General features: G+C 60.1%; 204 protein-coding genes and 1 other RNA gene (2 of these 205 only partly in view). 93 read left to right on the forward strand and 112 right to left on the reverse strand.

Features of this window, described 5'->3' with window-relative positions:
• The 24 genes from AC5YUO_RS18135 to ruvC all read right to left on the reverse strand — a co-directional run.
• Positions 1-299 carry the 5' end (the start) of an OpgC family protein gene (locus AC5YUO_RS18135; RefSeq protein ID WP_496156231.1) on the reverse strand. The gene continues 892 nt to the left of window position 1, outside the view, so the window shows 299 of its 1,191 coding nt (coding positions 1-299); the start codon lies at positions 297-299; its stop codon lies beyond the left edge, outside the window.
• Positions 300-771: 472 nt separating this feature from the next.
• Entirely contained in the window at positions 772-1,848 is a 1,077-nt protein-coding gene (locus AC5YUO_RS18140; RefSeq protein WP_496156232.1) for a Tim44 domain-containing protein, read from the reverse strand.
• Positions 1,849-2,073: 225 nt separating this feature from the next.
• On the reverse strand, positions 2,074-3,669 hold the full coding sequence (gene serA, locus AC5YUO_RS18145; protein WP_269346694.1) for a phosphoglycerate dehydrogenase: 1,596 nt from the start codon (positions 3,667-3,669) through the stop codon (positions 2,074-2,076).
• A gap of 83 nt (positions 3,670-3,752) precedes the next feature.
• Positions 3,753-4,931 (reverse strand): phosphoserine transaminase, encoded by a 1,179-nt coding sequence (locus AC5YUO_RS18150; protein WP_496156233.1) that lies wholly within the window; start codon positions 4,929-4,931, stop codon positions 3,753-3,755.
• Between the two features lie 212 nt (positions 4,932-5,143).
• Complete coding sequence (locus AC5YUO_RS18155) at positions 5,144-5,989, reverse strand: outer membrane beta-barrel protein (protein WP_496156234.1); 846 nt, start codon at positions 5,987-5,989, stop codon at positions 5,144-5,146.
• A gap of 187 nt (positions 5,990-6,176) precedes the next feature.
• Complete coding sequence (glmM, locus tag AC5YUO_RS18160; RefSeq protein WP_003523248.1) at positions 6,177-7,529, reverse strand: phosphoglucosamine mutase; 1,353 nt, start codon at positions 7,527-7,529, stop codon at positions 6,177-6,179.
• A gap of 189 nt (positions 7,530-7,718) precedes the next feature.
• Complete coding sequence (gene ftsH / locus AC5YUO_RS18165; protein ID WP_400813778.1) at positions 7,719-9,665, reverse strand: ATP-dependent zinc metalloprotease FtsH; 1,947 nt, start codon at positions 9,663-9,665, stop codon at positions 7,719-7,721.
• 154 nt (positions 9,666-9,819) lie between these two features.
• Positions 9,820-11,157, reverse strand: a complete 1,338-nt coding sequence (gene tilS, locus AC5YUO_RS18170; RefSeq protein WP_496156235.1) for a tRNA lysidine(34) synthetase TilS — start codon at positions 11,155-11,157, stop codon at positions 9,820-9,822.
• 27 nt (positions 11,158-11,184) lie between these two features.
• Positions 11,185-12,195, reverse strand: coding sequence for a tol-pal system protein YbgF (gene ybgF, locus AC5YUO_RS18175; protein WP_496156236.1), 1,011 nt, complete (start codon positions 12,193-12,195; stop codon positions 11,185-11,187).
• 158 nt (positions 12,196-12,353) lie between these two features.
• Positions 12,354-12,887, reverse strand: coding sequence for a peptidoglycan-associated lipoprotein Pal (gene pal, locus AC5YUO_RS18180; protein ID WP_003506243.1), 534 nt, complete (start codon positions 12,885-12,887; stop codon positions 12,354-12,356).
• A 211-nt stretch (positions 12,888-13,098) separates the two neighbouring features.
• The gene (gene tolB / locus AC5YUO_RS18185) at positions 13,099-14,406 is read right to left on the reverse strand and encodes a Tol-Pal system beta propeller repeat protein TolB (RefSeq protein WP_400813768.1); all 1,308 of its coding nucleotides are present in this window, start codon (positions 14,404-14,406) and stop codon (positions 13,099-13,101) included.
• Positions 14,407-14,426: 20 nt separating this feature from the next.
• Positions 14,427-15,596 (reverse strand): cell envelope integrity protein TolA, encoded by a 1,170-nt coding sequence (tolA, locus tag AC5YUO_RS18190; protein WP_496156237.1) that lies wholly within the window; start codon positions 15,594-15,596, stop codon positions 14,427-14,429.
• 9 nt (positions 15,597-15,605) lie between these two features.
• Positions 15,606-16,064 (reverse strand): protein TolR, encoded by a 459-nt coding sequence (gene tolR, locus AC5YUO_RS18195; RefSeq protein WP_003523240.1) that lies wholly within the window; start codon positions 16,062-16,064, stop codon positions 15,606-15,608.
• Between the two features lie 52 nt (positions 16,065-16,116).
• Positions 16,117-16,836 carry a protein TolQ gene (gene tolQ / locus AC5YUO_RS18200; protein ID WP_003523238.1) on the reverse strand — a complete coding sequence of 240 codons (720 nt, stop codon included), beginning with the start codon at positions 16,834-16,836 and terminating at the stop codon, positions 16,117-16,119.
• A 261-nt stretch (positions 16,837-17,097) separates the two neighbouring features.
• A complete protein-coding gene (ybgC, locus tag AC5YUO_RS18205; RefSeq protein WP_065656478.1) occupies positions 17,098-17,538 on the reverse strand; it encodes a tol-pal system-associated acyl-CoA thioesterase in 441 nt (146 codons plus the stop codon).
• Positions 17,535-18,071, reverse strand: coding sequence for an NUDIX hydrolase (locus tag AC5YUO_RS18210; RefSeq protein WP_496156238.1), 537 nt, complete (start codon positions 18,069-18,071; stop codon positions 17,535-17,537). Before AC5YUO_RS18210 ends, ybgC begins: the two co-directional genes overlap by 4 nt.
• Positions 18,068-18,592: an NUDIX hydrolase gene (locus AC5YUO_RS18215; protein ID WP_496156239.1), complete on the reverse strand. Its 525-nt coding sequence runs from the start codon at positions 18,590-18,592 to the stop codon at positions 18,068-18,070. The genes AC5YUO_RS18210 and AC5YUO_RS18215 overlap by 4 nt, the downstream gene beginning before the upstream one ends.
• The gene (locus tag AC5YUO_RS18220; RefSeq protein ID WP_496156240.1) at positions 18,589-19,170 is read right to left on the reverse strand and encodes a DinB family protein; all 582 of its coding nucleotides are present in this window, start codon (positions 19,168-19,170) and stop codon (positions 18,589-18,591) included. Before AC5YUO_RS18220 ends, AC5YUO_RS18215 begins: the two co-directional genes overlap by 4 nt.
• A gap of 36 nt (positions 19,171-19,206) precedes the next feature.
• Positions 19,207-19,425 carry a hypervirulence associated TUDOR domain-containing protein gene (locus tag AC5YUO_RS18225; RefSeq protein WP_496156241.1) on the reverse strand — a complete coding sequence of 73 codons (219 nt, stop codon included), beginning with the start codon at positions 19,423-19,425 and terminating at the stop codon, positions 19,207-19,209.
• A 52-nt stretch (positions 19,426-19,477) separates the two neighbouring features.
• Complete coding sequence (gene ruvB, locus AC5YUO_RS18230; protein WP_003523226.1) at positions 19,478-20,518, reverse strand: Holliday junction branch migration DNA helicase RuvB; 1,041 nt, start codon at positions 20,516-20,518, stop codon at positions 19,478-19,480.
• Positions 20,515-20,922, reverse strand: coding sequence for a type II toxin-antitoxin system VapC family toxin (locus AC5YUO_RS18235; protein ID WP_496156242.1), 408 nt, complete (start codon positions 20,920-20,922; stop codon positions 20,515-20,517). Before AC5YUO_RS18235 ends, ruvB begins: the two co-directional genes overlap by 4 nt.
• Positions 20,919-21,197: an AbrB/MazE/SpoVT family DNA-binding domain-containing protein gene (locus AC5YUO_RS18240; protein ID WP_003523219.1), complete on the reverse strand. Its 279-nt coding sequence runs from the start codon at positions 21,195-21,197 to the stop codon at positions 20,919-20,921. Before AC5YUO_RS18240 ends, AC5YUO_RS18235 begins: the two co-directional genes overlap by 4 nt.
• A gap of 55 nt (positions 21,198-21,252) precedes the next feature.
• Positions 21,253-21,870: a Holliday junction branch migration protein RuvA gene (gene ruvA / locus AC5YUO_RS18245; protein WP_496156243.1), complete on the reverse strand. Its 618-nt coding sequence runs from the start codon at positions 21,868-21,870 to the stop codon at positions 21,253-21,255.
• A gap of 31 nt (positions 21,871-21,901) precedes the next feature.
• Positions 21,902-22,414, reverse strand: a complete 513-nt coding sequence (ruvC, locus tag AC5YUO_RS18250; RefSeq protein ID WP_003523217.1) for a crossover junction endodeoxyribonuclease RuvC — start codon at positions 22,412-22,414, stop codon at positions 21,902-21,904.
• Positions 22,415-22,659: 245 nt separating this feature from the next.
• Here ruvC and AC5YUO_RS18255 point away from each other — a divergent pair, with 245 nt between their 5' ends.
• Positions 22,660-24,966, forward strand: coding sequence for a methyl-accepting chemotaxis protein (locus AC5YUO_RS18255; protein WP_496156244.1), 2,307 nt, complete (start codon positions 22,660-22,662; stop codon positions 24,964-24,966).
• 143 nt (positions 24,967-25,109) lie between these two features.
• On the forward strand, positions 25,110-26,111 hold the full coding sequence (locus AC5YUO_RS18260; protein WP_400813744.1) for an LLM class flavin-dependent oxidoreductase: 1,002 nt from the start codon (positions 25,110-25,112) through the stop codon (positions 26,109-26,111).
• A 52-nt stretch (positions 26,112-26,163) separates the two neighbouring features.
• Here the strand turns inward: AC5YUO_RS18260 and AC5YUO_RS18265 are convergent, their stop codons facing one another.
• Positions 26,164-26,910: a YebC/PmpR family DNA-binding transcriptional regulator gene (locus tag AC5YUO_RS18265; RefSeq protein WP_400813741.1), complete on the reverse strand. Its 747-nt coding sequence runs from the start codon at positions 26,908-26,910 to the stop codon at positions 26,164-26,166.
• 195 nt (positions 26,911-27,105) lie between these two features.
• On the opposite strand from AC5YUO_RS18265, the gene AC5YUO_RS18270 reads away from it, so the two are divergent.
• Positions 27,106-27,609 carry a pyridoxamine 5'-phosphate oxidase family protein gene (locus tag AC5YUO_RS18270; RefSeq protein ID WP_031234299.1) on the forward strand — a complete coding sequence of 168 codons (504 nt, stop codon included), beginning with the start codon at positions 27,106-27,108 and terminating at the stop codon, positions 27,607-27,609.
• Positions 27,610-27,645: 36 nt separating this feature from the next.
• Here AC5YUO_RS18270 and AC5YUO_RS18275 read toward each other — a convergent pair whose 3' ends face one another.
• The 7 genes from AC5YUO_RS18275 to AC5YUO_RS18305 all read right to left on the reverse strand — a co-directional run bounded on the left by AC5YUO_RS18275 (position 27,646) and on the right by AC5YUO_RS18305 (position 32,511).
• Positions 27,646-28,488 carry an MBL fold metallo-hydrolase gene (locus tag AC5YUO_RS18275; protein WP_496156245.1) on the reverse strand — a complete coding sequence of 281 codons (843 nt, stop codon included), beginning with the start codon at positions 28,486-28,488 and terminating at the stop codon, positions 27,646-27,648.
• A 116-nt stretch (positions 28,489-28,604) separates the two neighbouring features.
• Positions 28,605-29,429, reverse strand: coding sequence for a TIGR00282 family metallophosphoesterase (locus AC5YUO_RS18280; protein ID WP_400813736.1), 825 nt, complete (start codon positions 29,427-29,429; stop codon positions 28,605-28,607).
• Positions 29,430-29,502: 73 nt separating this feature from the next.
• Entirely contained in the window at positions 29,503-30,120 is a 618-nt protein-coding gene (locus AC5YUO_RS18285; protein WP_496156246.1) for a 5-formyltetrahydrofolate cyclo-ligase, read from the reverse strand.
• The gene (locus AC5YUO_RS18290) at positions 30,120-31,382 is read right to left on the reverse strand and encodes a hemolysin family protein (protein WP_400814023.1); all 1,263 of its coding nucleotides are present in this window, start codon (positions 31,380-31,382) and stop codon (positions 30,120-30,122) included. Before AC5YUO_RS18290 ends, AC5YUO_RS18285 begins: the two co-directional genes overlap by 1 nt.
• A gap of 230 nt (positions 31,383-31,612) precedes the next feature.
• Positions 31,613-31,771, reverse strand: a non-coding RNA gene (ssrS, locus tag AC5YUO_RS18295) — 6S RNA.
• 79 nt (positions 31,772-31,850) lie between these two features.
• Positions 31,851-32,228 (reverse strand): cell division protein ZapA, encoded by a 378-nt coding sequence (locus AC5YUO_RS18300; protein ID WP_400813731.1) that lies wholly within the window; start codon positions 32,226-32,228, stop codon positions 31,851-31,853.
• Between the two features lie 10 nt (positions 32,229-32,238).
• Positions 32,239-32,511 (reverse strand): DUF4164 domain-containing protein, encoded by a 273-nt coding sequence (locus AC5YUO_RS18305; RefSeq protein ID WP_003506205.1) that lies wholly within the window; start codon positions 32,509-32,511, stop codon positions 32,239-32,241.
• 325 nt (positions 32,512-32,836) lie between these two features.
• Here AC5YUO_RS18305 and tkt point away from each other — a divergent pair, with 325 nt between their 5' ends.
• Together tkt and gap are read left to right on the forward strand one after the other, a co-directional pair.
• Entirely contained in the window at positions 32,837-34,819 is a 1,983-nt protein-coding gene (gene tkt / locus AC5YUO_RS18310) for a transketolase (protein ID WP_496156247.1), read from the forward strand.
• 62 nt (positions 34,820-34,881) lie between these two features.
• The gene (gene gap, locus AC5YUO_RS18315) at positions 34,882-35,892 is read left to right on the forward strand and encodes a type I glyceraldehyde-3-phosphate dehydrogenase (RefSeq protein WP_496156248.1); all 1,011 of its coding nucleotides are present in this window, start codon (positions 34,882-34,884) and stop codon (positions 35,890-35,892) included.
• Between the two features lie 187 nt (positions 35,893-36,079).
• Here gap and AC5YUO_RS18320 read toward each other — a convergent pair whose 3' ends face one another.
• Complete coding sequence (locus tag AC5YUO_RS18320; protein WP_496156249.1) at positions 36,080-36,253, reverse strand: hypothetical protein; 174 nt, start codon at positions 36,251-36,253, stop codon at positions 36,080-36,082.
• A gap of 486 nt (positions 36,254-36,739) precedes the next feature.
• On the opposite strand from AC5YUO_RS18320, the gene AC5YUO_RS18325 reads away from it, so the two are divergent.
• From AC5YUO_RS18325 to AC5YUO_RS18335, 3 genes are all read left to right on the forward strand, one after another.
• Positions 36,740-38,605, forward strand: coding sequence for a potassium/proton antiporter (locus AC5YUO_RS18325; RefSeq protein ID WP_496156250.1), 1,866 nt, complete (start codon positions 36,740-36,742; stop codon positions 38,603-38,605).
• Positions 38,606-38,673: 68 nt separating this feature from the next.
• The gene (locus AC5YUO_RS18330; protein WP_496156251.1) at positions 38,674-39,876 is read left to right on the forward strand and encodes a phosphoglycerate kinase; all 1,203 of its coding nucleotides are present in this window, start codon (positions 38,674-38,676) and stop codon (positions 39,874-39,876) included.
• Between the two features lie 191 nt (positions 39,877-40,067).
• Positions 40,068-41,093, forward strand: coding sequence for a class I fructose-bisphosphate aldolase (locus tag AC5YUO_RS18335; protein ID WP_496156252.1), 1,026 nt, complete (start codon positions 40,068-40,070; stop codon positions 41,091-41,093).
• A 58-nt stretch (positions 41,094-41,151) separates the two neighbouring features.
• On the opposite strand, the gene AC5YUO_RS18340 is transcribed toward AC5YUO_RS18335, so the two are convergent.
• The gene (locus tag AC5YUO_RS18340; RefSeq protein ID WP_003506189.1) at positions 41,152-41,307 is read right to left on the reverse strand and encodes a hypothetical protein; all 156 of its coding nucleotides are present in this window, start codon (positions 41,305-41,307) and stop codon (positions 41,152-41,154) included.
• Between the two features lie 137 nt (positions 41,308-41,444).
• On the opposite strand from AC5YUO_RS18340, the gene AC5YUO_RS18345 reads away from it, so the two are divergent.
• The 3 genes from AC5YUO_RS18345 to rcdA all read left to right on the forward strand — a co-directional run bounded on the left by AC5YUO_RS18345 (position 41,445) and on the right by rcdA (position 43,842).
• Positions 41,445-42,734, forward strand: coding sequence for an MFS transporter (locus tag AC5YUO_RS18345; protein WP_496156253.1), 1,290 nt, complete (start codon positions 41,445-41,447; stop codon positions 42,732-42,734).
• Entirely contained in the window at positions 42,731-42,922 is a 192-nt protein-coding gene (locus AC5YUO_RS18350; protein WP_400813712.1) for a DUF1192 domain-containing protein, read from the forward strand. Before AC5YUO_RS18345 ends, AC5YUO_RS18350 begins: the two co-directional genes overlap by 4 nt.
• A 404-nt stretch (positions 42,923-43,326) precedes the next feature.
• Entirely contained in the window at positions 43,327-43,842 is a 516-nt protein-coding gene (rcdA, locus tag AC5YUO_RS18355; RefSeq protein WP_496156254.1) for a protease adaptor protein RcdA, read from the forward strand.
• 477 nt (positions 43,843-44,319) lie between these two features.
• Here the strand turns inward: rcdA and rpmE are convergent, their stop codons facing one another.
• Entirely contained in the window at positions 44,320-44,541 is a 222-nt protein-coding gene (rpmE, locus tag AC5YUO_RS18360) for a 50S ribosomal protein L31 (protein ID WP_003497640.1), read from the reverse strand.
• A 261-nt stretch (positions 44,542-44,802) separates the two neighbouring features.
• On the opposite strand from rpmE, the gene AC5YUO_RS18365 reads away from it, so the two are divergent.
• A complete protein-coding gene (locus tag AC5YUO_RS18365) occupies positions 44,803-46,602 on the forward strand; it encodes an ABC transporter transmembrane domain-containing protein (protein ID WP_496156256.1) in 1,800 nt (599 codons plus the stop codon).
• 1 nt (position 46,603) lies between these two features.
• Here AC5YUO_RS18365 and AC5YUO_RS18370 read toward each other — a convergent pair whose 3' ends face one another.
• From AC5YUO_RS18370 to AC5YUO_RS18395, 6 genes are all read right to left on the reverse strand, one after another.
• Positions 46,604-48,250 (reverse strand): FAD-binding dehydrogenase, encoded by a 1,647-nt coding sequence (locus tag AC5YUO_RS18370; RefSeq protein ID WP_496156258.1) that lies wholly within the window; start codon positions 48,248-48,250, stop codon positions 46,604-46,606.
• Positions 48,251-48,339: 89 nt separating this feature from the next.
• A complete protein-coding gene (locus tag AC5YUO_RS18375; protein WP_496156259.1) occupies positions 48,340-49,371 on the reverse strand; it encodes a peptidoglycan -binding protein in 1,032 nt (343 codons plus the stop codon).
• A gap of 2 nt (positions 49,372-49,373) precedes the next feature.
• Complete coding sequence (locus tag AC5YUO_RS18380; RefSeq protein WP_496156260.1) at positions 49,374-50,396, reverse strand: flagellar motor protein MotA; 1,023 nt, start codon at positions 50,394-50,396, stop codon at positions 49,374-49,376.
• A gap of 201 nt (positions 50,397-50,597) precedes the next feature.
• Positions 50,598-51,398 (reverse strand): inositol monophosphatase family protein, encoded by an 801-nt coding sequence (locus tag AC5YUO_RS18385; RefSeq protein ID WP_035262908.1) that lies wholly within the window; start codon positions 51,396-51,398, stop codon positions 50,598-50,600.
• A 164-nt stretch (positions 51,399-51,562) separates the two neighbouring features.
• On the reverse strand, positions 51,563-52,663 hold the full coding sequence (locus tag AC5YUO_RS18390) for a tetratricopeptide repeat protein (RefSeq protein WP_496156261.1): 1,101 nt from the start codon (positions 52,661-52,663) through the stop codon (positions 51,563-51,565).
• 8 nt (positions 52,664-52,671) lie between these two features.
• Positions 52,672-53,325: a thiamine phosphate synthase gene (locus AC5YUO_RS18395; protein ID WP_496156262.1), complete on the reverse strand. Its 654-nt coding sequence runs from the start codon at positions 53,323-53,325 to the stop codon at positions 52,672-52,674.
• Positions 53,326-53,429: 104 nt separating this feature from the next.
• Between AC5YUO_RS18395 and AC5YUO_RS18400 the strand changes: the two genes are divergently transcribed.
• Positions 53,430-54,194: a sulfite exporter TauE/SafE family protein gene (locus AC5YUO_RS18400; RefSeq protein ID WP_496156264.1), complete on the forward strand. Its 765-nt coding sequence runs from the start codon at positions 53,430-53,432 to the stop codon at positions 54,192-54,194.
• Positions 54,195-54,297: 103 nt separating this feature from the next.
• Here AC5YUO_RS18400 and AC5YUO_RS18405 read toward each other — a convergent pair whose 3' ends face one another.
• Complete coding sequence (locus AC5YUO_RS18405) at positions 54,298-54,474, reverse strand: YdcH family protein (RefSeq protein WP_003506164.1); 177 nt, start codon at positions 54,472-54,474, stop codon at positions 54,298-54,300.
• A gap of 234 nt (positions 54,475-54,708) precedes the next feature.
• On the opposite strand from AC5YUO_RS18405, the gene AC5YUO_RS18410 reads away from it, so the two are divergent.
• From AC5YUO_RS18410 to AC5YUO_RS18435, 6 genes are all read left to right on the forward strand, one after another.
• Positions 54,709-54,912, forward strand: a complete 204-nt coding sequence (locus AC5YUO_RS18410) for a YdcH family protein (protein ID WP_003497661.1) — start codon at positions 54,709-54,711, stop codon at positions 54,910-54,912.
• A gap of 47 nt (positions 54,913-54,959) precedes the next feature.
• Positions 54,960-55,427: a 5-(carboxyamino)imidazole ribonucleotide mutase gene (purE, locus tag AC5YUO_RS18415; protein WP_400814021.1), complete on the forward strand. Its 468-nt coding sequence runs from the start codon at positions 54,960-54,962 to the stop codon at positions 55,425-55,427.
• A gap of 11 nt (positions 55,428-55,438) precedes the next feature.
• On the forward strand, positions 55,439-56,515 hold the full coding sequence (locus AC5YUO_RS18420; protein WP_496156265.1) for a 5-(carboxyamino)imidazole ribonucleotide synthase: 1,077 nt from the start codon (positions 55,439-55,441) through the stop codon (positions 56,513-56,515).
• A 147-nt stretch (positions 56,516-56,662) separates the two neighbouring features.
• Positions 56,663-56,788, forward strand: a complete 126-nt coding sequence (gene ykgO / locus AC5YUO_RS18425) for a type B 50S ribosomal protein L36 (protein ID WP_003497670.1) — start codon at positions 56,663-56,665, stop codon at positions 56,786-56,788.
• A 101-nt stretch (positions 56,789-56,889) separates the two neighbouring features.
• Positions 56,890-57,510 (forward strand): tetratricopeptide repeat protein, encoded by a 621-nt coding sequence (locus AC5YUO_RS18430; RefSeq protein WP_496156266.1) that lies wholly within the window; start codon positions 56,890-56,892, stop codon positions 57,508-57,510.
• A 47-nt stretch (positions 57,511-57,557) separates the two neighbouring features.
• Positions 57,558-58,127, forward strand: coding sequence for a hypothetical protein (locus AC5YUO_RS18435; RefSeq protein ID WP_496156267.1), 570 nt, complete (start codon positions 57,558-57,560; stop codon positions 58,125-58,127).
• A gap of 47 nt (positions 58,128-58,174) precedes the next feature.
• Here AC5YUO_RS18435 and AC5YUO_RS18440 read toward each other — a convergent pair whose 3' ends face one another.
• The 3 genes from AC5YUO_RS18440 to AC5YUO_RS18450 form a co-directional block, all read right to left on the reverse strand.
• A complete protein-coding gene (locus AC5YUO_RS18440) occupies positions 58,175-58,432 on the reverse strand; it encodes a DUF2312 domain-containing protein (RefSeq protein ID WP_080723112.1) in 258 nt (85 codons plus the stop codon).
• Between the two features lie 148 nt (positions 58,433-58,580).
• Complete coding sequence (locus AC5YUO_RS18445) at positions 58,581-58,886, reverse strand: DUF1244 domain-containing protein (protein WP_496156268.1); 306 nt, start codon at positions 58,884-58,886, stop codon at positions 58,581-58,583.
• A gap of 15 nt (positions 58,887-58,901) precedes the next feature.
• Positions 58,902-59,690, reverse strand: a complete 789-nt coding sequence (locus tag AC5YUO_RS18450) for an N-formylglutamate amidohydrolase (RefSeq protein ID WP_400813670.1) — start codon at positions 59,688-59,690, stop codon at positions 58,902-58,904.
• 291 nt (positions 59,691-59,981) lie between these two features.
• Here AC5YUO_RS18450 and AC5YUO_RS18455 point away from each other — a divergent pair, with 291 nt between their 5' ends.
• Positions 59,982-60,368 (forward strand): DUF1036 domain-containing protein, encoded by a 387-nt coding sequence (locus tag AC5YUO_RS18455; RefSeq protein ID WP_400814018.1) that lies wholly within the window; start codon positions 59,982-59,984, stop codon positions 60,366-60,368.
• Positions 60,368-61,807, forward strand: coding sequence for a pyruvate kinase (gene pyk, locus AC5YUO_RS18460; protein ID WP_400813668.1), 1,440 nt, complete (start codon positions 60,368-60,370; stop codon positions 61,805-61,807). The genes AC5YUO_RS18455 and pyk overlap by 1 nt, the downstream gene beginning before the upstream one ends.
• Before the next feature lie 80 nt (positions 61,808-61,887).
• On the opposite strand, the gene AC5YUO_RS18465 is transcribed toward pyk, so the two are convergent.
• Positions 61,888-63,795 carry a peptidoglycan L,D-endopeptidase MepK gene (locus AC5YUO_RS18465; RefSeq protein ID WP_496156269.1) on the reverse strand — a complete coding sequence of 636 codons (1,908 nt, stop codon included), beginning with the start codon at positions 63,793-63,795 and terminating at the stop codon, positions 61,888-61,890.
• A gap of 176 nt (positions 63,796-63,971) precedes the next feature.
• Positions 63,972-65,519, reverse strand: coding sequence for a sigma-54-dependent transcriptional regulator (locus AC5YUO_RS18470; protein WP_496156270.1), 1,548 nt, complete (start codon positions 65,517-65,519; stop codon positions 63,972-63,974).
• Between the two features lie 169 nt (positions 65,520-65,688).
• Here AC5YUO_RS18470 and AC5YUO_RS18475 point away from each other — a divergent pair, with 169 nt between their 5' ends.
• Positions 65,689-67,539 (forward strand): M3 family oligoendopeptidase, encoded by a 1,851-nt coding sequence (locus tag AC5YUO_RS18475; protein WP_496156271.1) that lies wholly within the window; start codon positions 65,689-65,691, stop codon positions 67,537-67,539.
• Between the two features lie 100 nt (positions 67,540-67,639).
• A complete protein-coding gene (locus tag AC5YUO_RS18480) occupies positions 67,640-68,275 on the forward strand; it encodes an aminotransferase class IV family protein (RefSeq protein WP_496156272.1) in 636 nt (211 codons plus the stop codon).
• Here AC5YUO_RS18480 and AC5YUO_RS18485 read toward each other — a convergent pair.
• On the reverse strand, positions 68,272-69,180 hold the full coding sequence (locus AC5YUO_RS18485; protein WP_496156273.1) for a GGDEF domain-containing protein: 909 nt from the start codon (positions 69,178-69,180) through the stop codon (positions 68,272-68,274). The genes AC5YUO_RS18480 and AC5YUO_RS18485 overlap by 4 nt on opposite strands.
• A gap of 259 nt (positions 69,181-69,439) precedes the next feature.
• On the opposite strand from AC5YUO_RS18485, the gene AC5YUO_RS18490 reads away from it, so the two are divergent.
• From AC5YUO_RS18490 to AC5YUO_RS18515, 6 genes are all read left to right on the forward strand, one after another.
• Positions 69,440-70,885, forward strand: coding sequence for a homospermidine synthase (locus AC5YUO_RS18490; RefSeq protein WP_496156275.1), 1,446 nt, complete (start codon positions 69,440-69,442; stop codon positions 70,883-70,885).
• 149 nt (positions 70,886-71,034) lie between these two features.
• Positions 71,035-71,409, forward strand: a complete 375-nt coding sequence (omp10, locus tag AC5YUO_RS18495; protein ID WP_003497694.1) for an outer membrane lipoprotein Omp10 — start codon at positions 71,035-71,037, stop codon at positions 71,407-71,409.
• A 216-nt stretch (positions 71,410-71,625) separates the two neighbouring features.
• Entirely contained in the window at positions 71,626-73,557 is a 1,932-nt protein-coding gene (locus AC5YUO_RS18500; RefSeq protein WP_496156276.1) for a 5'-nucleotidase C-terminal domain-containing protein, read from the forward strand.
• A 354-nt stretch (positions 73,558-73,911) separates the two neighbouring features.
• Complete coding sequence (gene hemH / locus AC5YUO_RS18505; RefSeq protein WP_496156277.1) at positions 73,912-74,946, forward strand: ferrochelatase; 1,035 nt, start codon at positions 73,912-73,914, stop codon at positions 74,944-74,946.
• A gap of 57 nt (positions 74,947-75,003) precedes the next feature.
• Positions 75,004-76,053 (forward strand): SPFH domain-containing protein, encoded by a 1,050-nt coding sequence (locus AC5YUO_RS18510; protein WP_496156516.1) that lies wholly within the window; start codon positions 75,004-75,006, stop codon positions 76,051-76,053.
• Positions 76,054-76,055: 2 nt separating this feature from the next.
• Positions 76,056-76,520, forward strand: a complete 465-nt coding sequence (locus tag AC5YUO_RS18515; RefSeq protein WP_496156278.1) for an NfeD family protein — start codon at positions 76,056-76,058, stop codon at positions 76,518-76,520.
• 33 nt (positions 76,521-76,553) lie between these two features.
• On the opposite strand, the gene AC5YUO_RS18520 is transcribed toward AC5YUO_RS18515, so the two are convergent.
• Positions 76,554-77,549: a KpsF/GutQ family sugar-phosphate isomerase gene (locus AC5YUO_RS18520; protein ID WP_174058066.1), complete on the reverse strand. Its 996-nt coding sequence runs from the start codon at positions 77,547-77,549 to the stop codon at positions 76,554-76,556.
• A gap of 112 nt (positions 77,550-77,661) precedes the next feature.
• Positions 77,662-78,027, reverse strand: coding sequence for a PAS domain-containing protein (locus AC5YUO_RS18525; RefSeq protein ID WP_400813645.1), 366 nt, complete (start codon positions 78,025-78,027; stop codon positions 77,662-77,664).
• Between the two features lie 420 nt (positions 78,028-78,447).
• Here AC5YUO_RS18525 and uppP point away from each other — a divergent pair, with 420 nt between their 5' ends.
• Complete coding sequence (gene uppP, locus AC5YUO_RS18530; protein WP_496156279.1) at positions 78,448-79,947, forward strand: polysaccharide biosynthesis protein UppP; 1,500 nt, start codon at positions 78,448-78,450, stop codon at positions 79,945-79,947.
• 59 nt (positions 79,948-80,006) lie between these two features.
• Here the strand turns inward: uppP and galU are convergent, their stop codons facing one another.
• Positions 80,007-80,894, reverse strand: coding sequence for a UTP--glucose-1-phosphate uridylyltransferase GalU (gene galU, locus AC5YUO_RS18535; protein ID WP_003519549.1), 888 nt, complete (start codon positions 80,892-80,894; stop codon positions 80,007-80,009).
• 195 nt (positions 80,895-81,089) lie between these two features.
• On the opposite strand from galU, the gene AC5YUO_RS18540 reads away from it, so the two are divergent.
• Together AC5YUO_RS18540 and AC5YUO_RS18545 are read left to right on the forward strand one after the other, a co-directional pair.
• Positions 81,090-82,313 (forward strand): lytic murein transglycosylase, encoded by a 1,224-nt coding sequence (locus AC5YUO_RS18540; protein ID WP_496156280.1) that lies wholly within the window; start codon positions 81,090-81,092, stop codon positions 82,311-82,313.
• 63 nt (positions 82,314-82,376) lie between these two features.
• Positions 82,377-83,612 (forward strand): SGNH/GDSL hydrolase family protein, encoded by a 1,236-nt coding sequence (locus AC5YUO_RS18545; RefSeq protein WP_496156281.1) that lies wholly within the window; start codon positions 82,377-82,379, stop codon positions 83,610-83,612.
• 26 nt (positions 83,613-83,638) lie between these two features.
• On the opposite strand, the gene AC5YUO_RS18550 is transcribed toward AC5YUO_RS18545, so the two are convergent.
• Positions 83,639-83,812, reverse strand: a complete 174-nt coding sequence (locus AC5YUO_RS18550) for a hypothetical protein (RefSeq protein ID WP_496156282.1) — start codon at positions 83,810-83,812, stop codon at positions 83,639-83,641.
• A 48-nt stretch (positions 83,813-83,860) separates the two neighbouring features.
• Between AC5YUO_RS18550 and AC5YUO_RS18555 the strand changes: the two genes are divergently transcribed.
• A complete protein-coding gene (locus AC5YUO_RS18555; protein WP_400813639.1) occupies positions 83,861-84,535 on the forward strand; it encodes a response regulator transcription factor in 675 nt (224 codons plus the stop codon).
• Entirely contained in the window at positions 84,532-85,887 is a 1,356-nt protein-coding gene (locus tag AC5YUO_RS18560; RefSeq protein ID WP_496156283.1) for a sensor histidine kinase, read from the forward strand. The genes AC5YUO_RS18555 and AC5YUO_RS18560 overlap by 4 nt, the downstream gene beginning before the upstream one ends.
• A gap of 85 nt (positions 85,888-85,972) precedes the next feature.
• Here the strand turns inward: AC5YUO_RS18560 and AC5YUO_RS18565 are convergent, their stop codons facing one another.
• Both AC5YUO_RS18565 and gltB read right to left on the reverse strand, forming a co-directional pair.
• Entirely contained in the window at positions 85,973-87,427 is a 1,455-nt protein-coding gene (locus AC5YUO_RS18565; protein ID WP_400813636.1) for a glutamate synthase subunit beta, read from the reverse strand.
• 182 nt (positions 87,428-87,609) lie between these two features.
• A complete protein-coding gene (gltB, locus tag AC5YUO_RS18570) occupies positions 87,610-92,355 on the reverse strand; it encodes a glutamate synthase large subunit (RefSeq protein WP_496156284.1) in 4,746 nt (1,581 codons plus the stop codon).
• A 370-nt stretch (positions 92,356-92,725) separates the two neighbouring features.
• On the opposite strand from gltB, the gene AC5YUO_RS18575 reads away from it, so the two are divergent.
• On the forward strand, positions 92,726-93,778 hold the full coding sequence (locus AC5YUO_RS18575; protein WP_400813634.1) for a threonine aldolase family protein: 1,053 nt from the start codon (positions 92,726-92,728) through the stop codon (positions 93,776-93,778).
• 30 nt (positions 93,779-93,808) lie between these two features.
• Here the strand turns inward: AC5YUO_RS18575 and AC5YUO_RS18580 are convergent, their stop codons facing one another.
• The 9 genes from AC5YUO_RS18580 to AC5YUO_RS18620 all read right to left on the reverse strand — a co-directional run bounded on the left by AC5YUO_RS18580 (position 93,809) and on the right by AC5YUO_RS18620 (position 104,940).
• A complete protein-coding gene (locus tag AC5YUO_RS18580) occupies positions 93,809-94,498 on the reverse strand; it encodes a response regulator transcription factor (protein WP_127755535.1) in 690 nt (229 codons plus the stop codon).
• A 58-nt stretch (positions 94,499-94,556) separates the two neighbouring features.
• Positions 94,557-97,259 carry a DUF4118 domain-containing protein gene (locus tag AC5YUO_RS18585; RefSeq protein WP_496156286.1) on the reverse strand — a complete coding sequence of 901 codons (2,703 nt, stop codon included), beginning with the start codon at positions 97,257-97,259 and terminating at the stop codon, positions 94,557-94,559.
• A 55-nt stretch (positions 97,260-97,314) separates the two neighbouring features.
• Positions 97,315-97,881, reverse strand: a complete 567-nt coding sequence (gene kdpC / locus AC5YUO_RS18590) for a potassium-transporting ATPase subunit KdpC (protein WP_496156287.1) — start codon at positions 97,879-97,881, stop codon at positions 97,315-97,317.
• Positions 97,882-97,893: 12 nt separating this feature from the next.
• Entirely contained in the window at positions 97,894-99,978 is a 2,085-nt protein-coding gene (kdpB, locus tag AC5YUO_RS18595; RefSeq protein ID WP_496156288.1) for a potassium-transporting ATPase subunit KdpB, read from the reverse strand.
• A gap of 43 nt (positions 99,979-100,021) precedes the next feature.
• A complete protein-coding gene (locus AC5YUO_RS18600) occupies positions 100,022-100,183 on the reverse strand; it encodes a hypothetical protein (protein ID WP_496156289.1) in 162 nt (53 codons plus the stop codon).
• Between the two features lie 9 nt (positions 100,184-100,192).
• Complete coding sequence (kdpA, locus tag AC5YUO_RS18605) at positions 100,193-101,896, reverse strand: potassium-transporting ATPase subunit KdpA (protein ID WP_496156290.1); 1,704 nt, start codon at positions 101,894-101,896, stop codon at positions 100,193-100,195.
• Between the two features lie 134 nt (positions 101,897-102,030).
• Positions 102,031-102,120 (reverse strand): K(+)-transporting ATPase subunit F, encoded by a 90-nt coding sequence (gene kdpF, locus AC5YUO_RS18610; RefSeq protein WP_003506089.1) that lies wholly within the window; start codon positions 102,118-102,120, stop codon positions 102,031-102,033.
• A gap of 418 nt (positions 102,121-102,538) precedes the next feature.
• Complete coding sequence (locus AC5YUO_RS18615) at positions 102,539-103,492, reverse strand: asparaginase (RefSeq protein ID WP_496156291.1); 954 nt, start codon at positions 103,490-103,492, stop codon at positions 102,539-102,541.
• The gene (locus AC5YUO_RS18620; protein WP_496156292.1) at positions 103,489-104,940 is read right to left on the reverse strand and encodes an amino acid permease; all 1,452 of its coding nucleotides are present in this window, start codon (positions 104,938-104,940) and stop codon (positions 103,489-103,491) included. The genes AC5YUO_RS18615 and AC5YUO_RS18620 overlap by 4 nt, the downstream gene beginning before the upstream one ends.
• Before the next feature lie 272 nt (positions 104,941-105,212).
• On the opposite strand from AC5YUO_RS18620, the gene AC5YUO_RS18625 reads away from it, so the two are divergent.
• A complete protein-coding gene (locus AC5YUO_RS18625) occupies positions 105,213-106,640 on the forward strand; it encodes an aspartate ammonia-lyase (RefSeq protein WP_496156293.1) in 1,428 nt (475 codons plus the stop codon).
• Here the strand turns inward: AC5YUO_RS18625 and AC5YUO_RS18630 are convergent.
• The 4 genes from AC5YUO_RS18630 to AC5YUO_RS18645 form a co-directional block, all read right to left on the reverse strand.
• A complete protein-coding gene (locus AC5YUO_RS18630; protein WP_496156294.1) occupies positions 106,609-107,325 on the reverse strand; it encodes a FadR/GntR family transcriptional regulator in 717 nt (238 codons plus the stop codon). The genes AC5YUO_RS18625 and AC5YUO_RS18630 overlap by 32 nt on opposite strands.
• Before the next feature lie 197 nt (positions 107,326-107,522).
• Positions 107,523-110,594, reverse strand: coding sequence for an efflux RND transporter permease subunit (locus tag AC5YUO_RS18635; RefSeq protein WP_496156295.1), 3,072 nt, complete (start codon positions 110,592-110,594; stop codon positions 107,523-107,525).
• Entirely contained in the window at positions 110,591-111,676 is a 1,086-nt protein-coding gene (locus AC5YUO_RS18640; protein ID WP_496156296.1) for an efflux RND transporter periplasmic adaptor subunit, read from the reverse strand. The genes AC5YUO_RS18635 and AC5YUO_RS18640 overlap by 4 nt, the downstream gene beginning before the upstream one ends.
• On the reverse strand, positions 111,676-112,752 hold the full coding sequence (locus AC5YUO_RS18645; RefSeq protein WP_400813618.1) for an efflux RND transporter periplasmic adaptor subunit: 1,077 nt from the start codon (positions 112,750-112,752) through the stop codon (positions 111,676-111,678). The genes AC5YUO_RS18640 and AC5YUO_RS18645 overlap by 1 nt, the downstream gene beginning before the upstream one ends.
• A gap of 300 nt (positions 112,753-113,052) precedes the next feature.
• Here AC5YUO_RS18645 and AC5YUO_RS18650 point away from each other — a divergent pair, with 300 nt between their 5' ends.
• Positions 113,053-113,667: a TetR/AcrR family transcriptional regulator gene (locus tag AC5YUO_RS18650; RefSeq protein WP_400813617.1), complete on the forward strand. Its 615-nt coding sequence runs from the start codon at positions 113,053-113,055 to the stop codon at positions 113,665-113,667.
• Between the two features lie 23 nt (positions 113,668-113,690).
• Here AC5YUO_RS18650 and AC5YUO_RS18655 read toward each other — a convergent pair whose 3' ends face one another.
• From AC5YUO_RS18655 to hutC, 12 genes are all read right to left on the reverse strand, one after another.
• On the reverse strand, positions 113,691-115,145 hold the full coding sequence (locus AC5YUO_RS18655; RefSeq protein WP_496156297.1) for an NAD-dependent succinate-semialdehyde dehydrogenase: 1,455 nt from the start codon (positions 115,143-115,145) through the stop codon (positions 113,691-113,693).
• An 11-nt stretch (positions 115,146-115,156) separates the two neighbouring features.
• Positions 115,157-116,239, reverse strand: a complete 1,083-nt coding sequence (locus AC5YUO_RS18660) for an ABC transporter ATP-binding protein (RefSeq protein ID WP_496156298.1) — start codon at positions 116,237-116,239, stop codon at positions 115,157-115,159.
• Entirely contained in the window at positions 116,236-117,036 is an 801-nt protein-coding gene (locus AC5YUO_RS18665) for an ABC transporter permease (protein ID WP_400813614.1), read from the reverse strand. The genes AC5YUO_RS18660 and AC5YUO_RS18665 overlap by 4 nt, the downstream gene beginning before the upstream one ends.
• A gap of 1 nt (position 117,037) precedes the next feature.
• Positions 117,038-117,865 carry an ABC transporter permease gene (locus tag AC5YUO_RS18670; protein WP_496156517.1) on the reverse strand — a complete coding sequence of 276 codons (828 nt, stop codon included), beginning with the start codon at positions 117,863-117,865 and terminating at the stop codon, positions 117,038-117,040.
• A gap of 108 nt (positions 117,866-117,973) precedes the next feature.
• Positions 117,974-118,984, reverse strand: a complete 1,011-nt coding sequence (locus tag AC5YUO_RS18675) for an ABC transporter substrate-binding protein (protein ID WP_496156299.1) — start codon at positions 118,982-118,984, stop codon at positions 117,974-117,976.
• A gap of 57 nt (positions 118,985-119,041) precedes the next feature.
• The gene (locus tag AC5YUO_RS18680) at positions 119,042-119,356 is read right to left on the reverse strand and encodes an NIPSNAP family protein (RefSeq protein ID WP_020813480.1); all 315 of its coding nucleotides are present in this window, start codon (positions 119,354-119,356) and stop codon (positions 119,042-119,044) included.
• Between the two features lie 4 nt (positions 119,357-119,360).
• The gene (locus tag AC5YUO_RS18685) at positions 119,361-120,827 is read right to left on the reverse strand and encodes an aldehyde dehydrogenase (RefSeq protein WP_496156300.1); all 1,467 of its coding nucleotides are present in this window, start codon (positions 120,825-120,827) and stop codon (positions 119,361-119,363) included.
• A 4-nt stretch (positions 120,828-120,831) separates the two neighbouring features.
• Positions 120,832-121,872: an LLM class flavin-dependent oxidoreductase gene (locus AC5YUO_RS18690; protein WP_400813609.1), complete on the reverse strand. Its 1,041-nt coding sequence runs from the start codon at positions 121,870-121,872 to the stop codon at positions 120,832-120,834.
• The gene (locus tag AC5YUO_RS18695) at positions 121,869-122,807 is read right to left on the reverse strand and encodes a flavin reductase family protein (protein ID WP_496156301.1); all 939 of its coding nucleotides are present in this window, start codon (positions 122,805-122,807) and stop codon (positions 121,869-121,871) included. Before AC5YUO_RS18695 ends, AC5YUO_RS18690 begins: the two co-directional genes overlap by 4 nt.
• Entirely contained in the window at positions 122,804-123,649 is an 846-nt protein-coding gene (locus AC5YUO_RS18700) for an alpha/beta fold hydrolase (RefSeq protein WP_496156302.1), read from the reverse strand. Before AC5YUO_RS18700 ends, AC5YUO_RS18695 begins: the two co-directional genes overlap by 4 nt.
• 11 nt (positions 123,650-123,660) lie before the next feature.
• Positions 123,661-124,263 carry an amino acid synthesis family protein gene (locus AC5YUO_RS18705; RefSeq protein ID WP_496156303.1) on the reverse strand — a complete coding sequence of 201 codons (603 nt, stop codon included), beginning with the start codon at positions 124,261-124,263 and terminating at the stop codon, positions 123,661-123,663.
• A 278-nt stretch (positions 124,264-124,541) separates the two neighbouring features.
• Positions 124,542-125,282: a histidine utilization transcriptional repressor HutC gene (gene hutC, locus AC5YUO_RS18710; RefSeq protein ID WP_400813605.1), complete on the reverse strand. Its 741-nt coding sequence runs from the start codon at positions 125,280-125,282 to the stop codon at positions 124,542-124,544.
• Between the two features lie 130 nt (positions 125,283-125,412).
• Between hutC and AC5YUO_RS18715 the strand changes: the two genes are divergently transcribed.
• The 5 genes from AC5YUO_RS18715 to AC5YUO_RS18735 all read left to right on the forward strand — a co-directional run bounded on the left by AC5YUO_RS18715 (position 125,413) and on the right by AC5YUO_RS18735 (position 130,167).
• A complete protein-coding gene (locus tag AC5YUO_RS18715) occupies positions 125,413-125,754 on the forward strand; it encodes a hypothetical protein (RefSeq protein ID WP_496156304.1) in 342 nt (113 codons plus the stop codon).
• A 98-nt stretch (positions 125,755-125,852) separates the two neighbouring features.
• The gene (locus tag AC5YUO_RS18720; RefSeq protein ID WP_174058092.1) at positions 125,853-126,890 is read left to right on the forward strand and encodes an ABC transporter substrate-binding protein; all 1,038 of its coding nucleotides are present in this window, start codon (positions 125,853-125,855) and stop codon (positions 126,888-126,890) included.
• A 95-nt stretch (positions 126,891-126,985) separates the two neighbouring features.
• Positions 126,986-127,843 (forward strand): ABC transporter permease, encoded by an 858-nt coding sequence (locus AC5YUO_RS18725; RefSeq protein WP_400813603.1) that lies wholly within the window; start codon positions 126,986-126,988, stop codon positions 127,841-127,843.
• Complete coding sequence (locus AC5YUO_RS18730) at positions 127,836-128,666, forward strand: quaternary amine ABC transporter ATP-binding protein (RefSeq protein ID WP_400813602.1); 831 nt, start codon at positions 127,836-127,838, stop codon at positions 128,664-128,666. Before AC5YUO_RS18725 ends, AC5YUO_RS18730 begins: the two co-directional genes overlap by 8 nt.
• Positions 128,659-130,167: an HAL/PAL/TAL family ammonia-lyase gene (locus tag AC5YUO_RS18735; RefSeq protein ID WP_496156305.1), complete on the forward strand. Its 1,509-nt coding sequence runs from the start codon at positions 128,659-128,661 to the stop codon at positions 130,165-130,167. Before AC5YUO_RS18730 ends, AC5YUO_RS18735 begins: the two co-directional genes overlap by 8 nt.
• A gap of 42 nt (positions 130,168-130,209) precedes the next feature.
• Here AC5YUO_RS18735 and AC5YUO_RS18740 read toward each other — a convergent pair whose 3' ends face one another.
• The 8 genes from AC5YUO_RS18740 to AC5YUO_RS18775 form a co-directional block, all read right to left on the reverse strand.
• Positions 130,210-130,908 carry a GntR family transcriptional regulator gene (locus AC5YUO_RS18740; protein ID WP_400813600.1) on the reverse strand — a complete coding sequence of 233 codons (699 nt, stop codon included), beginning with the start codon at positions 130,906-130,908 and terminating at the stop codon, positions 130,210-130,212.
• A 142-nt stretch (positions 130,909-131,050) separates the two neighbouring features.
• Positions 131,051-131,935 (reverse strand): formyltetrahydrofolate deformylase, encoded by an 885-nt coding sequence (gene purU / locus AC5YUO_RS18745; RefSeq protein WP_496156306.1) that lies wholly within the window; start codon positions 131,933-131,935, stop codon positions 131,051-131,053.
• Positions 131,936-132,024: 89 nt separating this feature from the next.
• On the reverse strand, positions 132,025-133,332 hold the full coding sequence (glnT, locus tag AC5YUO_RS18750; RefSeq protein ID WP_400813598.1) for a type III glutamate--ammonia ligase: 1,308 nt from the start codon (positions 133,330-133,332) through the stop codon (positions 132,025-132,027).
• 84 nt (positions 133,333-133,416) lie between these two features.
• Entirely contained in the window at positions 133,417-134,745 is a 1,329-nt protein-coding gene (locus AC5YUO_RS18755; RefSeq protein ID WP_010973662.1) for an FMN-binding glutamate synthase family protein, read from the reverse strand.
• A 16-nt stretch (positions 134,746-134,761) separates the two neighbouring features.
• Positions 134,762-135,448: a GXGXG domain-containing protein gene (locus AC5YUO_RS18760; RefSeq protein ID WP_269340122.1), complete on the reverse strand. Its 687-nt coding sequence runs from the start codon at positions 135,446-135,448 to the stop codon at positions 134,762-134,764.
• Between the two features lie 37 nt (positions 135,449-135,485).
• Positions 135,486-136,391 (reverse strand): class II glutamine amidotransferase, encoded by a 906-nt coding sequence (locus AC5YUO_RS18765; RefSeq protein WP_496156307.1) that lies wholly within the window; start codon positions 136,389-136,391, stop codon positions 135,486-135,488.
• Between the two features lie 96 nt (positions 136,392-136,487).
• Positions 136,488-137,168, reverse strand: coding sequence for a helix-turn-helix domain-containing protein (locus AC5YUO_RS18770; RefSeq protein ID WP_496156308.1), 681 nt, complete (start codon positions 137,166-137,168; stop codon positions 136,488-136,490).
• 34 nt (positions 137,169-137,202) lie between these two features.
• Positions 137,203-138,177 (reverse strand): GlxA family transcriptional regulator, encoded by a 975-nt coding sequence (locus tag AC5YUO_RS18775; protein ID WP_496156309.1) that lies wholly within the window; start codon positions 138,175-138,177, stop codon positions 137,203-137,205.
• Positions 138,178-138,266: 89 nt separating this feature from the next.
• On the opposite strand from AC5YUO_RS18775, the gene AC5YUO_RS18780 reads away from it, so the two are divergent.
• The 4 genes from AC5YUO_RS18780 (at position 138,267) to soxG (ending at position 143,371) form a co-directional block, all read left to right on the forward strand.
• The gene (locus tag AC5YUO_RS18780; protein ID WP_496156310.1) at positions 138,267-139,517 is read left to right on the forward strand and encodes a sarcosine oxidase subunit beta family protein; all 1,251 of its coding nucleotides are present in this window, start codon (positions 138,267-138,269) and stop codon (positions 139,515-139,517) included.
• 77 nt (positions 139,518-139,594) lie between these two features.
• Positions 139,595-139,870 carry a sarcosine oxidase subunit delta gene (locus AC5YUO_RS18785; protein ID WP_496156311.1) on the forward strand — a complete coding sequence of 92 codons (276 nt, stop codon included), beginning with the start codon at positions 139,595-139,597 and terminating at the stop codon, positions 139,868-139,870.
• Positions 139,867-142,830: a sarcosine oxidase subunit alpha gene (locus AC5YUO_RS18790; RefSeq protein ID WP_496156312.1), complete on the forward strand. Its 2,964-nt coding sequence runs from the start codon at positions 139,867-139,869 to the stop codon at positions 142,828-142,830. The genes AC5YUO_RS18785 and AC5YUO_RS18790 overlap by 4 nt, the downstream gene beginning before the upstream one ends.
• Entirely contained in the window at positions 142,823-143,371 is a 549-nt protein-coding gene (gene soxG / locus AC5YUO_RS18795) for a sarcosine oxidase subunit gamma family protein (RefSeq protein WP_496156313.1), read from the forward strand. Before AC5YUO_RS18790 ends, soxG begins: the two co-directional genes overlap by 8 nt.
• A gap of 10 nt (positions 143,372-143,381) precedes the next feature.
• On the opposite strand, the gene AC5YUO_RS18800 is transcribed toward soxG, so the two are convergent.
• Positions 143,382-144,422, reverse strand: coding sequence for a LacI family DNA-binding transcriptional regulator (locus tag AC5YUO_RS18800; RefSeq protein WP_400813586.1), 1,041 nt, complete (start codon positions 144,420-144,422; stop codon positions 143,382-143,384).
• A 148-nt stretch (positions 144,423-144,570) separates the two neighbouring features.
• On the opposite strand from AC5YUO_RS18800, the gene AC5YUO_RS18805 reads away from it, so the two are divergent.
• From AC5YUO_RS18805 to AC5YUO_RS18835, 7 genes are all read left to right on the forward strand, one after another.
• Entirely contained in the window at positions 144,571-145,536 is a 966-nt protein-coding gene (locus tag AC5YUO_RS18805; RefSeq protein ID WP_496156314.1) for a substrate-binding domain-containing protein, read from the forward strand.
• A gap of 98 nt (positions 145,537-145,634) precedes the next feature.
• Positions 145,635-146,639 (forward strand): ABC transporter permease, encoded by a 1,005-nt coding sequence (locus AC5YUO_RS18810; protein WP_065117313.1) that lies wholly within the window; start codon positions 145,635-145,637, stop codon positions 146,637-146,639.
• Positions 146,640-146,648: 9 nt separating this feature from the next.
• Positions 146,649-147,470, forward strand: coding sequence for an ATP-binding cassette domain-containing protein (locus tag AC5YUO_RS18815; protein ID WP_496156315.1), 822 nt, complete (start codon positions 146,649-146,651; stop codon positions 147,468-147,470).
• Positions 147,471-147,493: 23 nt separating this feature from the next.
• The gene (locus AC5YUO_RS18820) at positions 147,494-148,396 is read left to right on the forward strand and encodes a sugar phosphate isomerase/epimerase family protein (RefSeq protein WP_496156316.1); all 903 of its coding nucleotides are present in this window, start codon (positions 147,494-147,496) and stop codon (positions 148,394-148,396) included.
• An 82-nt stretch (positions 148,397-148,478) separates the two neighbouring features.
• Positions 148,479-149,651 carry a Gfo/Idh/MocA family protein gene (locus AC5YUO_RS18825; protein WP_400813582.1) on the forward strand — a complete coding sequence of 391 codons (1,173 nt, stop codon included), beginning with the start codon at positions 148,479-148,481 and terminating at the stop codon, positions 149,649-149,651.
• Between the two features lie 83 nt (positions 149,652-149,734).
• Positions 149,735-150,676 (forward strand): sugar phosphate isomerase/epimerase family protein, encoded by a 942-nt coding sequence (locus tag AC5YUO_RS18830; protein ID WP_496156317.1) that lies wholly within the window; start codon positions 149,735-149,737, stop codon positions 150,674-150,676.
• Positions 150,677-150,731: 55 nt separating this feature from the next.
• The gene (locus AC5YUO_RS18835) at positions 150,732-151,661 is read left to right on the forward strand and encodes a sugar phosphate isomerase/epimerase family protein (protein ID WP_496156318.1); all 930 of its coding nucleotides are present in this window, start codon (positions 150,732-150,734) and stop codon (positions 151,659-151,661) included.
• A gap of 33 nt (positions 151,662-151,694) precedes the next feature.
• On the opposite strand, the gene bioZ is transcribed toward AC5YUO_RS18835, so the two are convergent.
• Genes bioZ through bioB form a run of 5 tightly spaced genes read right to left on the reverse strand, consistent with a single transcriptional unit; the run spans position 151,695 to position 156,826 of the window.
• Entirely contained in the window at positions 151,695-152,681 is a 987-nt protein-coding gene (gene bioZ / locus AC5YUO_RS18840) for a 3-oxopimeloyl-[acyl-carrier-protein] synthase BioZ (RefSeq protein ID WP_496156319.1), read from the reverse strand.
• Positions 152,682-152,737: 56 nt separating this feature from the next.
• Positions 152,738-154,033 (reverse strand): adenosylmethionine--8-amino-7-oxononanoate transaminase, encoded by a 1,296-nt coding sequence (locus AC5YUO_RS18845; protein WP_496156320.1) that lies wholly within the window; start codon positions 154,031-154,033, stop codon positions 152,738-152,740.
• Positions 154,030-154,668, reverse strand: a complete 639-nt coding sequence (bioD, locus tag AC5YUO_RS18850) for a dethiobiotin synthase (protein WP_496156321.1) — start codon at positions 154,666-154,668, stop codon at positions 154,030-154,032. Before bioD ends, AC5YUO_RS18845 begins: the two co-directional genes overlap by 4 nt.
• Positions 154,665-155,810, reverse strand: coding sequence for an 8-amino-7-oxononanoate synthase (locus AC5YUO_RS18855; RefSeq protein ID WP_496156518.1), 1,146 nt, complete (start codon positions 155,808-155,810; stop codon positions 154,665-154,667). Before AC5YUO_RS18855 ends, bioD begins: the two co-directional genes overlap by 4 nt.
• Positions 155,807-156,826, reverse strand: coding sequence for a biotin synthase BioB (bioB, locus tag AC5YUO_RS18860; RefSeq protein WP_496156322.1), 1,020 nt, complete (start codon positions 156,824-156,826; stop codon positions 155,807-155,809). The genes AC5YUO_RS18855 and bioB overlap by 4 nt, the downstream gene beginning before the upstream one ends.
• 234 nt (positions 156,827-157,060) lie before the next feature.
• Between bioB and AC5YUO_RS18865 the strand changes: the two genes are divergently transcribed.
• The 9 genes from AC5YUO_RS18865 (at position 157,061) to AC5YUO_RS18905 (ending at position 164,035) form a co-directional block, all read left to right on the forward strand.
• Entirely contained in the window at positions 157,061-157,507 is a 447-nt protein-coding gene (locus AC5YUO_RS18865) for an acetyltransferase (protein ID WP_496156323.1), read from the forward strand.
• Between the two features lie 99 nt (positions 157,508-157,606).
• The gene (locus AC5YUO_RS18870; protein WP_496156324.1) at positions 157,607-158,506 is read left to right on the forward strand and encodes an AraC family transcriptional regulator; all 900 of its coding nucleotides are present in this window, start codon (positions 157,607-157,609) and stop codon (positions 158,504-158,506) included.
• A gap of 83 nt (positions 158,507-158,589) precedes the next feature.
• Positions 158,590-159,519: a hypothetical protein gene (locus AC5YUO_RS18875; protein ID WP_496156325.1), complete on the forward strand. Its 930-nt coding sequence runs from the start codon at positions 158,590-158,592 to the stop codon at positions 159,517-159,519.
• Positions 159,520-159,615: 96 nt separating this feature from the next.
• Positions 159,616-160,026 (forward strand): hypothetical protein, encoded by a 411-nt coding sequence (locus tag AC5YUO_RS18880; protein ID WP_400814004.1) that lies wholly within the window; start codon positions 159,616-159,618, stop codon positions 160,024-160,026.
• An 86-nt stretch (positions 160,027-160,112) separates the two neighbouring features.
• Positions 160,113-160,343 carry a hypothetical protein gene (locus AC5YUO_RS18885; RefSeq protein WP_400813569.1) on the forward strand — a complete coding sequence of 77 codons (231 nt, stop codon included), beginning with the start codon at positions 160,113-160,115 and terminating at the stop codon, positions 160,341-160,343.
• The gene (locus tag AC5YUO_RS18890; protein WP_496156326.1) at positions 160,340-161,818 is read left to right on the forward strand and encodes a TolC family protein; all 1,479 of its coding nucleotides are present in this window, start codon (positions 160,340-160,342) and stop codon (positions 161,816-161,818) included. Before AC5YUO_RS18885 ends, AC5YUO_RS18890 begins: the two co-directional genes overlap by 4 nt.
• Before the next feature lie 14 nt (positions 161,819-161,832).
• Complete coding sequence (locus AC5YUO_RS18895; protein WP_496156327.1) at positions 161,833-163,182, forward strand: multicopper oxidase family protein; 1,350 nt, start codon at positions 161,833-161,835, stop codon at positions 163,180-163,182.
• Between the two features lie 54 nt (positions 163,183-163,236).
• Positions 163,237-163,728: a cupredoxin domain-containing protein gene (locus AC5YUO_RS18900; RefSeq protein WP_496156328.1), complete on the forward strand. Its 492-nt coding sequence runs from the start codon at positions 163,237-163,239 to the stop codon at positions 163,726-163,728.
• A gap of 22 nt (positions 163,729-163,750) precedes the next feature.
• Entirely contained in the window at positions 163,751-164,035 is a 285-nt protein-coding gene (locus AC5YUO_RS18905) for a copper-binding protein (RefSeq protein ID WP_496156329.1), read from the forward strand.
• Between the two features lie 85 nt (positions 164,036-164,120).
• On the opposite strand, the gene AC5YUO_RS18910 is transcribed toward AC5YUO_RS18905, so the two are convergent.
• The gene (locus AC5YUO_RS18910; RefSeq protein WP_496156330.1) at positions 164,121-164,957 is read right to left on the reverse strand and encodes a phosphatase PAP2 family protein; all 837 of its coding nucleotides are present in this window, start codon (positions 164,955-164,957) and stop codon (positions 164,121-164,123) included.
• Between the two features lie 172 nt (positions 164,958-165,129).
• Here AC5YUO_RS18910 and AC5YUO_RS18915 point away from each other — a divergent pair, with 172 nt between their 5' ends.
• From AC5YUO_RS18915 to AC5YUO_RS18930, 4 genes are all read left to right on the forward strand, one after another.
• Complete coding sequence (locus tag AC5YUO_RS18915; protein ID WP_496156331.1) at positions 165,130-165,828, forward strand: response regulator; 699 nt, start codon at positions 165,130-165,132, stop codon at positions 165,826-165,828.
• On the forward strand, positions 165,825-166,982 hold the full coding sequence (locus tag AC5YUO_RS18920; protein ID WP_496156332.1) for an ATP-binding protein: 1,158 nt from the start codon (positions 165,825-165,827) through the stop codon (positions 166,980-166,982). Before AC5YUO_RS18915 ends, AC5YUO_RS18920 begins: the two co-directional genes overlap by 4 nt.
• A gap of 139 nt (positions 166,983-167,121) precedes the next feature.
• The gene (locus AC5YUO_RS18925; protein ID WP_496156519.1) at positions 167,122-168,075 is read left to right on the forward strand and encodes a DUF535 family protein; all 954 of its coding nucleotides are present in this window, start codon (positions 167,122-167,124) and stop codon (positions 168,073-168,075) included.
• 102 nt (positions 168,076-168,177) lie between these two features.
• The gene (locus tag AC5YUO_RS18930; protein ID WP_496156333.1) at positions 168,178-169,332 is read left to right on the forward strand and encodes an iron-containing alcohol dehydrogenase; all 1,155 of its coding nucleotides are present in this window, start codon (positions 168,178-168,180) and stop codon (positions 169,330-169,332) included.
• Positions 169,333-169,592: 260 nt separating this feature from the next.
• On the opposite strand, the gene AC5YUO_RS18935 is transcribed toward AC5YUO_RS18930, so the two are convergent.
• On the reverse strand, positions 169,593-171,113 hold the full coding sequence (locus AC5YUO_RS18935) for an MFS transporter (protein ID WP_496156334.1): 1,521 nt from the start codon (positions 171,111-171,113) through the stop codon (positions 169,593-169,595).
• 130 nt (positions 171,114-171,243) lie between these two features.
• Between AC5YUO_RS18935 and AC5YUO_RS18940 the strand changes: the two genes are divergently transcribed.
• Positions 171,244-172,098, forward strand: coding sequence for a LysR family transcriptional regulator (locus AC5YUO_RS18940; protein ID WP_400813555.1), 855 nt, complete (start codon positions 171,244-171,246; stop codon positions 172,096-172,098).
• Between the two features lie 21 nt (positions 172,099-172,119).
• Here AC5YUO_RS18940 and AC5YUO_RS18945 read toward each other — a convergent pair whose 3' ends face one another.
• Positions 172,120-172,731 (reverse strand): 3'-5' exonuclease, encoded by a 612-nt coding sequence (locus AC5YUO_RS18945; RefSeq protein ID WP_496156335.1) that lies wholly within the window; start codon positions 172,729-172,731, stop codon positions 172,120-172,122.
• An 82-nt stretch (positions 172,732-172,813) separates the two neighbouring features.
• Between AC5YUO_RS18945 and AC5YUO_RS18950 the strand changes: the two genes are divergently transcribed.
• The 3 genes from AC5YUO_RS18950 to AC5YUO_RS18960 are packed head-to-tail and all read left to right on the forward strand — an operon-like array spanning position 172,814 to position 176,266.
• Complete coding sequence (locus AC5YUO_RS18950; protein WP_496156336.1) at positions 172,814-173,908, forward strand: PspA/IM30 family protein; 1,095 nt, start codon at positions 172,814-172,816, stop codon at positions 173,906-173,908.
• Positions 173,908-174,561 (forward strand): OB-fold-containig protein, encoded by a 654-nt coding sequence (locus tag AC5YUO_RS18955; RefSeq protein ID WP_496156337.1) that lies wholly within the window; start codon positions 173,908-173,910, stop codon positions 174,559-174,561. The genes AC5YUO_RS18950 and AC5YUO_RS18955 overlap by 1 nt, the downstream gene beginning before the upstream one ends.
• 13 nt (positions 174,562-174,574) lie before the next feature.
• On the forward strand, positions 174,575-176,266 hold the full coding sequence (locus AC5YUO_RS18960) for a flotillin family protein (protein WP_400813550.1): 1,692 nt from the start codon (positions 174,575-174,577) through the stop codon (positions 176,264-176,266).
• 117 nt (positions 176,267-176,383) lie between these two features.
• Here AC5YUO_RS18960 and AC5YUO_RS18965 read toward each other — a convergent pair whose 3' ends face one another.
• Entirely contained in the window at positions 176,384-176,935 is a 552-nt protein-coding gene (locus AC5YUO_RS18965) for a TetR/AcrR family transcriptional regulator (protein ID WP_496156338.1), read from the reverse strand.
• 78 nt (positions 176,936-177,013) lie between these two features.
• Here AC5YUO_RS18965 and AC5YUO_RS18970 point away from each other — a divergent pair, with 78 nt between their 5' ends.
• Both AC5YUO_RS18970 and AC5YUO_RS18975 read left to right on the forward strand, forming a co-directional pair.
• The gene (locus AC5YUO_RS18970) at positions 177,014-177,883 is read left to right on the forward strand and encodes an alpha/beta hydrolase family protein (protein WP_496156339.1); all 870 of its coding nucleotides are present in this window, start codon (positions 177,014-177,016) and stop codon (positions 177,881-177,883) included.
• A gap of 189 nt (positions 177,884-178,072) precedes the next feature.
• Positions 178,073-178,855, forward strand: a complete 783-nt coding sequence (locus AC5YUO_RS18975; protein ID WP_496156340.1) for a pyrroline-5-carboxylate reductase — start codon at positions 178,073-178,075, stop codon at positions 178,853-178,855.
• Positions 178,856-178,904: 49 nt separating this feature from the next.
• Here AC5YUO_RS18975 and AC5YUO_RS18980 read toward each other — a convergent pair whose 3' ends face one another.
• The 6 genes from AC5YUO_RS18980 to AC5YUO_RS19005 form a co-directional block, all read right to left on the reverse strand.
• Positions 178,905-180,503: an MFS transporter gene (locus AC5YUO_RS18980; RefSeq protein WP_496156341.1), complete on the reverse strand. Its 1,599-nt coding sequence runs from the start codon at positions 180,501-180,503 to the stop codon at positions 178,905-178,907.
• Positions 180,500-180,940 (reverse strand): DoxX family protein, encoded by a 441-nt coding sequence (locus tag AC5YUO_RS18985; RefSeq protein ID WP_496156342.1) that lies wholly within the window; start codon positions 180,938-180,940, stop codon positions 180,500-180,502. The genes AC5YUO_RS18980 and AC5YUO_RS18985 overlap by 4 nt, the downstream gene beginning before the upstream one ends.
• 190 nt (positions 180,941-181,130) lie before the next feature.
• A complete protein-coding gene (locus AC5YUO_RS18990) occupies positions 181,131-183,113 on the reverse strand; it encodes an amidohydrolase (protein ID WP_496156343.1) in 1,983 nt (660 codons plus the stop codon).
• The gene (locus AC5YUO_RS18995; protein ID WP_269711599.1) at positions 183,113-183,403 is read right to left on the reverse strand and encodes a XapX domain-containing protein; all 291 of its coding nucleotides are present in this window, start codon (positions 183,401-183,403) and stop codon (positions 183,113-183,115) included. The genes AC5YUO_RS18990 and AC5YUO_RS18995 overlap by 1 nt, the downstream gene beginning before the upstream one ends.
• Before the next feature lie 73 nt (positions 183,404-183,476).
• Complete coding sequence (locus AC5YUO_RS19000; protein ID WP_496156344.1) at positions 183,477-184,166, reverse strand: hydrolase; 690 nt, start codon at positions 184,164-184,166, stop codon at positions 183,477-183,479.
• Between the two features lie 138 nt (positions 184,167-184,304).
• The gene (locus AC5YUO_RS19005; protein ID WP_496156520.1) at positions 184,305-185,237 is read right to left on the reverse strand and encodes a VOC family protein; all 933 of its coding nucleotides are present in this window, start codon (positions 185,235-185,237) and stop codon (positions 184,305-184,307) included.
• Between the two features lie 118 nt (positions 185,238-185,355).
• Here AC5YUO_RS19005 and AC5YUO_RS19010 point away from each other — a divergent pair, with 118 nt between their 5' ends.
• The 5 genes from AC5YUO_RS19010 (at position 185,356) to AC5YUO_RS19030 (ending at position 199,290) form a co-directional block, all read left to right on the forward strand.
• A complete protein-coding gene (locus AC5YUO_RS19010) occupies positions 185,356-186,255 on the forward strand; it encodes a LysR family transcriptional regulator (protein WP_496156345.1) in 900 nt (299 codons plus the stop codon).
• Between the two features lie 755 nt (positions 186,256-187,010).
• Positions 187,011-189,980 carry a beta strand repeat-containing protein gene (locus tag AC5YUO_RS19015; RefSeq protein ID WP_496156346.1) on the forward strand — a complete coding sequence of 990 codons (2,970 nt, stop codon included), beginning with the start codon at positions 187,011-187,013 and terminating at the stop codon, positions 189,978-189,980.
• Between the two features lie 547 nt (positions 189,981-190,527).
• Entirely contained in the window at positions 190,528-192,573 is a 2,046-nt protein-coding gene (locus AC5YUO_RS19020; RefSeq protein WP_496156347.1) for an O-linked N-acetylglucosamine transferase, SPINDLY family protein, read from the forward strand.
• A gap of 101 nt (positions 192,574-192,674) precedes the next feature.
• Positions 192,675-193,832: a UDP-galactopyranose mutase gene (glf, locus tag AC5YUO_RS19025; protein ID WP_496156348.1), complete on the forward strand. Its 1,158-nt coding sequence runs from the start codon at positions 192,675-192,677 to the stop codon at positions 193,830-193,832.
• Positions 193,833-194,097: 265 nt separating this feature from the next.
• Entirely contained in the window at positions 194,098-199,290 is a 5,193-nt protein-coding gene (locus AC5YUO_RS19030; RefSeq protein ID WP_496156349.1) for a beta strand repeat-containing protein, read from the forward strand.
• A 203-nt stretch (positions 199,291-199,493) separates the two neighbouring features.
• On the opposite strand, the gene AC5YUO_RS19035 is transcribed toward AC5YUO_RS19030, so the two are convergent.
• A complete protein-coding gene (locus tag AC5YUO_RS19035; protein ID WP_496156350.1) occupies positions 199,494-201,437 on the reverse strand; it encodes a methyl-accepting chemotaxis protein in 1,944 nt (647 codons plus the stop codon).
• Between the two features lie 588 nt (positions 201,438-202,025).
• On the reverse strand, positions 202,026-202,508 hold the full coding sequence (locus AC5YUO_RS19040; protein WP_400813532.1) for a hypothetical protein: 483 nt from the start codon (positions 202,506-202,508) through the stop codon (positions 202,026-202,028).
• 20 nt (positions 202,509-202,528) lie between these two features.
• On the opposite strand from AC5YUO_RS19040, the gene AC5YUO_RS19045 reads away from it, so the two are divergent.
• The 14 genes from AC5YUO_RS19045 to AC5YUO_RS19110 all read left to right on the forward strand — a co-directional run bounded on the left by AC5YUO_RS19045 (position 202,529) and on the right by AC5YUO_RS19110 (position 219,852).
• Entirely contained in the window at positions 202,529-203,461 is a 933-nt protein-coding gene (locus tag AC5YUO_RS19045) for an MYG1 family protein (protein WP_496156351.1), read from the forward strand.
• 365 nt (positions 203,462-203,826) lie between these two features.
• Positions 203,827-204,855 (forward strand): ketopantoate reductase family protein, encoded by a 1,029-nt coding sequence (locus tag AC5YUO_RS19050; RefSeq protein WP_496156352.1) that lies wholly within the window; start codon positions 203,827-203,829, stop codon positions 204,853-204,855.
• 50 nt (positions 204,856-204,905) lie between these two features.
• The gene (locus tag AC5YUO_RS19055) at positions 204,906-205,475 is read left to right on the forward strand and encodes a TetR/AcrR family transcriptional regulator (protein WP_400813529.1); all 570 of its coding nucleotides are present in this window, start codon (positions 204,906-204,908) and stop codon (positions 205,473-205,475) included.
• A 12-nt stretch (positions 205,476-205,487) separates the two neighbouring features.
• On the forward strand, positions 205,488-206,090 hold the full coding sequence (locus AC5YUO_RS19060; RefSeq protein WP_496156353.1) for a 2-hydroxychromene-2-carboxylate isomerase: 603 nt from the start codon (positions 205,488-205,490) through the stop codon (positions 206,088-206,090).
• 114 nt (positions 206,091-206,204) lie between these two features.
• A complete protein-coding gene (locus tag AC5YUO_RS19065; protein WP_496156354.1) occupies positions 206,205-207,581 on the forward strand; it encodes an FAD-binding oxidoreductase in 1,377 nt (458 codons plus the stop codon).
• A 38-nt stretch (positions 207,582-207,619) separates the two neighbouring features.
• Complete coding sequence (locus tag AC5YUO_RS19070; protein ID WP_496156355.1) at positions 207,620-210,025, forward strand: molybdopterin-dependent oxidoreductase; 2,406 nt, start codon at positions 207,620-207,622, stop codon at positions 210,023-210,025.
• Between the two features lie 337 nt (positions 210,026-210,362).
• Positions 210,363-212,018: an ABC transporter substrate-binding protein gene (locus AC5YUO_RS19075; RefSeq protein WP_496156356.1), complete on the forward strand. Its 1,656-nt coding sequence runs from the start codon at positions 210,363-210,365 to the stop codon at positions 212,016-212,018.
• 38 nt (positions 212,019-212,056) lie between these two features.
• Positions 212,057-213,067: an ABC transporter permease gene (locus tag AC5YUO_RS19080; RefSeq protein WP_496156357.1), complete on the forward strand. Its 1,011-nt coding sequence runs from the start codon at positions 212,057-212,059 to the stop codon at positions 213,065-213,067.
• The gene (locus AC5YUO_RS19085; RefSeq protein ID WP_496156358.1) at positions 213,064-213,909 is read left to right on the forward strand and encodes an ABC transporter permease; all 846 of its coding nucleotides are present in this window, start codon (positions 213,064-213,066) and stop codon (positions 213,907-213,909) included. The genes AC5YUO_RS19080 and AC5YUO_RS19085 overlap by 4 nt, the downstream gene beginning before the upstream one ends.
• Positions 213,888-215,606: a dipeptide ABC transporter ATP-binding protein gene (locus AC5YUO_RS19090; protein WP_496156359.1), complete on the forward strand. Its 1,719-nt coding sequence runs from the start codon at positions 213,888-213,890 to the stop codon at positions 215,604-215,606. The genes AC5YUO_RS19085 and AC5YUO_RS19090 overlap by 22 nt, the downstream gene beginning before the upstream one ends.
• Positions 215,603-216,736 (forward strand): LLM class flavin-dependent oxidoreductase, encoded by a 1,134-nt coding sequence (locus tag AC5YUO_RS19095; RefSeq protein WP_496156360.1) that lies wholly within the window; start codon positions 215,603-215,605, stop codon positions 216,734-216,736. Before AC5YUO_RS19090 ends, AC5YUO_RS19095 begins: the two co-directional genes overlap by 4 nt.
• A 108-nt stretch (positions 216,737-216,844) precedes the next feature.
• Complete coding sequence (locus AC5YUO_RS19100) at positions 216,845-217,948, forward strand: LLM class flavin-dependent oxidoreductase (protein ID WP_496156361.1); 1,104 nt, start codon at positions 216,845-216,847, stop codon at positions 217,946-217,948.
• Between the two features lie 114 nt (positions 217,949-218,062).
• Entirely contained in the window at positions 218,063-219,244 is a 1,182-nt protein-coding gene (locus AC5YUO_RS19105; RefSeq protein WP_496156362.1) for an acyl-CoA dehydrogenase family protein, read from the forward strand.
• A gap of 47 nt (positions 219,245-219,291) precedes the next feature.
• Positions 219,292-219,852, forward strand: a complete 561-nt coding sequence (locus AC5YUO_RS19110; protein ID WP_496156363.1) for an NAD(P)H-dependent oxidoreductase — start codon at positions 219,292-219,294, stop codon at positions 219,850-219,852.
• A gap of 269 nt (positions 219,853-220,121) precedes the next feature.
• Here AC5YUO_RS19110 and AC5YUO_RS19115 read toward each other — a convergent pair whose 3' ends face one another.
• From AC5YUO_RS19115 to AC5YUO_RS19145, 7 genes are read right to left on the reverse strand one after another with little or no spacing between them, the layout of a single operon-like run.
• On the reverse strand, positions 220,122-221,444 hold the full coding sequence (locus tag AC5YUO_RS19115) for an NtaA/DmoA family FMN-dependent monooxygenase (RefSeq protein WP_496156364.1): 1,323 nt from the start codon (positions 221,442-221,444) through the stop codon (positions 220,122-220,124).
• A 60-nt stretch (positions 221,445-221,504) separates the two neighbouring features.
• Positions 221,505-223,151 carry a dipeptide ABC transporter ATP-binding protein gene (locus tag AC5YUO_RS19120; RefSeq protein ID WP_496156365.1) on the reverse strand — a complete coding sequence of 549 codons (1,647 nt, stop codon included), beginning with the start codon at positions 223,149-223,151 and terminating at the stop codon, positions 221,505-221,507.
• The gene (locus tag AC5YUO_RS19125; protein WP_496156521.1) at positions 223,148-223,978 is read right to left on the reverse strand and encodes an ABC transporter permease; all 831 of its coding nucleotides are present in this window, start codon (positions 223,976-223,978) and stop codon (positions 223,148-223,150) included. Before AC5YUO_RS19125 ends, AC5YUO_RS19120 begins: the two co-directional genes overlap by 4 nt.
• A 38-nt stretch (positions 223,979-224,016) precedes the next feature.
• On the reverse strand, positions 224,017-225,033 hold the full coding sequence (locus tag AC5YUO_RS19130) for an ABC transporter permease (protein WP_496156366.1): 1,017 nt from the start codon (positions 225,031-225,033) through the stop codon (positions 224,017-224,019).
• A 39-nt stretch (positions 225,034-225,072) separates the two neighbouring features.
• Positions 225,073-226,695, reverse strand: coding sequence for an ABC transporter substrate-binding protein (locus AC5YUO_RS19135; RefSeq protein WP_496156367.1), 1,623 nt, complete (start codon positions 226,693-226,695; stop codon positions 225,073-225,075).
• A gap of 35 nt (positions 226,696-226,730) precedes the next feature.
• Positions 226,731-228,368: an ABC transporter substrate-binding protein gene (locus AC5YUO_RS19140; RefSeq protein WP_496156368.1), complete on the reverse strand. Its 1,638-nt coding sequence runs from the start codon at positions 228,366-228,368 to the stop codon at positions 226,731-226,733.
• Positions 228,369-228,397: 29 nt separating this feature from the next.
• Entirely contained in the window at positions 228,398-229,399 is a 1,002-nt protein-coding gene (locus AC5YUO_RS19145; RefSeq protein WP_496156369.1) for an MsnO8 family LLM class oxidoreductase, read from the reverse strand.
• A 235-nt stretch (positions 229,400-229,634) separates the two neighbouring features.
• Between AC5YUO_RS19145 and AC5YUO_RS19150 the strand changes: the two genes are divergently transcribed.
• Complete coding sequence (locus tag AC5YUO_RS19150; protein ID WP_496156370.1) at positions 229,635-230,339, forward strand: GNAT family N-acetyltransferase; 705 nt, start codon at positions 229,635-229,637, stop codon at positions 230,337-230,339.
• A protein-coding gene (locus AC5YUO_RS19155; protein ID WP_496156371.1) for an LLM class flavin-dependent oxidoreductase crosses the window boundary here: on the forward strand, positions 230,336-230,686 show its 5' end (the start). Its footprint extends 672 nt past the window's final position; the window shows 351 of its 1,023 coding nt (coding positions 1-351); its start codon is at positions 230,336-230,338; the stop codon falls past the right edge of the window. Before AC5YUO_RS19150 ends, AC5YUO_RS19155 begins: the two co-directional genes overlap by 4 nt.

Genomic DNA, 230,686 nt, shown 5'->3' on the forward strand with positions numbered 1-230,686 from the left:
ATCATGCGGAAGAACAGCACAGCGATGACGAGGCCCATCGCATAACGATAGAGCTCCATCGCGCGGTTCCAGATCATCTGCTTGCCGGCATCATAGCCGTATTTCATCATCTTGCGCGCATAGACCATGCCGATCAGCAGGCCGGACAGGAACACGAAGCCCTGCGCGTCCTCGACAAAGGCAAACTGCCGGTGATTGATTTCCACCAGCCAGAAGCCGCCGGCAAACACCAGATGGTTGATCAGCATGAAGACGAGGAAGTAACCACGCATCCCGTCGATCAGGTCAAAGCGTTTCATCTCGATAGCTCTCCGTTCTCGCAGGGCCTGCATTGCCCGGCCACCCAGCCCGGCCTGGGAGGGGCCGGGGATTGGATTGTCAACGCTGTTTTGCGCCTGAGGTTCCCTTTCCAAAGCGGTTTAGAACCGGCGCGAAAAGTCACATTGACGTGTATGCATTCTGGTTAGGACCTAGGGACTGAATGCCGGATGAATAAAAAAAGGCAATTCCGTGAAGCGGAGGAGCCATGCGCGAGCAACATGCCGCAACAAACAGGGCTCAAAGCCTTGCATAGCAAGGCGAAGCCGAATTCACCACCAATGACCGGCGGAGATATCACCCGTTAGATTTATCAGTCGTTTTTTTGGAGCACCTCGCCGTGCCTTTGGCCGATCGAGCGTCGGCGTGACCACGCTTCACGCAGCGAGACGAACAAAGGCCCGGCGGTAGCAAAACCGCCGGGCCTTTATCTGTTAAAGTCGATCCGATTCGTCAGGCAGCAGCCTGGATGGCGGCGACCTGCCAATTGTCGTTTCCGGGGCGGCGGACGAAGGTCCACATTTCCACCGCTTCGGACGGATGCTGTTCGTCACCCTCGATCACCTTGCCGGAGGTGCGGTCACGCATCACGTCGATGGCGGAGTAGCGCATGGCGACCGTTGCATAATCCTGGCCCTCTTCGTGCCATGCTTCAGCAACGTCACCCTGCAGCAGCGTCACGTCGCGCACGTCGTTTTTCACGCCGCTGGTTGCGTTGTCGCTCAGTTCCTCGGCCAGATAGGACATGGCTTCCGGCGTCGTCAGCTTGCGCAATGTGCCGTAATCCTCGGCGGCATAAGCAGCCTGCACGTCTTCCAGCATTTTCTGGAAGGTTTCGAGGTCGCCCTGGGTAATGCCGATTTCATCGCCTTCCGACATGGCATTGGCATGGGGCGTCGGCTTTGCCGCTGCGGCAGAAGCGGCCGCCGCACCACCCGCAGCACCGGCAAGTGCGCCGATCTTCGGAATCTTGAACGAGGATGCGGCAGAACCCGCCTGCGAACCGCCATTATAGGAGGGGCTGGAATGATCCGTGCGCTGCGATCCGCCGGCCGAGCCATAAGCGGGCTGGCCCTGACGGCGCGAAGCGAAGAAACGCATGGCAAGCATGACCAGCAAGCCGATCAGCGCCACCTGCAGCAGCATGCCGAAGAAACCGGCCATGCCGCCAAAGCCGCCGCCCAGAAGCATGCCGAACAGACCGCCCATCAACAGGCCGCCCATCAAACCACCCATCATGCCGCCAAACAGGCCACGATTTTGCTGTGGTGCCTGCGCGCCGGGACGGGCCGGCTGAGCAGCATTGGGCGTCGCCGGGTTGGTGTTGGGCGTCATGCTGCGGTTGATCGGCGCGGTCTGGCCGGGCGCCGTGCTGGTCGAGGGCGGAGCGGAATAGGTCCGCGTGCCGCGGCTGCCGAAACCGCCGCTCGCGCGGCGCGCCTCTGCCATATCAACCGCCACGAAAGACACCGCGATACCCAGCGCGGCGACTGCGAACAAACCCTTGAAGCGCCGAAAGGCAGCAAACATCACTATCTCCTGTTGGCCGCCCTCCCATGAGCGGCATGTCAGCAGGCGATATAGCAACTCATGATCATCATTTTTAGAGCACCCGGCTTAAATTTTTTGTGATATGCAACCAAAGCGCGATATCGGCTTGTTACGTTACCAATCTGGCGGCCGGAAAACCAGAAAACCCGGCACAGGGTTTCCCCTGCACCGGGCCTTATTGTCCCCTTGGGAGGAACGACAAGATCAGTCGACGTTAAACGTCAGCGGCTTGACCTGGCGGATCGCCGGGTTGGCGCGCAGCTTGTCGAGCACGGTTTCGGAAACCGGGCCATCGACATAAAGCAGCGCGATGGCGTCGCCGCCTTCCTTTTCACGGCCGAGCTGGAAGTTGGCGATGTTGACGCCAGCCTCGCCGAGCGTGGTGCCCATGAAGCCGATCATGCCGGGAACGTCGGTATTGGTGATGTAGATCATGTGCGATCCGACATCGGCATCCATGTTGATGTTCTTGATCTGGATGAAGCGCGGCTTGCCATCCGAGAACACCGTGCCGGCAACCGAGCGGATCTGGTTTTCCGTCTTGACCGTCAGCTTGATGTAGCCGTCATAAACGCCGGTCTTGTCGCGCTTGACTTCGGAAAGGATGATGCCCTTTTCCTTGATCATGACCGGGGCGGAAACCATGTTCACATCCGCAACCTGGCTGCGGATGAGGCCGGCCAGCAACGCGCTGGTCAGCGCCTTGGTATTCATGTTGGCGGTTGCGCCATCATAAAGGATTTCGATTTCCTTGGTGGCGCTTTCCTGCACCTGACCGACGAAGGAGCCGAGAACATCCGCCAGGCGAATGAAAGGCTTCAGGCGCGGTGCTTCTTCCGCGGTGATCGACGGCATGTTGATGGCGTTGGAAACGGCACCCTTGACGAGGTAATCCGACATCTGTTCGGCAACCTGCAGGGCAACGTTCTCCTGCGCTTCCGTGGTCGAAGCACCGAGATGTGGCGTGCAGACGACGTTAGGCAGGCCGAAAAGCGGGCTCTCGGTGGCGGGCTCGACTTCGAACACGTCGAAACCGGCACCGGCGACATGGCCGGACTTGATGGCTTCGGCAAGGGCTGCCTCATCCACCAGCCCGCCACGGGCGCAGTTGACGATACGCACGCCCTTCTTGGTCTTGGCGAGGTTTTCAGCGTTCAGGATGCCGCGGGTCTTGTCGGTCATCGGCACGTGCAGGGTGATGAAATCGGCCTGGGCCAGCAACTCGTCCAGCTCAACCTTGGTCACGCCCATTTCCTGCGCACGCTCCGGCGACAGGAAGGGGTCATAGGCCAGAACATGCATCTTGAGGCCGAGCGCACGCGAGCAGACGATGGAGCCGATGTTGCCGGCGCCGATGACGCCGAGCGTCTTGCCGGTGATTTCGACACCCATGAATTTCGACTTTTCCCACTTGCCGGCCTGCGTGGAGCTGTCGGCGGCCGGAAGCTGGCGGGCGACGGCGAACATCAGCGCAATAGCATGTTCGGCAGTGGTGATGGAGTTACCGAACGGCGTGTTCATGACGATGATACCGCGGCGCGAGGCAGCCGGAATATCGACATTGTCGACGCCGATGCCGGCGCGGCCGATGACCTTGAGGTTGGTCGCAGCCTCGATCAGCTTTTCGGTCGCCTTGGTGGCGGAACGGATGGCGAGACCATCGTAATTGCCGATGATTTCGGCAAGCTTGTCCTTGTCCTTGCCGAGCTTCGGCTGGAAATCGACTTCGACGCCACGATCGCGGAAGATCTGGACGGCGGTTTCCGACAGTTCGTCGGATACGAGTACGCGAGGTGCCATGGTTCACGGGCTCCTTGAAAAGCGGTGCAGTTTTGAAAGCGGGGAATATGCGGCCCTGCATCTGCGCAGGGCCGGTATCAAAATCAGGCGGCAGCCTTGGAAAGCGCTGCCTTCTGCGTCTGGTAGGCCCAGGCGAGCCAGGGCATGACGGCTTCCATATCGGCCGTCTCAATGGTGGCGCCGGCCCAGATACGCAGACCGGACGGTGCGTCACGGTAAGCGCCGATATCGAGGGCGACATTTTCCTTTTCGAGCAGGGCGACGACACCCTTGGCGAAATCCGCCTGCGCGGCGGCATCCAGCGCCTGCACCTCGGGATCGACGATCTTCAGGCAGACGGACGTGTTGGAACGGGTTTCCGGCTTGACGGCCAGATTGGCGATCCAGTCATTCTTCTCGATGAAGTCGTAGATGACCTTGGCATTGGCATCGGCACGGCCGATCAGCGCCTTGAGGCCACCGAGGTTCTTCGCCCACAACAGCGCATCGATGTAATCTTCAACGCAGAGCATGGACGGCGTATTGATGGTTTCGCCGGTGAAGATACCTTCGATCAGCTTACCGCCGGAGACCATGCGGAAGATTTTCGGCAACGGCCATGCCGGCGAATAGCTCAGCAGGCGCTCGACGGCGCGCGGCGACAGGATGATGACGCCATGGCCGCCCTCACCGCCCAGAACCTTCTGCCAGGAGAAGGTAACGACGTCGAGTTTTGCAAAGTCCATGTCCTGCGCAAACGCCGCCGAGGTGGCGTCGCAGATGGTCAGGCCCTTGCGGTCGGCAGGGATAAAATCGGCATTGGGAACGCGAACGCCAGAAGTCGTGCCGTTCCAGGTGAAAACCACGTCGCGGTCGAAATCGACTTCGGCAAGGTTCGGCAGCAGGCCGTAATCGGCCTCGAACTTGCGGACGTCCTTCAGTTTCAGCTGCTTGACGACGTCGGTGACCCAACCGGCACCGAAGCTTTCCCAGGCGAGCATATCGACGCCGCGTTCACCGAGCAGCGACCAGAGCGCCATTTCAACGGCGCCGGTGTCGGATGCGGGAACGATACCGATGCGATAGTCGGCGGGAACGTTTAGAATTTCACGGGTGAGATCGATGGCCTGCTTCAGCTTGGCTTTGCCAACCTTGGCGCGATGCGAGCGACCGAGCGGCGCATCGGAGAGAGCATCTAGCGACCAACCGGGACGCTTCGAGCAGGGACCAGAAGAAAAATGCGTATTGCCCGGACGGACGTCCGGCTTCACTATATCTGTCATTTAACTACCCTTTCAGATAGGCGCCTCTCGTTAGGGAGAGGTGTCCTGACGCCGTTGCTATTCCTGTCGCCGATCCCAGTCAAGCGGAATATGTCGCTACGCAGAAGAATTTTGGTCCATATGCGTCATGCGCCGCGTCAGGTGCCGGTAAAACAAAACCGCCCGCACCCGGAGGATGCGGACGGTTTGAAACTACCAGCTGGGCGTGACGTTTATTTATAAACGGCAGGCTGCAGCGGAATATCGGCGGGCGGCATATATTGTGCGGTATCGCAGCCGTTGAAGACATAACGGCCACCGACGCGCACTTCATGCGAATAGAGACCCTTGTCACGGCCCGGACCGCCGCCATTCTCATAAGCGAACATGTCGCCCTTGTTGATGTGGCGGAAACGATAGCCGATGTCGGCCTTCAGGTTACAGGTGACGTCGATGGATGCGCCGGCCATCAGAGCGTAGGCGAAGCGCCACTTGCCCTTCCCGCCGTGTTCGGTGGTCGGGTCGCAGCCAAGGCCATTGGTGCTGCACGAGGTATTGCGCAGCTTGTCCCACTTGACATAGGAGCCGCCGATACCACCACCAACATAAGGTGTGACACGGCCATAGGTGCCAAGATCAACATAGGCGTTCGCCATCAGCGTGTAGGCACGCAGCGAGCTAAGGTCCGTCGAAACACATGGACCCAAAACAGAGCCACATTCGCCTCTCGTCGAACCACGGAAATCCGACTTGCCCATGTAGTCGAAGGTCACATCGCTACGGAAATAGTTGTTGAACTGATAACCGACACCGGCACCGATGACATAGCTGTCCTTGATCTTCGCGGTTTCGAAATCCGCGAGATAGCCGCCGGGGCCGCCCTGATAATAATGAGCGCCGCGCAGCTTGTTGAAGGAATAACCGACATCGCCGCGCAGATACCAGCCGCTTGCCTGGGTGATCGCGACTTCGGGGGCCTCGACATAGGCGGGTGCGGGCTCGGCTTGATAAAGATCGGCAGCGATAGCGCTGGTACCGGTCAGCAGGACGGCCAGAAATCCGGCCAGGGCGTTTTTCATGACTTCCACTCCAGAAGAGGCACGTGCGGTTTCGGCAGCAGATGCCAGTGAACTGTTCAGTCATGGAGATTGACGTAAAATGGTTAAGTCCCGATTAACCACGATCATTCACTATATTTATTAGGAAATACTCAAAGAAAAAGCCGGCTGGAAAGCCGGCTTTTTTAGGCGTTACTGACGCTGCGGCTTATGCGGCCGAGCGGGCATTGGCAATAACACCGACGAGATCGTTGACGATCTGCTCCACCTTCGCGCTATCGTCGCCTTCCGCCATGACGCGGATCAGCGGCTCCGTACCCGAAGGGCGAATGACGAGGCGGCCATTATTGGCCAGGGCACTTTCCGCATCCGCGATCGCCTGCTGCACGACAGGATTTTCCAGCGGCTTGCCACCGGAGATACGGACGTTCTTCAAAAGCTGCGGCACCGGCTCGAACTTGCGGCAGACTTCGCTGACCGTAAGACCGGAGCGCTTGACCTTGGCGAGAACCTGCAAGGCCGCAACGAGACCATCGCCTGTGGTGCCGTAATCCGACAGCACGATATGGCCGGACTGCTCTCCGCCGACATTGAAATTGTGATTGCGCATATGCTCGACGACATAACGGTCGCCGACCTTGGTGCGGGCAAGGGTAAGGCCCTTGTCACCGAGGAAACGTTCCAGGCCGAGATTGGACATGACGGTCGCAACGATGCCGCCGCCGCGCAGCGTGTTGTCAGCGGCCCAGCTATCGGCGATAACGGCCATCAACTGGTCGCCATCAACGATCTCGCCGCGCTCGTCGACGATGATGACGCGGTCCGCATCGCCATCGAGCGCGATGCCGATATCGGCCCGCACTTCATGCACCTTCTTCTGCAGCGCTTCCGGGTGGGTGGAGCCGCATTCGAGATTGATATTGATGCCGTTCGGCTCATTGCCGATGGTGACGACTTCCGCACCGAGTTCCCAGAGTGCCGCGGGAGCCACCTTGTAGGCAGCGCCATTGGCGCAATCGATGGCGATCCGCAATCCGCTCAGCGTCACATCGCGCGGCAGGGTGCGTTTGACGAATTCGATATAACGGTAGATGTCGCCATCCACGCGCTTGGCGCGGCCGATCTCGCTCGGCTTGGCCAGCTGCGCATAGATATCCTTGTCGAGAAGATCCTCGATCTCCAGTTCCAGCTCGTCGGAGAGCTTGTAACCATCCGGTCCGAAAAGCTTGATGCCATTATCGGAGAAGGGATTGTGCGAGGCCGATATCATCACGCCGATATCGGCGCGCAGCGAGCGGGTCAGCATGGCGACGGCGGGCGTCGGAATGGGGCCGAGCAGGAAGACATCGAGGCCGGCCGCGGTGAAACCGGCGACCAGCGCGTTTTCCAGCATGTAGCCCGAAAGGCGCGTATCCTTGCCGATCACCACACGATGGCGATGATGGCCACGGCGGAAGATCGTCCCGACCGCAATGCCCACACGCATCGCCAGATCAGGCGTCATGGGAAAGACGTTCGATTGTCCGCGGATACCATCGGTTCCGAAATAACGGCGTGCCATTTGAACTCCAAATCTCTCGGGCATTCCGGCAAAAGCTGAAAACAGCCGGAAGCGTTTTTGGCTAGATGCCACAAACCACGATAAACAGCACGTAAATTAGCGCAAAAATGGCTTATATCTTGTTACCAAAATGAAAAGGCCACCCGGAAGCCCGGATGGCCTTTTACAATTTTCAGCTTGCGCGGGCGATCAGTGCGGCTGCGGCTCCATGCCGCCTTCCGCCTCGCCATCACCCTTTGCTTCGCTCGGGCCGTCCTTCTTGGTGCCTGCCTTCGGAACAGCAGAACCACGGCTGCCCGGAGAATCGTCGCCCAGATCGCGGGCGGGCTTTTCGCCCTTCAGCAGGGCCTTGATCTCGTCGCCCGTCAGGGTTTCGTATTCAAGCAGACCCTCTGCAATCGCAACGAAACCATCGTGGTTTTCCGTCAGGATGCGGCGAGCCTCGGCATAGGCCTCATCGATCAGGCGGCGAACTTCGGTGTCGATCGTCTGGGCCGTCGCTTCGGAGACATTCTTCGACTGCGAGACGGAATGGCCGAGGAAGACTTCCTGCTGGTTTTCACCATAGGAGACCTGACCGAGCGCATCGGAGAAGCCCCATTGCGTGACCATGGCACGGGCAAGCTTGGTGGCCTGCTCGATATCCGAGGACGCGCCGGAGGTGATGTTTTCCTTGCCGAAGGTCAGTTCCTCGGCAACGCGGCCACCCATCATGATGACGAGACGCGACACCATCCACTTGTAGCTCATGGAATAACGGTCGCCTTCCGGCAGCTGCATGACCATGCCGAGCGCACGGCCGCGCGGAATGATCGTCGCCTTGTGCAACGGATCGGCCACGGCAACCTTCAGCGCGGTGATGGCATGACCCGCTTCGTGATAGGCGGTCAGCTTCTTTTCGGCCTCGGTCATGGCGGAGGAGCGGCGTTCCGCACCCATCATGATCTTGTCCTTGGCGTCTTCGAATTCCTGCATGGTGACCACGCGCTTGTTGCGGCGGGCGGCCATCAGGGCTGCTTCGTTGACGAGGTTCATCAGATCCGCGCCCGAAAAGCCGGGTGTGCCGCGGGCCAGAACCTTGAGGTCGACATTCGGCGCCAGCGGCACGTTGCGGATATGCACCTTGAGAATGCGCTCGCGGCCGACAATGTCAGGGTTCGGCACGACGACCTGACGGTCGAAACGGCCGGGACGCAGAAGTGCGGGGTCAAGAACATCAGGACGGTTGGTGGCGGCGATGAGGATGATGCCTTCATTCGCCTCGAAACCGTCCATCTCGACCAGCAGCTGGTTCAGCGTCTGTTCGCGTTCATCGTTACCGCCGCCGAGACCGGCGCCACGATGGCGGCCGACGGCGTCGATTTCGTCGATGAAGATGATGCAGGGCGCATTCTTCTTGGCCTGCTCGAACATGTCACGCACGCGGCTTGCGCCGACGCCGACGAACATTTCCACGAAATCCGAACCGGAAATGGTGAAGAACGGCACATTGGCTTCACCGGCGACGGAACGCGCCAGAAGGGTCTTACCCGTGCCGGGCGGGCCGACGAGCAGCACGCCGCGCGGAATTTTACCGCCGAGGCGCTGGAATTTCTGCGGATCGCGCAGGAACTCGACGATTTCCTCAAGATCCTGCTTGGCTTCGTCCACGCCCGCGACGTCGTCAAACGTCACGCGGCCATGGGCTTCCGTCAGGAGCTTGGCCTTGGACTTGCCAAAGCCCATCGCGCCGCGCGAGCCGCCCTGCATCTGCCGCATGAAGAACAGCCAGACGCCAAGGATGAGGAACATCGGCAGAAGGGTGCCGAGATAGCTCAGGAAACCGGAGGAACCGTCGCTTTCGGGACGCGCCACGATGGTGACGTTCTTGCTCTGCAAGCGCTCCATCAGGCTGTCGTCGATAACGGGGGAATAGGTCTGAAAGGCCGTGCCGTTTTCGGTGTAGGTTCCGAGAACCCGGTTACCGGTGACGGTCACGTCGCGAACTCGCCCGGAATCCACATCGCGAAGAAACTGGGAATACGGGATTTCCCGCGAACCCGTTTGCGTCGGCGACGTCTGGAACATGCTGAACAACGCGATCAGCAAGAGGGCAATCACGGCCCACAAGGCGAAATTTCTGAAATTTGGGTTCATCGAACTCCCCGAACTCACACGGGCATATCTGCTGCCCGCTCTTACGTGCCCCTAACATAAGGACGACATATGCCGTTGCCAAGGCAAAGCGCATTATCTGATGCGTTTTGGTGTAAAAACTATTCCATGGCAATTCACGAAAAAGAGGCCGGATTTAAACCGGGGGCTGTGGATAGGCCGCCCGTCCGAATAAATTGGCGATTGCATTCGCCAACTCAAGGTCGAAACGCGGCAGGAAAAGATCGAAAGGTGCGAGCCTCGGCGTAACGGTGACGGCCTCCTTCAGCAAAACCGGCCCATCCGCCGCGGCGGCAATTTGCGGCAGACCCGCCATCGCCTGTTTCGCCACCCCGGCCGGTACTGACGGAAAAAGCGCGGCCGCTTCCGCAGCATCGCCGGCTCTGCGCGCTTTGACATGGAGTGGAAAAGCCGATGCGTTCTTCACGAGGAACCGATCGTCCCACAGTCCTTGGTCATTTGCGCCAATATGAAGCTCCGGCAGGTTTCGCTGCTCGCGGAACATATAAAGCCCGTCCCGCCGGCGATCGAGCAGGACGCGACCGACCGTCAGTCGCCCGTTTTCAGCCGTTTTGAGAAACCGCAAAACGCGCTCCATGCTGCTTGCCCCCGGAAAATATGCCCTTCCGCCAAGGGTGACGATCAGCGCCGCCAGCCCATGCCGGAACTCGGGACGATCGGGTGTGACGCCATCGTCGGCCAATCTGGCAAGAGCGGCATGGAAGACCCGCGTATGATCGCGCAGGAAAGCGGCCGTTGTTTCGGAAAGCGCCTGCCTTTTGAGAGAGGTTTCCGCATCGATCCGAGCGGGGGAAACGGGAAGCGCCTGCCGTATACGCACCCTCTCATATCGGATGTTCTCATTGCTCGGATCGTCAAACCAGCCGCGCGAGCGGGAAGACACATAGTCGCGGATCTCCTGCCTCTCACACATCAGGAACGGCCGCATGATCCAGTGGCGACTATCGTATAAGACCGCATCCGCCATGCCGGAGAGACCGAGATTGTCAGAGCCGCCGCTGCGGGCGGCACGCATCGCAACGGTTTCGCGTTGGTCGCCGACGGTATGTCCCGTCACAACAAGATCAGCGCCGGTCTCGCGGGCGACGTCGGCAATCAGACGGTAGCGGGCAAGTCGGGAAGCTTCGGAGAGGCCGGAGGCCGGTTTGGCGCCGTCCCATCGGCGGGTGACGTGTGGGATGCCTAGTTCAGCGCAGAGCATCGCCACCTTGCGCGCCTCATCGGCGGATTCCGCTCTCAGCGCATGGTCGACCGTGACGGCGGAAAGGCGCAAGCCATCCCGATCCATCTCCGCCATTGCCTCGTGCAATGCCAGCAACAGACCGGTGGAATCACTGCCTCCGGAGATTGCGACTAGGATATGGGCGGGTACGTGGAGATTTTTGACAAAAGACCTCGCCGCTTCGAGCGGCGCAACAATCTTTTCGTTCAGAATGCGGGCATCAACCGGCATGGAAATACCCGCCATCGCAGGGGAAAATCAGCAGCTCAGCCGTTTCTGCTCGCTGGCAACCTTGCTCAATACGGTCTTCGAGGCATTGGGATAACGCTTCGGCACCTCGCGCAGCGTGGCGCAGGCGGTTTCGGTGTTGTCGAGCGCTGCAAGAGACATGCCGAGCTTCATCAGCATTTCAGGGGCCTTCGGAGATTTGCCATAGGCCTGATGGCCGTTCAGGAAGGTCTTCGCCGCCTCATTGAACTTGCCCTGGGAATATTGCGCCTCACCCAGCCAGAAGCTCGCATCCGCGGCCTTCGTGCCCTTGGGATAACCCTGCAGATACTGCTGGAAACCCTGTTCCGCCAGTTTGTAGTCGCCGGAAAGCACATGGCCATAAGCGGCCTGATAGATATCGCCTTCGCTGGTCAGAGCCGCCGTATTGACCGGATCGGTCTTGCGGGTGCCGTTACCGGTGGTGACGCCCGGAAGGCTGCCGGAGGAATTGTTGGCGCCCTGGTTCAGCGTGCCGCCAACCGGCATGCCCTTGGAATCAAGCTCGATGGAGCCAAGCGTCGTTTCTCCCGGCGCGCCCGTCGGGGCGCTGGAGGACGCAGGCGGAGAAACGGAAGCGCCACCCTCGGGTGGCGTTTCGATGATCGTTGCAACGTCGTCGGTCGGCGGTGAGGCCGGATTGACCGGACTGGCTTCCGCCTTCTTTTTCGGTGCAGCGGTCGGGCTTGCACCCTTGCCACCGCCGCTTTCCAGTTCCTGGAAGCGGAACTCGTTGTCTTCCTGCGCCTTGCGGATCGTTTCCTGCATCTGCAGAAGCTGGAAGCTCATTTCTTCGATACGGCCGTTGAGCTGCCGGATCTGCTCTTCAAGCTGCTGAACCTTATAGGCTTCATTGGCCTGAACCCGTACAATCGGGGGCTGCTGAGAGTTGATCGTGCCGAAGCTACCCCCCGCACCGAACAGCGGACCCGAAACGGCGATGCCGCTCAAGCCGGTGCAGGCTGCAAGCCCCAGCATTCCCGCCACGACAAGTTTCTTCATCTCATTCGTCCTGCCTTAACTGATTTGCACCGGAATGGCGCAAGCCGGATTTTTTCCATATCAACCGAAAAAGCAACTTAACTTCGGCCAAACTATGAAAAAAACAAAAGGCGGCCCGAAGACCGCCTCTCATTCACGTTCACAATAACGTCAGGCAATCACATGCCCGCGCCACCGAGAACCGTCACGGCGCGGCGGTTCTGCGACCAGCAGGAAATGTCGTCGCAAACCGCGACCGGCTTTTCCTTGCCGTAGGAGATCGTCTTCATGCGGTTTGCCGGCACGCCCTGGGAAGCCAGGAAGTCGCGGGTTGCAGCCGCACGACGGGCGCCGAGAGCCAGGTTGTATTCACGCGTACCGCGTTCGTCGGCATGGCCTTCAACGGTGATGGCGTAGTTCGGGTAACGGGCCAGCCACTGGGCCTGGCGCTGCAGGGTCTGCTGGGCGTCGGCGCGGATCGAGGTGGAGTCGGTGTCGAAGAAGATACGGTCGCCGACATTGACCGTGAAGTCCTGCTGGGAGCCCGGCGTTGCGGAGCCCGCGCCACCGAGGCCGAGTTCACCGGCGCTGTTCGGCATGTTCTTCTTGTTCGCGCAGCCTGCGAGAGCAAGCGCGAGCGTCATGGCGATGACAGCCGGGTTACGGGCCAGTTTCTGCATGGGGCTGAGTGCCGAAATGTGTGTACGGCTCATCGCCGGTCTCTCCTTAGGATTTCAATAACGTTGCCGGACACTAACGGATCGCGGTTAATAGCCGGCAAACGCTTATGGTTAACAGAAAGGAAATGTCCCACTTTTTTGCTCCCTCACAACACTTTGCGGCAAGAAAGAGGCGCACTTCCCCATGGTATCAAGTAAAACACAACGGCGCCGGTTCAAGCCGGCGCCGCCATGGCAGTCCATATCAGTCCAGAAGCGGCGACCATGCCGGATCCGAAGCAAATGTCGGCGTCTTGATGAGCTGTTCGTTATAGCCCGTCAGGTCGATCGAATAGAGCTGCGGACCACCCGCACCGGCGTTCTGACGGAAGAACATCAGCACGCGGCCGTTCGGCGCCCAGGTCGGGCCTTCATTGTGGAAACCGCTGGTCAGGATGCGCTCGCCCGAACCGTCGGTCTTCATCACGCCGATCGAGAACTTGCCACCCGACTGCTTGGTGAAGGCGATCAGATCGCCGCGCGGCGACCAGACCGGCGTGGAATAGGAACCATCGCCGAAGGAAACGCGCTGCTGGCCGGAACCATCGGCATTCATCACATAGATCTGCTGGCGGCCGCCTCGGTCGCTTTCAAAGGCGACGCGCTGTCCGTCCGGCGAATAGGAAGGCGCGGTATCGATCGCCGCCGTATTCGTCAGGCGTGTCGTGGTGCGCGAGCGCAGGTCCATGGTGTAGATATTGGCGTTGCCATCCTGCTGAAGGCTCATGATGACCTTCTGACCATCCGGCGAGAAGCGCGGCGAGAAGGTCATGCCGGGGAAGTTACCGACGACTTCACGCTGTCCGGTTTCCAGCTGCAGCAGGTAAACGCGCGGCTGCTGGCCTTCGAAGGACATGTAGGTGACTTCCTGACGGTTGGGCGAGAAACGCGGCGTCAGAACGATGTCGTTCGAGTTGGTGAGGTTGCGGACGTTGAAACCGTCCTGATCCATGATCGACAGCTGACGCTTGCGGGCTGTCTTCGGGCCGCTTTCGGAGACGAAAACGACGCGGGTGTCGAAATAGCCCTTTTCACCGGTAATACGCTCATAAATGGCGTCCGCGATGATATGGGCCACACGGCGCCAGTTTTCCGGCTGGGTAAAGAATTGCTGGCCGGTCATCTGCTGATTGGCGAACGTATCCCAAAGACGGAATTCGGCGCGCAGGCGGCCATCGCTTTCACGCGTGACACGGCCGGTCACGAGCGCCTGAGCGTTGATGACCTTCCAGTCTTCGAAACGCGGCTGCTGATCCGGATTGCTGATCTTTTCGATGAAGGCGTTCTTGTTGACCGGCGCGAAAAGACCGGAACGCTGCAGGTCGGCGGCAATGACCGCGGAAACCTGCGCGCCAATGCCGTCGCTCGACATGAAGTCGGTGATGGCGATGGGCAGCGGCTCGACATTGCCCTTGTTGATGTTGATTTCCACCCGCGCAAAAGCCGGTGCGGAGAAAACCGACATGAGGGCCGCGACAGCGAGCACCAGCCGGATCGGCGAAAATATCTTCATGTTGCCAGGCCTTTCAGCATTCATAGCAATTCACTGGGATCGAAGTTCACGACAACTTCGTTCCATGCGTCATATTTGTCGGCAGGAAGGTTGGTGAACGGAGCAGAACGCATGATGGCGCGATAGGCTCCGCCGGAAAGAGCACGACGCGTCCCTTCGGAACCGCCGGTCGCCTCGATCTCGGGCCGACCGATGATGGTTCCATCACGGTCGAGCTTCATGGTGACCCGGACGCGAACGTCCGAGGCATCCGCCATGCCGGGGATGATTTGCCAGTTCTTCTGGATCGCACCGCGCAGCGCATCCATTTCCGTCTGGCTGAGCGTCGAACCGCCCGTCGTCTTCTTGCCGCCAAGCGAGGCCTGCTGGGTGGAGCGCTTGGCGCCGCCGCCCGAGGGCGCCTGCTTGTTCAAAAGCGCGGCGATATCGTCAGCGTTGAAGTCGCTTTCCTTCGAGGAAGCCGATTTCGCAGTCTCCTGCTTCTTCTCGCCGGGCTTCTTGTCGGAAGGCTTGTCCGTGGACTTCGCCTGATCGGGCTTGGTCTCGGCCGGTTTTTCCGCGGGCTTCTGCTCGGCAGGCTTGGTCTCAGCCTGCTTCGGCTCTTCCGGCTTTGGCGGCTCGGGACGGGAGTTCGGACGCGGCACGTTCTGCGGCACGGGTATTTCGGCCGGTTCCTGCTGCGCGGGCGGCGGCTCTTCGGCCTTGGTTTCCTGCGGCGGCGGTTCCGTCTTCGGCTGCGGCGCGATCTCAGGCTTGGTCTGCGGCAAGGCGGCCATTTCCTGCGGCTTCGGAGCCGAGGTTTCTTCCTTGACGATTTCCTTTACCTCGTTCGCCTTGGTGTCGACGACCGGCTGCGGCTTTTCCTGCTTTGGCGGAGCGGCCGCGCTGATATTGTCGTTGGGCTTGGTGGTCGGCGTCGGCGGCGCTTCGATATCGGCTGTGTTGTTGCCGACGTTCTGGGCGTTTTCGACAATATCCGGCCGCGTGGTCGGGACCGGGGCTGACTTCTCCGCTTTCGGCGCGTTCTTGTCGCCCTGCTGGATCTGGCTCAGCTCCTCGATGGGCACCAGTTCCACCGGCAGGGCCTCGGCCTGCGACACGTCAAGCGGCTCCGGCGAGCCCAGGGAAACGAGGGCGAAAGCCAGAAGCGACGCATGCACGATCGCGGATGTGGTAAGGCTGCCCTTCATCGTTTTACGTCAATTGTCCTGTTTCTGCTGGGTCACAAGGCCGATATTCTTGAAGCCCGCCGCCTGGATGCGCGCCATCACATCGGCAACGACGCCGTAAGCGGCAACGGAATCCGCGCGCACGAAGATACGCTCGTTATAACCTGTGGTGGCGATCGCCTGCAGCTTGTCGGCCACTTCGGCCGCCTGGATTTCGGTTTCCTGCAAATGGATCTGGCCATTGGCATTAACGGAAATCGTGATCGGCTGTGTATCCGAATTCAGCGCATTGGCGGATGTCTGCGGCAGATCGATCGGCACGCCGACCGTCATCATCGGCGCGGCCACCATGAAGATGATAAGCAACACGAGCATGACGTCGACGAGCGGCGTCACGTTGATCTCGCTGATCGCCCCGCCCCTGCGCCGTCCGCCGCGCCCCCGGCGTCCACCGGAACCGCCGCCGCTGCCACCTGCTGACATACCCATACCATCTACTCCATTTTGCCTTGCGGCAAATTACTGCACAGCATGCGGCCGCTTACTGGGCGGCCTGCCGCGTCTGAAGTTTTTCATCGATCTGGCGCGACAGGATCGCGGAGAACTCGTCGGCGAAACCTTCCATGCGGGCGGAAAGCTTGTGCGCGTCGGCCGTGAACTTGTTGTAGGCGATAACCGCGGGGATAGCCGCGACAAGGCCGATGGCCGTCGCCAGAAGCGCTTCGGCGATACCCGGCGCCACGACCGCAAGGTTGGTGGACTTCGAACCGGCGATCGCCTGGAACGAGGTCATGATACCCACAACCGTACCGAAGAGGCCGATGAACGGACCGGCCGAACCGATGGTGGCGAGCGAACCGAGGCGCGCCTCGTATTGTTCGCTTTCACGCGCCATGGTCACGTCCATCGCCCGGTCGATACGCATCTGCAGACCGATGGGCGAGCGTGCGCCGCGTTCGAAGGATTTCTTCCATTCGCGCATGGCGGAAACGAAAATTGCCGCAAGACCGCCATTCTGGCGTTCCGCCAGCGTGCGATAAAGCTCTTCGAGCGACTGGCCCGACCAGAAGACCTGTTCGAACTGATCGAACTGGCGTCTTGCCTTGCCGAAGCTCACATATTTGTCGAAGACGATCGCCCACGTCCAGACCGAGGCGGCGATAAGTCCGATCATCACGAGCTTCACGATGAGGCCCGCCTGCATAAACAGTGCCCAGAGACTTACATCGTGCGTCGCCGCTGCCAAACCTGCCTGTTCCATAAATATCCAATCCCCGAATCCAAACGCCCGGTACGGGACCGGGCGATTCAAACGCGTGTTAACGCTCGAAGTCCTGCGGCAACAGCCGCCAACCCCTTAGCCATACCCCGATACTTGCCAGTAAGCCTTACTTGCCAATAAATTTGGTGAAAGGAAGGCGTGCGCCGCACAAATGCCAGTTGCTAAAGTAAGACACCATTATGGTTAAAGGAGTGTTACAGCAGGGCCACGCCGGATGGATTTACTGGATGCGGCCGCCAATTACTTCAGGAATTTTTCCGCAACCGTCTCCGGAAGCCGCCTCGGGCGACCATTGGCGTTGATGACGGCGATGATGACCTTGGCGGCGACCAGCAGGGTTTCACCACGCCGGATTTCCTGATTGAGCACCATTTTCGCGCCGCCGGCTTTCTCGGTGATGGTGGTGATCGTCAAGACGTCATCCATCCGCGCCGGGCTTTTGAAATCGATCTCCATGCGATGCACGACGAAGACCAGACCTTCCTCGTCAGCGGTCAGAAGCGCGCTTTGTTCGCAGCCGAGGCAGCGCAGGTAGTCGGTTCGGCCGCGTTCGAGAAAATGCAGATAGCGGGCGTGATAAACGAGGCCGGAAAAATCCGTATCCTCGTAATAGACGCGCTGCGTCAGGCGGTGGCCATGTTCGATAAGCTCACCCGAAAGCGAAACCACAAGCTCGCTCATATTATCTCCTTGAGAATTGCGGCCGCATCGGAACGTCCTTCGCGGACGATAAGATGCTCATGCCGTTGCGGCAGCGCCTCGATACGCTCCGCGATGAAACGGGGCCTCAGATCGCTCTTCAGAAGCGCGGAAGGCTGCGCTGGCAACCAGCGGAACTCCACTTCGACGCCATCCAGCACCCGATGCACGATATCGCTTTCATGGAACGGCAGGGGCTGGCGAAGCGAAACGAGATAATAAAATCCGAGTTCATGCGCCGCAAAATCGTCATAGGCGAAAAAATTTTCGGCCGACCAGAGAAGACGCTCGACCGAACAATCCCGGTCAAGCTCCTCGCCGATCTCACGGATAATGGTTTCCTGCGAACTCTCGCCGATTTCGGCCCGCCCGCCGGGCAAGGCCCAGTAACGGTCCTTCGCGCCGCGCTGGACGAGAACATGACCGTTCTGAAAAATCAGCGCCGCCACGCGCATGCTGAAAAGCTGCGGTTTCCGGTCCAGCCGGATCATGTGGCGTTCAGGGGCAGCGGTCATTTATCGTCCAGATCGCCGTCATGCCAGACGAGGTGTCTCGTGGCCTTCGGCAGATGCTCTATTTCGTCGGCGATGAAATAGGGCGGAATATCAAGCTCCGTCAATGCCTGCCGCGTCGCCGCAACCCAGCGGAACTCCAGTTCGTTGTCGCCGTCCTGAACGCGGTGGATGATATCGGTCGGATGAAAGGCCAGCGTCTCCGGCAGGTCCATCAGGTAATAAAATCCGAGTTCGTGCCAGTCCCTGCCTTCGTAGTGGAAGAAATTTTCGACCGCCCATAAAAGCCGCCCGACCTTGGCCTCGACGCCAAGCTCTTCCACCATTTCGCGCGCCAGCGTTTCTTCGGAGCGTTCGCCCATTTCGGCACGGCCACCCGGAAAGGTCCAGAATTTTTCATGCGACGCCCGATGCACCAGCACGTGACCATCGCGAAACGCCAGTCCCGCCACCCGCATCTGGAAAATGCGCTTCGGCTTGAACTTGATGCGGATGCGGGTGTCCTGCTTGGTATCGTGTGTCATGGTGTTGGCCTGCGGGCTGGAAACATCAAATCGGTCTCCGTCCACCCTAACGCATCCATCGCGTCTTTTCTCGCCTTTGCATCATCTCCCACAATGAATTCATCCAGTTGCGGTGGCTTGACCTCGGTGCCGGACAACATCGCATGCGCCTGCCCGCGATGATGCGTCTGGTGCTGGAGGAGATGCGACAGAACATCGTCGCAGCGATCCTGCTGGATGCGCGCGCCACGATGGATATTGACGGCGGCGGCGAGGCCTTCTTCATCGAGACTGTCGACAAATGCGATCAGCACCTCGTCCAATTCCGTCTGGGCGACACGCAGATCCGCCATGGTGGCGAAAGGCTCCTCTTCGGCAAAGGCCGCAAGGCCGAGTGTGCCGCCCTGCAGGGCATCGATATAAAACCGGTCGACGGTGTAGATGTGGTTCAGCGTCGCGCGCAGCGTCGGAAAGAAACTGACACGGGAGGCGACGAACGCGTCCTGCGAAAGCTGAAGGCAGGACTGATGCAGCCGAAAATTGGCCAGCCGGTTGTTACGCGCGAGTTTGCGGAAAACCCGCAACGGATCGTAAGACATGAAGGTTCCTCCGTTGCCGCCGAAGGACGGCGTCGTTCAATCGACGCGCTCAAGCTCCGATCTGCTTTTCAGAACCTTCGCGCCGTCTTCCTGTTCGATCAGATAGGCAGGCTCCCGCCTGCTCGCTTTCCGCTTTATTCTGGAGCCGGAAATGGTGCGTTCGACATCATCCGTGAAAGTCTCGACAATCTTACCTTCACCGGTGCCATTGCCCCAGTTCCACCGGACCTTCATGCCCTTGCGATATACCGCCATGATCATCTCCGTGCCAAAGACGATCAAATGCCAACGCACCGGGCTTGTTCCCTCAATCCTCCTCCAGCGTCAGCCGGAACTGCGCCGCCTCGATATCCTTTGGCGGCTGCATGCCCAGATGTTTCCAGGCCGTGCCGGTCAGAATGCGGCCGCGCGGCGTGCGCTGGATGAAACCCTGCTGGATCATATAGGGTTCGATAATATCCTCGATCGCATCGCGAGGTTCCGAAAGGCCGGCGGCGATGGTCTCGATGCCAACCGGGCCTCCGCCGAAATTGACCGCGATCATGGTCAGATAACGCATGTCGAGCTGGTCGAGGCCCATTTTGTCGACCAGAAGCCGCGTCAAAGCCTCGTCGGCGATCTCACGGGTAACGGCTTCCGCCCGCGCCACCTCGGCGAAATCACGCACGCGGCGCAATAGCCGTCCGGCGATACGCGGCGTGCCACGGGCACGCCTTGCCACCTCGCGCGCGCCCTCGTCGGTCATGTTCAGCCCCATCAGCCGTGCACCGCGCCGGACGATCAGCTCCAGCTCATCGACCGTGTAGAAAGCCAACCGGACGGGAATGCCGAAACGGTCGCGCAGCGGCGTCGTCAAAAGCCCAAGACGGGTGGTCGCTGCCACAAGGGTGAATTTGGAAAGATCGATCTTCACCGAGCGCGCCGCCGGTCCTTCGCCGATGATGAGGTCGAGTTGGAAATCCTCCATTGCCGGATAGAGAATTTCCTCCACCGCCGGATTGAGGCGGTGGATTTCATCGATGAAGAGCACGTCGCGCTCCTCGAGATTGGTCAGAAGTGCGGCGAGATCGCCCGCCTTGGCGATGACGGGGCCGGAGGTGGATTTGAAGTTGACGCCAAGTTCCTTGGCCATGATCTGCGCCAGCGTGGTCTTGCCGAGACCGGGCGGGCCGACGAACAACACGTGATCCAGCGCTTCGCCACGGTTCTTGGCCGCCTCGATAAATACCTTGAGATTGGCGCGGGCCTCCGCCTGGCCGGTAAAATCGTCCAGCGATTGCGGGCGCAGGGTGGTGTCGATGTCCTCACCGCGCTTTTCGGGGGTAATCAGCCTTGCCGCATCGCTCATGTCAGAAGTTCCATTCCGGGCAGCTTGCGAGCAGCCTTTTTATCAAACGTATATGTCGCCACGCAGCCATTGACCCTGTTGCTTTCCGATACAATCGCGTCAGAAAAATCCGCATTTGTATTCCGGCATATGTCGATGGCATTGCCAATCGCCTCATAATCCGGAATTTCCAGTTCCCGCCGCTCAAGTATAAGCTGGAAAAACTCCAGAACGGCACTTTTGGGATAACCGTAGAACTGGCCAAGTACCCACGCCGTCTCCAAAATCACAGCAAGACTTACAAGCAGGGTTTCTCCGTCTTCAAGCCGTGTAAGAAGACGCTTTACCGTTTCTTTTTGTTCGACATCATCATCTACCACGATGCGTAGCAGAATATTCGTGTCTATTCCGAAACGGCTGGTCATTCGTCTTCCGTCTTACCCGTAGAACGCTTATATCGCGCAACCGCTCCCTCACCAATCGCGTCATTCATCTGCTCGACGGTAAGCTTTTTGCCATTCGGAGGTTTACCAAGAATTCCGGCCAGATCGGCAAGAGATTTATTGCGAGGGACAACGATCATCTCCCCATTACGAACCCAGGCGTAACATTTGTCGCCAGGCTTGATTTTCAATTGTTCGCGCACGTTCTTGGGAACTGTCATCTGCCCTTTGGAGGTGATTGTCACCTGAAAGCCCATGCTGCTGCCCTTTTCTTACTTTCCACCCATTGTAAGGAATTTAGCATTAAGCGCATCAACGCGAAAGCTCTTTCAGCCCGAGCCGGATCAGCTTGGCGCTGTCGCCGCCCTCCCCGCCGTTCTTCAATGCGGCGGCAACCGCATTGGCGGCCTGGTCACGCGAATAGCCGAGATTGGTGAGCGCGGAAACGGCATCCGCCACCGGCGCGGATGCAACGCCTTCGCCAAGCTCCTGCTTGAGGCCGATCGAGGCGGAAGCCTCTCCGGCAAAGGCAGGCGCCTTGTTGCGAAGCTCGGTCACAAGACGCACCGCCACCTTCGGCCCGACGCCTGGTGCCCGCGAAATCATCACCTTGTCCTGAAGCGCGATGGCATTGGCCAGTTCGGAGGGCGACAGCGTGGAAAGAACGGCCAAAGCCACTTTCGAGCCAACACCCTGCACGCTCTGCAACAGGTTGAACCATTCCCGCTCAAGCGCCGAGAGAAAACCGAAGAGCTTCAGCTGGTCCTCACGCACATAGGTCTCGATGAACAGCACCACCGCCTCCCCGACGGAGCCGATTTTCGACAGCGTGCGCGCCGAACAATAGGCGACGTAACAGACGCCGTGCACATCCACCAGCACGTAATCCGCGCCGATTTCCTCGATGTTGCCTTTCAGTTTTCCGATCATGATGCCGCCCGCTGCAATGAGACTTTAATATTCAACCGGCCGCCAGCAGTCGCCGCATCCTGTCGCCGCCGCGATTATGGGCGTGGCAGATTGCGATGGCGAGCGCGTCCGCCGCATCGTTACCCTTGAATTCGGCCTTCGGCATCAGGATTTTCAGCATCATGTGAATTTGCTGCTTTTCGCCGTGCCCGACGCCGATCACGGCTTTCTTCACCGCGTTCGGTGCATATTCAAAGACCGGCAACCCGGCGCGCGCCGGAACCAGCATGGCGATGCCGCGCGCCTGACCGAGTTTCAGGGTCGCAACCGCATCCTTGTTCACGAAGGTCTGTTCCACTGCCGCTTCGTCAGGCTGATGGCTGTGCACGATATCCGCCAGCCCGTCATGCAGCTGGCACAGGCGGGAGGCGAGATCCATATCGCCATCCGACGTCACCGTGCCGGAGGCGACAAACCGCAGGCTGTTGCCGAGGGTGTCGATCACCCCCCAGCCGGTGCGCCTTAATCCCGGGTCAATGCCGATGATTCGAATCGTCTTTTGCATGAGGCACCTTATCTTTCCGGTTGCGACCCTGCCAGCGATAAGTGAACAAAACGACAACATTCATCAAATTTGCAGTGCAGCATTTACCTCTGCTTAAACCGCGTGTCGCATTGTTCTCGCAAAATCAAAAAGGGGAGCTGCGGACATGATGATCCGCAGCACGATAGTTTCGCCATATCAGCCGTCCGATGGCGCCATCCGTGCATGGCGTGGGAACTGATCCGGCATTGGGGACTGCATCGGCCATGCTGAACCGTTTTCATTCCATATCCACCAAGGTGCTGGTGATTTTCCTGGCGCTGATGGCGATCTCGACCGGGGCTCTGACACTTCTCGGTTATCAGAGCAGCAGCGGCGTTCTTGAGGAACAGGCGTCGAAATCCATGGAAAGCATTCTCGTCTTCCGCGGCGACATGCTCCAGGAACGCCTTGAACAGCTGAAGGTGCAGGCGGACTCCATCGCCAAGATAGAAGCCCTGCAGATGGCTGTCGTCTCCATGCGCAGCGGCTGGGCCACCGTGCAGAAGAATTCCGGCGACGCGAAGGCGGAACTGCAGCGTGTCTTCGTCAAGGAGAACCCCTTCGGCGAAAAAGAAAAGCTGATCAAGCCGGAAAGCCCGAGCGGCTTTTATTATTCGACCCATGAGAAGACCCAGACGGATATCGGTGGTTATCTGCAGGGAACGCCATTCAGCGACGTTCTCTTCATCGATCCGGCCGGCACGGTCTATTACTCCTATCTTAAAGGATCGGCTTTCGGGGAAACCGTCACCGGCAGCGCCTGGGCGGAAAGCGGCCTCGGCGCGGCCTTCGCACGCGGTGCCGCGAATGCCGAAAAGGCCGTGAACGATGTGGCGCAGACCAGCTTCTCCGGCCTGCGCATCGATGCCGCCACGAAAGAGGCTAGCATTTACTTCGGCGTTCCGGTCGTCAAGTTCGGCGCGTTCAAGGGCATCGTTCTCTTCCGGGTCAAGGAAGGCGTCTTCAGCCAGATTCTCACCAAGGGTGTGACGGCCGGCAGTTCCGAACAATCCGCGATCATCTCCGCCGATGGCAAGGTTCTCGGCGTTGAGGGCGAAAGGCTGGTCAGCCTTGACCCGGCCATCTACGGTTTCCATGGCGCGGCTCTGAATGCGACGGGCATGACCGTCGCCAAGATCGACCGCGCGGATGGCGAAGCCAATGCCTATGCCCGCCCCTTCTCTTTTGCCGGGGAAAAATATCTCGCGGTGGAAAGCATGCTGCGCAGCGAGTTGAATGCCGGCTCCATCTCGATCGCCGGCACGCTTGCCGTCATCGGCCTCTGCGTTCTCGCCGCCATGTGTGCTGCGACGGCCTTTTTCGCACGGCGCCTTTTCGCCCCGCTGGAAAAACTTGCCGGCCTGACCGGCGAAGTGGCGGCCGGGCGTCTCGATGCCGAAATCGGCAATCAGGACCGCAGGGACGAGATTGGCCGCATGGCGTGCGCGCTCGGCAGCTTCCGTGAAAAACTCATCCTGCAGCGGGACATGGAGGAGACCGCATCGCGCACGCGGGAGGAAGCCGAAACGGCGCGGCGCGCCCATCTTGCGGAACGGGAGGCCGAGGCCGGCACGCTGCAGATGGTCGTGCGTTCCCTGGATGCGGGGCTGGACCGGCTGGCGAACGGCAATCTCGCCTATCGCATAGAGACCATCTTTCCGGACGATCTCGAAAGCCTGCGCCACAATTTCAATACCGCGCTTGCCCGGCTCAGCGAGACCATGGAAGCGATTGGCGGCAACTCCGCCGCCGTTCGTGGCGGCTCCGAGGAGATGCGGGTGGGCGCCGACCAGCTGGCGGAACGCACCGAGCGGCAGGCGGCCTCCATCACCGAAACGGCAAGCGCCATCAAGGCGATTACCGAAGCGGTCCGCGACCAGATCGAACGCGCCGAACAGGCAACGCGGATTGCCCGCGATGCCAGCACGGAGGCAACGGCATCGAGCCGCGTGATGGAGCAGACCATCGCCGCCATGGAGGCAATCCAGACCTCGTCGCGTCAGATCAACCAGATCATCGGCGTCATCGACGAAATCGCCTTCCAGACCAACCTCCTTGCCTTGAATGCGGGTGTCGAGGCGGCCCGCGCGGGCGACGCCGGCAAGGGTTTTGCCGTCGTGGCGCAGGAAGTGCGTGAACTGGCGCAGCGTTCGGCAGCCGCCGCGAAAGAAATCACCAGCCTTCTGAAGCGCTCCACCGACGAGGTTTCCGCAGGCGTGGCGCTGGTGGAAAAGGCGGGTGCTTCGCTGAGCGGCATCGGTAAGCATGTGCAAACCATCAGCACGCGTATCGAAGAGATCATGGAGTCTACCCGCGAGGAAGCGCACACGCTTTCGGAAATCAACAGCACCGTCACCAGCCTCGACACCATGACCCAGCAGAACGCCGCCATGGTGGAAGAAACGACGGCCGCGATTCACAATCTCGCTTCCGAAGCGGGTGAAATGGATGGCAGGCTCGGACAGTTCGTGCTGGCTTCGGAAACCGCGGCGGGGCGTCACGAAAGCCGGCAATTCCGGCGGGCGGGCTGAGGCGGCTCAGTCAAGAAAGACAGGGGCCTCTCCGGAGGCCCCAATTTTTTTGAACCATCCTTCAATTCTGCGCGACTTCTCTGGTAAATCGGGACACGCGCCTTACATCCGCAGCAAAGACTTAAACTCTGCAGGAGCGTCGGATGATCCCCTTTTCCATTCTCGACCTTTCACCCATCGGTGAAGGCGAGAGCGTCAGCGAGGCGCTTGAAAATTCCCGCCGAATGGCGATCAAGGCCGAAGAACACGGCTATAACCGCATCTGGCTGGCGGAGCACCACGGCATGCCGGGCATTGCCAGTGCTGCAACATCACTCGTCATTGCCCATGTGGGCGCGGCCACGAAACATATTCGCGTCGGTTCCGGCGGCATCATGCTGCCCAACCACTCCCCGCTCGTCATCGCCGAGCAGTTCGGCACACTTGCCGCACTCCTTCCCGGTCGTGTCGATCTCGGTCTCGGTCGCGCTCCCGGAACCGACATGCGCACGGCGCGGGCGTTGCGCCGCAATCTCGATGCCGGCGCGGAAAATTTCCCGCACGATATCGTCGAACTCCAGCGCTATCTCGGCCCGCCGCAACAGGATCAGGCCATTCTCGCCGTGCCGGGCATGAATTCCAATGTCCCGCTCTGGCTGCTCGGCTCCAGCACCTACAGCGCGCATCTCGCCGCAGCCCTCGGCCTGCCCTATTCCTTTGCCTCGCATTTTGCCCCTGACATGCTGATGGAGGCGATCCATATCTATCGCGAGCGCTTCCAACCTTCCGAGGTGCTGGACAAGCCCTATGTCATGGTGGGTGTGATGGGGGTCGGCGCCGATACGGACGAAGAGGCGCAGCATCTCTTCACCTCCTCGCAGCAGCAATTCGTCAACCTGCGCCGCAATGTGCGCACACAGTTTCCGAAGCCGGTGCATAACATGGACGATTACTGGAACGAGATGGAGCGTTTCTCTGTCGAACACACATTGCGTTTCGCCGCCGTCGGCTCACCTGAGACGATCCAACGTCATCTCGACGGTTTCCTGGCGGAAACGCAGGCGGATGAGCTGATCGTTTCCATGCCCATCCATGACATCGAAAAACGGCTGCGGTCGGTCGAGATTTTCGCCGACGTGCGGACCTCCATAAAGAAGGCCGCCTAAACAAAAAGCCCCGGAGCGGATCGCTGCCGGGGCTTTTTTGAAACATGAGACGTCAGGCGGAAAGCTTGGCGAGAATTTCTTCGGACACTTCGAAGTTGGAATAGACGTTCTGCACGTCGTCATCGTCTTCGAGATTGTCGATGAGCTTCATCAGCGACTGCGCCTTTTCTTCATCCACCGGCACCGTGTTCTGCGCCTTCCAGATGGCCTTGACGCTTTCGGCTTCGCCCAGCACGCCTTCCAGCGCCTTGGAAACCTCGTTCATCGCTTCGAAACCGCAAATGATGGTGTGGCCGTCTTCGCTGGATTCGACATCGTCGGCACCGGCCTCGATGGCGGCTTCCATGACCTTGTCGGCATCGCCGACTTCAGCCTTGTAGGAGATTTCGCCGACGCGGTCGAAAGAGAAAGAGACCGAACCGGTTTCGCCAAGAGCGCCGCCGGCCTTGGTGAAGATGGAGCGCACGTTGGAGGCCGTGCGGTTGCGGTTGTCCGTCAGGGCCTCGACGATAACGGCAACGCCGCCCGGGCCGTAACCCTCGTAGCGGACTTCGTCATAGTTTTCGCCATCGGCGCCGGACGCCTTCTTGATCGCACGCTCGATATTGTCCTTCGGCATGGACTGGGCCTTGGCGTTCTGGATCGCCAGACGCAGGCGCGGGTTCATGTTCGGGTCGGGCATGCCCGTCTTTGCCGCAACGGTGATTTCGCGCGCAAGCTTGGAAAACATTTTGGACCGCACGGAGTCCTGCTTGCCCTTGCGGTGCATGATGTTCTTGAACTGTGAATGACCAGCCATGGAAAACCTGATTGTCGTAATTTGGAGATTGCGGGCCTTATAAGTGCGATAGCCGCGCCATTCAACCCCGCAAGCGCTTTCTCTTGCCGCAACAACAGAAGGAACTGATTTATCCGCTCTTCGTTCTGATCATGAACGCGGCGGAACAGGGCATCTTTTCCTCCGTCGCAGCACGAGACCGGAAGGAGAAAACATATGGTCAGCCTGACTGAAGCAAGAGAAGCACCGGCCCGCCAGCTCTGGGACGAGATCAATTCCGTCCATGCCGGCATGCTTGGGCTGGAAGGATTGCACAACCACATGCAGCCCATGGCACCTCATGCTGACCCCAAGACCAATACCATCTGGTTTTTCTCCAAAAAAGACACCGATCTGGTGAAATCGCTGAAATCCGGTTCCCGGGCGCATTTCTGCGTGGTGGGCAAGGATCATGACTACCACGCCTGCCTTTCGGGCATCCTCGAAGCGCGCGACGATAAAACCAAGATCGACGAATATTGGAACTCGGTCACGGCGGCCTGGTACGAACATGGCAAAAGCGATCCGCAACTGACCATGCTGGCGCTGCATGTCGATGACGCCGATATCTGGGCTTCGACGGACAGCACGCTGAAATTCGGCTGGGAAATCGCCAAGGCGAACATGTCGGATGACAAGACGCCCGATGTCGGCGTCCGCCAGCACCTCACCTTCGCCTGAGCAACGGCTCCCCCGGCCTTCCTCGCCCGCCGCATGCTACATGCCTTTCGGCACCAGTATCTGCGGTTGGCGGGGAAGGTTTCGCATCGAAACCCGGATCACCGGATCGGTGGCATAGGCAATGCGGAAACTCTCGCCGAACATCGTGAGAAACTGTTCCAGCGGCGGGCCGGTCCGGTGCATCGGCAGGATCAGCGCGGAGCGCAGGCGCTTGACCACCCGGCTCATGCTGTCGGCACCCATGGTCAGACCGCCATCCACCGGCACCATCAGCACATCCAGACGGCCGATCTCGGCATAATGTGTATCCGTCAGCTCGTGATGCAGATGGCGGAGATGACCGATGCACAGCCCGGCAACCTCGAAGATGAAAATGGAATTGCCGTTTTCCTGAAACGACTCGTAATCACCCCAGCGGTTGCGGATATCGGTGGCGACATTGCGGATATAGACATCGCCCACCAGAACCTTTTGCTCGGCCTTTTCTCCCGGCGTATCGCTCCAGCCATGCAGCACATATTGAATCGCTGGGTCCGGATTGAGGGTGAAATGCGTCGAATGCGCCCGGTTCATCGTCACGACAGTTGGCGTGACGGGAGGTCGATAGACGCCGTTATAGTCCGTGGCGATGGTCACACCGCCGGGGCTTTCGATCAGATAGGTGGAATGGCCGATGAAGCTGATCTTCACCTCTTCCTTTGCCGTCGCCTGAGCCAGCTGAACACCTGGCGGATTGAAGCTCGCGAACATGACGCCGGGAATGTTGCTGGCGATCGCCTGGCACTGGCTGACGGGAGGCCGGCCCGCCGTCTGGGAAAAGGCGGCTCCCGCACAGGCGATCAGCCCCGTCATTGCAAGCATTAGCACGCGCAGCATCATGCCACTCCCCTGAACTTGCGAAGGTGGAGAGGATGAGGCAGGTTTTGCGGGGCGTCCAGTTACAAGAACGGCGGAAAGCTTACACTCTCGTCATTGTGAACGCTTCCGGCAGAAGTTTAAGCCCAGAAGGAAGGCAGCGTTTCCGAAAGCCGCGGCCCGATGCGCAGCGGCGCGATTTTCTCGGCAAGCCCGGTACGGTCGGAGATTTCAACGCCGACGCCGCAGATCGTCGCCGGCCCGCTCGCCGCCTCGAAACGGCCTTTCGGCATTTTCGAAATGAAGCGGTTGATCGGCTCTTCCTTCTCCATGCCAAGCGAGCTGTCATAATCGCCGCACATGCCGGCGTCAGACATATAGGCCGTGCCGCCATTCAATATCTGCGCATCAGCCGTCGGAACATGGGTGTGGGTGCCGACGACGAAGCTTGCGCGCCCGTCGACAAAATGGCCGAAACACTGTTTTTCACTCGTCGCTTCCGCATGGAAATCGAAGATGATGGCGTCGGCCTGTTCCTTCAGCGGGCAGGCAGCAAGAATGTTTTCCGCCGACTTGAAGGGATCGTCCAGTTCCGGATGCATGAAGACCCGGCCCATGATGTTTGCGACAAGCACGCGCGCGCCGTTGCGGGCATAAAAAATGCCCGAGCCCTTGCCCGGCGTACCGTCAGGATAATTGGCGGGCCGCAGGAACTGGTCGTGCCGCTCACAGAAGGAAACCGCTTCCTTCTGGTCCCAGACGTGGTTACCGGTGGTGACGACATCGGCGCCGGCATTGATGGTCTCGAGATAGATATCTTCGGTGATACCGAAGCCACCGGCGGCGTTTTCACCGTTGACGATGACGAAATCCAGCTTCAGATCGGAAATCAGCCCCGGCAATCGTTCCCAGACAGCCGTGCGTCCGGTCTTGCCAACCATGTCTCCGAGAAAAAGAAGCCTCATTCACCCGCCCCGATCTTGCGCATGTTTTAAAAATTCCGTCCCCTCTAGCGGGTAATCCATCTTTTAAAAAGTGCTAAAGCGCCTTTTGCCCACTATCGGAGATCGACAGGGGGTCGGAAAACCAGCGTAGGCCGCTTTCCGTCAGAATGGCGTGAAGCGATACATCGTGCGGCTCCGCCGGGACATACGGCACTTCCTGACAATCGAATGCGACGCCAATGAGAACAGGTTGTTTTCCCCTGGCGTGCAAACGCGCAATGGCGCGGTCATAATGACCCGCGCCGTAACCGACTCGTTGCCCATGCCCATCGAAGACGGAGAGGGGCACGAGCAGAATATCCGGATCGAGAACTTCCGCATCCTCACCCGGGCCAGTCGTGCCGAAGCCGGTCTTCACCAGCGGCGTATCCGTTTCAAAGGCACGGAAGACAATGGTTTCACGATCCAGCACGACAGGAAGGATAAGGCGCCCGCCGCGTTCGCGCAACGCCTCCATCAGCGGCCGGGTATCGGCCTCGGAACGGATCGGCATGAAGCCGGAAATGACGGTGCCCGGCCCAAAAGGAATGCCCGAGGCGCCATGAGCCGTTATGGACCGGCTCTTCTGCTCGCGCTCCGTCAGCGTCAAAGCGTCGCGCGCGGCAAGCCTTTCGCCGCGCAGCCTCGCTTTTTCGGCAACGTCGCCCGGCATCAGGCAGCCCGGCTCACGAGAACCTTGTCGATGCGGTGGCCATCGAGATCGATGACCTCGAAACGCCAGCCGTTGCGGGTAACGTGTTCGCCCAGTTCCGGCAGACGACGGAACTCGTCCAGAACCAGACCGGCAACGGTCTCGAATTCGGCGTCCTCATCGATCTGGAAACCCATGCGATAAGCGAATTCATCGGCGGGCATCCAGCCGGCGACGAGGAACGAACCGTCCTCGCGCTCGACCATGGCCGGCTCTTCGTCATTGTCTTCCTGGAACGCGCCGGTAATGGCTTCCAGAACGTCGCCGGAGCTGACGATACCTTCGAAATGGCCGTATTCGTCATAGACCAGCACCATGTGCACGGTGGAGCGACGCAGCGACTGGATGACATCCACCGCGCTTGTCAGATCCGACACGACGGGAACCTCGCGCAGAAGCTCGCGAATGTTGAGTTCCTTGCCGGAGGCCAGCGCATCGAAGGCATCCTTGGCGAAAAGCACACCGAGAATTTCGTCCGAGGCACCATTGCGCACCGGCAGGCGCGACCGCTGCGTCTGGCGGAGCTGCTCGCGGATTTCCTCGGCGCTGTCTTCGATATCGACCACTTCCACATCGCGACGCGGCGTCATCAAGCCGCGCGCATTGCGGTCGGCAAGGCGCATGACGCTGGTGATCATCGCCGATTCCTCGGTCTCGATCACGCCGGCGCTATGGGCTTCGGCCAGAACCGTGCGGATTTCATCGTCGGTGACCGATGCGTTGGATTCACCGCTATGGCCGAGAAGGGCGAGAACGGCCTTACCCGATTTGTCGAGCAGCCATACCAGCGGCGCGCCGACCCGCGACAGCATCACCATGGTTGGCGCGACCCGGGCGGCAACCTTTTCGGGATCGCGCAGCGCGATCTGCTTGGGCACCAGCTCGCCGACGATCAGCGACAGATAGGTAATGGCGACCACCACCGAACCCACACCGATTGCATCGGCAGCACGGTCAGGAACGCCCTGCTCCAAAAGCCATGCTGTAAACCGGGCGCCGAGTGTGGCACCGGAAAACGCACCGGACAGAACGCCGACCAGCGTGATGCCGATCTGCACCGTGGAAAGGAAACGTCCGGGATTTTCGGAAAGGCCGAGCGCCATGGTGGCGCCTCTGCTGCCTTGCGCGGCAAGCACTTTGAGCCTCGCCGGTCTGGAGGAGACAACGGCAAGCTCGGACATGGCAAGCACACCGTTCAGTACGGTGAGCAGGACCACGATCATAATTTCAGTAAACAAGTTTAGCTCTTTGGGCTGTTGAACGGCACGTCGCGGTTTTGACCGCAGCGCCCTTTTTTAAAGGGCATGACAGACATACCAATCCGGATAATAGGGAATTGTTCCGCCATTGCAATGACGGCAATATAAAAAAGCCGCGTCCGGCAGTTATGAAAAATGACTGTCGAATATATCAAGGGTACAGGGAAGCCCCGGGGGTTGATCCGAAACTTCAAGCGCGATCCACGGCGACCGATGGAGATTTACGATCCTGGGCGCCTACAAAAGTAGGTGGGCACCGTGTGTCCAGCCCCACGGGACTGGCCAGGGACAGCTCCCTTTGGATCGAGTATGGCCCCAGGGATTGTGGTTCCTGTCGGGAAGCGCAGAACGCATTCAAGATATAGGACGGATCGATGAAAATCGCCAGAGGGTGCGGCGCGAAATTTTGCCGCCTCAGAAACCTGCACCCGCTCAATGCGCGGCGGGCTTCGGCCGCGCCAGCAGTTTTTCGGTGATCCCGTTCAGACGGTCGGCCAGATCACCGATGGCAAGCGCCACTATCTCGTCCGATTTCGCCTTGTGCTCGGCCATGCCGTCACGATTACGGGACAGGGCCGCAACCTCCCCCTCCAGCTTGTCGATCTTGCGGTTAAGTTCGGAAAGCTCGTCCATCACCATAATACCGGCCATGACGGTGAGCCTCAGATCGCCGATCTCGCCGAACTGGCTCTTGAGGTGGCCGACATAGCGGTCGAAACGTGTGGCGAGATCGGTCAGGTGGTCTTCCTGTCCCGCCTCGCATGCCATGCGATAGGCCTTGCCGTCGATCATAACAGTGACTTGCGCCATGAAACCGCTCCTATCGATCCAGCACCGCGCGGATCGTCTCCATGGCCGTTACCAGCCGGCGGGAAACCTCGCGGTTGACTTCTTCAAGACGATTGGCGCGAAATTCGGCCTGGTCAAGCTCGTGGGCGAGCCTGGCGCGGTCCACATGGACCCGCTTGACCTCATTGTCGATCTCGCCCGTCTCCCTTTGCCGCTCGATACGCATATCGATGGCATTTTCGAGATTTGTGATGGCAGCATTCAGCTCCGTCAGCGCAGATTGTACGGTCTTCTCAGCCGACATCGTTTTTTCCAACTCGCACACCACCGGCCGAATCGTCCGGTTTCAGGCCTTCCCAACAATCACGAGGTTATTACCCGATTTACCATCCCGTCAATCAAACCAGTGCATTGAGGCGTTTTGCTCTGTGGATGAACGAAGAGACGCCAGTCCATATCGCACGAATTTTGTCAGGATGCCCGGTTTTCTAAACGATTTTTTCTCCCTGAGCGAACCGCAAACGCCCGTGGATTTATTGACTTGCCTGCCTCACCTGCTATGGATCAACCCGCTTTTTGGATAGTTGCGTAAAACTATCTCCTTTCACCCGGAAACAGACGGAAAAGCCATGATTTCTCGCGACAAACACAACCGGATGGCAAATGCGATCCGCTTTCTTGCCATGGATGCAGTGGAGAAGGCCAATTCAGGCCATCCCGGTCTGCCGATGGGCGCCGCCGATGTCGCCACCGTTCTCTTCACCCGTTACCTGAAATTCGATCCCAAGGCGCCGCTCTGGGCGGACCGCGACCGGTTCGTGCTGTCGGCAGGCCATGGTTCGATGCTTCTTTACTCGCTGCTCTATTTGACGGGCTACGAGGACATGACGATCGACGAGATCAAACGCTTCCGTCAGTTCGGCTCCAAGACGGCCGGCCATCCCGAATATGGTCATGCCACCGGCATCGAAACCACCACCGGTCCGCTCGGCCAGGGCATCGCCAACGCCGTCGGCATGGCGATCGCTGAGCGCAAGCTGGAAGAGGAATTCGGCTCCGACCTGCAGAGCCACTTCACCTACGTGCTGTGCGGCGACGGCTGCCTCATGGAAGGCATCAGCCACGAAGCCATCGCGCTTGCCGGCCACCTGAAGCTCAACAAGCTCGTTCTGTTCTGGGATGACAATAACATCACCATCGACGGCGAAGTCGGCCTTTCCGACAGCACCGACCAGATCGCCCGCTTCCAGGCCGTTCACTGGAACACCATCCGCGTCGACGGCCACGATCCGGACGCGATTGCCGCCGCCATCGAGGCCGCGCAGAAGTCCGACCGCCCGACCTTCATCGCCTGCAAGACCGTCATCGGTTTCGGCGCGCCGAACAAGCAGGGCACCCACAAGGTGCACGGCAACCCGCTCGGCGCCGAGGAAATCGCGGCCACCCGCAAGCACCTGAACTGGGAAGCCGAAGCCTTCGTGGTTCCGGAAGACGTGCTGGACGCCTGGCGTCTCGCCGGCCTGCGCTCCACCAAGACGCGCCAGGACTGGGAAGCCCGCCTCGAAGCCGCTGAAGCCGGCAAGAAGGCCGAGTTCAAGCGTCGCTTTGCCGGCGACCTGCCCGGCAACTTCGACAGCTCCATCGATGCCTTCAAGAAGAAGATCATCGAAAACAACCCGACCGTTGCCACGCGTAAAGCCTCGGAAGATTCGCTCGAAGTCATCAACGGCATCCTGCCGGAAATGATTGGCGGTTCGGCTGACCTGACGCCGTCCAACAACACCAAGACCAGCCAGATGAAGTCCATCACCCCGACGGATTTCTCCGGCCGTTACCTGCATTACGGCATCCGTGAACACGGCATGGCCGCGGCCATGAACGGCATCGCACTGCATGGCGGTCTCATCCCCTATGCCGGCGGCTTCCTGATCTTCTCGGATTATTGCCGTCCGTCGATCCGCCTTGCCGCGCTGATGGGCATCCGCGTCGTCCACGTTCTGACGCATGATTCCATCGGCGTCGGCGAAGACGGCCCGACCCACCAGCCGGTCGAGCAGATCGCAGCTCTGCGCGCCATTCCGAACCTTCTCCTCTTCCGCCCGGCGGATGAAACCGAGACGGCGGAATGCTGGCAGCTGGCGCTGGAACAGAAGCACCGTCCCTCGGCGCTGGCGCTGACCCGCCAGAACCTGACGCCTTCGCGCAAGGAATATGAAGAGAAGAACCTCTCCGCTTACGGCGCTTACGAACTCGTCTCCGCAAGCGACGCCAAGGTTTCGATCTTCGCTTCCGGCTCGGAAGTGGAAGTGGCGCTGAAGGCCGCCGCAACGCTGAAGGACAAGGGCGTTTCCGCCCGCGTCGTCTCCGTTCCCTGCTTCGAGCTCTTCAAGGAACAGCCGGAAACCTACCGCAACGCCATCATCGGCAAGGCTCCGGTCAAGATCGCGGTGGAAGCCGCCATTCGCCACGGCTGGGATTACTTCATCGGTAACGACGGCGCTTTCGTCGGCATGCACTCCTTTGGAGCCTCTGCGCCGGCGAAGGATCTCTTCAAGCACTTCGGTATCACGGCGGAAGCCGTCGTCGCCGCAGCCGAGGCAAAACTTGCGTGAGGGCTTTCCAGGCCCTCACCATTCAGCAAAGACCACGCCCATTCTTGTTCGGGAGACTGTAAATGACTGTAAAAGTTGCCATTAACGGCTTCGGCCGCATCGGCCGCAATGTTCTGCGTGCCATCGTCGAATCCGGCCGCACCGATATCGAAGTCGTTGCCATCAACGACCTCGGCCCGGTTGAAACCAACGCCCACCTGCTGCGTTACGACTCGATCCACGGCAAGTTCCCGGCCGATGTGAAGGTCGAAGGCGACACCATCGTCGTTGGCGGTGGCAAGCCGATCAAGGTCACGGCCGTTCGCGATCCGGCAACCCTGCCGCACAAGGAACTCGGTGTAGACATCGCGCTCGAATGCACCGGCATCTTCACCGCCCGCGACAAGGCCGCCGCACACCTGACGGCCGGCGCAAAGCGCGTCATCGTTTCGGCTCCGGCTGACGGCGCGGACCTCACGGTCGTCTTCGGTGTCAACCATGACCAGCTGACGAAGGACCATCTGGTCATTTCCAACGCGTCCTGCACCACCAACTGCCTCGTGCCGGTCGTGAAGGTTCTCGATGACGCCGTTGGCATCGATCATGGCTTCATGACCACGATCCACTCCTATACGGGCGACCAGCCGACGCTGGACACCATGCACAAGGATCTGTACCGCGCCCGCGCCGCAGCCCTTTCCATGATCCCGACCTCGACGGGCGCCGCCAAGGCCGTTGGCCTCGTTCTGCCGCACCTCAAGGGCAAGCTGGACGGCACGTCGATCCGCGTACCGACCCCGAACGTATCGGTCGTCGACTTCAAGTTCCTCGCCAAGCGCGACACGACGGTTGCGGAAATCAACGAAGCGATCAAGGCCGCAGCCGATGGCAAGCTGAAGGGCATTCTCGGCTACACCGACGAGCCGCTGGTTTCCCGCGACTTCAACCATGACAGCCATTCGTCGATCTTCGCGAACGACCAGACCAAGGTCATGGAAGGCAAGTTCGTGCGCATCCTGTCCTGGTACGACAACGAATGGGGCTTCTCCAACCGCATGTCGGATACGGCCGTCGCCTTCGCGAAGACCATCTAAGCAAGACCCCGCTTATCAAAAAGCCGGCAGGAGCAATCCTGCCGGCTTTTTATTTGCAAAAAATGCCGGCGGGAACGAGGAAACCCGCCGGCATCGATCCAGAAGCAAGGCGAAGGGGCGCTTCGGATCGAAAACCATCACCGGCCGCAAAGCGTGCCTAAGCCGGACGGATGACGCATGCCATCCATCATTTTTTATTGTTGATGATGATGTGATCCGAGCTGGCGCCTCGCCAGATCGTATCGAAAGTCTGTTGCCTCAGCTCGCTCTGCTGCATGGACAGTTTCATCATGCAGTCGGCGAAATCCCGTGAACCTTCGTAATAACCGAAGACCCGGCAGCGTTCGCGTTGCGCGGCCATATTCTCAGCTGTCTGCTCGGTGCTCGAGCAACCCGAAACAATCGAGGCTGCCGCCAATAGTATGAGGGTAGATATTTGTTTCATCCGATTGCTCCGGTCACGATGCAAGTAAATCCGGAAGCGACACCTAACCCGCCTGCATTGTCTCTATGTTACGTGTAGCCGGCATCGGCGAAATCTAATTTCGCCAAAGATATTTGCCGTCAGCTGTCCAGAATGTTTTCACCCGCAGGCCGAAAAAATTCCCATTTCCTGCCTTTGTCTGGTCCATTTTGAGACGGACAAGAAACAGAGGGATAACGGTCGTGCGCAATGCACTTCGGCCCTGCCGTATCATTCGATACACCCCGCCTTGCGTCGCCTTTCAACGCCATCAGAAACAGCGCTGACAGACCGCAACCCGTGGCGCATTGACTGCAGACGCGCAGAGCATTCATTGCGCCACGGGTTGCGGTCCATCAACGCGGTTTGAATGAGGCGGTGGACGTGGAATCATTTTATCTTCTGTTACTGGTGGCAACTGTTCTGGTTCTCGTCGCCGCTTTTTCCAGCCTCATCGCCTTCCGCTTCGGCGCGCCGCTGCTGCTGCTTTTCCTCGTTATCGGCCTTGTCGCGGGGGTGGACGGCCTCGGCATCGAATTCACCAATAACCCGCTCGCCTATATGCTCGGCTCGCTCGTCCTTGCCGTCATCCTTTTCGATTCCGGCTTCGGCACGTCCATACAATCCTTCCGGCTGTCTGCAGCGCCCGCGATGGCGCTCGCTACCGTGGGCGTCATTCTAACATCCGTCTTTTTCGCGGGCGCAGCCGCCCTGCTGCTCGGGCTCTCATGGCTGGAAGGCCTTCTGCTTGGCGCCATCGTCGCCTCCACCGATGCGGCGGCCGTGTTCTTTCTGCTGCGCATCGGCGGCATTCATATCCGCGATCAGGTGCGGTCGACACTGGAGGTTGAATCCGGCACCAATGATCCGATGGCGATCTTCCTCACCATCGCGCTTGTGGAAATCATCGCCAAGGGTCAGGGGCTGGCCGGCATAGACAGCGGCTTTCTGCTGCTTTTCATAGAGCAGATGGGCCTTGGCGTGATCTTCGGCCTGCTCGGCGGCCTCATGATCGCCACCGTCGTCAACCGTTTCGCCGCCGACCGCGGGCTTGCGCCGATCTTCGTGCTGGCCTTGGCCCTGCTCGTCTTCTCCTTCACCGGTACAATTGGCGGCAGCGGTTTTCTGGCGGTCTATGTGGCCGGCATCGTTGCCGGCAACCGCAGGATTTTCGCCAAGGAAACCATTCGCCGTTTCCATGAGGGGCTGACATGGCTTGCCCAGATCATCATGTTCCTCATGCTCGGTCTCCTCGCCACCCCGTCGCAATTTCCGGCGATCGCCATTCCGGCCGTGCTGCTGGCGCTTTTCCTGATCTTCGTCGCCCGCCCGCTCGCGGTCTGGCTCAGCCTCATGCCTTTCAACTATACCCAGCAGGAAACCTCGTTCGTCGCCTGGGTGGGCCTGCGCGGCGCCGTCTCCATCCTGCTCGCCATCATGCCCATTCTCGGCGGGCTCGATGATGCCCAGATATATTTCAACGCCGCCTTCATCATCGTGCTGGTGTCACTTCTGGTACAGGGCTGGACCATCAAGCCGGTGGCGACAAGGCTCGGGCTGATCGTGCCGCCACGCATGGGCGAGGTGGACAAGCTGGAAGTCGATCTGCCCGGCACCGCCAATCACGAACTGATTTCCTACCGGGTCGCCAAGGGCAGCGCCATCATGCAGGGCGAGCGCATTCCGCGCTGGGCCATGCCGTCGCTGGTGGTGCGCGACGGCAAATCGATCCGCTATCAATATGCCGGGCGACTACGGGAGAACGATCTCGTCTATCTTTTCATCGCACCCGGCTATTCCCGCCTGATCGACCGGCTGTTTGCGAGCGCTCTGCCGGTCGCCGATGACGACGCCGATTTCTTTGGCACTTTCGCGATCTCGCCCGCCCGCCCGGCGAAGGAGCTGGACGCAGCCTATGGTCCCGGCCTGCTTTCGCCCGCTGAACAGGCAATGAGCGTTGCCGAACTCATCGAAGCGCGTCTTGCCGGGAAGGCCGACTATGCCGACCGCGTACGCCTCGGCTCCATCGTCCTGATCGTCCGCACGCTGGACGAACACGAGGCGATAACGGGTGTGGGCATCTCCCTCGAACCGGTGGAGCCGGCCACCAGCCTGCCGATCTTCATCAGCTTTTCGGAAATCCTCAACCGTGTGCGCAGCTATCTGGCAGAGAAGCGCCAGCCGAGCCTCGCCGGCGTTGAGGAAAGCGCCCCCGCGCCTGCGAATACAGTGAGAGAAAATGAGGCCTGACCGGCTTGCGTCGGCATTCAGGCATAGTATGGTCCGTGCCGAACTCGCAACAACATCAGGATCGACCTATGCCCGCTTTCAAGACCCTCGACGACCTTAACGACATTGCCGGAAAGCGCGTTCTCCTCCGCGTTGATCTCAACGTGCCGGTCGCGGATGGAAAAGTGACGGACAAGACCCGCATCGAACGCGTTGCGCCGACCATTCTGGAACTCTCCTCAAAGGGCGCGAAAGTCATTCTGCTTGCCCATTTCGGCCGTCCGAAGGGCGAACCGGTGGCCGACATGTCGCTTTCCCAGATCGTGCCTGCCGTCGAGGAAGTGCTGGATCACGCCGTTTCCTTCGCAGCCGATTGCATCGGTGCACCGGCGGCGGATGCTATCGCTAAACTGAATGACGGCGATATCCTGCTTCTGGAAAACACCCGCTTCCACAAGGGCGAAGAAAAGAACGATCCGGCCTTCGTCGAGGCTCTGGCCGCCAATGGCGATATCTATGTGAACGACGCCTTCTCCGCCGCCCACCGCGCCCACGCCTCCACCGAAGGCCTTGCACGCCATCTGCCCGCCTATGCCGGCCGCACCATGCAGGCCGAGCTTGAGGCTCTGGAAAAGGGCCTCGGCCAGCCGGTTCGCCCGGTCGTCGCCATCGTCGGCGGCGCCAAGGTGTCGAGCAAGATCGATCTCCTGATGAACCTCGTCAAGAAGGTCGATGCGCTGGTCATCGGCGGCGGCATGGCCAACACCTTCCTCGCCGCCCGCGGCGCGCAGGTCGGCAAATCGCTTTGCGAGCATGATCTGGCCGAAACCGCTAAGCAGATCATGATCGAGGCTGCGACATCCGGCTGCGCCATCGTGCTGCCGGAAGACGGCGTCGTGGCCCGTGAATTCAAGGCCGGTGCGGCCAATGAAATCGTCGACATCAACGCCATTCCCGCCGACGCCATGGTTCTCGACGTCGGCCCGAAATCGGTTGAAAGCATCAAGGCCTGGATTTCCCGCGCCGAAACGCTGGTCTGGAACGGCCCGCTCGGCGCTTTCGAAATCGAACCCTTCGACGCGGCGACCGTCGCCGCAGCACGACACGCGGCGGAATGCACAAAGGCCGGCAAGCTCGTTTCCGTCGCCGGCGGTGGAGACACCGTTGCCGCACTCAACCATGCCGGCGTTTCCGACGACTTCTCCTATGTTTCGACGGCTGGCGGCGCCTTCCTTGAATGGATGGAAGGCAAGGAACTGCCGGGCGTTGCCATCCTGGCCGCCGCCAAGTAAACTTATCCTACTTGCCTGACACGAGGCCGGACAAGCCATGCTTGTCCGGCCTTGTTTTTTGGTAAGTGCACATGGGAGGAAAAGTTTCAAACGATTGAAATCATTTCAATCGTTTCAATGAGTTAGCGTGCCATTTCCCTGCCCTGGAACTTCTGTTATCGGGAATTTATTGTGCCTTGGGAGAATAGCAAATGACCGAACGTCTCGAAGACATTGCAATCAAAATGGTCGCCGACGGCAAGGGCCTGCTCGCCGCCGACGAATCCACAGGAACGATCAAGAAGCGTTTCGACAGCATCAATCTGGAATCCACCGAGACCGCCCGCCGCGACTATCGCGAAATGCTGTTCCGCTCCGACGACGCCATGAAGAAATATATCTCCGGCGTCATTCTTTATGAAGAAACCCTGTTCCAGAAGGCCGCCGACGGCACGCCTTTCGTGGATATCATCAAGGCGGCCGGCAGCCTGCCGGGCATCAAGGTGGATATCGGCGCCAAGCCGATGGCTTTCCACCCGCATGAATTCATCACCGAAGGCCTCGATGGTCTTTACGAGCGTCTGCGCAAATATCATGAAGCCGGCGCCCGTTTCGCCAAGTGGCGCGGCGTCATCACCATTGGTGATCAGCGTCCGAGCTGGGGTTCGATCAAGGCAAACTCCCAGTCGCTCGCCCGTTACGCCGCTCTCTGCCAGCAGGCGGATATCGTGCCGATCGTGGAGCCCGAGGTGCTGATGGACGGCGAGCCCGGCACGCACGACATCGACCGCTGTGCGGAAGTCACGCAATGGGTTCTGCAGACCGTTTTCGCCGATCTGTTCGACGCCCGCGTGAACCTTGAAGGCATGATCCTCAAGCCGAACATGATCATCGACGGCAAGAAGGCCCGCAAGGCTTCCGTCGAGGAAGTGGCGGAAAAGACCGTGAAGGTTCTGAAGGCGACCGTGCCTTCCGCCGTTCCGGGCATTGCCTTCCTTTCCGGCGGTCAGTCCTCCGAAGAGGCAACCGCCCATCTCTCCGCCATGAATGCCGGTTACGACCTGCCCTGGTCGCTGACCTATTCCTACGGCCGCGCCCTTCAGGATACGGCCCTCAAAACATGGGGCGGCAAGCAGGAAAACGTTGCCGCCGGCCAGCGCGCCTTCACACACCGCGCCGCGATGAACAGCCTTGCCGCCAAGGGCAACTGGAAACAGGAACTCGAAAAGGCAGCCTGAGGCCCCTCGCCACAGGCATCTGGTCAAACAAAAGCCGCCCTCTGGGGCGGCTTTTTCGTTATGGACGCAGAAGCAGCGTCGCCGACCAGATAACAAAGGCGGCAACCGCAATCTTCCAGCAATCGCCTCTTTTCTTAAGGCCCGGCAGACCAAGCGGCCGGATGATCTGGATCGCCATGGCCAGCAGTAAAAAAAGGCCGATTGCCTTCGTCATTTATTGAGCCTTTTCTTTATTTCTGCATCGTCACAGGCTGGACATTTTTACCGTTCACCAGAAGAGTGCAACTCATTCGGGTAACGCCCGTCCTATGGCCTGTCCGACCGTCCGTCCGAACGCATGAGAGTGTTTTCATGAGCAGAAATCTTCTACCCGTATTCGCTCTTTTATCCAGCACTCTGTTTCTTTTTCTCGGCAACGGCCTTCAGGGTCTCATCCTGCCGGTGCGTGGTTCGGCGGAAGGCTACTCCAATGAAATTCTGGGCTTTCTGGGCACCTCCTGGGCGGCGGGCTTCGTCGTCGGTTGCTTTGTCGCGCCTGCCATCGTGCGCCGCGCCGGCCATGTGCGGGCATTCGGCTCCTTCGTGGCACTGGTGTGCCTCACCGTGCTCATGACCGGCCTCATCATCGATGACACCTCCTGGATCGCGCTGCGTGCGCTGACCGGTTTCTGCACGGCCGGCACCTCGATGATCATCGAAAGCTGGCTGAACGAGCGCGCCACCAATGAAAGCCGTGGCATGATCTTCTCGCTCTATATCGCCATCACGCTGCTCGGCGTCGTGGCGGGGCAGATGATCGTGCCGATGGGGGATATCAGCAATACCTCGCTGTTCATGATCTGCGGCATCATCTATTGCATCGCCATTCTGCCCGCCACACTTTCGAAAGCGGCCAGTCCGCAGCCTTTGCAGAAGGTGAAACTGGATCTGCCGGCCCTTTACCGCAATTCACCGGTTTCCTTCGTTGGAATTCTGATGATCGGCATTGCCAACGGCGCCTACGGTACGCTCGGCGCCGTCTTCGGCGCGCGGGCAGGTCTCGACCCGACCATGATCGCCATCATGGTTTCGGTTACGATTTTCGTCGGCGCTCTGGCGCAATTTCCGGCAGGCCGGCTGTCGGACCGGATAGACCGCCGTTACGTGCTGGCAGGTCTCGCCGGTCTTGGCGCGGTCGCGGGTCTGGCGGTCGCCGTGGTCCAGCCGCATGATGTCTATGTGCTGATTTTCATGATCGCCATTTATGGCGCCGCCGCCAACGCGCTTTATCCCATCGCCGTGGCCCATGCCAACGACTTCGCCGCCTCGGAAGACTTCGTCAAGGTCTCGGGTGGCCTGCTGCTGCTTTACGGCATCGGCACCATCATCGGTCCAACGCTCGGCGGCGCGATCATGACCCACTTCGGACCCTATGCGCTGTTTCTGGTGACGGCTGTAGCCCATCTGCTCATCACCGCTTATGCCATCATCAGAAGCCGCCAACGCGCCGCGCTCTCAACCGAGGAAAAAGACAATTTCTCGACCATGATGCCAACGACCCCCTCCCCGCTCGTCACACCGGAAAGTATTGCGCTCGACCCGCGCGCGCCGCAATATCCAGGCGACGATGGCGACTATGTGGAAAAAGGAGCAGGCATATGAGCCTCTTTGACGATGACCGCCCGAAAAAACCGGTAGCGCACGAGATCGGTGGCGATCTCAGCCTTCTTTCGGTGGACGAGTTGAGCAGCCGTATCGATCTTCTGCAAGCCGAAATCACGCGACTCGAAGAGGAGAGGACACGGAAATCCGCCGGCAGGCAGGCGGCCGAGAATCTCTTCCGATCCTGACAGGCGCTGCAGAATAGATACGCGGCAACACTTCTATTGCCACAAGCTGCGGCTTAGCCTGTGCCCGAAAATGAATATTCCGGGGCAGTCTTTCATTTACCATTAACCAAAAATTAAGCTTTCTGAGAGATTACTATACATGTCCAGTTCTTCTGGACCTCAGGCATCTTCTCCATACGGCGAATTGGTCTGATTTTTCTCCCTGTTTTACCTTGAGAGCCGCTTTCGCGGCTCTTTTTTTGCCGCTTGCCGGATTCCGTAAAACTGTGGGTATTAACCCTTCTTTAATAATTGCCTTGCGCATTTCAGGTAAAGATACCATCCTGAAAACACTAAAGGCCGGAACAAAATATCCGGGTCGTCGTTGCCTGACAGTGTGGTGCGTGAGCAGGGATTTAAAGAAAATGTCGGAACAGGTTTTAAATACCATAAGCTTTGCGGGTCGCGCGGCTGCTTCCAACCAGTTCAAGTCCCTCTATACCGAAGGCATGACCTTGGTGGAGGAAACGGCAAGTTATCTCGACGGCGCCGGCCGCGCCGCGTCCAAGGTGCTGCCGCGTATGGCCTCGGTGCTTTATGCGGCGGAATCGATGCGCCTCACCACCCGCCTGATGCAGATGGCCTCCTGGCTGCTTCTGCAGCGCGCCGTCAACAACGGCGAAATGACGCGTGATCAGGTTCTGAACGAAAAGAACAAGGTGCGGCTCGACAGCTTCAACGTCGACCGCAACGCGCCCGGCTGGAACGACCTGCCGGAATCCTTCCGTGACCTCGTCGAGCGCTCGCTGCGTCTGCAGAACCGCATCGCCCTGCTCGACCGCGAAATCTATCGCCCCTCCGAAGCCGCCAAGGTGCCGGACAATGAAAATAGCGTGCAGGCGCAGCTCAACCTCCTGCGCACGGCTTTCTCGATCAACTGAGAAAAGACCACCTTATCCGGACAATTTGAAAAGCAGGCTCATCGGCCTGCTTTTTTGTTTTTGGGAGGAAGCAGAAATATCTAGACATGAAACAATAAGTTTCATCGTCACGCCACATTTCATATTTTAATACACATCTACAGTACAATAATAGGAATGAAAATGCGTATCCTTAAGTATATTATGGCTGCGTCCGGATGCGCCCTACTAATTGTCACTTTTATTATCGGCAAAGAATTCTGGGATATAAACGAAAAGATTGACCGGTGCTTTGATGACTACTCTCCGGCATACATCCATGATGACGCTGCGAGAGCCGCTGCCTGTGATTGATCAAACCAGGCACTCGTAAAATTTAAGATCTCTGGCCGCTATCAACAAAGCTGTTGGATCAACCTGAGGCAAATCCAGTCGAAAAATGGCAACAAAAAAGCCCGGTAAAACCGGGCTTTTTTAAACGATCCGTCCGCAAGAGGATCAGAGGCCGAGGCCGCCGAAACGCTTGTTGAACTTGGAAACGCGACCACCGCGGTCCATAAGCTGCTGGTTGCCGCCCGTCCATGCCGGATGGGACTTGGGGTCGATTTCAAGGTTCATGACGGCGCCTTCCGAACCCCAGGTGGAGCGGGTTTCGTATTCGGTGCCATCGGTCATGACCACCTTGATCGTGTGATAATCGGGATGGATATCAGCCTTCATGACAATCTTCCTGGTTAAGTGACGTGCGGTCCATTTGCCGCAATTGCGTCAACTGAGCCATTTCAATAAATGAAGCCATAGACCAGATGGGCTATGGCTTCCCAATTCGATGCGGAGCCTATACATGAAGGTCGCCCAGATAACAAGAGCCTGCTATCCCCTTGTGAAAGGAGATGGCCAAAGGGGTGGGAATTTTGCCGCACATCGGAAATTCACCCGCAAAAGGCCCCAAAACGGCAGGGAATGAGGAGCATAAAGGACGTGGCAGACATTGACGAGCAGAAAGCGGCGAAACAAAGAAGCCTGAAGCCGCTTCTTGGCCTGTTTCCCTATCTCCGGCGTTATCGCGGCCTGATGGCGGCCGCCCTTTTCGCGCTTGTGCTTTCTTCCGCCACGACACTTGCCCTGCCACTTGCCGTTCGCCGCATCATCGATCACGGATTCCAGACGCCGGATGGCGGCATGATCAACAGCTACTTCGCCATGCTTCTGGCGATTGCCGTTGTCCTCGCGCTCGCCAGCGCCATGCGTTATTATTACGTCATGACCATTGGCGAAAGGGTTGTTGCCGATCTTCGCCGCGATGTCTTTGCCCACCTCACCACGCTGTCACAGCAGTTTTTCGACAGCAATCGCTCGGGCGAGCTAACCTCGCGGCTGACCGCCGATACCGTGCAGATTCGCTCGGCCTTTGGCTCGTCTGCCTCGGTAGCGCTGCGCAATATCATCATGTGCTGCGGCGCGGTGGCGATGATGATCTATACCAGCCCCGGCCTCTCCGGCCTTGCCCTGCTTGCCATTCCCTTCATCGTTTTTCCGCTGATCGCCTTCGGGCGCTCGGTTCGCGCCCGCTCCCGCACCACGCAGGATACATTGGCCAATTCCGCCGCCTATGCTTCCGAGACGATTGCGGCGAGCCGCACCGTGCAGTCCTTTAATGCCGAGACACTGGCAAATGCCCGTTATGGCGCCTCCGTGGAAGCCGCCTATCGGGGCGCGCGCGCCGCCATCGGCGCCCGCTCCATTCTCACCGCTGTTGCCATTGCGCTCGTCTTCGGCAGCGTCGTCGGCATTCTCTGGTATGGCGCGCAAAGCGTTTTGTCCGGCAGCATGACCGCGGGCACGCTCGGTCAGTTCGTGCTTTATTCGGTCATTGCCGCAAGCGGTCTCGGCCAGCTCTCGGAAGTCTGGGGGGAACTGGCGCAGGCAGGCGGCGCGGCCGAACGCCTTTCCGAACTGCTCAATGAGCGCTCGCCCGTGGCGGAACCCACATCGCCGGTCGCCATGCCTCAGCCACCGCGCGGCGAGGCGGAATTCGAGAATGTCGATTTTGTCTATCCGCTCGCGACAGGGCGGCCGATCGTTTCCGATCTCTCCTTCAAGGTCAGTGCCGGCGAAACCGTCGCCATCGTTGGGCCTTCCGGTGCGGGCAAGAGCACGGTCTTTTCACTGCTGATGCGCTTTTACGATCCGCAGCAGGGTCGCATCACCGTCGATGGTACGGATATCCGCGACGTCACCCTTGCCGATCTGCGCGCGCGCCTGTCCATCGTTCCGCAGGATGTGGCGATATTTGCCTCCTCCATCCACGACAATATCGCCTTTGGCCGGCCTGACGCGACACGCGAGGAGGTGCGCGCCGCTGCTATCGCCGCGCAGGCCGACAGCTTCATCGAACGTCTCACCGATGGATATGACACGCAGGTGGGTGAACGCGGCGTGACGCTTTCCGGCGGCCAGCGCCAGCGTATCGCCATCGCCCGCGCCATCCTTCGCAATGCACCGATCCTGCTTCTCGATGAAGCGACCTCGGCGCTGGATGCGGAAAGCGAAACGCTGGTGCAGAAGGCGCTCGATGAGCTGATGAAAACCCGCACCACCATCGTCATCGCTCACCGCCTTGCCACCGTGCTGAAGGCCGACCGCATTCTGGTGATGGATGAGGGCCGCATCATCGAGGAAGGCACGCATCAAAGCCTCATTCGCCAGAACGGCCTTTATGCGCGTCTCGCCCGGCTGCAATTCCAGACCGGGCCGGACGAATTGCGCGCCCAGGCTTAGATCACGCCAGCACTTTGCGCCCCGCAACGCGGCCGGAAAACAGGCAGCCGCCAAGGAACGTGCCCTCCAGCGCATTATAGCCATGCATGCCGCCGCCGCCAAAACCCGCGACTTCGCCGGCGGCATAAAGGCCCGGCACCGGCGCGCCGGCAGCATCCAGCACCCGCGCTTCAAGATCGGTATGAAGGCCGCCAAGCGTCTTGCGTGTCAGCACATGCAGCCGCACGGCAATCAGCGGCCCCATTGCCGGATCGAGCAACCGGTGCGGTTTTGCCGTCCGCATCAGCCGGTCACCGAGATAACGGCGCGCGCCGTGGATGGCCGTTACTTGCGCATCCTTGCTGAAACCATTTTCGATTTCGCGATCGCGCGCTTCGATCTGCTGGCGGATATGGTCGATATGCAGCCGCTCGTCCCCACCGATGGCATTCATTGCCGCCACGAGTTCTTCCAGCGTATTCCGAACGGCGAAATCTTCGCCGCGCTCCATGAAGGCACGCACCGGTCCCGGCGGCTCCTTGCCCAGCCGCTTGAGCAGCAGCCGTATATCCTTGCCGGTCAGATCCGGATTTTGCTCCGAGCCTGAAAGCGCAAATTCCTTCTTGATGATCGCCTTGGTCAGAATGAACCAGCTATGGCTGCTGCCGCGTTCGCCCAGCATTTTAAGCGTGGCGAGCGTGTCGAAGCCCGGCATTGCGGGGGCGGCGAGGCGGTTTCCATCCGCATCGCACCAGAACGACGAGGGGCCGGGCAGAATGCGGATACCATGCCCCGGCCAGATCGGATCGTGGTTCTTCACGCCCTCGGTATAATGCCACATACGGTCACGATTGATGACGGCTCCGCCGGCCGTTTCCGTGATGGCGATCATGCGGCCATCCACATGCGCAGGAACACCGCAGACCATGTTTTCCGGTGGCTGGCCCAACCGTTCCACCGGCCAGTTGCGCCGCACCAGTTCCTGATTGCCACCGATGCCGCCGGAACTGACGATGACCGCAGCAGCAGAGAAGGTGAAATCGCCCTGCTCTTCCCGGCTGCTCTCCTGCCCGCGTTGCACCGGGTCAGGTGCAAGAACCGCGCCCGAAACACCAGTCACCCGGCCGTCGGTGATGTCCAGACGATCAACCCGGCGGCGGAATCGCAAAGTCAGCCGGCCGGCTGCCGCCATGGCCTTCGCCTTTTTGACGAAGGGTGCGAGTACGCCCGGACCCGTGCCCCATGTGACATGGAAACGCGGAACGGAATTGCCGTGACCATGCGCGAGGCTGCCGCCACGCTCGGCCCAGCCGACCACGGGGAACCAGCGCATGCCCATGCGATGCAGCCATTCGCGTTTCTCACCGGCAGCAAAATCGAGATAGGCCTCAGCCCAACGGCGCGGCCAATAATCCTCAGCACGGTCGAAACCGGCCGAGCCGAACCAGTCCTGCCTCGCAAGATCGAGACTGTCTCGCACCCGCATCCGGCGCTGTTCGGAACTATCGATGAAGAACAGTCCGCCCAGCGACCAGAAGGCCTGTCCGCCAAGGTTCTGCTCGCCCTCCTGATCCACGACGCAGACGCTGAGACCCCGCTCAGCCGCCTCGGTCGCCGCCACCAGCCCGGCAAGCCCCGCGCCGACAACGATCACATCATAGCCTTCCATCAGCCCCTCCCAGATATGACGGAATTACTTTTACGCGAACGTAAATTTACTTTGATCAGAAGGCAACCGCCGTGACGCGGTCCGCGATTTCAGCGCTCGGTGAGCTTGAGTTCGATACGGCGGTTCTGCTGCCGTGCTTCCGGTGAGTCACCTTCGGCAATCGGCTGATATTCGCCGAAACCGGCGGCGACCAGACGGTTTGCCGGCACGCCCTTGGCGATCAGGAATTTCACCACCGAGGTGGCGCGGGCCGACGAGAGTTCCCAATTGTCCCGGTAACGGCCGGAACCGGAAAGCTGGACATTATCCGTATGGCCATCCACACGCAGGACCCAGTTGATCTCCGCGGGAATTTCCTTGGCGAGATCGAGCAGCGCAACCGCCAGCTTCTCCATCTCCGCCTGACCTTCCGGATTGAGCTCATTGCCACCGGAAGGAAAGAGCACTTCGGACTGGAAGACGAACCGGTCGCCAACGATGCGAATATTTTCGCGGTCCGACAGAATTTCACGCAGCCGTCCGAAGAAATCGGACCGATAGCGGTTCAGCTCCTGCACCCGCTGCGCCAGCGCAACATTGAGCCGGCGGCCAAGATCGGCGATCTTGACCTGAGAGGAAGCATCCTTGGCTTCCGAGGCCTGAAGCGCGGCTTCCACGGAAGCGATCTGCGCTCTCAGCGCCGCGATCTGCTGGTTGAGCAATTCGATCTGCGCGGAGGCACGGGAATTGGCCTGCCGCTGCTCGTCCAGCTCGCCGGTCAGGCTGCCGATCCGCGCATTGGCGTTCGCATTGCTGCCCGATCCCGCATCGAGAAGCGCCTGCAGCCGGGAACGCTCGTTTTCGGATGCGGCAAGGGTGGATTGCAGGCTCGCAAGCGCGTCCTCAATATCCTGCTTGTTGCCTTTTTCCATGGCCAGAAGTTCGGTCAGTTCGGCAATCTGGCTGTTGAGACGTGTCAGCACCTCGTCCTTGCCGGTAATTTCCCGCGACAGAACGAATTGCGCCAGCACGAAGACCGTGAGCAGAAACATGATGGCCATGAGCAGCGTCGACAGCGCATCGACGAAACCCGGCCAATAATCCACACCCCTGTCGCGGCGGCGGTTGCGCGCAAGCGCCATGGCTACTCGCTCCCGTTATCGTGCCGGGTGCGTCCGGAGGATTTGGTCTCGCTATCGATCCGCGTCGACAGCCGGTCGAGCGTGCGGCGAAGCGATTTCGATTCCTCCTGTTGCGCTTCGATCCAGTCACGCAACATCTGCTGTTCGCTGCGCATGTTCTTGACGAGGCCCTGAATGCCTTCGGCAAGGCTGGTCATGGCCGCAAGCGAACGCTCGGTGCTGACCATGGCGCCCGGCTCCGCGACCTTGAACTCCCTCGGCCCCTCCGCCGAGGTATCCGTTACCGATGACAGCCAGTTTTCGAGCTGGGTATAAAAACGGTTCTGCGCGCGGCCGGCCTGAAGATCGAGGAAACCGAGAATCAGCGAACCCGAAAGACCGAGCAGCGACGAGGAAAACGCCGTTCCCATGCCCGCCAGCGGCGCGGTGAGACCGGCCTTGAGCGAACTCAGAATATCGTTGCTGTCGCCGGCGCTCGGATCGAGCGACTGGATAACGTTGCTGATGGCGCCAATGGTGCCGATCAAGCCCCAGAAGGTACCGAGCAGACCGAGAAACACCAGCAGGCCGACGAGATAACGCGATGTGTCACGCGTCTCGTCGAGGCGCGTCGCGATGGAATCGAGGATCGTCCGCTGCGTAACAGCGGAAAGCCGGACTTCGCCGCGCTTGCCGATCAGCGTGCTCATCGGTGCCAGCAGTTTTGGCGCGCGGCCGACCTTTTCGACGCTGCCGGCGGCACGAAAGGCATTGAACCAGCGGACTTCCGAGCGCAGGCTCATCGTCTGGGTAAAGACCAGAATGATGCCGATGGCCAGCACGCCGAGAATGAAGCCGTTGAGCCCCGGATTGGTCATGAAGGCGGTGTGTGCCTGCCGGTAAAGAATGGCCGCCAGAAAACCCACGAGGATCAGAAACAGAACCATCGTCCAGAGAAACGGTGTCGGGCTGGACAGCTTGTGGCTGTATTGCCGTGTGGTCACCGGTTTCTCGACGCCAAGATCGAGCAGCTCCGAATCCGCCATAACGTTCGCATTCCCTCTGGTCACGTATCCAGCGGAAGCTATTTGAAAATTGCGACGATTTGAAGCGAAAAGCCGGTCTTTCGTCACAGGCGTTTCACGAAAACAGCCCGAGACCCAACGACGGAAAACAAAAACACCCGGCGAATATTCGCCGGGCGTCTAAAACTTGCAGAAAATGGCAGGTTTTCCGCCAAAAACCAATCAGCGGCCCGGGATGGGACGGTTGGCGACCTCAACGAGCGCCTTGTGGATATATTCGTTACCGGCAGCAACGGAACTGCTGCCGAAGATATCCGTGCCGCCCTTGATGTCGGAGGCGAAACCGCCGGCTTCACGAATCAGCACCAGACCGGCCGCCATGTCCCAGGGAGAAAGATCGGCTTCCCAGAAACCATCGAGACGGCCAGCGGCAACATAAGCGAGATCGAGCGATGCAGCACCCATGCGGCGGATGCCGGCTGCCTCACCCATGACATGACGAAGTTCGACGAGGAACTTGCCGTGATTGCCGCGGCCGAGATGCGGCACGCCGCAGCCGATGACACAATCGGTCAGCGCCTTGCGCGCAGCGACGCGGATGCGGCGATCGTTGAGGAACGCGCCGCCGCCGCGCTCGGCGGTGTAGAGTTCGTCGGTGGCCGGATTGAAGATCACGCCGGCGACGACTTCGCCGTTACGCTCGAGCGCGATGGAAACCGCGAAATGCGGAATGCCGTGCAGGAAGTTGGTGGTGCCATCCAGCGGATCGACGATCCAGCGATGCGCGCCGTCCGTGCCTTTTTCCTCGCCGCCTTCTTCACCCAGGAAGTCGTAGGTCGGACGGGCCTTCATCAGTTCGTCGCGCACGATCTTTTCGGCTTTCAGGTCCGCCTGCGAGACGAAATCGCTCGGTCCCTTGACCGAGACCTGAAGGTTCTGCACTTCACCGAAGTCACGCGACAAAGACTTACCCGCCTTGATGGCGGCCTGAACCATGACATTGAGAAGGGCTGAACGGGCCATCGATGTTGTTTCCTGGAAAGCTTGCGAACCGCCCGGAAGCTCACCGGGCAGGCACGTCATTATTTTCTTGAATTGAAAGTTTGCGGTTCAAGACCACAAAACGCGCGGAAATTCAAGGCAAAAAGCCCATGGGTCAACGCCAGCCTGGCAAGGCCACCCTTCCATCACGTCGGGCGGAAACGATTTGCGGCCTCAATCGCCTTCTTCTGCTGCTCGTCGGTGATGCCGAGATAAAAGTCCTCGAGAGATGGATCCTTCAGCCCGGCACGGCGGGAAAGCACATACCATTTGGCCGCCTCGACCGGATCCGGCCGGGTGCCAAGCGCCTGAATGTAAAGATGCGCCACCTTGTTCTGCGCCACGACATTGCCGCGCTGCGCCGCACCGTAAAGCCAGCGGAAGCCCTCATCCAGATTGCGCTCACCGCCGAAACCATTGACCAGCCAGATGCCGAGATCGACCTGCGCGGTATCGTAACCCGCCTTCGCGGCCCGCGTCAGCCAGTCCCGTGCCTTTGCCTTCTTCTCGGCCGGCACATCCTTGAGCGACCAGTAAATCTGCGACACCGCATATTGCGCATCGGCAATGCCCTGTTCGGCGGATTTTTCGTAAAACGGCAAAGCCATCAGCAGGCCCTTGGCGCCGGGATTTTCCGAAACCAGTATCTGACCCCAGTTGAACTGGGCAGAGGCGTTGCCGGCTTCCGCCGCACGGCGCATGAAATCGTCGGCCTTGACCTTGTCGCGGGTGACGAATTTACCTTCCATCAGGATCAGGGCGAATTTGAACATGGCGACGGCATCGCCACCCTCAGCCGCCTGCTGGTACCAGAACGCGGCGGTCTTCTCGTCACGGGCGATGCCCAGACCACGCGACATCATTTCCGCCACCAGCGTCTGGGCGGCTGCGTCACCGTTCTGCGCGCGGTTCAGCGCCTTGTCGAGCGCCTGCACATATTCGCCGCGCTGGAAATGCCCGTAAGCTTCGTCCACCCGGCCCTTGAATTCCTTTTCCGGCGGCAGGGCCGGCAGTTCCGCGCCCATACGCTGATAGACATTCACGCCCGCAGACGGCTGCAAATCCTTCTGCTCTTCGGATTGCACCCTGCCCTGACGGGTCGGCTGAGCCTCGTTTTCCAGCTGGCGGGACAGCGCATTGCTTTCGCTCTGCGGCCCCGACTGGGCAAAAGCGACACCCGCCGGCGTGCCGAAAGCAAGCGCCAGCAGCGAAACGGAAAAGCAGAGGTGAACCGAGCGCATGATCATCGCCTGTATCAACCGTCAAACCGTGGCGCTTTTTCGTCAAGCAGGGCGTTGATTTCAGAAACGGCCTGGGCAGCGCCGCTGGCATTGTCGAAAACGCCGCTGCGCATCGCCACGAACTCCACACCGGTTTCCGCCACGGCAACCACCGAGGAAATATCCGTGCCGCCCATGACGATGGCCGGGATTTCGATCATTGATGCCCACCATTCGCCGAGCGCGAGATTTTTGGGATGCGCTTCCGGCTTGATGTCGCCTTCGAGCTTTCCGAAAAACACATAATCGGGATTGGCTTCGCCCTGCTCCAGCGCCTTGTGGCGGTCATCCGCATTGCCGCCGCCGACGATGAGCTTCGGCGTGAATTTTTCCACGGCCTCGGCGAGCGCCTCGCCGTTGCCGACCACATGCAGCCCATCCGCCTTCACGCGGCCGGCGACCCGGCTGTCACCGGCGATGAGCGCTGCCGCACCTGCCTTCTGGATGATGGGCACGATCAGCTCTGCGCGTTTCTGGAAAGCGGCGTCATCCAGACCATATTGCGGAATGATGACGGAAGCGACATCGCCGCCCCGCAATGCGTCTTCCACCTCTGTCACCTGCTTTTGCGCGTCATCCGATTGCGGAACGATCAGGACAAGGCGGCAACGGTCTTCAACTAGGGTCATCGGTTCGTCCATTTCAGACAGAAGACGCTTACCGCGCAATCTGCACTCGTTTTCATATGACAAATCCGATAAACCGGACCGGCGAAAGGATCAACCGTCCATCCATGCTCACCGATTTTCATTTTTATCTCGTCGCCATTCCCGCAGTCGTGCTCGTCGGCCTTTCCAAGGGCGGGCTGGGCGGCGCTCTGGCCCTGATGGGCGTGCCTTTGATGGCGCTTGCCGTTTCGCCCGTGCAGGCGGCGGCGATCTTCCTGCCGATCCTGATCGTTATGGATCTTGTGGCGCTCTGGGCGTGGCGGCACCATAATCACCGGGAAACGCTGCTCATCATGCTGCCCGGCGCCATCGCCGGTATCGCGCTCGGCTGGGCGACCTCGAGCCTCATATCTGCCGATGCCATGCGTCTCGTCGTCGCCTCGGTCACGATCCTGTTCGTGCTGCGTTATTTCCATGAGAGCTTCAAAAGCCGGAAGGGCCAGGAAATTCCGGCCAAACCGCAAAGACCGGCTGCCGCCACGCTTTGGTCCAGCCTTTCCGGTTATGCGAGCTTCGTGGCCCATGCGGGCGGACCGCCCTTTCAGATTTATGTCCTGCCGCTGAAGCTCGATCCGAAGACCTATACCGGCATGAGCGTGCGTTTCTTCGCCATCATGAATGCGATCAAGCTCATCCCCTATTTCGCGCTCGGCGCGCTCGATGCCACCAACCTCAAGACATCGGCGAGCCTGCTGCCGGTGGCGATGCTGGCGACGCTCGCCGGTGCGAGGGTGGTGAAATATCTGAAACCATCAGTCTTTTACCCGCTGATGTATACCATGGCGCTGATTGCGGCGCTGAAGCTCCTGTGGGACGGGCTGCCTTTCTAAAAATCGGCAATAAAAAGCTCTGGCAGCAGGTTTTCGCCGCCAGAGCTCGAAAGGCTCAGACCGCCCGGCCCTCATTCATCGAGGGTCGGCGGTCTGGCATAAATCAATGTCTTGTCGAGGCCTTGAGCCTCTGCAGTTCATCCTTCAGGCGCAGTTTTCGACGTTTAAGGTCCGCGATCTCTCTATCGTCAGACGACGGGGAAGCAAGAATACTTTCGAGCTCCTCCTCCAGAGCACCGTGTTTCTTTTCGAGCGATGCAATATGAGCCTGAATGGTCATGCGGCACGTCCTTCCTTTTTGAACCTACCTCCAGCTCTCCATCGCTGGAGTTTCAGGTTTACGACGGCAATGTGACACGGATCGCGCCGCTTGTCGAAGGCGAAATGAAGGCAATAAGTGGGCAATTTGGTCGCAAGGGATAACTTCCCGTTACCGCGATTTGATGATAGAGCCTCCAGAACGGATGACATACGCGCCGGAGCCGATCCGGCGGCATAAAATGGGGATGACGAGATGCCCGATCAGGACCAGGCGGACATCAGGCTCACGCTGGCGCGGCTGCGCCAGGAGCATGAGGATTATGACGCGGCGATCAACGCGATGATCCAGACCAGCTGCGATGCGCTGAGAATACAGCGCATGAAAAAGAAAAAGCTGGCCGTCAAGGACAAGATGACCCAGCTGGAAGACCAGGTCATTCCCGATATCATCGCCTGAGCCGGAGAGATTACGTGACAGCAGAAACGCCCCCCGTCGCCATCATCATGGGCAGCCAGTCCGACTGGGAGACCATGAAGAACGCCGCCGATACGCTGGATGCGCTCGACATCGAATACGAAGCCCGCATCATTTCCGCCCACCGCACCCCGGACCGGCTTTATGACTTCGCCAATGGCGCGAAGGACGAGGGCTTCAAGGTCGTTATCGCCGGCGCCGGCGGCGCTGCCCATCTGCCGGGCATGACGGCGGCCATGACGCCGCTTCCGGTCTTCGGCGTTCCGGTACAATCGAAGACCATGTCCGGTCAGGACAGCCTCTATTCCATCGTGCAGATGCCAGCCGGCATTCCCGTCGGCACGCTCGCCATCGGCAAGGCCGGCGCGATCAACGCAGCCCTTCTCGCCGCCGCGGTTCTGGCGCTGAGCGATGAGGACCTCGCCGACCGGCTGGATGCCTGGCGTGCGCGCCAGTCGGCGGCTGTCGCGGAATATCCCATGGACAGCGCCCAGTGACGACAAATGTGATGGCAAAGACGACCAACCTGACCATCGGCATCATCGGTGGCGGGCAGCTCGGGCGTATGCTGGCGATGGCCGCAGCCCGCCTCAACCACCGCACCATCGTGCTGGAACCGCAGGCCGATTGTCCGGCTGCGCAGGCCTGCAACGACCAGATCGTCGCGGAATATGATGACGAAAAGGCGCTTGCAGAACTCGCAAGCCGCTGCGATGTCGTCACCTACGAATTCGAAAACGTGCCTGTCGCAGCCGCCGAAAAGCTCAGCACTTCCGTGCCCGTCTACCCACCGGCGCAGGCGCTCAGCGCCTCACAGGACCGGTTGACGGAAAAACGCTTCCTCAACGACTGCGGCATCCCGACCGCCGATTTTCGCGCCGTGGACAGCCAGGACGAACTGGAAGCCGCTCTCGCCGCGTTTGGCGGCAAAGGCGTGCTGAAGACCCGCCGCATGGGTTATGACGGCAAGGGCCAGCGTCTCTTCCGGGGTGGTGAAGACCTCACGGGCGCCTTTGCGGCGCTTGGCGGCGTGCCGCTAATCCTCGAGAGCTTCATCGCCTTCGAGCGGGAGATTTCGATCATCGCCGCCCGTTTCAAGGACGGCACCGTCACCTGTTACGATCCGGCCGAAAACGTCCATCTGAATGGCATTCTGCATACTTCGACGGTGCCGGCAGCGCTTTCGCATGCCGCTCGGGCCGTTGCCGTGCAATCGGCGGAGAAGCTTCTGGCCGCGCTCGACTATGTCGGTGTCATCGGCATCGAGTTCTTTGTCCTGCCGGATGGTTCGTTGGTCGCCAATGAAATGGCGCCGCGTGTCCACAATACCGGCCACTGGACGGAAGCGGCCTGCGTGATCTCCCAGTTCGAGCAGCATATCCGGGCCGTCTCGGACCTCGCACCCGGCAACACGGAGCGCCACTCCGATTGCATCATGACCAACCTCATCGGCGACGACATCAACGATGTACCGGCATGGTTGTCGAAAAAAGACTGTCTCGTGCATCTCTATGGCAAGACGGAAGCACGGCCGGGCCGCAAGATGGGCCATGTGACCGAGCTTTTGCGCACAGGAAAAGCCTAGTCTTTTAAGGCAAAGACGCGGCCGAGTGTTGACAGGCAGGGCTCAAACGGGTATCTGCCTGCCAACCGAAAAGAGCGCGCCCCGTTGCGCGCTTTTGATTGTTTGAATAAGCACGGCAGAAACCGTGCAAAACTGCGGACCAGTAAAATGAAGATCAAGAATTCGCTTAAAGCGCTTAAGGCCCGTCATCGCGATAACCGCCTGGTTCGCCGCAAGGGCCGCGTCTACATCATCAACAAGCAGAACCCGCGTTTCAAGGCTCGTCAGGGCTGATTGACTGCGACTGCGGTTCGCGATCAAACGCGCGGATCACTTTGTTGACAGTGCAGAAGTTTGCATTTGATATTGGGCGCAGTCGGGTTAAGCTTTAACCCATGCGCCCAAATCGTTTTTGCACGGCTGTCCTCCTCGCTCAGGGTTTCCTGTCTGCCGGCCTCCTGATTCCGGGAATGGCCGCCATTGGTCATGCAGCGGACGGACAACAGCCTGCCGTGGCAGAAGCCGCGCCTTCCGCTGCCAAGACCATAGACACTCTTTTCGCGTCACTGAAAAAAGAGCGCAACGCGGTCAAGGCGCGCAGCATCGCCAACCAGATCGCCTCCGAATGGAATGATTCCGGCAGCGCGACGATCAATCTCCTGATGCAATGGGCGGGCGAAGCTGCGGACGAAAAGCGCAACGCCGCCGCCTATGATTTTCTCGATCAGGTCATTTTGCTCGACCCGAACTATGTGCAGGCGCCCTATCGCCGCGCCATGGTGCATTTCGCCGATGGCGATACCCGCAAGGCGATGGCGGACATCAATCTGACCCTCGAAAAAGAGCCGCGCTATTTTCCTGCGCTCGCAAGTCTTGCCAACATTCTCGAAGCCTCGGGCCGCGACGAGCTGGCACTGAAGGCCTGGGAACGCTATCTGGCGGTTTACCCCGCAGACAAGGACGCCCGCAAGGAAGCCGCCGACCTCTCGGAAAAGCTGGCGGGCACCCGCGGCTAATATTGATCGTCGCTGATTTTATTTATTGGATTTAATAGGGCTGTGTTTTGAAAGAGCGGAATGAGTTCGAGGCGGCAGAGAGGCTTTTAAACTCTATCGGAGACAATCCGAGTTTCGACATCAGCGAATTCATCGAACGCATTTCCGTGGCGGAAGACTGGGGAAAACTCATAGTCGCCCACATCTATCTGGACCACATTATCACCGAAGTTTTGAATACCCACCTGGATCATCCAACCGCTTACTTCAATGGTCATCGATCATTCGCTGAAAAACTCAGTTTATGTCAGGCGATGGGATATTTTCGCGATAAATTTGGCGACGTTCTAAAAGCCATAAACAATTCGCGGAATAAGTTTGCACACAAGTTGGTGTTCCATGTTTCGGATGAGGAGAAACGCAATTTGTTTCGTACCCTCACGACAGAGCGCCCCACATCCGAAGTGACACGGCCCGACGGTTTCGAGGAATTTCTCTTCACGATCGTTATATTTGCGGAAATCTCACGATCGGCAGAAGAACGACAAGCTGAATTGTCAAAAGAGCAAGAGGCCGTGAGCAAAAAAATCCTCGAACTCCTTATCGCCAACAAAGACATGTTGGGCGATAAATTTTAGCCGTAGGGCGCAGCCGTGTGCGCCCTACGCAAAATCATAACTACTGATCATTCCATGCCGAGCGCGGCCATATAGGTCTGGAGAATGGTTTCTTCCTCGATGCGCTCATTGGCATCCTTCTTACGCAAGCGGATGATCGTGCGGATCGCCTTGGTATCGTAACCGCGACCCTTCGCCTCACCAATTACATCTTTGATATCGCCCTGAATGGCGGCTTTCTCTTCTTCCAGACGCTCAATACGTTCAATAATCTGACGCAGTTCTGCGGCGGCGACGGTTTCGGTGGTGCTTGTTTCGTCCATCATATCATCCTTTATTGACGGCCCACATCTGAGCCTTGTTCATTATATCCGGGCGAAGCCCTCGCCGGTCGCTGCCAGTGGGCAGCAAAATTCCGGCCTGTGAACTGCCCACTGAAAGGCGTCCCGTCAAGTCGTTTCCGTCGATCGGCAGCTATTCCTTGGGGCGGTTCTGCTCAAAGGCGGCTTTCTGGGCATCACTCGCCTCCGCCTGATATTTCTCTTTCCAATCTTCATAGGGCATACCGTAGACGATTTCCCGGGATTGATCCTTGCTGAGCGGAACGCCGGCCTCCTCGGCCGCCTCCCGATACCAGTTGGAAAGACAATTGCGGCAGAAGCCCGCGAGGTTCATCAGGTCGATATTCTGCACATCGTGGCGCTCACGAAGATGCTGGACGAGGCGGCGGAAGGCGGCCGCCTCGAACTCGATCTGCCTGTTGTCGTTCTCATTCGTCATGGCAAAACTCCAGGCTCAATAGGGACCGGTGCGAGAAGCGAACTGCTGATATTCATGCAGGACGGGATCGTCGTTCATTGCGGCGAAAATGGGAGCGAGCCGGTCCGACCATTCGGCGATGCCCTTCTCATCCGCGATCAGATCCTGCCGGACCTCCAGAAGCGCATGCGGTATGCCCTTCATCATGCAATGACGATACATGGTGTCGCCCTTGAGCGCGCCGTCATAGGGTTCGTTGTCGCCAACGAGAATGTCGCCGGTGGCGCGCAGATGCGCCAGAAGCGGATCGACCGCACGATGATCCGTGTCCCACAGGACCGCCGCATGCCATGGCCGCGGCGTTTGCTTCCAGAACGGCGTATAGGAATGCAGCGACAGGACAAGCGGCGCTTCTTCCGATGCTTCGGCAACGCCGGTCAGCACACGATCCACGGCATTGTGATAGGGCCGATGAAAAATCTCGATCCGCCTCTGCCATTCCTCATCTGAAATCGGATGATTGCCGGGGATGATCGCCCCGTCCGAAATCTTCATGATGAGGGTCGGATCGTCCTCGCCGCGATTCGGATCGATCAGCAGCCGTGAGAACCGCCCGAGCACGGCCGGCACGCCAAGGCGCGCGGCGAGCGAGCGCGTCAGCCCTTCTATGCCGATATCAAATGCGATGTGGCGATGAAAAGCGGTTTGCGGAAGGCCAAGATTGCCGTAGTGTGCCGGCAGGAGGTTCATGGCATGGTCCGCCAGAAGAACCATGCCTTTGTCATAATCGCCTTCTATGATTTCATAGGGTATGAAGTCGTTCATCGATAATTTTCTGGGGCAGGATTGAGGAGAGAAACTTGATGGCATGGCTTGAGGCCGGGCGCAAGTTCAGGCGGAAGAACAGCCATCTACCTTATCGCACTCACGATCCCACGAACAATATAATCGATTAAACTCGCGTTGACTTTCTGTGGCGGCCACGCCAAGAAGTGTGTTCATTATAACCATGGAATCCGGATGGAAGCCGTGACTCAGTCATCTCTCGCTCTTCCTCGCCACTTCAGGCATATCGCCCGTCTTTTTTCCGCAGCGGCATTGTTTCTGACCCCGTTCATGATGGCGGCGCCCGCACATGCGGATTTTCGCGTGTGCAACAGCACGCAAAATCTCGTCGGGGTCGCAATCGGCTATCGCGGACAGGAGGGCTGGGTCAGCGAAGGCTGGTGGCAGGTCCCCTCCTCGACCTGCGCAACGCTGATCGAGGGTGAGCTGCAGTCACGTTATTATTATCTCTATGCCGAAGATGCCGCCCATGGCGGCCGCTGGACCGGTGACGTCAACATGTGCGTGGCGGAGAACGAGTTCAAGATCAACGGCGTAGACGATTGTTTTGCCCGCAGCTTCCAGAGAATGGGTTTCAAGGAATATGACACGGGCAGACAGGGCAGCTGGATGGTCCAGCTTTCCGATACGCCAGGCACACAGGGAAATCAAAACTGATGAAGCGTAACCGCAAAGTCAAAATTCTTGCAACTCTCGGCCCGGCCTCTTCCGAAGAGGCCATGATCGAAAAGCTGCATCTTGCTGGCGCTGATCTTTTCCGGATCAACATGAGCCATGCGAGCCACGACGTGATGCGGACGCTCATTCAGCGCATCCGCTCCGTCGAGAGCCGTACCGGCCGTCCCATCGGCATTCTGGCCGACCTGCAGGGTCCCAAGCTGCGCGTCGGAAAATTCGCCGAGACCAAGGTCGATCTGGTTCCGGGCCAGACCTTCACCCTTGATAACAACGACACCCCCGGCGACAACACCCGCGTTTTCCTGCCGCATCCTGAAATTCTCGAGGCGGTCAAACCCGGCCACCGCCTGCTAATCGATGACGGCAAGCTGCACCTGCGCGCTGAGAAGAGCGACGGCAAGAGCATCGTCACCACGGTCGTTTCCGGCACCCGCATTTCCGACCGCAAGGGCATCAGCCTGCCCGATACCCTGCTCGGCGTCGGCGTTCTCACCGACAAGGACCGCGTCGACCTCGATGCCGTTCTGGAGACCAACGAAGTGGACTGGGTTGCCCTTTCCTTCGTTCAGCGCCCGGAAGACCTGGCGGAAGTGCGCAAGATCGCGCGCGGCCGCGTTGGCCTGATGTCCAAGATCGAAAAGCCGCAGGCTGTAGAGCGCATCGAAGAAATCATCGAGCTTTCCGACGCATTGATGGTTGCCCGTGGCGACCTGGGTGTGGAAATGCCGCTGGAAGCCGTTCCGGGCATCCAGAAGCAGCTGACCCGCGCCTGCCGCCGCGCCGGCAAGCCGGTCGTCGTCGCCACGCAGATGCTGGAATCGATGATAACAGCACCTGTACCGACGCGCGCCGAAGTGTCGGACGTCGCCACCGCCGTCTTCGAAGGCGCCGATGCCATCATGCTCTCGGCTGAATCCGCCTCCGGCGACTACCCGGTCGAAGCGGTTTCCACCATGGCCTCCATCGCGAGCACCGTGGAACAGGACCCCTATTATTCCAATATCATCTATGCGCAGCGCGCCCAACCGGAACCGACAGGTGCCGACGCCATTTCGCTTGCTGCCCGCCAGATCGCCGAAACGCTGAAGCTTGCGGCGATCGTCACCTATACGTCCTCGGGCACGACCGGCCTGCGCGCCGCGCGCGAACGGCCGCAGGTGCCGATCATTGCGCTGTCGCCGATCATCCAGACCGCGCGTCGCCTCTCGGTCGTCTGGGGCCTGCACTGCGTCGTCACCGGCGATGCGAGCGATCTGGACGACATGGTGAACCGCGCTTGTCGCATCGTTGTTTCAGAAGGTTTCGGCAAGCCGGGTGATCGCATCATCATCTCCGCCGGTGTGCCGCTCGGCACCCCCGGTGCCACGAACATGGTGCGCATTGCCTATATCGGCTCGGACGGCCAGAGCGGCGTCTGATCGACGATTACCAAGCAACAAAAAACCCGCCGGCGACGGCGGGTTTTTTGTTGGCCTTTCGGCCGTCTGATAAAACTGGCTCAGTGCATCTTCACCGGCGTGCTGAAGCGGCTGGATTCGATGGCCACGGCACCGGGCTTGAAGCTAGCCGAGGTGGCGGAGGCCGACATGTCGTTGCTGAGCATGCGGTTGGCGACAACACGCGGCGCCTTGACCGAGCGTCCGGTGGTGCCCTTGTTCTGGTTGAGCGCCCAATCCGAAATAAGATCCTGCGTCAGGCGTCCACCGCCCACCATGGCCTGCTGGGAAACGGCGGCATCCTGCTTGCTCGGACGCGAACCCTTGGTCGGCATACCGGCGCTGAGGCCGCCATTGATGGCAGGCTTGAGGTCGAAGGCATCACCGAAGCCAGCCTGCGGTTCGGCCTTGGCCGTTTCGGCGGGTGCGACGGTAACCTTGTGGTTGACGGCGGCCGGGAATGGCGCGGCTGTCGGCATGGCAGCCGACTGGACCTGCGACCGGGCGGCCTGACCGCTCTGTTCAAGAGCCGCAACCACCGTCGGCGAAAGCGTATCCTGCTGTGCCTCGGCAAGATCGTCCTCACCTTCAGCATCGGCATTGGCCGCCGCCAGCAGGGCTTCCGCCACAGCCGGGCGATTGGCGGGAACCGGCACAGAGGCGAGTTCGCCGGTCGCAGCCGGTGTCGCACCATCTGCGGAAGCCGTCAGGATCGATCCTTCCGCATCACCTCTCATGCCACGCGGGCCGAGAAGCGTGGGCACGGGCACGGATACCTCAGCCAGATCGGCAAATTGCTGGCGCTCGGCCGGCGCGGAAGCCGGCGTCGGCGTGGTTGCTGCCTGCAAGGCATCCTGCGCGGCATTGCGGGCCGGCGAATAAAGCGCCGTCGCAAGGCCGGTATTGGCCGGCGGCTGGTTGCCGAAGGCGGGACGAGCCGTCGGCAGCGGTGCATCGTTCACGCCGGGAAGCGCCTGTGCCGAAGCAACTGCAATGGTGGGTTCAGGCTCGGGAGCCGCCTGCTGCGGAGCCGCCGGGCGGGCAACAGCCGGGCGTTCTGCGGGCTCCGGCGCTGCGATGCTATCGGGATCTTCATCCTCGTCGCCGCCGCCACCAAAGAGCGCCTGCAGCAACGTCTTGCGCTTGCCGCCACCGGAAGAGGCAGGACCTGCACCGGCGCTGGAAGCAACCTGAATGGAGGAGGAGCTGACGCGCTTCTTGTAGTCGGCGAGCGCCTGCTCATAACCGGGAAGCGGCTTGCCATCGGAAGGAAGATGCAGCGTATTGCCGTTCGGGAAGATGCGGACGAGTTCCTGACGGCTCATGCGCGGCCAGGCGCGAACGCCGCCGACATCCATGTGCACGAAGGGAGAGCCAGACGTCGGATAAAAGCCGACGCCGCCGATCTGCATCTGCATGCCGATTTCACGCAGGCGGGCAAGCTTCACGCCGGGAATATAAAAGTCCATGGCCTTGCCGAGCATATGCTGGCTTTTTTCCGCGACACCCTTGGTGCGTGTGCGCAGAAGGCCATTGGTCTCCGGTGAACGGAAGGCCGAAACGACGTTGATGTAATCGGTGGCGCCACTGCGGCGATAGACTTCCCAGACAAGATCGAAAAGTCGCGGGTCCATGCGCGTCGGCTGGTTGCGACGCCAGTCGCGCAGGAAGCGGTTCAGCTCCTGCAGGCCCTTCTGGTCGTATTTGCCATTGCGCTTGAAGGTGATGACCGCCTTCTCGCGTGTATGGATATAATACAGTTTGAGGCTGCGCGTCTCGGCGGCGGCTTCCGTCGCCGAAACACCGACGAAAGGCATTGCGGCGAGCATCAGGCAGGCAAAGGTGACAGCGCGCGCCGACAGCTTCGTGCATATATCCTTGATCAAGCCGCGCGCGATCTTGGTCGAAAGCGCGTTATTCCGATGCAGATATGGCAATTCGATCCCCGCCTGGAAGACAATTTCTGTCACATTGCCTCAAATGAACGTCAAATACGGTGACACGATGGCAAAATTGCCACACACATACAACCTTCCTCTACATAGTGAATCAGCCACTAACAAGAGGTTTATAGACGGTAAGCGGATATCCTTGCTCAGAAGTTAACGAATTTCACGATCTGCCCTGGAATAAGCGGTTTGGGGCCTCAGGCGGCATCTCGAAGCGGATCATCCGGATCGATGCCATAATCCTTCAACTTGCGATAAAGCGTCGAGCGGCCGATGCCGAGCTTTCTTGCGACCTGGCTCATCTGACCGCGATAAAAACGCAGGGCGAAACGGATGAGTTCCTCTTCGATCTCAGCGAGTTTCCGGATATTGCCCGAATCGTCCATGCTGGAGATCAGGTTTCCGCCGCGATAAATGGTGGTGGAAATATCCGACGGCTCCTCGATGACGGCATGGTTTTCGGCAGCCGGCGACGGGGGCGGCGAATAGGCCGCAAGCTTCAACGACGATCCGGATGGCGAGTGGATGATATCGTCCCCATCATCGCCATTCGCAAATTCAGGCAACTGCAGCACGATCTGCGGAAAATCGGAATCCGACAGCTCCTCACCCTGCGACAGAACCACGGCGCGGAAAACGGCGTTTTCCAGCTGGCGGATATTGCCGGGCCAGTCATAGGCCGTCAGCAGCGCCAGCGCACTCGCATCGAGACCGACGGCATTCGGCAATTTCTGTTCCGCCGAAAAGCGTTCGGCGAAAACCCGCGCCAGATGGGGAATGTCTTCCTTGCGGCGGCGCAGCGCCGGAATGGTGATCGGAAAGACGTTGAGGCGATAATAGAGGTCCTCGCGGAAGCGGCCTTCCTTCACCTCTTCGATGAGGTTCTTGTTGGTCGCGGAAATCAGCCGCACATTGACCTTCTGCACCCGCGCGGAACCAACGGTTTCGATTTCGCCCTGCTGGACGGCGCGGAGCAGCTTCACCTGCACATCCAGCGGCAGATCGCCGATTTCATCGAGGAACAGCGTGCCGCCATCCGCCTCCATGAATTTGCCGACATGTTTTTCCGTGGCACCGGTGAAGGCACCCTTCTCGTGGCCGAAAAGGATGCTTTCCACCAGATTATGGGGGATGGCGCCGCAATTGACGGTTATGAACGGCTTGTTCGCCCGGTCGCCGGCCGACTGGATGGCGCGGGCGACCATTTCCTTTCCAACACCGGATTCGCCTTCAAGCACCACGGGAATGCTGGACTGGGCGGCGCGCTGTGCGAGTTCAATGACCCTCAGCATGGCCGGGCTTGCGGAAACGATATCGGTAAAATTCACTGCATTGCTCCGTCCGCGCCTGCCCGTGCGGGCCTTTGCCTCTCTCCTGTCGAGCTTGAGCGCATTGGAGATAGCGGCGCCGATCCTTTCCGGCGAAACCGGCTTCACGACGAAATCGAAAGCACCGGCGCGCATGGCCTGCACAACGGTGTCGATGCCGCCCTGCCCGGTCTGTACGATGACGGGAACATCCGTGCCGAGTTCGCCGATGGCCTTCAGAAAGGCAAGCCCGTCCATTTCAGGCATCATCAGATCGAGGACGATGACGTTGATCTCGCCGCTATATTGCTTGAGCAACTCCAGCCCCGCCTTGCCGTTTTCAGCAAGCAAGGCGAGATGCCCATAACGTTCCACCGCATTTTTGAGCAGGCGGCGCTGGACGGGATCATCGTCTATCACGAGAACATGCGCGGTCATTTTTAGCTCCGGTTTCCGGTTTCTGGACCTGCTTCATGCGGTCCCTTATTCCGCACTCTGGCATGGGAGACTTGAACATCCAGTTTTGAGAATTGCTTGCATTTTATCCATTGCCGCGGGAAACAAGGTCCCCATATGCTTCGCACGCATAATCAGAAGGACACGTTGGATGACCCTCAATCGCCCCACCCCGCACCCCCTATTCTCCCTTGCCGAAACCTCCGGCCCGGCGCTTGGCGATCTGCCCGGATGGAAACTCTCGGATCTCTATCCGTCGGGGGATTCGCCGGAATACGAGGGCGATCTCGAGAAGGCGGCGTCGATGGCGGCGGCTTTCGAGGAGAAATGGAAAGGCAGGCTCGAAGCCGCAGCGAAGGCCACGGGCGAAAAGGGCATCGGCGCCGCGCTGAAGGAATATGAAGCGCTGGACGATCTCATCGGCCGCATCGGCTCCTTTGCCGGGCTCACCTATTTTTCCGATACGTCCAATCCGGCAAATGGCAAGCTTTACGGCGATGCCCAGGCGAAACTGACGGATATTTCCGCGCATCTCCTGTTTTTTACGCTTGAACTTAACCGCATCGACGACGCCACGATGGACGCCTGCATGGCGAATGACGCGGCGGCGGGCCACTATCGCCCGTGGCTGGTGGATCTGCGCAAGGACAAGCCGCACCAGCTCGACGATCAGCTGGAGCAGCTATTCCTCGAAAAATCGATGACCAGCGCGGCAGCCTTCAACCGCCTGTTCGACGAAACGATGGCCGATCTGCGTTTTGACATCGATGGCGCAAGCCTTCCGCTTGAAGTAACGCTCAACATGCTGCAGGAGCCGGAACCGGAAACCCGAAAGAAGGCGGCAGAAGCGCTGAGCGCCACCTTCAAGGACAATCTGCGGGTCTTCACCCTCATCACCAACACGCTTGCCAAGGACAAGGATATTTCCGACCGCTGGCGCAAGTTCGAGGATATTGCCGACAGCCGCCACCTCGCCAACCGCGTCGAGCGCGATGTGGTCGATGCGCTGGCCGCCGCCGTCAAAAAGGCCTATCCGCGCCTTTCGCATCGTTATTATGCCATAAAGGCGAAGTGGCTCGGCATGGAGCAGATGAATTATTGGGACCGCAACGCGCCGCTTCCCGATACGTCGAACACGATCATTCCCTGGGACGAGGCAAAGGACACGGTGCTTTCCGCCTATGGCAATTTCGCCCCCGAGATGGCCGATATTGCCCGCAGATTCTTCGATGAAGAGTGGATCGACGCACCCGCCCGCCCCGGCAAGGCGCCCGGCGCATTCGCGCATCCGACCGTGCCCTCGGCCCATCCTTACGTGCTCGTCAACTATCTGGGCAAACCGCGCGACGTGATGACGCTCGCCCACGAACTCGGCCACGGCGTGCACCAGGTGCTGGCCGGCCAGCAGGGCGCGCTGATGTGCGCCACCCCGCTGACGCTTGCCGAAACCGCTTCCGTCTTCGGGGAAATGCTGACGTTCCGCAAGCTGCTCGATGACACCAAGGATATCCGGGAACGCAAGGCCATGCTCGCCCGAAAGGTCGAGGACATGATCAACACGGTCGTGCGCCAGATCGCTTTTTACGAATTCGAGCGCAAGCTGCACACCGCTCGCAAGCAGGGTGAATTGACGTCGGAACAGATCGGCGAACTCTGGCTTTCCGTTCAGGCCGAGAGCCTGGGTCCGGCAATCCGGATTTCCGAAGGCTATGAGACATGGTGGACCTACATCCCCCATTTCATCCATTCGCCCTTTTATGTTTATGCCTATGCCTTCGGCGATTGCCTGGTGAACTCGCTTTATGCGGTTTACCAGAAGGCCGAGACGGGCTTTCAGGAGAAATATTTCGAGCTTCTGAAAGCGGGCGGCACCAAGCACCATTCGGAGCTTCTGAAACCCTTCGGTCTCGATGCCACCGATCCCTCTTTCTGGGACAAGGGGCTTTCGATGATCGAGGGGCTGATCGACGAGCTGGAAGCGCTGGATAAAAAACAGGCTTAATCTCTTCCGCCGGCAGGACTATCCTATTTCGGACAGGTTTTGCCGGTTGATATTGCCGGCAGAAGACACCGGTAAACAATTCAGGCGACGAGCACAGGCCATGAAACGCAAACCCGCCGATCTGACCTTGAGGGAAACCCTGCGCTGGGAGCCGCAGACCGGCTTTCAGCGCATCGATCAGCATATGCGCCGATTGCTGCGCTCCGCCGATGCGCTCGGTTTTCGCGCGCCGGTCAATGCGGTTCAGGTGCTGGAAAAGAAGGTGGGTGGCGAAAAGCCGCTCTGCGTCAGGCTGGTCATGAACTACAAGGGCGAACTCGATATCGAAACCGCCGACTTCCAGCCCTTGGCCCAGGATGCGGTCTGGCGGGTTCGCATCGCCCGGCAGACCACGCTCGATTCGACCGACACCTTCTATCGCCACAAGTCCTCACGCCGCGAACCCTATGATGCCGCCCGGGCCGAATTTTCAGCCGGGGAGGCCGACGAGGTGCTGCTGCTCAACGAGCGCGGTGAGTTGTGCGAGGGATCATCGACCAGCATTTTCGTCGAAATGCCGGATGGGCAATTGCTGACGCCGCCGCTCGACAGCGGCATCCTGCCGGGTGTGCTGCGTGCCGACCTGATCCGCGAACGCAGGGCGCGCGGACAGGCGCTGAAACCGGAAGACATCGCCGGCCGCAAGCTCTTCGTCGGCAATTCGCTACATGGGCTGATTGCCGCGGAATTGCTTTAAACGGTTACCGCCAGAAGCCGGTCGCGGCCTTTTTCCTTGGCCGCATAAAGCGCCTGATCCGCCCGCAAGAAAACATCATCGGCGCTTTCCGGCGTGCGATAGGCCGTCAAGCCAGCCGAGCAGCTATAGGAAAAATCCGGAAACTCAGAGAGCGGTCTGGAAAGGCGCACCTTCTGCAGCAGCCGCTCAACGATCTCCTGGCCTTCGGTAATTGAACTGCGCGGCAGGACGAGCATGAACTCTTCCCCGCCAATCCTGCCGAAACAATCCACCCGCCGGATGACGGAATGGGCGATGGTAACAAAATCGCGCAGCACCGCATCACCGCATTTGTGACCGAAACGATCATTGATCTGTTTGAAAAAGTCGATGTCGAGCGTGCAAAGGCAAAAGGGTGCTTCAAGCGCCTTGGCGACCTGCTCCACCTGCAAGGCGAGCTTGGCGAAGACGAAACGGCGGTTCGCCGTTCCCGTCAATTCGTCCGTCTGCGAGGCGCGCACCGCCAGATCCCGGTCCTGCCGCAGGGTTCTGTAGCCCTGGCGCAATTCGGTAACGTCGCTTGCCACGCAGAGCATCCAGCCATCCTGCTGCACCGTCTCCGTCATCCAGAACCAGCGACCATCGTAAAGGTCCATCTCAAAGGCACGGTAGGGCAGCTTGCCACGCCGCGACTGCGCCGAGAGCAGCCATCCCTCGAAATCATTGTTGCGGATGACGACACCGGTGCGTAGCCGGTGGTTCAGCCGCATGATATCCGCCCAGGTCGGAAATTCATCGGCGGCAAGCTGAAAGCTTTCCCGGAACGACGGATTGGCATGACGCAACCGGTCCTCGGAATCGTAAAGGGCAATAAGAACGGGGGTGGCACTCTGAAGCGCTGCTACGCGCTCTAAAAGATCATTCAACAGGCAACTCCCCTGTGATGGCGAAAAATTCCCCTGTCGTCGTCAGGCCAAAGCCCCCAAGCCCTTGGACATAGAGAGGAAAAGAAGAATTCAATTATAAACGCACTCTCTAAAATGCGAAGAGGCAGAATGCGGTGGAAAGGATGCACACGCCTGTCCCCCGGTTTGTATCGTCATATGTCCGTCATCCACCTGCCCTTTATTGTGGCACGCTTTTATGATCTAGCTTACTTATTGGCTGAAAAAGGAAAATTGAGGAATGACGGACGCAAACCACCCGATCTACGGCGATATAAACGGCCCCATCATCATGATCGGCTTCGGCTCCATCGGGCGCGGCACTCTTCCGTTGATCGAACGTCATTTCAATTTCGACAGGACCCGTCTGGTCGTCATCGACCCGCGCGAGGATATCGCGGCCTTTCTGGCCGAGAGGAACATCCGTCATATCCAGACGCATCTGACCAAGGAAAATTACAGGGAGATTTTGAAGCCGCTTCTCAAGGGGGTTCAGGGCCAGGGATTCTGCGTCAACCTTTCAGTTGATGCCGCCTCCGTCGACCTGATGCGGATCTGTCGTAAACATGGCATGCTTTACATCGACACGGTCGTCGAACCCTGGCCCGGTTTCTATTTCGACGCCGATGCCGACAATGCGGCCAGAACCAATTATTCACTGCGCGAAACCATGCTGAAGGAAAAGGCGCGCAGGCCCGGCGGCACGACCGCGGTTTCCACCTGTGGTGCCAATCCCGGCATGGTGTCCTGGTTCGTGAAGCAGGCCCTCGTCAATCTTGCAAAGGATATCGGCCTCGACATCGAGGAGCCGCAGTCGCATGACCGGGAAGGCTGGGCAAAGCTGATGAAGCAGCTTGGCGTCAAGGGCGTTCACGTGGCCGAACGCGATACACAGCGGGCGAAGGAACCCAAGCCCTTCGGCGCTTTCTGGAACACATGGTCCGTCGAAGGTTTCATCGCGGAAGGTTTTCAGCCGGCCGAACTCGGCTGGGGAACGCATGAAAACTGGATGCCCAAAAACGCGAAAAAACAGAAAAAGGGAAGCAAGGCGGCGATCTATCTCGATCAGCCCGGCGCCAATACGCGGGTGCGGACATGGTGCCCGGGCCTCGGGCCGCAATATGGATTTCTCGTCACGCATAACGAAGCGATCTCGATTTCCGACTATTTCACGGTCCGCGACGATGATGGCGACGTGACCTATCGGCCGACCTGTCATTATGCCTACCATCCCTGCAACGACGCCATTCTTTCCCTGCATGAACTTTTCGGCAATGGCGGCACCCCGCAGCCGATCCAGCATGTGCTCGGCGAAGACGAGCTTGTCGACGGCGCCGATGAACTCGGCGTTCTTCTTTATGGCCATGACAGGAATGCCTATTGGTATGGCTCGCGGTTGAGCCTGCAGGAAGCACGTTCGCTCGCCCCCAATCAGAATGCGACCGGGTTGCAGGTCAGTTCCGCGGTGCTGGCCGGCATGGTCTGGGCGACTGAAAATCCACAGGCCGGCATCGTTGAGGCGGATGAAATGGATTACCGCCGTTGCCTTGAGGTACAGCGTCCCTATCTCGGACCCGTCGAGGGACATTATACCGACTGGAAGCCGACCGATGGCCGCCCCGGTCTGTTTCCCGACAATATCGATGCATCCGACCCGTGGCAGTTCCGCAATATCCTCGTGCGCTGACGGGACGGAGTCTCATATTTGTCACGCTGGGGCTTTCCTGAACGACATCAGGAACCGGGGAGAGCAAACAACGTTGCCTTGAAATAAAGAACGCTTCACGGCATGGTCGAAGCACAGAAGGTTTCATCGAATCGCAGGAGAACAGGCTCATGAACTTCAAGACAAGCGCTGCTTTGCTTTCAGCCGCTATCGCGGTGTCTTCATGCGTCGCGCCGGGTCCCTCCCAGCAGACCTCGATGGCGCCTTCGCTTGCCCGCGGCCCGGCCGTCGACGGTCGCTGGATCGACCGCAACGGCATCGTATCGACGTTCCAGAACGGCGCCTTCTCCACCCGTTCGACCGACACCAACACGCTTCTGGCCTCCGGCACCTATGTGACGATTTCGCCGACGCTTTACGAAATCAACATGACCTCGCTGGTGCGCAACACGCAGTCGCGCGTCAACTGCGCCCTCGTCTCCCCATCACAATTGAACTGCACGACGGACACGAACAGCCAGTTCTCGCTGACGCGCCAAGGCTGATAACCTCGGCTTTTCAAAGAGATGATCTTCTGAAACGCACGCCTCCGGCGTGCGTTTTTGTTTATTGCGCGACTGTCATAATTTCACTTGCGGCGATTGCCGCTAAATGGAAACATCACGCTTTGAAAGACTGACATGTTTTCAGACTAGAAAATAAGCACGGCCGGAGGATGATCGACCGGCCCGGGCTTCCGCTTTGAACAGGAGAGAGGGACCATGAAGAAAATTTTGGGACTGGGCATGCTAAGCGTTTCGGCGATAACGCTTTCGGCCGGAGCGGCTCTGGCCGATTACGAGCTCAACATTCTTCACATCAACGATTTTCACTCCCGTATCGAATCGATCAACAAGTTCGACTCGACCTGCTCGGCGGAAGAAGAAGGCAAGAATGAATGCTTCGGCGGTGCCGCCCGTCTTCTGACCGCGATCAATCAGACCCGTGACGCCCTGAAGGCTCAAGGCAAGAATGTCCTCCTGCTCAATGCCGGCGACAATTTCCAGGGATCGCTGTTCTACACCACCTACAAGGGCACGGTGGAAGCGGAAGTGCTGAACGCCATGAAGTTCGACGCCATGACCGTCGGCAATCACGAGTTTGACGACAGCGAAGACGGTCTTGCCGGCTTCCTCGACAAGGTGCAGTTCCCCGTCGTGACCGCCAATGTGGTGGCCACCGCCGCCTCGAAAATCGGCGATCGCGTCAAGCCGTCCATCGTGCTCGAAGTCGGCGGACAGAAAATCGGTATCGTCGGTGCAGTCGCCAACGACACGGCGGAACTGGCAACGCCCGGTCCCAATATCACCATCGCCGAAGATGTCGCGAAAATCAGCGAGCAGGTGCAGAAGCTGAAGCAGGACGGCGTCGACAAGATCATCGCGCTCACCCATGTCGGCTATCCGCGCGATCTCGAATTCATCGCAAAAATCCCTGACGTCGACGTCGTGGTCGGCGGCCACACGCACACACTGCTTTCCAACACCGACCAGAAGGCTGAAGGCCCCTATCCGACCCTCGTCGACAATCCCGGCGGCTACAAGGTTCCGGTCGTTCAGGCCGGGCAATACAGCAAATATCTGGGCGACCTCAAAGTCGTCTTCGACGACAGTGGCGTGGTCAAGGAGAGCAAGGGCGATCCCATCCTGATCGACTCCTCCTTCAAGCCTGATGAAGCCACGCTGAAGCGCATCGATGAGCTGAAGGCGCCGATCGAGGCGCTGAAATCGAAGGTCGTCGGCACCTCGGAAGGCCCGATTGAGGGAGACCGCAAGGTTTGCCGCGTGAAGGAGTGCTCCATGGGCAATCTGGTGGCCGATGCGACGCTGGCGCGTGTCAAGGACCAGGGCGTGACCATCGCGTTCGCAAACAGCGGCGGCCTGCGCTCCTCCATCGATGGCGGCGATGTCTCCATGGGCGAAGTGCTGACGGTTCTGCCGTTCCAGAACACCGTCGCGACCTTCCAGCTGAAAGGCGAGGATATTCGCGCCGCTCTCGAAAACGGCGTCAGCCAGATCGATGATGGCGCCGGTCGTTTCATGCAGGTCTCCGGCCTGAAATATTCCTTCGACCGTTCCAAGCCGGCCGGCAGCCGTGTCGTTTCGGTCGAGGTCAAGGAAGGCGACGCCTTCGTGCCTCTCGATCCCGCCAAGACCTATATCGTCGCGGCCAATAATTACGTGCGCACCGGCGGTGACGGCTTCAAGGTCTTTGCGACCAAGGCCATCAATGCCTATGACTTCGGCCCCAACCTCGAGGAAGCCGTTGCGGCCTATATCACCGCCAACAGCCCCTATAAGCCCTACACGGATGGCCGCATCAGCGAAGTGACACCTGCCGGTTACGTCGCTCCGGCAAAGCCCGCGGCACCCGCGCCGGCAGCAACCGCACCCGCTCCGGCCGCCACACCGGCCCCCGCGCCCGCAGCGCCTGCCGCTACCGCACCGGCTGCCACAGCGCCGGCCACGACGACGCCTGCTGCAGCCGCTGCCGCCGCCAGCAAATATGTCGTTGAAAAGGGCGACTCGCTCTGGAAGATCGCAGCGGAGAAATATGGCGATGGCGCTCTCTGGAGCAGAATTGCCAAGGCAAATACGCTGAAGCATCCGAACCACATCGAGATCGGCGAGGAACTGGAACTGCCGGCTCAATAAGCCGCACGGGAACAGACAGGGCAATTTGCCGCAGACACGAAGCCGGCCCCCGGACATCGGGGCCGGCTTCTTATTTTCCTTTTAAAAACAAACCGTTATAGATCGGATTTTGGCAAGGGATATCCTGCGGCTCCCCCCGCCCCGGAAATAGCCTGCGTGGATGGTTTAATCCTGAAAAATTTCGTCTAGAACACGTGAACAAATTGACGGCACGAGCGTATAGCTCGGGCATTGCCGGCCCAACCCCGTCGCGGTTTGCGTTCGGCGCGCATAAACAGAAGATGGAGCGTTTCCGCCCTTGTCCGAAACGGAACCGCTCCTCACGCAACCAGTCCGAGTTTCAGGGTGTCATTCATGGCGACAGAACTATCCGCACTCCCCGCAAACCATCCCCGCACGGCATTTGGCAAGGTCGGCGTCCTGCTCGTCAACCTCGGCACACCTGACGGTACGGACTATTGGCCGATGCGCCGTTATCTGGCGGAATTCCTGAGCGACAAGCGGGTGATCGAATGGTCGCGTCTCTACTGGTATCCGATCCTTTACGGAATTGTCCTCAACAAGCGCCCACAGAAAGTCGGCAAGGCCTATGAGGAAATCTGGAACCACGAGCGCAACGAAAGCTATCTGCGCACCTATACGCGCAGCCAGGGCGAGTTGCTGGCGGAAACGCTGAGGGATCTGCCGAATGTCGTGGTCGACTGGGGCATGCGTTACGGCCAGCCCTCCATCGCCTCGAAGATCGACGCTCTGAAGGAACAGGGCTGCGAAAAAATCCTGCTTTTCCCGCTTTATCCGCAATATGCCGCATCGACCACGGCAACCGTGAACGACAAGGCTTTCGAACATCTGATGAAGCTGCGCTGGCAGCCCGCCATCCGCACCGTACCGCCCTATCACGACGATCCGGCCTATATCGAGGCGCTCGCCACCTCCGTCAAAAACCATCTGACGACGCTGGACTGGGAACCGGAAATGCTGATCACCTCTTTCCACGGCATTCCGCAATCCTATTTCAAAAAGGGCGATCCCTATTATTGTCACTGCCAGAAAACCGCCCGGCTGCTGCGCGAGGCGCTGGGGCGGACAGATAAAAATTTCATGATCACCTTCCAGTCGCGTTTCGGCCCGGAAGAATGGCTGCAGCCCTATACCGACAAGACGGTGGAAAAGCTGGCCTCCGAGGGCATCAAACGCATCGCCGTCATGAATCCCGGCTTCGTGTCGGATTGTCTTGAGACGCTGGAGGAAATTGCCGGTGAAGCGGGCGAGATTTTCCTGCATAATGGCGGAGAGAAATTTACCCATATTCCCTGCCTGAACGACAGTGCCGAGGGCATGAATGTTCTCGAAAAGGTTGTGCGGCGGGAGTTGCAAGGATGGGTGTAATCTTGCCATAACGATGCCGGGGTAAAACCCCGATAGTTCTGATCCGGAGGAAAAGTGATGATTGCATTGGGCGGTTTCGACATCGTCGTCATAGCGGCGGTTGTTTTGGTTATTCTGGTGCTGTTTGCCGGCATCAAGACCGTGCCGCAGGGGCATCGTTACACGGTTGAACGGTTCGGGCGCTACACCCGCACACTCGAACCCGGCCTGAACCTCATCGTGCCGTTCTTCGAAACCATCGGCTCGAAGATGAACGTGATGGAGCAGGTGCTCCACATCCCGACACAGGAAGTCATCACCCGCGACAATGCCAGCGTCTCCGCCGACGCGGTCACCTTCTATCAGGTGCTGAACGCCGCACAGGCGGCTTATCAGATCGCCAATCTGGAAATGGCGATCGAAAACCTCACCATGACAAATATCCGTTCGGTGATGGGCTCGATGGATCTCGACGAATTGCTGTCGAATCGCGACGCCATCAATGACCGCCTGCTGCGCGTGGTGGACGAGGCGGTGGGACCCTGGGGCATCAAGGTCACCCGCATCGAGATCAAGGACATCGCACCGCCGAAGGATCTCGTCGATTCCATGGCGCGGCAGATGAAGGCCGAGCGCGAAAAACGCGCGCAGGTGCTGGAAGCCGAAGGCGCCCGTAATGCCCAGATCCTGCGGGCGGAAGGCGCAAAACAATCCGCCATTCTGGAGGCGGAAGGTCAGCGCGAAGCGGCGTTCCGCGATGCCGAGGCGCGCGAACGTCTGGCCGAGGCCGAGGCCAACGCCACCCGCATGGTCTCGGAAGCCATCGCCGCCGGCAATGTGCACGCCATCAACTATTTCGTCGCCCAGAAATATACCGAGGCTCTGGCGGAGATCGGCACGGCGAAGAATTCCAAGATCGTGCTGATGCCGATGGAGGCTTCGGCGCTGATCGGTTCTCTCGGTGGTATCGGCACGATTGCGAAAGAGGTCTTTGGCGACAGGGGCGATGCGCCGACTGCGCCTGCCGCTTCCGCATCGTCCCGTTCCGTGCCGCCGACGCGGCCTTCCGGCCAGAGCATCAACGTCACGATCCCGGGTAATCCCTTCGGTTCCTCATCGGAGAAGTGACGATGCTGCAACGACTTGCCACTGAGCTGGGACCATGGAGCTGGTGGATCGTCGGCTTCGTGCTCCTGGCTGCAGAACTCATCGCGCCCGGCGTCTTCCTCATCTGGATCGGCCTTGCCGCACTGGTCATCGGTACGTTTTCGCTGTTTTTCTGGGAAGCGGCATTCTGGGCCTGGCAATTGCAGCTGGTGCTGTTTGCCGCACTTTCCGTGGTCTTCGCCCTTCTCGGCCGGAAATATTTCGGCCGGAACCGCGCGGCAAGCGACGAGCCCTTCCTGAACCAGCGCGAAGCAAGCCTTGTCGGCCGCACCGCAACCCTGCAGGAACCGATCGTCGAGGGACGCGGAAGGATCAGGCTGGACGATACCTGGTGGCCGGTCAACGGTGAAGACCTGCCGGCCGGCACCCGGGTAAGAATCGCTTCCGCGCGGGGCCGAACGCTGACAATCGAGCCGCTAGACCGATAGGTTCAGGATCAGCTTTTCAGGATCGGCGGAGCTTCAAGCCACGCCAATTCTCAAGAGATCATGGAAATGCACCAGCCCGATGGGCCGGTTGTCGTCATCGATGACAATCAGCGCGCCAATGTGGAATTTCTCCAGCGTCGCCAGCGCGCTGGTCGCCAGCACCGATTTTTTGACGGTCTTCGGCGTGCGGGTCATGATGTCGTCGACTGTCATCTCGGCAAGGTTGCGCGACAGGTTGCGCGCCATATCACCCTCGGTGACAATGCCGCACAGGCGGCCATCCTCGTCCAGAATGCCGACGCAGCCGAAATGCTTGCGGGAGAGAACGCCGACCGCTTCCGGCATGGCCGTTCCCTTGTTGACCAGCGGCACACGATCACCGGTATGCATGATATCGCTGACCAGTGTCAGGCTCGCCCCCAGCTTGCCGCCGGGATGGAACACCTTGAAATCGCCTGCGGTGAAATTGCGCGCCTCCAGCAGCGCAACGGCAAGGGCATCGCCCAGCGCAAGCTGCATCAACGTAGAGGTGGTGGGCGCAAGGCCGAGCGGACAGGCTTCCTGCTCATTGGGAACCAGCAACACAATGTCGGAAGCCTGTGCCAGCGATGAATTTTCAGAACAGGTGAGCGCGATCAACGGAATGGAGAAACGGCGTGAATAGTTGATGATGCTGCGCAGTTCCGCGCTTTCGCCACCCTTGGAAATGGCCAGCACCACATCATCGCCGCCGATCATGCCCAGATCGCCGTGATTGGCCTCCGCCGCATGCACAAAAAAGGCGGGCGTTCCGGTGGAGGCAAAGGTGGCGGCAAGCTTGGCGCCTATGTGGCCGCTTTTACCGACCCCGGTGATGATGAGGCGGCCATTCGACTGGCCGATGGTCTCGATCGCCTTGCAGAAGGGTTCGGAAAGACCGTTTCTGAGAGCATCCTCAAGGGCGGCAAGGCCAGCCCGCTCCATCGAAATGGTCCGCACGGCGGATTCGATAGCATTGTCTTCGACCAGTTTGACAGCGCGCGTAATCATGGCCGACTGTTACTCTTTCAGCCGGAATAAGTCCACTCTTCAGCCGGCTGACGCCGAGTTTTCGTCGATGCCACCCGAAACCCTTCGACGATTGCCGTATAACTGCATGTCATCAGTGACGCCGGTCCGGCGGAGAAATCTCCTCCATCGTTCCAAGCCGCTTGAAAGGGATGTTCTCTTCATCGACCAGATATCGCCCGAGCGTCCTTACCCATGAGACCGAGCCGTCGCTGCGGCGCACGGCATATTCCTGATCATAAAAACTCGCAGCCTTCAGGGTAATCAATGCCGTTTCGATCACACGGTTTCGATGATCCAGGTCCACTTTTTCGAGCATCTGAAAAATGCTGATGCCCTGCATCGCCTGTCGCAGTGGAATCCCGAAAAGTTCAGCACATACTTCGTCTAGATAGAAACGGTCATTGGTAATATCCCAACAATAAAAACCGACCTGCTTGGTGTTCAAAACGGGATTCATGAAACGACGCTGTCACACAAAATAAAATTCAATACCACTTGCTGAGCAATAGAAGATCAGCCCCTGTAAACTATAGGGCGATTCCGTGCCAAATTGAAACGTTTTAATCTTCTCATATTAGAAATATTTTGCATTTACGGCCATTTTCCTTCAATTCTCAGGGCGAATGAAATCGGGGCTACCGGATCCGATGATGGGTGTCGCTGATTTCCCGCCCCTGCCATAACGCTGAAATCCCGGCGATCTTTATCAACTGTTAACCATAAAAAACCTATTGTTAAAGCGATGTTAAAACTTGCGTCGCCTGTCTGGTCCCTGGTTTCCTCATGTCATTTCATCGGCCCGTCACGCATCGGGTCTGAGGAGATGCCCTGGTGGGCCTTCGATCCGGCATCGGCCCAACTTGCCGGGTGAAAAGGAATGAATGTGAAGGGCACCGCCACACGTCTGCCGACGTCGCGGAAAGCAGCAACCCTGCTGCTCGCCTGCACGATTTTTTACCCGCAGGGAAGCGCTTTTGCGCAGACCGTAACGACAGCCACACCGGCATTGCCGGGCGCCGCTTCTGCCGCAGATGGAACAGCTTCACCCACGGCGACAACGGAGAGCGGGCTGAGCACAGGTGCCGTTCCGGCCACAGCTGCGCCAGCGCCTGCACCGCAACTGTGGCGCCCATCCAACAATCCCGGCGATCCGATTTACGAACAGCAGGACGAGGCGGGCCAACCCTATGCCGAAGCCGAAAACCCCTATGAACCGACGGTGGATGGTGGCGAAAATCCACGGATAGCAACCGAACCCGGCCAAACGCCCGGCATCCGGCTCGGCACATTCCTGCTTCGCCCTTCGATCAGCCAGACGATCAACACGGAAAAGCAGACGAATACCGGCGGTCCTTCGAGACGTAACTATCTGACGACGGGCATACGCGGCACGCTCACCAGCGATTGGTCCCGTCACGCTTTGACGGTGACGGGCGACGGCGCCTGGGAGAGGAACTTCGGCAGCGACAAGGACGGCGAAGAACCCCGGGCAAGAATAGAGGCCGATCTGCGCCTTGATCTCGGTGAAGAAACGACGGCCAATCTCAAGGCCGGTTACGAATTCAGCCGCGAGGACACCACGGACCCCAATGCTCTGACCGGCGCTGCCGTGCAGGGCGGTGAGCACCGCTTCACCACCGGCGCGTCGATAGAGCGGGATTTCGGCAAGCTGCGCGGCCTGGCGGCGCTCGATCTGTCGCGCACGGTCTATACGGATGCGAAAGGCGTCGACGGCCGGCCGATCAGCCTCAGCGACCGCGATCAGAACGGCGCGAACCTGCGTGGACGCATCGGTTATGAATTATCGCCGACGCTTATCCCCTTCCTGGAACTGAATGCCGGGACGACCAAATATGACAGGCGTCTCGACAATTCCGGCTATGCCCGTTCCTCCAATGCCTATGGGGCGAAGGTCGGCGCGGAAGTCGATCTTGGCGAGAAGACCCGCGGCGAGGCCGCCATCGGTTATCTGCGCAAGCAATATGATGACGATCGTCTCGCCTCGATCGGTGCATTGACACTGGATGGCGAACTCAACTGGTCACCCCAGCGCGGCACGAACGTCAATCTTGGCCTGCGCACGACGATAGAGGATTTTGCCGGCGGACCGCAGGGTGGCTGGATTTCCTATCGGCTGGATGCCGGCCTGACCCACGAATTGCGCAGCAACCTCGTCGCCCGCCTGACGGGACAGATCGTGCATCGCACATTCCCCTCTTCCGATATGGAAAATGCCGTTGAATATACCGCAGGCGCCGGCCTGACCTGGGGTCTCAACCGCTATCTCGATCTGACCGCGGATGTCAGCTACCAGTGGACGCCGGTTTATGACAGCAGCGAGCTGCGCGTCGGCGCAGGGCTTGTCCTCAAGCGATAGGCTTCGGCCAAAAAGAAATCCCGGCGCTAAGGCCGGGATCCCGTTTCTGTGCTGGTGGATTACTTCAACCCGTCGATCAGGGCCTTGATCGGCTCTTCGATCGCAGGGCGAATATCGCCACGCTCCAGCGCAAAGGCGACGTTGGCGAGGATGAAACCGTCCTTGGCGCCGCAGTCGAAGGTCTGGCCGCGGAAATGATAGCCGGAGAACTCCTGCGACTTGGCAAGCGTCAGCATGCCGTCCGTCAGCTGGATTTCGTTGCCGGCGCCACGCTCCTGATTTTCGAGGATGTCGAAAATCTCGGGCTGAAGAATATAACGGCCGTTGATGTAGAAATTCGACGGCGCCGTACCCTTGGCAGGCTTTTCGACCATTTCAGTGATCTTGAAACCTTCACCCACGGCGTCGCCCACACCGACGATGCCGTATTTATGCGTCTGGTCGGGAGCGCATTCCTGCACCGCGATGACGTTGCCCTGGGTCTGGTCGTAAAGTTCAACCATACCCTTGAGGCAGCTTTTCTGCGAATGCATGATCATGTCGGGCAAGAGCACGGCGAAAGGCTCGTCGCCGACGATATCACGGGCGCACCAGACCGCATGGCCAAGACCAAGCGGCACCTGCTGGCGCGTGAAGCTTGCCGTGCCCGCCTTGGGCAGAAGGCCGGCCAGCAATGTCAGCTCGGCATTCTTGTTGCGCTCGCGCAGCATCTGTTCGAGTTCAAATTGAATATCAAAATAATCTTCGATCACCGCCTTGCCGCGGCCGGTGACAAATACAAAATGCTCAATGCCCGCTTCCGCCGCCTCATCGACGACGTATTGAATGACCGGCTTGTCGACGACGGTGAGCATCTCTTTCGGAACCGCCTTGGTTGCGGGCAGGAAACGCGTGCCGAGACCTGCGACCGGAAATACGGCCTTCCGAATTTTCTTCTGTTCTACCACATATCCCTCCTGAGAGATAAAACTTGATCACAATCCCCGCACGCTGTTGTTATTTCAAAAATAACAACGTTTTGTAAAGGGTGACGCTACCATCTATTAATGGTAAAGAATTTGTTGACGTTCTTTTGTTATCCATGATGACGCCCGATGCGTTTTCGCAATCGAAATGACATTCGAGAGAACGAAAGACAGACGATGACAAAGATGATCCTTTCAGATGTCCGCAAATTCGGCTGCATGGTTGTTGCAGGCCTGGCAATCTCGCTGGCGCCCGTTTCTGCCCGCGCCGATCAGGGATTCCGTCAGTGGATCAACCAGTTCTATGCAACAGCCGCGAAAGAAGGCATTAGCAAGGCGACCTATCAGAAGGCCTTTGCCGGTGTCAGCGAGCCGGATCCGGACGCGCTGCGCAAGGCCACCTTCCAGCCGGAATTCACCACGCAGATCTGGGATTATCTCGATTCCCGCGTCAATCCGTATACCGTGCGGATCGGTCGCGAAATGAAGATGAAACATGCGACGACCCTCAACTGGATCGAGCGCAACTTCAACGTCGACAAACATATCATTCTCGCCATCTGGTCGATGGAATCGAATTACGGCGCCGTTCTCGAAAAGCCGGAACGTCTGCACAACATCCCGCAGGCGCTGGCAACGCTCGCCTATTCCGATCCCAAACGCGCCAAATTCGCGCGCACGCAATTGATCGCCGCTCTGAAGATTCTCCAGGCCGGCGATGTCACGCCGAAACAGCTTACAGGCTCCTGGGCGGGCGCGATGGGTCATACCCAGTTCATTCCCACCAGCTACCTGCTTTATGCGGTGGATGCGGATGGCAACGGCAAGCGCGACATCTGGCACTCCGTGCCGGACGCGCTGGCAACCGCCGCCAATCTTCTTTCCAAGAACGGCTGGGAGCCCGGCCGGACCTGGGGTTATGAAACCGCCGTTCCGCGTGGCGGCGCCCGTTTTGAAGGGCAGACGAAAACCATTGCGGAATGGACGAAGCTCGGCTTCGCCCGCCCCAACGGCAAGAATTTCACCCGCGGTTCCGATCGCGCCATGCTGAAATTGCAGGGCGGGGCAAACGGCCCAGGTTTCCTGATGATGAAGAACTTCTTCACCATCAAGAAATACAACGCATCCGACAGCTATGCGCTCGCCGTCGGCCTGCTTGCGGATGAGATCGCCGGTTATGGCGGCATGCAGCAGAAGTGGCCGCGCCCCGATGGGACGCTGGATATTCGTGAAAAATTCGAGCTGCAGACCCGCATGAAGGAACTCGGCTATTATGACGGCGAAGTCGACGGGAACTTCGGTTCCGGCTCGAAAGCCGCCATCAGCGCCATCCAGTCGCGCATGGGTATGGAAACCGACGGCCAGCCGTCGCAGCGGTTGCTGAGAGCCCTGCGCAATTGATAATGTGCCGGTGAATTCGGCGGCGTCATGAACGCCGCCGATGCATCCGGAAAGGTTGATGTCATGAGTAGGAAACCTGCGGAAAAAAACGGAAGAACCGGCTGGCGTTTCTGCGCTGTCCTTCTTTCCGCTGTGCTTGCCGTGCCGCTCGTTCCTTCCGAAAGCTTCGCACAGGAGCAACGGCGCACCCTGTTTGAAATGCTGTTTGGCAGACCGGTGGGCCGCGATGGCGGATCCGGCAGAGAATACCAGCCCCGCAACCGCCGAGATTTTCCCTCTGCCCCGCGTGAAAGATCGGTCACCCGCCCGCAACCCGCCAGAAAAGCGCCCTCGGTGGTGCAGATGCGAACCGCAAAACCGGAGCCGGCGGCCAAGCTTGAAAATGCACGGCGCGTTCTGGTCATCGGCGATTTTCTCGCCGGCGGCATGGGGGAAGAACTGGTCAATGCCTTCGCCAGTTCGCCGGCAATCGCCGTCGATGTGCGAGCCAATGGTTCTTCCGGTCTCGTCCGCACGGATTATTACGATTGGTTCACCACCCTGCCGCAATTTATCAGCGAGACCAATCCGGCCACCATCGTCATCATGATGGGATCGAATGATCGCCAGCAAATGCAGATCGGCGATATCAGGGAAAAATTCGGCACGGAGGTCTGGTTCAAGGAATATGAACGGCGGATCGACGAGCTTCTCACCCTTGCCGGACGCCAGAAGGTGCCGCTGCTGTGGGTTGGCCTGCCCGCCTTCCAGTCGCCATCGCTTTCGGCCGATCTCGTCGGTTTCAACCGGCTTTATCGCAGCCATGTCGAAAAATATGGCGGTGAATTCGTGGATGTCTGGGACGGCTTTGTCGATGAGGCGGGGAAATTCGTCATCACCGGTTACGACATGAACGGCCAGCAGGCCCGCCTGCGTGAGGCCGATGGCATCGGCATGACCCAGGCCGGCAAACGCAAGCTCGCCTTCTACGTCGAGAAATTCGTGCGCAGGCACCTCGATAGCGCCGGGCCGGACCTCGTGAAACTGGATGGCAGCAATCTGCCAGCGCTCACCTCCCTGCCGGCACTCGGCATCGATGCGGGCCAGGTGCGCACCCAGCCGATCAGCCTGACCGATCCCAATCTCGATGGCGGCGACAAACTGCTTGGCGACGCCCCCGTTGCTTCCGGACCGACACGCGTATCCGTGGTGGAATCGCCACGCGAAAGGCTGACCAAGCGGGGCGAGATGGCCGACGCACCGGCAGGCCGCATCGATTACTATCGGGTGATGCCCGATACCACACAGGCAAAACAATAGACGCCTGCCAGCGATCTGGCGCCTCTTCAGCCGGCGTAATGTTCAGGCAATCCCCCAATGACAGGATAATTGCAGCTTTGCAGGAATGCGGAGATTGGCCACCAGCCTTCTCCGATCCCACCTTTTGCAGGGCGATATTTTTTCGACGGCGACGCGTCGCTTGCCCTGAGCGTCAACGTCACCGTTGCTTTTGACTTCATGCGCGCCCTTCCCCCGGAAGGCGTGCCGGACAATGCCGAGACGAATTCATGCGCCTGCTGCTTGTTGAAGACGAACGCGAAATGGCAGCAGCCCTGTCCGCCGCGCTCCACCGGTTCGATATTATCGTGGATACGGTCGGCACGCTCGATCTTGCCCGTCACGCCATCATGGACGGCGTCCACGACCTTGTCGTGCTTGACCGGCAATTGCCCGATGGTGACGGCATCCAGCTTATCGAAGATTTGCGGCTTCTGCCCGTCACTCCGCCCGTCATCGTGCTGACGGCGCAGGGCGCGCTTGTGGATCGGGTGAAGGGTCTGAATCTTGGTGCGGATGACTATATGGCCAAGCCATTTGCCGTCGAGGAACTGCTTGCGCGCATCCGTGCCCTGATGCGCCGCCCGGCCGGCGCCGTGACGATGACGGCAAAACTGGGCAGGCTGGAATTCTGCTTCGAGACCCGCGAAGTGCGCATCAAGGGCGAATTCCTTCCGCTGACCAGACGCGAACTGCTGATCCTCGAAGCCCTGTTGCGGCGACAGGGCAGAACGGTGCTGCGCTCCCTGCTCGAGGAGGCCGTCTATAATTTCGACGATGAAATCCAGTCCAATGCGCTCGATTCCCATATTTCCCGCTTACGCCGCAAGTTGGCGGCCGCAGATGCGGGTGTCGAGGTTCACGGCATTCGCGGTGTCGGTTACCTGCTGAGGGCAACCTCGTGAAATCGGCCAAAAGAAAATCGCTCAAGCGCCGGCTGACCATTCAACTGCTGCTGTTCCAGATCGGTAGCCTTTTCTTCGTCACCGCCGCCATTGTCACCTATATGTCGAGCGGCGGCGCAGGCAGCGCGCTGCTCAGCCCGGAGGCAGCCCAGATAACCGCCAACGCGATCATACGGAATGAGGATGGTCGACTGGTTCTCAAAGAAACGCCCGAATTCATCAACCTGCGCAGCAATACCTCCGATTTCTGGTTCGTCGCGGTCAGCGAGAAAGGTGAGATCGTGCAGGGCGGGCAGGTGCCCGAGGCGTTCAGCAACATGGATCAGCAGCTAAGCGACATCAAGGTCTCCGACGTGCGCGACGCGGCGCTGTCCTATTCCTATCTCGCCGTGGTGCGCATCGCCGTCGTTCGCCGCGCTTCGGGGCCGGCGGGAGAATTCGTCATGATCGGCAAAGGCGGCCCCTTCAGCATGACCTTCCCCGTTCTGTTGTTCTCGAACATATTGATCATGCCGGTCCTCATTCTCATGTCGATCGTGACGACCGTAACCATCCCCTGGATCATCCGCAGGGAATTTCGCGCCCTTTCCACCATCGCCCGCACGGCGGAAACAATCGATATCGACAGGCGCGGATACCGATTGCCGGATGGCGATATTCCACGCGAGGTGCAGCCGCTCGTGCATGCCGTCAACGGCGCGCTGAAGCGGCTGGACGACGGCTACGAACGGCACAAGCGTTTCATTCTCGATGCCGCCCATGAATTGCGAACCCCCGTCGCCATTCTCCAGACCCGCGTTGAAACGCTGCTGGACGGCCCTGCCCGCAGCAGGATATTGGCGGATGCCAGCCGTATCGCCGTGCTGGCTGAACAATTGCTCGATTTGCAGCGCCTTGGCGGGCAGAAGGCCCCTCTGGTCCCCCTTGATCTTGTCACCCTGTGCAGATCGGTCGTCGCCGATATGGCGCCGCTTGCCATATCGCAGGGATATGCGCTCTCCTTTGAGCCGGAGGAAGAGCCGATTCTCGCCCTTGCCGACGACGCCTCGTTGCAGCGCGCCCTGATGAACATCGTGCAGAATGCCATCGAACATGGCGGTAATCGCGGAACGATCACGATAAGGGTTGCGGCAAATCGGGTGATCGAGATAGCCGATGAGGGCAACGGCATTCCCGAGGAGGAACGGGAGCTGGTTTTCGATGCCTTCCACCGCCTGCGGCCGAAAGATCGCGGCACCGGGCTCGGGCTCAACCTCGTGCAGGAAATCGTCCGTTATCATGGCGGAGAGATTACCATCAGCGATGCTTCCACCGGTGGTGCCTGCTTTCGCATCACCCTTCCCTATTGCTGAGGAAGAAACCCACATTTTCGCAGCCAAAAGAAAAGGCCTGTTGCGTCTGCAACAGGCCCTCCCGGTTCGGATCATCTTCGCCTGCTCAGAGCGGCAGAACGGTCGCGCCCATCAGTGCCTCGTCGATCGCACGCGCTGCCTGACGGCCCTCGCGGATCGCCCAGACCACCAGCGACTGACCGCGGCGCACGTCACCCGCCGCCCACAGCTTGTCGACCGAGGTCTTGTAGTCCGTTTCGTTGGCGATGACATTGGTGGAGCCGCGACGGTCGGTGTTGAGCGTCAGCTTGCCGTCCATTTCCTTCAGCACGCTATCGGTGAAGGGGCCGGAAAAGCCGATGGCGATGAAGGCGAGATCGGCCTTGATGATAAATTCCGTGCCGGCAATCGGCTTGCGGCGATCATCTACCTGACAGCATTTCACACCCGTCAACACGCCGTCTTCGCCGACGAATTCAAGCGTCGCCACCTGAAACTCGCGGATGGCGCCTTCGGCCTGCGAGGACGAGGTGCGCATCTTGGTTGCCCAGAAGGGCCAGACCGCAAGCTTGTCTTCCTTTTCCGGCGGCATCGGGCGGATGTCGAGCTGGGTGACCTTCACAGCACCCTGACGGAACGCCGTGCCGACGCAGTCGGATGCGGTATCACCGCCGCCGACAACGACGACATGCTTGCCGCCGGCCAGAATCGGATCGGCAGGCCAGCCGACGCTGTCGATGTTTTCGCGACCGACGCGGCGGTTCTGCTGCACGAGGTAAGGCATGGCATCGTAAACGCCATGCAGATCGGCACCGCCGATACCGGCCGGGCGCGGGGTTTCCGAACCGCCGCAATAAAGCACGGCATCGTGGTCAGCGAGCAGCGCCTCCACCGTCACATCAACGCCGACATTGACGCCGCAATGGAAGGTGACGCCTTCACCCTTGATCTGCTCGACACGGCGGTCGATAAAATTCTTCTCCATCTTGAAGTCGGGAATGCCATAACGGAGCAGGCCGCCGGGCTTGGATTCACGCTCATAGACATGAACCTCATGGCCGGCGCGGCCTAGCTGCTGCGCCGCCGCCATGCCCGAAGGGCCGGAGCCGATGATGGCGACCTTCTTGCCGGTGTGGATCGTCGCCGGCTTCGGCACGATGAAGCCCAGCTCGTAAGCCTTGTCGGCAATGGCCTGTTCGACGGTCTTGATGGCGACCGGCGCATCCTCGAGGTTCAGCGTGCACGCCTCCTCACAAGGCGCGGGACAGACGCGGCCGGTAAATTCCGGGAAATTATTGGTGGAGTGGAGGTTGCGGATCGCCTCTTCCCAATTGTTGTTATAGACCAGATCGTTCCAGTCGGGGATCTGGTTATGCACGGGACAGCCCGTCGGGCCGTGACAATAGGGAATGCCGCAATCCATGCAGCGCGCCGCCTGCTTCTGCACCTCGGCATCCGACATCGGAATGGTGAATTCGCGGAAATGGCGGATACGATCCGATGCGGGCTGATACTTGCCCACCTGCCGGTCGATCTCCAGAAAACCTGTAACCTTGCCCACGTTTATGTCCTCACATCAAAGCGGAGCGCCTGTCGGGCCCCAGTACCAGTAAGCGAAACCCAAAGCCGCCCCCAATACGATGAACTCAAATCCGGTCTCGCCGCTCGTCCAACAGATCGCCGTGGGAACGGCGACCGCTGTTATCAGCGAGACCAGTTGGTGTAGTGTCCTCATGCGGCGGATTATTCCGCCGCCACGCCCATGCGCATGCGCTCCATTTCCTCAAGTGCACGGCGGTACTCGACCGGCATGACCTTGCGGAACTTCGGACGGAACTCGCTCCAGCGGTCGAGTATATCCTTGGCACGCGACGAATTCGTGTAGTGGAAGTGGTTCGAGATCAGCTGGTAAAGGCGCTCCTCGTCGTGACGCGTCATGTCCTCGGAAACGTCCACACGTCCCTTGTGCATGAGGTCGCCACCGTGATGGTGCAGCTTCTCCAGCATGTCGTCTTCTTCGGGAACCGGCTCCAGCTCGACCATGGCCATGTTGCATCGGGTGGCGAAATCGCCCTTCTCGTCGAGAACATAAGCCACACCGCCGGACATGCCGGCCGCGAAGTTACGGCCCGTTTCGCCGAGAACGACGACGATGCCGCCGGTCATATATTCGCAACCGTGGTCGCCGACGCCTTCGACAACCGCGACCGCGCCGGAGTTACGCACCGCGAAACGCTCGCCCGCCACACCGCGGAAATAGCACTCGCCGGTGATCGCGCCGTAAAGCACGGTATTACCGACAATGATCGAGTTTTCCGCAACGATGCGGGTGTTTTCCGGCGGGCGCACGATGATGCGGCCACCCGAAAGACCCTTGCCGACATAGTCGTTGCCGTCACCCACCAGATCGAAGGTGATGCCGCGTGCGAGGAAAGCGCCGAAGGACTGGCCGGCCGTGCCCTTGAGGGTAACGTGGATCGTATCGTCCTTCAGGCCCTTGTGACCCCAACGTTTGGCAAGCGCACCCGAAAGCATGGCGCCTGCGGAACGATCGACGTTCTTGATCGGCACTTCGAACACCACGGGCTCGCGGTTTTCGAGCGACGGCAAGGACTTCTCGATCAGCTTGCGGTCGAGAATGTCGTCGATCGGATGCTTCTGGCGCTCAGTCCAGAAGGTTGCTTCCTTGGGAGCCTCGACCTTGTGGAAGATGCGGCTGAAATCCAGCCCCTTGGCCTTCCAGTGCGCCAGCATCTCATCCTTCTCGAGCAGTTCGGAAGCGCCGATGATCTCGTCCAGCTTGGTAACACCAAGCGAGGCGAGGATTTCGCGCACTTCTTCGGCCACGAAGAAGAAATAGTTGATGACGTGTTCCGGCGTGCCCTTGAAGCGCTTGCGCAGAACCGGGTCCTGCGTGGCGACGCCCACCGGGCAGGTGTTGAGGTGGCACTTGCGCATCATGATGCAGCCGGCCGCAATCAGCGGCGCGGTGGCAAAGCCGAATTCATCCGCACCCAAGAGCGCGCCGATGATGACGTCGCGGCCGGTCTTCAGACCGCCATCCACCTGCAGGGCGACGCGCGAACGAAGGCCGTTCAGCACCAGCGTCTGCTGGGTTTCGGCAAGGCCGATTTCCCAGGGGCTACCCGCATGCTTCAGCGAGGTAAGCGGCGAAGCGCCTGTGCCGCCATCGAAACCGGCAACGGTGATATGGTCGGCACGCGCCTTGGCGACACCGGCCGCAACCGTGCCGACGCCCACTTCCGACACCAGCTTCACCGAAACATCGGCTTCCGGGTTGACGTTCTTCAGGTCGTAGATCAGCTGCGCCAGATCTTCGATGGAATAGATATCGTGATGCGGCGGCGGCGAGATGAGGCCGACACCCGGGGTCGAGTGACGCGTCTTGGCAACCGTCGCATCCACCTTGTGGCCGGGCAGCTGGCCACCTTCGCCGGGCTTGGCACCCTGCGCCACCTTGATCTGCAGCATATCGGCATTGACGAGATATTCCGTCGTCACGCCGAAGCGGCCGGAAGCGATCTGCTTGATGGCGGAGCGCTCCGGGTTCGGCTGGCCGTTCAACAGCGGCATGTAACGGTCGGATTCTTCGCCGCCCTCACCCGTGTTGGACTTGCCGCCGATGCGGTTCATGGCGATGGCGAGCGTGGTATGCGCCTCGCGGCTGATCGAGCCGAAGGACATGGCCCCCGTCGAGAAGCGCTTGACGATATCAGCCGCCGGCTCGACCTCGTCAATGGAGACCGGCTTGCGGCCGAGCGCTTCCGCCGACTTGACCTTGAACAGGCCGCGTATGGTGTTCATGCGCAGCGCCGTCTCGTTCACCATGCCGGCGAATTCGCGGTAACGATCCTGGCTGTTGCCACGCACGGCGTGCTGCAGCGAGGCGACGGCATCCGGCGTCCACGCGTGGCTTTCGCCGCGCATGCGATAGGCATATTCGCCGCCGATATCGAGCGTGTTGGCAAGGATCGGGTCCTTGCCAAAGGCAGCCGTGTGGCGCGTTACGGTTTCTTCGGCGATCTCCGTCAGGCCGACACCTTCGATGGAGGTGGCGGTGCCGAAGAAATACTTCTCGACGAATTCCGATGAAAGGCCGATGGCGTCGAAGATCTGCGCGCCGCAATAGGACTGGTAGGTAGAAATGCCCATCTTGGACATGACCTTGAGGATGCCCTTACCCACCGCCTTGATGTAGCGATAAACCACTTCGTCGTCGGAGACTTCCTTCGGGAAGGCGCCGTGCTTGTGCATGTCGAGCAGCGTGTCGAAGGCGAGATAGGGGTTGATCGCCTCCGCACCATAACCGGCCAGCAGACAGAAATGGTGGATTTCGCGCGGCTCACCGGTTTCCACGACGAGACCGACCGAAGTGCGCAGACCCTTGCGGATCAGGTGATGGTGCACGGCAGCCGTCGCCAGAAGGGCCGGGATCGCGATACGATCAGGGCCAAGCTGGCGGTCGGAAAGAACGATGATGTTATAACCGCCACGCACGGCCGATTCCGCCCGTTCGCACAGGCGGTCGAGCATTTCCGGCATGCCTTCGGCACCACGCTCCACATCATAGGTGAAGTCGAGCGTCTTGGTATCGAAGCGGTCTTCCGTGTGGCCGATGGAGCGGATCTTTTCCAGATCGCCATTGGTCAGGATCGGTTGGCGCACTTCCAGACGCTTGGCGCGGGCAGCACCTTCGTGATCGAGAAGGTTCGGGCGCGGGCCGATGAACGAGACGAGGCTCATGACGAGCTCTTCGCGGATCGGATCGATCGGCGGGTTGGTGACCTGCGCGAAGTTCTGCTTGAAATAGGTGTAAAGCAGCTTCGACTTGTCCGACATGGCCGAAATCGGCGTATCGGTGCCCATCGAGCCGATGGCTTCCTGACCCGTCGTCGCCATCGGCGACATCAGGAGCTTGGTGTCTTCGCTGGTGTAACCGAAGGCCTGCTGGCGGTCGAGCAGCGACACGTCGCGGCGCAGCGCGCGCGGCTCCACGGGCTTCAGATCCTCAAGAATGAGCTGGGTGCGGTCGAGCCAGGTGCGGTAAGGGTGCTTGGCGGCAAGCTCGTGCTTCACATCCTCGTCGGAAATGATCGCGCCCTTTTCCATGTCGATCAGCAGCATCTTGCCCGGCTGCAAACGCCACTTCTTGATGATGCGCTCCTCCGGCACCGGCAGCGTGCCGGCTTCGGATGCCATGATAACGCGGTCGTCATCGGTGACGAGATAACGCGCCGGACGCAGGCCGTTACGGTCGAGCGTCGCGCCGATCTGCTTGCCATCGGTAAAGGCAACGGCGGCGGGGCCGTCCCACGGTTCCATCAGCGCGGCATGATATTCGTAAAACGCCTTGCGTTCCGCCGACATGGACAGGTTGCCCGACCAGGCTTCGGGGATCAGCATCATCACGGCATGGGCCATGGAATAACCGCCGCGCACGAGGAATTCGAGCGCGTTGTCGAAACAGGCGGTATCCGACTGGCCTTCATAGGAAATCGGCCAGAGCTTGGAAATGTCGTCGCCGAACAGCACGGAGGACACCGAAGCCTGACGCGCCGCCATCCAGTTGACGTTGCCGCGCAGCGTGTTGATTTCGCCGTTATGGGCAACCATGCGGTAAGGGTGCGCCAGCTTCCAGGACGGGAATGTATTGGTCGAGAAACGCTGGTGCACGAGGGCAACGGCGGATTCGAAACGCGGGTCCGCCAGATCCTTGTAATAGGCGCCAACCTGATAGGCGAGGAACATGCCCTTGTAGACAATGGTCGAAGACGACAGCGAAACCGGGTAGAAATCCTGAGTTTCCTTACCGCCGCCCTCATCATAGATGCGGTTGGAGAGAACCTTGCGGATCAGGAACAGTTTGCGCTCGAAGTCATGATTGGTCGCGGCATCGCGGCCGGCGCCGATGAAGACCTGAACATGGTGCGGCTCGGTCGCGGCGATATCCGGCGCCTTTGACAGCGAGGAATTATCAACGGGCACATCGCGGAAGCCGAGGAACTGCTGGCCCTCTTCGCCGATGACATCGACGATGACCTTCTTGTAATGCTCGATGCGGGAAGGATCGCGCGGCATGAAGATGTGGCCGACCGCATATTCTCCAGCCTTCGGCAATGTCACGCCCTGCGCCGCCATTTCCTCGCGGAAGAAGCGGTCGGGGATTTGCACGAGAATGCCCGCGCCATCGCCCATCAGGGGATCGGCGCCGACAGCGCCGCGATGCGTGAGGTTTTCGAGAATGAACAGGCCATCCTTGACGATCTGGTGCGACTTGACGCCCTTCATATGGGCAACGAAGCCGACGCCGCAGGCGTCATGTTCATTGGCGGGATCGTAAAGACCCTGCCTTTCCGGCAAGCCGCCCGCGAAACGCGCTTTCGCAGAAACGGGTGCGGCCGCAGCCGCGGTGGGACAGTCTGTGGTCAGGGTTGCGGCGGCGATGTCCGCCTGCGGCTTGTTCGTCATTTTTGTCCCTCCTGCAAAATTACTTGCACGGTTTCATGCGAAGATCCGGCTCGATACGAATTTTTCGCTTCCCGCGAAATCCGCATTCCATCCGGTTTGGTCAAATTTAGGACAGTAAAGCTGTCTCAATTCAGGAGGATTTTGGCAGAAACGGGCGAATTTGGCAAGGGTACGAATCCAATTAGTGAAAGCCCCATTTGCAGCGAAGTTTCGATACTGACCTATTGGGCGAAACTTTCTTGTCGCAAAACAGGCTGGCCCGTTGCTTTCATTACCGGATTTGCCAAGCTCAATGTTCCGACCTAGAACTTTCCCTGTTATCGCTTCGAACAGCCCGAACAGAACCTCAGCTATCGGAAAGCCTTCAGAGATGTTTTTTGCTTCAGACAATTGGGCTGGTGCCCATCCGGCCGTCAATGAACGGCTGTCGCGCGAATCCACGCGGTTTGCTGCCGCTTATGGCACCAGCGAGCTCGATCTCTCCATCGAAAAGCGCTTCAACGAAATTTTCGAGCGCGAGGTCGCCGTATTTTTCGTCGCCACCGGTACGGCGGCCAATTCGCTTTCGCTGGCCAGCATTGCCCGCGCCGGCGGCCTGACCTTCTGTCATTCGGAAGCGCATGTGATCGAGGATGAATGCGGCGCGCCGGATTTCTTTTCCGGCATGCGCATGGTCGCCGTCGAGGGCCCAAACGGCAAGATGCTGCCGGAAAACCTGATCGAGCGCATTGCGCGTTATCCGCAGGATGCCGTGCACCACGGCCGCGCCGCAGCCATCACCATGACGCAGGCAACCGAAGCCGGCACCGTCTACACGCTCGACGAAATCGATGCGATATCCAAGATCGCCAAGCAGAACGGCCTGCCGCTGCATATGGACGGCGCGCGTTTCGCCAACGCGCTTGCCGCCCTCGGCACTACGCCCGCCGAAATGACCTGGAAACGCGGCGTCGACGTCCTGTCGTTCGGCGGCACGAAAAACGGCTGCTGGTGCGCGGAAGCCATCGTCTTCTTCGATCCTTCGCTCGCCCGGGACTTTTCCTTCCTGCGCAAGCGCACCGCCCAGCTTTTTTCCAAGTCGCGCTTCATCGCCGCGCAGTTCGAGGCCTATCTGCAGGACGATCTGTGGCTCGGTCTCGCCGGCCACGCCAATGCTATGGCCAACCGGCTGCGCGCCGGTTTCGGCTCATTGAACAGCGCCCGCCTGGCATGGCCAACACAAGCCAACGAAGTTTTCGCCATTCTGCCGAAGGCGGCCGCCGAAGCCGCCACGGCAAAGGGTGCGAAGTTCTATGACTGGCTGGAGCCGCGCGACATGCCGGAAAAGGTCGGCAAGGACGAAGTGCTGATCCGCATGGTCACCAGCTTCGCGACAACCGAGGCCGATGTGGATGAATTCCTGTCGATCTGCGCCGCCGTTTAAACTATCGGAGAGCGTCGCCTTGCGGCGCCCTCAAACCTCCTGCAGCCGGTAACCGACCCCGGTTTCCGTCAGGATATAGCGCGGCTGATCCGGGATTTTTTCGATTTTCTGGCGCAGCTGGCGCACATAGACCCGCAGATATTGAACGTCGGTCAGTTCGTCCCAGACATGTTCCAGCAGGAAACGGTGCGTCAGCACCTTGCCGGCATGCTGCACCAGAACCCGCAGAATATCATATTCCTTGGGCGAGAGCTTCACTTCGCGATCTTCCACCTTGACGATGCGCCTGACGAGATCGACGGAAAGGTCTCCGGTCTGGAACACCGGCCTCTCCCCCTGGCTTTGCAGACGATGGCGGAGCGCGACGCGAATGCGGGCGACGAGTTCGTTCATGCCGAAAGGCTTGGTGATATAGTCATCGGCCCCCAGTTCCAGCGCCTTGACGATACCCGCCTCATCCGTGCGGCTGGAGAGAATGATAACCGGCAGCGCCAGCCCTTCGCCGCGCCATTTCGCCAGAAGATCATGCCCCGACATATCCGGCAGGCCGAGATCGAGAACGACGAGATCGGGCTTGTCCTCACTGACCAGCTCCATGGCCACCTTCGCATTCATCGCCTCGCTCACCGCATATTCCTGGGTCGACAGCCCGACGCGCAAAAGTTTGCGGATCGGCGGTTCGTCGTCGACGATCAGAATACGAACGGCGGAATTGGTCATTCCCGATCTCCTTCAGCGGCCTTGTGCGGCATCATCGCTTGTCGCCGCCGATCGTGCCTTAATCATGGTCTATCACCGGAGCATCGGCGGGAACCGGCAGACTGACGGTAAACTGCGCACCGGTACGACCCGACCTGTTTTCCGCGCGGATCGAACCGCCCATGGCCTCGATAAATCCCTTGCAGATGGATAGCCCGAGGCCCGTTCCGGCCTGCACATGGTCCGTCTTGCGTACCCGGTAAAAGCTGTCAAACACCCGTTCCGTATCATCAGGTGGAATACCGGGCCCCGCATCGGCTACAGACAGAAAGATATTCCTGCCCTGCCGCCAGCCGCGAATCTCGATGGCGGTATGTTCGGGAGCGTATTTGGCGGCATTGTCGATGAGATTGAACAGAACCTGTTCGAAAAGCACGGGATCGACCTTCAGCATCGGCAGGTCGGAGGGAATATCCAGAACGATCTCATGCCTGACGACAATTTTCGCCGCGCGCGAAAGCGCGGTTCCGACCATATCGCCCAGGAAATGCAGACCGTAATTCGGCTCCATCGCACCCGAGCCGATCCGCGTCATATCAAGAAGATTGGAAATGAAACGGTTCAGCCGCTCGGATTCCTCAACAATCGTCGAAAGCAGTTCGGCCCGCGCATCCGGCGGGATGTCCTCGGCAAAATCCTTCAGCGTTCCGGCCGAACCCAGAATGGCCGCGAGCGGCGTTTTAAGGTCGTGAGAGATGGATGTCAGAAGCGCCGTGCGCAGCCGGTCGGTTTCCGCCGCAAGCCTTGCCCGGTCGACATCCGAGACGAGCTGAATCCGCTCGATGGCAAGTGCTGCCTGATCGGCCAAGGCGTCAAACAGCCGCTGCTGTTCCGGCGTCAGAAGCGGCCCGAGCCGGTCATCGTCCAGCCCCACCACACCAACGGCGCCGCTGCCGGTGCGCAACGGCAGATAAAGCCGTCTGGCGCCGGGAAGCGTATCCGCGCCCCGGCCCGCAGCCTTGTTATGTTCCCAGGCCCACTGGGCGGCGGCAATATCGGCATCCACCAGCGTATCATCAGGCGGATATCCCGCCTTGACCGTGATCGTATTGTTTTCCGGTAAAAGCAGAACGATCCGAACCTTCAGCATCGAGGCCATCTGGAAGGCGGCGGCCCACAGCACATCGTCCAGCGTTCCTGTCACCGAGAGCTTCTTCGAGAACAGATACAAATCTTCCGTGGTGCGTGCCCTTGCCCGCGCGGCGGCGGCCTGCCGTTGCACCGCCGCGGTGAGGTTGGAGGCGACCAGCGCCACGCCAAGATAAAACAGCAGCGCCACGACACTTTCCGGATCGCGAACGGTCAGGTTGTAACGCGGCTCAAGGAAGAAAAAATTGAATGCAAAAGCCCCGAGCAGGGAAGCATAAAGCGCTGGCCCCAGCCCGCCGCGTACGGCGGCGGCCAGAACCGCCATCAGAAACACCAGCGCCAGATTTCTGACATCGAGCGTCTGATCAAGCACAATGCCGGCCACGATCGCCAGACCGACAAACAGGGTGCTTTTTAGATAGGGCCGTATGGAACGATGCGATTGCGCCGAGGCCGGCCTTGCGGCATGGCCCGGCTTCTCTTCTTTTTTGTCGCCGGAAATGACGTGAACGCTGATATCGCCGGCATGATCGATCAGATCATGCGTCAGCGAACGCTGAAAAATCCGCTGCCACCAGGATTTTCGCGGGCGGCCGATGATGATGTGGGTAAAATTATTGGCGTTGGCGTAGGAGATGATCTCCCGCGTCAGGTCGAGCGCCGGCAGGGTCACTGTCTCGCCGCCGAGCTGCTGGGCAAGCCGCATGGTGCCGGCCAGCCGGTCCTTCTCCACCTCCGACAATTGTTGCGAACGCGGCGTATCGAGATGCAGGGCCGTCCATGGTGCGCGCAGACGATCCGCCTGCCTTCGGGCATAACGCACCAGCCCCGGACCGTTGCCGCCATGGTCGAGGCACACCAGAACCCGGTCTCCCGCCGCCCAGGGGCCGGAAATGGCATGCGACTGCATGTGGTTGAGCAATTGCTCATCCACCCGCTGCGCAGTGCGCCTCAATGCCAGCTCGCGCAGCGCCGTCAGATTGCCGCGCGAAAAATAATTCTCGATGGCGCGCCGTGCGGTGCGTGGCATATAGACCTTGCCGTCGTTCAGCCGCTTGATCAGATCGTCGGGGGTGATATCGATGATTTCGACATCGTCGGCGCGGTCGATGATGCTGTCGGGCACCGTTTCGCGAACACGGATGCGGGTGATCTGCGCAACGACGTCGTTCAGGCTTTCGACATGCTGGATGTTCAGCGTCGTATAGACGTCGATGCCCTGCGCCAGAATTTCCTGAACATCCATGTAACGCTTGGGGTGGCGGCTGCCGGCGGCATTGGTGTGGGCCAGTTCATCGACCAGAACCAGAGCGGGACGGCGGGCGAGAATGGCATCGAGATCCATCTCCTCCAGCACCTGACCGCGATAGTCGATACGCCGGCGCGCGATGATCTCGAAACCCTGCACCAGCGTTTCGGTTTCCCGGCGGCCATGGGTTTCCACGACGCCGATGACGGCATCCACCCCATCCGCCAGCTTCGCCCGGCCGGACATCAGCATTTCATAGGTCTTGCCGACGCCGGGTGCCGCGCCTAAAAAAATCTTCAACCGGCCCCGCGCCTCGCGCCGAGCGTTTTCCAGCAGCGCATCGGGCGATGGTCGGCTGGGCATATTGCTGATATCCTCAGGCATTGAACCCACCAGTGGTCGAGGCTATGGCTTGCAAACAAGCCATAGCCATTTCAGGTCATGAGCCGGCTGCGTCAAGAGCCATGTTGAGCGCCAGCACGTTCACGACCGGCTCTCCCATGAAACCAAGCTCCGGTCCTTCGACATGGCGCTCGACGATGGTGCGCAGGGCTGCCTCATCCATGCCCCTTGCCTTGGCGATGCGGGGAACCTGAAAATAGGCGGCCTCCGGCGAGACATGCGGATCAAGGCCGCTGCCCGAAGCCGTCACCAGATCGGCGGGAACCTCAGCGGCCGGATTTTCGGCCTTTGCGGTCTCGTAATCCTGTTTCACACGGTCGATGAGCTTGGCGCTCGTCGGCCCGAGATTGGATCCGGACGACGAGGCGGCATTATAACCATCGCCGGCAGCCGATGGCCTGCCGTGGAAATATTTCTCACTGGCAAAGGCCTGCCCGATCAATTGCGAACCCACGACCGCACCATTCTTTTCAACGAGGCTGCCGTTGGCCTGAAAAGGAAAGATCGCCTGTGCGAGGCCCGTCATCCCCAGAGGATAGGCAAGGCCGGTTATGGCGGTCGTGGCGAGGATGAGCACCAGTGCGGGACGAAACTGTCTAAACATTGTCTTTACTCCTCAGGCGAGACCGAGCGCCGTGATGGCGAGGTCGATGGCCTTGATGCCGATAAAGGGAACGATGATGCCGCCGAGGCCATAGATGACCAGATTGCGCGACAGCAGTGCACCGGCCCCGATCGGGCGATATTTGACGCCTTTCAGCGACAGGGGGATCAGCGCGATGATGATGAGCGCGTTGAAGATGATGGCTGACAGGATGGCGCTCTGCGGTGTCGAAAGCCCCATGACGTTCAGGACGCCAAGCTGCGGATAGAGCACCAGGAACATTGCCGGGATGATGGCGAAATATTTGGCGATATCGTTGGCGATGGAGAATGTGGTCAGCGCACCGCGCGTCATCAGCAATTGCTTGCCGATTTCGACGATCTCGATGAGCTTGGTGGGGTCGCTGTCGAGATCGACCATATTGCCCGCCTCACGTGCCGCCACCGTGCCGGTGTTCATGGCAACGCCGACATCGGCCTGCGCCAGCGCGGGGGCGTCGTTGGTGCCGTCGCCGCACATGGCGACAAGCTTGCCCTTGGCCTGTTCCTCGCGGATAATATCCAGCTTGTTTTCCGGTGTCGCCTGGGCGAGGAAATCATCTACGCCTGCTTCCGCTGCAATGGCGGCAGCCGTCATCGGATTGTCGCCGGTGATCATGACAGTGCGGATGCCCATGCGGCGAAGCTCCGCGAAACGCTCGCGAATGCCGCCCTTGACGATGTCCTTCAGCTGCACCACGCCGAGCAGCTTGCCATCGCGCACGACGGCGAGCGGCGTGCCGCCGGTCTTGGCGATCTCTTCCGCAATTGTCCGGATGCCGCGGGTGGCGTCCGTTTCGGTTTTGACGGCGAGCGCAACATTGCCCTGCTGCGAAGCGCCGCCGTTAACATAAGCGAGAACCGCATCGACCGCGCCCTTGCGAATGGAGGAGCCTTCGAAATCGACACCGCTCATACGGGTCTGGGCAGTGAAGGGTACGAAATTCGCATGAAGCTTCTGCATGTCGCGGGCGCGTATGCCGTATTTTTCCTTGGCCAGAACCACGATGGATCGGCCTTCCGGCGTTTCGTCGGCAAGGGAGGCAAGCTGCGCGGCATCGGCGAGTTCCTGCTCGGAGACGCCGGCGACGGGGCGAAACTCGGTCGCCTGCCGGTTGCCAAGCGTGATGGTGCCGGTCTTGTCGAGCAGCAGCGTATCGACGTCACCTGCCGCCTCGACGGCACGGCCGGACATGGCGAGGACATTAAAACGCACCAGACGGTCCATGCCGGCAATACCGATGGCGGACAGAAGCGCGCCGATGGTGGTCGGGATGAGCGTCACGAACAGCGCCACCAGCACGATGATCGATATGGAGCCGCCGGCATAGGCCGCGAAACTCGGAATGGTCGCGGTGGCGAGGACGAAGATCAGCGTCATGCCGGCCAACAGGATGTTGAGCGCGATCTCGTTCGGCGTCTTCTGGCGCTCGGCGCCTTCGACCAGCGAAATCATCCGGTCGAGGAAGGTGGAGCCGGCGGCGGCGGTGATGCGCACCCTTATCCAGTCCGACAGCACCTGCGTGCCGCCGGTGACGGCCGAACGGTCGCCGCCGGATTCGCGGATGACGGGGGCGGATTCGCCCGTTATCGCCGCCTCGTTGACGGAGGCGACACCTTCGATGACCTCGCCGTCGGAGGGGATGATATCGCCTGCCTCGACGAGAACGACATCGTTCACCTTCAGGCTGGTGCCCGCCACCATTTTATATTGGCTGCGGTCATCGCCGCTCAGCAGTTTCGCCTGGGTTTCGGTACGGGTCCGGCGCAGCGAATCCGCCTGTGCCTTGCCGCGCCCTTCGGCGACGGCTTCGGCGAAATTGGCAAACAGCACGGTGAACCACAGCCAGAGATTGATCTGGAAGGAAAAACCGAGATTGGCGCCGCCGGTGACGAGATCGCGGATGAACAGTACCGTTGTCAGCACCGACACCGTCGCCACCACGAACATGACCGGGTTGCGCGCAAGTGTGCGCGGATTGAGTTTTTTGAATGCAGCGGCAATGGCCGGCACGAGAATGCGAGAATCGAGGATGCTCGCTTGTTTGGACTGGCTCATGAAGAGGCTCCAGCGTTTGAACAGGGCGACCGATGAGGGTCGATCAGCCCGTGATAACTTCGCGAGCGACGACGGCGGCGACGAGAGCCGCCATCATCGCAAGAATGAGATTGGAAGCACACCAGCCGCCGGGCGTGGCGCTCCCCTTGCCGGGAGCGCCTTTGCGGACGGGAACGATGCGGTTACTTCGGGACTTGTCGTTCATGGCATCACCTCAGAAGAGCTGGCCTGCCGCCATCACCAGATGTTCGGCAACGGGGCCGAGCGCCAGTGCAGGCAGGAAGGTAAGGCCGCCGACGATCAGGATCGTGCCGACCAGCAGGCCGACGAAGAGCGGACCGTCCGTCGGGAAGGTACCGGCCGATGCCGGAACCGTCTTCTTGGTGACCAGCGAACCGGCAATGGCGAGTGCGGGAATGATCACCAGAAAACGGCCCATCAGCATGCCGAAACCAAGCGTGATGTTGTACCAGGTGGTATTGCCTGTCAGGCCGCCGAAGGCCGAACCGTTATTGGCCGCCGCCGAGGTATAGGCGTAGAGGATTTCGGAGAAGCCATGCGGCCCTGCCGTGCCGATCGACGCCACCGCCGAGGGCAGGACGGTGGCGGTTGCCGTGAAGACCAGCATGGCGAGCGGCAGGCAGAGAATGGCCAGGACCGCCATCTTCATTTCCTTGGCCTCGATCTTCTTGCCGAGATATTCCGGTGTGCGCCCGACCATCAGCCCCGCCACGAAGATGGCGATGACGATGAAGAGCAGAATGCCGTAGAAACCCGCACCGACACCGCCGACGATCACCTCGCCCAGCTGCATGTTGATGAGCGGAACAAGGCCGCCGAGCGCCGTGAAGCTGCCATGCATGGCGTTGACCGCGCCGCAGGAGGCGGCAGTGGTGATGACCGCAAAGAGCGACGAAAGCGCCACGCCGAAGCGAACCTCCTTGCCCTCCATGTTGCCGCCGGCAAGACCGAAACTGTGCATCAGCGGATTTCCGGCCGCCTCCGCCCAATAGGTGACGGCGACGCCGGCGATGAACAGAACGCTCATAGCCGAAAGGATCGCCCAACCCTGGCGCTGATTGCCGACCATACGGCCGAAGACATTGGTAAAGGCCGCGCCGATGGCAAAGATCGACACCATCTGGATCATGTTGGAAATGGCATCCGGGTTTTCGAAAGGATGCGCGGAATTGGCGTTGAAGAAGCCGCCGCCATTGGTGCCCAGCATCTTGATCGCCAGCTGCGATGCCACCGGACCGACGGCAATCGTCTGCTGCGCGCCTTCCAGCGTCTGCGCAGTCACATAGGCGCCGAGCGTCTGCGGCACACCGAGCCAGACGTAAACGAGGGTCAGCACGATGCAGAGGGGCAGAAGCACGTAGAGCGTGGAGCGGACCATATCCACCCAGAAATTGCCGATCGCCTTGCCGGAAGCGCGCGAAAAAGCGCGGATGAGGCCTATGGCGATGGCCATGCCTGTTGCGGCGGAAACGAAGTTCTGCACGGTGAGACCGGCCATCTGGGTCAGATAGGACAGGGTGCTTTCCCCGCCATAATTCTGCCAGTTGGTGTTGGTGACGAAGCTGACCGCCGTGTTGAAGGACAATTCCGGTCCCACAGCCGCCATTCCCTGCGGATTATAGGGCAGCACCGCCTGAAAGCGCATCAGGGCATAAAGCAGGGCAAAACCGAGGAGGTTGAAGAGAAGCATGGAGAACGCATAGGTCGTCCAGTGCTGTTCCTCGCGCTCGCTTGTTCCGGCAAGGGCATAAAGGCCGCGCTCGACGGGTGCGAGAACCGGCGAAAGCAAGGTACGCTCGCCATTAAAGACACGCGCCATATAGAAGCCGAGCGGCTTCACCAGCGCAAAAACGATCCCGCAAAACAGCAGGACCTGAAACCATCCATTGAGGGTCATGGTATTGAACTTTCAATAAAGCATCGGACCGAAAAGTGTCATGCGGTTTTCGGAAAATCCGATGCTCGGACAGAAAGAGAGAGCGGCGGATTCGATTCCGTTTTCTCTCCGCCGCTCGAACCGCCGCTTCCCGATCAGAAGCGTTCGGGGCGAATGAGAGCATAGGTGAGATAGGCGGCGATAAAGACCGTGACGGCACCGCTCAAAATATAGTCGAATGTCATCGCAGCCTCCGTCTAAAGCCGGTCGCAGGCGCGCGTATAGGCAAAGCAGAGGGCGAAAAACACCGTCGCTGCACCGATCAGAACAACATCCATCATCGATGGGACTCCTTTTTAATCGAGGAGCCGGACAGGAAGAAAAGCGCCGTCATGTGGGACGTCGCTTTTCATTCTTTCTGGCTGAGAAGGGAACACCATCCCTTCCCGCACAGAAGAATGCACCCGAACCGCATAAAGGTTCGAGACGGCCACAGAGGGAATAAAATAGGAATCCTATAGGAATTTCGATGCCCGCCGGTCGCGGGCATCGCTGCCGCTGCTTGGAGTTTTTCGCTTTTCTTCGAATCGCGAAAACACTCTAGCTCTTTGTTTTGGCGCATTTCCGGACGGAAAACCGGGGTCCACTTTTCCTGGAAATGCTCTAAGAGAGCGGGCTGTCACCGAAAGCGGAAATGATGGTTTCCGCCGGACTTTGATTGGCGAGCAGCGCGGCCAGTAAGATGCGGGCCTGGCCCGGGCGAAGTGTCGATGAATGTACGGCGCCCGCCGCGACAAGATCATGCCCGCCGCCGCCGCCGCCGTAACTCGCCACCAGCCGTCCTTCCGGCACGCGGCTCGTCACGATGACGGGAACACCGCGTTCGGCGCAGCGCTTCACGGCTTCGGCGATACGCGGATTGGCGTTGCCGGAACCAAGTGCGGCAAGAACGATGCCTTTCGCGCCCGCCTGCAGGCTTGCATCGATATGGGTCGCGTCACAGCCGGGATGAATGGCGACAATATCGACGCGCTGGCCGGTTACCGGGGCGGAAAACCGCAGGCTTGCGGCAGCAGCCAGCGGCCGGGCCGAACGGAAAGCGTCCGCCTCGTCCGCGCTCAGCTTGTAAAGCCCCCAAGCCGGCAGACAGCGCCCGCCGAAGGAGACAAGCACGCCTTTTGCAGCATTCGCCTGATCGAGCGCTGTTTCTATGGCCCGGGCCAGATTGGCCGGTCCGTCCGCGTTCTTATTGTCTGCCGTAAACTGCGCGCCGGTGAAGACCACCGGCTTTGTGATGGCCTGCTGCAAATGCACGAGCAGCGAGGATTCTTCCATGGCGTCGGTTCCGTGCAGAACCACGATGCCGGAAACGGCGGGATCATCAAGCTCCACACCCACCGCATCGCTGATGCGCTGCATGTCTTCCAGCGTCAGGCTGGAAGAATCCTTCGCCATCAGATCGACCGGCTTCAGCCGGACGTTGATCTGCGGAACCAGCGCCAGCAGATCCTCACCCGAAAGGCTGGGCTGGCTTGCGCCATCGGCGCCACGCCGGCTGGCGATGGTGCCGCCGGTGGCAATGACCGCCACCAGAGGCGTTGCGCCCTGCCCGCTCAACGCGATGCTCCCGCACGCTCGTCCGCAAGGCGGTAGATGCGGTCACGCAACAGATACCAGCAGATGATGAGCGTCGGGATGATGATCAGCAGCGAGGCGATGGTCCAGGAGCCGACGGGATAGTCGAAGGCCATCAGCACCAGCACGCCGAACAGGAAGATGAGCGTGAGAATGCCGGTATAGGGCGCGCCGAACATGCGGAAATCCGGACGCACAAGCTCACCGCGCTCAGAAAGCTGCCAGAGCTTCAACTGGCAGAGCACGATGACGGCCCATGCGCAGATGATGCCGAGCGCCGAGAGATTGAGCGCGATCTCGAAGGCCGAGGCGGGAACGACGGCGTTCAGCGCCACACCGAGAACCGTGACGACGGCGGTCACCGCAATGCCGCCATAGGGCACACCGTTCTTGTTCATCTTCGCAAGGGCTGCCGGCGCCGAACCGGAAACCGCCATCGAATGCAGGATGCGTCCGGTGGAATAAAGCCCGGCATTGAGCGAGGACAGCACGGCGGTCAGAACGACGAGGTTCATGATCACGTCAGCGCCCTCTACACCGATGGAGCCGAAGAAGGTGACGAAGGGGCTCTCGCCGGCCTTATAGGAGGTGTAGGGCAGAAGCAGCGAGAACAGCAGCACCGAACCGACATAAAAGACCACGAGGCGCAGAACCACGGCGCGGATGGCGCGGGGCATGACCTTGCGCGGATCTTCCGTCTCGCCGGCCGCGGTTCCGATCAACTCGATGGAGGCATAAGCGAACACCACGCCCTGTATGATGACGAAGGCTGGCAAAATGCCGTTCGGGAAGAAGCCGCCATTATCGGTGATGAGGCTGAAGCCGGTGACGTGGCCTTCGATGGGCGTGCCGAAAATGACGAAATAAACGCCGACGACGAGAAAAATGGCAAGCGCCAGAACCTTGATCAGGCTGAACCAGAATTCAAGCTCGCCGAAGACCTTCACCGACAGCATGTTCATCGCCAGCACGACCAGAAGCGCCGTCATGGCGAAGACCCACTGGTCGATACCGGCGAGCCACGGAACATATTGCTTGAAGAAATTCATATAGAGCGCGACGGCGGTCACATCCGCCACCGAGGTCATGGCCCAGTTCAGCCAATACATCCAGCCGGCCGCAAAGGCCATCTTCTCGCCGTAGAACTCGCGGGCATAGGACACGAAGGAACCGGAGCTCGGACGATGCATGATCAGTTCGCCGAGCGCGCGCAGCACCAGAAACGCGAAGAAACCGCAGAGCGCATAAACGAAAACCAGCGCCGGACCTGCCTGCGCCAGCCGTCCGCCCGCGCCGAGGAAAAGCCCCGTGCCGATGGCGCCGCCAATGGCGATCATCTGGATCTGACGCGGCTTGAGGGCCTTGTGGTAACCGAGGTCTTCTTCGACGAAGACCTCACGGTCGGCAGACGTCGTTTTCCCAGAATGCATGGATATTTATCCTCCCGATAAAGTGCTTGCAGTCGGCGATAAGCCGGAAATGAAATGAAACTGGCACAGTCCGCGCTGGAATATGGCCAGCATGCATGCTCATGCGCGCTGTAAAGCTGCATGACAGATTTTCGCCCCTCATAATGGCAGATAATGCCGTTCGTCAAGCGTATTCGATATGATTGACCTTCTCCTCTGCCCCAATTAAGGTCAAAAAATCTGTAAGACAGCTTTACAGATATAGCAACACTTAAAAGCCAGTGGAGGAAAAAGTGAGCGTGACGCGCAAGGAGCATGATTTGCTCGGGACGAAGGAAATTCCGGCGGATGTCTATTGGGGCGTGCACACGGCGCGCGCTGTGGAAAACTTCAAGATCACCGGAGTGACCATTGGCCACAACCCCTATCTCGTCCGGGGACTGGCCTATGTGAAGGAGGCGGCGGCACGCGCAAATCACGAGCTCGGCCTCATCGACAAGGAGCGGATGGAAGCCATCGCCGAGGCATGCCGCGAAATCCGCGCCGGCGCGCTGCATGAGCAATTCGTGGTCGATGAAATTCAGGGCGGAGCCGGCACCTCCACCAATATGAACGCCAATGAGGTCATCGCCAACCGTGCGCTTGAACTGCTTGGCCACGAAAAGGGCGATTATGCCCGCCTTCACCCGAACGACCATGTCAATCTCAGCCAGTCAACCAACGACGCCTATCCGACCGCGGTCAATGTCGGCCTGATCGAATCAATCGACGATCTGGCGGCTTCCATGGGCGTGCTGAAGGACGCCTTCGACCGCAAGGCGCAGGAATTTGCCGAATTCATCAAGATCGGGCGCACGCAATTGCAGGACGCCGTGCCGATGACGCTCGGCCAGGAATTCCGCACTTTCGTGGTGATGCTGGGAGAGGATCAGGCGCGCCTCATCGAATCCGCCGCACTGCTGCACGAGATCAATCTCGGCGCCACCGCCATCGGCACCGGGCTGAACGCGCCACGCGGTTATGCGGCGCTTGCCTGCCAGCATCTGGCGGCACTGACCGGACGCCCGCTGGTGACGGCCGCAGACCTCATCGAAGCCACACAGGATCCCGGCGCCTTCGTACACCTCTCCGGCGTGCTGAAACGCGTTGCCGTGAAACTGTCGAAGACCTGCAACGACCTTCGCCTGCTCTCTTCCGGCCCACGTGCCGGGATTGGCGAGATCACCCTGCCCTCGGTTCAGGCGGGTTCCAGCATCATGCCGGGCAAGATCAATCCGGTCATTCCCGAAGTGGTCAATCAGGTCGCCTATGCGGTGATCGGCAATGACATCACCATCACCATGGCGGCCGAAGCCGGACAGCTGCAGCTGAACGCCTTCGAGCCGATCATCGTGCGTGCGCTTTCACAGAGCATCAGCCAGCTGAGCGCCGCCTGCCGCACGCTGGCGGAACGCTGCGTCGACGGCATCGTGGCCAATCCGGCGATCATGGCGCAGCGCGTGGAGGAATCCATCGGTCTCGCCACCGCTCTCAACCCGCTGATCGGTTATTATGCGGCGACCGAAGTGGCGAAGGAGGCGCTTGCCAGTGGCCGCACGGTGCCGCAGGTGGTTCTGGAACGCGGTTATCTCACCGATGCGCAATTGCAGCAGGCATTAAGCCCACGGCACCTTGCCAACCTGCCCGCCGTCACGGTTGGCGAAGCCGATCTTCGCCGATGATCGTCGTCACCACCTGCTTCACCTGCCCAAGGTGAAGCTCCATCGCCTCCCGCGCCTCGGGCGCTGAACCCCGCCGGATCGCCTCGACGATCCGGCGGTGCTCGAAATTCGAAGCGACGCGTCGGCCGGCCATCAGGTTGACCATCTCAGACTGTTGGGACAGCGCCTCACGGGCATCGGCCACCACCTTGGCGAACAGCCTGTTGGCCGAAGCTTCCGCAATGGCGCAATGGAACTGCCCATCCAGCAGCACCCAGGGATGCGGCCTTTCTTCGGCTTCCATCCGGCCACAGAGGTCAAGCAAAACCTGGAGCTGGGCATCGGTGCGCCTCAACGCCGCCCAACCGGCCGCAGGAACCTCGATGAAGGGCCGGGCCTCGATCAGATCGCGGGCGGAATAGGCGCCATAATTCAATTCGGAGGGCGGCGTCGGCGTCATCACATAAGTGCCGCTTCCGGTGCGGGTCTGCGTCAGTCCCAGGGTCTGGAGCGACCGTAACGCCTCGCGAATGATCGGCCGGCTGACGCCATATCGTGCCGCAAGATCCGCCTCGGAAGGCAGCCGGGTGCCGACCGCAAGCTGCCCGGAGGTAATTGCGGAACGGATATCATCGAACACCGCTTCCGCGGCATTCTTGCGATTGATCGGCTGCGCATCCGCAAGCCAATCCGACAACCCGCCCATCTTTAAACCCTCCGCACTTTCAATATGTCCGCAATATCGACGCAAACCAGACAACCGTCCAAACGCAAAAGGACGGCCGCCGCTTTCGCGGCCAAGCCGACCTTCCTAACATTATCCTGCCCGCCGGAACAACGACGGCGGATATTTTTGTTGGAGAGAGGATGCGGTATCGCCGCACCCTCTCTCCGCGTCCGGTACTACGCCTTGACTTCCGCTCCCTCCGGCTTGTCATCCTCACGCGGAATGCGGAACCATGCGACATAGAGCGCGGGAAGGAAAAGCAGCGTAAGCGCCGTACCCACCACGATGCCGCCCATCATCGCATAGGCCATTGGACCCCAGAAGATTTCCCGCGATATGGGGATGAGGGCCAGTGTGGCCGCCGCCGCCGTCAGCATGATCGGCCGCATGCGGTGCTCGGTCGCCTCGATGACGGCACGCCATGCCGAGACCCCTTCGCTTCTCAGATGCTCGATCTGCACGACGAGGATGACCGAGTTGCGGATGAGGATGCCGATCAGCGCCAGCACGCCGAGGATGGCCACAAACCCCATCGGCGCATTGGAGAAGAGCAGCGCCACGACGACGCCGATCAGGGCAGTCGGCGCCACGGCAAAGACCAGGAACAGCCGGCTGAAGCTCTGCAACTGGATCATCAGGATGGTCGCCATCGCAAACAGCATCATGGGCACGACGGCGACGATCGGCGCCTGCGAATCCGCACTGGATTCCACCGAGCCGCCCGTCTCCAGCGTGTAGCCGACGGGAAGCGTTTTCTGGAACGCCTCGATCTTCGGCTTCAGCTGTTCGACGATCGTGGCCGGCTGCGTCGGGCCGATAATGGCAGCCTTGACGGTGACCGTCGGGATCCTGTCGCGCCGCCAGATGGTCGGCTGCTCCAGTTCGTAGCGGAAATTGGCGATCGCCGAGAGCGGCACGGCCTTGCCGTTCGTCGCCGGCAATTGCAGGTTCTGCAACGTCTCGATGGAGCCGCGCTCCGAAAGCTGCGCCCGCGCCACCACGTTGACAAGGTAGATATCGTCCCTCACCTGCGTGACGGTGGACCCTTCGACAATGCTGTTCATGGCATTGGCGATGTCTTCCGACGAGACGCCGAGCTGGCGGGCCTTGTCCTGCAGGACATCCACTTTCACCACGCGTGTCGGCTCGTTCCAGTCCATGACCATGTTGGACAGGAGCCGGTGTTCGCCGACAATGCCCGACAATTGCTGTCCGAGTTCGCGCACCTTCTGGATATCAGGGCCGCTCAAGCGGTACTGCACCGGTTTTCCGACCGGAGGACCGATATCGAGCAGTTTCACGAAGGCATCGGTGCCGACGAATGTCCGGTTCAGATAATCCTGCAAGTCGGCGCGTACCTTGTCGCGCACATCCAGCCCCTTGGTGACAATGACGGTCTGGCCGAAGGTCACGTCAGGTGTCTGCACGTCGAAGGACAGGATGAAACGCGGCGCGCCTTCGCCGACATAGGTTGTCCAGTGGTCGATATCCGGATTCTTGGCCAGCATTTCCTGCTCGAACTGCGCCATCTGCCGATTGGTTTCGGCAATGGAACTGTTCTGCGGCAGGTTCCAGTCGACGATCAGCTCCACGCGGTCGGATGACGGGAAGAACTGCTGCTGCACGAGGGTCATGCCGCCGACGGAAAGGCCGAACAGCGCAATGGTGAGAATGATCGTCACCCAGCGCCAGCGCAGCGCCCGGCCGAGAATCCAGGAGAAGGCAGAGGCGAAACGGCCCTTTTTCTCATGATGCGATTTCATCGTCTTTGGCAGGATCGTCACGCCGAGCAGCGGCGTGAACAGGACCGCGACGATCCACGACACGATCAGCGAAACGGCGATCACCACAAAAAGCGTGAAGGTAAATTCACCCGCCGCGCTGTTATTGAGACCGACGGGAATGAAGCCGGCGACGGTGACCAGCGTGCCCGTCAGCATCGGAAAAGCGGTGGAGGTATAAACATAGGTCGCCGCTTTCCTGAGATCGTCGCCGACCTCGAGCCGCGCGACCATCATCTCCACGGCGATCATCGCATCGTCGACGAGAAGCCCGAGCGCGATGATGAGGGCGCCGAGAGAGATACGCTGCAAGGAAATGCCGGTATATTCCATGTAGACGAAGGTGATCGCCAGCACGAGCGGGATCGAGACGGCAACCACCATGCCAGCCCTGAGGCCAAGGCTGATGAAGCTGATGACGAGAACGATGGCGATCGCCTCGAACAGCGCCGAGGTAAAGCCCGAGACCGCTTCATCGACCACGGCCGGCTGATCGGACACACGATGCACATCGACGCCAACAGGCAGATCCGCCACCACGCGCTTCATCTGCGCATCCAGCGCCTCGCCGAAATGCAGCAGGTTCGCGCCGGTTTTCATGCCGATCGCAAGGCCGATGGCCGGCTGACCGTTAAAACGGAACAGCGAGGACGGCGGATCGACATAACCGCGCCGGATCGTCGCCACTTCCGTCAGCGGGAAGAACCGGTTGTTGACCCGGAGATTGATGGACCGCAGGCTGTCTTCCGAGGTGAATTGCCCGCTCACACGCAGCGCCACGCGCTCGGGGCCCGCATTAACGAAACCGGATTGCGTGACGGCGTTCTGGGATTGCAGCGTCTTGATGATCGACTGCTGGTCGATGCCGAGCGCCGCGATCTGGCGTGTGGAAAACTCCAGATAGATCGTCTCGTCCTGCGCGCCGATGACATCGACCTTGCCGATATTGTCGACGGTCAGCACCTTCGCACGGGCATCCTCCACCAGATCGCGCAACTGCCGCTGGCTGAGACCATCGCTGGTGAAGGCGTAGATATTGCCATAGACATCGCCGAAACGGTCGTTGAAGAAGGGACCGACGACGCCCGAGGGGAAATCGCCCTTGATGTCGGCGATCATGTTGCGCACCCGCACCCAGGTCGGCTCGACGTTCCGCGCCTTGGTTTCCGGCACCAGCTCCACGAAGATCGTTGTGCGGCCGGCAACCGTCTGGCTGCGCAGATGGTCGAGATTGTCGAGTTCCTCGAGCTTCTTCTCGATCCTGTCGGTCACCTGCCGCGCCACTTCTTCGGCGGAAGCGCCGGGCCATTGCGCGCTGATCACCATCGTCTTGATGGTGAAGTTCGGATCTTCCTCGCGGCCGAGGTTGAGATAGGAGAAAACGCCGGCAAGAACGAAAACCAGCATGAAGTACCAGACGAGCGAACGGTGTTCGAGCGCCCAGTCGGAGAGATTGAATTTCTTCACTGACGGACCTCCTGATCGATCCTGATGGCCTGTCCATCCCTAAGCTTGTGAACGCCGGCGCTGGTAACGCGCTCGCCGGGCTTGACGCCGCCGGTGATGCGCACGCTGCCGCCCTCGGCAGGCTCGCCCTCTATCGTGACCGGGCGGAATGTCACCGTTGCCGTATCGGCATTGACGATCCAGACACCCCATCCATTGTCGGTTTTCAAAAGGGCTGATGAAGGAAGCGTGATCTGCGGTTCGGATGCGGCAAGCACCGAGGCTGTGACGACGGACCCCAGCCGGAATGCCGGCGGCGCATCCTGAAGGCTGATCTTCGTGCGGCGCGTGCGCGTCGCCGTTTCGGCTTCCGGAGCGATCTCGCGCACCACGCCGGTGGTGCGGATTTTCGGGTCGAGCTGCAGGGCGATCTCGAAGGCGGAACCGATCTCCAGCCGCTGCGCCGCAAATTGCGGAACGTCGACCACCACGTCGCGCACTTCCGGGCGGGCGATGGTCACGACCGTCTGGCCGGCCGAGACGACCTGACCGATTTCGCCCGAGGTTGCCGTCACCACGCCATCAAATTCCGCATGCAGCTGCGCATAACCCAGCTGCTCCTCGGCCTTGTCCAGATTGGCGCGGGCCTTGGCGACGGCGGCATTGGCGGTGCGCGTCGCCTGTTCGGCTTCTTCGAGTGCGGCTTCCGTGCCGCTGCGAGCTTCGGCCAGCACGCGCTGGCGCTGCTCGGTCGTCACCGCATTGGCGAGTTGTGCCTCCGCATTGGAAAGATCGGACTGCGCGCTCTTCACCGCAAGCTCGAGCGCCAGCGGATCGATCGACGCCACCACGTCGCCTTTCTTCACCAGATCGGCCACATCGACATTGCGGGCGATGATGCGCCCGAGCACGCGAAAGCCGAGATCGGTCTGAATGCGCGATTCCACCGTGCCGGTCAGCCGCAGCGCATCGGCCGGCTTCTCTTCCACGACGACGGAAAGCACCGGGCGCGGCGCCTCGGCGGCGGCTTCCTGCTTCTCCTCACAGGAGGAAACTGCAATCACCACGGCCGCCAAAAACAAGCTTCTGTATATTCTGGACATTATTGTGCCTGCCCCTTTTCATAGGCGACCTTTTCACCGGTGCGGAGAAATTTGGTCCCGACGGTCACAACGAGGTCGCCGGGGTTAAGCCCTTGGGCGATGACGAATTGACCGGTCTCATAATCGGCGACCTCGACACGCCGCATGGCGATTTCCGACGTTTGCGGATCGACCACCCAGACGGCGGGAAAACCATCCTGCGACGTCATCGCCGACCACGGAAGCTCAATCGCATCCACCTGCTTGAAGCGGAAATGGCCGGATACGGGCGCCCCGAGCGGCATGGTCAGATCGCCGTTCAGACCCACCTTGACCCTGATCGTTCCATTGTCCGGATCGATCGTCGGAGAAATCTCCCGAACCGGCGCCGCAACGCTGCGGGTGGGATCCGACAGAAGGCTGACATTGACGAGATTGTCGATATCACGCTCAAGGAAGAGGGATTCGTAGACATCGAAAACCGCATCGCGCGGTCCGTCATGCGCGAGCGTGAAGACGAGCTGGGCGGCCTGCGCCACCTGGCCGACCTCCACATTACGCGCCGTGATAACGCCATCCGCATCCGCCCTGAGTTCGGTATAGGAGAGCGCATCGCGCGCCGTGTCGAGCTGCGCCTGCGCCGATCTCACCGCGCCCTGCGTCGTGAGCAGGGTCTCCTGGGCCTTGTCGACCGCCGAACGCGACGTCACCTGCGTCTTGAACAGGCTTTGCTGACGGTCGAACGTCAGCTGCGCCTGCGTCTGCTGCGCTTCCGCGGATTGCAGGTTGGCGAGCGCGACATCGAGATCGGCTTTTTGCTCTTCGGGATCCATGCGGGCAAGCAATTGCCCGGTCTTGACCCGCGTTCCCACATCCACCAGCCGCTCGGTGATCTTGCCGCTGACCCGGAAAGACAGATCCGTCTGGACCCTTGCCCTCACTTCACCGGTTATGACGCTGCCGCGATCGACAGGCTTTTTCTCAGCCGCGACCACGTCAACGGTGCGTAACGGCTTTTCAGCCGGCGGCTCTTCATTGCTGCAGGACGACAGGGCGAAAATACCGCCAAGCGCCGCCGCGATAAGAATGGTTCTCATGGTGACCTCTTGATCTTCGCCTCATCCTATAATATTTGACTAACTGAATAGTCAATGAAATTCTTATGCCGCTGATCGGGGAGCTGTCCGGGATATCCCGCCGGCCTCCCGAATGATCATTCTTCCTTTGTCCGGCACATTCCTGCGGGCGATCGGAAATGTTCCGGCAAATGAGCCACGCGTGCGCCTTCACAAAAATCCATTTCGGTTTTTGCGCCGGTGCTATAGGCAACCACTCTCATTTCCGCCAATCGCGACGGACAGAAGGGCACGCGCCGAAAAACATAGGGATCCGGGGCCATGGCGAAAGCAAAACTGACACGTGCTGAACAGAAGATACAACGTCCGCTGCAAATTCTCGATGCCGCATTCGAGGAATTCACCAAAAGGGGATTTACCGCGACCCGGGTGGAAGACATCGCGGAACGGGTGGGGGTGACGAAAGGGACGGTCTATGTCTATTTCGAAACCAAGGAGGCTCTCTTCGAGGCTATGGTCAAGCACGCCTCCCAGCCATTCCAGGAGGCGTTCAACGCCTATGCGCATACATCCGACGACCCCGTCGAGGAGCTTCGCCTGCTGCTGGAATTCCTGTTCGATGCTCTCGTCGACAACAAAAAGATGCGGGAGTTGTTCCGCCTGATCCTCGCGGAAGGCGCAAAATTCCCCGATCTCATCGACCAGCACCATGACACGTTGATGGCCCCGGTCTTTGCGCGCATCGATGCGATCCTCGAGGAAGGCGTGGCGAAAAAAAGGTTCAGGGCCAATCCTCCCGAACTAGCCAAGGTCGTGATGTCGCCCATGGTCGGAACATTGGTGTTTCGGCTGATTTTCAACGACCGGCGCATTTTGGACAGGCAGGCCGTTCTGAAGATTCATCTCGAACTGATCATGCGCGGGCTGCTGGCATAGGCATACGTCTTCGAGGCCCGGCCTCAGCCGATGCCGCCGATACAGACATATTTGAGCTCGGTATATTCCTCGATGCCGTGGCGTGACCCTTCCCGGCCGAGACCCGACATTTTGACACCACCGAAAGGCGCCTCGGCTGTGGAAATAGCGCCCGTATTCACGCCGACCATGCCATATTCGAGGGCCTCGGCAACCCGGAAGACCCGTGACAGATCACGCGCATAAAAATAGGAGGCGAGGCCGAAATCGGTATTGTTGGCCTGCGCGATCACATCCGCCTCATCCTCGAAACGGAAGAGCGGAGCGAGTGGCCCGAAGGTCTCCTCACGCGCCACCTGCATGCCGGCATTGACATTGCGCAGGATCGTCGGCTCGAAGAAATTGCCGCCAAGCGCATGTCTCCTGCCACCGGTGGCAATCTCTGCGCCTTTTGATAGCGCATCGGCAATATGCGTCTCCACTTTTGCAACGGCATTCCCGTCGATGAGAGGCCCGAGAATGCTCCCCTCCTCCAGCCCATTGCCAACCTTCAGCTGTTTTACGGCGCGTGCGAATTTTTCAGCGAAGGCATCATAGACACGGCTCTGCACATAGAGACGGTTGGCGCAGACGCAGGTCTGGCCATTGTTGCGGAATTTGGCAAGGATCGCGCCTTCAACAGCGGCATCGAGGTCAGCGTCATCAAAGACGATGAAGGGCGCATTGCCGCCGAGTTCCAGCCCCAGTTTCTTGATCGTCGGCGCACATTGCCGGTAAAGATGTTCGCCCGTGCGCGTCGAGCCGGTGAAGGTCAGAAGGCGGATATCCGGGCTTGCCGTCATTACACCGCCGATCTCCGTGGCAGGTCCCGTCAATATGCTGAAAAGTTCGAGCGGCAGGCCCGCGCGCTCGGCGAGGATGGTAAGAGCGATCGCCGAAAACGGCGTCTGCGGCGCGGGTTTCAGCACCACCGCACAACCCGCGGCCAAGGCCGGGCCGACCTTGCGGGTAATCATGGCATTGGGAAAATTCCACGGCGTGATGGCCGCGACCACGCCGACCGGCTGGCGAAGGACCAGAATTCGCTTGTCCGGCTGATGGCCGGGCACGGTCTCGCCATTGATCCGTCGCGCCTCCTCTGCAAACCATTCGATGAAGCTTGCGCCATAGGCAATTTCGCCTTTGGCTTCAGCGAGTGGCTTTCCCTGTTCCAGCGTCAGGATCATGCCGAGATCGTCACGGTTTTCCATGACGAGCCGATACCACGCCTTCAGGATGGTCGCACGCTCACCGGCCGTGCGGCGCGCCCATGCCTTCTGGGCAATCACAGCAGCAGCGATTGCCTCCTGCGTTTCCGTTGCACCAAGTTCAGGAACCTGCCCGACGATGTCTCCCGTTGCGGGATTGCGGATCGTCGCCGTGTCGCGGCCATCGCAGCCGACCCAGCGGCCGGCCACGGGCACTTTTTCACCTAGAAGTGTGGGATCATTCAGATGCATGGGCCGGTCCCTCAACAGAAAACCTGGGCCGAGGCCGGATCGAAGGCGAGATGCACGAGATCGCCCCGGTTAAGACCGGAAATCGCTTCGTGGCCGAAGGGCAGACGCACCGCAAGCAGTTCACCCGAACCGGTATGAGCAACCACATGAACGTTGTTGCCGAGGAAGGTGATGTCGCTGACCGTGGCCTGAAAACCGGCAGACGCGACCGGCCGGCTGCGGCTGAGCTGCAGTCGCTCCGGACGCAGCATCAGCGCCGCCTTCTTGCCCGGTGCGGCCTCACCATGCATCGGAACATGATCGAAGACGATATCCTGCCCGAGCGAAACCGTCGCCTTGCCGTCCGAGCTTGCGAGGAGATCGCAGGCGATGAAATCGCTGTCGCCGATAAATTCAGCCACGAAACGGGTCGCCGGGTGGGCATAAAGCTCCGGTCCGGTGCCGATCTGGTCGATCACCCCTTTCGAAAACACGGCGATCCGGTCGGAAAGACGCAAGGCCTCTTCCTGATCGTGGGTGACGTAGAGGATCGTCACTTCCGTCTGCTGGTGGATGCGGCGGATTTCGAACTGGATTTCCTCACGCAGCTTCTTGTCGAGCGCCGAAAGCGGTTCATCCATCAGAAGCACCGGCGGATCATAGGCAAGCGCGCGCGCCAGCGCCACACGTTGCTGCTGCCCGCCCGACATCTGCGCCGGCTTTCTGTCCTCGAAACCTTCGAGACGGACAAGCCGCAGCATCTCCTTCACCTTGGCATCGATTTCCGCCTTGCCTTTACGGCGAACCTTCAGCGGAAAGGCGATGTTCTCGCCGACCGAAAGATGCGGAAACAGCGTATAACGCTGGAAGACCATGCCGATATTGCGCTTGTGGGACGGCGTCGACAGCAGGCTCTCGCCATTCAGCAGTATGTCTCCCGAGGTCGGCTGTTCGAAACCGGCCAGAATATAAAGCGTCGTGCTCTTGCCCGAACCCGATGGCCCGAGAAACGTCATGAACTCGCCCGGCTGCACGTCGAGATTGACGTCCTGAACGGCGACGACCGGTCCATATTGCTTGCGGATACCGCGAATCTGCAGGAGCGGTTTGGTCATGTTTTCAGTCCTTTTCGCACAGCCGCGACAAGCAGCATGAGAATGATGGTCACCGCGATGAGAAGCGTGGAGGCGGCGGCGATGACAGGCGTCAGATCCTGACGCAGCGTCGCCCAGATTTTCACCGGCAGGGTCTGCAATGTCGGGCTTGCCATGAAGATCGCCAGCACCACCTCATCCCAGGAGGTGAGGAAGGAGAAGATCGCCGCCGAAAACAGGCCGTGGCTGATGGCGGGCAGCGTGATGCGGATTTTCGCCTGCAAGGGGCTTGCGCCGCAGAGCACCGCCGCATCCTCGACCGATTTGTCGAAACCCTCGAGCGCGCCGGTCAGCGCCAGGATGGAAAAAGGCAGCGCCACGACGAGATGGGCGATGACGAAGCCGGCGGTGGTACCGGCAAGGCCAAGCTTCAGGAAAAAAGCGTAAAGCGCCACCGCCAGTACCACGACGGGCAGGATCATCGGCGTCATGAACAGCGCGCGAAGCGTACCCCGCCCGATGAAGCGGCCGCGCACCAGCCCGAAGGAGGCGACAAGTCCGATCAGCACGGACAGCACCGTGACCATCAAAGCGATGCGCAGGCTCGTCCAGGCGGCCTCCAGCCATCGCGGATCGGCGAAGAAATCCGCATACCATTTCAACGTCCAGCCGGGCGGCGGAAAGATCAGCCATTGCGACGAACCGAAGGACAGCGCGGCGATGAAAACGATCGGCAGGATGAGGAATGCCGCCGTCAGCACCGTGATCAGCAGGAGCAGCCATTTCCAGAGGCCGAGGCTGTTATAGTTCAAAAGCATGTCAGCGTCCCCCTGCCCCGGCCGCGCCGAAGAATCTGAGCTGCACGGCGTAGAGAGTGAGCGTCACGACCAGAAGCACCAGTGCGGCCGCACCGCCCATGCCCCAGTTGACGAGCGATTGCACGAATTGCGCGATGAGTTCGGCCAGCATCATGTTCGCCGTGCCGCCGAGCAGCGCCGGGGTGACGAAATAACCGAGCGACATGACGAAGACCATCAGCGCGCCGGAAATCATGCCGGGGGCCGCCAGCGGAATGAGAATGCGCGTCAGCGCCTGAAAGCGCGTCGCGCCACACAGCGCCGCCGCCTGAAGAATGGCCGGATCGATCTTGCGGATGACGCCATAGAGCGGAATGATGATGAAGGGCAGCATGATATAGGTCATGCCGATCGTCACACCCGTGAGATTGTTAACCAGCGGCAGAGGCTGATCGATGATGCCGAGCCCCATCAGCGTCTTGTTGACCACGCCGGTGCGCTGCAACAGCACCATCCAGGCATAGGTGCGCGCCAGAAGATTGGTCCACATCGACAGGAGCAATATGGCAAAGACGACGGAGGCGAGCCGCGCCGGCATGATGGCAAGCGCCCAGGCGACGGGAAAGCCGATCGTCAGCGACACGACCGTGACCAGCGCCGACACCGCGAAGGTATTGAAGAAAATCTTCAGATAGGTGGAGCTTCCCAGCAGGGCGGCATAGTTGCCCAATCCGAAGACGGGTTCGGTGACGCTGCGCGACAGCAGGATCAGAACCGGAACGACGAAGAACAGGACAAGCAGAATGAGCGCCGGCAGGGTAGCGGTAAAATTGCCGGGCCGGAAAGGCATCCGCACCTTCGCCTTCGAGCTGACTGTTTCATCGGTAAGCGAAACCATGTCCAAACCTCCCGGACGTGGAAAATCGCGCGGGCGCCTGTCGCAGCCCGCGCCGTTGTCTTACTTTGCCTGCCAGGCGTACCAGCGCTCGCCGATCTCGTCACGATGCTGCGCCCAGTAGCTCATATCGGCATTGACCTGGCCTGCCGTCTGCTGGTCCGGCAGGGTCTTGGCGGTTTCCGGATCCATCAGCTTGGCGGATTCGATGTTGACGGGCGCATAACCCGTCGCCGTCGCCATATCCGCCTGCGCCTGCGCCGAGGTGGCGAGCGCGATGAACTTCATCGCCGCGTCCTTGTTCTTCGTTCCCTTGGGAACGACGAGGGAATCCGCCGCGGTGATGTTCTGCTGCCACGAGGTCTCCACCTTCACGCCGCTTTTTTCCAGCGCCGTCATACGGCCGTTCCAGACGCTGCCGAAAGGCGCTTCCGCAGATGCAATCAGCTGCTGCGACTGGGCGCCGCCGGACCACCAGATGATATCGGATTTGATCGTATCGAGCTTCTTGAAAGCGCGGTCGAGATCGAGCGGATAAAGCTTGTCGGCGACCACGCCATCGGCCAGAAGAGCGGCTTCGATCACGCCCGGTGCCGACCATTTGTAGAAGGTACGCTTTCCGGGAAACTTCGCGGTGTCGAACAGATCCGCCCAGCTCTTCGGGCAGGCCGCCACGGCATCGACATTGCAGCCGATGACGAAGGAATAATAAAAGCTGCCGACGGAGTAGTCCGTCACGAAGCGCGGATCGAGCTTGGCCTTGTCGATGACGGTAAAATCGAGCTTCTCCAACAGGCCCTTCGGGCCTGCCTGCGCGGCATAATCGCCCTCGACGTCAACCACATCCCAGGTCACGCCGTTCGCCTCGACCATGGCTTTCAATTTGCCGTAATCCGTTGGGCCGTCCTGCACCACGTTGATGCCGGTCGACACCATGAATTTATCGGCCCATGCCGCCTTCTGGGCATCCTGCGTTGTTCCTCCCCAGCTGGAGAAAACCAGATCATTCGCCTGAGCAGAGGCACCAAGGGCAAAAAGAGCTGCGCATGTCGTCAATACCAGTTTCAGTTTCATGTTCCCTTACTCCGTTTTAGAGCTTGTTGTTGGCATGCACGTCGCGGACGGCGCATTTCACCCGAGTGGTGAAAACCGCGCCGGTTTCATGATCTTGTTTTCGGCGACTTCGATGAGGTCGCGGATTTTTGGAAGGAAGGACAGCCAGCGCGGATCGGCCATCAGCCGTGCGCGCCGTTCCTCGCGGTCATCCAGGCTCGAAAAGGCCCAGATATGGACAATCTCATTGATCGGGCCGATTTCCGAAAAGAAGTAACCCACGAGTTCGCCGAGATGGCTCTTCTGGATTTCGATACCTTCCTCCTCCACCACCTTGAGGTAGGCGGGGATGGCGCCGTTCTTCAGCCGATAGGTGCGGATTTCGTAAAACATGGGCTCACCGCATCACGAAAGGATCGGGGATCGGGTCGTCAGAGGTTCTGAGCCATATGGTCTTGGTGCGCGTGTAATCGAGCGCCGCCGCAAGCCCGCCCTCGCGACCGTCGCCGGACAGGCCAAAGCCACCGAAAGGCGCAATCGGCGAGACGGCGCGATAGGTATTCACCCAGACGATGCCGGCACGGATCGTCTTCATCAGCCGGTGGGCACGCGTCAGGTTCTGCGTGAAGACACCGGAGGCAAGGCCGTAGACCGTGTCATTGGCCAAAGCGAGGGCTTCCGCTTCGGTTTCGAAGGAAACGACCGAGAGAACGGGGCCGAAGAACTCTTTTTCCATCGATGGCGAACGAATGCCATCGCAGTCGAGAATGGTCGGCCGATAGAAATAACCGTCGCCGTCCATCGGCACCCCGCCTGTGACCACCTTAGCGCCCGCATCCACCGAGGCGGAAACCAGAGAAACGATATGCTTCCTTTGACGCTCGGTTGCGAGCGGTCCCACTTCCGTCGCCATGTCCAGCGGTGAGCCGATACGGATCGCCTCGGCCTTCGCCTTCAGAATCTCAAGGAAACGATCCTTGATACTTCTTTCGACGATCAGCCGCGAGCCGGCGACGCAGCTCTGGCCGGTCGCGGCAAAAATGCCCGCCACCTGCGCATTGGCAGCACTTTCGAGATCGGCATCGGCAAAAACGAGGATCGGCGATTTGCCGCCGAGTTCCAGCGAGGTGGAGGCGAGATTTTCAGCGGAATTACGAACGATATGACGCGCCGTTTCCGGACCGCCGGTAAAGGCGATATGGGCCACCTTCGGATGGGTGGTGAGCGCCGTGCCGCAGGACGCGCCAAAGCCGGAGACGATATTGACGACACCGGCGGGAAAACCCGCTTCTTGCACCAGCCGGGCAAATTCCAGAAGCGGCGCCGGCCCGTCTTCCGAAGCCTTGACGACGATGGTGCAGCCGGCAGCGAGCGCCGGGCCGATCTTGACGGCGGCGAGAAACAGCTGACTGTTCCACGGCACGATGGCCGCCACGACGCCAACGGGTTCGCGCCGCAGCCAGACATCCATATCCGGCTTGTCGATCGGTAGATAGGCGCCCTCGATCTTGTCGGCGAGACCCGCATAATAACGGTAATAATCCGCGACGTAGGCAATCTGCGCGGAGGTTTCGCGAATGATCTTGCCGGTGTCGCGGGTTTCAAGTTCGGCGAGCGTTTTCGCATTCTCAGTGACCAGATCGGCAAGCCGGTAGAGCAGCTTGCCGCGCTGTGTCGCCGTCAGTTTCGACCAGCCTGCATCTTCATAGAGCGCCCGATGCGCGGCTTCGACAGCACGGCCGATATCCGCCTCGCGGCTTTCCGGCATTTCGGCCCAGGCAGCGCCGCTTGCGGGATCGAGACTTGCGAACCGCGCCTCACCATCCTCGAAACGTCCGTCGATATAGCACTGGAAACTGCGCATCGCATTACTCCCCGAAAGCCGGCATCACATCGGAAAGGAAGCGCTCCAGCGAGGCCTTCTTCCGTTCAAAGCTCATGCCCGTATCGATCCAGAAGGAATATTCGTCATAGCCCATCGCCTCGTAGGCCTTGATCCGGCTAATCACCTCACCGGCATTGCCGACGACATTGTTCCGGCGCATCACATCAGCGGAAAGCATGGCGTTGGCGGCGATGTCTTCCGGCGCAATTCGCTCGATAAGCCCCTGATGAACGGGTTTTTCGTTTTTGAACCAGGCGAAGAAATAATTGTAATAGACGCTCATCTCATGCGCCGCCTGCGCGATATCGGCTTCATCGGACCCGACATAGGTGTGGCGCAGCAGCATGATTTTTGGCCGCTGTTTTTCCGGGTTCTTGGTGCAGGCCTCGTTGAAGCGGCCCATCAGGGTTTCCACCTCGTCATCGCCCTGCCACAGCGGCGTCACCTGCACGTTGCAATCATTGGCGACGGCGAATTCATGGGAATTCGGATCGCGCGCCGCCACCCAGATCGGCGGGAAGGGTTGCTGCAACGGCTTGGGAGCGGAAGTGGTGGCGGGGAACTTGTAGAATTCGCCGTCATGGGCGTAGTCGCCCGCCCACACACCTTTGACGGCCGGGATGAGTTCGCGCATGCGCTGGCCGGCACCCCAGGCATCGAGACCCGGAAGCAGCCGCTCATATTCAAACGAGTACGCGCCGCGGGCAATACCGATATCCAGACGGCCGTCGCAGATGAGGTCCGTCATCGCCGCTTCGCCGGCAAGTTTGATCGGATGCCAGAAGGGTGCGATCACCGTTCCCGTGCCAAGACGCGCCGTCCTGGTGCGCCGGGCAAGATCGGCGATGGTCACGAAGGGGTTTGGGGCAATGGTAAAATCCATGCCATGATGTTCGCCGGTCCAGATGGCATGCATGCCGCCGCGATCAGCGATTTCGCAAAGCGTCACGAACTCCTCGTAAAGCGTCTTGTGATCCTGCGAGGCGTCCAGCCGTTCCATATGGACGAAGAGGGAAAATTTCATGGGTTTGTCGCCTTCATCGAGATGGGATGGACCCTGCCGGCAGTCTCGTTACCGACATAGACACCGAAATTGCCGATCGAACTTTCCAGTGCGAACCGGCTGACAATGTCCGCGGTCGCGCCGGAGTCGAACTTTGCCGAAGCCAGCGCGCCGGGCAACAGAAAACGGCCCTGACGCGGCGCCTCATCGCCATCTGCCAGTGCGTGGTAGACGATGTGCTGACGCCCATCCGCCTTGTTTTCATAAACCGAATAAAGAAAACCCGTCCTGACCGGCAGTCCGGTGAGTTCCTCAAGCCGCGCCGTGAGCGCCGCGACCGGATCGCCGCCGGACACGACGCAGCCGGGCAGCGACAGAACATCCTCACCAACGAGGTAAATCTCACCGCGGCGCTCAAGAACAGCGCCGACAGCAACTTCCCCCTCCGCCGCAGCCGAAAGCGCCTTGGCGGCCAACATCGGCGTGAAATAACCACCGCGCGCATAACCGAGGCCGTTCAGGCCGCTATTCTCGAAGGCGCTGATGCGACCGAGCAGAATGACGTGGTCTCCGGCCTCGATCACCTCCTGCATCGAACATTCGAACCAGGCCGCAACATCGGCAAAAACCGGCGATCCTTCCGGCGCATCCGACCAGATGGCGGCGGCGAAACGATCCTCCACGGGCCGGGCGAAGGTATTGGACAGGTCCTTCTGGCCTTCCGACAGAATATTGACGGCGAAATTTTTCGCGCCCGTCATCGTCGCGAAATTGCGCGAGCTGCGGGCAAGGCAGATCAGCAGCAGCGGCGGATCGAGCGAGACGGAGGTGAAGGAATTTGCGGTGAAACCCACCGGCTTTCCAGCCTCGTCGCGGGTGGTAACGATCGTTACCCCCGTCACGAAGGCGCCGAATGCGTCGCGCAGGGCGCGCGGGTCAAGGGTTGCAACGGTCATTGCGGCTCCTCCTCTAAAGCCAGCCATTCGGCCATCATTGCATTGACGGTTTCAGGTGCGGTCAAATTGACCATATGCCGGTGCACCTCGACGATGCGGGCATACCCGCGCGGCGTGATCGCCGCCATCTGCTCCGCCATCAGCGGCGTTGAGTTCGGGTCATCCGAACCGGTCAGGAAAAGCGCCGGGCAGGTAACCGAAGGCCAGCGGTCCGCATAGGTCTCATCTCCCCCCGCAAAAGCCGTATAAGCGACCGCGTAACCTTCCGGATCGACCATTTCCAGCCAGCCTCTCGTCAACTCCCGCGCGTGCTGGCTTTTCAGATCATCGCCGAACCAGCGCAGCAGGGGGCCTTCCTTGTCCACTCCCGTGGTGCGGATCGCCGCCGCGCGCGCAAGCACCGCCGCTTTGGCGGCTGGATCCCGGCGATAGACGCCGTTCAGGTATCCGACGCGTATGATGCGATCTCCAAGGGTGGCGGCTGCACCGCCGGAAATCAGCGCACCCATCGAGTGTCCGGCGACATTGGCGCGGTCTATCCGCATATCCTCAAGGAACCGGCCGAACCAGCCGACGAAATCCTCAAGAGTGCTGCCAGCCGCGAGGCGTTCGCTACCGCCATGGCCCGGCATGTCGACAGCGATGACGCGATGCGTCCTTGAAAACACCTCGATCTGCGGCGTCCAGGCTTCGAGCCGCATTCCGACCCCGTGGATGAGGATCAGGGCCTCGCCCGTGCCGGCTTCAAAATAGGCGGCTCCGTCCCCGGTCGTTTTCCGGGGAAGCGTGGCGGCACCTGCCGTTGCAACATTGACCTTTGACGTGTCGGCGACCCCTTGCATTGGCGTCCGCCTCACACGCCGGCCGGATTAGCGACATCCTGGCCGAGATCCTTCAGATCCTGATAACGGTCGCCGATGCGGTGGTGTGGCCGGCCACCAACGGAAGCGCCGAGCGCGACCACGATCTCGTCGGCGGCCGGGGCATCGGGAATGGCCGTCTGGATCGTCAGATAGTGCGAACGGCGGCCTTCATCGTTCTTATCCATCAGCGGGATTATGATCGGCGCATTGCCGGGGCCACGCGTGTTGCAGAAGGCGAGATAGGATTTGGCGCCCACAGCCTGACGATAATGGTTGCCGAAACGCAATGTGTGGATGAGCGCGGAAGCATGTTCGATCTCCCCGTCCAGCCCCACGACCGCCGCCTTGCCATAAGCCTCCACCGCCTCGCCGGAACCGACGGCATCGAGGATCATCTTCGTCAGCAATTCGCCGAGCACCGGCGCGCCTGCGTGAATTTCCGGCTTCAGATCGCCCACGAAACCTTTGCCCGCCCACGGATTTTTAACGACCGCAATGGCGGCGAACAGCTTCAATGGCGTCGCGGCGGCCTTGCCCCCCTCAATCAACGTCGTTTCGACCTGAAGCAGGGTCTTGCGGATCTGGATGGACATCAGCGCTCTCTCCGTAAATATGATGGCTTATGGTATGCCATAATATATGACTGTCAAGTACCGTAATCCGGTATGAGCGAGCCGTTCGGTTTTTGGGTATTATCGTGGCCGGCAAGTCGAGCGGCATGAGCAACCGATTGCGATTGGCAAGCGACGACTTGAGGCGGGAAAAAAGGGCACATTTAACCGAGGCGTCATCAGCGGGGCTGGATACGCAAGTGGCCGGTTCATGTGGCGATAATGTTGCGGAGGGTCAGGTCAGCCGGGGCTGGCGGCCGCTACTCCTGACTTTCGAGCCGGTATCTGGAACCGGGATAGAGCAGCCGCACGGACGTGACGGCGCGGCTCGATGACCAGGTTCTGCGGCGCACCAGAAGGCAGGGCTCATTTCGGCTGATGGCCATCAACTTGCACTCCCAGGGCTGGGGTGACGCGGCCTCGATGAATTGCTCGGTCCGTGAAATGGGTGCCGCCGCCGTCAGATAGGCATTCGGGGTAAGCGTATTGAAATCCTGCATCAGATAATCCGGAGCGATCTCCGCATTGACGAAGCGATCCTCGAGCTGGATCGGCACATCATCTTCATGGTGCACGATGATGGAGTGAAAAACCTTTGCTCCCACACTAATCTCCAGCGCGGTTGCGAGATCCGGACCGCAAACTTCCGTCTGGGCGAGAATGAGGCTCGGCCGATGCGTCGAACCGCGCTCCTTGATCTCGTCGGCGATGTTGCGCACGCCCATCATGCCGGCGCTTCGCTTTTTCGGGGCGACAAAGGACCCGCGCCCCTGCACGCGAACGATCACCCCCTCGGTCGCCAGCTCCCGCAAGGCGCGGTTTGCCGTCATGCGACTGACACCCAGCATGTCGACGATCTCGTTTTCGGAGGGTATCCTGTGGTTGGTCAACCACTCTCCGCTGGCGATCTTTTCCTTGATCTGTTCTTTCACCCGCTCATACAGCGGCAGGGAGGAGCGATCGCCCGAGACAGGAAACTCGTTTTCGGTGACGGGCAGCATTAAAACTCCTAAAAATCGGGCGGCTGCACAAAACGCAGCCAGAATCCGCGCAAGCACAAAATTATCACATCCTATCTTGCTTGTCTTTCGCAAATGTGTGAAGTTACATATACAACTTGAGGGGAAAATAATGGCAAGCGAAGACTCGATCTCCAGCGGCCGCAAGTCTCCGGCCGATAGTCGGGGCGATATTCGAATGCCCGCCCAGCGCAACGGCAGGAGCTGCCATACCAGAGCTGAAGCCATGTTTGATGGCTCGCTTGGGCAATATGCGCTGAAAGACCGCCCTTTCCCGAACCGGCCAGCCGCATGCGCCTCCAATCCGACATCGCCGATGCGCGCGACCCATATGAATTTCTCAAAGTTGTATAGTGAACTTTCGGCACGCCGTTTCAAGGCGAACATCGAATTCCCTGTTGATTCGATGATCAACCGGCCGCCGATTTTGACAGGATATGAAATGCACCAATGACCGCCGGGTTCAGGGCAAACGCCTGCCTTGAGCGTCCGGCTGAAACCACAAAACACATGCCAGCAAGTTGCCAATCATCAAACCAAAAGGGGAATGCAATGCTGAATTCAAAGCTGAAAATCGCGCTGGCCACCACCGCGCTCATCATGGGAGCCCATGCCGGCGCCGCGAGAGCGGAAGGCTATTGTGCTGCTGGAAAGACCATCACCTTCGCCGGCATCGACTGGGAAAGCGGTGCTTTCATCACCGAAGTCATGAAGGAAATCCTTGCCAAAGGTTATGATTGCAAGGTCGATTCCATTCCCGGCAATTCCGTGACGCTGGAACAGGCGACCGCCAATAACGACGTGCAGATTTTCGCTGAAGAATGGATCGGCCGCTCCGACGTCTGGAACAAGGCTGCGGAAGCCGGCCAGGTCACGTCGGTCGGCAAGACTTTCGTCGGCGCCGCCGAAGGCTGGTTCGTGCCGGAATATCTCATCAAGGGCGACCCGGCAAAAGGGATCGAAGCCAAGGCTCCGGACCTGAAGAGCGTCGATCAGCTTTCCGATCCGAAGATCGTTGAACTGTTCAAGGATCCGGAAGAGCCGACCAAGGGCCGCTTCCTCAATTGCCCCTCGGGCTGGACCTGCGAAGGCGTCAATACCGCCAAGCTGCAGGCCTACAAGCTGGAAGCAAACTATGTGAACTTCCGCCCCGGCACCGGCACCGCTCTCGATGCCGCCATCGCCGCCGCCTATCTTCAGGGCGAGCCGATGCTGTTCTATTACTGGAGCCCGACGGCAATCATGGGCAAATACAAGCTCATCCAGCTGCAGGAGCCGGCCTATAGCGACGCCTGCTGGAAGGAACTGACGAGCGCCGACGGCAAGCGTGATGCCGGTTGCGCCTTCCCCTCCGTCGAGGTGGCCTATGGCGTGAACAGCACCTTTGCGAAGGAAGCGCCTGAGATCATCGCGATCCTTGAAAAGGCGACGTTCCCGCTGACGGAGATCAACGCCAGCCTCGCCTATATGACGGACAAGCAGGTCGATGCGACAGCCGCCGCCAAGACCTTCCTTCAGACCAAGGCCGATATCTGGGGCAGCTGGGTTTCCGCGGACGCCAAGGCGCGTATCGAAGCCGCCGTCAAGTAAACATCGCAGGCGCGCCGGGTTACCGGCGCGCATTTTCCCGTCAGGACAGGGGCCGGCTCCCGGACATGGGGTCGGCAGGCGCGAGGACGACACCAATGTTTCCTGAAGTTTTCCATATTTCCATCCGGGGCCCGATCAATGAGATCGTGCGTTCGCTGGTGGTGAATTACGGCTCCGTTTTCAAGGCGATCTCGCAGACGATCCTGCAGGCGATCCTCTTCGTGGAATGGGTGCTGCGCGGTCTGCCCTGGTGGGCCGTTTTTCTGGTCTTCCTGGTGCTCGCCTGGTTTGCGGCGAAAAAGATTTCGCTCGTCATTATGGTGGCGGTGATGCTTTTCATCGTCGGCTCGCTCGGTCTCTGGGACCTGACGATGCAGACGCTAGCGCTGATGCTGATTGCCAGCCTCATCTCAATCGTCATCGGCGTGCCCATGGGCATCCTTCTTGCCAAAAGCGAATGGGCGCGGCGCATCACCCTGCCGGTGCTCGACGTCATGCAGACCATGCCGAGCTTTGTCTATCTCATCCCCGCCATCATGCTGTTCGGCCTCGGCAAGGTTCCGGCCGTGCTTGCCACCATCGTTTATGCCGTGCCGCCGCTGATCCGCCTGACCGATCTCGGCATTCGGCAGGTGGATCGGGAAGTGGTGGAGGCGGCAACCGCCTTTGGCGGCAGCCCGCGACAGATCCTGTTCGGTGTCGAATTACCGCTCGCCACGCCCACGATCATGGCCGGCCTCAACCAGACGATCATGATGGCGCTCTCCATGGTCGTCGTCGCCTCGATGATCGGCGCGCGCGGTCTTGGCGAGCAGGTGCTGAACGGCATCCAGACGCTCGATGTCGGCAAGGGCCTCGAAGCAGGTCTCGGCATCGTTATTCTCGCAATCGTGCTCGATCGTATCACCCAGGGTTTTGGCCGATCCAGCCGGAAGGAAATGGGCAATGACTGATATCCATATCCGCAACGTGTCCAAGATCTTCGGCGGCAACTGGAAGGCCGCGCTAGCCATGGCGCAGCAGGGCGCGGAAAAGAGCGACATCCTGGCAAAGACGGGATGCAGCGTCGGCCTCGACAATGTCAGCCTCGACATAGCGGGCGGCCGCATTTTCGTGATCATGGGCCTTTCCGGTTCCGGCAAGTCGACGCTGGTGCGCCACATCAACCGCCTGATCGAACCAACAAGCGGCGAGATTCTCGTCGGAGACGACAATGTTCTCGCGCTGAAGGCTAAGGAACTGCGGGATTTCCGCAACCGGCGCGTCAGCATGGTGTTCCAGAATTTCGGCCTGATGCCGCACCGCACCGTGTTGCAGAACGTCGTTTATGGCCAGCGCGTGCGCGGACTGACTAAGGCCGATGCGCGACCCATCGGCATGAAGTGGATCGAGACCGTCGGTCTTTCAGGCTATGAGGACAAGTTTCCGCACCAGCTGTCCGGCGGCATGAAGCAGCGCGTCGGCCTCGCCCGCGCGCTGGCCGCCGATACTGACGTCATCCTGATGGACGAGGCCTTTTCGGCACTCGATCCGCTGATCCGCGCCGACATGCAGGATCAGCTGCTGCAACTCGAAAAGAACCTGCACAAGACGATCGTCTTCATCACCCACGATCTCGACGAGGCGCTCCGCATCGGCGCGCAGATCGCGATCCTGAAGGATGGAAAGCTGGTGCAGGTGGGAACGCCGGACCAGATCCTTAACAGCCCCGCAAACGACTATGTCGCCCGTTTCGTGGAGCGCCGCGCGGGTGCGGGAGAAGGCCAGCATGGCTGATACGATCACCATCGATCGTCCTCTCACCTGGCAACAGATCGCCACGGTTGCAAAAGGTGCCACGCTTTCCCTGTCGGATAAAGCGTCGCAGCGCATCGCCGATGCCCGCGCCATCGTTGATGCACTCGTCGAAAAACGTGTGCGCGGTTACGGCATCAATACGGGTGTCGGCGCGCTCTGCGATGTGATTGTCGACATTCCCAAGCAGCAGGCCCTCTCCCGCAACATCCTGCTCAGCCATTCCTGCGGCGTTGGAGAACCGCTCGGACGCGAAGAAACGCGCGCCATCATGGCCGCCCAGATCAACAACTTCGCGCATGGCTACTCCGGCGTGCAGGTCAAAACGGTCGAAATGCTGCTGGCCCTGCTGAATGGCGACATTCTTCCCGTCATTCCGTCGAAGGGCTCGGTGGGCTACCTCACCCATGCCGCGGCCATTGGCCTCGTGCTGATCGGCGAAGGTCAGGCCCGCCACGGGGGTGAATTGATCAGCGGCAGGCAGGGGCTCGAAAAGCTCGGCCTCGAACCCATGGTTCTGCAGGCGAAGGAAGGGCTGAGCCTCGTCAACGGCACACCCTGCTCCACCGGCCTCGCCAGCCTCGCGCTTGCCCGCACGACGTCCCTCCTTGACTGGGCCGATGCGGCAGCGGCAATGAGTTACGAAAACCTTGGTGCGCAGGCCGATCCCTTCGCCGCAGGACCGCTTGCGCTACGCAGCTCGCCCGGCATCCAGACCGTTGGCGCGAACCTGCGCCAGCTTCTGGCGGCAAGCCCGCTTCTTGCCCGGTCGGCCGGATCGCGCACGCAGGATCCGCTCAGCCTGCGCGCCGTGCCGCAGGTGCATGGCGCCGTTCGGGACAGCGTCGCGCAGATCGCCGATGTCGTAAACCGCGAGCTCGCGAGTGTCACGGACAACCCTGTTGTCGGCGGCACGCCGCAGGCACCCGAGGTCCATTCCCAGGCCCATGCCGTCGGTGCGGCGCTCGGGCTTGCCATGGATGGGCTGGCGACGGCCGCGGCCGAACTTGCCGCCATTTCCGAGCGGCGTATCGACCGGCTCGTCAACCCGCTTGTCAGCAGGCTGCCCGCCTTTCTGGCGGAAAGCGATGGCGTCTGTTCCGGTTTCATGATCATCCAGTACACGGCTGCAGCACTTGCCGCTGAAAACCGCCGCCTTGCCGCCCCCGCCAGCCTCGATGGCGGCATCACCTCCGCATTGCAGGAGGATATATTGACACATGCCACCGCCGCTGCCGACAAAACGCTCTCGATCATCGGCAATCTGGAAACCATTCTGGCGATCGAGGTCATGAGCGCGGCTCAGGCTTACGACATGCAGCCAGACCAAGCCGGCCGCGCGCCCGGCACCGATACACTCTACCAGCGTGTCCGGACGGCGGTGCCCTTTTACCGCGACGACCAACCGCTCAATAATTTGGTAGCTGCCGTTCGGGAAATGTTGCAAACCACGCTTGCGGGGATACCCGCCGGCGCAGATTGAATGCTGCACCGGAAATTTTAGCCGCACGCGATGCTGAAGGGGTTACTCTTTGCCGGTCTTCTGGGCGATGAGAACGGCCTCCGCAATCGCGCTCGCGCTCGCGACATGATCCAGAGCCGCCTTGTAGGCGGCGTCTCCATCCCCCTGCCGGATGGCCTCGACGATCTTCTCCATTTGCGCCGGACCTTCGGTATCGCGGCTTTTCGTCTTGATCGTCATCGAACGAAGATGGTTGATCCGCACCGTCAGCAGGTTGACGACACCCCAGGCGACATGCCGGTCGATCTTGCTGAACAGCGTCTGATAAAAGGACGAGGTATGCATGAGAACGCCAGGCATATCCTTAGCGACATAACTTTCGCGGATATGCCTGAGCGAGGCTTCAAGCGCCTCCACGATGGCAGGATCGCGGCGTTCCGCGCAAAGGCGAGCCGCCATTCCTTCCAGCGCACCACGAATTTCATAAATCTGCTTTGCCTCATCGAGATCGAGCATCGCGACCATCGGGCCCTTGTTCGGCAAATTCGCCACCAGCCCCTCGGATTCCAGATGCCGCAGGACCTCACGGACGATGGTGCGGGAAACGCCGAGCTGGGCGCAGAGATCGCGCTCCACCAGACGGTCGCCCGGACGGAAATAACCGTTCACGATGGCGTCACGGACCTTGTCGAGCGCGAGTTCCCTCAGCGTCTTTGTCGGGCGCTCAACGCGAATGGCAGTTCCGTGCGAAGCATCTGTCATGGTATCACCTCGTTTGACACATCCCGTTTCGTTACAGCACAGTTACGAACGACACGGGAGATGGCTTTTGTATTATGGCGTACCAGCTTATTTAGCGCTGTGCTCTCCTTAAGGCAACATCAGCGCGACGTGCGGAGAATGGTCATCCCATTCTTTCCGAAGCATAAGAGCCGGGACCAGGAGGAAACACCACGGTTCGGCTGCCGTTCAGGAATACGCGCCGGTGAATGTGGGCGTGGATGGCACGCGCCAGCACCTGCGCCTCCACATCCCGGCCGAGCGAGACATAATCCTCGGCCGACTGCGCATGGGTGATGCGAACGATATCCTGCTCGATGATCGGCCCTTCATCCAGATCGGCCGTCACATAATGGGCCGTCGCACCGATCAGCTTCACACCGCGCTGATAGGCCTGCTTGTAGGGGTTCGCCCCCTTGAAGGACGGCAGGAAGGAATGGTGGATATTGATGATCTTGCCCGACATCGCCTCGCACATCCGGTCCGAAAGCACCTGCATATAACGCGCCAGCACGACGAGTTCCGTGCCGGTACTTTCCGCGATCTCCATGATCCGCGCTTCGGCCTGCGGCTTGTTCTCCTTCGTCACCGGAATGTGGTGAAAGGGAATGTCGTGATTGACGACCACCTTCTGGTAATCGAAATGGTTGGAGACGACGCCGACAATATCGATCGGCAAGGCCCCGATCCGCCAGCGATAGAGCAGATCGTTGAGGCAATGGCCGAAGCGCGACACCATGAGCAGAACCTTCATGCGTTCAGCCTGATCGTGCAGCGCCACTTCCATGCCGAATGTCTTCGAAATCGGCGCGAGTCCAGCCATCAGCGCATCACGCGTCGCGCCTTCCTCGGATATGAAGCCCACGCGTATGAAAAAACGACCGGTGCCGAGATCGTCGAATTGCGAACTGTCGACGATGTTGCAGCCTTTCTCCGCCAGAAAGCCTGAAAGGGCAGCAACAATGCCGCGGGTGGATTTGCATGTTACGGTCAAGACGAAGTTCGTCATCTGGCGGTCTCCCTGTCATCGATATTAGAAAAACCCGCGCGGTTTGACGCGCGCGGGAAAAGCCGCAAGGGCGGCGGGGAAAACCGGGCTCAGACGTCGAGCGTGGTCTGGTGCTCCCAGGCGGTGAACTGCGAGCAATAGCTGTTCCACTCGCCCTGCTTGAGCTTCAGATAGGCCTTGGAGAATTCCGTGCCGAGCGCCTGCTGCAACTCCGCATCCTTCTCATATTCGCGCAGCGCATCGAGAAGATTGAGCGGCAGCTTCGGCGCATCCGTAACCGTATGACCCTCACGATACATGTCGATATCGTGATGCGGACCGGGATCCGCCTTGGAGCGGACACCCGAGAGGCCGGCAGCGATGATGATGGCCTGCAGCAGATAGGGGTTCACCGCACCATCCGGCAGGCGCAGCTCGAACCGACCCGGCCCCGGCACGCGCACCATATGGGTGCGGTTATTGCCGGTCCAGGTCACCGTATTCGGCGCCCAGGTGGCACCGGAAATGGTGCGCGGCGCGTTGATGCGCTTGTAGGAATTGACCGTGGGATTAGTGACCGCGGCAAGCGCCGACGCATGTTTCATGATGCCGCCGAGAAAGGTCTTGCCCTTGGCCGACAGACCGAACGGCATTGCCTTGTCGGCGAAGGCGTTGACCTTGCCGTCGAGGTCCCAGACCGAGATATGGGCATGGCAACCGTTGCCGGTCAGCCCCTTGAAAGGCTTCGGCATGAAGGTGGCGCGCAGCCCGTGCTTTTCGGCAACGGACTTGACCATGAATTTGAAGAAGGAATGTTTGTCGGCGGTCTGCAGCGCGTCGTCATATTCCCAATTCATCTCGAACTGGCCATTCGCGTCCTCATGGTCGTTCTGGTAGGGCTTCCAGCCAAGCTCCAGCATATAATCGCAAATCTCGGCGATCACATCGTAACGGCGCATGACGGCCTGCTGGTCGTAGCAGGGCTTTTCCGCCGTGTCGTATTCGTCGGAGATTTTCGCACCGTCGGGCGAAATCAGGAAAAATTCCGGCTCGACGCCGGTCTTGACCCTGAGCCCTTCGCTTGCCGCTTCCGCGATGAGTTTTTTCAGCACCACACGCGGCGCCTGCTCCACCGGCTGGTCTTCCATGACGCAATCGGCAGCAACCCAGGCAACATCCTTTTTCCATGGAAGCTGGATGACCGAAGAGGCATCCGGCACGGCGAAAAGATCGGGATGAGCAGGCGTCAGATCGAACCATGTGGCGAAACCGGCAAAACCCGCGCCACCCTTCTGCATATCGGCGATCGCTTCCGCCGGCACCAGCTTGGCCCGCTGGCCGCCGAAGAGATCGGTGTAGCTGATCATGAAATATTTGATGCCCTTTTCGGCAGCAAATTTGGAGAGGTCCAGTGTCACGTCATTCCCCTTTTTTTGGTATCAGACACTTCATTGAAAAAAGACGGGCACATCCTCCCAAATGCGCCCGTCCGTTCTTATGGCTTAAAAGCTGCCTTTCCCCGGGAACCAGTTCGTTCCCGCCAGCGGAACCTGCGCCATGGCAGCCGCCTCCATGGTCAGCGCCACCAGATCTTCCGGCTCCAGATTGTGGAGATGGTTCTTGCCGCAGGCACGCGCGATGGTCTGCGCTTCAAGCGTCATGACCTTCAGGTAATTGGCAAGGCGGCGGCCGGCAGCGACGGGATCGAGGCGTGCTGCCAGTTCCGGGTCCTGCGTGGTGATGCCGGCGGGGTCTTTGCCTTCGTGCCAGTCATCATAAGCGCCGGCCGTGGTGCCGAGTTTCTGATATTCCTCTTCCCAATGCGGATCGTTATCGCCAAGCGCCACCAGCGCCGCAGTGCCAATGGCAACCGCATCGGCACCGAGCGCCAACGCCTTGGCGACATCAGCGCCTGAGCGAATGCCGCCGGAGACGATGAGCTGCACCTTGCGGTGCATGCCGAGATCCTGCAGCGCCTGAACGGCGGGACGAATGCAGGCGAGCGTGGGCATGCCGACATTTTCGATGAAGACATCCTGCGTGGCCGCCGTTCCGCCCTGCATGCCGTCAAGCACCACCACATCGGCACCGGCCTTTACCGCGAGCGCCGTGTCGTAATAGGGCCGCGCGCCGCCGACCTTGATGTAAATCGGCTTTTCCCAGTCGGTGATTTCACGCAGTTCGAGGATCTTGATTTCGAGATCGTCCGGGCCGGTCCAATCAGGGTGGCGGCAGGCGGAACGCTGGTCGATGCCCTTCGGCAGGTTGCGCATATTGGCGACGCGATCGGAAATCTTCTGGCCGAGCAACATACCGCCGCCGCCCGGCTTCGCGCCCTGGCCGACCACGACCTCGATGGCGTCCGCACGGCGCAGGTCTTTCGGGTTCATGCCATAACGTGAGGGAAGATATTGATAGACCAGCGTCTGGCTGTGGCCGCGCTCCTCATCCGTCATGCCGCCATCGCCCGTCGTGGTGGATGTGCCGGCGATGGTCGCACCGCGGCCAAGCGCTTCCTTGGCATTGCCCGAGAGAGCGCCGAAGCTCATGCCGGCAATGGTGATCGGCGTTTTCAGCGTGATCGGCTTCTTGGCGAAACGGGTGCCGAGCGTGACGGTCGTATCGCATTTCTCACGATAACCTTCGAGCGGATAACGCGAGATGGATGCGCCGAGAAACAGGAGGTCGTCGAAATGCGGCACCTTGCGCTTGGTGCCCGCACCGCGAATGTCATAGATGCCGGTCGCCGCCGCACGGCGGATTTCCGCCAGCGTGTGATCGTCAAAGGTTGCGGATTTGCGCGGCGGGGTGAAGGGGTTGTGATAGCTCATCGGAATATCCCTCGCCTCAATACGCGTCGGCGTTGTCGATGTTGAAATTGTAGAGCGTGCGGGCCGAGCCGTAGCGCTTGAACTCACCGGGGCTGACATCCGTGACGCCGGCCTTTTCGAGGAGTTCTGCAAGCTTTTCGAGATGTTCCGGGCGCATCTCCTTTTCGATGCAATCGGCACCGAGGCTCTTCACCGAACCGCGCACGAAAAGCTTAGCCTCATAAAGGCTGTCACCCAGCGCATCGCCCGCATCACCGCAGACGACCAGATGGCCCGACTGGCCCATGAAGGCAGACATATGGCCGATATTGCCTTTCACGACGATATCGATGCCCTTCATGGAAATGCCGCAGCGGGAAGCGGCATTGCCCTTGATGACCAGAAGCCCGCCGCGACCGGTGGCGCCAGCATATTGCGAAGCATCACCCTCGATGACGACTGTGCCGGACATCATGTTTTCGGCGACACCCGGCCCGGCCGAGCCGTGAACGGTAACCGTGCCGCCATCATTCATGCCGGCACAATAATAACCGACCGAACCGTGCACATCGACGGTAACAGGACTGTCGATGCCGACAGCGACGGCATGGTGGCCGCGCGGATTGACGACTTCGAATTCGGTATCGTTGACACCGGAGGAGAGGCCGTGAAGTGCGCTATTCAATTCACGCAAGGGCGTGTGGGAGAGATCGAAAACTGGCATGGATTATGACTTTCAAAACAGGCGCCGATGACGGGTCTCAGGCAGCCTTTTCATGGTCCCAGAAATAGACGGTCGCCGGTTCCGGCTCCCAGACGCGGGCATTTTCAATGCCGGGCAGATTGACCAGCGCGCGATATTCGGAGCCGAAAGCGACATATTGATCGGTCTCAGCCATGACAGCAGGCTTGCAGGCGATGGGATCCCGCACCACGCCGAAACCGGATTTGGTGCCGACAACGAAGGTGAAGAAACCGTCGAGATCATCGAGCGCGCCGGTGAGCGCCTCGCCCAGATCCTTGCCCTTGGCCATTTCCGCCGTGAGATAGGCGGCGGCGACTTCCGAGTCGTTCTGGGTCTCGAAGGTCATGCCTTCGCGCACCAGTTCGCGGCGCAGATTATTGTGGTTGGAAAGCGAACCGTTGTGTACGAGGCACTGGTCGGCACCGGTGGAGAATGGATGCGCGCCAAGCGTCGTCACTGCCGATTCCGTCGCCATGCGGGTGTGGCCGATGCCATGGGTGCCGGCCATGGAGCGCACGTCAAAGCGGGTGACCACGTCCTTTGGCAGGCCGGTTTCCTTGTAGATTTCTACGCTATCACCGGAGCCCATCACCCGCACATTCGGGCGGATAGTGGCGAGAACCGCGCGAATTCCGTCAAGCTTCTGCGATGGAATATCCAGCACCGCATGGGTGCTTTTTACCGTGACCGAGGCTTCAATGCCGTTTTCCTTCAGCACCTCGGCAAGGCCCGAAAAATCGGCAGCGGGATCGGCCGACTGGATCGTCACTTTCGCACGACCATCGGCCGCACTTCCATAGATCGCGATGCCGGCCGAATCCGGCCCACGATCGGTCATGGTGACCAGCATGTCCGAGAGCAGCTGACCCAGCTGCGGTTCAAGGCTTTTGTCTTTCAGGAATAGTCCAACAATGCCGCACATCGACAGGCACCTCCATTCGTTTCTGAATGAAGGGCTAACATATGGAATTCCATTCCGTCAACTATCAGGAATATTTTTTTCTTCTAAGGCAAATTCTCAATCATTGGTCATTCGCCTTTGCGGATAGGAAATGATCGACAGATACCGCGCCGGAAGCTTCACCAGCTCTTCCGGCCCGTGCGGCGCATCGGCGTCGAAAAACAGGCTGTCGCCGGCCTGCATGGTGAAAAGCTGCTCGCCATGGCGATAGACCACCTCGCCTTCCAGCATGTAGAGAAACTCCATGCCCTCATGCTGGAAGGTCGGGAAAACATCCGAATCCGTTGTGAGCGTGATGAGATAGGGCTCGACGGTGACGCCGCTGGTATTGTTGTCGATATGACCGAGCAGGCTGTATTGATGGCCGGCGCGGGTGCCGCGCCGCTCGATATTCACCCCCTGCCCCGCCTTGACGAAAGTGGCGCTGCGCGGCTCCTCGAAACCGCGGAAGAAAGCCGTAATCGGCACGCCGAGCGCCTTGGAGAGCGTCTGCAGCGTGGTAAGCGACGGGGAGATATTGCCGTTCTCGATCTTGGACAGCATGCCGACGGAGACACCGGTGGCCGAAGCAAGATCAGTAACGGTGATGCCGAGCTTCTTGCGATAGGCGCGAACCTCGTGGCCGATCGCCATTTCCAGATTGTTGACCCTCGGCTCACGAACGGCATGCGGATCCTGCGACAGGAATTGTGCAGCTTCGGTCTTGGTGGCATCCTTCGCCATGGTGTCCTCCGGCATTATCGTGTTTTCCCTTCCTTACAGGAAAACTATTTTAATTCGGAGGAAATCTTTGCCGCAGCGTGTTCGGCGTCTGGCCGAAGCGGGCCTTGAAACATCCCGAAAAATGGCCTGCACTGGAAAAACCGGTGGCGAAGGCTACTTCCGCAATGGAGAGCGGGCTTTGCTCCAGCAATCGCCGGGCGTGGTCGAGGCGGATTGCGCGGTATGCCTCCAGAAAACTCGACTTCAGGTGGGTCGCGAAAAGCCGGTCGAGGTGGCGTGCGCTTGTGCCCGCCAGCTTTGCCATGGTCTGCCGGTCGAGCGGGCTTTCAATGGTCATTTCCATTTTTTCCAGCACGGTTAGCAAGGCCGGATGGTTGGTGCCATGACGTTCGGCCGAAGAGCCACGCTGCGGTGCGCCGGGTTCGGCGACCGCCGTGTGCAGATACCAGTCGCTGACACGCCTTGCGAAATGCGCACCCATTCTCTGCGAAATCATCGCATACATCATGTCGAGGGGGGCAACGCCGCCGGCGCAGGTGATGCGGTCTCCATCGAAAACAAACCGCGCCTGCCGGGGCGTGAGATGGCCGAAGGCCTCTTTCAGCACCGGCGCATGTTCCCAATGAATGGTGAAATCGCGGTTTTCCAGCAATCCCGCCGCTGCCAGCACATAAGCGCCGCTGGAAATGCCCCCGATCCTGACACCCTGCCGCGCCAGCCGCCGTAACGTCCCGTAAGAATTTTCCGCAACGGTCCAGTCCTGCGGCCCGCCACCTGCACAGACAAAAATCGTATGGCATCGTTCGCCAGCAGCGGCGAGCGCCTCGCAGCCGACAATGATGCCGGACGAGCTTCTGACTGCCTCGCCATCGAAAGATAGGGGAACCACATCGTATAGATCGGTTCCAGCAATCAGATTGGCGGCGCGCAATGGCTCCGCCGCCGAGGCGTAGGACATCAGCGCAAAATTCGGAACCAGGATGAAACCAATGCGCTGGACATTCTTCTGCTCGATGGTCGTCATGTCTCTTTTTTAAATCATAATGTCCCTTATCTGCAATACCCTTCCGTACAGCATCGCTAAGCTTGCTTGATATCGTTCGAGGTACGCAGATGCGCTATTCCGCCTTTTCCATTTTCAAGAACGGCCTTTTCGGCAACAAATCGTGGAAACCCGCATGGCGGGCTGTGTCACCGAAACCCCATTATGACGTCATCATCGTCGGCGGTGGCGGGCACGGGCTGGCGACCGCTTATTATCTCGCCAAGGAATTCGGCGTCACCAATGTCGCGGTGCTGGAGAAAAACTACATCGGCTCCGGTAATGTCGGCCGTAACACCACGATTATCCGCTCCAATTATCTGCTGCCGGGCAATAACCCGTTCTACGAGCTTTCGATGAAGCTGTGGGAAGGGCTGGAGCAGGATTTCAACTTCAACGCCATGGTTTCCCAGCGCGGCGTGCTGAACCTCTTCCATTCCGATGCGCAGCGTGATGCCTATACAAGGCGCGGCAATGCCATGCGGTTGCACGGCGTGGATGCCGAGTTACTGGACCGCGCCTCCGTCAAGGCGATGTTGCCATTTCTCGATTTCGACAATGCCCGCTTCCCCATTCAGGGTGGCCTGCTGCAAAGGCGCGGCGGCACCGTCCGTCACGATGCCGTAGCATGGGGTTATGCCCGCGGCGCAGATAGCCGGGGCGTCGATATCATCCAGGGCTGTGAGGTGACGGGTATTCGCCGCGAAAACGGGGCGGTCGTGGGCGTCGAAACGAGCCGCGGCTTTATCGGTTGCGGCAAGCTGGCTTTGGCGGCGGCGGGCAATTCCTCTCAGGTCGCCGCCATGGCCGGGCTGAAGCTGCCGATCGAAAGCCATGTCCTGCAGGCTTTCGTCTCCGAAGGGCTGAAACCCTTTATCGATGGCGTCGTCACTTTCGGGGCGGGCCATTTCTACGTCTCGCAATCGGACAAGGGCGGCCTCGTTTTCGGGGGCGATATAGACGGCTACAATTCCTATGCGCAGCGCGGCAATCTGGCGACGGTCGAACATGTCGCCGAAGCCGGCAAGGCGATGATACCGGCACTTTCCCGCGTCCGGGTGCTGCGCTCCTGGGGTGGCATCATGGATATGTCGATGGATGGTTCACCGATCATCGACCAGACCCCCATCGACAATCTCTATCTGAATGCCGGCTGGTGTTACGGTGGCTTCAAGGCAACGCCCGCCTCCGGTTTCTGCTTCGCCCATCTTCTGGCGCGCGGCACACCGCAGGAAACGGCAACGGCATTCAGGCTTGACCGCTTCCGACGCGGTTATCTCATCGATGAAAAAGGCCAGGGCGCACAGCCCAACCTTCACTAAATCCATAGCGGGATTTCAGGCGAAAACCCCTCACAGTTTTCGCCATCCCGCTATCTCGCGGATCAAGGACATTCGAAATGGCAAGTCTCGTGCCCTGCCCGCATTGCGGGCCAAGACCCAAGGAAGAATTCACCATCAAAGGTGCTGCCCTCGCCCGGCCCACGGCAGATGCCGGCACCGAGGAATGGTTCGACTATGTCTATCTTCGCGACAATCCTCGCGGCACTTATGAGGAGTATTGGCACCACACATCCGGTTGCCGCCGCTGGCTGGTCGTGGCCCGCGATACCGTCACCCATGAGATATCCGCCTGCCGCGACGCTGCCGAAAAGACGAAAGTGACAAGCGCATGAGCTCCCACCGCCTGAAGACCGGCGGTCTGATCGACCGCTCCAAACCGCTTTCCTTCACCTTCGACGGCAAGCCGATGTCTGGCTTTGCGGGCGACAGCCTCGCCTCCGCCCTGCTCGCCAATGGCCAGCAACTCGTCGGCCGCAGTTTCAAATATCACCGCCCGCGCGGCATATTGACGGCGGGCGCCGCCGAGCCGAATGCGCTGATGACCATCGGCAGCGGCGGCCGAACGGAGCCGAATACGCGCGCCACCATGCAGGAGCTTTATGCCGGGCTGGAAGCGAAAAGCCAGAACCGCTGGCCCTCGCTCGATTTCGATATCGGCGCATTGACCGGCCTTCTGTCCCCATTCCTCGGCGCGGGTTTTTACTACAAGACCTTCATGTGGCCCGCCGCCTTCTGGGAGAAAATCTACGAGCCCTTCATCCGCAAGGCGGCCGGTCTCGGCAAGGCGAGCTACGAGGCGGACCCGGATGCCTATGACAAATGCTGGGCGCATTGCGACCTGCTGGTGATCGGCTCCGGGGCTACAGGACTTGCGGCAGCTCTCACCGCCGGCCGCGCCGGCGCGCGCGTTATCATCGTCGATGAACATTCCGTGGCGGGCGGCGGGCTTCTCTCCGAAACCGCGACGATCGGCGGCAGCAGCGCTGCGGATTTCGCCGCAAACTGCGTCGCCGAACTCGAAACCCTGCCTGATGTGACGGTGCTGCCGCGAACCACGGCCTTCGGCTGGTATGACGGCAATGTCTTCGGCGCGCTGGAGCGGGTGCAGAAACACCTGGCCAACCCGAAAGCGCATGTGCCCGTGGAGCGCCTGTGGCGCATCGTGGCCAAGCGCGCTTTGCTTGCCACCGGCGCCGAAGAGCGGCCACTTGTCTTCGGCGGCAACGATATTCCCGGCGTGATGATGGCCGGCGCCATGCGCAGCTATCTCAACCGTTATGCCATAAGTCCCGGCACGGCGACGGCGATTTTCACCACCAACGACAGCGGTTATGCGCTCGCCCACGACCTGGAGGCACAGGGTGTCACGCTCGCCGCCATCATCGATAGCCGCGAGCAAGGCAATCCGGGCTACGAAGGCAAGGCGCGGGTCATCAAGGGTGGCTTCGTTGCGAATGCGAAGGGCGGCAAGGCGCTTTCCGCCATCGAGATTTATGCGAATGGCAGCACGGAAAGTCTCAACGTGGATGCGCTGGCGATGTCAGGCGGTTTCAGCCCCGTCATCCATCTTGCCTGCCATCGCGGCGGCAAGCCGGTCTGGTCGGAAGACAATGTTGCCTTCCTCGCACCCGCCAATCTCAAGGGGCTCGAACTCGCCGGTGCGGTATCCGCGATAAATGGCATCGCAGCCTGCCTTGAAGACGGCGCGCGAAAGGGTGCGGCGCTTGCGCAGGATCTCGGTTTTGCAGCAACCACAGCGACATTTGGCGTCGTGGAAAACGATATCGTGGCTCCGCCCGCAAAGGCGCTCTGGTCGATCCCCGGTATCAAGGCAAAAGCCTTTGTCGATTACCAGAACGATGTTCATCGCAAGGATCTGGGTCTCGCCATCCGTGAAGGTTACGGCCACGTCGAACTGGCCAAGCGTTATACGACGAACGGCATGGCGACCGATCAGGGCAAGCTTTCCAATGTCAACGCCATAGGCCTGCTGGCCGAAGCGCGCGGCGTTTCCCCGGCGGAGGTCGGCACCACCACCTTCCGGCCCTTTTATACGCCGGTCTCCTTCGGCGCTCTGACGGGAGCTTATCACGGCCATCATTTCCAGCCGGTGCGCAAATCGCCGCTGCATGGCTGGGCCGAGAAAAATGGCGCAATCTTCGTCGAAACCGGCCTCTGGTATCGTTCCTCGTGGTTTCCGCGCAAAGGCGAAAACGGATGGCGGGAAAGTGTAGATCGCGAGGTTCTGAACGTGCGCAAGAATGCCGGGCTTTGCGATGTATCGATGCTTGGCAAGATCGAAATCTGTGGCAAGGACGCCGCCGAATTCCTCAACCGGGTTTATTGCAACGCTTTCCTGAAGCTGCCGGTCGGCAAGGCGCGTTATGGCCTGATGCTGCGCGAAGACGGCATGATCTACGATGACGGCACCACCAGCCGGCTGGAGGAGAACCGCTTCTTCATGACGACTACTACGGCCTATGCGGCGGGTGTCATGAACCATCTGGAGTTCTGCGCGCAGGCGCTCTGGCCGGACCTTGATGTACGCCTCGCCTCCGTCACCGATCAATGGGCGCAGATGGCGATTGCCGGACCGAAGGCACGCACCATCCTCCAGAGGATCGTCGATGAGGATATTTCCAATGAAGCCTTCCCCTTCCTTGCCGCCAAAGAAGTCTCGCTGTTTGGCGGGCAATTGCACGGACGCCTGTTCCGGATTTCCTTCTCCGGCGAACTGGCCTACGAGCTTGCCGTCCCGGCCGGCTACGGTGAAAGCGTTGCCGATGCACTGATGGAAGCAGGAAAGCCCGATGGCATCATGCCCTATGGCGTTGAGGCGCTGGGCGTGCTGCGCATCGAAAAGGGCCATGTCACCCATAACGAAATAAACGGCACGGTGGTGCCCGCCGATCTCGGCTTCGGCAAAATGGTCTCCGCCACCAAGGCCGATTTCATCGGCCGGCGGATGCTGGAGCGCGAGGGCCTTTCGGCGGCGGACCGTCCCAGCCTCGTCGGCGTCGTGCCGCTTGATAAAAACCAGTCCTTCCGCACCGGTTCGCATATTCTTGCCAGAGATGCAGCGGCAACGCTGGAAAACGATCAGGGTTATGTGACCTCAAGCGCGTTTTCACCACATCTCGGTTCGACCATCGGCCTCGCCCTCGTCAGGAATGGCCCTGCCCGCCACGGCGAGGAGGTCATGGTCTGGAACGGTCTGCGCAATGAATTCACCGCCGCCCGCTTGTGCCATCCGGTTTTCTTCGACCCTGAGAACGAGAAGCTCCATGTCTGATTTCAAGCCTGATTTCAAATCCGGTTTCCGGCCGACGCTCCGCCCGGTGCTGGGCGCAAAGGGAGCGATTGCTTCAACCGCCATCAAGCTCTCTGCCCTGCCGGAAGGCGCGATCATCCATGTGCTGGCCGCCCCCGACACATCGGACATGGAGGCCCTTGCGGGCAACCTCGCAAAAGGCGATGTCCGGGCGGTTTCTCCCGGCCAATGGTTCATCGTCGGCGAACAGCCGCTGTCTCATACGGATATGAAAGCGGCTCTCGCGGCATTTGAGCCGCAGGCAACGGGTGTGGACCAAAGTCAGGGGCGCGTACGCATCCGCATCGAAGGCAAGATGGCCGAACGGACGCTGGCAAAAGGAACGGCGGTCGATCTTTCCCAGGCAGCCTTCCCGGTCGGACACTCGGCCACGACATTGATCGGCCATATCGCCGCCCATCTCACCCGGCTTGACGGGCAGGTGTTCGAAGTCATCGTTTTGCGCGGTTTCGCCGAAAGCCTGTGGGACGATCTTGCCCGGATGAGCCTCGAATTCCAGTGATCCTGTCGGCCTAGGTCCAGATGCTTTCAGGCGTCAGGATTTCAAAGGGAACGATCCGCTGTTCGACGGAGGACGAATCTCCGTTTTCGATGCGCCGTAACATCACATCGATCAATTGCTGCGGCATCCTGTCGAGGGGAAGCGGCAGCGAGGCTGTGATCAGCCCTTCGTTGAGGCCCTTGCGCGTTTCCGGGCCGATATCGTTACAAACGATCTTTATGCCGCGCTGTTTCTCTGCAGGCAGCTCCCGAAGTGCCCGCAGAACGCCCGATATGCCACCGCCATTGACGTAAATTCCCCTGAGCCCGGGTTCGGCGGCGATCATGTCGCGAACAATGACATAGGCATTTTCCGGCTCCTCGTGGGTCAACAGCGTTTCTGCGACCTGCAATTCGGGTGTGTTCTCGCGCATGTAGGAGCGGAAACTCGCATCCGAAACATCCTGACACTGGTAACGATTGCTGCCAATAAGCGGCACGACCGTCCCCTCGTCCTTCACCGTCTGGCTGAGGAACCATGCCGCCGTGCGACCGCGTTTCCAGCTGTCGGTTCCGACAAAACCCGCCCGGCTTGCCGCCGACAAATCGGATACATAAGTCACCACGGGTACGCCCCTGCCCCGCAACTCATCGATTGCCTGGCTGACAAGCGGGTGATCGGCCGTCACCACCGCGATTGCGCCGCAGGATTGCCCCATCTTCAGGAGATTGGCGGAAACGGCCTCGGGTGAAAGATCGTCTTCGAAAACGACGTCCGGCTCGATGACGCTGTCTGGCCTCTGGCGTGCAGCGGCGACGATCCCTTCCGCCCAAAGCCGATAGAGCGGCCGATGGGATTGCTGCAGCAGGAAACCGAGCCTGTAGTGGGGCATCGCCTCACGACGCCGGTCCTTGATGGTGCCGAGACCATAAAAACCGATCTCTTCCGCAGCCTTGAGAATCTGGTCGATCGTATCCTGACGCACAGCGGTCGATCCATGCAGCAACCGGTTGACCGTGGAGATGCTGACGCCGGCTGCCTTGGCAAGATCGGTAATGGTCGGTCGGTTCATGGCGCCTCACAATCGTATCATCCATGAATGACATGTAATGATACGAAATGCAACATTAAATGAAATATAAATTCCATTCCTATGATAATGAAAGATATAAATCATCCTGTCATTTTGGCCCATCGGGAGAATGGGCAGGGAGGAAACAATGGCATATTTCAAGAAATTTCTCATCGCGGGTGTCGCATCCCTGGTGATGGCGTCCGGCGCGTTTGCTGCGAATATTGCCGTTGTCGGCGGCAAGAATGACGATGCGTTCTGGAACCTCATCAAAAAGGGTCTGGATGACGCGCGCCTCGTGGTCGAGGCGAATGGCGGCAAGGTCAATTATCTCCGCCTGCAAACCTACGACAATTTTGCGCCCGATGTGGTGCAACTGATCCAGACCGCCATCAGCCAGAAGGTCGATGGTCTCGTCATTCCGAACTGGGTACCGGAAGGCGAAGACCCGGCGATACGCGAAGCCATCAAGGCCGGCATCAAGGTCATTCTCATGAATGCCGGGGGCCATGAAAAGGCGAAAGAACTCGGTGCGATCAATTATGTCGGCTCCGACGAATATCTGGCGGGTGTGGCCGGCGGCGAATATTTCGCCAAACAGGGCAAAAACAACGTCATCTGTGTCAACACCGTTCCGGGCGCCGCCAATCTCGAAGCTCGATGCAAGGGTATCCTGGACGGCATCACCAAGGCCGGCGGCACCGGCAAGCAGCTGCCGCTGCCCGCCACCAGCTTCGGCGACGCCACCGCCGTGGCCGAAGCAATCAAGGCGACACTGCTTCAGGACGGCAAGATCGACGGCGTTCTGACCATTTCCGCCGGTGATGCGGATTCGGCCGCCATCGGCGTCATGCAAGCCGGCAAAACCGAAACGGCCCTGCTCGGCACATTCGACCTCAACCAATCCGGCCTCGACCGCATCAAGGATGGAACGCAGGGTTTTGCAATCGACCAGCAGCCCTATCTGCAGTCGCTGCTGGCGGTGACGCTTCTGGCCTCGGCCATCGATTTCGGAACCGATCTGCCGACCGCACCGGTCCTGACCGGCCCCAATATCGTCGACAAATCCAACATCGAGGCCACGCTTGCCGGCGTCGCCAAGGGTGCGCGCTGAGCAATGATCCACGCTTTGTCCCGATCCCGATAGCCGGGCTCGGGACAAGCGGACAGGGACATCGACGCAAAACCCGGAATCTATCGTGGAGTAACGACGTGAAAAATCTCTCTTTGGGCGACCTTCTGCGCCGCCCGGAATCAGGCGCCTTTCTCGGCCTTGTTTTCGTTCTTGTCTTCTTCGTTGTCTTCGGCAGCATCGAATTCCTGAAACCGGCGGGCGCCGCAAGCTGGCTGAATGTCGCTGCCAATCTCGGCATCGTCGCCATTCCCGTCGGCCTTCTCATGATTTCCGGCGAGCTGGACATTTCCATCGGCGCGATGATCCCGGCCGGCGCACTGACTGTCGCCATCATTACCGGTTATTACGGCATGCCGATCTGGCTCGGCATCATCGGTGCGCTTGGCCTTGGGGTGCTTGTCGGGCTGATCAACGGTTTTCTGGTGATACGGACCGTGGTGCCGTCACTGATCGTCACCCTCGGCACGCTCTTTGCCGTGCAGGGTCTAATCCTCGGTTTTTCCGTGCTGCTGACCGGCACGACCAGCGTGGCGTTGAGTCCGGCGCAATCCGGCCCGATCGCCAAATTCCTGTTCGGACAGTTCATCGGCGGCAGTTTTCAGGTCAGCATCGTCTGGTGGCTGCTGCTGACGGCGATCTATATCTTCTACGTCCATTATTCGCCCTTCGGAAACTGGATCTTCGCCATGGGCGGCGACCGCGTGAGCGCCCGCAATGCCGGCATTCCCACCGACAAGCTGACGGTGACACTTTTCGTCCTTTCCTCCGTCAGCGCCTCCTTCGTCGGTGTCTGTCAGGCAATCCTCTTCAATGTCGCCCAGGTTTCGGCCGGCATGACCTTCATCTTCAACTCCATCATCGCGGTCGTCGTGGGCGGAGTGCTGCTAACGGGCGGTTTCGGTTCGGTAATCGGCATTTTTCTCGGCACCATCACCTTCGCCATCGTCAATCAGGGCATCTATTTCACTTCGTTTGACCGCAACTGGTCGAGCCTCATCATCGGCGTCATGCTGCTGCTCGCGGTGCTGATGAACAACACCTTCCGCGTCATGGCGCTCACCTATTCACCGAAGAAGAAGTGAGGCAGGACCATGACCACACCCATTCTCGAACTTAAAAACGTCAACAAATCCTTCGGTCCCATCGATGTTCTGCACGATATCTCGCTGAAGGTGCGCGCCGGCGAAGTGCTCTGCCTGCTGGGAGACAATGGCGCTGGAAAATCCACGCTGATCAAGACGCTGGCCGGCGTCTATCACCCAAGTTCCGGCGAAGTGCTGATGGATGGCAAGCCGGTCGATTTCGACGGGCCGCGCGATGCGCAGCGCATAGGCATTTCCACCGTGCACCAGTTCGGCGGAACCTTTCCGCTGATGAGCATCGGCCGCTCCTTCTTCATCGGCGCCGAACCCACCAAAGGCTTCTGGCCTTTCCGCATCTACGACCGCAAGAAGGCCAATGAAATCGCAGTCAAGGCGGTGCAGGAATTCGGCATCACCCGCATCGATGACGGTGACCGGCTGATCGGCGGGCTTTCCGGCGGCGAGCGGCAATCGCTCGCCATTGCCCGCGCGGTGCATTTTGGTGCACGCGTTCTGATCCTAGACGAGCCGACGGCGGCGCTGGGCGTGAAACAGGCATCGCACGTCCTGCGCATCGTGCTGGAGGCGCGCAAGCGGGGCATCGCGGTGATCTTCATCACCCATCAGGTCACCCACGCCATCGCCGTCGGCGACCATTTCGCCGTGCTTATTCGCGGCGCGGTCGCCGCCAATTTCCGCAAGGGCGAAAAATCCCGCGAGGAGATCACCGACCTGATGGCCGGTGGTGAGGCGCTCGCCGATCTCGGCGCAGAGGTGGAGAATTACATGGCCAGCCATGGCGGCCATCCGCCGCCGCAGCCATCGAATTAAGACAGAGACAAGGATCAAGACCGATGAAAATCGCCATCGACCCCCACATGCACCGTTTCACCAGCCTCGATGAGCTGCCCGCCAAGGTGAAGGAGCTTGGCTTCGACTGGATCGAACTCAGCCCGCGCGCCGATTTCCTCGAATGGTTCAAGGCGCCCCGCGTCTTTCCCGAGCGCATCCGGTCCTTCAAAAAGGCGCTGAAGGAGGCCGATGTCGGCATCGCCTCACTGTTGCCGATGTATCGCTGGGCCTCCAATGACGAGACCGAGCGGCAGGCGGCGGTAAAACACTGGAAGCGCGCCATCGAGATCGCCATCGAACTCGAGGTCGACACAATGAACTCCGAATTCGGCCGCGGACCGCATCCCGACAAGGGATCATGTTATTGCTGCCATACCGGCTCGATGATCGAGGCCTGCGAGGATGCCTGGTGGCGCTCCATGGAAGAGCTGGTACCGATCTTCGAACGCGAAAACATCAACCTGCATGTCGAGCCGCACCCGGAAGACTGGTGCGAAACACTGCAGCCGGCGCTGGATATCATCCGCACCGTCAATTCGAAGAATGTCAAATTCCTCTATTGCGCGCCGCATACCTTCTATTTCGGCGACGACACCAAGGCGATGCTGCGTGAAGCGAAGGACGTGCTGGCGCATGTGCATGTGGGCGATACCTTCAACCACAAGGCCAGCTCCGGGCTTCGCTATATCCTCAACCCGCCCGGTACGCAGGCGCGGGTGCACCAGCATCTCAATATCGGCCAGGGCGAAGTTCCATGGGACGACTTCTTCAGCACGCTTTCCGAAATCGGCTTCGACGGCATCATGACCTCCTGCGTTTTCGCCTGGGAGGACAGGGCGGATGAATCGAGCCGATTCATGCGCGCCAAGATGCAGGACTATATCGACCTCTACTTCAAGAAATAACGCGGCAAACCGGCGCTGAAACTGAGGCGGCCCCCGCTTCCGGCCACGGCCATTGGCAACATCAAATGGAAAGACGACTGACATGATCAACGGAGAAAGACTGATTTCACGCCCGCTGCGTTGGGCCATGGTGGGCGGCGGACGCACGGGACAGGTGGGTTACAAGCACCGCACGGGCGCCCTGCGCGACGGCAATTACCAGCTCGTCGCCGGCGCCTTCGACCTCGATGCCGAAAGAGGCCGTGACTTCGGCGTCAATCTCGGCGTCGCGGCGGAACGCTGCTATGCGGATTACAAGGCGCTGATTGCCGGCGAAACGGCGCGCGAAGACGGCGTGGACGTCGTCTCCATCGCCACCCCCAATTTCACCCACTATGAAATCACCAAGGCCTGCCTTGAGGCCGGGCTGCATGTGATCTGCGAAAAGCCGTTATTCTTCACCGTGGCGGAATGCGACGAGGTGGCGCGGCTGGCCGAACAGAAGGGGCTGATCGTCGGCGTTACCTATGGTTTTACCGGGCACCCGCTCGTCCACCAGATGGCGGCCATGGTCAAAAAAGGAATGCTGGGCGACATCCGCATCGTCGACCTGCAATATACCCACGGCTTTAATGCCGGTGACGATGTCGGCGCGGGCGAGGCCGTTAAATGGCGCACCAATCCCCGCACCGCCGGCCCGACCTTCGTGCTGGGCGATATCGGCACGCATCTTTATTATCTCTCGGAAGTCGTGCTGCCACATATGAAGGTGGAACGCCTGCTCTGCGACCGCAAGGCTTTCATCCCCACGCGCGCGCCGCTGGAGGACCACGCCACCGTTCTGATGCATTACGACAATGGCGCACGCGGTCGCCTCTGGGTCTCCTCCGTCAATGCCGGCAATATGGGATCGCAGCGTTACCGTTTCGTCGGCTCCAAGGCTTCGCTCGAATGGTCCGATTCCCATCCAGACCAGCTGATCTACGAGGTTCAGGGCGAACCCGGCCGCATCCTGCACCACGGCATGCCCTATCTGGAACAGGAAAGCCTCGCCATCGACCGCATGGGCGCGCTGCATACAGAAGGTCTCGGCGACAGCTGGTCGAACATCTATCTATGGATCGCCCAGGCAATCGACGCGGCAAATCGCGGTGACAAGGCCTTTCTGACAACCCACCACTATCCCGGCATCACGGCCGGCACCGAAGGTGTTCGCTGGCTGGAAAACTGCGTGCGCTCAGCCGATGCCGGCGCCGCCTGGGTCGACTTCGCATAACCAGATTGGGGGCGCGCCGGACCACTCTCCCGTCCTCCTCTTCCTCACGCGCGTCCCCATACCCTTTTTGGAAAGACGATACGATGAAACTCGCGATTTGTACTGATGTCATGGCAAACCTGCCGTTCACCGATATGCTCGACAAATGCGTCGCGCTCGGCGTCGAGGGCATCGAAATGACCGGCGGCGGCTGGTCCAGCGGTCCGCATTTCCGGGCCGACGAACTTCTGGCGGACAAGGGGCTGCTCAAATCCAGGCTCAAGGAAATCGACGCCCGCGGCCTCGAAATCGCCGCGCTGAATTGCTCCGCCAACCCGCTCGATCCGGGCGACATGGGCAAACGCCACCTGAAGGAAATGCAGGACACCGTCCGGCTGGCGGGCGAAATCGGCGTAACGAAGATCGTCACCATGTCCGGCCTGCCGGAAGCAGCACCGGGCGACACCGTGCCGAACTGGCTCGTCTACACCAAGAGCTGGCCGAACGAGATGCCGGAACGTGACCGTTACCAATGGGAAGACCGCGCCTTCCCGCTCTGGCATGGGCTCGTGAAGCTCGCCAAGGAAGCGGGCGTTGAAAAATATGCGCTCGAGAATTTCTCGGCCATGCTCGTCTGGAACCCGGAGACCCTGTTTCGCCTGCGCAATGAGGTCGGGCCGACGGTCGGCATGAATCTCGACCCGTCGCACCTGATGTGGATGGGGGCCGATCCCATCGCCTCTGCCCGTGCACTCGGCGGCGCGATCCACCATTGCCACGGCAAGGACACCCGCATTGAACGCGGGCTGGCGGATGTGAACGGCCTGTTGGAGTTGAAAGAGGTGACTGACGTCGCGAACCGCAGCTGGAACTATGTGGCAGTGGGCGCCGGCCGCGACCTGCAGTGGTGGAAGGAATTCTTCTCCGTGGTGCGCATGGTCGGTTACAATGATTGGGTGAGCCTGGAAATGGAAGATTTCACCATGTCCACCGACGCCGGCATCCAGTCCTCCATCGACGCCCTGCAAGCCACCATCAGCCGCTGAGACCCGCTCCGGGCCGCAGAAGGCGGCCCGGCGTCGATTGCGCCACGAGGATGCCATGACCAACCCGATCACCATCACCACCGCTCCCTGCTGCTGGGGGGTCGACGACGTGAAAAATCCGCATCTGCCCGATTGGGAAAGGGTGCTGGACGAGGCAAAGGCCGCCGGCTTCGGCGGTCTGGAACTTGGTCCCTATGGCTATCTGCCACTTGATCTCAGCCGCGTTTCCCAGGCGCTGGACGAGCGCGGTCTGAAGATCGTCGCGGGCACGATCTTCGACGATCTGGTCTCGCCGGGAAACCGCGACAAGCTGATGCGCCAGACCGACGATATCTGCGCGCTGATCACCCACCTGCCGAAACCGGAAACCCATGCCGGCCAGCGCTTTGCCGCGCCTTATCTGACGGTGATGGACTGGGGTCATGACGAACGTGATTTCGGCGCCGGACATTCCGCCCGCGCGCCACGCCTCGACAAAGGCGCCTGGAACGGCATGGTGGAGAACATCCGCGCCATTGCCACCCTCGCTCGCGACAAATATGGCGTGCGCGCCACCATCCATCCCCACGCCGGCGGCTACATTGAATTCGCCGACGAGTTGCAGCAGATCGTTGAGGACATTCCCGCCGATCTGGCGGGCCTGTGCCTCGATACCGGCCACATGGCCTATTCCGGAATGGACCCCGTTGCCACGCTTCGCAGATATTGGGGCCGCGTCGACTACATTCATTTCAAGGATATCGACGCCAAGGTTTTTGAAGAGGTTATGGCGGAGCACATCCGCTTCTTCGATGCCTGCGCCAAGGGCGTCATGTGCCCGATCGGTCGCGGCTCGATCAACTATCCAGCCATCCGCGGCCTTCTGACGGAACTAGGCTATGGCGGCTATATCACCATCGAACAGGAGCGCGATCCACGCAATGCCGGCAGTATTCTGGCTGATCTGGCGGCCAGCAGGGCGTTTCTCGCGGAAAATGGATTCTAAGCCAAACGGGCATCGTGACCCATGCCCGGCAGTTCACGCGCGATAAACGACCGCTCCTCCTGTCATACCGGCACCAGCCGCCGTCAAAAGCAGGGTTTCGCCTTCCGCAAACGGCCGTTCGGCATTGGTGACCGAGAGCGAAAGCGGGATGGTTGCGGCGGAGGAATTGCCGAAGGCTTCTATGGTGCGAACCGTCTTCTGCCTGTTCATGCCGAGATTGCCGCAGACGGCGTCGAACATGCGGGCATTGGCCTGATGGGGTACAAAACGGTCGATATCGGCGGCCGTCATTCCGGCTTCGTGCAGCACCCTTTGCGAGGTCTCGGTCATCAGCGTTACGGCACGGGAGAAGACCTCGCGGCCACCGCGCATCGTCATCAACGCATCTTCGGCAGGCATACCGGTGGAGAAAGGCTGGCTGCTGCCCCCCGCCGCTATCTGGATCAGATCGTAATCGCCGCCATCCGCAACGAGATCGGCCGACAAAAGCCCACGGTACCCCTCTTTTGAGGGCTTGAGTACGACGGCGCCGGCGGCATCGGCAAACAGGACCGCGCTTGCCCTTTCCGCCGGATTGATACGGCGGCTCAATATATTGGCGGCAACGACGAGGACGGCGCGACCGTGCGTGCGGACAAAGCCATCCGCAAGGGTGAGCGCGTAAAGAAAACCGGAACAGGCCCCGGCGAGATCGATCGCGCCGGATCGGGCGAGGCCCAGCCCATGCGCGAGCAGCGGCCCCGAGGGCGGCAAAAGGTGATCCGGCGTGGAGGTCGCAAGCAACGTCAACGCAATGTCGTCAGCCTTGATTTCCGCATCTTCCAGCGCCATGCGGCCGGCTCTTGCGGCAAGGCCGCTCAACGTATCGCCCTCTTGCGCCCAATAACGCGCGCGGATGCCGGTTCGCCGCTCGATCCAGCCGGTTTCCAATCCGAGACTGGCCTCTATCTCGGCATTGTCAACACATCGTGACGGGACGGCATGACCGAAACCGGCCATGCGGGAAGAACGGGTCTGCATTGTCAGGACTTTCGGAGACGGTTCTGGAACAGGTTGAACATGGCAGCGCCCCGTTTTTACGCGATGCCGACCGCATGCGATTTTAGCGATGCGGTTTCGGTGACAATCCCGGCCACCTCATCGATGGCGTCAAAGGCTCTGCCCAGATCTTCCGCCGTCGAACAATAGGGCGGCATCAGGTAAAGCACATTGCCGAGCGGGCGGATGACGAACCCGCGCTCGCGGAACAATTGCCGCATGCGCGGTCCCGCCTCGGCGAGATAGCCACCGGCCGGCACCACGAGGTCGAGCGCCACGATCGTCCCCATTTGCCGGATGCCGGTGAACCGCCGGTCATCGGCAAATCGCCTGAGATTGTCGCGCAGCATCTGTTGCAAATGCCCAATGCGCGCGCGCACCGGCTCATCCCGCCAGACCTGAAGATTGGCGACGGCGGCGGCACAGGCAATCGGATTGGCCGTATAGGAACTGGAATGGAAAAAGGTCCTGCGGCGATCCGTCGAAAAATGCGCGTCGAAGATTTCCCCGCTGCACAGCGTTGCTGCGAGCGGCAGCGAGCCGCCGGTCAGGCCCTTGGAAGTGCAGAGAATATCCGGCGACATGCCTGTCTGTTCGCAGGCGAACAGGGTTCCGGTTCTGCCCCAGCCCGTCATCACCTCGTCAGCAATGACGAGGCAGCCATGGCGTTCGGCGATCCGTTTCAGCCCGGCCAGAACATCCGCGCCGTATATCTTCATGCCGCCGGCACCGAGCACCAGCGGCTCGATCAGCAGGGCAGCGACACGGCCTGAACGGCAGAAGCTCTCGAACATGTCCAGCGTGTGCTGCTCGCCGCCCGCTTCTGGAAAGGCCAGCCGGTCGACGCCGAAAAGCAGCGGTTCATAAGCGGCATTGAACACACCGCGCTCACCGGTCGACATGGTGCCGATGGTATCGCCGTGATAGCCATGCTCCATCACCGCGATACGGTCGCGCTTTTGCCCGCGATTGTGGAAGTAACCGAGCGCCATTTTCAGCGCCACCTCAACCGCCGTCGAGCCGCTATCGGAATAGAACACGTGGCTTAGCCCGGTGGGCGCAAACTCGATCAGCCCGCTTGCCAGCGTTTCGGCGGGCTCATGGGAGAACTCGGCGAAAATGACCTGGTCGAAGGACTCGGTCGCTGCGCGGATGGCCGACATGATCGCCGGATGCCGGTGCCCGTGGGTGATGACCCACCAGGATGAAATGCCGTCGAACAGGCGATTGCCGTCCTCGTCGATGAGAAATGCGCCTTCCGCTGATACGACGCGTTTCATCGGCGGTTCCAGCCCATGCTGGGTGAAGGGATGCCAGACAGGGGAACGGCTCATGCCGGCGCCTCCAGAAAATCAGCAAGATTGAAGTGTCGCGCAAATGCCCGATGCAACGCCTCTGATGTCATCTCCGGCAGGCGTGGCAGACGGCCGAGTGGGCGAACGGCGCCGATATTGGCGATGACGCGCTCGTTTTCCCGGTTCTCGTCGCCGATGAAGACCACGCCCTGCACCGGAATGGCGCGCTGCCGCAACGCCTCGAGCGAGAGCAGCGTGTGGTTGATGGTGCCGAGCGAGGTCCTTGCGCAGAGGACAAGCGGAATTTGCCAGCGGGCGAAGATATCGGCGAAGAGCACCGTGTCCGTCAGCGGCACCAGAAGCCCGCCTGCTCCCTCTATCACCAGCGGTCCGCCCGTTTGCGGCGGCAGCAGAAGCGCTGGGTCGATCGTTACATTTTCGAGGCGGGCGGAGAGGTGCGGTGAGGCCGGCATTTTCAGGCGATAGGCCTCCGGCAGGATACGCGCCCGCGGCGCGCCACCCAGCCGTTCCACCGTCTCGCTGTCTGTTTCTTCCTCCAGCCCGGATTGCACCGGCTTCCAGTAATAAGCCCGCAGGGCGTGGGTCAGCGCTGCGGAAAAAACCGTCTTGCCGATGCCCGTATCTGTGCCGGAGATGACGAAACGAAGGCTCATCTCCGCTCCTCCTCCAGCGAAAGGGCAAGCAGCCCAATCATAGCGGCGATCTGGCTCTCATCCACATTGAGCGTGATGGCGATGCGCAGGCGCGCCGTGCCTTCCGGCACCGTCGGCGGGCGGATCGCCCGCACGTCGAAACCGCCCTTCCGCAGATGCGCGGCGATACGAAGCGAACGGGCATTCTCCCCGATCATCACCGGCAGTATCTGCGAGCCGCTGGGCGCAACGCCGAACCGGGAGCGAAGTTCTTCGCCGGCAAAGTTTACCAGCTCCGCCAGCCGCAGGCGTCGCCAGGGCTCATCGACGATGATGCGCAGGGCCTCCCGAACCGCCGCCGCCATCAGCGGCGAAGGTGCGGTCGAATAGATGAAACCGTGGGCGCGGTTGACGAGATAATCGGCGAGAACCGCCGGCAGGCTCAAAAGCGCACCGGAAAGACCAAGCGCCTTGCCGCAGGTATGCAATGCCACCACATTGCCCCGGCCTTCCAGTTCGGCGGCGAGACCGCGCCCGCCAGGGCCGAACACGCCGGTGGCATGCGCCTCGTCGACGACAAGGAAGCCTTCGTGTTTCTCGGCAAGATCAGCCAGGGCAGAGAGCGGCGCACGGTCCCCATCCATGGAATAAAGGCTTTCGACGGCGATCCACGGACGACCACGGCCACCCTCCTGCCGCCAGCGGACTATTTCCCGTTCGAATGCCTCGACCTGATTATGCGGCACGGCAATCGCCTTCGCCTTGCCGGCTGCAATACCGTCATGCACGCTGGCATGGATCAGGGTGTCGTGAAGAACGAGGTCTTCCCGCAGCGGCAATGTGGAGAAAAGCGCGACATTGGCGGCAAAACCACTGCCGAAATAGATCGCTTTTTCCGCCCCGAAAAGCGCCGCCGCTTCCGCTTCCAGCGCCTCATGTTCGGGATGGTTGCCGCGCAACAGCCGCGAGCCGCCGGCCCCTGCCGGCACACCCCTGCCGATGGCGTCGGCAATTGCCGCCTTCAGCCGGGGTGAAGCGGCAAGCCCCAGATAGTCATTGGAGGTGAAATCGATGCCCTCCTGGGGAGCGAGCGCGCGCAGCCGCGATTTACGCTCCAGGCCGGCAAGCTTCGCCTCATAGGGAGAGAGCGCCGCCAGATTCACCGGCACCCTCCCGCTTCCGCAGGCTGCAATTCCATCGGCTTCAGGCCCAGACGGCGGAAAAGCGCCGTATCGTGGTCCTCACCCGGATTATCCGCCGTCAGCAGCGTCTCGCCGATGAAGATGGAGTTGGCGCCGGCCAGGAAACAGAGCGCCTGTGTCTCGTCACTCATCTCGGTCCGCCCGGCCGAAAGCCGCACATGCGAACGCGGCATCAGGATGCGCGCCAGCGCGATGGTGCGGACGAAATCGATCGGATCGACGGGATCGGCCTTGGCAAGCTTCGAGCCGGGGATCGGGATCAGCATGTTGATTGGCACGCTTTCCGGCGGCACCGGCAGATTGGCGAGCGTCACCAGCATCGAGATCCGGTCTTCCACCGTTTCCCCCATGCCGAGAATGCCGCCGGCGCAGACCTTGATGCCGGCATCGCGGACATTGGCAAGCGTTTCCAGCCGGTCCTCGAAGGTGCGGGTGGTGATGATCTCAGAATAAAACCGCTCGGAAGTGTCGACGTTGTGGTTGTAGTAATCGAGACCGGCATCGGCCAGCCGTTCGGATTGCTCCGGCGTCAGCATGCCGAGCGTCATGCAGGTTTCCATGCCGAGCGCCTTCACGCCCTCGACCATGGCCACCACCGCCTCCATGTCGCGCTCCTTGGGACTACGCCAGGCCGCACCCATGCAATAACGCGTCGCCCCGCCTTCCTTCGCCTTGCGCGCCTCAGCCAGCACGCGCTCCACTTCCATCAGTTTGGAGGCCTTGAGGCCGGTGGGGTTGCGGGCGGACTGGCTGCAGTAACCGCAATCCTCGGGGCAGCCGCCGGTCTTGATGGATAAAAGCCGGCTCATCTGGATGGCATTGGGATCGAAATGACAGCGATGCACCTGCTGGGCACGGAATAGGAGATCGTTAAATGGCAAATTATAGATAATTTTGGCTTCTTCAAGCGACGAACTGTGCCGGAAACCCGGAACAGGCGCTGGATTTCTGTCGATTTGCGTGGCGATCTGGTCCATTCGTCGATCTTTCCCTCAAAATAAATAGATAGAAGTTCTTTTTATCTATTTTTTTCGAGCCGCTTTTTGCAAGCACTTTTTTCGAGAAAAATTTTTCGGAAGGAAAAATGGCTGCATAGGCGAGGATCGGCATCGCCGGGTTTCAATGCCGAAACTCATTGAATACGCACGTGCTTACGGAAAAGATCGGGCCGACCCATGGCGAGAAAACTCCGCACTTGCTAAGGGTGGGGCATGATCACATTTCGTCCCTCCGAGAGCCGCGACGCTTCCCGCATCCTCGACATATGGAGCAGAGCAGTCGACGCCACCCATGACTTCCTTCTGCCGGCGGATCGCGCCGCGATCGGGGAGGAAGTCAAAGCTTTCCTGCCGCAGGCGCCGCTGACGCTGGCGGTCGATGCTTCGGATCAGTCCCTCGGCTTCATGTTTCTGCACGAAGGGCATATGGAGGCACTTTTCATCCATCCGGACCATCGCGGCAAAGGCATCGGCAAGGCTCTGGTCCAGAGGGCGCTTGCGCTCCACCCCGCATTGACCACTGACGTCAACGAACAGAACGCCGAGGCCATGGGTTTTTATCGCCGTCTGGGGTTCGAACCGACGGGACGCTCCGATCTGGATGGACAGGGGCGACCCTATCCGCTCGTTCATCTTCGATTTCGCGCATCGGAAAAATAGGCCGCCGGGATCGTCGGGGAGGATCAAGCCACGAACACCATAGTCCGCTTCGCAACCGACGATTTTCTGCCCGAACACCGCTTCGACCAATGGCGCGAAGTGCGCGGCAAGAGCCTGTTTGGCGTGACGATCGAGCTTGCGCGGGATCTCCGCCGCAGCTTCAGGGGTTCGTTTCAGGCGCATGCCGTTGCCGGCGCCGTGGTAACCGAGATGCGGGCTTCTTCCTACCGGGTCAACCGCACCGAAGCCGATATTGCCCGCATTGCCGGCGACAGCCTCTGCATCGGCCTGCAGGTCAGGGGTTCGGGATTTCTGCATGCCGGCCGGGATCAGGTGCACGCCGTCGGCGGCGGCGATATCACCATCAACTATTCCGACTTGCCCTATGACGCGATACCGGGAAACGAGGCGGATTTTCACTATAAGATGCTGAAAATCCCCGTGGATTACGAGGTCATGCTCGGTCAGCCCACCGATGACCTGTTTGCGACGCGTTATGCGGAAAACAATAGTTTCTCCCTGCCCTTCCGGGCCCTTTTCAACGCGCTGAACGCCGACCCCGGCAGGCTCATCGATCCCGCGCGCGATATCACGCATATTGCCCGGCTTGCCATGACGGCGCGCGGGCGGCTTTCGCCCGCCATGCCCGAGGTGCGTGCTGCGCTCAGGACCGGGCTCTGTTATGCGGCACAGGACATCATGATGCGGAAAAAATCCCGGCAGAATCTTACCCCTGCCGCCGTCGCGAGGGAACTGGGCATTTCGCTTCGGCAATTGCATGTGGTTTTCGAGGGTGCGGAACTGTCGTTTTCCCGCACGCTCTCCTCCATGCGGATCGAGGAAGCGAGGCGATTGCTGCTGGCGTTCCCCGCCTTGCCGGTCACCCAGGTCGCCTATGGCTGCGGCTTCGACAGCCTTGCCACTTTCTACAGGGTATTCGCCGGCACCTATGGCATGACGCCCGGTGACGCCCGCGCTGCGGATATGCCGCCGGCTTAAAATTTTACCTCTGCGCGCAATGAGAAGACGCGCCATTTCAGCTCCTGTAAGGCCCGTAGACCATCCCAGTCCGGAGCGCGGCCATGACCAATTTTTTCGACTTTGCGATTTCCCAGTTGCCGGCCGCGACAGCCGATCGCCGTGGGCCAGCACCCTGCGAGATAGAGGCGATGCTGCAGAAGGAACCATTCGCAGCCGCGTTGCGCCTGCTGGCGGGAAGTTTCATCACCCTCTACGAAGGCTCGCCCGGAATGACCGCGCTTTTTGCGACGCGCCAGAACCGGCTTCTTTGCCACGCGCTTCTGGCGCTCTATTTTCAGAAATGCGGCGCCTGTGAAACCGCAGAGGGAGAGGCCGCCCTGACACGTGAAGATTTCGGCCATCTGGCGCTCCGGCATGGGCTCGCCAGCCATGGTGTGGCTTATGCCTTCTTCAAAGAAGCGCTGAAACGCGGGCTGACACAGCCGGCAGATGCCACCGAAGAGCAAGCCGCCGGCGTCGTTCCTTCACCGCCGGCTCTCGCCATGCTGGCGCAATGGTATGACGTGCATTTTCAGGCGCTGGACCTGCTCGACGAGGGCTTCAGGGCATCACGTTTCATCAAGCGGTCGGAGGCCATGCTTCCACATATCCACCCCCGCGTATCACAGGCGTTTCTATCCCATCCGGAGGTACGCTGCCCCGGCCCGCTTTCCATCATCTTCAACTGGTTCGATGCGGGCGGACTGCTGATGGACCGCCTTATCGCCGGCATCGACTGGGAGAGACCGCCCGAACAGGGCAGACGTCTGACCGACGTGGAAACCGTGACCCAACTGGCCACATCCCTCTCCCTGTCGCGTATCCATGTCGGTCGCAAGCTTGCGGCAGCCGAACTGATCGGCGGCATTGGCTGGAGCGGACGGCGCGGTCGCTCCGCATTGTGGATATCGCAGGGTTTTTACGAGGAATATGCCCGCATGCAGGCCCGCAAGCTGCTCATTCTCGATGAAGCCTTCATCGATTTCGTATGAGACGGAAGCGACATTCGGCCTCACGACAAGATTTTCATCAATGGTTATGAAGTATATCCATTGACAAATCACAGGACTGCGGCTTTTCTAAAGAACATGCGTGAAACGTTGCGAGCATCGAAATTGCTGGCCCTGCTGTTCAGACTGGTGATGATCCTATCACTGGCGGGATACAGCGTTTCCACCGTCAATGCCGCAATGCATGGTCCCGACACCGGGGGAATGCGGCACGATCAATCCGCCATGATGGATCATGGCAAGATGATGGATCATGGCGGTTCGGCCATGATATCAGACAATCACGACAACCACGACATGGCCGACAATGACAGCGGCGCCAAAAAGCCCGCGAAGCCGCAATGTTGTGGCGATTTCTGTCTCGGCATGGCACTTCTGATCGGCCACGACACCATTGGCACGCCTGTCGTCCGCAGCATCCGTGCCTTCCTCGATGACAGCAAGGTGCCGGGCCAGAGCCCGCTGCTGCACCGTCCGCCTAATATCTGAACAGGCAGAGCCCGCCTTGGGCAATGACCGTGCGTGAGCGACTTTAGCGCCGCCGCGCCGTTGCATCTCCTGTTCGGAAAACACCCATGAACCCAATCCATATTGTGGTTGCGGCGCCCCTGCTTCTGGGCGGCTGCACAGCCACATCCATGATGAATGACGCCGCCTCCTATGACGACGCGGCAAACCCGACGCTTGGCGTCGCCCCTCCCCGCTACCAGACCCCGGTCTCGGGTTATACCGCCCGCATGCCCGTCGATCCCAAACCCTGGCGTGACCAGAACGATGCGCAGGCTCCGAAAGGAGACGCATCATGACACGACGGGCATTCAAACTCGGAGTAAAACTGGCAGCGGTCCTATCCCTGCCGGTTTTTCTCAGCGGCTGTGTCACAGCCGCGCAATATACCTCCCGCGATGCCGGTTTCAACAATGTCTCGGCAAAGACATCAGAGGCGACCGGAAAGCAGACAGTCTGGGTGCAGAACCGGGCCGAAGCGCAGGCAACACAGGCCCGCGTCAAGTCGCTGATGGCGGCCAGCAAGACCCTTGATGTCGAGACGGCGGTGCAGGTGGCGCTTCTGAACAACAAGGGCCTGCAGGCGGCCTATGCCGATCTCGGTGAATCCGCTGCAACCGCATGGCAATCGACCATGCTGGTCAACCCAACGGTCGGCATTGGGCTGACGGGGATCGGCACGCCGGGTCTCAGGGCCTACAAAACGATTGAGGGTGTCATCGCCACCAATATTCTCGCGCTCGCCACCCTCAAAAAGAATGTCGAAATTGCCGATACCGGTTTCCGCAAGGCGCAGCTTGGTGCTGCGCTGAACACGCTGCAACTGGCGGCGGATACCCGCCGTGCATGGATCAATGCTGTTGCAGCCTTCGAAAATGTCGGCCAGCTGGCGCAGGCGCAGACCGCGGCGGACGCCGCCTCGGAACTCGCCAAGAAGCTTGGCGAGTCGGGCTCGCTCAACAAAGAAGGTCAGGCCCGCGAGCAGGTCTTTTATGCCGAACTGACCGGCCAGATCGCCAAGGCGCGGCTGGAAGCTCGCCTTGCCAAGGAGGAACTGACGCGGCTGATGGGACTTTGGGGAGCGGATATAGAATACAGCACCCCCAATCGCCTGCCGTCGCTTCCCAAGGCGCTGGCCAAACGCGATATGATCGAGGCCGAAGCCCTGCAACGCCGCGTCGATCTGCAGATGGCCAAGCTCGATCTGGAGGCAACCGCACGGTCCTTCAAGCTCACCGAAGCCACTCGATACGTCACCGATCTCGGCCTCCGTTCCGGTTTCGAGACCGAGCGCGAAAGGGATGAAGACGGCATCAAGAAACAGACCACCGGCCGCGCGGAACTGGAATTCGTCATTCCGATCTTCGATTCCGGTCAGGCCCGCATGCGGGAATCCGAACTCGCTTATATGCGCGCCGCCAATCTCCTGGCGGAAAAGGCGGTCGATGTCCGCTCGGAGGCTCGCTCGGCCTATCAGGCCTATCGCTCGAACTACGATATCGCCCGGCATTACCGCAACAGCGTGGTGCCGCTTCGCACGAAGATCGAGGAAGAGTCGCTCCTGACCTATAACGGCATGCTCACTAACACTTTCGAGCTGTTGGCCGACAGCCGCGAGAAGGTCAATTCGAACCTGCTCGCCATCGATGCCAAACGCGACTTCTGGCTCGCCGAAGCCGGTCTCGCCCCCGCCATTTATGGCGGCGGCGCGGGCGCGGCTGGCGGAGAGACCGAGGTTGCCGCCGCTTCCGGCGGCGGCGGTGGCGGACATTGAGAAAGGAAAAGACCATGTTCAATAGAAGACAACTTCTGGGCGTCAGCGCCGCGATGGTTTCCTCGGCGGCCTGGGCGAAAACCTCCAATAGCAGCCTGCCCGAAGCGGCGGTGATGGAAACGGCGGCGACGCAGGCGCCGGTGAAGCCCACCACCGGCCCCGATTATAATCCCGTCGTCACCCTCAACGGCTGGACCCTGCCCTTCCGGATGAACAACGGCGTCAAGGAATTCCACCTTGTCGCCGAGCCGGTGGAGCGCGAAATGGCGGAAGGCATGACCGCCCGCCTGTGGGGTTATAACGGCCAGTCTCCCGGCCCGACCATCGAGGCCGTCGAGGGCGACCGGGTGCGTATTTTCGTCACCAACAAGCTGCCGGAACATACGACGATCCACTGGCACGGCATGATCCTGCCGTCAGGCATGGACGGCGTCGGCGGTCTGTCGCAGCCGCATATCCCCGTCGGCAAGACCTTCGTTTATGAGTTCGACCTCGTGAAATCAGGCACCTTCATGTACCATCCGCATTCGGACGAGATGGTGCAGATGGCGATGGGCATGATGGGCTTTTTCGTCATCCATCCGAAAGACCCGGCCTTCATGCCCGTGGACCGCGATTTCGTGTTCCTGCTCAACGCCTTCGATATCAATCCCGGCGCCTACGTCCCCAAAATCATGACGATGACGGATTTTAATCTGTGGGCATGGAACAGCCGGGTGTTTCCGGGCATCGATCCGCTGGTGGTTTCCAAGGATGACCGGGTGCGCGTGCGCGTCGGCAACCTGACCATGACCAACCACCCGATCCACATGCACGGTTACGATTTCGAGGTGACCTGCACGGATGGCGGCTGGGTGCGGCCGGAAGCACGCTGGCCGGAGGTCAGCATCGATATCCCCGTCGGCGCCATGCGGGCCTATGAATTCGACGCCAAATATGTCGGCGACTGGGCGATCCATTGCCACAAGTCGCACCATACGATGAATGCCATGGGACATGACGTGCCCACCTTCATCGGCGTCGACAAAAAAACCGTCGCCGAAAAGATCCGCAAGGTCCGGCCGGACTATATGCCGATGGGCACCGCCGGCATGGCCGACATGGGCGCGATGGAAATGGAAATCCCTGAAAACACCGTTCCCATGATGACGGGTTGGGGTCCGCACGGCCCGATTGAAATGGGCGGCATGTTCTCCGTGGTGAAGGTTCGCGAAGGTATCTCCGCGGGCGATTACTCAGATCCCGGCTGGTACGAAAACCCGCCCGGCACCCAGGCCTGGGAATGGACCGGCGCATTGCCGGATACGCAGAAAAACACCGACCCCAAAACGCAGATCACGCCGCAACCGATGAAACACGGCTGAATACGAACCAACCCCCACCAGAACTCAACCCCATTAGAACCAAGGAACAATGACATGACCAGACTGAAACTTGCACTGCTCGTTGCCGCCCTCGCAGCGCCAGCTATTGCCACGCCGGCCCTTGCATCGGGCACCCACGGCGGCGGCCATGAAGCGATGGCGATCGGTGAACCCGGCGACAAGGCCAAGGTGACCCAGACCATTCAGGTGACGATGAAGGAAACGCCTGATGGCAAGATGATCTTCACCCCCGCCAAGTTCGAATTCAAGAAGGGCAAGACCGTGCGTTTTGCCGTGAAGAATGCCGGCGAACTGGACCATGAATTCATTCTCGACGAACAGAAGGCCAATCTGGAGCACAAGGCCGCCATGGAGAAGGCTCCGGAGATGGAGCACGACAATCCGAACGCCATCAGCCTCGCGCCGGGCGAAAGCGGCGAAATCATCTGGAAATTCACCAATGACGGCATGTTCGAATTCGCCTGCCTGAAACCGGGACATTACGAGGCCGGCATGCGCGGCGATCTCAAAGTTTCTGCAAAGTAATCCAGCAACAAGGACTCTGATCATGAAAACCATCGTTAACATCACCCTCGCAGCGGCACTTTTGCTCACCGCACCCTTCGGCGCCTTCGCCCAGGAATTCACCAAGGGCACGGTGAAGAAGGTGGATGCCGCCGCCAAGAAGGTCACCATTACCCATGAGGAGCTGAAAAACCTCGACATGCCAGGCATGACCATGGTGTTCCGCATCAAGGACGAGGCCCTCCTCGCCAAGCTCAAGGAAGGCGCGAATATCGAATTCGTCGCCGAACGCGCCGACGGCAAGCTGATTGTCGCGCAGGTGAAATAAGGCCTCTGCAGCCAGCCCTAAGAAACAGAGAGGGCAGCGGTTTCCGCTGCCCTTTTGGTATTGGTCGATGGACCTGCTGCGGGCCTTATTGTTCGGCAAAGGATCGGGTTTCTGCGGCGGGCCGCGTGCCGCCGACCTTGCGCGAGAAGGCGGCGTCGATCGCCTGCCGATTGTTCATGAACGGCCTGTGGAGCAGAAGAAACACCGCAAACATCAAAGGCCATGCAATCAGCACATCGGAGAGGAAGTGAGCGCCCATTGCCACCCTGTTCAGGGAGACAAGCACGATAAACGGCACCAGTATGGCAGTGCCGATCAGGCGAAACCTCTCCGGCAGGAGGAGGATAAAAGCCAGAAGGGCGACCGCGGACGCGCTTTCACCGGAAGGGAAAGAGCAATTTCGGATGCAGCCGCCATCAATGGAAAGAACCGGTGTAAAAAACAGGTCTCCCCCGAACTCTGCAAGCTGGCGCGGCCTTGCCCTGCCGAACAGGTTTTTCAGAATATGAACGGCAGCGCCCGGTCCCAGAGCAAAAAAGACGATAATGAGCAGCAATCTGTGCGGGGGAAAAAACCGTGGCAGGCTGCCTGAAAACGGCATGGCGAAAAGCATGCACACAAGCACGGACAATAAAACCGGCGGAAGCTTGCGGTTCAGATCACGGGCGGCAATCAGGAATTCGTCCTCGCCGAGACGGAAGCCATCCCTCCAGAAATGCCGGCTTACTCCAAGATCGATATCCGACCTGATCGTAAAGACAATCATCATCGCAAGAGCGGCCAGAACAGCCAGCAGGAAGGGACCGCCGGAAGCACGCGCAGATGCCTGACAGGCGACAAGGATGGCGCTTGCGCGAAATTTCGGCCTCTCGGTCCAATTCCGCTTTTTCCGGTGGGTTTTACTGGTGAGAGACTGGTGCATGGCCAGTTCTCTTCCGCAGAAATGTCAAGGCTTTGCGGAGAAAGAGACAAGACTGCAAGGAAAGCGGTGCCGATAGTCTCCATTCGGGGAAAGAGGCTCTTGCCCGATCTTTCGCATCCGCTTAGCGTCCCCGCATTACCACGGCTTGGATATCTAAATTTACGGGTTTCGTATGGACAAAGGGCTTATTCTGATCGTCGAAGACGACCCCGATATTATTCAGATTCTGGACGCCTATCTCATTCGCGAAGGATACAGAACCGTCAGGGCCAGCGACGGAGAAATAGCGCTGACCCATTTCGCCATATTGAGGCCGGATCTGGTTCTCCTCGATATTCGCCTGCCGAAGTTCGATGGTATCGAGGTGTTGAACCGCATCCGGCGGGAACGGGATACGCCTGTCATCATGGTCACCTCCCTTGCGGAGGATATGGACAAGCTGACCGGCCTTCGCCTTGGTGCTGACGATTACATCGTCAAACCCTTCAACCCCCATGAATTGATCGCAAGGGTGCATGCCGTGCTGAAACGCACGCGACAGCCGGCTGCTGGTGGTATCTTGCGCTTTGGGGCCATCGAAGTGGACACCGAAGCTTATGTCGCGGCCGTCTGCGGCGATGGGGGGCGAACCGTTCTGCCCCTGACGCTGAGCGAATTCAGGATACTCGCCCATATGACGCGGCGTCCCACCCACGCCTTTCAGCGCGCCGACATTCTCGACGCCTGCCTGCCGGAAAGCGATGCGCTGGCACGCACCATCGACACGCACATCGCCAATCTGCGCAAGAAACTGGCGGACCACGGCGCCTGCGGTTATCTGGTCTCGGTGCGCAGCGTCGGGTATCGGCTGGCCGGGGAGCAAAAACCATGAAGCCATGGCGGTTGAGCCTCAGCACGATGACGGCGATCACCATCACGGCGATGCTGCTCTCTGCAGTCGCGATGGTCTATTACGGCGTCTCCTGGTATTCAGAGAACATTCAGCAGCGCGCCATCGCCTCGCTCTCGCCCGATGCCGCGAAGGCTTTTTCGGATATAGACCGGGGCGTGATGCCGGACCAGCGGCAGCTTCAGGCTCTCCTCGAAGTTGTGCCGGGCTTGCAGAATGCGGGAGACAACGAGCTTATCGCATCGATATTCGTCTTCGGAATGGCCAGCGCCTTTTTCTGCAGCCTGCTTGGCTATTTCATTTCCCGGCGCATTGCCGCGCCCCTGGGGGCGCTTGCCGATGCGGCCCGGCGCATGGCGACGGGTGATTTCAGCGACGGCGAGAAGGTCAAGGCGAACCGCATTGTCGAAATCGCGTTTCTGGTGGACAGTTTCGACACGTTGACACGGGAACTGCAGATGATGGAGCGCCGGCTGAAGTTCAACACCATGGCAGTGGCCCATGAGCTGCGCACCCCGCTCACGATCCTGCAGGGCCGTTTGCACGGCATTGCGGATGACGTCTTTCCCCTCGACAAGGAAGCCATTCGCCACCTCATCGTCCATGTGGAGGGGCTGGCGCGTCTCGTCGACGATTTGCGAACACTTTCCCTGGCGGAAACCAACAGCCTCGTAAAAGACACCCAGCCGCTGGATCTTGCCGCCGAATGCGCGGCGGTGGCTGAAGCGACACGCCCTTTGATGGATGAGGCCGGGATTGATCTCGATATGTCGCTGGAGCCCGCTCCCGTTTGCGGCGACCGCCAGCGCCTTCGGCAGCTTCTGCTGATCCTGATGGACAATGTGCGCCGCTATGCGGCAAGTGGCAGGTTTCTGCGCTGTTCGACCGGGCTTCAGGATGGGCGCCCCTTCATCACCATCGAGGATAAAGGGCCGGGCTTTCCCCATGGCGTCGAGGCGCACGGTATCGAACTCTTCTGGCGGATGGAACCGTCGCGCGCGCGCAAAACCGGTGGCACGGGGCTCGGCCTGTCGATTGCCCGCGCAATCGCACGGGCGCATGACAGCGATCTACAGATAAAGGCGCGACCGGACGGCGGAACCATCGTGACGGTTCTCTTCAGGGAAGCATCCTGAAAATTTCGGGGCGACTGCTTGTCTTTCCGCTGAAGCAACACAGCGGTCTTCATAAAGGACGGGCTGTTTCTCGACGAAATCTCGACAATTCCGGCGCATGCCCCGGCTGAACGCTCATGTTCTGCCGGAAGCCCAAATTATGTCGCCCATTCGAGATGCTGCCATTCTGGCAAAGAAACTCCCGGTCACGAATGATGTGGCCCAGACAGTTTCGAAAACACTCCCTTTTTTGTTGTTCTGGAGGATCATGACCTTTGCCTGGCGCGCCTATTGGAAGCGGTCAGTCCTTTTCTGGCTGCGTTTTGCGGCCAATCCACTGGTCACCTTTGGATGGTGGCAGTTTCTGGCGGATTTTTCAGCCGAGCGAAAATTACCGCTGCCGCATGACGACCTTCTGCAAAAACCCCTGTCGAAATTCCTTGTCAATCAAGTTTCCCGGAAGAGACGGCTGGATCTTCTCGTGAGCAATTTCGCAATTGCGGACCAGCATTTCCCCGGGAGTGTCATGGCTGGACTGTGGGCGGGAAAAACCATTGATATGGGCACCGTTCGCGGCCGGAACGATGAATATCGATGCACCCTGGCATTGGCGGACTGTTGCGGTGGCCGGCATGAGGGCGCCTTTTCCGTCAGACTCATGCGCAACCATGACAACACCGTTCTGTGGACGGCAACGTTTACGTTTCTGGAAGAACGCGACGCGCGTCACCACACGATTGTCGTTGGCGGCATGCAGGGGCCGCGCGCCGCGAAAGAGCAAATGGTGTCGGTGACGCGCGATCTCTCGGGACTTCGCCCCAAGGAGGCTGCGCTGATGGTTCTGCAAGGTCTCACCTGCGAGGGTGCGGGTCGCTACTTCGCTGTCGCCCACTCCAGACACCCCATCCGCTACCGTCGCGCCCGACGGCAAAAAATGATGGTTTCGGACATCGATGCTTTCTGGCGGGAGCGCTCTGCCGAGCCGGACGCCATGTTCGGTTTCAAAGTGCCGTTCTCCACCCTTGAGGGGGAAGATAAACGCAGCCATATGAAGTTGTCTTTTTTCAACCTGGGCAAACGCTTTCCCGAAAGCGCGGCGAACGAAAGCGCCTGAAAATCCCCTTGAAAAAGGCTCGTGGCGAAAAGACCTTGTCGTCATGCACCAGCCGCATCACTATCAGCCTCTCGTCAAATGGCATCAGTGAAAGGCGGCAGAATGTCCACATTCACCTTCGCAACCGTCCCGCGAATCATTGCGGGACCGGGCAGCATCTCGAGGATTTCAGAGCTTCGCACCCTGCTCGGGCCGCGTGTCCTGGTGGTTTCGGACGACGGTGTCGTCAAGGCGGGGCTTGTTCAGCCGGCCCTCGACGGCCTGGTGGAAGCCGGCTCTGAAACATCAATCTTCGCAGGCGTTGTTGCCGATCCGCCGGAAGCGACCATCCACGCCGCCGTGGCGCAGGCGAACGGGTTCGGCGCAACCGGCGTGCTGGGCATCGGTGGCGGCTCGTCGCTCGATGTCGCAAAACTTGTCGCGCTTCTCGCCAGAAGCGGCGAAGCGCTCGAGAATATCTACGGCGTCGGCAAGGTGACGGGAGAGCGTCTGCCGCTGGTGCTCGTGCCGACAACGGCCGGGACGGGATCGGAAGTCACGCCCATTTCGATCGTTACGACCGGAGCAGACCAGAAAAAGGGCGTCGTATCGCCGGTCCTGTTACCGGATGCAGCCTTGCTGGACGCAAGGCTGACAATCGGCCTTCCTCCGGCGGTCACCGCGGCAACGGGAATTGACGCGATGGTTCATGCCATCGAGGCCTTCACGTCTGTAAGCCCAAACAACAATCCGGTTTCCCGTGCCCTTGCAAAGGAAGCTCTGCGGCTTCTCGGGGCAAATATCGCAACTGCCGTCGGTAACGGAACTGATCTTGCCGCGAGACAGGCGATGCTGCTCGGCGCCATGCTGGCGGGCCAAGCCTTCGCCAATTCCCCCGTCGCCGCCGTTCATGCGCTCGCCTATCCCATCGGCGGCCGGTATCACGTTCCGCACGGCCTTTCCAACAGCCTGGTCCTGCCGCATGTCTTGCGCTTCAACGCGACGGCATGCGGCGATGCCTATGCGGAACTGGCACCGTACCTCTTTCCGCATCTTGAGCCTGCCGATCAAGCCGGCCGACTTTCCGGTTTCATCGAAGGACTGACGCTGATGCCCGAGCGTCTCAACCTGCCCGTCCGGCTGCGAGAAGTGGGAATTCCCCGGAACGCGCTTCCCCTGCTGGCGGAAAGTGCGATGAAGCAGACCCGGCTCCTCGTCAACAACCCACGGACGGTGTCGCTGGCGGATGCCGAAAGAATCTACGAAGATGCCTGGTAGGCTCGCACCCTGCCCTCCTCGCCACCGCCAGGGGCGCATGGTTATTTCGACATCATCGCCAAGGGCCAAAGGACGATTTGCGGAAAGATGACGAGCGCTCGGCCGTCGGCGTCCTGCTTCGGGCGGGCGTCAACTGACGAAAGCATGATGCGAGATGTTTGAGCCCAGCTTTAATGGGGCATCCTTATCGTCCGCATCAAGGGATGCGGCTACGGGATCAACCAGAAGACCATCGCCAAGTGACGGAGGAGGTCCGCACCCTAACCCTTGGCAAGCTTCCGCGCCGGGCCGAAGATCATGAAGCTGATGGCGGCCAGTAGCCAGACACTGATGCCGGCATAGAGCATGACCAGACCGAACCCGTCTGCAAGCGCCCGATGGACGAGCGCCTCCGAAACACCCTGCGTCGAGGCGCCGGCAGTTCCCGCCGCGATCTTTTCCGCGAGCGACTGCAACGCATGCATATCCGCACCTGATGGCAGGTTTGCCCGAAGCGAAGCCCGGACGCCCTCGACCAGAATAAAGCCCATGATCGGGATGTTGATGGCGAGCGAAATCATGCGCGCACTCATGTCGATGCCGGAGGCCATGCCGGAACGGGCAGGGGAAACCGAACCGGTGGTGGTGTTGGTGACGGGCGTATTGGTCAGCCCGAGCCCGATGCCCGCAAGGATGCAGCCGGGCAGCATGGTGAGCCAGCTCGCATTTTCGATGCCACTTCCCAATTTCATCAGCATGAAACCGAGGCCGATGGTGAACAGCCCGGCCGGAATGACGAGGCGCGGCTGATAGCGCAAGGACAGGCGCTCCGCCAGCGGCGGCATCACCAGCGCCGGCAGCGTATAGGCAAGCAGGCCGAGACCGGCGGTGACGCTGTCATAACCGAGGCCCGCCTGAAACCAGATCGGCAGATAGATCATGAAAGGCCAGAAGCTGATGTTCATCGCCGCCGAACCGATGATCGCCCCGGAAAAAGGCCGGATGCGGAACACGGAGAAGTCGAACATCGGTCTGGAACTAAGCTTTTCAGCAATCACGAAGGCAATGAAGCTCGCAGCCGCAACGCCGAGGATCAGGAGTGCCGCCGGGCTCACAAAACCGAGCGCGGGTCCCTGCGTGATGAAAAAGGCAAGGCAAAAAACGGCAATGGAAAGGGTGACCATGCCGGCAAGATCGAGACGCGCCGCTTCCGGATCGCGCGATTCTCCGACACCGCCCGCGGCAAGCAGCCATGTTCCCGCGCCAAGCGCGACGTGAACGAGGAACACCCATTCCCAGCTCCACAGCGCAACGATGGCGCCGCCGATGATCGGGCCGAAACCCAGCCCCACGCCCGAGACGATGCCCCACCAGCCGAACGCCATGCCGCGTTCGCGGGCCGTGCGGAACTGATGCGACAGGATGGCAATCTGACACACCAGCATCGCCCCGCCGCTCAATCCCTGAAGGAAACGGGCGCCGATCAGCACGGAGACGTTTTCCGTCATTCCGCAGGCCAGAGAGGAAAGCGCGAAAGCGACGATGCTGGCGATGAAGACACGTTTACGGCCGAAGCGATCGGCCAATGCGCCCGTCGCCATCAGCACCATCGTCACGCCGATCGTATAGGCATTCATGATCCACTGGAGTTGCCGGAAATCCGCGTGCAGCACCTGTTCGAGTGTTGGCAGGATCGCCGGAACGCTGGAAATTTCCAGTCCGAACATCAGGGCGGAGAGACAGACGGCGGCCAGCGCCATGGCGCTTCTGCTGCTTGCGGGTGCGGTAACGGCAAGGGTCATTCTTCAACCTTTCATGGGTCGGCCCGCAACTGCGAAAACCGATCGGTGGAGGAGGCACGCTAGACAAAGCTTGACCATAACTGAATTGGATGATTGGCTATTTCAGAGACAACAAATCGGAATTATCGAGATGAGCACGCTGGATGTGGATGCCGTCGAGGCCTTCGTCACCATCGCCGATCTGCAGAGCTTCACCCGGGCTGCCGAAGCGCTCGGCACCACCCAGGGCGCCATCAGCGTCAAGCTAAAACGGCTGGAGGACAGGCTCGGCCAGCGGCTGCTCGAACGCACACCGCGTTCGGTGCGGCTGTCAGCGCAGGGTGCGGTGTTTCTGGCACCCGCCCGCGAGTTTCTCGCCGCGCATGATCGGGCGCTGGCGGGCCTCTCCTCCCCGCGCCGTCGCTTCGGCCTTGGCATCGCCGCCCATGTGGCAGGACCGGAGGTTCCGACGCTGCTTGCACGCCTCAACGACCATGACCCCGGGCTTACGATTGAAGTGCGCATGGATCATTCCCGATCCCTGCTGGATGCCTTTGACCGTGGGGAGATCGATGCGGCAATCATCCGGCGCGAGGATGACCGGCGCGACGGCGAGGTGCTCGGGCCGGAACATTTCGGCTGGTATGCAACCCCGCAATTCGAACACCGTCAGGGTGAACCGCTGCGGCTGGCGGCGCTCTCGCCGGCCTGCGGCGTGCGTGACATCGCCACCCGCGCCCTGGATGCGGCTGCTATTGCATGGACGGAGGTATTTCTCGGCGGCACATCGTCGATGGTGACCGCAGCCGTTTCAGCGGGGCTTGCGATTTCCGCCTTTTCCTGCCGTCTGGCCCCGCCCGGCACGGTCGAGGTCAGCGAGCGTTTCGGTCTGCCACCCCTGCCCTCCACGGAAATCATCATGTTCTCGACCCTGACGGACAGCAGATCCCGGGAAGCGCTGCGCACGCTCGCCGCCGCCTTTCGGGAACATCGCCCGGGATCGTGACGCAAACCCGCCCGGCAGTGGCTAGGCGCCGAACACGTCCGGCTTCAGCTTTCCGCCCCTCAGGAGATGCTGCAGGGCATAAGAAACCGAAAGCGCATCATCGAGCGCATCGTGCCCCCGCGATGGCGGATGCTCGACGCCATAATAATCTGCCAGCCTGTTGCTCGGCGTTTTTGCCAGCTCCTCCACCGGCATTCCCGCTGCAAGCAGAAGTTTGACGGCATTATCGAAACGCTCGGCAGGGATGGGCGGCTCTATGCCGGCGACATAACAGCTGATCGCCACCATATTCAGCTCGTCCTTGCCCCATGACCAGCATTGGGCGCCTTCAGAAAAACTGTCGAAGCTTGAAAGGGCCTCCTGCAAGGGAATTCCCTCCGTTTCGATGATCTCCTCGGTGATACCCGTCAGCCCGGTGAAAAAGGGATCGATCGCATATCGTCTGCCATGGCGGTCGATCGGACATATATAGGCCTTATAGGTCCCCAGAAGCGGAAAATCGTCCTCCAGCCCGAGCCTGACGGCGCCAATCTGCGCGATGACCGGATCGGGATCATGGGCGGCACACCAGAACCTGCGCTGGGAGCCCTCCAGGCAGAGGAATTCACAATCGAATATGATTGCCTTTTTCACGAACCAACCTCTCGTTTTGCACGGATCAACCCTTGAAAGCACAAATGAAGTGCTTTATATATTTCACATGAGCACGAAACTTTTGTCCAACGTTGTCCTGGCACTCAATCTTTCGGAGGCGAACCGCTCTTCTCTCGAAGAAACGCTCCTTGCCTATCGTCGTGCGATGGCGATCCTTGACCAGACTGAAGGCGCCAATCTCGTAGCCTTGCATGCGGCAGCTTATGAAGAGATCAGGATCAAGACCAGCCTTCCTTCCCGCATGGTGACGCTGGCCCTGCGCGACCATAGCCAGCGCGATCCGCAAGAGCCCGTGCGGGACATCCCGCTCGACAGCAAGCTCTTTTCGGTCAAGGGGCCGGACACGGTGAGCATCGCAACCCTCTCGGGCCGCGTCGTGGTGCCCTATACCGTCCGTGGCTATCACGACGGCTGGAATGACTTTTCAGAAGCGCGCCTTGTATTCGAGGGCGAATCCATCAGCATCCATGCCGGGATAAAAACCGGCTTTCAACCAAACCGGGAGGCTTCGATGAACAATGAAGGTATTCTTGGCAGGCTCGGGCGTGTCATCGCCGGTGTCATGAACAATGCTGTCGATGCGGCAGAGGCATCCAATCCGGTTGCGGTCGCCCAGCAGGCGGTGCGGGAAATCGCACAGATCGCCGATGAGGCCCGATCCGCACTCGGCGTGGCGGTCGCAGCCGGCCATCGCCTGAAAGCCAAGGCCGCCGATCTCGACGAAGAAATTCGCGACCTCGACGACAAGATCCGGATCGGACTTGAAAACGGCCGCGAGGATCTGGCCCGTGCGGCAACCGGGCTGCAGATCGATCTGGAAGCACAGCGGGAAGCGCTGAACAAGGCGATACTCGAGAATGCCGCCGAAATTGCCGAGGCGGAAACCACATTGCGCAGCATCGCCTCCGCAAAGGCGGATGCGCAAAAGCGGCTTGAGGACGCCAAGCGCGCCGAACGCATCACGCCGGCAACCGATACGACCCCATCCCAGCGCAACGACCGCCGTCTGGCTGACGCGCTCGACGCCATCGAAAGAGTAACCGGCACCCCCGCCAAGCCCAATAACGGTGCGGCGGAGGTTGAGGAGCTCGGCCGCATGCAGCGCCAGAGCGCCATCGAAGCACGGCTCAAGGCATTCCGCGAGGGACAGCGCTGATGGAGAGCATTGTCCAGCCAGGCACTGCTCCCTTCTGGATCGCCTTGCTGACGGTCGCCGGCCTCGGCATCGTCGAACTCGTGTCGGTTCTTCTTGGAGTATCGGCTTCGGGACTGCTTGACGACAACTTCAGTTACCACGCGCCCGGCGATGCCGAGGCGGGGTTACTCGGCAGCTGGATGTCCTGGCTCAATGCGGGCGGCGTGCCGCTTCTCGTTCTGGCAGTCATCCTGCTCTCGGCTTTTTCCGTCGCCGGTTTTTTCATTCAGGGGATCGCTTCCGCAACGCCGCTCGGGCCATTGCCGTCCTATCTGGCCATGACCGGTGCCATTGCCGCCGCCCTGCCGGCCACGCGGTCACTCAGCCGCGCCGTTGCCAAGGTCATCCCACGCGATGAGACAAACGCGCTCGAGCAGACCGATTTTCTGGGACTTGTCGGCACAGTCACCATCGGGCCTCTGGATCAGGGCAAGCCCGGCACCGTGCGGGTCAAGGACCGGCACGAGAATATTCACTTCCTGCGTGCACAGGCCGCATCCGGTCACACGATCGATACGGGTGCGCAGGTACTGATCGTCGACGGTGCGGACGGGCTTTTTCAGGCCATTCCCGCACCGCCGGACCTGGAAATTCACCATAGCGAGCATCAATAGGGGCTAACTCACCATGGATTTCTTTTCTTTGAGCCTGATTGCGGGGGCCATTGTCACGGCCATCGTCGTCATCGGCATCATCATGACATCGCTCTACACGCGGTCGACACGCGACAAAGCCTATGTAAGGACCGGTCTCGGCGGTAAGAAAGTCGTTCTCGATGGCGGCGCCATCATCCTGCCGATCTTCCATTCCTATTCCTGGGTCTCGCTCAGCACATTGCGGCTGGAGGTGAAAAGATCCGAACATGAATCCCTGATCACCAAGGATCGCATGCGGGCCGACATCACCGCCGAATTTTACGTGCGGGTGAAGCCCGACGCAGAAAACATCGCACTTGCCGCCCAGACACTCGGTGACCGGACAAATGATGCCGACGCGCTGAAGTCACTGGTCGAAGCGAAATTTGTTGACGGTTTGCGCTCGGTTGCCGCGACCATGTCGCTGCGCGATCTTCAGGAGCAGCGCGCCGAATTCGTCAAATCCGTGCAGGCGGCCGTCGCGCACGATCTACAGTCCAACGGTCTGGAACTGGAATCAGTTTCGCTGACACGGCTCGATCAAACCGATATCAAGCACTTCAATCCCAACAACTCGTTTGATGCGGAAGGCCTGACGGCGCTCACCCGGATCACCGAGGAGCGCAAGCGCGAACGCAACCAGATTGTCCGCGACAACGAAGTCGAAATTGCCACGAAGGACCGCGAAGCGGTGCTGCGGCGCCTGACCATCGAGCGCGAACAGCGTGATGCGGAACTGACGCAGGAGCGCGATATCGCCAACAAGACGGCGGAAACGCGGGCGGAAGCGGCAAAGGCCGAGCAGGCGGCCCGCCTTAACGAGGAAACGGCAAAGCTCGATACCGAGCGCGGTATCGCCGAACGGGATGCTCAAGCCCGCCAGGCGCGTGAAACTGCCCGCATCGAAGCCGAGCGCGGTATTGCCGAACGCGAGGCGGAAGCACGCAAGATCACTGAAACGGCACGAATCGAAGCCGCTATCGCCGTGGCGCAGAAGGTGGAGCAGGAACAGGCCGCCCGCGCCAAGGCGGATGAAGCCAAGGCTTCCGCCATCACTGCGGAAGAACAGGTGGCAACCGCCCGCGAAGTGGAAATCGCCGAACGCGCCAAGCGCATCGCCGTGATCGACGCCCGCAAGGCGGCAGAGCAGGAGGCGACGGCCATCACGGTAAAGGCGGAAGCCGAACGGCAGGCCGCCGAAAACCTGGCTGCGGCCACCAAGATCGGTGCCGAAGCCGAGGCACAGGCCGCGAAAATCCGCGCCGAAGGCGTCATCGCGCTCGGCGATGCCGAAGCGCAGGCGGAACGCGCAAAGAATGATGCACGCAATGCGCTATCGGGCGACATCATCGCATTCGAACTCGCCCGTGCAAGGATCGCCATCATTCCCGAAGCACTTTCCGAGGCGATGAAGCCCATCGAGAAGATTTCCGATATCCGCATCTTCAGCGCCGGTAATCTCGCCGGTGCTCTCGGTGGCGGCGGCGACGCCAAAAACGGCAATGGCCTCGGCGATCTTTCGAGCCAGCTTCTCAGCTTCACTGCGCAAAAGCCGGTTCTTGACGAAATCCTCGCACAGGCCGGCTTCAAGGGTACGGACCCGACACAGGCGCTGTTGGCCGCATCAATCGCGAACGCTGCGGATCAACCAGCGTCAGAGAAACAGCAACGCAAAGAGACGTAAAAGAGTCCTATCTTCTACGGCAACGACAACAAGCGCGGTCAGTCTCAAGGTGGCCGCGCTTTTCATTTGCCCTGCGGCTCAAATCAAGCCGCCGCATGAAAACGCACCGGCATAAGCTTAGGCAGACGGCCGCAGACTGCTCTCCAGCGTCTCGAACGACGTGACATCCTGGCGCGCCAGTGAAACAACCCATGCGCCCTGCAGCCCGATCACCAGTCTTTCGGCATCGGTCTGCGGATCGTGACTGCCCAGACGCCTTGCCTGAGCTGCTATCCTTGTGGTCCAGTCGTTGAGCACATCCGCACCGATCTGGCGCAAATCGGGCTTTTCATCGCCGGCCTGAATGATGCTGAGCACCGGGCAGCCCATGATGCTGCCATTTTCCTGCGAAAGGCGGGCTATCGCACGGCACAGCGCCACCGAGCCCAAAGCGAAGCTCTCCGCATCTTCGAAATTCGCATCGATCAGCTCTGCCACCTTCCGGCCCGCCCATCGTGTCGCCTCGGCGGCAAGCTGCTCCTTGCCACCGGGAAAATGATAATAGAGAGAGCCCTTCGGCAGGCCCGTCTCCGCGAGAATTTCAGCCAGTCCGACACCCGCATAACCGCGCCGCCGAAACAGCGCGGAGGTGGCCCGTATCAGGGCTTGGCGGTTCTTGCTTTCGTCCATTCGCCTGTTTTAAGCGCTGTAGACCGTTTGGTCCATAGATGTTATTAGACCAAACGGTCCAGGAAGAGCGAGGGACGGATGACAGAGATTGCAGAGAGCCGGGAGATGAGCATTGTTTCGGAAGGACACAGGCTCGCAGGCCGGTTCTTTCCGCCCAAAGGGCCAGCCCGCGCGCATCTTGTCCTTCACGGCGCAACAGGTGTTCCGGCGCGCTATTACCGCGCCTTCGCCACATGGGCGGCCGGTCGGGGCATCGGTGTCCTGACCTATGATTATCGCGATTTCGGCGCATCCCGACAACGCCCGGTCCGCGAAAGCCGGGCCACGATGGCCGACTGGGGAATTGCCGACCAGACGGCGGCGGAGGCCGCACTTTGCCAGATCGCACCGGAAGGCCCCCTCTGGCTGCTGGGCCATTCCCTTGGCGGACTGACATTTGCGTTTCGAGGCCATGACGAGCGGCTTGAGCGTGTCATCACCATCGGTTCGGGCTTTGCCCATGTCAGCGATCATCCTTGGACCTATCGGCCCACGGTCATCGCTTTCTGGTATCTGCTCGGGCCTGTCAGCACGACACTCGCGGGCTACCTTCCCGGGCGAAGATTGCTGCTGGGTGCGGATCTGCCCGCCGGGATCTACTGGCAATGGCGCCGCTGGTGCACGAGCCGGGATTTCTTCCGGCGCGATATCGGCAAATCACTGCCAGAACCGGATTTTTCCGCCACCCGCTTCGATCTGCGCATGATGACGATGGCAGACGATGTGGTGGTGCCGCCCGCCGCCGTCTGGCGTTATGCCGACGTTTTCCCGCAGGGAAGAGTCAACCGCAGAACCCTGCGCCCGGAAGAATTCGGTCTCGCCTCGCTGCGCCATATCGAGGTCATGTCAGAGCGTGCGGCAGCGGCATGGCCGGCGATATTGGGGCTGGAAGAAACGGATGCGCATTGATTTTGCGACGCTATACTACCCCTGTTCCGGCTTGTGACCGCATCGCCTAGCCGGCACCCGACCGATCACGACGCCACCTCGACCGCAAATTGACATACCCTCCTTGTCGACAATTCCGGGCGGAAAATCTAGCATTGCACGAAAACGACCGATGCCTCTGTCGGTTTCCCTCACCGCTACGGAGCAATCATGTCCCTTCCCCAGAAAATCGGTTTTATCGGCACAGGAGCCATCACGGACGCCATGGTAAGGGGCCTGCTCGCAAGGCCCGCCGCCGTACCGCATGTCATGGTGTCACAACGCAGTGCGGATATTTCGGCGAGACTCGCCGCCGATTTCCCGCAGGTGATCGTTTCGGGCGATAACCAGGCGATCATCGATGGCTGCGATACCGTCGTGCTGGCTATCCGGCCGCAGATCGCTGAAGAAGTCATCGGGCCGCTGCGGTTCCGGGACGGGCAGAAGATCGTCAGCGTCGTTGCCGCAACCGGCCGCGAGGCGCTTCTGGACTGGATCGGGGCGGATGTGCGTCTCAGCCAGGCGATCCCGCTGCCCTTCGTTGCCCGGCGCAAGGGCGTCACCGCCATTTATCCTGCCGATACGGACACAGCTGCGATTTTCAACGTGCTGGGCAATGCGGTGGAATGCGAGACCAAGGCGGAATATGATCTTCTGGCGGCCGCCAGCGCCCTGATGGCCACCTATTTCGGCATCATGCAAACGACGACGGAATGGCTTGCCGAGAACGGTCTGCCGGAAGAAAAGGGGCGCGCTTATCTTGCACCCCTCTTCGCCGGCCTCTCCGAGGTGGCCCTGCTTGCTGGCACCAAGGCGGATTTCATCGATCTCAGCCGCGAATTCGCCACCAGGGGCGGCCTCAACGAGCAGGTGTTGCTGGACTTCGACAGCAAGGGCGGCTCCGGGGCGCTGAAAGATGCATTGAGCCGCGTGTTGGAGCGGATTGCGCAATAGCCGGTCGCAACGGCAACCCTAAAAAGGGGCCTTTCGGCCCCTTTCTGTTTTACGCCTTCCCCGGCCGGTTGATTGTGAGGAAGTGCCGCACGACAGGCTTTTCCAGCCCGGAATGATAAGCCAGCACCTTGCCCTGCAAATCCGCATCGGCATTGGAAACCCGCTTGTGCTGGCGCAGATGCTCGGCCCAGGATTCCACCATGAACCATTCGACGATCTTCTGCGGATCGGCGGAGTCTTCCGTTACGCCCCAGCCATAGGCGCCATCGCGCCGGCGCTCCTGGGAAAGCTCGTCCAGTGCATGCAGGAAAGCGGAGCGGTGATGCTTTTCGACATTATATTCGATCAGGATCAGAACCGGGCCGCGATCATGGGCCACCGGCTCGGCAACGAGCGGTTCCGGCCAATGGTTGGAGGGCACCATATCCGCATCACCCGCAGGCAGTTTCAGGCGATGCATGACGAGGCCGGCGATGAAGAGACCGGCTGCACCGATCAGCAGCGTGCCCGGCACACCTGCGGCTTCACCTACAGCGCCCCAGCCAATGCTGCCCGCCGTCATCGCACCATTAAAGACAGTGAGATAGACCGCCAGACCACGACCCCGAACCCAGTTCGGCAGGATTGCCTGGGCTGCACCATTCAGGGTCGTCAGTGCGGTGATCCAGGCACCGCCGAGGAACAGCAGGATGATGATGGCAAGCCATTTCGGCGGTGCGAATGACAGCCCGGCCATGACGAGCGCGGTGATGATGGCGGCACCCAGAAGCAGGCCATCGGCATCGAAACGGGCGCGCAGCTTCGGCATGACCAGTGCACCGCCGATCGCACCGGCCCCAACGGCGCCGAGCAGAATGCCGTAGAAACTCGCATCTCCACCCAGCAATTGCCGGGCAACCAGCGGCAGCAGCGCCCAGACGGCACTGGCAAAAGCAAAGAAGATCGCAGCCCGCAGCAGGACGACATGCAGCGGCCGGCTGGCGCGGGTGTAACGGAGACCTGCCCGGAATGCGCCAAAAAAGTTCTCCTGCAGCGCGTCATTGGCGTTCTTGGCCCGCGGCCACCACAGAAGAGCGGCGATGACAACGAAATAGCTGGCGACATCGGCACCATAGGTGAAGGCCGCACCGAAGGCCGCAAGCAGGATGCCGCCGGCCGCGGGACCGATGGAACGGGCGATGTTGATGCCGAGCGAATTCAGCGCCACGGCGCTCTTGATATCCTCGCGCTTCACCAGTTCCGGCACGATCGCCTGCCAGGTCGGCCCCATCAGTGCCGCGCCGATGCCACCGAGGAAGGTGAGGCCGATCAGGGCGCTGACGGACAACATGCCGGTATGGGCAAGAACCATGAGGGTGACGCTGACCGAGGCCAGTAGCAGCTGGACCGCGATCAGGAATTTGCGGCGGTCGAGAATATCGGTCAGCACACCGGCCGGGATCGCCAGAAGAAAAATAGGCAGGGTTCCGGCCGCCTGGACCAGGGCGACCGCCGCCGGTGATGCCGAAAGATCGGTCATCAACCATGAACTGGCGACATCACGCATGAAGCTGCCGGTATTACCGAGCACCGTCGCGGCCCAGAGGACGGCGAAAACCGGTTGTGCAAGAGGAGCAAAGCTGCTCGCGGAGGATTTTGCGGCACTCATTTGCCTGTTCCTTTCGTGAGATCGATTGCAGCGACGATAACAAAGGCGCCGGCCAGACCGAGATGTTCGAAGAAGGCGTTGGTGGCCATCATGCGGTCCATGCCGGGCGCCATTTCCCAGAACCGAAGAGCGATGAAGGTCGCAAGAAGGGTGAAGCCCGAGAGCGCCAGAGCACCCGCCCAGCGCAGGAAGCCCGATACCACCATGGCGGAAGCGGTGAGTTCAAAAGCGATGACAAAGACGGCAAATGCCGCCGCCGGCTGCAGGCCAAAATGGTTCATTTCCGCGATCGCACCGGGGAAATCGAAAATCTTGGTGAGCGGCCCCTGAATATAGGCCGAACAAAGCGCCAGAAGAGCCACGGTTCGTGTGACGGGCGCGGCGACGATTTGAGCAAGAAGCCCGCGAAGGCGAAGGGTGGAAGATGGGTCGGTCATTTTAATGCTCCTGCGATCTGGCCGTCGATGTGTGCGGCGCTGCGTTCATCTGATGGAGCGATATTGGCGCAAAGGATTGCCGCCAACAATTGCATCAATAGTTTCGATATAATTGCATAATCTGCAATATTCTTTGGCAGGTAACGGGCGGCGGCGTGCGCCGCCCGCTGGATTTCCTCGCCGATCAGGCTCAGACCGCCCAGCAGGAGCAGCCCAAAGCGCCGAAGAAGCCTTTCAGATCGGCAATCGGCAGTTTCGATGTCCAGGCGCCAGCATGGTCGTGGCCATGAACACCGCAATCACTGGCGCAACCGCAGGAGGTGATGGCGGCGCGTCTCAGCGAGTTCTTTCCGGCACCCTGCGGCTCGCTCCAGGCGGCATAACCGCCGAAGGTGCGGACCGGCGACCAGTCTGGCATCGCGGGCGGAATGTTGCTCTCATCGAGCACCCTGAAGTCACCGGCACCATAAACGATCTTGCCGCCTACCATGGTCAGTTCCGAGGTGAGGAAGGAGATTTCATCTTCCGCGCAGGAGAAATAGTCCTTGTCCGGCACGACGAGATCGGCGAACTGCCCTTTCTCGATACGGCCCTTCTCGCCTTCCTCGTTGGAGAACCAGGTGACCTTTTCCGTCCACATGCGCAGTGCCGTCTCGCGGTCGAGGCAATTGGCACGCGGATAAAGCTGCATGCCGCCGATGGTTTTGCCCGTCACCATCCAGAACAGCGACACCCACGGATTATAAGAGGCAACGCGCGTTGCATCCGTGCCCGCCGAAACGTTCACGCCCTTTTCCAGCATTCGCGCGATTGGTGGCGTCGCCTCTGCGACGCCCTGGCCATAACGTTCTACGAAATACTCGCCCTGATAGGCCATGCGGTGCTGGGTGGCGATGCCGCCACCAAGGGCGGCGATGCGGTCGATGGAGCGATCGGAGATGGTTTCGGCATGGTCGAAGAACCAGTTCAATCCTTCGAGCGGGATATCCCGGTTGACCTTTTCGAACACATCAAGCGCCCGGGAGATGGTCTCGTCATAGGTGGCGTGCAGACGCCAGGGCCAGCGGTTTTCCGCCAGAATCCGAGCGACATCTTCAAGCTCGCCCTCCATCTCCGGTGGCATATCGGGCCGCGGCTGACGGAAATCCTCAAAATCGGCCGCGGAAAAGACCAGCATTTCACCCGCACCATTATGCCGGAAATAATCGTTGCCCTGCTTGTATTTGACCGATGACGTCCAGTTGAGGAAATCCTCTTTCTCCTGCTTCGGCTTCTGCGTGAAGAGGTTGTAGGCCAGCCGAACCGTCATCTGGTTCTCATCCGACAGCTTCTGGATCACCTCGTAATCGTCAGGATAATTCTGGAAGCCGCCACCCGCATCGATCACGCCGGTCACCCCCAGCCGGTTCAGCTCACGCATGAAGTGGCGGGTGGAATTGACCTGATAGTCGAGCGGCAGTTTCGGTCCCTTGGCAAGCGTCGAATAGAGGATGCCGGCATTCGGCTTGGCGAGCAGCAGGCCGGTGGGATTGCCGTTGGCATCGCGGGTGATCTCGCCGCCGGGCGGGTTCGGCGTATCCTTGGTATAGCCCACGGCACGCAGTGCTGCGCCGTTCAGCAGCGCCCGGTCATAGAGATGCAGAAGGAAGACCGGCGTATCCGGCGCCACCGCATTGATTTCCTCGATGGTCGGCAGACGCTTTTCGACGAATTGATGCTCGGTGAAACCACCGACGACGCGCACCCATTGCGGAGCCGGCGTGATTGCCACCTGGCGCTTCAGCATGTCCATGGCATCGGCAAGCGAGCGAACGCCGTCCCAGCGCAGTTCCATGTTGAAGTTCAGGCCGCCGCGCACGACGTGTGTGTGGTTGTCGATCAGGCCGGGCAGCACGCGTTTGCCCTTGAGGTCGATGATCCTCGTGTCCGCTCCGGCAAAGGCCATGACCTCGGCATCGCTTCCCACTTCAACAAACAGGCCATCCTTGATGGCGACTGCCGTTGCATTCGGATTGCCGCGATCAAGCGTCGTGACGCGACCATTGTGAAGGATGGTATCTGGATGCATGGACGAAGCTCCGCTCTTGATGGGATCAGCGGCCTTAGCCGGTGAAAACAGATGAGGAAAGGCGAGACTGGATGCCGCGCCGAGGAAAGTGCGTCGCGTCGGCATCAGCTTTTCTCCCGGTTGGTTGGCTGCTGTGTCTGCGCGAGATCAGTGGTTTCGGCACCACCCTTGGGCATGTGGCCGAACATGTGCGGCTTGATCTGGTTGAACCACGAAACGGCGGCCGGTTCCCTGTCGATGATCGTCCTTGCGAGGGGGATGATCTGTTCTCCGACCAAGATGCCCAGCAGGCCGACAAGCGCAATGACGGGCGGCGCAGGCGAGCGCACGTTAAGCAGGCTGTAGACGATGCCGACCAGCAGGCCGGCGCCAAGCGACAGAAGATAGACTTTCATGGAAACCTCCTTTGGATGGATAAAGCCGCGCCGGCCGGGATACTGATCCCGCCGGCGCGACATGGTTGAAAGCTTATTTCGCGGGGTTCGGGCCGATGCGCTTGCCGTGCTTGACGCGCTCTGTACCGCCATGGACATGGGTGACGGCATAATCGATGCCCATGCCGTAGGCGCCGGAATGTTCCTTCACCAGCGAGGTGACGGCGTCATAGGTTTCCTTGCGGGCCCAGTCGCGTTGCCATTCCAGCAGCACCTGCTGCCAGGTGACGGGAATGATGCCCGCCTGCACCATGCGGTCCATGGCATATTTATGCGCGTCGAGAGAGGTGCCACCGGAGGCATCAGCCACCATGTAGATCTCGTAATCGGCGACATCATGCAGCGCCGAGAGTGCGAAGGTGGTGTTGCACACTTCCGTCCAGAGACCGGAGACGACGATCTTCCTGCGGCCGGTGGCGGCATTTTTCGCCAAGGCATCGCGAACATTCTGATCATCCCAGGAATTCATCGAGGTCCGTTCGAGAATATCGTTTTCCGGGAAGACCGCGAGCAGTTCCGGGAAGGTATTGCCGGAGAAGCTTTCCGTTTCGACCGTGGTGATGGTCGTCGGGATGTTGAAGATCTTTGCCGCCTTGGCGAGGCCGACGACATTGTTCTTCAGGGTCTGGCGGTCGATCGACTGCACACCGAAAGCCATCTGCGGCTGCTGGTCGATGAAGATCAACTGGCTGTTGACGGGGGTAAGGACTTCAAGCTTCGACATGGTGGTTCTCCGTTCAGGTGGTGATTGCCGGTCTACGGCGGTGAAATTGACAAGGCTTCGCCGGTCGGCTGCCCGTCAGGGGCAGCCGTCTTGAGAAGGCGGAATGGTATGGTCAGTCGATACGGATCAGCGATCCGCCTATGCGGCGAGCGACACCAGGTTCGCCTCGATCTGGTTGCGGAAAGGCTCGTAGCGGCTGGGCAGCTTCAGCGCTTCGCCCAGATGAGCCGTATCCTCGTCACGGTCGAAACCGGGTTCGTTGGTTGCGATCTCGAACAGGATCCCGCCCGGGGTCCGGAAATAGATCGCCCAGAAATAATCGCGATCGATGACGGGAGTGACCTGGTAACCGGTATCCATCAGCGCCTTGCGCACTTCCAGCTGCTTTTCGCGGTTTTCGACCGCAAAGGCGATATGGTGGACCGAACCTGCCCCCTGACGGGCAAAGGGCGTATTCGGCAGGGTCGCAAGATCGATCGTATCGGCCCCATTGCCGCCGGGAATGACGTAACGCGTCACATTGCCCTCGGCATCGGCACGCTCATATCCCATGAAACGAAGAAGTTCCTCGGTCGCCGCCGTGTCGTTGAGATTAAAGCGTGCACCGGAGAAACCGCGTATGGCGTTCTCCTCGGAAATGCCCTCGGCCTGCCAGGCAGCGCGTGCATCATTTGCCGTTTCGATCAGGGCCAGCCCATCGCCATCGGGACCGGTAAAGCGCAGGCGATTGGCGCCGAAGACCGTGTCGGCCTCAATGCCGGCGACACCCTTTGCAATCAGCCGGTCTTTCCAGAAACCCATGGCACCCTTCGGAATGGAGAACTGGGTCTCGCCCACCTCGCCCACGCCGGGACGGCCCGCCATCATGTGGTCGAAAGGAAAATAGGTTATGACCGTGCCGGGCGTTCCCGTTTCGTCACCGTAATAAAGGTGGTAAACGCTGGGTTCGTCGAAGTTGACGGTCTTCTTCACCCGGCGCAGGCCGAGCGTATCGGTGAAAAAGCTGTTATTCTGCCGCGCATCCGACGCCATCGACGTAACGTGGTGCAGGCCCTTGATATCCTTGATCATCATCGGCGCCTTTCGTGGTCGCTGTGTTTGTTTCGATGGACAAAGATGTAACCCGCTTGATCACGTCGCAGAATTGCAATATTTCTCTCGAATGAATTGCGATTTTTGAAATAATGCGATGAACGATCACAAAGCTCTCAAAATCTTCCTGATGGCGGCCGAGAAGCGCAATTTCGCGCAGGTCGCCCGCGAACTCAGCATGACGGCGGCCGGCGTTACCCGTGCCATTGCCGCGCTCGAATGTGATCTCGGTGTACAATTATTCGTCCGCACCACCCGGCAGGTATCCCTGACGACGGACGGCGCCGTGTTCGCCGCACAGATACAGCCCGCGGTCGAGGCGCTGGAGAATGCCCGGCGCGACGTGCGCAACGCCCACAAGGCCGATGAGGGGCGGCTCAGGATCAGTGCGCCGACATGGCTTGGCAAGACGGTGCTGCCGCCGATCCTGTCGGGTTTCCGGGAATTATATCCGAAAATGTGTTTCGAGATTTCCCTGTCGGACGGCCTCGTCAATATTGTCGATGATGACTACGATCTGGCGATCCGCATTTCGTCGGCCCCCTCAGACAAATTCACCATCTGGCGCAAGATCAGGGCCGTACCGAGAATCCTGGTGGCGGCACCGGGCAGCCGGTTCATGCAGATGAAACATCCAGGCGACCTCACGCCTGACGATTGCCTTGCCTATAGCGGTGAAAGCCGGCGGGAGAACTGGGTCCTTTCGGATGGCGGATCGAGCATCACCATAACCGCCGGTCGCGCCTTCAGCGCCAATAATGGCGAGGTTCTGGCCGATATGGCAGCCGATGGCGCCGGCGTGGCCATGCTGCCGGGATTTCATATCGCCGAACATATCCGCAGTGGGCGGCTTGTCCATGTTCTGCCGGGCTGGGCCCCGCCTGAACTCTGGCTGACGCTCTATTATCCGCCCTATCAGACCCTGCCGCCCCGCATCGCCACCTTCTCGAAATTCTTCGAAGAACAGCTGGCGGCCCATATGGTGACGCTGGACTGAAGCCGGCACATTACATCATGACGAAGCGCAGAAAAGCGGCGGTTACAAAACGATCCGGCCGCAATAGCGGGAAGGCTCTTTCTACGCACGTTTGCAGAATGACGTCATCAGAGCATGGCCGAATCAGCCTATTGTTCGCATCTGCCGGGCTAAAGCATTGTCATGGCCTGAAAACAGCTTCCGATTTTAAAAAGCCAAATACGCAGCGTAGAAAATGAGGGAAAAGGCAAATTTTCAATCGCAGCTGGCAAGCGTTACATAAGCCCATCAGCTCCTATCAAGCATCGTTATTCAGTTTTGAACGAGATCAGGAACCAGAACCCGACACCTATGCCCTCCTGAAGTCATACTACTTATACGATAGAGAACGTATCTGGCTTCCGGCAGTGAAAGATGGCAAAATAGACATTTGTCCGTTCTATTTTATACTTCACTAGAATCTAAAATAGGTTTCTACCAAGAATAGATGGCGTCATCGCAAATATTAACTGGTCTTTAAATGTTCGGCTGATATGACACGCACGTCGTGAGCTTCGTAAGCGGCAAGAAATTATTAGCGGCATTCGCACAAGCTAGCGTGGAAAATCCGGGTCCGATTTTTGGCTCGAATTGCATGAAGCGTTTCCAGCGCAGGTTCACATGAGCCATGTTCTCCACAATTTCGCTTTATTTGCGGGTGCCGGATCGCTGTCATCATGGGCAGTGTCTGGCGGCAGATAGGCGTGACCATTCACCATTCGGTAAAGGACACGTTCATGACTTCGATCCTCTCCTCATTGTCTGCAGTGCAGATTTCCAAGCTTTCCACGTCGACGATCGCCGGCCTGACGTCGGAAGACGTGAATGCTCTTGACAGCACCAAGATCAAGGCTCTCTCTTCGTCTCAGATCGCCTCCTTGAGCACGGATAACCTTGCTCTTTTCAGCTCCGAAGACCTCCGCGCCATTTCGGTAACCGCCGTCAAGGGCCTGACGCTCACGCAGATGGCGAAACTGAGCTCCGCCCAGGTCAGCAGCCTGTCTTCGTCTCAGGTCACGGCACTTTATGCCAGCCAGATTGACGCCCTTTCGACCGACCAGATCAAGGCGCTCAACTCGTCGCAGGTCGCAGGCCTCAGCTCCGCCCAGATTGCAACACTGACCAGCGACGACCTGGCCCTCTTCTCCACCGATGAGATCAAGGCCATTAGCGCCAATGCCATCGCCGGTCTTTCCACGGCGGCTATCGCCGGCCTCAGCACCGACAATGCAGCCGCGCTGACAAAGACGCAGATCGCCGCCCTGTCTTCCACACAGTTCAATGCGCTCAGCTCCGGCAGCCTTGCAACTTTCTCGGCTGACGAAGTCAAGGCGATCACCACCAAGATCCTCGCTGGCCTCAACGTCACCAAGCTCAGCACCGGCAACATCGCCGCACTCAGCAAGGCACAGGTTTCGGCGCTTTCGACGGCGCAGTTTGCAGCCATGTCGACCGACCAGATCAAGGCCCTCACCTCCGAGCAGATGTCTGGCCTCAGCTCCGCTCAGGTTGCGACGCTCGACAGCGCAGAACTGGCTCTCTTCTCGACCGATGAGATCAAGGCCATCGCCGCCAACGCCGTTGCCGGCCTTTCCGCCGCCGGTCTGGCTGCCCTCACCACCGACAACGCTGCAGCGCTGACGAAGACCCAGATCGCTGGTCTCTCCTCCACGCAGCTCAACGCCCTGACCTCCGCAAACCTCGCCACCTTCACGGCGGACGAGATCAAGGCGATCAGCACCAAGGCGCTGGCCGGCCTCGATGTCACCAAGCTCAGCACCGGCAACATCGCCGCACTCAGCAGAGCCCAGGCGACATCGCTCTCCTCGGCACAGTTTGCGGCCCTGTCGACCGACCAGATCAAGGCGCTCACCTCCGATCAGGTTGCCGGCCTCAGCTCCGCTCAGGTCGCAACGCTCGACAGCGCAGAACTGGCCCTGTTCTCCACCGACGAGATCAGCGCCTTCAGCGCCAATGCGGTCTCTGGCCTTTCCACCGCGGCCCTGGCCGCGCTCACCACCGACAACGCAACCGCGCTGACGAAGACCCAGATCGCCGGTCTCTCGTCCACGCAACTGAACGCCCTGACCTCCGCGAACCTTGCCACCTTCACGGCGGACGAAGTCAAGGCGATCACCACCAAGGCTCTCGCTGGCCTCGATGTCACCAAGCTCAGCACCGGCAACATCGCCGCGCTGACCAAAGTTCAGGTTACCTCGCTGTCCTCGACGCAGTTCGCCGCACTCTCGACCGACCAGATCAAGGCCCTCACTTCCGAGCAGGTTTCAGGTCTGAACTCTGCTCAGGTCGCAACGCTCGACAGCGCAGAACTGGCTCTCTTCTCGACCGATGAGATCAAGGCCATTGGTGCCAACGCCGTTGCCGGCCTTTCCGCCGCCGCCCTGGCCGCCCTCACCACCGACAATGCAACCGCGCTGACAAAGACCCAGATTGCGGGCCTGTCGTCCACGCAACTGAACGCCCTGACCTCCGCGAACCTTGCCACCTTCACGGCGGACGAAGTCAAGGCGATCACCACCAAGGCTCTCGCTGGCCTCGATGTCACCAAGCTCAGCACCGGCAACATCGCCGCGCTGACCAAAGCTCAGGTTACCTCGCTGTCCTCGACGCAATTCGCCGCACTCTCGACCGACCAGATCAAGGCCCTCACCTCCGAGCAGGTTTCAGGTCTGAACTCTGCCCAGGTCGCGACGCTCGACAGCGCAGAACTGGCTCTCTTCTCGACCGATGAGATCAAGGCCATCGCCGCCAACGCCGTTGCCGGCCTTTCCGCCGCCGGTCTGGCTGCCCTCACCACCGACAATGCAGCCGCGCTGACGAAGACCCAGATCGCTGGTCTCTCCTCCACGCAGCTCAACGCCCTGACCTCCGCAAACCTCGCCACCTTCACGGCGGACGAGATCAAGGCGATCAGCACCAAGGCGCTGGCCGGCCTCGATGTCACCAAGCTCAGCACCGGCAACATCGCCGCTCTCAGCAGAGCCCAGGCGGCATCGCTCTCCTCGGCACAGTTTGCAGCCCTGTCGACGGACCAGATCAAAGCCCTCAACTCCGACCAGGTTGCCGGCCTCAGCTCCGCCCAGGTCGCGACGCTCGACAGCGCAGAACTGGCTCTCTTCTCCACCGATGAGATCAAGGCGATCGGCGCCAATGCCGTCTCAGGTCTGTCTACTGCGGCTCTGGCGGCGCTTACCACCGACAACGCAGCAGCACTGACGAAGACCCAGATCGCAGGTCTGTCGTCGACGCAGCTTAACGCCTTCAACTCCGCGAACCTTGCCACCTTCACCGCAGAAGAGGTCAAGGCAATCACCGCCAAGGCTCTCGGCGGTCTCGATGCCACCAAGCTCAGCACCGGCAACATCGCCGCGCTTAGCAAGGCACAGGCCGCAGCGCTGTCCTCGACGCAGTTCGCAGCACTCTCGACCGACCAGATCAAGGCCCTAACCTCCGAGCAGGTTTCAGGTCTGACCTCTGCGCAGGTCGCGACGCTCGACGGCACCGAACTGGCCCTGTTCTCCACCGACGAGATCAAGGCCATCAGCGCCAACGCCGTCTCCGGTCTTTCCACCTCGGCCATTGGCGGTCTCAGCAGCGCGCAGGCTGGAGCACTTTCGGCCCAGCAGCTGAAGGTCATGAACGATGCCCAGGTCGAAGCGGTCATCAAGGCCTACAAGACTGTCTAAGACTTAGGAAACCAGACAACGCACGACGCGGCCAAAAGCCGCGTCGTGTTGCATTTTACGCTCTTCATTGCAGAATGCCCGGGAAGGCTATTCAGTATCTGTCCGAGCAAATATCCATCGCCATCGGGCCTTCAACCATGGCCAATTTTGTCGGCGCGATACGCGACAGTATTCTACCCACAAACCCGAGGTGTATATCCTCGTCACGGGCGCCAAATATCTCGCGCAATCGTTCCAGTACTTCTCAGAAAATACATCGGCAGTGTTTATCGAAACAATCCGTTCGTCGCCTGGGCGAACAACAGGATGAAACACTCGTGCCTGCAGAACATGTGGGCAATAGGTCGCTCGGCATGACTGTGCCAATGCCTCCATGGCAGCCGTTTAACTGGAAAGACATTTCATCTCTCCGGGTCAGCTGCTGATCGGGGCAAGCAATCCGGCCCTCAACACATCCAGCCACGGGCAAGTTATCTGCGATAGCTAAAGACGGCCCATCAACAGGCTGTTTTATCTTCGACCCTTTGTCGCCTTGCCGCAGGATGTCATGACCGCCAACCACGCCTCTCCTTCAAACGACGCCGCCGCTCCCAGCGCCCTCGATCTCGCGCGGAACCAACGGTTGAGCCTCATGGATCTGCTGAGCGTATCAGAGGCGCTCAATGCCGCCGGCCAGCAGGCCGCTGCTGCGGAGCTCTACAAGACCTGGGTGGCATTCAATGACAACAACCCGACGATCCATCTCGCCTATTTCAACTATGCCGTCATTCTCAACCAGCTGGGCGACCGTGCGGGTGCCGTACAGGCGTTTCGCGCGTGCATTAAGGCCAATCCGCAATTCGCTCCCGGCCACATCAATCTCGGCCGCGCGCTTGAAGATGCCGGGCTGATCGGCCACGCGGTGGAGCAATGGTCGCATTATGCCGAGGCGACGAAAAATGTCGACGCCGAGACGATCGGCCATCGGCATATGACCCTGCAGAACATGGGCCGGGTTCTCGAGGGCGCCGGCAAGCTCGAGGAAGCCGAAACCGCTTTGCTGCAGGCGTTCGAGCTGCGGCCGGAACTGCCGGAAGCCGGCCAGCACTGGGCATCGTTGCGACAGCGCCAGTGCAAATGGCCGGTCCTTGCACCTTCGAACCACATTCCCGCGCGCAAGATGCTCGATGCCATGTCGTCGCTGACACTGAGCTGTTACGCCGACGACCCGATGTTCCAGTTGGCCAAGGCTCACCGCCTCAGCAAAACGCTGATCGGCGCGCGTCCGGATCTCAGCCGTTTTCCGCGCAGGTCGCCCAAGCTGAAGTCCGGAACCGGTCAGCGGCTGCGCGTCGGCTACCTCTCATCGGATCTTCGCGATCATGCCGTCGGCTTCGCTCTCTGCGAGGTTCTGGAACTGCATGACAAGGACAGCCTTGAGGTCTTCGCCTATTATTGCGGCAATGTCCGCGGCACTGACAGCACGCAGGAGCGCATCAAGGCCGCGGTCCATTGCTGGCGGGATATTCACGGTGTGGACGACGCCACCGCCGCCTCGCAGATCATCGCCGACGAGATCGATATATTGATCGACGTGAACGGCTACACCAAGGATGCACGCGCGAAAATCTTCGCCTATCGCCCCGCACCCGTCATCGTCAGCTTCTGCGGTTACCCCGGATCGATGGGAAGTCCGTTCCATCAATATCTGATCTCCGACGGCTACATGATCCCGCCGGAAAACGAAATCTACTATTCCGAGAAGGTGCTGCGCATCGCCTGCGACCAGCCGCTCGACCGCAAGCGGCCCATCGCCGCCCGGCCGAGCCGCGCCGAGCTCGGACTGCCGGAGGATGCCTTCGTTTATGCGAGCTTCAACGGCATGCAGAAGATCACCGAAAACTGCTTTGCACGATGGATGACGATCCTCTCGGAGACGCCCGGCAGCCTGTTGTGGCTGCTGACGGGGGATGAGGACGTCAATCAACGCCTGCGAGACCTTGCGGAAAAGAGCGGCGTCGCGTCCGAACGGCTGATCTTCGCGCCGAAGGCCCAGAACCCGCAGCATATCGCCCGCATCGGCCTTGCCGATCTGTTTCTCGACACATTCCCCTATGGCGCGCACTCCACGGCATCGGATGCGATAACGTCCGGTCTGCCCGTCCTTACCATGTCCGGCAAGACCTTTGCCGCGCGCTTCTGCGGCAGCATCGTCACCGCGGCGGGTGTGCCGGAAATGATCTGCTCTTCACCGGAAGATTATGTCGCCCGCGCCATCGGTTTCGAACGCGACCGCAAGAGCCTCCTTGAGGTCAGGGAATCGATTGCCCGCCAACGCGAAACAAGCGTCCTGCGCGATATTCCCGCCCTGGCGCGGCGTCTGGAAGAGCTGTTCTGGCAAATGCAGGGCGAGTGCGAGCGCGGCGAGACGCCGGTGCCCGATCTCAGCAATCTCGATATTTATTATGAAGCCGGCGTCGAAGCCCTGCTCGAAAACATCGAGTTTGAAGATGAGCAGAGCTATCGCGAGCGATACCTGAAGAAGCTGAGGCAATGGCACGATTATGCGCCAATCCCCTATGACCGCCGGCTCTGGCAGAAACCGGACAATTGAGCGCGGGAGCGAACGGCACCGACCGTGACAGGCACTAAAAGGCGCCTCCCAGCAAATCTTGACCGCCCGCAGGGCGACGTATGAACAGGGCTGACTTACCAATGATCGCGGACGAAAAAATTGTCATTGTGGGTGCCGGGCTTTCCGGCGCGGTCATCGGCCGGGAGCTTGCACTGGCGGGCCATAGGGTCGACATCATCGACGCCCGCGATCACATTGCCGGCAATTGCCACACCGAACGCGATGGCGAAACCGGCGTCATGGTGCATGTCTACGGCCCGCATATTTTCCATACCGACGACAGGGAAGTCTGGGACTATGTCAACAGTTTCCAGACCTTCATGCCCTACAAGAACCGCGTCAAAACGACGAGCGGCGAACAGGTCTATTCCCTCCCGGTCAATCTGCACACGATCAACCAGTTCTTCGGCAAGAATTTCCGGCCCGATGAAGCGAAAGCCTTCATCGAGGAAAAGGCAGACAAGTCGATTACCGATCCACAGACCTTCGAGGAGCAGGCGCTGCGCTTCGTCGGCCGCGATCTCTACGAAGCCTTCTTCAAGGGATATACCGAGAAGCAATGGGGCTGCTCACCGACGGAACTGCCGGCCTCCATCCTGAAACGCCTGCCCGTGCGCTTCAATTACGACGACAACTACTTTTTCCATAAATATCAGGGCATGCCGGCAACCGGCTATACGGACATGATCGAGCGCATTCTCGATCACCCCAATATCACAGTCACGCTCGGCACGCGCTTTGACCGCGCCGAAACGCCAGCCGCCGGACACGTCTTTTATTCCGGCCCGCTTGACGGCTATTTCGATTTCGAATTCGGCCGTCTGGCATATCGGACGCTCGACTTCGAGCGTTTCACCTATGGCGGCGATTACCAGGGCTGCGCGGTGATGAATTACGGCGACGTGTCGGTGCCCTTTACCCGCATCACCGAGCACAAGCATTTTTCTCCATGGGAAGACCATACCGGCTCCGTCTGCTACCGGGAATTCTCTCGCGAATGCGGCCCGCAGGACATTCCCTATTATCCCATCCGGCTGATCGAGGACAAAGAACAGCTTGCAGATTATGTGGCGCGCGCCGAACGGGAAGCCTCGGTCACCTTTGTCGGACGGCTTGGGACCTATCGTTATCTCGACATGGATGTGACCATTCGGGAGGCGCTCGACACTGCCCGCCTCTATCTCGCCAGGCGATCCGAGGGCGCTCCCATGCCGGCATTTCTGCATTCGCCCCTCTGAGACGAAACCGTCGCGTTCTCCATAAATGCAGGAACTCAAACCTCCGGCTTTGCTGAAGCTCGTCAACGTTTTTCCAGCACGGCATAGCGACTGATGCTTTGGTGGCACTGCAAAGGGAAATCGGCTGAAGCGTAGCAACTTCAGGTTCAGGCAAGCCCGATTGCGTACTCAACATCTGAAAAATGGTGGACCTGCATAACCGACGCCCTTCCGGTGCTTCGGCAGAAAATCCACCTGTTGGGCTGGACTTTAGGATTTTTCAGACATGACGTCGATCATCTCTTCCCTGAACGTCAATCAGATCAGATATCTTTCGACAGAGGCGGTCGCAGCCTGGACAACCGACGACGTGGCGTCGCTTTCCACAACGCAGATCAAGGCGCTCTCGTCGGCTCAGATCGCAGCATTGGATGTGGAGGATGTCAAAGTCCTCAACTCACAACAATTGAGCGCCATTTCGCAGGGCGCCATCGTTGGCCTGACGCTGGATCAGCTCAATATTCTCGATCAGTACGCCATCAAAAGCCTGAATTCGAGCCAGGTTTCCGCGCTCACCACCACCCAGCTTCATGCCCTGACGACGGAACAGGCGGAGGCTTTGACCTCATCTCAGGTGCGCGCCCTCAATGCCACGCAAATCGCCGCCCTGAGCGCGGAAGATATAGCGACATTCTCAACCGCCGATATCGCGGCGATCACGAGCAAGGCCATGCCGGGCCTCAGCACGGAGGTGATCGCAGGGCTGACCCCGGATCAGATCGCGGCCCTGAACACAAGCGCCGTTGCAAGCCTGACAACCGACCAGATCGCGGCCCTGAGCCCGGATCAGGCCGAAGCCCTGTCGCCGGCGCAGATCAAAGTGCTGAGCTCGATGCAACTCGCTGCTCTCGGCACAGACGATATAGCGACATTCTCGACCGCCGACATCGCAGCGATTACCGTCAAGGCCATGCCGGGCCTCAGCACCGGGGCAATCGCTGCGTTCAGCCCGGATCGGATCGCCGCCCTCAGCGCAAGCACGATTGCCGGTCTGACAATCGACCAGATCGAAACCCTGAGCACCGCCCAGATCGCCGCATTAACGACGGCCCAGATTGCCGCACTCAAGACGACGCACATCGCCGCCTTGAGCACCAGCCAGGTCGAAGCCCTGTCGCCGGAACAGGTGAGATCGCTGAGCGCGGCACAATTCGTGGCCCTGAGCGCGGAGGACATCGCGACATTCTCAACCGCTGATATCGCGGAGATCACGAGCAAAGCCTTGCCCCGTCTGGGCACGGAGACGATCAACACGCTTACCAAAGAGCAGATCGCCGCATTGACGACGGCCCAGATGAACGCCCTCGGTGTGGCGCAATTCCAGGCCTTGAGCGCTGCTCAGATCGAGGCCCTGTCAACCGCTCAGATTGCTGCCCTCAGCACCGGCGTGGTCGCAAACCTGATAGCCGACCAGATCGAAGCCTTCAGCACGCAGCAGGTCGAGGCCCTGTCCTCGGCACAGGTGAAGTTGCTGAGTTCGACACAGCTTGCGGCCCTGAGCGCGGAGGACATAGCAACATTCTCGACCGCCGATATTGCGGCGATCACGGGTAAAGCCATGTCCGGCCTGAGCGCTGACGCAATCGCGGCGCTGACCACCGCCCAGATCGCCGCTCTGACCACCAGCGCCATTGCCGGCCTGACGGCCGATCAGATCGAGGCTTTGAGCACCGAGCAGGTCGAGGCCCTGTCCCCGGCACAGGTGAAATCCCTGAGTGCAACGCAGCTCGCAGCCCTTGGAATCGAGGATCTGGCAACATTCTCGACCGCCGATATCGCAGCGATCACGAATAAAGCCATGGCGGGCTTGAACACGGATGTTATCGCAGCCTTGACCACGGCTCAGATCGGCGCCCTGACCACTAGTGCGGTTGCTGGCCTGACTTCCGATCAGATCGAAGCCCTAAGCGGTAATCAGGTCAGCCTTCTATCCACCGCGCAGATCAAGGCGTTGAGCGCGGCACAGGTTGCCGCCCTGGGCACCGATGTGGCCGCCCTGTCCACCAGCCAAACCGCCATGTTGAGCACATCGGGCATCAAGGGCCTGACCACCGATCAGGTTGCAGCCCTGAGCGTCGATCAATTCGCGGCCCTGACCACGGCCCAGATCGCGGCTTTCGGCTCGGGACAGATTGCGGCATTGAGCACGGGCAATATAGCATCGCTTTCCGTGGCCCAGCTTGCGGCAATGAGCACCTCCGGCATTCTGGGGCTTTCGACCGGCCAGATCGCCGCCCTCAGCACCGATCAGGTTTCCAGGCTGTCGACCAAACAGATGGCGCGGTTGAACTCGGCACAAATCGCCACCTTGGGCACGGACGACATAGCGGCTCTTTCAACACTCCAGATCGCTTCCCTGAGCGCCGCGGGCATTGCGGGACTAAGCTCGCAGCAACTGGCGACCCTCAGCACCAGCCAGGCCGAAGCCCTGACGAGTGCGCAGATCGTCAATCTCGGTTCCACGCAGATTTCGCAGCTGGGGACGGACGATTTAGCGAAATTCACGACCAAGGACATCGCTGCGATCAGTTCGGGCGCGATCCCTGGACTGTCGACAGAGACCATGGCCTCCCTGACGACGGCCCAGATTGCCGCGCTGAATATACAGAGCATCGGTGCCTTGAGCACCGCGCAGATCGCCGCCTTGAGTATCGCCCAGGTCGAAGCCTTGACCACCGCCCAGGTGAGCGCTCTCAGCTCTAAACAGATAGCGGCCTTGAGCGCGGACGACATTGCGACATTCTCGACCAAGGACATCGCCGCGATCAGCTCAAGTGCGATCGCGGGATTGTCGGCGCAGACCATCGCCTCCATGACGACAGCGCAGATTGCAGCGCTGAGTACGGCAGGCATTGGGGCACTGAGCACCGGGCAGGTTGCCGCGTTGAGTACAGCGCAGGTCGAGGCCTTGACCAGCGCTCAGGTCGGCGCCCTCGGCTCGGCACAGGTCGCGGCCCTGGGTTCGGACGATATCGCAACATTCTCGACCAAGGACATTGCCGCACTCGGTGCGAATGCCATCCCGGGCTTGTCCACACAAACCATAGCGTCGCTGACGACAGCGCAGATCGCAGCGCTGAGTACGGCGGGCATTGGGGCACTGAGCACCGGGCAGGTCGCCGCCTTGTCTGGCGATCAGGTGGATGTCCTGACCAATACCCAGATCGCTGCGCTCACGTCCAAACAGGTTGCGGCTCTCAGTGTGGCTGACATTGCCTCGCTTTCGGCAAGCCAGATAGCCGCCCTCAGCACGGGGGGCATAACGGGCCTGACCACGGACCAGATCGCGGCCCTCGACACCACTCAGGTCGAGGCTTTGACCGATACCCAGGTCGGTGCTCTAAGCTCGAAACAGATTGCGGTCCTGAGTACGGACGATATCGCAACGTTCTCGACCAAGGACATCGCTGCGATCAGTTCCAATGCCATCCCGGGCCTGTCAACGGAAACCATAGCGTCGATGAGCTCGGCTCAGATCGCAGCGTTGAGTTCGTCCGGCATTGGTGGACTGAACACCGGACAGGTCGCCGTCCTGACCAGCGATCAGGTGGACGCCCTGATCAGTATCCAGGTGGGTGCCCTCACCTCCAAACAGGTTGCGGCTCTCAGCGTGGCCAGTATCGCCTCGCTTTCGGCAAGCCAGATAGCCGCCCTCAGCACAGCGGGCATAGCGGGCCTGACCACCGATCAGATCGCGGCCCTCAACACCGCTCAGGTCGAAGCCTTCACCAGTGCCCAGATCGGTGCTCTCAGCGCAAAACAGATTGCGGCCCTCAATACCGGTGGCCTTGATACATTCACCGCCGCCGAGCTTGCCGCCATCAGCTCGAGTGCGATCTCGGGCCTGTCGACGGCAGCAATCGCGTCGCTGACGACAGCCCAGATCGCCGCCCTGGGCGCGGCGGCACTACCCGGTCTGACCACCGATCAGATCGCGGCCCTCGGCACCGGTCAGGTCGAGGCTTTCACCAGCGCCCAGATCGCCGCCCTCACCTCCAGGCAGGTTGCGGTTCTCAGCGTGGCCGGCATCGCGTCGCTTTCCGCAGCCCAGATCGCCGCCCTCAGCACTGCGGGCGCAGCGGGCCTGACCACAGATCAGATCACGGCCCTCAACACCGCTCAGGTCGAGGCTTTCACCAGCGCTCAGATCGGAGCTCTCGGTTCGAAACAGATTGCGGCCCTCGGCGCCGATGATCTCGATACGTTCACCGCCGCCGAGCTGGCTGCCATCAGCTCGAATGCGGTCTCGGGCCTGTCGACAGCAACGATCGCTTCGTTGACGACAGCGCAGATCGCCGCCTTGGGCGCGGCCGCAGTACCGGGCCTCACCACTGACCAGATCGCGGCGCTCGGCACCGGTCAGATGAATGCGCTGACCAATGCCCAGATCGGCGCCCTCACCTCCAAACAGGTTGCAGCCCTGGATACGGCCGACATCGCCGCCCTTTCCGTAAGCCAGATAGCGGCTCTGGATGCCAAGGCGGTTGCAGGCCTCGGCAGCGCGCAGGCCAGCGCCCTGAACACGGAACAGGTCCAGGCATTATCCACCCGTCAGATAGCATCGTTGAGTTCGGATGCGCTTAAGGGCCTGTCTGCGGAGATGCTGGAAACCTTCTCGACGGAGGAACTCGCTGCGATTGGCTCAAGCGCGATAAAGGGACTGTCCACGGACTTTATCGCCGCTCTTTCCACAGCCGAGGTTGCAGCCCTCAGCACGGCTGGCGTCGCCGGATTGACCAGCGACCAGATCAATGCCCTTGGCCAGGACCAGATCGAAACGCTCTCCACCAGCCAGATCGCCGCACTCAGTTCGGCCGGACTTGCGGGGTTGACGAAGGAGGATCTGGAAACATTCTCGACCGGGGAACTCGCTGCCATCAGTTCGATGGCGATCAAGGGACTGTCCACCACCGTCGTGGCATCCCTGTCTTCTCAGGAGATCGCGGCTTTGACGACAAGCCAGGTGGCCTCGCTGAGCTACGGCCAGGTGGCGGCAATGGGCTCTGCACAGATCGGAGCGCTGTCACTATCGCAGGTCAGCGTCCTTACCTCGATACAGGCAGCCGCGCTTGGCGGCGACGACCTTACAACATTCTCCAACGAGCAAATCCTCAGCTTGAGTTCGAGCGCGATCTCGGGATTGAGCACCGGTACGCTCGCTGCCTTGACGACATCCCAGGCTGCGGCTTTCACGCCAGGTCAGGTCGCCGCCATGACATCGGCGCAGGTCACGGCCTTGAATAGCGCCAAGACCACCAACAGCTCTGTCCAGGATATCGCCTCCATCATCTCAACCACCGAGCAGACGGCTTCGACCCAGAACAATGCAGGTGAGACCACCGCATCGGTGGACACTTCAAGTGAGACACAAGAGGCATCCGACGTCGCGGCAACCATCTTGTCCTACCTGGACGTCTGAGTTTCGCTGGTGAGTGGATCGGAAAACCGGTCACGCCCGAACCGGCTTGACGACCATGCCGGCACGTAGAGGGATGGAAATTCCGGTCTCGTATTGCCCGAAAGCAGAACACCGGGATCAGGGTCCAAAACCCCGATCCCGGTGCCAATGTCTCAAGCGATGCTTTCAGCGCCTCAGTCGAGGAAGGCGTAGCAGGGCGAGGATCAAAACTCCTCCCAATTATCCGCCGCGGTATTCAACGCGGCATTGCCGGCGAACGCGGCCTTGATCCTGCCGCCCAGAGCGCGGGCGGGAGAAACCGCCGGCCTGTCGGCGGCTGACGCCGAACGCACGGGCGCAGCGGCCTCGCTGAAGGCGCCTTCGGACAGTTTGAACTGCGCGATCAGCCGATTGAGCGAAGATGCCTCGCGGGCGAGCCCGTGGCTGGCGGCAGTGCTTTCTTCCACCATCGCCGCGTTCTTCTGGGTGTCCTGGTCCATCTGGTTCACAGCCGTATTGATCTGCTGGAGACCGGAGGATTGCTCCTGTGCCGATTCCGCGATGGCGGCAACGTGCCGGTTGATTTCCTGCACCTCCGTCACGATAAGCTCCAGCGCCTTGCCGGTTTCACCAACCAGCTGCACGCCCTGCTGAACCTGACCGTTGGATGTGGTGATCAGGTTCTTGATCTCCTTGGCGGCACCGGCGGAGCGCTGCGCCAGTTCGCGAACCTCCTGCGCGACGACGGCAAAACCCTTGCCCGCCTCACCCGCACGGGCTGCTTCCACGCCTGCATTCAGCGCCAGAAGGTTCGTCTGGAACGCGATCTCGTCGATCACGCCGATAATGTTGGAAATCTCATTGGCGGATGTCGCAATCTGTTCCATTGCGGCGACGGCCTGCTGTACCACCTCTCCGGACTTTTCAGCGCCGACTTTTGCGCGGCCGACGAGGTGACCCGCTTCCTGCGCCCGTTTCGTGGCGTCTTTTACCGTCGTGGTGATCTCTTCCAGCGCAGCCGCAGTCTCTTCAACGGCCGCCGCCTGCTGCTCCGTGCGCCGCGCCAGATCGTCTGCCGCAGATCTGATTTCATTGGCGCCGGCGTCGATGCCGCGCGCATTCTGCGCCACCTGGCTCAAGGTCGACTGCAACTGTTCCGCAGCCCGGTTGAAATCACCACGGATACCGTCAAGGCTGGAGACGAATGGCTGAACGATCCGGTAAGTAACGTCACCCTGGGCAATCTTCGAAAGGGCCGTGGCAAGATTGTCGACGGCAAACTGTACGTCTGCAGCTTCCCTCGCCTTCTGTTTCTCGCGCTCGATCCGGTCCTTTTCCGACGTCGACCGGTTGGCCTCCGTTTCATTCTCAAGCCGGAGGCGCTCGATTGCGCTTTCACGAAATGCCTGAACCGTGGCGGCCATCTGGCCAACCTCATCCCTGCGATCCATTCCGGCAATTTCGGTGGCCGTATCACCGGCCGCCAGCGATTCCATGCGCGCGCGAAGCCGCGCAATCGGAGTGGTGATGCCTCGGGAGGAAATAAACAGGCCAAGGGCGATCACAGCCAGAGAAACGAGTGCGAGCGTAATCAGGCCCATCCAGATCGTCGTATTGGTGCTGGCTGTCAGGCGTTCTCTCCCCTCATTCATCACCTGGATAAGCTGCTCATTGCCGGCGCTGATCTTCGGCGAGACTTCGGCGATTTTTCGAAGCACGTTCAGCGCCATCTGCTGCGCTTCGGCACGTTGCCCTGCCTGCATGAGGGCGATGACCTGATTGCCGATCTCTTCGACTTCGACAACACCCTTGAGGATATCGCGGGCGGCATCCGTGCGCGCCGGCACCAGCTCCATGATCTTGTTCTGACGTTCCTCGAGTTGCTTCCGGTCGGCTCGGAAGGTTTTGACGGCGGCTTCGAAATCGCCACTGGCCGGGTCGTTAAGGCTGGCGCGAAGCATCTGCATGCCGAGCGCATTGAGGTTCCCGCTGGTTCTGGCGTTCAGAACCGCAGCAAGGGCTTCATGGGCGATGAAATCACTATAGACGTTGTCGGTTTTTTTATATTGCAGGCTGACGTAGCTTATTCCGGAAAGCGACATCAGGCTCATCAGCGAGATGACAAAAACGACCTTCGTTTTTATCTTGGTATTGTTCAGGAAAGACATGAATGGCCCCAAGGCAAGCATTCTCCAGCCACCCTTGCGGGAGGCCAGGGAAAATATGATGAAACATCGCGGGTAGCTGTTGCCCCTCCTCATAGGGCGACAAGCGGCGCCTTTTTCCAGCCGCCGTCAGGCAGCTCGAGGTGGCTCCGCTTGTTCTACCGGCTCCGCCGATGAAACCTTGGAACCTGCGTATTTTAGATTTCACAAAATCACTAAATGAAGTGTTACCCGGGATATGCAAGTGCTGACAATTTGCTGCACCGCGACGTCTTGGGCGGCTTCGCCTTCGTGCAGACAGGTCGCCTGCTCAGGCCGGCATTCACGCAATCTGAGAAAGCTGTCCCAGACGTTCCACGAATGTCTTCAATAGACGATCAAGGCGAGAAGACTCAGCCGGAGTAGGTTGAGTAAAGCTGGCATGCGACGCTCAAAAGGGTGCTGCATTGGCAGAGATTGCGGCACCACTTCAACCATTCCCGTTTGCGCAAGCCGGGTGAGCGTGGACAAAAAGAAACCCTCCGCGAGGAGAGTTTCTGATTGGCGGCATATCGAAGTATGCGGCGCTCCCGACCAACAAAAATGATGGCGTCAGAGAGAGCTTTGCCGAACGACGGTGATTTTGCCTAGTTCCACCAGCGGCGTAACGTCAAGCCGTTGCCCCTCGCCCGACACATCGAGACTGTATCGAAAGATTTTTACGAACGGCTGGTCGTCCTCTTCATGGATTTTCTCCGTCCCGACATAGGGACCGGCAGGAATGGGAATGCCCGAAGCCTCACAATCCTCGAGAGCGCGAAAACGTACAGGTGCACCTTCCATTTGTTCCTCCATAGGTTCAATCAAATGAAAACCAATGCAGCGGGTACTGCCGGAAAATAATGCGTTGAAATGAATCGTGAGGCAATCGGCGAAATCTGACGGGGGAGAAACATACCTCAGCGGATTGAAATAGCTGCCGCAAAACGAGGGTAAGGCATGCCATTGCTTTTGATCTCTTTGGCGAATGGCGGGTTGAGATGGCGTCCGGCAACAGGTATCAGGTGCCCAGTTTTCCAGCCGGACCTTCCGCAAGCAACAAGGCGTATCCCGACATGATCCCGGACTTCCTCGTCACCCATTCCGGTGGCTTCCATGCCGACGAACTTCTGTCCAGCGTCGTACTCACCCGGCTTTTCCCGCAGGCGCGTCTCATCCGCAGCAGGGCGCCCGAATGGATCACCCCCGGCGAAGACCGCATCATCTATGATGTGGGCGGCGTCTACGATGCGGCAAAAGGCGCCTTTGACCACCACCAGCGCGGCGCGCCGTTGCGGGAGGACGGCCAGCCATACAGTTCGTTCGGCCTGATCTGGAAGCACTTCGGCCGTGACTATCTCGTCGCCTTCGGGGTACCGGAAGATCATATCGAAGTCGTCCATGCTTCTTTCGATACCAGCTTTGTGCTGCCGGTCGACCTGGTCGACAATGGTGCGCTCAGCCCGTCCATCGCCGGGCCGCTTGCCGGGCTGACCCTGCCTGTCTTGCTGGAAACGCTGAAACCTGTTTTCGACGAGACCGATCCCGAAGCGGACAATCGCAGTTTCCATGCGGCGCTGGCCGTTGCCCGCAGCTTCGTCGAAGCAAAGATCGCCAACAGCGCCGCAAAATTGCGGGCCGAAGCGCTGGTGAAGCAGGCTATCGTCGATGCCGGCGAAGGGCATATTCTGGAACTGCCGATGGGCATGCCGTTTCGGCCCGCCATCGTGAAGTCGGGCGCCGACCATCTGCTCTTTGTCGTTCACCCGCGCGACAACGACTGGTGCCTGACCGGTATCCGCCGCGCGGATGAGGGCTTTGAGCTGCGTGCGGACCTGCCGGCGGCCTGGGCCGGCCTGACGGACAAGGATCTGGAGGCGGCGTGTGGCGTCGAAGGCGCGAGCTTCTGCCATAACGGCCGGTTTGTCGCGGCGGCGAGAACCCGCGATGCCGCACTGGCCATGGCGGCTTTGGCGGTAAAGGAGGCGCTCTCCTCGGCAGGGAGGTGACGTCGGCAAAGCCGTAACCTCGCAGCTGATCCTGCCCCATTGTTCCCCCGCCCGATGCATTCCGGCCAATCTCAGGGTGGCTTCCGGCATCGAATGGCGATGTTATCCTGCCCCGGCTACAACGAATGCCGGCTGGTGGCAGCGCGATCTCTCCCGAAATCGCTGATTTCGGGAACTGATTTTCTATAAAATTAGTAGATATAGAATGACCGGTCTTCCTTTGCACCGCGGGCAGGCTTTACGATCCGCTTCAGAATAATTTTGAACCGCGTCTACCACCGTCCTCAATTGCCGCCCGCACAGACCGCCAACTAGCCGACGCCCTCCGGAACATCCGCGGCGTGAAAAAAGACGAGAAACAACAGATGCCACGTTACGTTATCATCGGCGCCGGTGCGGTGGGCGCAAGCCTTGCAGCACAGTTCGCACTTTCCGGCATTGACTATGCGCTTTTCGGACGAGGCGCGCAGATCAGTCATATCAGGCAACATGGCCTTACCTTTCAGCGCCCTTCGGAGACGCGGCAAATCGATCTCAGGGTTTTCGACCTGGCGGATCTTCCTGAATTGACGCGGGATGATATCCTCCTGCTCACGGTGAAAGCTCAGGATGCCGTCAGCGCACTTGCCTTCTGGTCCTGGCAGAGTGTCTCGAACACGACGACGCCGGCTGCGACAAACCTTCCTATCGTGACTTTTCAAAATGGACTGGCTACCGAAGCAAATGCTCTGAGAACATTTTCCAGGGTGTATGGTGCAAGCATTCTGACACCCGCGCGGTTCACGGAGACCGGCAAGGTAGTGGTCGGTGGCGAGCCGCAATTGGGCATCGTGACAGTGGGGCGTTTTCCGCGCGGACAGGATGACGTGACCACGCAGATCACGGCAGACCTGAACAGGGCGGGATATCTCGCCGAGGCGAGCGACGATATCCGCCGGTGGAAATCAGCGAAGCTCCTCCACAACGTTCGCAATGCCCTGGAACTTTTCGATGGGCCGGCGGATCTGAATGACAGGATCAGCGCGGCTCTGGTGGATGAGGCCCGCCATGTGCTGGATGCGGCGGGTTATACGCTTGCCGCGCCCTCAGAGCGAACCGTCGACATTTCGAACTGGCACGTTGCGCCAAACAGCGGCATTCACCCGGGCCAGCAATCGACATGGCAAAGCTTCAAACGCGGTGCATCGAGCGAAGTGGATTTCCTCAATGGCGAAATCGTTTTGCTGGGCCGACTTCACGGCGTTCCGACGCCTTATAACGAAGCCGTTCAAACGCTTGCCGGAAAACTGGCGCATCAGGGCGGGTTTTCAAAGCCGCTGCCACTGGATGCGATCACGTCTCTCCTCGCTACCCCGGACCGGGCGGCACATGCCAATCCTGCCGCCCCTTCATGACCGCAACCCGTGGCAGCGCGATTTATGAAACGACAGTGTGAAAAGATAGAATGAGAGAAGCCATATCAGACCATATTCTCACCGCCGCCGGCACGCTGTTCTATCGCGAAGGCATCCGGGCCGTTGGCATAGATCGGATCATCGAAGAGGCGAATGTTGCAAAGGCGACGCTCTATCGACATTTCCCGTCGAAGGATCATCTCGTTGCGGCCTATCTGGAAGCGCGTCATGAGCGGGTGATCTATTCGCTTCAAAAGGTGCTGGATGCGGATATGGCCCCGAAGGAGCATCTCCGGACGATCTTCGATCAGCTCCACGAAAAGGCCGACAGCCCGGATTTTCGCGGCTGCGCCTTCGCTCTTGCGGTCGCGGAACATGGCGAATCCGAGCGCGTCGTGTTCGTCGCACGCGCCCATAAGGCGAAGGTCAGGGATGTGTTTGCCGCTGTCCTCGCAAGGGCCGGCAGCACAGTGGAGATTGCCGCCGCCCATCTTTCGCTTCTCTACGAAGGAGCCCTGGCGACCGTCGCCGTCGGACGGGATCCCAAAGCGGTGCTGATTGCGCGTGACTGTGCTCTCTCCGTCTTCGATACGGCCACTTCCACCAATCAATCCAACTGAAAGCAGCAGACAATGACAAAGACGATCGATTATTTTTTCAGTATCGGCTCTCCCTGGGCCTTCATCGGTCTTGAGCCGTTTGCTGCGCTGGCGAAAGAACAGGGTGCCACGATCCGCCCCCATGTCATTCCGCTGATCGAGGAAAATGGCGGCATTTATTCACGAAACCGGCCGGAGGCCAGACGTGCCTACTGGATCAGGGACTTGAAGCGCTGGGCGGCATTGCGCGGAAAAGTGCTCAATTTCGATAATCGCGCCGCTCTCTCGGATCCCGCACCGGCCGGCCTGATGGTTGCCGCGGCGATCGAAACGGGTGAGGACTGGCTCAAGCTGGCGGTTGCGCTTCAGGAGGCCTTCTGGGTTCGCGGTGAAGACATCGGCAAGGCGGACGTCCGGCGGGCAATTGCGACAGCCGCCGGCTTTGATGCTGTGGCGCTCGATGAGCATGGCCAAAGCGATGCAGTAACGGCGTTGCAAAAGGCCAGCTTCGAAGCGGCCAGGACAGCCGGTGTGTTCGGGGTGCCGACCTATCGCTATCAGGATGAACTCTACTGGGGGCAGGACAGCCTTCCGTTCCTCGAGCGTCATCTCAGGGGCGAAAAGCTCGCCGCCTGATATCGCCGCCAGACGGCGGAGACAGTTCCGGCGTTTTGCCGGGCGGGGTGCTTCACCTTCAATGTTTGAAATCTGTGGCAGCATTCTGCTGCCAGGTTCCCGTGGAATCTTTTTATGCCTGACCTGTCACCTCCTCTCCTCCAATCCCTGCGGGATCTCCTCAGGGAGCGTCTTTCAACGTCACTGACACTGCGCGAGCAGCATGGGCGCGGCGAAGCGCATCATGCTGCCGTGTTTCCCGACGCGGTCGCTTTCGCCGAAACGACGTCCGAAGTGTCCGAGATCGTGCGACTATGTGCGGCGGAAGGCGTGCCCGTCATCGCTTTCGGCACCGGCACATCGCTTGAGGGGCATTTGACGGCTGTCAATGGCGGGGTCTCGATCGACCTGTCTCGCATGTCGACGATCGTCCGTATCAGCAGTGACGATCTGGATTGCACGGTTGAGGCCGGCGTAACGCGGGAGCAGCTGAACACATATCTGCGCGACATGGGATTGTTCTTTCCCATCGATCCCGGCGCAAATGCCTCGATTGGCGGCATGGCCGCAACCCGCGCTTCCGGCACCAATGCCGTCCGCTATGGAACGATGCGGGAAAACGTGCTCGGGCTGACCGTGGTACTGCCGACCGGCCAGATCATCAGGACCGGCGGCCGCGCCAGAAAATCTTCCGCCGGATATGACCTGACGCGGCTGTTCGTGGGCTCGGAAGGAACACTGGGGATCATCACCGAAATAACGCTTCGTCTCTACGGAATTCCGGAAACCATCTCGGCGGCGCTCTGCTCTTTCGAGACCGTCGAACAGGCGGTGGCGGCTGCCATTCAGGTCGTGCAGCTGGGCATCCCGGTCGCTCGCATGGAGCTGATGGACCGTGGCCTGATCACGGCCGTCAACGCCTATTCCAGGCTGGATCTGAAGATCGAGGATACGTTGGCTTTCGAGTTTCATGGCTCGCCCGCCGGCGTTCAGGAACAGGTCGACATGGTGTCCGCCATCGTGGAAGACCATGGCGGCAAGGATTTCGAGTGGGCCAATGCGCCTGAAGAGCGCAATCGCCTCTGGAAAGCGAGGCATAACGCGTTTTATGCCGTCGTATCGCAGAGATCAAACGCCAAAGGCTGGTCATCGGATGTCTGTGTTCCGGTCTCGCAGCTCAGCAACTGCATATTGAAGACACGCGAACTTCTGAAAGATTGCAGCGTACCAGCGGCTATCCTCGGCCATGTCGGCGACGGCAATTATCATGTCGTCTTCGCGGTCGATCCCGACAATGCGGAAGAACTCGGCGAAGTGGCGGCCATCAACAAGAAGATGGTGCGATACGCCCTCTCTGTCGGCGGCACCTCGACCGGCGAACATGGTGTCGGCACCGGAAAGATCGCTTATCTGCGCGAGGAACATGGCGACGCGGTCGATCTGATGGCGCTCATCAAACATGCGGTCGATCCCGCCGGCATCATGAATCCGGGGAAAATCCTGCCGAAGTAGAATTGCCACTTTGCAGTCGATGATCGTGAGGCCATGCGATGAATTCCTTCAAAACGCACAGCTCCCACTGGGGGGCGTTCTCCGGGCGGCTTGCAAATGGGCGACTGGAGATAGCGCCCCATCCCGGTGACCCGCATCCATCACCGCTGCTGGGCAATCTTCCGGCAATTGCCGACAGCCCCGTTCGCGTCAGACGGCCCGCCGTCCGGCGGGGCTGGCTTGACCGCGAGACCGACCACGCGCAGCGACGCGGCGCTGATGAGTACGTCGAGATCAGCTGGGCCGAAGCGACGAAGCTGGTCGCGGATGAACTTGGACGAGTCTATGGCAATCATGGCCCGAGCGCCGTGTTCGGCGGCTCATACGGCTGGTCGAGTGCCGGCCGGTTTCATCACGCACAGAGCCAGATTCACCGCTTTTTGAATATCCTTGGCGGATATGTCCGGTCCGTCAATACTTACAGTTCCGGTGCGGCCATGGTGATAATCCCCCATGTGCTTGGACCGTATGACAGCTTCGACCGCAAGAGCGTGACCTGGGATGCGATCGAACGCAGCAGCGAGCTGGTGCTTGCCTTCGGCGGGATGGCGATCAAGAACGCCGATGTCCATGGTGGAGGGATCAGCACGCACACCGTCCGGCAGAAACTGGCCGGCGCGAGCGCTCGCGGCGCGCATTTCACATTTATCAGCCCGCTTGCAGACGATTTTCCCAGTGATGTGAATGCCGAGTGGCTTTCCATCACTCCCGGCACGGACGTGGCGATGATGCTCGGGCTTGCGCACGTCCTCGTCACGGAAGGGCTACACGACCGGACGTTTCTGCAGCGTTATACGGTTGGATATGACCGGTTCGAAAACTATCTTCTTGGCAGGGAGGATGGACAGCACAAAAGCCCGGAATGGGCGGCCACGATCTGCAACATCGCCCCGGAGACGATCCGCAAGCTGGCGCGCAGGATGGCCAGTTCGAGAACCCTGATCACGGTCAGCCATTCGCTGCAGCGGGCCGATTATGGCGAACAGCCGGTGTGGATGGGCATTGTCCTTGCCGCCATGCTCGGCCAGATCGGACTGGATGGCGGCGGATTTTCCTACTCCCTCGGCGCGCTGGGCAATATCGGCAAGAACCTTCTCACCGTTCCCTTGCCAACGCTGCAGCAGTTCAAAAACCCCGTGCCGGACTATATTCCCTGTGCGCGCATCGCCGATATGTTGCTCAATCCCGGCGATGAGTTTCATTACAACGGCCACACGCTTCGCTATCCCGACATCCGGCTCGTCTATTGGGCAGGCGGCAATCCATTCCATCATCATCAGGATATCAACCGGTTGCGGGCCGCTTTCCGGCGTCCCGAAACGGTCATCGTCCACGAATCGGCCTGGACCTCGACCGCGCGACATGCCGATATCGTGCTGCCCGCCACGACCACGCTTGAGCGTGACGACATCGGCGCCGCCGATCGCGATCCCTTGATGATCGCCATGAAGCGGCTGATCGCCCCCGTCGGCGAGGCACGCGACGATTATGAGATATTCGCCGGGATTGCGCGCGAACTTGGCCGGTTCGAGGCCTTTACCGAAAACCGCAGCAGCGGCGAATGGCTCGCCTTCCTGTACGAAACGACCCGTCAGGCGCTTGCGGCGGGCGGCCACGATGCGCCGGACTTTGAAAGCTTCTGGGAACGGGGGGAGCTATTTCTTCCCGTCAAGCCCGACGACGGTGGCCCGGCGCGCGCTTTCCTTCGGGACCCCGGGACGAAGCCGCTGGCGACGCCATCAGGAAAGATCGAAATCTTTTCAGAGACTGTCGAGGGCTTCGGTTATGATGACTGCAAAGGTCATCCACGCTGGTATCCGCCAAGAATGGAGACACCGGATGACGCGCGCCTCCATCCCCTTTATCTCGTCTGCAATCAGCCATATCAACGTCTGCACAGCCAGCTGGACTATGGCCATTTCAGCCGTTCGACCAAGATCAGGGACCGGGAGCCTGTCCGTATCCATCCGGCCGACGCTGCGGCCCGTGGAATATCTGACGGCGACGTCGTCAGGCTTTTTAATACGCGCGGCAGCTGCCTCGCCGGCGCCATCATCAGTGAAGACGTCATGCCGGGCGTGATGCAGCTTGCCACCGGCGCATGGTTCGAACCACAGGATTCTGCGGCGGACAATGCCATCTGCATCCATGGCAATCCCAATATCCTGACCCGCGACATCGGTACTTCGAAACTGTCACAGGGTTCGACCGGCCAGATCGCCAAGGTGGAGATTGAGCTTTTCACCGGTGACTTATCGCCGGTCAGGATTTTTGAAGCCATGGCATTTGCACCGCGTGACACAGTATCTTCGGCACCGGGCCATCTGCAGTCAACGGCGCGAGACGGCTATTTAAAGGCGTCTGAAACACCAATCCAAACAGTCGGCAAAATGGCGATAAAATAATTCACTAAATCGATAGAAAAAGAATAACCAGTCTTTCTCCCTCACACCCGGCTGCTAGTTTATGGGCAAGATAAACACCGCAACGAGGGACCGCGTCATGACTGGAATATGTAGAAGCGGGCGCGCTCTTCAGCCAAGCGAACTCCCAGGAGCCGCTCGCTAACCCTCGCGACGCCCAACCCCAACCACCCAATAAACTCAAGCATTCTCCCGCTCGGCTGAAAAGCCGACGCGGCAACGGTTCGACATGCCTCATGCCAATGACGGGGCCGCATGTGTGTCCGCAGGAGATGCCGAAATTGCAACGAAAAAACTTTGAATTTTTCAGGATCATACCATGACAAGACGTTCTTTCTCATTCTCCCTGTCGCGTCGCCGGCTGCTTTTCACGGCCTCGCTTGCGGTTTCGGCCTCGCTGTTTTTATCGACAGCAGCACCTCTGACGGCAATTGCTGCGGACACGCCGCGCGATGGCGGTGACATCACATTTCTGATCGATTCGCTGGGCGACACCTGGATTCCCAACAACAGTGCCATCTCAAGTTTCCAGGGCCACATATGGGGTCATGTGACGGACAAGCTGCTTTACGTCGATGCCGAAGGCAAGGTCAGCCCATGGATTGCGGAACGTTGGGAGCAGAACGACACTGCAACGGAGTTCACGCTTCACCTCAAAAGCGGCGTGACTTTCTCCGATGGCGAACCGCTTGATGCCAAGGCCGTCGTTGCCAATCTCGACATCTGGTACGCCGGGCGCAAGAGCGAGGGGATCAACCCGATCGGCCTCTTCCCCAAGACCTACGATCACGCCGAAGCGGTCGATGCCACGACGGTCAAGGTATTCTTCAAGAAGCCCACGCTCGGTTTCATTCCAACCCTTGGCTATCACGGCTCCATCCTGATCTCTCCCAAGAGCATCGCCCAGCCCGCCGGCCAGCAGGCTGACCTCAGCAAGACCGCCGGCAGCGGACCTTATGTGGTGGAGTCCTGGAAAGAGGGCGACCATGTCACTCTGGTCAAGCGCAAGGATTATAATTGGGGTCCCGCCGCAGTCGGCCACACCGGCCCCGCCTATCTCGATACCATCACCTACAAGCTGGTGTCGGAGCCATCCCTCCGCGTCGCTTCCGTTCAGTCCGGTCAGGCTGATGTCGCTTACAATGCCTCGCCCCAGGAGCTGAAATCGCTCAAGGAGGAAGGCTTCACCGTCGCGACCCCGCGTTATCTCGGCTTCGTCAACGGCTGGGCGGTCAACACCAAACTTCAACCCTATGATGATGTGAAGGTGCGTCAGGCACTCCAGGCAGGCATCAACCGCCAGGAAATCATCGACACCGTCTATACGCAGGACTGGAAGCTTGCGACCTCGTTCATCCAGAGCAACGTGCCGGGCGCTACGGATCACAGCGATCTTCTCGCCTATAGCCCTGACAAGGCGGAGAAGCTTCTGGACGAAGCCGGATGGGTCAAGGGCGCGGACGGCGTTCGGGTGAAGGATGGCAAGCCGCTGGAGTTGACGATCCACTCCAACCCCTATCTCGCCACCTCGAAATCCGTCGATGAGCTTATTGCCCAGCAGCTTGGCAAACTAGGATGGAAGGTCAATATCAGGGCTTATGACGTCGTCACTTTCGGCGAAAAAGTCAAATTCGGTGGCGCCGCCGTTCCCACATATGAAGTCACCCGCAGCTTCATCGACGCCGGCACGGTCGCCAGCATCCTGACCAATGCCAATAATGGCGAGAACTGGTTTGCGCTGGATGAGCGCGATGCGACGCTCAACGATCTGCGCGACAAGATCGCTGGCGCGGGTTCCGTCGAAGACCGAAAGCCTCTTCTGGACAGCCTGCAGAAATACCTGCTGGAACAGGGCTACTTCATACCGCGCACGCAAATCGTTCAGCGCATTTACGTGCAGTCGCCGAAGCTGAAGGGCGAAGTCTATAACGGTGTCGCTTACGCCAGCTATTACACAGCGTTCATTGCCGAATGAGGCCAGCACCCACCGAGTAACGTCAAGGAGGTGACGGCATGAGCAATGCCTACCTAACCTACGCCGCAAAGCGGCTCGGCCAGGCGATCGTCGTCATCCTTCTGGCCTATGTCTTCACCTTCGTGGTCGTCAGCGTTTTGCCCGGCGACCCGATCACCAGCGTTCTGCGCAACCCGCAGAACGGTTTCACCGAGCAGGAGATCGCCGAAATCATTGCTGCACAGGGGCTGGACAGGCCGATTATCGTGCAGCTCTGGCACTCCCTGTCGGCATTCCTGACGGGCGATCTCGGCATTTCCATGCGCTCCAATCGACCCGTCGCGACCCTGATCGCCGAGGTGCTGCCATCGACGCTGGTTTTGGCCTCCGCCGGGCTGACGGTCGCCTTGATCCTCGCCTTCGCCGTTGCCTATGGTACGCAGGTCGTGCCGAAACGATATGGGCAGGGATTGCTGCGGGCCTTCCCCTCGCTGTTCCTGTCGACACCCAATTTCGTCATCGGCCTGTTTCTGATCCACCTTTTCGGTTTTCAGCTCAGGCTGTTCCGGGTCATCGAACCCGACAGCTTCTGGGCGACGCTGTTTGCGGCGATCACCATCGGCATACCGTTTTCCGCACAGATCGCGGAAGTCCTGATCGCCAATCTCGATCATGAAGCGGAGCAGGATTACGCGGCGGTTGCCCGCAGCCGCGGCATCGGGCCGAAGCGACTTTTCACGACACATCTGCTCAAACCTGCCTCGCTACCGGTGGTGACCGTCATCGCCCTGACCGTGGGCGAACTTCTGGGCAATTCGCTGATCACGGAAACGGTGTTCGGCCGTACCGGTATCGGCAGTCTCGTACAGCGCTCCGTCAGCACGCAGGACTTACCCGTCCTGCAGGCCATCGTCTCGCTGGGAGCCGTGGTGTTCGTCGTCGTCAACCTCATCGCCGACCTTCTCTATCCGCTGCTCGATCCGCGGGTAAAAATTATCGTTGGCCGAAAACGCCGCCTGGCAACCATCGACGACGCGCCGCTAGGCCTTGAAACGGGGGCCAAACCATGAGCCTTATCTCCAGCCCGATCTCCGGTAGCAATCCGTTCGAGAAGCTGAAAGCTCTCAACATCACCGCAACGGTTGCCCTTTCCCTCCTCGTCATCGCCATCGTCGTCGCCTGGTCGATTGCGCCGCAACTGTTCACCAGCCAGAGCCCGATCAACGGCGTTCCGGCCGACAAGCTTCTTGCGCCGAGCTTTACGCACTGGTTCGGCACCGATCATCTCGGGCGCGATCTCTATACACGGGTGGTTTATGGCACAGCCTCATCCGTATCGAGCGCCCTGGTCGCGGTCGTGATCGGCGTCTTCATCGGTGGCGTGATCGGTTTGCTCGCCGGATTTTTCGGCGGCTGGGTGGATATCGTCTTTGCGCGTTTTGTCGACGTGCTGCTCTCCATCCCGAAGTTCCTGCTCGCGGTCATCATCGTCACGGCCATCGGCTTCGAAACGATCAATGCGGCGATTGCGACAGGCATATCGGCCATCGCCTTCTTCGCCCGCGTGGCGCGCTCCGAGGTCATCAAGACCCGTCAGGCGACCTTCGTGGAGGCGTCCTTTCTGCTGGGGGGCTCGCGCCGTTACATCGTTCTGAGACACGTCCTTCCAAACGCATCCCGCTCGATGCGGCCACTGGCCGTGCTTCAATTCGGCGAGTCCATCCTGGTGATCGCCAGCCTCGCCTTCCTCGGCTACGGCGACCCTCCGCCTTCTTCCGACTGGGGCCTGCTGATTTCAATCGGCAAGGACTACCTCAAATGGCCCTGGCTCGTTTATGCGCCCGCGTTCGTTACGATCGTGACCGTCCTCTCTGTCAACAGGATCAGCCGATGGCTTCGCAAATCGCATTGAAAACAGCGCCAATCCTTCCCGAGATCGTGGCAGCGTCTCCACAACACGCGACGCCCCTCCTCGCGGTCGAAAATCTTGCCGTTGCCTACGGGCGGCAGGAGGTCGTCCATAATGTCGGCTTCGAAATCGGGCGCGGCGAAAGCCTTGCCCTCATCGGAGAATCCGGTTCTGGAAAATCGACAATCGCGAAAGCCGTGCTGAGGCTTCTTCCCAACGGTGCAAACGCCACGGGCCAGGTCGTTTTCGACAGGCAGAACATTCTCGCATTGCCGGAACGCCGCTTCAGGCCGTTTCGCGGCCGTGAAATCGGCTTCGTGCCGCAGGATCCGGGCAACTCTCTCAATCCCGTGAGAACAATCGGTTCGCAGGCACTGGAGGCCGCAGCACTGACTGAAGAGGCCAATCCTGCCGTCCGCAAGACACTTATCCTCGACACATTCGCCAAGGTGGGTCTCGACAATCCGCAACGGGTCTACGATTCCTATCCACACCAGCTCTCTGGCGGGATGCTGCAGCGCGTGCTGATCGCGCTCGCAATATTGCCGCGCCCTGCACTGCTGGTGGCGGACGAGCCGACTTCGGCACTCGACGTCACGATCCAGAAGCGCATCCTCGATCTCCTCTCCCGCCTTCGCGACGAGCTGAACATCAGCCTGCTTCTCATTACCCACGATCTCGCAATAGCGGCAGAGAGGGCTGACAATCTCGTCGTTCTGAAGAATGGCATCGTGCAGGAAGCAGGCAGGACGTCGGCCGTTTTTTCCTCCCCCTCTTCACCCTATGCCAAAAAGCTCCATGGCGACGTGCCCGCGCTCAACCCGGAGCGTTATGCCAAATTCCGCGATCCGGGGTTCAGCCTTCTCGAAAGCGACAAATCGCCAAAGATCGCCGTCAGCGGCGTCACCAAGCGCTTCACCGTCGATGGCAAAACCCTGACGGCGGTGGACGATATTTCCTTTACGGTTCCGGCAGGCACGACCCATGCCCTTGTCGGCGAATCCGGTTCGGGCAAGACCACGACAATCCGTCTGCTGCTGGGGCTCGAAGAGCCGGAAAGCGGTACGATCACGGTTGCCGACGAGACCGTCACAAGCAAAAGCCGCGCTTCTCTGCGGTCGGTATGGCGGCATCTTCAACTGGTTTACCAGAACCCGTTTACATCACTCGACCCGACGTGGAAGGTGGGGCAGCTTGTGCGCGAACCGCTCGACCGGTTCGAGATCGGGACGCCGAAAGAGCGCTCCGAGCGGGTACGGGAAGCGCTCGCGAATGTCGGCTTGAGCGAGCACCTCTTGGAGCGCAAACCGTCGGCCCTCTCCGGCGGGCAGCGTCAGCGTGTGGCAATCGCCCGTTCGCTGGTCCTCAAACCGGATGTGATCGTGCTTGACGAACCCACCTCCGCTCTCGATGTCAGCGTTCAGGCGGATATCGTCGAGGTTCTGCTGTCGCTGCAGGCGAAGCTCGGCCTGACCTATGTTTTCGTTTCGCATGACCTGGCTCTCGTCCGGCAACTTGCGCATAGCGTTTCGGTGATGCAGCGGGGACGCATTGTCGAGCATGGAACCGTCACCGAGATTTTCGGCAATCCGCGACACGAATATACCGCGTCGCTGCTGAACTCCATCCCGTCGGGCATTGCCGGGACGGTTCGCGTTCCCGCGGTCCGGCACGCTCTGCGCAAGGAGCAACTCGCATGAATATTGCAGCAGCTTCCCGCGACCTTCCCGCGTTGTTTCGGCCGAAGCAGCGGCTTGGCTTCAATACGCGGGTGTCGTTCAACGACGATGACGGTCCGGCACAGGGGCTGCGACAGGGCATAGAATTGTTCAGGCAGGCGGAAAGGCTGGGTTATCAGTCAGGCTGGGCCTATCAGCGTCATTTCGATCACTATCTTTCTTCGCCGTTACCCTTCTTTGCCGCAGTCGGCCAGCATACGCGGCACATCACCCTTGGCTCCGCCGTCATTCCGATGCGTTATCAGGAACCAATCCTCCTGGCTGAGGCGGCGGGAACGACCGACCTTTTGATCGACGGCCGGCTTGAACTTGCCATTTCGACCGGAGCCAACGGTGCCTTCGATGCCGTTTTCGGAACCGTCGATACCGATGCCCGGACAGAGGCAAAGCGACGCCAATCGCGTTTCCTCGCCGCCATTGCCGGCGATGTTCTGCACATCGTTACGGGGCAGGACACAGGCGCGCCTGCGGGAGCCGAGTTACGGGTGACCCCACATAGCCCCACCCTGCGCAGCCGTATCCGCCAAGGCTCCGCCAGCCTCGATTCAGCGATCCAGGCTGCCGAACTCGGGATCGGCCTGATTTCAGGAACCGTCCTTCACGATCAGGCCGAAGGCGAGACTTTCGGCCAATATCAGGCGCGGATCATCGAAGCCTATCGCACCCACTGGCTGCGCATCTGGAAAACGACGCCGCCGCCGGTCGCGGTTGCAGCTTCCGTTCTGGTCGGCACCACCCCGGAGCTGCGGGAGAAATACGCGGCCTACGATCTTGAGCGCCGCACGGCGGGAATTGCCGCCTCGCGCCCGAAGGGTGCGCTGGCTCCCGCCAGCCAGCCGGTTGGCGCGCTGATTTCTCCTGTCTTTCAAGGGACGCCGGATGCGGTCATAGAGGCGGTTTTGAGCGACCCGGGACTGGCGGCCGCAGATGAACTCGTCCTGTTTCTGCCTCCCGCTTTCGGACTGTCCGAAAACATAAGATTGCTCACCGATCTTGCGACGACGGTTGCCCCCTCTCTGGGGTGGAGACCTACTCCGCATCACGACGAGCCGGAACAAGCGGCAATGCAGGCTTCTAGACCACCAGCATAGTCAGGCAATATTTTCTACATTTTCCATAGAAATAGAAAGACCTGTCTTCCTCATATGCCATGCCGGCTTTAGCTTTTACCCGACACCCAGAAACACCAAGGAGCTCCCATGGCTGCGGAATTCATCAGCGTCAGCTTTCCCAACGCGTCCAATGATCTGAACCCCATCCCGGATGCTCCGGTCGATCCACTCTTCCTCGAACGTTATGCGCGTGCGCTGGACGATTACGGGTTCAACTACACGCTCATTCCCTATTCCTCCTCCTCATTCGATCCCTTCACTTTGGGCGCGACGGTGCTTGCGCATACGAAGCACATCAAGATCATCGTCGCGCTCCGGCCCAACACCGTTTATCCAACGGTTGCGGCCAAATCGCTCGCCACGCTCGACCAGTTGAGCGGCGGTCGCGTGGTCGTCCACTTCATCGCGGGCGGCAGCGACGAGGAGCAGGCGCGCGAGGGGGATTTCCTCAACAAGGAAGAGCGTTACGAACGTCAGGAAGAATATATCCGCATTCTCCGCCTTGCCTGGACGTCGACCGAACCCTTCGATTTCGACGGCAAATATTACCAGTTCAAGCAGTTTCGCAGCGCCGTGCGTCCCACCAACGGCCTGATCCCGATTTCGCTCGGCGGCTCCTCGGATGCCGCCTATCGTATCGGCGGCTCACTGTGCGACATTTTCGGCCTCTGGGGCGAACCGCTGGCTGAAACCAAACAGCAGATCGACCGTATCTATGCCGAGGCCGCAAAGGCAGGCCGGACCGATCGTCCGCGCATCTGGGTTACCTTCCGGCCAATTGTGGCTGAAACGGACGAACTGGCCTGGGATAAGGCGCACAGGGTTCTCGACCGTCTGAACGAGAACCGCCAGAAGGGTCTTTCTCGCGCGCCGGTCAACGCAACGCCCCCCGCCAATATCGGCTCCCAGCGCCTGCTCGATATCGCCAAACGCGGCGATGTCCATGACCGCGCCCTCTGGTATCCGACCGTCACCGCCACCAATGCAAGCGGCGCAACAACCGCTCTGGTCGGGTCACCGCGTACAATCGCCGATTCCATTCTCGACTATATCGATCTCGGCGCCGATCTGATTTCGATCCGTGGCTACGACAATTATAACGATGCCGTCGACTACGGACGATATATCCTGCCCCTCGTTCGCGAGGGTATTCGCGAACGCGAAGAGGCAAAGAAGAAGGCAGCCGCCTGATCACGGCAGTCCGGCTACGCCATCGGACAGACCCACCTCTTCTTTCAAGACCGGGATCATCCACGCCCGTAACGGATGATCCCGCCCGCCGACCTTCAGAAAGCCACTATCCGCATGTCCCATGATCCCATCGCACTTGACGCCGCCGTGCGCGTCCTTTCCGAAGCCGCACCGGATGCGGATCAGACCGGTCAGTTTCCCTGGACCGGTATTCGCGCCGTTCACCAGGCTGGACTTCTCGAGAGCACCGTGGCCACGCGTTACGGCGGCCCGGGGGGAACCTTGAGCACCGCGGCCCATATTCTGGCGTCGCTGGGACGCGGCGATCCCTCTGTGGCGCTCATCAGCGCGATGACGATTTTCACCCATCTGGGACAGGCGACAAAGGACCATTGGCCCGACGGGCTTTACAGGGATCTTCTTTCCAGGGCCAAACACCAGCCATTGCTGCTGAACGCCGCCCGTGTGGAGCCCGAACTGGGCTCGCCGGCCCGCGGCGGATTGCCGGCCACACGTGCGCACCGGACAGCGAATGGCTGGTCGATCACGGGCCGCAAGCGCTTCGTAACGGGCGCGCACGGCCTCACGCACTTCCTCGTCTGGGCGCACACCGACGAGGCTCAGGCTCGGGTCGGCACCTTCGTCGTGCCCAACGGCCTGCCCGGCATCGAGATCATAGAGAACTGGAAGAGCCTCGGAATGCGGGCGACCGGTTCGCACGACGTCGAATATACCGAGGTTGAAATCCCGGCAGAAAACGTGCTCGAACTCGTTGACCCCTCCGTTGCCCAGCAGGACAATCGCGGCCACGCGGCGATGACCCTTGCGCTGACTGCAATTTATCTGGGCGCGGCCGAAGCCGCTCAGGAAGCGTTCATTCGTTTCGCGCATGAACGTGTGCCTGCCAATCTGGGCCATCCCATTGCGCGGACAGAACGTTTTGTCACGCTTTCGGGTGAGATCGACCTTCTGGTTTCCGGCGCCCGGCAGATCATCTTTGGCGCGCTCGCAAACCATATCGGCGATGCCGAACACCTGATAAGGGCCCGGCTTCTCGCTGGCAGGCAAATCCGGGAAGCCGTCCAGATCGCCGTTCGCGGCATCGGCAATCCCGGCCTCAACGCCGATCTCGGCCTTGAGCGGCATTTCCGGGATATCCAGTCGGTTCTCGTCCATGCGCCCCAGGAGGACACCTCCGTCGCCATTCTCGGACGTGCCGCATTCGAGCGCTGGAAAACGGGCGAGAACGAGCGATCGGCGCATCCGGCCAGCCTGTCAATCCTGAAGACGGCTTGAGGTGCGTTGGCGCCGCGTTTCCCCAATATCACTCGAAAGAACGTTCAATGAGCAACAATCTGATCGTCGGTTTCTCCGGCAACACATCGCGCCCATCAAGCACGAAACGCTTTGTCGAAAGCGTCAGCGAAGCGCTGGCCGGACAACTGGGCCTGCGGCACCAGGTTTTCGACATTGAGGACATAGGGGCATCGCTGAGTTCTGCACGATCCGTAGCCGATCTGGACGTGAACGCGCGGCGGGTTGTTCAGACGATCATTGAGGCCGAAGCTCTGGTGATCGGCTCACCGACCTACAAGGGAAGCTATACGGGCCTCTTTAAACATGTCATCGATCTTCTCGACCCCGCCGACCTCAGAGGTAAACCGATCATCCTGACGGCAACCGGCGGCGGAGACCGGCATTCGCTTGTGGTGGAGCATCAGCTCAGACCACTATTTGCGTTTTTCGAAGCCTTCGTCACACCGACCGCAATCTACACCTCTGGCCGGGATTACATAGAAGGGCAGCTTTCTCCCTTTATAGACGCGCGGGTAAATCAGGCAATCGCAGAAGCCGCCCTGCTCGTCAAAGCTCGTTCTGGAAGCGTAACAATCGCCGCAGAATAATTGGACAAGGGATGCCTTTGCCGCGCCACCGTTGCAACACCGGTCACGGCGAACAGCAGGCTGCGCTTCATTCCCCGGTCGTCTCAATGGGCCAGACTTATTTGAAACTCGATTATTTCAGTGGGGCAAGCTGACTAGCTTTGTGCCAAGTGATTTTGCGCAAAAAAAATAGCTCCGGGGGCCCCAGAGCTATTTGATATCATTCGTGTCCGGTTTCTAGACCGCGCCTCAATGGCTGATAGCGCCGCCTCACGATTTGCCGTTCGTACCTAAGCGATGCGCGTCCCGGCCAACTCACCCGAGAGTGAAAACGCCGGAAGCTGCAGATTGGCGCGGAAGTCGTCGCCCACATAATCCGTATCGATTATGGCACGGCGGCGCAGTTCCGGCAGAAGTCCGTTGACCAGTAGGTCTTCCTGCTCGGGATTGCCAAATCCGTGAAGGGAGAGCACGTCGAGAATTTCCGCCCGATAGCGTTCTTCAATAGCGTCGGCGAGTTTTTCAGGCGTGCCCGCCACCGACCAGTGCCCCGTTTCCTGGGCCTGAATAATAAGCTCCCGCAATGACAGACCCTGTTTGGCGTAACGGCGGAAAACTTCCACCCGACCGCGCCGGCGGTTGATGCTTGTCACGTCGGGCAGCAGTGTATCCGGCAGAGGCTGATCGAGCGGCAACCCGGACAGGTCGATGTCGCCGCCCAGCATATCTGCGAGTTTGAGGCGACCTTGCTCATAGTCGATGCGCTCGTGCTTTTCCTTCAGCCGACGCGCGACATCCGCATCCGACTCGCCGATGACCGAATGGAAGGAATTCATGATGAAAGGCAGGCCGCCGGCACGGCCGAAAGCCGTTGCGCGGCGGCGCAGTTCTGTCGCGAAGGTGACGGCATCTTCGAAACGCGGCTGCGACGTGTAGACAACCTCGGCGTAACGGGCGCCAACGGTAACCCCCGCTTCCGACTGGCCGGCCTGAAACAGCACGGCCCGGCCCTGTGGCAGCGGCGGTACATTGAGCGGTCCCTGCACGCTGAAATATCGTCCCTTATAGTCGATCGGGTGGAATTTGGCGGGATCCACAGCAACCGCGCCGGAGGCTTTGCGCTGGGCCGCATCCCGCTCATTGGCATCGTAAAGGGCGTTGACGATTTCGATGAACTCGGCCGCGCGCTCATAACGTTCCTCCGGGCTCGGCAGTAGCTCACCGAAATTCTCCTCGCCGACCGAAGAGGTAACCGCGTTCCAACCGGCTCGGCCGCCGCTGAGATGGTCCAGCGTGCCGATCTGGCGCGCAAGATTAAAGGGATGGTGGAACGTGGTGGAGATCGTCGCAATCAAACCGATCCGCGACGTCGCCTGACTGAGCGCCGACAAGGTCACGATCGGTTCCTGAATGCCGGCCGTGCCAGCCAGTCCGGCGGGATCGATATGGAGAAGGTCGGCGGTGAACAGCCCGGTGATTTTCTCGGCTTCGGCCTTTTTCGCCAGCTCAACGGCGCGTTTGATACCGGTCGTTGCAGTGGGGTCGTTCGATGCCGCAATCACGCTGCTGGCACCGGTGAGCGTTTTCAGACGTCGGGGGCGGGTAAGCGCCATGATCGTTTCCTCTTCAATATCACGTCGTGTTTTTTGCCGGCTGGTGGACAGCCGGCGGATTTATGCAAGCGCGGGAACGGCATCGATCAGTTTTCGCGTGTAGCCGTGCCGGGGAGCGGAGAATACCTCGCCAACCTCGCCGCTTTCGACGATCCTGCCGTCCTTCATCACGAGCACCCGGTCCGTCAGGTGGCGCACAACGCCGAGATCATGGGAGATGAACAGCAGCGACGTGCCGGAGGCCGCCTGGAGTTCCGCGAGAAGATCGAGAACCTGGGCCTGGACGGAAACGTCGAGCGCGCTCACCGGCTCGTCGGCGACCAGAAGGCGCGGGCGCGGGGCGAACGCTCTGGCAATGGCCACACGCTGGCGCTGGCCACCGGAAAGCTCGCGGGGATAACGGGTGAGAAAGTCGCCGCCCAGCCGGACGGCTTCGAGAACCTCCAGCACACGATCCCGGCGCTCGGCACCGCGAAGGCCAGTGACATCGAGGCTCTCGCCAACGATCTTTTCGACCGTATAACGCGGATCAAACGAACTGAAGGCATCCTGGGCAATCAGCTGCATGCTGCTGCGACGGGATTTGCGCAGGCTCTCGGCAATATTGCTCCATGGCTGCCCCTCGATAAAAACCTCGCCATGTTCGGGTTCAACAAGCCCCAGAACCATTTTGGCCACGGTGGTTTTTCCGGAACCGGATTCGCCCACGATACCGAGTGCTTCCCCTGCAGAAAGATCGAAGGATACATCGTTGACGACAGGCGCATTTTCCGGCCCGCCATAGTGCTTGACGAGATTGTGCACGGAAAGCACGTGCTTGCCCGGATGAACGGTCCGGGGCGGCAGCGGCACACGTTGCGAAATGGGCGTTTCGCCGCCGTCAACCGGCAGCGGCACCGCTGCCGAAAGCCGATATCCCTTCGATCCGGCCGATGGCACGGCATCGAGGAGTTGACGCGTATAGGGATGTTTCGGCTGGCGCAGCAACTCTTGCGTTGCCCCCTCCTCGACGATACGACCTTCATTCATCACGAGAACCCGGTCGGCAAGGCGCGAAACCACCGCCAGATCATGGCTGATCAACAGCAGGGTGTGCCCGGCTTTCCGGCGTTCGGCCAGGAGGTCGAGTATCTGCTTCTGCACCGTCGCATCGAGCGCAGTGGTCGGCTCATCGGCTATCAGCAGCGACGGGTTTCTGGCGATCGCCGTTGCGATCAGGGCGCGCTGCCGCAATCCGCCCGAGAGCTGATGCGGATATTGACGCAACCTCCGAACGGGATCGGGAATGCCGACCGATTGCAACAGCGCGTGACTGTCGAAATCAACCGGGGCCAGGGCAAACAGTGTCCGGCGACCTGCAGCATCCGAAAGCTGCTGCGAAATACGGCGCAGCGGATCGAGCGAGACCAGCGCATCCTGCAAGACGAAGCCAATCTTCCGCCCGCGAAGACGTCGCCAGTCGCCTTCGCGATGGCCGAGCACATTTTCTCCTGCTATCTCGAATCTGTCCGCGGTCACCTTGGCGGTATGTCCGGCAAGCCCGATCAAGGAGCGGGCCGTGACCGATTTTCCCGAACCGGATTCCCCGACAAGCGCGACAGTCTCGCCGCGGTGAATGGTGAGATTGATCCCGTGCACAACGGCATTCTCACCATCCCCGCGCGGAAAACCGATCTTCAGATTGCGCACTTCCACCAGCGGCGTCATGCCTGTCTCCTGCCTTCAAATGCGAGCTGCCAGCGTTTTCCAAGAATGCTGATGGCGATGACGGTGAGCGTGATGGCAAGGCCCGGCCAGATGCCGATCCACCACGCCACACGCAGATAATTGCGCGCCTCCGCCAGCATTGCGCCCCATTCGGGTGTCGGCGGCTGCGGCCCCATGCCCAGAAAGCTGAGGCCCGCCGCCTGAATGATGGTCGAGCCGAGGCCGATCGTCGCCAGGATGGGAACCTGCGCTATCGCGTGTGGCAGAACGTGCCGGGCGACCAGGGTGAAGCGGCTGAGGCCAAAGGTTTTCGCCTGCTCAACATAACCGCTTCTCGCAATGACGAAGGTCTGCGCGCGCACGACCCGGGCAAAACGCGGGACGGAGGCAACGCCGAGCGCGAAGATCAGATTGACGGTTCCCGGCCCGGTAAAGGAGATCAGCACCAGCGCCAGCAGCAGATCCGGAAACGACGATACGACATCGAGAAACCGCGATATGAGTTCGTCGACCGCACCGCGTGCCAGACCGGCGACAAGCCCGAGAAAGGAACCGGCCAGCGCGGCGATGGCGATGGCGCTGATCCCGATCAGGATCGAATAGCGTGCGCCATAGACCACCCGCGAAAAGACATCGCGGCCCAGATGATCAGTCCCGAACCAATGTTCGATCGACGGCGGCAGTTGCGCCTGCAACGGGTCCGCCAGCAAGGGATCGGCGGCAGTCACAAAATGCGGCCAGATGGTCGCTGTCGCCACGAGAAGCAAGAACAGCGATGGAAGCGTCAGCCCCGGCCTTGCAAGCAGCGCCGATACGACCTGCCGCAGACGGCCGGTTGCGGAGAGCGACGCCTCGTGGGAAATGCTCACGACCCCGCCCTCCCGCCCTCATTGCGCAATCTGGGATCGAGCAGCAGATAAAGAATGTCCACCAGGGTGCTCATCGCCACATAGATCAGTGCAGACAGGATGGCGACCGCCAGCACGACCGGCATATCGTGCGAAAGAACGGCATCAACCGTGATCCGCCCGAGCCCGGGGCGTCCGAACACCGCTTCCGTGATGACGGCACCGGAGAGGAGATTACCGACCAGCCAGCCGGCGAGGGTCACGGTCGGCAGCGCGGCATGGCGCAGACCGTGACGCAGCCTGAGGACAAGATTGCTGGCGCCCCAGCTACGAACGGTCAGCGCGAAAGGTTCCTCAAGCGCGCGCTCCAGACCTTCCCGCAGCACCTGGCCGAGGACGGCCCCAAGCGACAGGCCCAGCGACAAGGCCGGAAGCACCAGCGCCGAAAGGTTTCGGTCTCCGGAGACCGGGAAAATCTTGAACGTAAAAGAAAAAACGTAAAGCAGCAGGATACCCAGCCAGAATGTCGGCGTGGAGATCAGCGTCAGTTCAAGACCGCCCGCAATGCTGCGCGAGACGGGTTTGCCGGCGGTGAAAACGGCGCTCGCAACCGCAAAGACGATCGCAACCGCAAGAGCCGCGGCGGTCAGCTTCAGTGTCGGCAACATCTGCGTTGCAACGAGGTTCGATATATCGGTCTGCAGGATATAGGAACGCCCGAAATCGCCGTGCAGCAATCGCGTCAGATAAGCGAGATATTGCTCGAAAATGGACTGATCCAGTCCCCACTCGGCACGGATGGCCGCCTCGATTTCGGGTGTGCGGATCTGTTCGCCGATCAGCAGGCTGACAATATCGCCGGGCGCAAGCTGGATGCTGATGAAACTCAGCGTCACCGCCGCCCACAGCACGAGTATGCCTGAGCCGATGCGCCCGAGAACCTGAAGCGGCAGGCCGCTTCGTCGCCGGAGGCGTCCACGACGGAAAAGGGACGCCGGCACCTGGCCCAGCGATGTCACGTTGTCAGCGGTCATGGCGTCCACCCTTCGTTGTTGTTTCAGCAGCCGGGCAAGTTACTCGCTGCGCCATAGGTCATAGGCATTTTCCGGCAATTGCTTGAACGGCCGGAAGGTGATGCCCTTCACGTAACTTGCGGCGGCGACCTGGTCTTCGGGCTCATAGAGCGGAATGGCATAAGCCTGATCGAGGATCGCAAAACGCTGCAGCTTCGCGTAAATCTCGAAACGTTTTTTCTGGTCGAGGGTCGATGCCGCCTCGTTCAGCCATTGCGCCAGCTCCGGTGCCTCGGCCCGGCTGTAGTTGATGGTGCCGCCCTTCTGAAGCGGCAGGTAATGATATTCGATGTCGATCGCATCCGTCGGCGTGTTGGAATTGGCAATCGACCCGAACTGACCGGTCTTGCGGCGATCGGTATAGGTCCCGGCATCGACATAGTTGATGGCAAGATCGATACCAGCCACCTGCCGCGCCTGCGCCTGCAACGCCTGCAGCAGAACGTCGCGCTGGTCACGCACCGTGGCCTGCGCCTGCACGACATCGATGGTCAGCCGCTTGCCGTCCTTGGTGCGGAAGCCTTCCCCGTCCTTTTCGCTCCAGCCGGCTTCATCCAGCAGCCTGTTGGCCAGGGCTGCATCTGCGCCATAGGTCTTCTCTATGCTCTTGTCATAGAATTGCGGATCGATTGGCGAGGTGATGCCCCAGGCGCGCGTGCGTTCGCCGCGATAAACAGCCTGCAGAATCCTGTCGATATCGAGCGAGGCGAGGAGCGCCTTGCGCACCTTCACATCCTGCGTCGGACCCCAGGTGACATTGAGGAAAAGCGAGTATGGCGTGCCGGTATTGAGCGCCGTCTGATAGGTGAAGTCCGCATTGTCCTTGAAGAGAGCGGCGTCGTTGCCCGAAATCCCTTCGATCACGTCAAGCTGTCCGGACGTCAGGGCACCGGTCCTTACCGATGATTCCGGAAGGAACCGGTAGGTTATCTGGTCGAGATAGGCTGGACCCTGATGTTTGGCGGTCTTTGGCGCCCAATTATAAGCCGGGTTCTTTTCGAACTGGATTTCCTGGCCTTTTACATAACGCTTGAGAATGAAAGGACCGGTTCCGGCAACCTCCGGCCCGCCAGACTTGATTTGTGACGACGAAAAAGCAGCCGGCGACAGGATTTCGAGGCCGGCGACATAATCGAGGAAGGGTGCGTATATGTCTTTCAGCGTGAAGGATACGGTATGGCTATCGACAGCCTTCAACTCGGCTATGCGTGAAACCGGGCCGGCGCTGACGCTGGTGGAATAGGCGGGATCCTTGAGTTTCTCGAAATTGGCGATGACCGCCTGCGCGTCGAGTTTCTGGCCATCGGTGAAGGTAACATCGTCGCGCAACTTGAACGTATAGGTCCTGCCATCTTCGGAAATGCTGTAGCCCGTTGCGAGCCAGGGTACATATCCACCGTCCGCCGTGCGCGCCAGCAACGATTCATAGGCATTTCGCAGCAAAAGCTTGGTCTTGTCCTGGCCGTTCAGTTGCGGATTGAGCGTCGCCGGTTCGGTCTCCACACCCCAGGTCAATGTGCCGCCACTGACCGGCTTGGCATCTTCCGCCAGGGAAAGGACCGGGAAGGCAGAGATTGCCAGCAACGCGGTGCCAGCAATGACGAACTGTCTGCGATTGAGCATGCTTAAACTCCATAAAAAAATGAATGACCGACAGATCAAGCGTTCTGCTGAAGCCAGATATCGTAGGCGTTGTCGGGAAGGCGTTTGAAAGGTCTGAAGCCGACGCCCTTGACCGCGACAGCGGCCGCGATCTGGTCATCGGGCACATAAAGCGGCAGGCCGAGCGCCTGTTCCAAAATCGCATAGCGCTGCAATTTCGCGTAGATTTCGAACCGCTTTTGCTGATCGAGAGTGGATGCGGCCTCGTCGAGCCAGGCGGATATTTCCGGTGCTTCGGTGCGGCTGTAATTGATCGAGCCACCCTTGTCGCGCGGGAGATAATGAAAATAGATGGTGACGCCGTTTTCCTGTGTCGTCGTCGAGTTCGGGATAATGCCGTACTGACCGTCTTTCTGACGGCTGGAATAGGTCCCTGCATCGACATACTGCAAGGCAAGATCGATCCCGGCATGCTGGCGAACCTGCGCCTGCACCGCCTGCAGAAGAATGTCACGCTGGTCCCGCACCGTCGATTGTGACTGCACGACCTCGATCGTCAATCGCTTGCCGTCCTTCACGCGGAAACCATCGCCGTCGCGAGCGGACCAACCGGCTTCGTCGAGCAGGTCGTTGGCAAGCTTCGGGTTGAAACCGTAGGCCTTTTCGATACTCCTGTCGTAAAAATCGGTATCCGCCGGGGTAAGAATACCCCAGGCGCGCTGACGTTCGCCGCGATAGACCGCCTGCAGGATCTGGTCCACGTCCACCGCCGCCTGGAACGCCTTGCGCACTTTGAGATCGGCGGTCGGCTGTTGGTTGACGTTCAGATAGAGCGTATAGGGTGTGCCGGTATTGAGGGCAGTCTGATAGGAAAACTCCGGATCATCCCGAAACAGACCGGCATCGTTGCCCGGAATTCCCTCGATCACCTGCACCTGCCCGGAAGACAGAGCGCCGCTGCGCACGGCGGATTCCGGCAGGAAACGATAGATCACCTCGTCCAGATAGGCTGGCCCCTGATGACCGGCGGTCGCCGGCGCCCAGTTATAGCCGGGATTCTTGACGAAGCGGATTTCCTGACCCTTGACGTAGCGGTCGAGAACGAACGGACCGGTGCCGGCGATACCAACGCCGCCGGATTTCAGTTGCGGCGAGGAGAAAGCCCGCGGCGACAGGATTTCAATCCCGGAAGCGCCGTCGAGGAAAGGCGCATAGACCCGCCGGAGCTTAAGGACGACCGTGTATTCGTCCACGGCCAGCGCTTCGGTAACATGGGACAGATGACCGGCGCTGATGCTGCCGGAATAGGTCGGCTCGTTCAGCTTGGTGAAGTTGAGCGCCACCGCGGCGGCATTGAGCTTTTCGCCATCGCTGAAGGTCACGTCGTCACGCAGGACGAACGTATACTGCTTGCCATCCTCCGAGATGGAATAGCTTCTGGCCAGCCATGGCGCATAACCACCATCAGGCGTGCGGGCCAAAAGCGATTCATAGGCATTGCGCAGAATGAGCTTTGCCTTTGCCTGCCCGTTGAGATGAGGATTGAGCGTGCTCGGCTCGGTCTCCACAGCCCAGGTCAGCAAACCGCCGCTTGTTGGTTTCTGGGTAGCGTCGCCCGCACCGAAAGCAACCCGGCTGCTGGCAAAAATCGCTGCGGCACTCGTTGCCAGAATGAAATGACGTCTGGTTACCATATCCAATCCCCTGTGCCCGACGCCTGCCGTCACGCGGCGAGTGCGCGGTTGGCCGCGGCCAGATATTCGATCGTCTTCAGGCGGTGTGCGCCTTCGGAAACAGGGCACTCCACGATGAACTCGTCGATGCCGTGATGTTGATGAAGCCGAAGCAATTCGGCACGGACCGTGGAAGGGGAGCCGCGAAGGATCAGTGGGCTGCGCTCTTCGATGCGATAATGCGTGCCGCCTGCCTGCCGGACATATTCCAGCGCCTGCTCCTCACTTCCGACATTCACACCCTGTCCGCCCTCGATCTCGACACGAAAACGGCGGCCTTCGACCGCAAGCGCCTCCGCGGCCTGGTCGGTTTCCGCAACCACCACGGCGACCGCCAGAGCCGCATATTTGCCGCCCGATTCCCTGAACGCGTTCAGCGCCTCGGAAATCGCGGACTCACTGCCATGGATGTGGCCGGCATAAACGAAGTTCCATCCCAGCCTGCCGGCAAGCCGGGCACTTTCCGGGCTCGCCCCAAGCAGGAAGCGGTTTGGCGGCGAAGGCGGCAGGGGGTAGGCTGCAAGCTTGTCTTCATCCCCGTTGTTTGCCTTTTCGTCACGGACAAACCGGTCGAGATCCTCGAGCTGCCTTTCGAAGGAGGGCTTGCGCGCCGGATCATAGGCACCCTGAAGGGCACGCGTTGACAGCGGAAGTCCGCCCGGCGCCTTGCCGATGCCTAAATCCACACGGTCGGGCGCAAGAGCGGAAAGCAGCTTGAAGTTTTCGGCGACCTTATAGGCACTGTAGTGCTGCAGCATGACACCACCGGACCCGATATTGATCCGCTGGGTCTGGGCCAACAGGAAACCGATCAACACCTCGGGAGACGAGCTCGCCAGTTTCGGCGAGTTATGATGCTCGGCAACCCAGAAGCGGACGAAGCCGTGCGCTTCTGCTTTTTGGGCAAGCGCCACGGTTCGTTGCAGCGCCGCCGTGGCACTCTCATCCTGATGGATAGGGCTCTTGTCGAGAAAACTCAAACCAAAGGTCATCGATACTCCCTGCGGAACGTCTCATTGATTTGATAAAATCTATATTTTTAGTGTTATAAATAATCGAGCAACGATATTTCCTTATTCAATTGCACAATAAAAGATCATGCCGCGCCAAAGCGGTCTGCCCTGCGCCATGCTTCTGCCCGCGGCTGAGGCCGGTGCAGGCGTCCGAAAATCCCGCCTGGTAAACACCGTCCGGACAGCCGGCTATCGTGCCCAAGCGAGACGAGCCATGCCCGATGTCATCATCCACTCCACCCTACTTCACCCTTCAACCCAACCCCTCATCGAAGGCCTGATCAGTGAATATGACGGGCGATACGGCACAAGGGATCGCCCCGGTGGCGCGCGCGGCGAGATATTCCGTTATCCGGAAGGGCTCTATTCTCCGCCGCTGGGCGATCTCCTGCTGGTGCAACGGGATGGCAAGACCATCGCCGGCGGCGCTTTCATGAGCCATGACGACGAAACGGCAGAAATAAAGCGGATATGGACAGACCCTTCATTGCGGCGGCAGGGGCTTGCCCGCACCATCATGTCGGCGCTTGAAGAGAGCGCCGCGGCGCTCGGCTATACCCGCACCTATCTCTCGACTGGCTTCCGTCAGCCGGAAGCCGTCGCACTTTACCTGAGCCTCGGATATCGCCCGCTTTTCGACACTGCCGCCGATCCGCAACTCTATCGCTCGCTTCCTTTTGAAAAGCATATCGGCGCCAGGGCCGGGCAGAAAGGAAGCACGCCGGTCTATCCTCCGGCCGCCTCCTTCGAAGAGGCGACGCTGCGCGTGAAGGCATTGAAGGAAGGACAGGAGGCGAAAATCCTCGCGCGGTTTGCCGGACACGGCGCAGCACGGGTTGAGGCCGGCATCGACGGATTATCGTATCAGGATGTGCTTTCCGGCCACAAGGCTCAAACTTCAGTAGGGACTGCGATATGACTTTCGGAGCGAATTTTCAGTTAGGCATAGACCTCGGCCTCCCTTCGCAGAATCTGCTTGTGCAGGACAGCAAGCCGGACAGCCTTCTCCAGCGACTTGATGAAGGCTTCGACCTCATCACCCTCGAAGACGGCTTTGCACTCCCCACGGGTGATGGCCTCGACGCCATATTATTCGCAAACTGGCTCGGCGCCCGCACGAGCCACGCCGGTATCCTTGCAGGCGCGCCGATCAACTTCCTTGAACCCTTCCATGTATCGACCGCCATCGCCACACTCGATTACGTCACGGAAGGTCGCGCCGGGCTCCTTGCGCAGCCGCTTGAGGGCGGCCGGGCGGCAGCGGCA

Source organism: Agrobacterium sp. LEGMi-208b, from assembly GCF_059511785.1.

What these genes read in the sequence shown, in the direction of transcription:
- AC5YUO_RS18140 (WP_496156232.1), bottom strand. Translation starts at nt 1,848, where the DNA reads ATGTTTGCTGCCTTTCGGCGCTTCAAGGGTTTGTTCGCAGTCGCCGCG.
- serA (WP_269346694.1), bottom strand. Translation starts at nt 3,669, where the DNA reads ATGGCACCTCGCGTACTCGTATCCGACGAACTGTCGGAAACCGCCGTC.
- AC5YUO_RS18150 (WP_496156233.1), bottom strand. Translation starts at nt 4,931, where the DNA reads ATGACAGATATAGTGAAGCCGGACGTCCGTCCGGGCAATACGCATTTT.
- AC5YUO_RS18155 (WP_496156234.1), bottom strand. Translation starts at nt 5,989, where the DNA reads ATGAAAAACGCCCTGGCCGGATTTCTGGCCGTCCTGCTGACCGGTACC.
- glmM (WP_003523248.1), bottom strand. Translation starts at nt 7,529, where the DNA reads ATGGCACGCCGTTATTTCGGAACCGATGGTATCCGCGGACAATCGAAC.
- ftsH (WP_400813778.1), bottom strand. Translation starts at nt 9,665, where the DNA reads ATGAACCCAAATTTCAGAAATTTCGCCTTGTGGGCCGTGATTGCCCTC.
- tilS (WP_496156235.1), bottom strand. Translation starts at nt 11,157, where the DNA reads ATGCCGGTTGATGCCCGCATTCTGAACGAAAAGATTGTTGCGCCGCTC.
- ybgF (WP_496156236.1), bottom strand. Translation starts at nt 12,195, where the DNA reads ATGAAGAAACTTGTCGTGGCGGGAATGCTGGGGCTTGCAGCCTGCACC.
- pal (WP_003506243.1), bottom strand. Translation starts at nt 12,887, where the DNA reads ATGAGCCGTACACACATTTCGGCACTCAGCCCCATGCAGAAACTGGCC.
- tolB (WP_400813768.1), bottom strand. Translation starts at nt 14,406, where the DNA reads ATGAAGATATTTTCGCCGATCCGGCTGGTGCTCGCTGTCGCGGCCCTC.
- tolA (WP_496156237.1), bottom strand. Translation starts at nt 15,596, where the DNA reads ATGAAGGGCAGCCTTACCACATCCGCGATCGTGCATGCGTCGCTTCTG.
- tolR (WP_003523240.1), bottom strand. Translation starts at nt 16,064, where the DNA reads ATGGGTATGTCAGCAGGTGGCAGCGGCGGCGGTTCCGGTGGACGCCGG.
- tolQ (WP_003523238.1), bottom strand. Translation starts at nt 16,836, where the DNA reads ATGGAACAGGCAGGTTTGGCAGCGGCGACGCACGATGTAAGTCTCTGG.
- ybgC (WP_065656478.1), bottom strand. Translation starts at nt 17,538, where the DNA reads ATGAGCGAGCTTGTGGTTTCGCTTTCGGGTGAGCTTATCGAACATGGC.
- AC5YUO_RS18210 (WP_496156238.1), bottom strand. Translation starts at nt 18,071, where the DNA reads ATGACCGCTGCCCCTGAACGCCACATGATCCGGCTGGACCGGAAACCG.
- AC5YUO_RS18215 (WP_496156239.1), bottom strand. Translation starts at nt 18,592, where the DNA reads ATGACACACGATACCAAGCAGGACACCCGCATCCGCATCAAGTTCAAG.
- AC5YUO_RS18220 (WP_496156240.1), bottom strand. Translation starts at nt 19,170, where the DNA reads ATGTCTTACGATCCGTTGCGGGTTTTCCGCAAACTCGCGCGTAACAAC.
- AC5YUO_RS18225 (WP_496156241.1), bottom strand. Translation starts at nt 19,425, where the DNA reads ATGGCGGTATATCGCAAGGGCATGAAGGTCCGGTGGAACTGGGGCAAT.
- ruvB (WP_003523226.1), bottom strand. Translation starts at nt 20,518, where the DNA reads ATGAGCGATGCGGCAAGGCTGATTACCCCCGAAAAGCGCGGTGAGGAC.
- AC5YUO_RS18235 (WP_496156242.1), bottom strand. Translation starts at nt 20,922, where the DNA reads ATGACCAGCCGTTTCGGAATAGACACGAATATTCTGCTACGCATCGTG.
- AC5YUO_RS18240 (WP_003523219.1), bottom strand. Translation starts at nt 21,197, where the DNA reads ATGGGCTTTCAGGTGACAATCACCTCCAAAGGGCAGATGACAGTTCCC.
- ruvA (WP_496156243.1), bottom strand. Translation starts at nt 21,870, where the DNA reads ATGATCGGAAAACTGAAAGGCAACATCGAGGAAATCGGCGCGGATTAC.
- ruvC (WP_003523217.1), bottom strand. Translation starts at nt 22,414, where the DNA reads ATGCAAAAGACGATTCGAATCATCGGCATTGACCCGGGATTAAGGCGC.
- AC5YUO_RS18255 (WP_496156244.1), top strand. Translation starts at nt 22,660, where the DNA reads ATGCTGAACCGTTTTCATTCCATATCCACCAAGGTGCTGGTGATTTTC.
- AC5YUO_RS18260 (WP_400813744.1), top strand. Translation starts at nt 25,110, where the DNA reads ATGATCCCCTTTTCCATTCTCGACCTTTCACCCATCGGTGAAGGCGAG.
- AC5YUO_RS18265 (WP_400813741.1), bottom strand. Translation starts at nt 26,910, where the DNA reads ATGGCTGGTCATTCACAGTTCAAGAACATCATGCACCGCAAGGGCAAG.
- AC5YUO_RS18270 (WP_031234299.1), top strand. Translation starts at nt 27,106, where the DNA reads ATGGTCAGCCTGACTGAAGCAAGAGAAGCACCGGCCCGCCAGCTCTGG.
- AC5YUO_RS18275 (WP_496156245.1), bottom strand. Translation starts at nt 28,488, where the DNA reads ATGATGCTGCGCGTGCTAATGCTTGCAATGACGGGGCTGATCGCCTGT.
- AC5YUO_RS18280 (WP_400813736.1), bottom strand. Translation starts at nt 29,429, where the DNA reads ATGAGGCTTCTTTTTCTCGGAGACATGGTTGGCAAGACCGGACGCACG.
- AC5YUO_RS18285 (WP_496156246.1), bottom strand. Translation starts at nt 30,120, where the DNA reads ATGCCGGGCGACGTTGCCGAAAAAGCGAGGCTGCGCGGCGAAAGGCTT.
- AC5YUO_RS18290 (WP_400814023.1), bottom strand. Translation starts at nt 31,382, where the DNA reads ATGATCGTGGTCCTGCTCACCGTACTGAACGGTGTGCTTGCCATGTCC.
- AC5YUO_RS18300 (WP_400813731.1), bottom strand. Translation starts at nt 32,228, where the DNA reads ATGGCGCAAGTCACTGTTATGATCGACGGCAAGGCCTATCGCATGGCA.
- AC5YUO_RS18305 (WP_003506205.1), bottom strand. Translation starts at nt 32,511, where the DNA reads ATGTCGGCTGAGAAGACCGTACAATCTGCGCTGACGGAGCTGAATGCT.
- tkt (WP_496156247.1), top strand. Translation starts at nt 32,837, where the DNA reads ATGATTTCTCGCGACAAACACAACCGGATGGCAAATGCGATCCGCTTT.
- gap (WP_496156248.1), top strand. Translation starts at nt 34,882, where the DNA reads ATGACTGTAAAAGTTGCCATTAACGGCTTCGGCCGCATCGGCCGCAAT.
- AC5YUO_RS18320 (WP_496156249.1), bottom strand. Translation starts at nt 36,253, where the DNA reads ATGGCCGCGCAACGCGAACGCTGCCGGGTCTTCGGTTATTACGAAGGT.
- AC5YUO_RS18330 (WP_496156251.1), top strand. Translation starts at nt 38,674, where the DNA reads ATGCCCGCTTTCAAGACCCTCGACGACCTTAACGACATTGCCGGAAAG.
- AC5YUO_RS18335 (WP_496156252.1), top strand. Translation starts at nt 40,068, where the DNA reads ATGACCGAACGTCTCGAAGACATTGCAATCAAAATGGTCGCCGACGGC.
- AC5YUO_RS18340 (WP_003506189.1), bottom strand. Translation starts at nt 41,307, where the DNA reads ATGACGAAGGCAATCGGCCTTTTTTTACTGCTGGCCATGGCGATCCAG.
- AC5YUO_RS18345 (WP_496156253.1), top strand. Translation starts at nt 41,445, where the DNA reads ATGAGCAGAAATCTTCTACCCGTATTCGCTCTTTTATCCAGCACTCTG.
- AC5YUO_RS18350 (WP_400813712.1), top strand. Translation starts at nt 42,731, where the DNA reads ATGAGCCTCTTTGACGATGACCGCCCGAAAAAACCGGTAGCGCACGAG.
- rcdA (WP_496156254.1), top strand. Translation starts at nt 43,327, where the DNA reads ATGTCGGAACAGGTTTTAAATACCATAAGCTTTGCGGGTCGCGCGGCT.
- rpmE (WP_003497640.1), bottom strand. Translation starts at nt 44,541, where the DNA reads ATGAAGGCTGATATCCATCCCGATTATCACACGATCAAGGTGGTCATG.
- AC5YUO_RS18370 (WP_496156258.1), bottom strand. Translation starts at nt 48,250, where the DNA reads ATGGAAGGCTATGATGTGATCGTTGTCGGCGCGGGGCTTGCCGGGCTG.
- AC5YUO_RS18375 (WP_496156259.1), bottom strand. Translation starts at nt 49,371, where the DNA reads ATGGCGCTTGCGCGCAACCGCCGCCGCGACAGGGGTGTGGATTATTGG.
- AC5YUO_RS18380 (WP_496156260.1), bottom strand. Translation starts at nt 50,396, where the DNA reads ATGGCGGATTCGGAGCTGCTCGATCTTGGCGTCGAGAAACCGGTGACC.
- AC5YUO_RS18385 (WP_035262908.1), bottom strand. Translation starts at nt 51,398, where the DNA reads ATGGCCCGTTCAGCCCTTCTCAATGTCATGGTTCAGGCCGCCATCAAG.
- AC5YUO_RS18390 (WP_496156261.1), bottom strand. Translation starts at nt 52,663, where the DNA reads ATGATCATGCGCTCGGTTCACCTCTGCTTTTCCGTTTCGCTGCTGGCG.
- AC5YUO_RS18395 (WP_496156262.1), bottom strand. Translation starts at nt 53,325, where the DNA reads ATGACCCTAGTTGAAGACCGTTGCCGCCTTGTCCTGATCGTTCCGCAA.
- AC5YUO_RS18400 (WP_496156264.1), top strand. Translation starts at nt 53,430, where the DNA reads ATGCTCACCGATTTTCATTTTTATCTCGTCGCCATTCCCGCAGTCGTG.
- AC5YUO_RS18405 (WP_003506164.1), bottom strand. Translation starts at nt 54,474, where the DNA reads ATGACCATTCAGGCTCATATTGCATCGCTCGAAAAGAAACACGGTGCT.
- AC5YUO_RS18410 (WP_003497661.1), top strand. Translation starts at nt 54,709, where the DNA reads ATGCCCGATCAGGACCAGGCGGACATCAGGCTCACGCTGGCGCGGCTG.
- purE (WP_400814021.1), top strand. Translation starts at nt 54,960, where the DNA reads ATGGGCAGCCAGTCCGACTGGGAGACCATGAAGAACGCCGCCGATACG.
- AC5YUO_RS18420 (WP_496156265.1), top strand. Translation starts at nt 55,439, where the DNA reads ATGGCAAAGACGACCAACCTGACCATCGGCATCATCGGTGGCGGGCAG.
- ykgO (WP_003497670.1), top strand. Translation starts at nt 56,663, where the DNA reads ATGAAGATCAAGAATTCGCTTAAAGCGCTTAAGGCCCGTCATCGCGAT.
- AC5YUO_RS18430 (WP_496156266.1), top strand. Translation starts at nt 56,890, where the DNA reads ATGCGCCCAAATCGTTTTTGCACGGCTGTCCTCCTCGCTCAGGGTTTC.
- AC5YUO_RS18440 (WP_080723112.1), bottom strand. Translation starts at nt 58,432, where the DNA reads ATGATGGACGAAACAAGCACCACCGAAACCGTCGCCGCCGCAGAACTG.
- AC5YUO_RS18445 (WP_496156268.1), bottom strand. Translation starts at nt 58,886, where the DNA reads ATGACGAATGAGAACGACAACAGGCAGATCGAGTTCGAGGCGGCCGCC.
- AC5YUO_RS18450 (WP_400813670.1), bottom strand. Translation starts at nt 59,690, where the DNA reads ATGAACGACTTCATACCCTATGAAATCATAGAAGGCGATTATGACAAA.
- AC5YUO_RS18455 (WP_400814018.1), top strand. Translation starts at nt 59,982, where the DNA reads ATGATGGCGGCGCCCGCACATGCGGATTTTCGCGTGTGCAACAGCACG.
- pyk (WP_400813668.1), top strand. Translation starts at nt 60,368, where the DNA reads ATGAAGCGTAACCGCAAAGTCAAAATTCTTGCAACTCTCGGCCCGGCC.
- AC5YUO_RS18470 (WP_496156270.1), bottom strand. Translation starts at nt 65,519, where the DNA reads ATGACCGCGCATGTTCTCGTGATAGACGATGATCCCGTCCAGCGCCGC.
- AC5YUO_RS18475 (WP_496156271.1), top strand. Translation starts at nt 65,689, where the DNA reads ATGACCCTCAATCGCCCCACCCCGCACCCCCTATTCTCCCTTGCCGAA.
- AC5YUO_RS18480 (WP_496156272.1), top strand. Translation starts at nt 67,640, where the DNA reads ATGAAACGCAAACCCGCCGATCTGACCTTGAGGGAAACCCTGCGCTGG.
- AC5YUO_RS18490 (WP_496156275.1), top strand. Translation starts at nt 69,440, where the DNA reads ATGACGGACGCAAACCACCCGATCTACGGCGATATAAACGGCCCCATC.
- omp10 (WP_003497694.1), top strand. Translation starts at nt 71,035, where the DNA reads ATGAACTTCAAGACAAGCGCTGCTTTGCTTTCAGCCGCTATCGCGGTG.
- AC5YUO_RS18500 (WP_496156276.1), top strand. Translation starts at nt 71,626, where the DNA reads ATGAAGAAAATTTTGGGACTGGGCATGCTAAGCGTTTCGGCGATAACG.
- hemH (WP_496156277.1), top strand. Translation starts at nt 73,912, where the DNA reads ATGGCGACAGAACTATCCGCACTCCCCGCAAACCATCCCCGCACGGCA.
- AC5YUO_RS18510 (WP_496156516.1), top strand. Translation starts at nt 75,004, where the DNA reads ATGATTGCATTGGGCGGTTTCGACATCGTCGTCATAGCGGCGGTTGTT.
- AC5YUO_RS18515 (WP_496156278.1), top strand. Translation starts at nt 76,056, where the DNA reads ATGCTGCAACGACTTGCCACTGAGCTGGGACCATGGAGCTGGTGGATC.
- AC5YUO_RS18520 (WP_174058066.1), bottom strand. Translation starts at nt 77,549, where the DNA reads ATGATTACGCGCGCTGTCAAACTGGTCGAAGACAATGCTATCGAATCC.
- AC5YUO_RS18525 (WP_400813645.1), bottom strand. Translation starts at nt 78,027, where the DNA reads ATGAATCCCGTTTTGAACACCAAGCAGGTCGGTTTTTATTGTTGGGAT.
- uppP (WP_496156279.1), top strand. Translation starts at nt 78,448, where the DNA reads ATGAATGTGAAGGGCACCGCCACACGTCTGCCGACGTCGCGGAAAGCA.
- AC5YUO_RS18540 (WP_496156280.1), top strand. Translation starts at nt 81,090, where the DNA reads ATGACAAAGATGATCCTTTCAGATGTCCGCAAATTCGGCTGCATGGTT.
- AC5YUO_RS18545 (WP_496156281.1), top strand. Translation starts at nt 82,377, where the DNA reads ATGAGTAGGAAACCTGCGGAAAAAAACGGAAGAACCGGCTGGCGTTTC.
- AC5YUO_RS18550 (WP_496156282.1), bottom strand. Translation starts at nt 83,812, where the DNA reads ATGAAGTCAAAAGCAACGGTGACGTTGACGCTCAGGGCAAGCGACGCG.
- AC5YUO_RS18555 (WP_400813639.1), top strand. Translation starts at nt 83,861, where the DNA reads ATGCGCCTGCTGCTTGTTGAAGACGAACGCGAAATGGCAGCAGCCCTG.
- gltB (WP_496156284.1), bottom strand. Translation starts at nt 92,355, where the DNA reads ATGACGAACAAGCCGCAGGCGGACATCGCCGCCGCAACCCTGACCACA.
- AC5YUO_RS18575 (WP_400813634.1), top strand. Translation starts at nt 92,726, where the DNA reads ATGTTTTTTGCTTCAGACAATTGGGCTGGTGCCCATCCGGCCGTCAAT.
- AC5YUO_RS18580 (WP_127755535.1), bottom strand. Translation starts at nt 94,498, where the DNA reads ATGACCAATTCCGCCGTTCGTATTCTGATCGTCGACGACGAACCGCCG.
- AC5YUO_RS18585 (WP_496156286.1), bottom strand. Translation starts at nt 97,259, where the DNA reads ATGCCTGAGGATATCAGCAATATGCCCAGCCGACCATCGCCCGATGCG.
- kdpC (WP_496156287.1), bottom strand. Translation starts at nt 97,881, where the DNA reads ATGTTTAGACAGTTTCGTCCCGCACTGGTGCTCATCCTCGCCACGACC.
- kdpB (WP_496156288.1), bottom strand. Translation starts at nt 99,978, where the DNA reads ATGAGCCAGTCCAAACAAGCGAGCATCCTCGATTCTCGCATTCTCGTG.
- AC5YUO_RS18600 (WP_496156289.1), bottom strand. Translation starts at nt 100,183, where the DNA reads ATGAACGACAAGTCCCGAAGTAACCGCATCGTTCCCGTCCGCAAAGGC.
- kdpA (WP_496156290.1), bottom strand. Translation starts at nt 101,896, where the DNA reads ATGACCCTCAATGGATGGTTTCAGGTCCTGCTGTTTTGCGGGATCGTT.
- kdpF (WP_003506089.1), bottom strand. Translation starts at nt 102,120, where the DNA reads ATGACATTCGACTATATTTTGAGCGGTGCCGTCACGGTCTTTATCGCC.
- AC5YUO_RS18620 (WP_496156292.1), bottom strand. Translation starts at nt 104,940, where the DNA reads ATGCATTCTGGGAAAACGACGTCTGCCGACCGTGAGGTCTTCGTCGAA.
- AC5YUO_RS18630 (WP_496156294.1), bottom strand. Translation starts at nt 107,325, where the DNA reads ATGGGCGGGTTGTCGGATTGGCTTGCGGATGCGCAGCCGATCAATCGC.
- AC5YUO_RS18640 (WP_496156296.1), bottom strand. Translation starts at nt 111,676, where the DNA reads ATGTCCAGAATATACAGAAGCTTGTTTTTGGCGGCCGTGGTGATTGCA.
- AC5YUO_RS18645 (WP_400813618.1), bottom strand. Translation starts at nt 112,752, where the DNA reads ATGAGAACCATTCTTATCGCGGCGGCGCTTGGCGGTATTTTCGCCCTG.
- AC5YUO_RS18650 (WP_400813617.1), top strand. Translation starts at nt 113,053, where the DNA reads ATGGCGAAAGCAAAACTGACACGTGCTGAACAGAAGATACAACGTCCG.
- AC5YUO_RS18655 (WP_496156297.1), bottom strand. Translation starts at nt 115,145, where the DNA reads ATGCATCTGAATGATCCCACACTTCTAGGTGAAAAAGTGCCCGTGGCC.
- AC5YUO_RS18660 (WP_496156298.1), bottom strand. Translation starts at nt 116,239, where the DNA reads ATGACCAAACCGCTCCTGCAGATTCGCGGTATCCGCAAGCAATATGGA.
- AC5YUO_RS18665 (WP_400813614.1), bottom strand. Translation starts at nt 117,036, where the DNA reads ATGCTTTTGAACTATAACAGCCTCGGCCTCTGGAAATGGCTGCTCCTG.
- AC5YUO_RS18670 (WP_496156517.1), bottom strand. Translation starts at nt 117,865, where the DNA reads ATGCCTTTCCGGCCCGGCAATTTTACCGCTACCCTGCCGGCGCTCATT.
- AC5YUO_RS18675 (WP_496156299.1), bottom strand. Translation starts at nt 118,984, where the DNA reads ATGAAACTGAAACTGGTATTGACGACATGCGCAGCTCTTTTTGCCCTT.
- AC5YUO_RS18680 (WP_020813480.1), bottom strand. Translation starts at nt 119,356, where the DNA reads ATGTTTTACGAAATCCGCACCTATCGGCTGAAGAACGGCGCCATCCCC.
- AC5YUO_RS18685 (WP_496156300.1), bottom strand. Translation starts at nt 120,827, where the DNA reads ATGCGCAGTTTCCAGTGCTATATCGACGGACGTTTCGAGGATGGTGAG.
- AC5YUO_RS18690 (WP_400813609.1), bottom strand. Translation starts at nt 121,872, where the DNA reads ATGAAATTTTCCCTCTTCGTCCATATGGAACGGCTGGACGCCTCGCAG.
- AC5YUO_RS18695 (WP_496156301.1), bottom strand. Translation starts at nt 122,807, where the DNA reads ATGACCGTTGCAACCCTTGACCCGCGCGCCCTGCGCGACGCATTCGGC.
- AC5YUO_RS18700 (WP_496156302.1), bottom strand. Translation starts at nt 123,649, where the DNA reads ATGCAAGGGGTCGCCGACACGTCAAAGGTCAATGTTGCAACGGCAGGT.
- AC5YUO_RS18705 (WP_496156303.1), bottom strand. Translation starts at nt 124,263, where the DNA reads ATGTCCATCCAGATCCGCAAGACCCTGCTTCAGGTCGAAACGACGTTG.
- hutC (WP_400813605.1), bottom strand. Translation starts at nt 125,282, where the DNA reads ATGCTGCCCGTCACCGAAAACGAGTTTCCTGTCTCGGGCGATCGCTCC.
- AC5YUO_RS18715 (WP_496156304.1), top strand. Translation starts at nt 125,413, where the DNA reads ATGGCAAGCGAAGACTCGATCTCCAGCGGCCGCAAGTCTCCGGCCGAT.
- AC5YUO_RS18720 (WP_174058092.1), top strand. Translation starts at nt 125,853, where the DNA reads ATGCTGAATTCAAAGCTGAAAATCGCGCTGGCCACCACCGCGCTCATC.
- AC5YUO_RS18725 (WP_400813603.1), top strand. Translation starts at nt 126,986, where the DNA reads ATGTTTCCTGAAGTTTTCCATATTTCCATCCGGGGCCCGATCAATGAG.
- AC5YUO_RS18730 (WP_400813602.1), top strand. Translation starts at nt 127,836, where the DNA reads ATGACTGATATCCATATCCGCAACGTGTCCAAGATCTTCGGCGGCAAC.
- AC5YUO_RS18735 (WP_496156305.1), top strand. Translation starts at nt 128,659, where the DNA reads ATGGCTGATACGATCACCATCGATCGTCCTCTCACCTGGCAACAGATC.
- AC5YUO_RS18740 (WP_400813600.1), bottom strand. Translation starts at nt 130,908, where the DNA reads ATGACAGATGCTTCGCACGGAACTGCCATTCGCGTTGAGCGCCCGACA.
- purU (WP_496156306.1), bottom strand. Translation starts at nt 131,935, where the DNA reads ATGACGAACTTCGTCTTGACCGTAACATGCAAATCCACCCGCGGCATT.
- AC5YUO_RS18755 (WP_010973662.1), bottom strand. Translation starts at nt 134,745, where the DNA reads ATGAGCTATCACAACCCCTTCACCCCGCCGCGCAAATCCGCAACCTTT.
- AC5YUO_RS18760 (WP_269340122.1), bottom strand. Translation starts at nt 135,448, where the DNA reads ATGCCAGTTTTCGATCTCTCCCACACGCCCTTGCGTGAATTGAATAGC.
- AC5YUO_RS18765 (WP_496156307.1), bottom strand. Translation starts at nt 136,391, where the DNA reads ATGTGCGGCATTGTTGGACTATTCCTGAAAGACAAAAGCCTTGAACCG.
- AC5YUO_RS18770 (WP_496156308.1), bottom strand. Translation starts at nt 137,168, where the DNA reads ATGCCGGAGGACACCATGGCGAAGGATGCCACCAAGACCGAAGCTGCA.
- AC5YUO_RS18775 (WP_496156309.1), bottom strand. Translation starts at nt 138,177, where the DNA reads ATGACGACCATCGAGCAGAAGAATGTCCAGCGCATTGGTTTCATCCTG.
- AC5YUO_RS18780 (WP_496156310.1), top strand. Translation starts at nt 138,267, where the DNA reads ATGCGCTATTCCGCCTTTTCCATTTTCAAGAACGGCCTTTTCGGCAAC.
- AC5YUO_RS18785 (WP_496156311.1), top strand. Translation starts at nt 139,595, where the DNA reads ATGGCAAGTCTCGTGCCCTGCCCGCATTGCGGGCCAAGACCCAAGGAA.
- AC5YUO_RS18790 (WP_496156312.1), top strand. Translation starts at nt 139,867, where the DNA reads ATGAGCTCCCACCGCCTGAAGACCGGCGGTCTGATCGACCGCTCCAAA.
- soxG (WP_496156313.1), top strand. Translation starts at nt 142,823, where the DNA reads ATGTCTGATTTCAAGCCTGATTTCAAATCCGGTTTCCGGCCGACGCTC.
- AC5YUO_RS18800 (WP_400813586.1), bottom strand. Translation starts at nt 144,422, where the DNA reads ATGAACCGACCGACCATTACCGATCTTGCCAAGGCAGCCGGCGTCAGC.
- AC5YUO_RS18805 (WP_496156314.1), top strand. Translation starts at nt 144,571, where the DNA reads ATGGCATATTTCAAGAAATTTCTCATCGCGGGTGTCGCATCCCTGGTG.
- AC5YUO_RS18815 (WP_496156315.1), top strand. Translation starts at nt 146,649, where the DNA reads ATGACCACACCCATTCTCGAACTTAAAAACGTCAACAAATCCTTCGGT.
- AC5YUO_RS18820 (WP_496156316.1), top strand. Translation starts at nt 147,494, where the DNA reads ATGAAAATCGCCATCGACCCCCACATGCACCGTTTCACCAGCCTCGAT.
- AC5YUO_RS18825 (WP_400813582.1), top strand. Translation starts at nt 148,479, where the DNA reads ATGATCAACGGAGAAAGACTGATTTCACGCCCGCTGCGTTGGGCCATG.
- AC5YUO_RS18830 (WP_496156317.1), top strand. Translation starts at nt 149,735, where the DNA reads ATGAAACTCGCGATTTGTACTGATGTCATGGCAAACCTGCCGTTCACC.
- AC5YUO_RS18835 (WP_496156318.1), top strand. Translation starts at nt 150,732, where the DNA reads ATGACCAACCCGATCACCATCACCACCGCTCCCTGCTGCTGGGGGGTC.
- bioZ (WP_496156319.1), bottom strand. Translation starts at nt 152,681, where the DNA reads ATGCAGACCCGTTCTTCCCGCATGGCCGGTTTCGGTCATGCCGTCCCG.
- AC5YUO_RS18845 (WP_496156320.1), bottom strand. Translation starts at nt 154,033, where the DNA reads ATGAGCCGTTCCCCTGTCTGGCATCCCTTCACCCAGCATGGGCTGGAA.
- bioD (WP_496156321.1), bottom strand. Translation starts at nt 154,668, where the DNA reads ATGAGCCTTCGTTTCGTCATCTCCGGCACAGATACGGGCATCGGCAAG.
- bioB (WP_496156322.1), bottom strand. Translation starts at nt 156,826, where the DNA reads ATGGACCAGATCGCCACGCAAATCGACAGAAATCCAGCGCCTGTTCCG.
- AC5YUO_RS18865 (WP_496156323.1), top strand. Translation starts at nt 157,061, where the DNA reads ATGATCACATTTCGTCCCTCCGAGAGCCGCGACGCTTCCCGCATCCTC.
- AC5YUO_RS18875 (WP_496156325.1), top strand. Translation starts at nt 158,590, where the DNA reads ATGACCAATTTTTTCGACTTTGCGATTTCCCAGTTGCCGGCCGCGACA.
- AC5YUO_RS18880 (WP_400814004.1), top strand. Translation starts at nt 159,616, where the DNA reads ATGCGTGAAACGTTGCGAGCATCGAAATTGCTGGCCCTGCTGTTCAGA.
- AC5YUO_RS18885 (WP_400813569.1), top strand. Translation starts at nt 160,113, where the DNA reads ATGAACCCAATCCATATTGTGGTTGCGGCGCCCCTGCTTCTGGGCGGC.
- AC5YUO_RS18890 (WP_496156326.1), top strand. Translation starts at nt 160,340, where the DNA reads ATGACACGACGGGCATTCAAACTCGGAGTAAAACTGGCAGCGGTCCTA.
- AC5YUO_RS18895 (WP_496156327.1), top strand. Translation starts at nt 161,833, where the DNA reads ATGTTCAATAGAAGACAACTTCTGGGCGTCAGCGCCGCGATGGTTTCC.
- AC5YUO_RS18900 (WP_496156328.1), top strand. Translation starts at nt 163,237, where the DNA reads ATGACCAGACTGAAACTTGCACTGCTCGTTGCCGCCCTCGCAGCGCCA.
- AC5YUO_RS18905 (WP_496156329.1), top strand. Translation starts at nt 163,751, where the DNA reads ATGAAAACCATCGTTAACATCACCCTCGCAGCGGCACTTTTGCTCACC.
- AC5YUO_RS18910 (WP_496156330.1), bottom strand. Translation starts at nt 164,957, where the DNA reads ATGCACCAGTCTCTCACCAGTAAAACCCACCGGAAAAAGCGGAATTGG.
- AC5YUO_RS18915 (WP_496156331.1), top strand. Translation starts at nt 165,130, where the DNA reads ATGGACAAAGGGCTTATTCTGATCGTCGAAGACGACCCCGATATTATT.
- AC5YUO_RS18920 (WP_496156332.1), top strand. Translation starts at nt 165,825, where the DNA reads ATGAAGCCATGGCGGTTGAGCCTCAGCACGATGACGGCGATCACCATC.
- AC5YUO_RS18925 (WP_496156519.1), top strand. Translation starts at nt 167,122, where the DNA reads ATGTCGCCCATTCGAGATGCTGCCATTCTGGCAAAGAAACTCCCGGTC.
- AC5YUO_RS18930 (WP_496156333.1), top strand. Translation starts at nt 168,178, where the DNA reads ATGTCCACATTCACCTTCGCAACCGTCCCGCGAATCATTGCGGGACCG.
- AC5YUO_RS18935 (WP_496156334.1), bottom strand. Translation starts at nt 171,113, where the DNA reads ATGACCCTTGCCGTTACCGCACCCGCAAGCAGCAGAAGCGCCATGGCG.
- AC5YUO_RS18940 (WP_400813555.1), top strand. Translation starts at nt 171,244, where the DNA reads ATGAGCACGCTGGATGTGGATGCCGTCGAGGCCTTCGTCACCATCGCC.
- AC5YUO_RS18955 (WP_496156337.1), top strand. Translation starts at nt 173,908, where the DNA reads ATGGAGAGCATTGTCCAGCCAGGCACTGCTCCCTTCTGGATCGCCTTG.
- AC5YUO_RS18960 (WP_400813550.1), top strand. Translation starts at nt 174,575, where the DNA reads ATGGATTTCTTTTCTTTGAGCCTGATTGCGGGGGCCATTGTCACGGCC.
- AC5YUO_RS18965 (WP_496156338.1), bottom strand. Translation starts at nt 176,935, where the DNA reads ATGGACGAAAGCAAGAACCGCCAAGCCCTGATACGGGCCACCTCCGCG.
- AC5YUO_RS18970 (WP_496156339.1), top strand. Translation starts at nt 177,014, where the DNA reads ATGACAGAGATTGCAGAGAGCCGGGAGATGAGCATTGTTTCGGAAGGA.
- AC5YUO_RS18975 (WP_496156340.1), top strand. Translation starts at nt 178,073, where the DNA reads ATGTCCCTTCCCCAGAAAATCGGTTTTATCGGCACAGGAGCCATCACG.
- AC5YUO_RS18980 (WP_496156341.1), bottom strand. Translation starts at nt 180,503, where the DNA reads ATGAGTGCCGCAAAATCCTCCGCGAGCAGCTTTGCTCCTCTTGCACAA.
- AC5YUO_RS18985 (WP_496156342.1), bottom strand. Translation starts at nt 180,940, where the DNA reads ATGACCGACCCATCTTCCACCCTTCGCCTTCGCGGGCTTCTTGCTCAA.
- AC5YUO_RS18990 (WP_496156343.1), bottom strand. Translation starts at nt 183,113, where the DNA reads ATGCCGACGCGACGCACTTTCCTCGGCGCGGCATCCAGTCTCGCCTTT.
- AC5YUO_RS18995 (WP_269711599.1), bottom strand. Translation starts at nt 183,403, where the DNA reads ATGAAAGTCTATCTTCTGTCGCTTGGCGCCGGCCTGCTGGTCGGCATC.
- AC5YUO_RS19000 (WP_496156344.1), bottom strand. Translation starts at nt 184,166, where the DNA reads ATGTCGAAGCTTGAAGTCCTTACCCCCGTCAACAGCCAGTTGATCTTC.
- AC5YUO_RS19005 (WP_496156520.1), bottom strand. Translation starts at nt 185,237, where the DNA reads ATGATCAAGGATATCAAGGGCCTGCACCACGTTACGTCGATGGCGTCG.
- AC5YUO_RS19010 (WP_496156345.1), top strand. Translation starts at nt 185,356, where the DNA reads ATGAACGATCACAAAGCTCTCAAAATCTTCCTGATGGCGGCCGAGAAG.
- AC5YUO_RS19015 (WP_496156346.1), top strand. Translation starts at nt 187,011, where the DNA reads ATGACTTCGATCCTCTCCTCATTGTCTGCAGTGCAGATTTCCAAGCTT.
- AC5YUO_RS19020 (WP_496156347.1), top strand. Translation starts at nt 190,528, where the DNA reads ATGACCGCCAACCACGCCTCTCCTTCAAACGACGCCGCCGCTCCCAGC.
- glf (WP_496156348.1), top strand. Translation starts at nt 192,675, where the DNA reads ATGATCGCGGACGAAAAAATTGTCATTGTGGGTGCCGGGCTTTCCGGC.
- AC5YUO_RS19030 (WP_496156349.1), top strand. Translation starts at nt 194,098, where the DNA reads ATGACGTCGATCATCTCTTCCCTGAACGTCAATCAGATCAGATATCTT.
- AC5YUO_RS19035 (WP_496156350.1), bottom strand. Translation starts at nt 201,437, where the DNA reads ATGTCTTTCCTGAACAATACCAAGATAAAAACGAAGGTCGTTTTTGTC.
- AC5YUO_RS19045 (WP_496156351.1), top strand. Translation starts at nt 202,529, where the DNA reads ATGATCCCGGACTTCCTCGTCACCCATTCCGGTGGCTTCCATGCCGAC.
- AC5YUO_RS19050 (WP_496156352.1), top strand. Translation starts at nt 203,827, where the DNA reads ATGCCACGTTACGTTATCATCGGCGCCGGTGCGGTGGGCGCAAGCCTT.
- AC5YUO_RS19055 (WP_400813529.1), top strand. Translation starts at nt 204,906, where the DNA reads ATGAGAGAAGCCATATCAGACCATATTCTCACCGCCGCCGGCACGCTG.
- AC5YUO_RS19060 (WP_496156353.1), top strand. Translation starts at nt 205,488, where the DNA reads ATGACAAAGACGATCGATTATTTTTTCAGTATCGGCTCTCCCTGGGCC.
- AC5YUO_RS19065 (WP_496156354.1), top strand. Translation starts at nt 206,205, where the DNA reads ATGCCTGACCTGTCACCTCCTCTCCTCCAATCCCTGCGGGATCTCCTC.
- AC5YUO_RS19070 (WP_496156355.1), top strand. Translation starts at nt 207,620, where the DNA reads ATGAATTCCTTCAAAACGCACAGCTCCCACTGGGGGGCGTTCTCCGGG.
- AC5YUO_RS19075 (WP_496156356.1), top strand. Translation starts at nt 210,363, where the DNA reads ATGACAAGACGTTCTTTCTCATTCTCCCTGTCGCGTCGCCGGCTGCTT.
- AC5YUO_RS19080 (WP_496156357.1), top strand. Translation starts at nt 212,057, where the DNA reads ATGAGCAATGCCTACCTAACCTACGCCGCAAAGCGGCTCGGCCAGGCG.
- AC5YUO_RS19085 (WP_496156358.1), top strand. Translation starts at nt 213,064, where the DNA reads ATGAGCCTTATCTCCAGCCCGATCTCCGGTAGCAATCCGTTCGAGAAG.
- AC5YUO_RS19090 (WP_496156359.1), top strand. Translation starts at nt 213,888, where the DNA reads ATGGCTTCGCAAATCGCATTGAAAACAGCGCCAATCCTTCCCGAGATC.
- AC5YUO_RS19095 (WP_496156360.1), top strand. Translation starts at nt 215,603, where the DNA reads ATGAATATTGCAGCAGCTTCCCGCGACCTTCCCGCGTTGTTTCGGCCG.
- AC5YUO_RS19100 (WP_496156361.1), top strand. Translation starts at nt 216,845, where the DNA reads ATGGCTGCGGAATTCATCAGCGTCAGCTTTCCCAACGCGTCCAATGAT.
- AC5YUO_RS19105 (WP_496156362.1), top strand. Translation starts at nt 218,063, where the DNA reads ATGTCCCATGATCCCATCGCACTTGACGCCGCCGTGCGCGTCCTTTCC.
- AC5YUO_RS19110 (WP_496156363.1), top strand. Translation starts at nt 219,292, where the DNA reads ATGAGCAACAATCTGATCGTCGGTTTCTCCGGCAACACATCGCGCCCA.
- AC5YUO_RS19115 (WP_496156364.1), bottom strand. Translation starts at nt 221,444, where the DNA reads ATGGCGCTTACCCGCCCCCGACGTCTGAAAACGCTCACCGGTGCCAGC.
- AC5YUO_RS19120 (WP_496156365.1), bottom strand. Translation starts at nt 223,151, where the DNA reads ATGACGCCGCTGGTGGAAGTGCGCAATCTGAAGATCGGTTTTCCGCGC.
- AC5YUO_RS19130 (WP_496156366.1), bottom strand. Translation starts at nt 225,033, where the DNA reads ATGACCGCTGACAACGTGACATCGCTGGGCCAGGTGCCGGCGTCCCTT.
- AC5YUO_RS19135 (WP_496156367.1), bottom strand. Translation starts at nt 226,695, where the DNA reads ATGCTCAATCGCAGACAGTTCGTCATTGCTGGCACCGCGTTGCTGGCA.
- AC5YUO_RS19140 (WP_496156368.1), bottom strand. Translation starts at nt 228,368, where the DNA reads ATGGTAACCAGACGTCATTTCATTCTGGCAACGAGTGCCGCAGCGATT.
- AC5YUO_RS19145 (WP_496156369.1), bottom strand. Translation starts at nt 229,399, where the DNA reads ATGACCTTTGGTTTGAGTTTTCTCGACAAGAGCCCTATCCATCAGGAT.
- AC5YUO_RS19150 (WP_496156370.1), top strand. Translation starts at nt 229,635, where the DNA reads ATGCCCGATGTCATCATCCACTCCACCCTACTTCACCCTTCAACCCAA.